Genomic DNA, 230686 nt, shown 5'->3' with positions numbered 1-230686 from the left:
CTGGGCGATGACGGCCTTCTGCGGGCGGCCCTCAACAGCATCCTCATCGCCATCGTCGTCACCTTCGCCACAGCCGTCATTGCCCTGCCCACCGCCTGGGCCATGGCGCGCTTCCCCTTCCGGCTGAAACGCGCGGTGGAGATCTTTATCCTCGCGCCGATCATCATCCCCGGCATCGTCGTTGCCGTCGGCATCGGGCAGGTGTTCCTGGCGCTCGGACTTGCCTATTCGGTGGCCGGCGTCATCCTCGTCCAGATCGTCGGCACGCTGCCGCTCATGATCCGGTTGATGACGGCCGCCTTGGAGACGATACCCGACGACCTGATCCACGCCGCCCGTTCGCTCGGCGCCAACACGCTCGGCATCGTCAGGCATATCGTTCTGCCGCTCGCCGTGCCCGGACTTCTTGCCGGCGGCCTCATGTCCTTCGTCGGAAGCTTCGAGGAGTTCGACAAGTCGTTCATCGTCGGCGCTCCTGTCGTCGAGACGCTGCCGATCAAGCTCTACATGTATCTGGACCCCTATTCGATGCAGTTGCCGCTTGCCTCCATCGTCTCCTTCCTCCTGCTCCTGCCCGCTCTCATCGTCTTCGTCATCGCCGGCCGTGTCCTTCGCGATGACCTCATGGCAGCCGGTATGGGCAAGATCTGACGTCCACACGCCAACCCGAACCGAAAGCAAGATCTCATGCCCACGTCCCCAAGCAGCCTTGCCACCGCGACGTCACACACACCCGACGTCCTTGCCATGGCCTCTCGCGACAATGCCGCCATTCTCACCATTGCCCATCGCGGCTTCTGGAAGAACACGGCAGAAAATTCGATCGCCTCCATCGAGGCGGCCATCGCCCACGGCGTCGAGATGGTCGAGATCGACACACAGGCGACCATCGACGGACATCTCGTCGTCATCCACGACAAGACGCTCGACCGCACGACCACCGGCACAGGCGTCGTGTCGAACCTCCCCTTCGACACCGTTCGCAAAGCCCGGCTGAAAGCCGGTGCCGGCGGGGTGGACGCCGCTGTCACGCAGGAATGCGTGCCGACGCTGGAGGAGATCCTCGAAGCGGCACGCGGCCGCATCGCCGTCAACATCGACACGAAGTTCGAGCGCGATTTCCCCAGCGTCGTGGACACCGTGCTTCGGCTCGGCGTCGAGGCACAGGTCCTCGTCAAGACCGATATCGACGTGGATGCCGCGGCTTTCCCGCTTGTCAACGCCGACTGGTTCGGCCGCATTCCGCATATGCCGATGTTCCGGGTCCGCAAGGATCGCTTCGCCGAAGACCTTCGCCGCATCGCGGCATTTCGGGCGCCGATGATCGAGGTGAAGTTCGACGATCTCGACGACGTCGCTGCGGCGCGCGAAGAACTCGAACGTCAGAACGTCCGCGTCTGGATCAACACGCTCGATGTCTCCCACTGCCTCGATTTGAACGACACCAGAGCGCTCGATGATCCGCATGCGGTCTGGACCCGGCTGAAACAGGCGGGTGTCGGGGCAATCCAGACAGACGAGATCGCGGCTTTCCGGGCCTGGGTGGCAGCGACCCGCAACGAGGGGGATGCAGCATGACGCAGGCGCAGGATCGTCTGTCGAAGGCGACCGCCATCGTCGAAGAAGCCATGCACGAGGCGCTCGTCTTCTTTGCCGCACGCGACGCGATTTCCACGCGGGAAAAGGGCTTTCAGGACTTCGTCTCGGAAGCCGATACCAGTATCGAGACCCTGATCCGCCAGCGGCTCGATGCTGCGTTTCCGGGCGAAACGATCGTCGGCGAGGAGCTTGGCGGCGTCGGCGGCGATGCCTATTGGATCATCGACCCGATCGACGGCACCTCGAACTTCCTGCGCGGCTCGCCGCTCTGGGGCATCTCGCTCGGCCATGTCACCGATGGCCGGCCGGATCTCGGCGTGGTCGCCCTTCCCGTCTTCGGCGAGGTCTATAGCGCGGCCGATGGCACGGGGCTCAGGCGAAACGGCGCAGCGCTTGCCCGCAGCGCGCCTCTGGGAGACGTCCGCGTCGTCTCGCTCGGCGACAGTGCACACGACGACATTGTCGAGATCGGCGCACTGCATACCGGTCTTCGGCAAGCCGGCTGGGTGGTCGAGGCGCTGCACACGACATCGGTCTCGCTGGTCTTTGCCGCCCGCGGCATCTTCGACGGACACCTCCAGAAGATCACCACCATGTGGGACATCGCCGGAGGTGCCGTCCTTGCCCGCGAAGCGGGCCTTCAGGTGCGCATCGGCACGCGTCTTGGCAGCGATATCCCCTGGATCGCAGTGGGAACGACGCAACTGCTGGACGCCACGGCTGTTCTATGGCCGGAGATGAAGCAAAGCTGACGGCCGGGCGGTTGAGCGACATCAATCACGGCTGAGATATCCGCTGGTTCGTTCGACCGTTTCGCCAAAAAACGTAGCGGATGCCGCCGGCATCCGCCGCAACGATCCTTGACCCAACCGAATTCAGTGAAATTCCTCAGCAATTCAGGATAGTGCATCCTCATTTCCGGAGCTTGCCTCACGCAAGCGGCTCTCATCGTCGCGCCGCGTCGGTGAGGGATCCAGTAAATGGTCTTCCTTGCGTCCAGCAAGAAATCGCGCATTCGCCGCTCGTGGCTGAAAGCTGGCGAGGTGATGCAGGGCTGCGTGCTCATACGCCAGGTATAGGACCTATGACTCCCTTGAGCGAAAAGGACCTCGCGCTGGGGCTGGTCGCCGACACGGTGTTCGAGGTGACACCCTTCCGGCGCGACAGCATCAAGCCGGCGCCCGACATCGGGTACGCTGGCGCTCCGACTACATCAGCGGCTTTGTCCGCCGCGAAACCGGCTTCGTCGTCATCACCGACCTTGCCCGGCTGTTCTCCGTAGTGGCCGTCAGCCGCCGGCTATCCGCTCGGGGTCCAGGTAAGCCAGACCTGCGGATCGACCTTGCTCATCTTTTGGGGCTGAAGGAACGCGGCAGGTTTTTTTGCCAGAGGGCGACGGGTTGATCGACGACGGCCGCACGTGAATACTCAAGCCTCGCAGGAAGCCGGCCAAGAGGCCGCAATGGTCTCCGTTACGAAACGCCAAACGACGTAAAAACCACTGCGACCTTTGCGCTCGCCCTGCTTACGCCACAGCCCCAAGGCTCCCATGCGGGTCCAGCACATACTTCGTCGCCGCCCCCTGATCAAAGCTCTCATACCCTTGCGCCGCATCATCCAGCGGGATGATCTTTGCGTTGACGATGTCGGCGATCGGCAGGCGGTCGTGGAGGATGGCTTGCATGAGCTGGCGGTTGTACTTCAGCACCGGCGTCTGGCCGGTGTGGAAGGATTGGGCCTTGGCCCAGCCGAGGCCGAAGCGGAGCGAGAGGCTACCGCGACGGGCGGCATCGTCTACGGCGCCGGGGTCTTCGGTCACGTAGAGGCCGGGAATGCCGATCGAGCCGGCGGCGCGGGTGATCTCCATCATCTGGTTGAGGACGATCGCCGGCTGCTCGCCGCCGGCATGGCCGCGGGCCTCGAAGCCAACGGCGTCGATGGCGCTGTCCACCTCGTCCGTGCCGATCACCTGCGCGATCAGGTCGCCCAGCCGGTCGCTTTTGGAGAGGTCTACCGGCTCGAAGCCGACCTTTGCGGAATGCGCCAGGCGCTCCTTATTGAAATCGCCGATCATGACGACGGCCGCACCCAGGATGCGGGCGGAGGCAGCGGCGGCAAGGCCGACCGGGCCGGCGCCCGCGACATAGACGGTGGACCCGACGCCGACGCCTGCCTTTACCGCGCCATGAAAGCCCGTGGGCAGAATGTCGGAGAGCATGGTGAGATCGCGGATCTTCGACATGGCCCGGTCGCGGTCGGGGAACTTCAACAGGTTGAAGTCGGCATAGGGAATGGTGACGTAGCGCGCCTGCCCGCCGATCCAGCCGCCCATATCGACATAGCCGTAGGCGCCGCCGGCGCGCGACGGGTTGACCGTCAGGCACACGCCGGTGTCCTGCGACTTGCAGCAGCGGCAGCGGCCGCAGGCGACGTTGAAGGGCACGGAGACGATGTCGCCGACCTCCAGCATCTCGACGTCTATGCCTTTCTCGATCACCTCGCCGGTGATCTCGTGGCCGAGCACGAGGCCCGGCAGGGCCGTGGTCCGGCCGCGCACCATGTGCTGGTCGGAACCGCAGATATTGGTGGAGATGACCTTAAGGATCACCCCGTGCTCGATGCGGCGGCCGTCCGGCGCCTCAAGCTTCGGATCGTCGATGTCGCGCACCTCGACCTTGCCGGGCTTCAGGTAAACCACGCCTCTGTTCTTGCTCATGTCTTGGCTCCTCCAGCTGTGTTGTGCCGCCGCCGGTTGCGCCCGCAGGCCCTCGTTCAGGTCGAGCGCCGTCGTTCGCATCCGCGCAAGGCTAGCCTTCCATGGCGGCATGAAGCCTTCCTCACGCCCTGCCGCTCCTCCGCGGCACCTCCATGGACAGGAGAGAGAAGACCACGCGCGACCCGTTTGCGCGCTCGAAGAAGCGACATGCTTCCTCTGCGTGGCGACATCGTGCGAGGCGGGCATGGGCCTCGTTTGCGCTCACAAACAGAGCACGTCCTTGCCCATTACTCGAGTAAATTGGTAGATTATTGCTGTCGAAGTTCCCCGCACTCACGCATCCTGAAGGCCTGACGAGAGACGCGGAAGAGGTCTTCCGCGTGGAGGGGGCACATATGACACTGACATCATTCCTTGGGGCGACATCACTGCTGGCGGCGGCCGTTGCCGGTCTGGCCAGCCTGTCGCTCGTCTCCATCGCCGCAGCCGCGGATAACAAGGTGGTCGTGGGATACCAGACGGACGCGCTGCCCTCCTCGGTCGCGATTGCCAATGGCGACTTCGCCAAGGCGACCGGCACCGAGATCAACTTCCGCAAGTTCAATTCCGGGGCGGAAATCTTTGCGGCCATCGCCTCGGGCGATGTGCAGGTCGGCTATGTCGGCTCCAGCCCGTTTGCGGCGGCCACCTCGCGCGGGCTCGATGTGAAGGCGTTCTACCTTTCCAGCATTTCCGGCACCGACGAGGCGCTCGTCGTGCGCAACGGCTCCGGCATCGAAAGCCTGGATGATCTCAAGGGCAAGAAGCTCGCGGCCGCACCGGTCTCGACGGATCATTACCAGCTGCTCGCGCTCATCAGGTCGCTGGGCCTGTCCGAAAAGGACGTTGAGGTCTTTGCCATTCCGCAGCCCGAAATCGTGGCAAGCTACGCGCGCGGCGATATCGATGGCGGCTTCGTCTGGGATCCGGCGCTGACCGAGCTGAAGAAGAACGGCAAGGTGCTGATCACCTCGAAGGACGTGGCGGCGCGCGGCGCGCCCACCTTCTCCGCCTGGGTCGCGGCCTCGGGCTTTGCAAGCGAAAACCCGAAATTCCTGCGCGACTATGCGGCCGTCATCAGCAGGTATTACGCCTCGTTTGCTACCGACAAGGCCGCCTGGGGTCCTGAAAGCGAGAACGCCAAGGCGCTCGCCAGGATCCTCGGCGGCACGGCGGAGCAGCATGCGGCAGCGCTGAAGAACCTCAATCTTCTCACGCCGGACGTGCAGGCATCGGCCGCCTGGCTCGGCGGCGGCGAGGCATCGGGTGCAGCCAAAATCCTCAAGGATACGGCCCGGTTCCTGAAAGATCAGGGCAAGGTCTCGCAGGTGCTTCCGAGCTATGCGGCCTTCGTCACACCGGACGCTCTGGCCAGCGCCAGCAATTGATCGCTTTCTCCCATAAAAGACGCCGGCGCTTTCCGCGCTGGCGTCGCATGCATGAGATCATCCTATGCTTAACGTCGATCAGGCCAGCGTCTATTTCGCAACGCGCGACGGCCGTACCGTTCAGGCGCTGGACAGGGTGTCGTTCGACATTCCCGACAGCGGCTTCGTCGTGGCGCTCGGCGCCTCGGGATGCGGCAAGTCCACCATTCTGAATGCCATTGCCGGCTTCCTGCCGTTGTCGGACGGCACGATCACACTCAACGGCAAGCCTGTCTCAGGCCCGGGTGCCGACCGTGGCGTCGTCTTCCAGAAGGATACGCTGCTGCCCTGGAAGACGATTGCCGACAATGTCGGCCTCGGCCTGACATTCGCACGAGTGCCAAAGCCCGAGCGGCGGGACCGTGTCGAGGAACTGCTGCGCCTCGTCGGCCTTGCCGATTTCGCGGCCGCCTACCCCTATGAGCTCTCAGGCGGCATGCGCCAGCGCGTCGGCATCGTCCGTGCGCTCGCCACCGAGCCCGAGGTCCTGCTGATGGACGAGCCGTTCGGCGCGCTCGACAGCCTGACGCGCGAGCAGATGCAGGAATTGCTGGTCTCCGTGTGGAAGCGCACGGGCAAGCGCATCTTCTTCATCACCCATTCCATCGAGGAAGCGCTGTTCCTCGGCACGCAGGTGCTCGTCATGTCGCCGCGCCCCGGCCGCATCGTCGGGCGGTTCAATCCGCCCTTCATGCGCCGGTTCGCGGAAAACGGCGACGCCCGTGCGGTCAAGACCGCACCGGAATTCACGGAGCTGCGCGAGGAAATCCGCGCCATGCTGCACGCCACGGACACTGTGAGAAGAGACGCCGCATGAGCGAGATTGCGCAAGATATCGTCCTCCGCCCGGACCAGCTCCACACGCACACCCTGTCGCAACCCCTCCCCCGCCCGGTCCGCACGGTGGAAATGACGAGCTTCGGCATTGTGGGCCGCCCGACGGCCGCCATCAGCCTTGTCGCCGCCGTGGTCATCCTGTCGGCATGGTGGGCAGCATCGTGGTTCAGCCTCGTTTCGCCGCTATTCCTGCCGGCACCGGCCGAGGTCGTGACGCAGTTCGCCAACATCTACCGCGATGGCTATGCCGGCGCTTCGCTCGGCGAGCACCTGTTCGCCAGCCTGTTCCGCATCCTCACCGCCGCCGCCATCGCCATCAGCCTGGCGATTCCCATCGGCCTGTTGATGGGCGTCAATCGCGTCGCCAAGGGCGTGCTCGACACGCCGATCGAATTCTACTGGCCCTTGCCGCCGCTTTCCTACCTGCCGTTGATGATCATCTGGCTCGGTATCGGCGAAACGTCGAAGATCACGCTGCTGACGCTCGCCATGTTCGCGCCCATCTGCCTGTCGGCGCAGGCCGGCGTGCGGGCGCTGCCGATCGAGCGCATCAATGCGGCCAGATCGCTGGGGGCGAGCCGCTTCCAGCTCTTTACCGACATCGTCTTTCCCTCGGCGCTGCCGGAAATCCTCACCGGGGTGCGAATTGCGCTCGGCATCGGCTGGGGCACGCTGGTCGCTGCCGAGCTGATCGCCTCCACGCGCGGCATCGGCTTCATGATCATGTCCGCCGCACAGTTTCTGGCGACGGATGTGGTCTTCGTCGGCATCTTCATCATCGCCGCCTGCGCCTTCGCCTCCGCAGCGGCCATCCGGCTTCTGGAAGCCGCACTCGTGCCATGGAAGGGCCGTACCTGAAGCGGCACCATCCCCCCGCACGGGGTAGACCGTCCTCTTCAAGCAAGACTTGTGCGGCCGGCATCTTCGGCCTGCCGACCTATCGCTTCGAGAACGAGCTTTACTGGGGCCAGAACAGCCTGCCCTTTCTCGAACGCTACCTGAATGGCGAAACGCCGATCGCCTGAAACGAAGTCCGGAGCATCCCATGTCGTCATCACCCGCGCTTTCCCCGTCGTCGCTCGTTTCGGAGGCAGCCTTGCACATGCTTCTCGACCAGCTGACATCGCGGTTCGGCGAAAGGTTTTCGGCGTCGCACGCACTGCGCGAGCAGCACGGTCGTGGCGAGTCCCATCACACGCCGGCCATTCCGGATGCCGTGATCTTTGCGGAAACGACGCAGGAGGTGGCCGATATCGTCCGTCTCTGCGCTGCGGCCGGCGTGCCCATCATTCCCTATGGCACGGGCACCTCGCTCGAAGGTCATCTGACGGCGCTGCAGGGCGGCGTGAGCATCGACCTCTCGCGCATGACGAAGATCCTGCGGATCAGCGCGGCAGATCTCGACTGCACGGTCGAGGCGGGCGTGACGCGCGAGCAGCTGAACGCGCATCTGCGCGACACCGGCCTGTTCTTTCCCATCGATCCCGGCGCCAATGCCTCGCTCGGCGGCATGGCCGCCACCCGCGCCTCCGGCACCAATGCGGTGCGCTACGGCACCATGCGCGAGAACGTGCTGTCGCTGACCGTGGTGCTGCCGAGCGGCGAGATCATCCAGACCGGCGGCAGGGCACGAAAGTCCTCGGCCGGTTACGATCTCACCCGCCTTTTCGTCGGGTCGGAAGGCACGCTCGGCATCATCACCGAGGTTACGCTGCGGCTCTACGGCGTGCCGGAAACGATTTCGGCCGCGCTCTGCTCCTTTCCGAGCGTCGAGCAGGCGGTCGCCGCCGCCATCTCCGTGGTGCAGCTCGGCATTCCCGTCGCCCGCATGGAGCTGATGGATCGCGGCCTGATCGATGCCGTCAACCGCTATTCCAGCCTGTCGCTCGACGTCGCGGACACGCTCGCCTTCGAGTTTCATGGCTCGCCCGCGGGTGTGGCCGAGCAGGTGGAGATGGTCGCCGCCATCGTCGAGGAGAATGGCGGACGGGATTTCGCCTTCGCCAGCACACCGGAAGAGCGCAACCGCCTGTGGAAGGCGCGGCACAACGCCTTCTACGCCGTCGTCTCCCAGCGCCCGAACGCGAAAGGCTGGTCGTCGGATGTCTGCGTGCCGGTGTCGGAGCTTGCCGGCTGCATCCTGATGACACGTGAATTGCTGAAAGATTGCAGCGTTCCCGCCGCCATTCTCGGCCATGTCGGCGACGGCAATTACCACGTCGTCTTCGCCGTCGATCCTGACAACACTGGCGAACTCGCCGAGGTCGCCGCCATCAACAAGGCCATGGTCCACCACGCCATCGCCGTCGGCGGCACGTCGACCGGCGAGCATGGCGTCGGCACCGGAAAGATCGGCTATATCAGGCGCGAGCATGGGTCCGCTGTCGATCTCATGGGCGTCATCAAGGCGGCCATCGACCCGAAGGGCATCATGAACCCCGGCAAGATCCTGCCCGACGATGCCTTTCCGTCAGCGGTTGAGAAGACGAGAGCATGACACCGTTCAAGTCGCACAGCTCCCACTGGGGCGCCTTTTCCGGCCGGTTTCAGGACGGGACGCTCGACATCCGCCCGCATGCGAACGACCCGCATCCCTCGCCGCTTCTGGGAAACCTGCCCGCCAGCGCCGACAGCCCCATGCGCATCCGCCGCCCCGCCGTGCGGCGCGGCTGGCTGGAGCATGGACCCGGCTCGGCGGAGATGCGCGGCGCGGATGATTTCGTGGAGGTCGAATGGGACGAGGCCCTGTCGCTGGTCGCAACCGAGCTTCGCAGGGTCTACGACACCCACGGCCCGCAGGCGGTGTTCGGCGGGTCCTATGGCTGGGCGAGCGCCGGGCGCTTCCACCACGCGCAGAGCCAGATCCACCGGTTTTTGAACACGCTCGGCGGCTATGTCAGGTCCGTCAACACCTACAGCTCGGGCGCCGCCATGGTCATCATGCCGCATGTGCTCGGTCCCTATGATCATGTGGAGCGCAAGAGCGTTACGTGGGACGCCATCGCCCGCAGCGCGCAGATGGTCGTCGCCTTCGGCGGCATGGCCATCAAGAACGCGGATGTGCATGGCGGCGGCAACAGCGCGCATATCGTGCGCGACAGGATCGCCAGTGCCAGCGCGCGCGGCTGCCGCTTCATCCTCGTCAGCCCGCTGAGGGACGATTTCCCCCCCGAAGCAAACGGCGAATGGCTGTCGATCACGCCGGGAACGGACGTCGCGCTGATGCTGGGCATCGCTCATGTCCTCGTCGCCGAGCGCCTGCACGACCGTGTATTCATCGATCGCTATACCGTGGGCTACGATCGCTTCGAGGCCTATTTCACCGGCGCCTCCGACGGCATCCCGAAGACCCCGGAATGGGCCTCGGCCCTCTGCGGCATCGAGCCGGAGACGATCCGCACGCTTGCGCGCGACATGGCGCGGATGAGAACGCTCGTCACCGTCAGCCATTCGTTGCAGCGGGCAGACCATGGCGAGCAACCGGTCTGGATGGGCATCGTGCTTGCCGCCATGCTGGGCCAGATGGGACTGGACGGCGGCGGTTATTCCTATTCGCTCGGCGCGCTCGGCAATACCGGCAAGCACGATCTCGCTGTTCCCCTGCCGACGCTCGATCAGTTCCGCAACCCGGTCGCGGATTTCATCCCCGTCGCCCGCATCGCCGACATGCTGCTCCAGCCGGGCGCACCCTATGCCTATAACGGGCAGGCGCGGCGCTACCCGGATATCAGGCTCGTCTATTGGGCGGGCGGCAATCCCTTCCACCATCATCAGGATCTCAACCGGCTGCGCCGCGTTTCGACGGCCGGAGACCATCATCGTGCACGAGACGGCCTGGACGTCCTCGGCCCGGCACGCCGATATCGTGCTGCCGGCAACGACGACGCTGGAACGCGACGATATCGGCGCGGCCTCGGGCGATCCTCTGATGATCGCCATGAAGCAGCTGATCGAGCCGGTGGGGCAAGCGCGCGACGACTATGCCATCTTTTCCGGCCTCGCCCGCCTGCTCGGAACAGGAGAGACCTTCACGGAGAACCGCAGCGCCCGCGACTGGCTCGCCGTGCTCTACGAGACGACCCGCAAGGCCCTTGCCGCCGGTGGCCACGACGCGCCCGATTTCGAGACGTTCTGGGACCGTGGAGAGCTTGCTTTGCCGCTCAAACCGGACACCGGAGGCCCCGCCCGCGCCTTTCGCGAAGACCCGGACGCCTTTCCCCTCGCCACCCCCTCCGGCAGGATCGAGATCTTTTCCGATGTCATCGACAGCTTCGGCTACGAGGACTGCCAGGGCCATCCACGGTGGTATCCGCCGCATGCCGACGCCCCGGGCACGGACCCCGCCCCGCTGCACCTCGTCTGCAACCAGCCGCACCAGCGCCTGCACAGCCAGCTCGACTACGGCGCCGTCAGTCGCGCAACCAAGATCGGCGGTCGCGAGGCCCTGCGCATCCACCCTGTAGACGCCGCCGCGCGCGGCATTGCGGATGGCGACGTCGTGCGCCTCTTCAACGCCCGTGGCAGCTGCCTTGCCGCCGCGGTGCTCAGCGAGGCCCTGCGCCCCGGCGTGATGCAGCTTGCCACCGGCGCCTGGTTCGAGCCGCACGATCCAAAAGCCGAAAACGCCACATGCGTCCACGGCAACCCCAACATTCTCACCCGCGACATCGGTACCTCGCAACTCGCGCAGGGCTGCACCGGACAGCTGACCCGCGTCGAGATCGAGCGCTTCACCGACACCCCGCCGCCGGTGCGGATCTTCGAGCCCATACGGTTTGCACATCGTCCATTCACCGCCCCATCTGGATGAACGGACTATTCACCCTAGGTTCATCCCCCGGTGTCTAATAGTAAGACATACTTAGCAAGGATGACCCAATGACCAAGTTTACTCACGTTTTCGGCGCTGCCGCTGTTGCGGTCGTGCTGGGCCTCACAAGCTTTTCAGCCGCCTCTGCCGCACCGGTCGTGCCGGCGCCCGTTCAGCTGACCGCTGACGCACAGCATGTTCAGTATCGTCATCGCGACGACCGCCCCCGTTGGATGAAGCGCCAGGATCGCAGGCACGAACGCCGCATGGAACGCCGCGAAGAGCGTCGGGGCTACTGGCGCGGTCACCGCGGCTACCGCGAAGCCCGCCGCGGCTACCGTCGCCACTCCGACGGTTACTACTACGCACCGGAAGTCTTCCGTCTGGTTATTCGCTAACCACTTAATGGCCGCCGCTCCGCAAGGAGCGGCGGCTTTTTCTTTTTGGCGGAAGCTACCGGTAGCGATCGTCAGCGGGAGAAAGACGTGCGCGAAGTTGCCTACAGCCTGTTTTCCGTTCTTAGCATGGGCTGCCATGGCCTCCGTGCCTGAGGAGCTGCCGCCCAGAGCATATTCTTCCGTTACATCGACCTTTGGAAATGGACAGCACGCTTGGCCGCATTCACATTCGGAACTCTTTCGCATGGGGGAGAGATACTGCAGGCCAGTCTAAGGCTTCGAGAAGCTCTCGCGCAAAGCCTTTGCCTTCCTCAAGATGGTCTTCATCAGCCTCATACCGCGAAGGCTCAGCGCAGATTGAGTAACTGTGTGAATGGACGCGCAGGCCCCTCCGCGAAACGTCTTTTGCACAGCAGGCTGGCGATGGGCAGTCGAAGGGCCAGCGTGTGGCGCGAAAACCGCGCCATAACGCATTTCTGCTGAACCCCCAACCTGCCGTTGCTCTTGCTTCCAAAAGGCGGCAAAAGCCTTTACATGCATTTTCGTCGCAACACGATTCAGGATATTTGGCACATTCATGCAGGACGCCCCCTCTCAGCATCTCCCAAGGCATAGCTCGGGCCCGTCGGCTCATCTTCCCGTCAAGATCGCATGGATTGCGCTGGAACCGGACGTGCAGGCTGCCGCGCTGACCCATACGTCCGATGAATGCACGCTTGTGGCCTTGTCGATCGACAGCCTCGACGCGACGAATTCCGACGAGACGACAATTCCGGTTGACCTCGATAGTATTATCACCAGTTCGCCGGCTATCCGCGAACAGATCGAGGCCTATTACGCCAGCCCGGCGGGAAGCACCGGCGGACCGGCGCCACTCATCACCCAACTCACCGCGCCCGACCAGGTTACGCCATTCATTTTCGGCCGGATTGGCGCCTGCGTGCGCCGTTTGTCGCGCGCCAATGCCGATCTCCTGCGCTCCACCGCCTCGCTGCGCGCCGATTACGAAGCGACGGCGGCGTCCTTTGCCGCACTGGAAGTTCTGGTCCAGCACAATCGCCTTGCCGAGCGGCGGGCTGCCACGCCCGTCGGCCCGAGCCGGTTCTCCCATCCGGCAGACAGCCTTTCGGTCAAAACCTTCGAACAGCTTCTGCCGGATCAATCCGCGGGACTGTGCGATGTCGCGATCTACCTGCGCAGCCTTCCCAAGAGCGAAGGCGATCTGCATATTCAGCTGCGCGCTCTTGAAAGTGACGAAGTCGTCGGTCGCTGGACCGTGGCGCGCCGCGCGCTCTCGGAAGGCTGGCTGCGCCTGGCACTCGACCGGGCCCTACCCGTCGAATCGTGTTCGCTGCACCTGTCCGGCCGCTGGACGGGCGACGAGGGGCTGCATCTGGGCCTCGGGGTCTCGCATCCGATCGAGCGCTGGCAAGCGGCCATCAATGGCGAGCGGATCGGCAGCACCCTGGCCTTCAATCGCTGGACGGCTTCGCCGGGCCTTCGCCTGGCCCATTCCAGCGAAGCCGTGCGGTTGCTCGGCAGTGGCATGGAGCGCAGCACACTGGCGCTGCAGGCCGACATGACCATCATCGATTCACGGAACGATCCCTCCATGACCTTCTTCCATGAGACGGAAAAGAGCATCCAGGTCCATCCCGTTGGATTGTCACCCACCAAGGCATGTCTGCCGCTCGCCTGTCCAGCCGGTGTCGTGCGCATCTCTGCCCGCGTCGAGACAATGCATCCGGAAGCGGGCCGCGTGGTCTATGGGCTCGGCCTGGGATCGCCGGCCACGCGCGGCGAGATCACCTTGCCGAGCCTCAATCTGGAGCATCAGAGCGACTGGGTGGTACTGCCTGCCCGCACGCCGTCGATGGTGACCCTGTTTCTGGCCGAACCTCTGGCCGAGCCGGCAGACCTCTATCTTCTGACACGCTTACCGGAAGGCGAGCGCGCACGCTTCTGCTGGGCCCATTTCAGCGACATCACCTTCGACTATGCCAAGGGGGACGCGGATGCCGCCTGAAATGTCGCCTTCCGTTCCATTGAAGCGCCGGATCGCCATAATCACGCCTATCTTCCGGCACTCCGGCTTGGTCATCGAAGCGATCGAGAGTATCCGCCAACAGACGCTGGCAGACGAGATTCTGCACGTCCTGGTGAATGACGGCTGCCCGTTCGAATCCACGCACGAGACATGCGCGACCTACGCCACGGCCTATCCCGAGGCGACCCTTTATCTTCGCAAGAGGAATGGCGGCCTCAGCTCTGCCCGCAATTTCGGCGTTCGCCACATCCTGGCGATGCGGCCGGAGATCGAGCTCTTCTATTTCCTCGATGCCGACAATCGCCTGCATCCGCATGCGCTGGAGCGCGCTTCGGCTTACTTGCTGCGGGAAGGGGTGGACTGGGTCTATCCCGATGTCGATATGTTCGGCCTGCGCGAAGGTTGGGATTATGGCGGTGACTTTTCGCCTCTGCTCATGCGCAACATGAACCTTTGCGAGGCGGGTAGTCTCCTGCACCGGCGCGTGTTCGAGGCCGGCGTGTTCTTCGATGAGGCGATGCGTCAGGGCTACGAGGATTGGGACTTCTTCATCAGCGCGTTAGAACACGGCTTCAAGGGAAAGCATCTCGAAAACTTCGGCTTTCTTTATCGCAAAAGACCGGAGAGTATGCTGGCGGAATCCACCAAGGTGGATGCGATGATCCGGTATTCGATGCAACGCAAGCACAACGCCTTCTTCTCCGAGAAGGAGATAAGGGCGCAGGAGCAGCGCGAATTTCCACGCTATGCGATCTACCTGGCCGATGAGAACCGCATCGTCTATGCCAGCGATCCTCATGATCTTTCCGCTGACGTCACGGATTTCCCTGCGGACTTCTGGGCCGCGCTGATCGAGCCCGGCCGTTCCTCGGTGCCAGCCTTCCTGGCGGTGACCACCGCGGCATCTCTGCGGGTTCTCCAGCAGGCAAGGATCGCCTCCTGGCTGTTCTGGGCACTGGAGGAGAAGCTCAGCTTGGCACCGATCGGCGCTGTGCGAGTGGAGGCCAGCAACTTGCCCGGCGAAGACGCCGAGGATTACAGCATCCGCCCTGAGCGGGTAGAGACGGTACAGGACGCGCATCTCATCATGATGCCATTCAACACGCTCGTCGATGTGGCGCGTACCGATCTCGGCTGGCTGCAGACGCTGGTGATGCACAGCGGCTCCGACCTGGCGCAGCTGTCGGTGACGCTTTCAGCCAAGGGCACGCAGACGCTTGGTCGCAAGGTCGGCTTCGATCTGCTGCTTGCCGCGGAGCGGCTGTGCAATTCGCCCTATCGCGAGGCGGGGCGGATCCCGTGGAACTGGCGCAAGACGCTGTTCCGCCGGGTCGATGCCTATCACATCGAACGCAAGGGCTGGGGCGGGGTGGCAACCTTTCCGCCAAGCCGCCGTCACGGCCGCAATATTGGTTTCCTGCTTCCGCTGGTCGAATTCGGCGGCGTGGAGAAGGTCGTGCTGAACATGGCACGGACCATGAAGGCCGAGGGCTGGGGGGTTCACCTCTACATTACCGAGCGCAACAATGGCCGGCTGACCGAAGAGTGGCAGGCCGTGTTCGACAACATCATCTTCCTGCTCGATCCGACACAGATGCCCTGGTCAGGACCGGAGGAGTATTTCGGCACGCCGCTCTCGGCCTGGAACGATCCAGGGCAGCGCGAGCGCGCCGTGGCGCTGATGGGCTGGCAGGATGTGGTGGTCAACGCCCATGCCGCCAGCGCCAATTGGCTGATGGGCGCTTTGCGCCGGCGTAAGGTCGTCACCGTCGCGTCCCTGCATCTGACCGACCTGACGGCCACGGGTCGTCCTGTCGGGCACACGTTCCTGACGCTGGCTTTCGAACATGCCTATGACCACATCGCCACCTGCTCGCAGGGACTGGCGGACTGGTGCCGGGGCATGGGTATACCGGCGGAAAAGCTGGTGCCGGTCGTCAATGCGCCGACCTTTGCGCCAGAGCCCCACGTCATCGAAGAGGCGCTCGCCGGTCGTGGCCGCGCCGACCGCCTTCGCGTGCTTTTCCTAGGCCGCCTGGACCCACAGAAGGGTCTCGATACGCTTGCAGACATCGTCGCGCGCACCCACGAGATGAACCTGCCGATCAACTGGACGATCGTCGGCAAGTCAGTCGTATCCGATACACGCAATCCGGCCGTCGAAACGCTGATGCCGTATCTGCAGCCGCCGGTCTATGACCGGGACGAGCTGATCGCGCTTTATGGAGCGCATGACGTGCTGATCCTGCCCTCGCAATATGAGGGCTTGCCGCTCGTGCTGCTCGAGGCGATGCAACTCGGCGTCGTGGCGCTGGGCAATGATGTCGGCGCGGTGCGCGAGGCCATACGCGATGGCGAGACCGGCTACGTCATGGACCCTACAGGCGATGTTCCCGCCCAAGCAGTCGCGCATCTGCGTGAACTTGCGGAAAATCGCGACAAGCTGCGGAGCCTAAGCCAGGCGGCCGTGGCGGCCATGGAGCAGCGCGACTGGTCGCAGGCTATGAAGGGACTGATGCAGGCGATCGACAAAAGGCTGGAGCTGCGCGACAAGGCGAGCTGACTGCTAATACCAAGTGTCGATTATAGAAAACTATAGGACAGGCGTCTTGGGTTTTCTGGCTAGGAGAGGTTCGCAGATCGATGCCGTCGCATCCATCAAGAGCCTCGACAACGCCAGAGGCAAGCACTGAACCATCCTATAGGTTCCTATCATCGACACTTGGTATAACAGAGAGCACCGAACAACAACGCCCGCGGTGTGGACATCGCGGGCGTTTTTGTTGGCCGATGAGTTCTAAAAGCGTTGGACCGGAAAGCAGGCCTCGGGGTTCAACCCGACGCTCCCGATCGGTACGGATCAATAGCCTGCATAATACATCGTTACGGCCTTCGGGAACTCGCGGAAGATCGCGTCATAACTGCTGACATGCCCATCGGTCGCATCGTCAAATGGAGCGAAGCGTCTGACATAGCGGTTTCTCAGCCGCGACTCTCCCCAATCCGCTTCCTCGCGGTCGCGTGTCTGGATGATAACCAGATCAAAATTATCCTTCGGATGCAGATCCTGAAGGGCATCGCGGATCAGTCGCGCTTTTCCGCGCACATCCTCTTCATCGGTCTTGTAGAAATAGGCCGTGCGATCGTCCGAGGCAGCATCGCGCAGAAACTTCGCGACCAAATATTCGACCTTCGACCGATAGGCTGCCCAGGTCGTATCGAACTGCGGATCTTCGCTCGGCTCACCTGTCGCAAAGGGGTTGTGAAAAAGGTAATCATAGCGCGTGTCGAGCAGCATCGAGGGATGGCTGTGAGGCCGGATGTTGTCCAGTTCCGCGACTCCTTCGAAACGGGTCTTCAAGAGACGCAGCAAGGCACTGCAATCCGTGACGTTCCAAGAGAAGAAGCTGGAGCTGTCCTGCTGCAGGACGCGCCGGAACTGGAAGGCAATCTCGCAATTTGACCCCAGGGAAATATAGTGCTGATACTGTGCTGCCATGCTGGGTTTCCCATGCGTTGTTATTTGCGGCCTGCGGTCCAACGGTCGGAGCCCAGCATCCACCAAGGCTTCATCTTCTGCCGTCGCTTGAAAAAACAATTCTTTAAAATGTTCCGAGGCAAGCGCTTGGAGATCGCGCCAGTCCAGCTGAAAATTGCTCCGCAACGCTTCCATGCCTTCTACGGCGATGTCCCGCACCAGCTCTGCCGGCAGGTGGCGCGCGGCACGTGCATGCTCCCGGTAGTAGTCGTAGAGATGACCGTACAAGTGGTCATCGGCGGAGAAACCGCGATTGGAATAGGCGACACCCGGGAGATTCGCGATCCATCGGTACTTGGCCATGCCCGCGCCGACCGGTGCGATGAAAGCATCCGCCATCTGTGACAGGACGATGCTCTCGGCGCCGGAACAATTGATGCTGTTAAGGATCATGACATCCGGGTCGAGCCGGTCGATGATCGACTGAGCCATGTCGATCTCTTCCTGAACCGACATGAAGGCGTGCGTCCACCCCTGTGAGACGCCGGTATTGATGCCGTCCAGAATGAAGCCGATCGAGGGAAACTCCGCGTGAAGACCCTCCATCATCAGGCTAAGCCCCTCGGCCTGTCCGATCCAGGACCGGTTGCCGAGCCGCAGCGTGACGAGCACCAGCGGGAAGCAGTGCTTTCGCAGCGCACGGGCCTCCTCTATAATAGTGCCCTTCGCCTTGTCTGCCGCTGCGATCATCACGCGATTGGCGAGTTCCTCGGTGATGTAATTGGATTTGAGCGTCAGAATAGTCTCGCCAGCCAGGATGCGCAGATCCGCATCTTGCTCATCGTTGAGAAGCAGTAGTGGCTGTTTTATCTGTTCGGGATAAAGATCGCGGACATCGCAGATGATCGACATATTCTGATAGACAGCAAGACCGTCAGCCTCCGTCCGCTTCGCATAGCGGAAGAAGGGCGACCAACCTGAGATCGCATTCCAGATGTAATGCCCGATATGGGGTAGGACCGGCGCGACGACGTGGATCGAGCCATTGAAGGCGTCAGATGATGGGTAGGCCAGGACCGAAAATTTCGCAAAATGAAAAAAGAGCCGATGGACAAAGGCGGTGATCGCTTTCGCGCTGATTTTGCTTTCCCGAAAGAACAGGATCGTCCGGAGGCTAGGGAAGATCCAGACTGTATCGGACAGATAGCAACCCGCCTCACACCATTGGGCCACGATGAAACTGTTCTGTCCTTGAGGGAAAGCAAACGCCTCCGTCCCGATCATCCTGCCGGTTTGTAAAAGACCGCTTGCAAAGGGCGAGAGCGATCTCTTATGGCGTTGATCTAAAACATCTAAAATATCTCTAACGCGCGGCTTAACATTCTCGTCCCATCGCCAAGCCTTGCCAGCCTCCTTAGGAGAAATAACATCGACATAAGCAGTAGGACCGGCTTCAAGAACCTCAATGAATGTTTCTGACAAACCGCGTTTGATGAGTTCTCGACGATTTTGCCCGAGTCTTGACGTCGGAATAACGTCATATGTTTCAATCAGTGCTGCTAAGTCGTGCCGAAGCAATGCTTGGCCACGTGGCCAGTCCACAGTTCTGCCGGATACGAATTCGATAATAGCTTCATTAATTCGATCCAGCCTGTCAGCACGCTCATCTCCACGCTCCCCGCTTATCTTCCGGATAACCCGGCCATCGGGATCGGCATACCAAACCAACTCATAGAGATCGGGCGAGTGATCGTAAGCTAGCCGCAAAGCTTCGTCTAGCATACCGTTATCAAGCGGCGGATTACGATGGAGAAGATTGACGAGTTCTACAATTGCCGACGCCTTGGCAGTCCCCTTGTCTTGAATAGCTGAGAGTTCGCCGATGATAGATTGTAGATCCGCAATGGCCTCTCGCGCTTTATCAGTATTTTGAGCTGCAGCGGCGAAAGCCCGGTAGGCACTGCCCCACTGCCGCGGATTCGTCTTCAGCGCCCATCTAAGTTTCTGGTAGGTTTCGATATTGGGCGTTAGTTGATATGAAGCAGCAGCGTAATAGACGATGAGTTCGCCATCATCTGGATAAATTTTCAAAGCCTTTTCGCCAACGTCGAAAGTAAGATTAACAAGATCATGCTCGAAGGCGAGAACGACCGCGCTTTGGCATATATTCAAACTCGGTATATCGATGAGATCCGCCAAACGTGCGTAGGCACGTGCAGCTTCAGAACGTCTCCCCCCTGCCATCGCAGTCTGAGCAGCTTCCTGCAGCGCTTTAATACTTATCTCTTGATCGATATCAAAGATCATGAAGCCGTTTCCTTACTGCCCATCTTTATTCACCTCTCGCACGAAGACCTGACCCTCTAAAGTCTAAGTTGGGCTCGCGAGGGGCCGGTGTGCAAATAGGGATTTAGAGCCTCAAGCTGATACCTGATTGGGTTTGATACTCTATGTTGAACTCAAACGACCCGGAAAACCATGCGCATGCGTTGCTCACCAGTACGGCCTGATGCGGAATTCTGCCTACCCATGAACCGCGCCAGAATCTATGATTGCGTTGTGGGTCATGCTCTTAGTAAGAAATTACACGTGTATCTAATATCAATGGCGTACACCAGCATTTGGAAGCTCATTTTGCATGATTTCCATCTACAAGCACGATTATGAATTACGTAATCTTCTTTAAAGAGAAGATTACGAGGTCATATGAGCTTGAGGGAAAAGAAACGACAATGTCAAATTTCCACCTTTGGCATCGCGCTCGCATTGGAAATCTCTTCAATAAGATTATCATAAGATCCCGCAGCATATCTCTCATACTTTACGGGATGAATATAATCACGCCCTTCTTGAAAACGATCAATGACCCAGTTAATATCATTTGCAAGCTCACGATCTTTCTGCCAAAGGATTGAGCTCTTTAACTGAAGCGTATGCTCTGTATTAAGGCGACCGAAAGTCCACACTAGCGAGGTTGGGATCGTTATTTCGGGGAAAAGCTGCATCGAAGCCAGAACACCCATCGTATGAATCCATTCAGGAAACTGAGCCATCGGCACAGTAAATATGTCTGAATATCCTCCGTAGAGCGGGTATTCGATTTCAAAGACCTGATTGCTATCGACATGGTTAGGATTCATGTATATCTGTTGATATATAAAGGGATAAAAATACATGTAACTCAAATCCGACTCTCTAGCCTCTAGATGAGTAGGCCCCCCATCATGGCCGGCGCCTTCAGAGATTTTGCTGACGACCTCCCTGCTTGGAAGATATTGCTTAGCCTTTTCCGCCCCACTGCCGAGAAAAGGGTCCATAGGAAAGCGCCACTTATAAGGTAGGGCGGCCTTCCATATCCAATCGAAGGCAAATCTTCCCAACTTACCGACGCCTGCAATGAAGGGGTGCTCGTTGAGATTTAGAAGATCAGTAACAGAATTTTCATTGTAGCGGCCCGCCAGCATGAGATCGTTGTGAACAAACAAGACGTGCTCACAGTCACTGAACCGCTCCTTAATTCTATCACGTGCGTCAACAATTATTGCGTCGAAACTATACGCGCCATGATAGACTGTGTGAACATCATCACTTTCTTCATCTCTGTGAAACGGAATAAGAAAAAGTATTTTCGAGAATCTTGGCCCGTAAATTTTCCTCAAAATGGGGATTTGAAGTGGAAATGGATGGTTGAAAATGAAGCATATTCCGACTTTTGCCACCGCTATGCACCTTCTTTGCTTTCTGCTTGATTTTTAGCAATAATCCAAAAATTTCCCTGAATCTTACATTAAAAATGGTAATGTATTTTAGGGTTAATCTTTGTCGCCTTCTAATGGTTAAGGTTGTGCTGTAAATATCGGCCGAGCACTTCGCATAATTTGGTGACAATGTCCATGCCGCTCGACGGCGCTTGATGACATGACGTTTTCTTTTGAGGCTCTTCGTGTGATGGTCATTCAGTTGGTCGCGGCAGACTGAAGAGGCTTTGACTGCGTTCGCGCGCGGTGATATGCGGCCGCGGACGTGTTATTATTTCCCCAAGGCTTTCAGTGGAAGTCGATAAAAGCCGCTTGACATATTCGTGGAGACGGAATTGCCTTTTAAAGTCGCAATCATCGGGGCCGGTTGGTATGGCTGCCACATCGGCTCTTCGCTGGCGAGCCTTGGCTTCGAGGTCAAGATATTCGAGGCAGAGCGGCGGACGCTGCATTGTGCCTCCGGCAACAACCAGTTCCGCCTGCACATGGGTTTCCACTATGCCCGCCATCACGGCACGCGGCAGCAGTCGCGCGATGGCTTCCTGCGCTTTCTGGAGCGCTATCCGGATCTCTCCGCCCCCATCGCGCACAACATCTATGCCGTACCGAACCGCGACAGCCTGATGGACTTTCCAACCTACAAGATGATCATGGCCTCCTCGGGCATCGATTTCATCGAGACGACGCAGACCAAGCCCTGGCTCGAGAATATCAGCGGCGCGGTGCTGGCGGAAGAGCGGGTGCTGATGATCAAGCATGCGCGTGAACATTTCGAGGAGCGGCTTGCCAATATCCTCCAGCTTAACGCCCGGGTCACGTCGCTGAAGCGGTTCGATACGCATGTGGAGGTGGATGGCGAGCGCTTCGACTATGTGATTGACGCAACTTGGGGCCACTTCTCCGATATTCCGCGCGACATCTTCTTCGAGCCGACCATGCTGCTCTACTACGAAGCCAAAGAGCCGCATCCAGCGATCACGCTCGTGGATGGGCCGCTCTGCTCGGTCTATCCGACAGAGGATCCCTCGATCTTCACCCTGTCGAGCGTGGTACATACGCCGCTTGGGCAATATGCGAGTTCTGAGGAGGCCTGGGCAAAGCTGCGCAGCGTCGATGGTGAACTGGTGGCGATGAAGCGTGCGGCGATGGAAGAGCAGATCCGCCGCTATGTGCCGCATTTTGCAGATTCCTTCAGCTATGGCGGTGTTCAGCTCTCTATCAAGACCAAGCCGATGGGTAAGGAAGATGACCGCAGCTGCGCCATCTATCGCGATGGCCGAACGTTCAGCGTGCTCTCGGGCAAGATCGACACGATTTTCTACGCCACGGAGCGGATTCTCTCGCTGCTTGAAGAAAACAATTCCAAAGGACCTGTTGCGCGATCCTTCGCAATCCGCGACGACATTCTCATGCCGGGTTTCGGGGGAGCGAGCAGATGAGCGCAAAGACGGGCTTGATCGGTTACACGGGGTTCGTCGGCTCGACGCTGGCGCGCAGCCACGCCTACGACGCACGCTACAATTCCTCCAACATTCAAGAGATCAAGGGGGAGCATTTTTCGACGCTGGTCTGCGCCGGGGTCTCGGCGGTCAAGTGGCTGGCCAACAAGGAGCCGGAGCAGGACAAGGCCGGCATAGCCCTGCTGACGGAGCCGCTGGAAACGGTGAAGGCGGATCATTTCGTGCTGGTTTCCACGGTCGATGTCTATCCCGTCCCCGTTGGCGTGAGCGAGGCCGATCAGCCCGATCCGGCATTGGCGCAGCCCTATGGCCGTCATCGGCGCGAACTGGAACTCTGGGCGCAGGCCCGCTTCAAGCGCTGCACGATCATCCGCCTGCCGGGCCTCTTCGGCGAAGGCCTGAAGAAGAACCCGATCTACGATCTTATCGTCGGCAACCAGGTCGATAAGATCGTGCCGAACGCTGCGCTGCAATGGTATCCGATGCGCCGCTTCGCCGACGATCTCGACAGAGTCGTGGCCTCGGGCCTCGAAGTGGTGAATGTTGCGGTCGAGCCGCTGGAGACCGCCGCCATTGTCGAGACGTTCTTTCCCGGCACAGAGATCGGCGGGCCATCGCAGGCCGCGCCGCGATACGACATGCGCACGCTGCATGCCACTCTTCTCGGCGGTCAAGGCGATTATCATATAGACCGCGCGACCATGCTGGACGAACTCAAGCTGTTCATCGAAAGCGCCAAGGCATGAAGCTCGGCCTATCCAATCTGGCTTTTGAGCAGGAGCCGACCGTAAGCGAACTCGAAGCGCTGGCGGCTATCGGCTTTACCGGCATCGAGGTGGCTCCGACTCGGATCGCCCCCTGGAGCGAGTTGACCGACCAGCGGCTGGCCGATTATGCTGGCAATCTCGCACGTTTCGGTCTCAGCGCCTCGTCGCTGCAGGCGATCTTCTTCGGCGCCGAGGGTGTCGAGTTACTAAGCGAGCCTAGCGCGTTTGAGCGTATGCGCATGCATATTCATCTGGTCGGCAGGGTCGGCCAAGCGCTAGGCGCGCGCACGGCTGTGTTCGGCGCGCCGCGCCAGCGCCGCCGCGGTGCGCTCAGCGTGGCGGAGGCCTTCGATCTGGGCCGAGAGCGGCTCGGTGCGCTGGCGCAGGTCGCCGCGCAATATGGTCTGGTGCTGGGCCTCGAGCCGGTTCCGCAGAGTTATGGCTGCGACTTTCTCGATCGGTGGACCGAGATGCGCGAGATGGTCGATGCGGTCAGCCATCCTGGGCTCGGCATTCATCTCGATACGAGTTGCGTCGAACTGAGCGGCGACAGCATTATCGAGGCCATTCATGGCTGTGCCGGCAAGATCGTGCATTTCCATGCTGCCGAGCCGGATCTGCGCGGCTTCGACATGCCTGTCGCAGATCACCCGGGCGCCGCCGCGACATTGCGCGCCCAAGGCTATGACGGCTGGGTGGTGGTGGAAATGCTCGCCGCCAAGGCCGGTGGGCCTGACGCCTTCGCCACGGCCGCACGCTATGTTAATAGGGTCTATGGGGACACAGCCCTGTCCGGTCAGTCCTGATCGGGCTGACCCTTGTCGCCGCACCTTGCCTGAAAGCCGACGGAGGAAGGTTACGCTTCGGCTCCGTGGCGGCGCCTATCGCGAGATGCGATGACCCGACATCAGGCTCCGGGACGGTGGCGTGGCGCGAGATATCGATGGGTTGAATCATGAGCAGTACTGGCGTGAGGCGGTTGAGGCTATGCGCACCGCGGCGGGGATGGCCCTGCCCAGGCTGACCGGCTCGTTCACCTGATGCTGGCCGCAATGTCGTGCTAAGCTTGGCAGCGAAACGCGATCTCTCCATTCGCGACGGCCGCTACGTGGCCCAAGGCGAATATCCGCAATTTGCCGTCCGGTTTCCCTGGAAGCTGCCTTTCGGAAGGGTCGAATCCTGTCAAAAGCCCGGCGGACAAGGCGCGCCGAACCGCGACGGCCTCACCGCGCCAACCCCCTTCAACGTCTCGCGCCTCTGCAATCTCGGCGTCGAGGCTGCGTCAGACAGACGCGTCTGCCTCCTCTGCCTCGTCAAGAACAATAACGTCGCGATTCGGCCGGATTGGCTGTTGGCCATTCTGCGCGATGTCGAAGCATTCGGGGCGAAGCTGCTCCATCCTTCAGACCATGTGCAGCATGCGTGCATCGCTGGAGGCACCCGCATGGTCTTGCGGCCATGCCTACACATGTGAGACCGCGAAACCGACGGCACCATCCACATCAGAAGTTGACGTGTCGGCATAATTTTCCTCAAAGCCATCGCCGATCCGGCAAGGCTGCCATCGCGTACCGCCGCCTGCCTTCATGAACTGAGGGCCATGCCTATTGTGCATGCGACAGGGCGTTCCCTTGCAAACCCACCTTGCAAATGCCAAACCTGACCGAACGACAGAGCGGCATACGTGAAGGACAATGCCGCCCGAACGCGGCGCTCGGACGGGGGTAACATTTGGGCCAGAGCATGAACTTTGACGGCAACGAGACGCCTGGCCCGCGTGCGGAATTCGACGTCTCCATCATCCTGAATGTGCATGACGAAGCACGGTATGTCGTGCGGACGCTTCTATCCCTCGAAGAGGCCGTGCGTTACGCCCGCCAACTCGGCAGCACCTTCGAAATCGTCGTCGTCCTCGACAGGGCCGACCGGGAAACGGATGCGATTGTGCAGACCTATGATTACAGCGCCTTTAATGGCGCAAGTATCGTGGAGGTCGACCATGGTTCGCTGGGGCTGTCGCGCAATGACGGCATCCGCGCCGCCCGCGGGACCTATATCGCTACGGCCGACGCCGATGATCTGATTTCCTTCGACTTCTACGAGCGCATGCTTGCCGTGGCGACATCGAGCGACCGCTTGACCGTCATTTTTCCGAACTATGTCATAGGCTTCGGCGAAACCTCCTATATCTGGAAATTTTATGGACGGGAGCATATTGGCGCCTGCGACTTCTTTGCGCAGCATCCCTATGTCTCGCGTCTGTTTTGTCACCGCCGCGTCTTCGACGAGCTCCGGTTTCTGGATATGTCTCTCGACCCTCGGTTCGCCTATGAGGAATGGCATTTCAACAGCGAATGCCTGGCCTCCGGTCACGATATTCAGATCGCAGAGAACACGGTTCTCTTCTATCGGCAGAGACAAGGCAGCCTGCTACGTCGCGCCAACGCGCTTCGCAATCCTGTAATTCCTCCTAGTCGGCTCTTTCGGCCTTATACTTATCTCAGACTAAACGCCCCTGTTTTCGATGCTCAGAAGCAGCCAGACACCGATCCGCGCGAGGCGCTCCAGCTGGAGGACTTTACGCAGAAGCCCGGCATGATCGACATTCTTGCCGCGGCCAACCGGATCGATCCCACCATCAATCTCGAAATTCTCTTGCGCCGCAAGATCCAGTCAAACCTGCCGGCCGACCGTTCAGCGTCAGAGGCCTATTTCAATCTCTGCCACGCGGTGGCGGGACGGCAGTTCACCGATGTCTTCCTGCTGCCCTTTCTGGCGGCCGGAGGTGGCGAGAAATATCTGATCTCGATTGCCGAGGCGCTGGTGGATCTCGAGCCCGCAGGCCGATGCCTGTTCCTGGCGGGGCAACCCTTCGACGAGACGGCTTGGCTCAACCGGCTGCCTGAAGGCAGCGTCTTCGTCGATCTCACACGGCTGACGGCCACGCCCCCGAGCGTGGATGACATCCAACTGGTGACCCTGCGGCTGCTCCAGAACATTGTCGGTGTCAGGCGCATCCACGTCAAGCATTCCAGCTATGGCGACAGGTTTCTCAAGCACTTTGCGGCGAAGATCGACGGCGCGGAGATCTATCATTATTATTTCTGCGATCCGTCAGCGGAAATTTTCGGCCGGGATTTCAAGAACGGCTATGCTTTCGAGGTAGTCTCCGAGACTGCCGACGTAATCCACGCGATCGTCTCGGACCATACCCGGCATCTGTCGGACGCCATCGACCGGATAGGACGTCCAATCGCCGACAAGGCGCACGTGCTCTACACGCTGTGCGAGCCTTCCCCACACGAGACAGCGCAGGATGAGCAGCCGCGTCAGCGCCTGCTCTGGGCCTCGCGGCTTGACGGCCAGAAGCGGCCCGATCTCCTGCCGCTGATCGCGCGGCAACTGGCGCGGGAGCGACCTGAAATCGTCATCGAGGTCTTCGGCACGCGGAGCGATGCGCGCTTTGATCCGGCTGCCTTCGATGGGCTGCCAAATCTCCTTTACAAGGGGCCCTTCACGCGTTTCGAAACCCTGCCTTTGGCCTCTTTCGACGCCTTGCTGTACACAGCCGCCTTTGACGGGCTGCCGAACATCATTCTTGAGGCTGCGGCGGCCGGGATGCCGGTCCTTGCGCCCGATGTCGGCGGCATCGGAGAGTTTATCGATGAAGAGACCGGCTATCTCATCGATAGCGATGTCGATCGGGATGCCGTGGCTGCCAATTACGTCAAGGCGATCCAGATGCTCTATGACAACTGGCCCGAGGCCCGTAAACGCGCTGCAAGAGCCTCGGACCGGCTGCGTCAGCGGCATTCGCGGGTGGCCTATCTGAAAAGGATCGGCGAAATCTTCAAGCCTGTGTCAGCGCTAGCCAAGCCGCGTCCATAGAGCATAACGACGAATAACAATATCAGGTTTTCGAAAAAGATCTGAAGTGGAAGCAGAGCCCCGAAACATCAGGCTGATTCTGATTTTCAATTAAGTACTTCAGACACCAACTTGAGCAGAGGAATGAGCATGAGCCTCGAGCGTCTTCCCTTCGACAATCCCGAAGTGACCTATCACAGCTATAACAGTGCGGAGCATGTGGTCCGCTATGCGGCCTTGCGTAATCTGGTCGCCGGCAAGCGGGTTCTGGATGTCGCATGCGGCGAAGGCTATGGCTGCCGTCTGATGCACGACTGGGGTGCGCGTGCGGTTGTGGGCATCGAGATTGATCAGCAGGCCGTGGCAACCGCGCAGCGGCTCTTTGGCGGCGATGGCATATCGTTTCTTCAGGGCGATGCCGAACAGCTGGAGACTGTGCTGGCCGACGTCGAGCTCTTTGACGTGATCGTCTCCTTCGAGACAATCGAACATCTGGGCAAACCGGAGGACTTTCTGAGGAAGCTGCCCGGCTTGCTGGCCGAAGGTGGCCTAATGGTCATCAGCTGCCCGAACGACAAGGCCTATCCCGGCCATGACAACAGCTTTCATATCCGCCCCTATAGCTTCGCTGAGTTCCGCGAAATGGCCGAGGCGCATCTTGGCGTGGCTGACACCTGGCTTATGGGCACGCCGATCCTGGGCATGCTGAACTTCACTATTGGCGACGACTTTGTCGAAATTCCGCATCACGATCAGGTGAGCATGATCAAGGTCAAGACGGTCGAGAACGCCGTTCAGATTCCGGCCCAGCACAACGTCGTCACCACTGACGAGAGTTGCGCACATTATATCGGCGTCTGGGGCGGCTCGCTGCCGGCCAATCTTGCGCTCAGCACCCTATCGCTACCGAGCTACCTGGAGCCCTGGCAACTGATCGGCTGGCTTCGTCAGCGTGTGGCAGAGCTGGAGGCTAACCAGAAGACAGGCTCCTCCGAAAGCGAACGGTTGCAGGCCGTCATCGGTGAATTCGAGCGGCTCAGCGTCGAATGGCGCCAAGCCCAGTTCGAAAGCCGCGATAGCGAGATTGCCCGCCTGAAGAGCCTCTGTGACAACCAGGCAGAGCGGCTGGCCACCGGCACGGTGCAGCAGATGGCGCTCAGAGAGCGACTCCGCAGCCTCCTTCTCGATTCGTCTGGATCGCAGGACATCTCGGACGATGCTCTCGCTGCGGATCTTGACGCACTCAAGGCCAAGACCAGGGGCCTGATCGAGAAGACGCGCCTGCCAAAGGACGAGGGAGCACTCGAAGTCACGCGGCTGAGCATTGACAGCCGCGAGTTGCAGTTTGAAAAGGAGGTCCAGATCCTGCGCAGGCGTCTGATCAGCGAGGCCGAGCGGGCGCAGCTGGTGATCGCCGACCTGCAGATGCAGCTCGATGAAAGCCGCCAGCTGATCGACGACTGGTTCGTTCCGGAAATCGGACGTTTAAAAGAGACGGTCGAGACGCATGAAAAGACGAAGCGCGAGTGGTGGGAGCCGCAGCTGGAGGCCCGCGCCGAGCGGATTCGCGCGCTTGAGGAGGCCTTGGCTGGAACCGAAGAAGAGAGCAACTCGCCAGGCGAGACAGAGCCTCAGGAGAGCGGGGAGCCCGAGCGTATCGATCGGCAAGAGTAACTTGAAGATATGATGCCTGGTGTTGGGGACGGGCGACATGCGTCCCTATCCGCAAGACAAGCAACTCGGACGGAGAATCCGAGTCCTATCAGACAACGCAAATGCGTTATGGGCTCACCATCTCCGGATAGTATTCCGCAAGTGCCGCTCAAGGAGACTTCAACAAATCGCAGAACTACCTCTTATAACGAGCGGCAGGTCTCCGCGCTTGATCGCAATACCATCCGAAATCGGTCCGATGTTCCAGCGGTCTATTTTGACATTTGCAACCGCTTGCAGCGCCTCGCACGGCAAATATCAAAATCGTGAAGGGCGTTACTGAGATTCTGTCTCAAAATGGAGTTACAGATATAAAATTTGATCCGTGAGATCGCCGCGGGCGCGTATCAACATCGATTCCGTCCATCAGGCTCGGACCGCTTACCGCGCCCGCAGATATTTCGAGGTCTGCAGAAAAGAGTCTGGTTCTGGGCCAAAGGTTCGCCACATAACGGCGATGCGTTCCAGATAGGTTTCCAGGTTTTCGACGGCCAGGATCTCCCGAACAGCCGTTTCGATCACCGCAGCGCTTTGGCGATGCTCGACATGCCTGACCTTGAAGGCATCCAGCATCTGAGGCTGATAATCTATGCCGAGCTGCTCGCAGAGCTTCGGCACTTGGACTGCGGGCTCGGAGGCGAAGTCGTGATAGTTGACCGCGAAGCTGACCGAGGCGTAAGGATGAATGATCAGCTCCGCCATCTGCGCAAGTTGCTGCACGATCTCCTCACTGTCAAAGCCCCAGTAGAGGCGGGCCGAGACCGCGACATCCACGGGGTTGCGCAGGATCGTGAACATCCTCGATCCCGGAAAGCTCTGATGCAGCACGTTCCAATACCATGCGGGAAAATCGTCGCCCGCATAATGCCATATCGCCTGCGGAATCCCGATCGGCTTATGCAGCCAGAAGCGCTTCTGGGACGGGAAGAGGTGGGAAAAGAGGCCCTGGACCGCCCGCGCGCTGAAGGCATTCCGGTCGAAGACTTGATTCCGGTCAGCATTCATTCTGACCACGCCACTGCTCTGTTCCGCTGCCATCCAGGCAAAGAATATAGTCTGTGCGGTCTCGCCAACGAACTCCACCTCGCGATGCTGATCGAGAACCGAGGAGATCAGCGAGGTGCCGGAGCGACCGAAGGAGATCAGGGTCAAGGGCGTGTTGATGTTGTTACTGTTCGGCATGAGTTGGCTTTTTCACCGTCTTTGAAGACTGTCGGTAATGTGCCGGACCAGCAGGTTGGCTGCCTCCTGCACGGAAAGAACGGAAGTGTCCAGTACGACCTCGGCGGCTTCCGGCTCTTCATAGGGGCTGTCGATGCCCGTGAAGTTCTTGAGTTTTCCCGCGCGGGCCTTGCGATATAGCCCCTTGGGATCACGGGCTTCGGCGATTTCGACAGATGCCTTGACGTGGACCTCGATGAATTCGCCTGATCCCATCAGCTTGCGCGCCATCTGCCGCTCGCTGCGAAAGGGCGATATAAAGGCACACAGAACGATCAGGCCGGCATCGCTCATGAGGCGAGCCACCTCCGCCACTCGGCGAATATTTTCCACTCGCTCAGGCTCGGTGAAGCCGAGGTCGCGGTTCAGGCCGTGGCGCACATTGTCGCCATCGAGCAGGAAGGTGTGCCTGCCTGCTACGGCGAGCTTTTGTTCGACCAGATTGGCGATCGTGGATTTTCCGGCGCCGGACAAGCCAGTCATCCAGACCACCAGCGGCGTCTGATCCTTCATTGCTGCGCGGCGGCGGCGGTCGATGGTCAGCGCCTGCCAGTGAATATTGTCAGCGCGGCGCAAGGCATGCTGGATCCGTCCGAGGCCGATCACGTGGCCGGCGACAGGGTCCGTAAGGTGGAAACAACTGAGGCCATTGGTCTCGACATCGAAGGCCAACGGCGTGTCGAGCGCAATATGGGCTACGCCGGCGGCAGACGGGCCAAGATTGTCGGCCGCCAGAGCGTGGGCCGTGTCGAGATCGACCGCCTGTTTGACCTTGGTCACCGAGGCGGATGCTGACTGCCCGCCGAGGTTGAAGCCATAGGTGCGCCCTGGCAGAAGCGGCGCGTCGTCGAACCAGGCGATCGTCGCCTCGACCTGGTCGGTCACCTCGCAGGGGCGGTCCGCCGGCACCAGGATCAGGCCCGGGCGGCAGGCAGCCGGACCTGAGAGCGTCACGCGCAAGGCAGCATGACCTGCGCCGTCCTCGGCCTTTCGGGCAAGCGTCATAAGCCCTCCAACAGACGACAGCATGCCGCCGGGCAGGATGCGCACCTGCTCGCCTACCGCGATCTGGCCCTGGTAGACCACGCCCTCGATGGACGGCCCGTCCGGCTGGCTCCGATCGAAGGCTGAGACCGACAATCTGAAGGGCCGCTCCTCCCATGGCATCGAGCGCGCGGCCTCGGCTTCGAGGACCTCGCGGAGCGTCTGCCCAGCAAACCAGGAGGGGTAAAAGGCCAGCTTGTCGTGGCCTTGGGTCGGGTCGGACAGGTTGCCGGCAAGCGGAACCATTGGCGGCATCTCGCGGTCCATGCAGAATGCCGCGATTTCGTTACGAAGGGTCTCGAAAAATGCCCTTCCATCCTCGGTCTGCTCGAGCGCTGTCACCGCGATGACGAGGCCGCATCTGCGGAAGAGATGGTGGCGGATGAGCAAGCCGGGCAGCCCGTCATGCGCCGGGTCACGGGCGTCGATCACGAGAATAACGATGTCCGCCAGCATGAATGCTTCCAGTTGCGCAACCGGGGAAGCATGCGTGTCATCTTCGCGCTGCGCGTTCGTCCGGGGCTGTGCATGAGGGCGCAGGCTCTGGCGCGCATCGCGGCCAGCCTCGCTGGCAAGGGCTTCGGCCACCAGATCCCTGCAGGAACTCGTCTGGCCGCAGATGAGGATTGTATCGCCCGGCATGTCGTATTGCGGCGCAAACTTTGCTGCGCTCCGGCTCGCCGCGGCAGAGTTCCGGAAAGCTGAGGTCAGACGATAAAATGAAATCTTCGTCATGCCTGTAAGCGCGGTCAAAGTCAGGATGTTCCTACCTGTTAAGACGAGTGCAAAGCTGGTCCTCGTAAAGTGCGGCTACGCTGTTATAGTGCGTATCATTGCGCCACCGCATGAGGTTGGCCATCGGTCGTATGCATGTATCTTTTGCCACGCCACAGGTCGTTTGCAAAATAAGTTTTGCGTTATGGCGAAATTTCAGGACAAAAGTTTCCAAAAATGCATCTTTTCTTATAAAGATTCAGCTGATTTAAAATCACTACTTCAAACCACCACCGCATGCTTGCGAGTTGAAGAACATACCAACGACATTGTTGTATCTGTACGCTTTCCGTTCACCCTTAAATTGCGCCGTAGAGCTATTATGGCCCCTCTTGCAATTTAAGCATGCAGCGCGAAAGCGCGTGAAGTCCGCGCCAGAACGCCATTCGGTCTGACTGAATCGGATCGGCGCATTTGGTCGCCTTCGACTTCTGACAAGCGTGAGATGCCTTGACGCTGGAGACAGCGGTGCAAGGATGGCGTTGTCAATTGCGGGTTCAATGCTTGGAGCGCGTGAAGACCATCATAAACATCGCCTCGATCCCCGCCTGAAACGCTGATCCCGGCCAAGGGCGAAAACCGACCAAAATAATCTATAAAATCGATCGAATAAGAACAACTGGTCTTTCTCATCGCGTGCGCTGCACCCTAGTCTAGGCTTCAGAAACGAGAGCCGACGACCGTGAACCGAGAGACAGCACCCGCATTTCCGGACATTGACATTCCCAAGGCTGTCACCGGCCTCCCGGCATCGGCGGGCACCCGTTGTATCGGCATTGCCGGCGGTGGCACATGTTGTCCGGCAACCTTCCTTTAGCCAGCTACAAAATTGATCTCCCGCGAGAGCCTGCGATGGCCGGCGGGCTACGAGAACCCGAACCTTTTCAGGAACACCGCATGACCGACCGCGCCTCCCTGCTTTCCCTCACCCGCTTCTCCCCCGCCCGCCGCCGCCTGCTGCGCGCCACCTCGGCCATGACCGCGCTCGCGCTCCTTGCGACAGTTGCCGGCCCCGCTGCCACATTCGCGAACGATGCGAAGAAGGAGGGTGGCGACATCACCTTCCTCATCGACTCGCTCGGCGATACATGGATCCCCAACAACAGCGCGATCTCCAGCTTCCAGGGCCATATCTGGGGCCACGTGGCCGACAAGCTTCTCTATGTCGATGCGGACGGGAAGGTCAGCCCGTGGATTGCCGAGCGCTGGGAGCAGAATGTCGACGCTACGGAGTTCACGCTGCACCTGAAGCCGGGCGTTACCTTCTCGGATGGGACGCCGCTCGATGCTGCAGCCGTCGTTGCCAATCTCGATATCTGGTATGCCGGACGCAAGAAGGATGGCATCAATCCGATCGGCCTCTTCCCCAAGACCTACGAGCGCGCAGAGGCCGTGGATGCGGCGACGGTAAAGGTTTCCTTCAGGAAGCCGACGCTCGGCTTCATTCCCACGCTCGGCTATCACGGCTCCATCCTGATTTCGCCGAAGACGCTCGCCCAGCCGGCCTCCGAACAGGCGGATCTTTCCAGGACTGCCGGAAGCGGCCCCTATATCGTCGAGTCGTGGAAGGAAGGCGATCATGTCACGCTCGTCAAGCGCAAGGATTACAACTGGGGCCCGCCCGCCGTCGGCCACACAGGCCCGGCCTTCCTCGATACCATCACCTACAAGCTCGTCACCGAGCCGTCGCTGCGTGTCGCCTCCGTCCAGTCCGGACAGGCCGATGTCGCCTACAACGCTTCGCCGCAGGAGCTGTCGTCGCTGAAGGACGAGGGCTTCACGGTGGCCACGCCGCGCTATCTCGGCTTCGTCAACGGTTTTGCGATCAACACCAAGCTCGCGCCCTATGACGATGTGAAGGTGCGTCAGGCGCTGCAAGCAGGCATCAACCGGCAGGAGATCATCGACACCGTCTATACGCCGGATTGGAAGCTCGCGACCTCCTTCATCCAGAGCAATGTGCCCGGTGCGACCGATCAGAGCGATCTCCTTGCGTACAATCCGGAAAAGGCCGAAAAACTGCTCGACGAGGCCGGATGGGTGAAGGGCGCTGACGGCGTGCGCGTCAAGGACGGCAAGCCGTTGTTGCTGACGCTCCACTCCAATCCCTATCTCGCGACCTCGAAAGCCGTGGACGAGCTGTTATCGCAGCAACTCGGCAAGATCGGCTGGAAAGTCGCCATCCGCGCCTATGACGTGGTGACATTCGGCGAGAAGGTCAAGTTCGGCGGCGCCGCCGTTCCCGCCTACGAGGTCACGCGCAGCTTCATCGACGCGGGCACCGTCGCCGGCATCCTGACCAATGCCAACAATGGCGAGAACTGGTTCGCGCTCGACGAGCGGGACACGACTATCAACGACCTGCGCGACAAGATCGCGGGCGCCAGCACCATCGAGGCCCGGCTGCCCCTCCTCAATACGCTGCAGAAATATGTGCTGGAACAGGGCTATTTCATTCCCCGCACCCAGATCGTCCAGCGCGTCTACGTCCAGTCGCCAGCGCTGAAGGGCGAGGTCTACAACGGCGTCGCCTATGCCAGCTACTACACCGCGACCAAGAGCGAGGTCGGGCAATGATGGCAGCAAACGCGGGAGCGGCGGCATGAACAGCCCCTATCTCACCTATGCGGGCAAGCGGCTGGCGCAGGCCGCCATCGTCATCCTGCTCGCCTATGTCTTCACCTTCGTGGTCGTCAGCATTCTGCCGGGCGACCCGATCACCAGCGTGCTGCGCAATCCCCAGAACGGGTTCACCGAGGAGGAGATCGCGCAGATCGTAGCCGCACAGGGCATCGACCGGCCGGTTCTCGAACAGCTCTGGTCGTCACTCTCGGGCTTCCTCACAGGCGATCTCGGCCTCTCCATGCGCTCCAGCCGGCCGGTGACGACGATGATCGCCGAGGTGCTGCCCTCGACCCTCATCCTCGCGACATCTGCGCTCGCCCTCGCTCTGGTGCTGGCGGTGGTCGTCGCCTACGGCACGCAGGTTCTGCCGAAACGCTACGGACAAGGGCTGCTGCGCGCCTTTCCCTCGCTGTTCCTCTCGGTACCCAACTTCGTCATCGGGCTGCTGCTCATCCACCTCTTCGGCTTCCAGCTCGGGCTCTTCCGGGTCATCAATCCGGATAGCGCCTGGGCGACCTTCTTTGCCGCGGTCACGCTGGCCATCCCCATTTCGGCCCAGATCGCGGAGGTGCTGATCGCAAGCCTCGACCATGAAGCCGGGCAGGATTACATCGCGGTGGCGCGTGGGCGCGGGCTGCGGCAGTTCCATCTCTTCACCCGCCACCTGCTTAAGCCCTCCTCGCTGCCGGTCGTCACCGTCATCGCGCTCACCATCGGCGAGCTGCTCGGCGGATCGCTGATCACCGAAACGGTCTTCGGCCGCACGGGCATCGGCAGCCTCGTTCAGCGCTCCGTCAGCACGCAGGATCTGCCGGTGCTGCAGGCCGTGGTGTCGCTGGCAGCCGTCGTCTTCGTGCTCGCCAATCTCATCGCCGATCTCGTCTATCCCCTGCTCGACCCGCGCGTGAAACTGTCGGGGACGAGAGCCCTCCGCCCCTCCGCGTCCAAACCTGCGGGAGCAACGTCGCCATGACCCTTCTCTCCACGGCCACCGCCGCACACCTCGCGCCGGCACGCCGCCGGCCGGCGCTTCCGCCGCTTCCCGTCATGCTGTCGCTCGTCTTCGTCGCGCTCGTCATCGCCTGGTCGCTCGCGCCCGGCCTCTTTACCGGTCATGACCCGATCGCGGGGGTACCCGCCGACAAGCTGAGGCCCCCGAGCCTTGCCCACTGGTTCGGCACCGATCATCTCGGCCGCGACCTCTTTGCCCGCGTCGTCTTCGGCAGTGCCTCATCGGTCACCAGCGCGCTTATCGCCGTCGTCATCGGCGTCCTCGCCGGCGGGCTCATCGGGCTCGTCGCCGGGTTTCTCGGCGGCTGGGTCGATACGGTGCTGGCCCGCTTCGTGGATGTGCTGCTGGCGATCCCGAAATTCCTGCTTGCAGTCATCGTCGTCACGGCGATCGGCTTCGACACGATCAATGCGGCCATTGCAACGGGCGTCTCCGCCGTCGCGGTCTTTGCCCGCGTCATGCGCTCGGAGGTGATCAAGACGCGGGAGGCGACCTTCGTCGAGGCGTCCTTCCTGTCAGGCGGCTCCCGCTGGCATATCCTCTTGCGCCACGTGCTGCCGAATGCCTCGCGCTCGGTTCTCCCGCTTGGCGTTCTGCATTTCGGCGACGCGATCCTCGTCATCGCCAGCCTCGCCTTTCTCGGCTACGGCGATCCGCCGCCCGCCTCCGACTGGGGCCTGCTGATCTCGATCGGCAAGGACTATCCCAAATGGCCCTGGCTGGTTTACGCCCCGGCCCTCGTCACGATTGCCACAGTCCTCTCAGTAAACAGGATCAGCCGATGGCTCCGCACGACAGACTGACCGCCGCCTTCCCCCGCAACATCGCGACGGAGCGCGCAGCGCCGCTCCTCCACGTGGAGAACCTCGACGTCTCCTATGGCGCAAACCGCGTCGTGACCGATGTCGGCTTCTCGCTCGGCCGTGGCCGAAGCCTCGCGCTCATCGGCGAGTCCGGTTCCGGCAAGTCCACCATCGCCCGCACCGTGCTGCGCCTCCTTCCCGGATCGGCCTGCGTGAGCGGCCGCGTCTCGTTCGATGGCGAAGAGATCCTCGGCCTTTCCGAGCGCCGCTTCCGGCCGCTGCGCGGGCGCGCCATCGGCTTCGTGCCGCAGGACCCGGGCAATGCGCTCAACCCCGTGCGCACCATCGGCTCGCAGGCGCTGGAGGCCGTGGCGCTGACCGACGAGCGCGACCTACGCATCGCCAAAGAGCGTATCCTCGAAACCTTCGCGCAGGTTGGGCTCGACAATCCGCAGCGCGTCTTCGACAGCTATCCACACCAGCTCTCGGGCGGCATGCTCCAGCGTGTGCTGATCGGCCTTGCCGTCCTGCCCCGGCCGCTCCTGCTGGTGGCCGACGAGCCGACCTCGGCCCTCGACGTGACCATCCAGAAGCGCATCCTCGATCTGCTCTCGCGTCTTCAGCAGGATCTCGACATCAGCCTGCTTCTGATCACCCACGATCTCGCGATTGCAGCCGAGCGGGCCGACAGCATCGTGGTGCTGAAGGACGGCTCCGTGCAGGAGGTAGGCAGCACAGCCGCCGTCTTTGCCTCCCCCACCTCGCTCTACGCGAAGAAGCTGCATGCCGATGTGCCCGCGCTGAACCCGCATCGCTATGCGGCGCTGCGCGATCCCGGTTTTCGTCGCCTTAAGGATAGCGCGCCGAAGATTACCGTTCGCAACCTCACCAAGACTTTCGAGGTCGATGGCAGGGCGTTGACAGCTGTCAACGACGTCTCCTTCTCGGTCCCGTCGGGCACGACTCATGCACTGGTCGGCGAGTCGGGCTCCGGCAAAACGACGACGATCCGGCTGCTGCTCGGGCTCGAACAGCCCGATACCGGCGAGATCACGGTCGCCGGCGAGACCATCACCGGGCGCACGCGCCGCTCGATGCAGACGGCCTGGCGGCATCTCCAGCTCGTCTACCAGAACCCGTTCACCTCGCTCGATCCGACATGGACCGTCGAGCGTCTGGTACGCGAACCTCTCGACCGCTTCAGGATCGGAACGCCTGCGGAGCGGGCCGAATGGGTGCGCGCGGCCTTGTCCGATGTCGGGCTCGGCGCGCATCTGGTCACGCGCAAACCGCAGGCGCTGTCCGGTGGACAGCGTCAGCGCGTGGCGATTGCCCGCTCGCTGGTGCTGCGTCCCGACGTGATCGTGCTCGACGAGCCGACCTCGGCGCTCGATGTCAGCGTGCAGGCCGATATCGTCGCCGTGCTGCTCGAACTCCAGGCCAAGCTGGGCCTCACCTATGTGTTCGTCTCCCACGATCTCGCACTGGTGCGCCAGCTCGCCCACACCGTCTCCGTCATGCGCCACGGCCGGATCGTGGAGCATGGCGCGGTGTCCGACATCTTCGAGAACCCCGGCGAACCCTATACGGTGGCCCTGCTGCAATCGATCCCGTCGGGTGCTGCGGCGCCCGTTCGGGCCCGCGCCGTGCGGCCGGCAGCGCAACCTGTGTTCATCGGGGCCGGCTGATCCCCATCTTGAGGAATATATTCTATAGATTCACTAGAAATAGAACGACCTGTCTTCCTCGGCCCGGTATCGCGCCCTAGGCTGACAGCATCAACCGGTCTCCTGCGAGCCGGCATCGTATGGGAGAAAGCCTCGTGCCAGCAGAATTCATCAGCGTCACCTTTCCAAACGAGTCCAACGACCTCCATCCCGAGCCGCAGGCGCCGATCGATCCGGCCTACCTGCAGCGCTATGCGCGCATGCTGGACGATTACGGGTTTAACTATACGCTGATCCCCTATGCATCGTCCTCCTTCGACCCCTTCACCATCGGCGCAACGATTCTGGCGCACACGAAGAACATCAACATCATCGTGGCGCTCCGGCCGAACACGGTCTACCCCACGGTCGCGGCGAAGGCGCTGGCGACACTCGACCAGCTGAGCGGCGGCCGCGTCGTCGTCCACTTCATCGCGGGCGGCAGCGACGACGAGCAGGCGCGCGAGGGCGACTTCCTCAACAAGGACGAACGCTATGAGCGGCAGGAGGAATATATCCGCATCCTGCGCCACGTCTGGAGCGCGACCGAGCCTTTCGATTTCGACGGAAAATATTATCAGTTCAAGCAGTTCATCAGCCATGTCAGGCCGACCAGGGGGCACATCCCGATCTCGCTCGGCGGCTCGTCGGATGCCGCCTATCGCATCGGCGGCGCGCTCTGCGACATCTTCGGCCTCTGGGGCGAGCCGCTGGCGGAAACCAAACAGCAGATCGACCGGATCTACGAGGAGGCTGCGAAGGCCGGCCGCACCGACCGCCCCCGCATCTGGGTCACCTTCCGCCCCATCATCGCCGAGACGGACGAACTGGCCTGGGTGAAGGCGCACAAGGTGCTCGACCAGCTGAATGCAAACCGCGAAAAAGGCCTTTCGCGCAAGCCGGCCTCATCCGCTCCGCCCGCCAATGTCGGCTCGCAGCGGCTTCTGGATATCGCCGCGCGCGGCCATGTGCACGACCGGGCGCTCTGGTATCCGACCGTGACGGCCACCAATGCGAGCGGCGCGACCACCGCCCTCGTCGGTTCGCCGCAGACCATCGCGGACTCCATCCTCGACTATATCGATCTCGGCGCAGACCTGATCTCGATCCGCGGCTACGACAACTATAACGACGCCGTGGACTATGGCCGCTACGTCCTGCCGCTCGTGCGCGAGGGCCTTCGCGCACGCGCAAGGGCGAGCGAAGAGGCGGGCAAAAAGGCCGGCGAGAAAGCGGCGGCCTGACCCATCGAAGATCGCAGGCCGGGCACCTCCCCCGCCCGGCCCGCGAACGCCGCACGCGCGCTCGCGCCTCCCCCGCATGCGCGCAGCGGTTGTTTCCCCGAAGCCAGAAAGCCCGAGATCATGCATCGTCCGCTCCCCCTTCCCCGAACCTCGGGCTCGAAGCCGCCCGTCCTCAACGCGACGCTTCTCGGGGATGCGACCCGGGCGCTGGCAGATGCCGCACCGCAGGCGGATGCTTCCGGCGGGTTTCCCTGGACGGGTATCCATGCGGTGCATCGCAGCGGCCTGCTGGAGCATACCGTGGCCACACGCTATGGCGGGCCCGGCGGCACGCTGCTCGATGCTGCCACGATCCTTGCCGCTCTCGGCCGGGGCGATCCGTCCGTCGCGCTGATCAGCGCCATGACGCTCTTCCATCATCTGGGGCAGGCGACGAAGAGCAACTGGCCGGACGACCTCTATCGGCAACTGCTCGAACAGGCGAAGGACCGCCCGCTGCTGGTGAATGCCGCCCGGGTGGAGCCGGAACTCGGCTCGCCGGCGCGCGGCGGACTGCCCGCAACGGTCGCCCGCCGCACGGGCACGGGCTGGTCGATCTCCGGCCACAAGCGCTTCGTCACCGGCGCCCATGGCCTCACGCATTTCCTCGTCTGGGCCCATACGGACGAGACGCCGTCGCGCGTCGGCACCTTCGTGGTGGAAAACGGGCTTCCCGGTATCGAGGTCGTCGAGAACTGGAACAGCCTCGGCATGCGCGCGAGCGGCTCGCATGATGTCGTCTATACCGATGTCGAGATTCCCGTCGAGAACGTGCTCGATCTGGTCGATCCCTCCGTTGCCCAGCAGGACAACCGCGCTCATACGGGCATGACGCTCGCGCTGACCGCGCTCTATCTCGGCGTGGCCGAAGCCGCGCAGGAGGCGTTCATCCGCTTTGCGCAGACACGCGTTCCCGCCAATCTCGGCCATCCCATCGCCCGCACGGAGCGTTTTGTCACGCTGTCGGGCGAGATCGACCTGCTCGTCTCCGGCGCACGGCAGCTGATCTTCGACACGCTCGCCCACCGGGGCGACGATGCGCAAGCGCTGATCCGCGCGCGCATCCTTGCCGGCCGGCAGCTGCGCGATGCGGTTGAGATCGCGGTGCGCGGCATCGGCAATCCCGGCCTCGGCGCCGATCTCGGACTGGAGCGGCATTTTCGCGACATCCAGTCGGTGCTCGTCCATGCCCCGCAGGAGGATACGTCCCTGTCGATCCTCGGCCGAAGCGCCTTCGACCGCTGGGCGAAGGACGCCGCGAGGACCGCCGTACCCCTCCCCGTCCTGAAGACAGCCTGAACATGCCCTCACCCTTCAAATGTCTGTCCTCCCGCGCGTCGCCGGTATAAAGCTGCGGCATCCCGCAACGTGATCGGATCGCCATGACCCGCTACATCATCATCGGTGCCGGCGCCGTGGGCGCGAGCCTTGCCGCCGAGTTCGAAACCCACGCCATCCCGTATATTCTCGTCGGGCGCGGCGCGCAGATCGACCATATCGCCCGGCACGGCCTGACCTATCGCCGCCCGAGCGGCACGCGCCAGATCCGGCTGACGGCGGTGGATACCGCGACGCCTCCGTCGCTCGCACCGGGCGATGTGCTCGTTCTCACCGTGAAGACGCAGGATGTGGAGGCGGCGACCGCCTTCTGGGCGTGGCAACCGGTGGACGGGGGCGGCCTCGCCGCCGACCTGCCGCTGGTCACGGTGCAGAACGGGCTTGCGGCGGAAGATATCGCGCTGCGCCGCTTCTCCCGCATCTATGCCACCAGCATCAAGATCCCCGCGCGCTACACGGTCACGGGTGAAGTCGTCGTCGGCGGTGCGCCGAACCTCGGCATCGTCACGCTCGGCCGCTATCCCCACGGTCTCGACGACACCGCGCAGGAGATCGCGGCCGACCTCATCAAGGCGGGCTACCTGACCGAGACACGGGCCGATATCATCAGGTGGAAGGCGGAAAAGCTGATCCACAACGTCACCAACGCCACCGAACTCTTCGCAGCCACCCCTGAGAACCGTGCTGCCATAGCCGCCCGCGTGGCCGACGAAGCGCGGAAGGTGCTGCACGCCGCCGGCCTTAATCCGGCCCTGCCGTCCGAACGCAAGGTCGACATCTCCGGCTGGCATTTGGCCGAAGACAGCGGCATCGAGCAGGGTCAGCAATCGACGTGGCAGAGCTTCACGCGCGGCACGTCGAGCGAAGTCGATTACCTCAACGGCGAAATCGTCCGTCTCGCCCGCCTTCACGGCGTCTCGGCCCCGCTGAATGCGGCCCTGCAACAGGCCGTTGCCCGGCTGGCACGGGATGGCGGGCGGCCGGGTTCGGTCGCGCTCGACATCGTCGCCAGCGTTGCTGAGCCGTAAAGCGCGCGGTACCGAATTCCTCTGGTATATCACGGCATGGCTCTGCTGCCGCTGTTGTCGGCAGGCTGAGGGCTGAGGCGGATGTGACCCGTCGTCCGGCCCCGACATGGTGCTGCCAAGCCGTCTCGGTTATCTTTCTCTGACGGAATTCGCGCTCGCCAGATTGCCGATCGGGAGGATTCTGATACCGTCCTGCTTGCCGGAGGAGGACGACATGAGGCGCATTCATCTATTTTCGACACTGATGACGGTTGTGCTGCTGACAGGCTGCGCCCCGTCGCAGCAGCAATTCGAGGCCGCGCGCGAGGCAGTTCGGGGAAGTGAAAAAACGCGCGCATTCGCGATGAGAGAATGCACGACCAAGGGCTGGCAGCGTAAAAACATTCAGAATGCCGCTATGCTGCTCGATACGACCGAGAAGCTGGCCCCGCGCGTCGCTTGCAAACGATATCTCGACGCGTTCAGGTCGGGACGGCTGGACTATGCCGACGCCGTCGCGTTCAAGCAGGGAAAGATAACGCCAAAGCTCATCAAGATCCTTCAGGGTCGTTGACTTCTGGCAGATGTAAAAGATGCGCGGCAAGGAACTTCGGCGGGACACCTTCGGTTGTCGATCCGGAGGACATCATGGATATGAAGATCTGGGACCATCCCGTGACATTGGAGATGTACGGACACGGGCATTATCGCATCGTGACGAGCGCCAAAGAGGCGTCGAAGGTCCTCAACAACGAGTGGCCCATCCGACATGGCATCTTTTACGAGAAGGCTCTGGAAATGTGCAGATCGGCCTTGAAGGGCACTGTGGAACCAGAAGAAAGCCGCCTCCAATTCCTGAAGGCGGCTGAGGAAGCCGACATTCAAATCGTGTCTCACTGACAGCATAGCGCATCAAGGGCGGCACGCCCTTACGGAACCGTCGGCTTGCCCTTTTCCAGGGTCGATCCGATCGGCATGAGACCACGATCGGTTGCGTCCTTCGAATATTGCTCGCTCGACTCGCGGACAGGTGGCTCCTGCTCCTTTGATGCTCTCTGTTCCGGCGTGCCCGTCGGCGCATTCAGGTCGACGCCATGCTCTCGTCTATGATCCGTCATCCTCGGTGCCTTTCCAAGCTCGGTAAATTGTCCCGTTGCTGGCGACCTGGTATTACCTGTTGCTGGTAACCGGAGCGGGGATGTGGCCTGTGTGATGCACAGGGTTATCATCCATATCTGCCTCCGTCGGCGTCTCGGGCGCCTCAGAAGCCTGCCCCATCCTGACCGGTGGCACCGTGTTGCGGTTCGAGGTCGTCTCGGGCGCCTTGTCCGGCTGGGGCTGGCGTTCGACATCCAGTGCCGCAGGCTCGGTTATATCACCGCTTCCAAGGCCCGCATTGTTCGCAAGCTGCTCGTTCTCGTTGGTCATCGCTTTGCTCCTTTTGCGTTCACCAACTGTCACGAGAGAGGCGAGTTCCCTTGGCGCGACAGCAGTTCTCACATCGTGAACCGCGATCCCTCCCAGACTCTGCATGACACGGCCTACAGCCAGCCGGTAGTGGATGGCGCTGGCCGATCGTACGGCAATCAGACCATCAGGCTGCGCACATAGCGGCGCAGATCGCAGTCTTCGCGGGGAATGCGCTTGACGCTGAAGACGCCCGGCATTGCGCAGATGCCCATATGCGGAGACCGCAAGGCCTGTAGATAACGCCGGGCGTAAACTGTCCCCGTGCCTTCCCTTATGTGATCGATCGTATCGGTCGAGATGACGAGGTTCGTGCAATAGTCGCAGAATGTTATCGGCAAGGCTGCGTCCATGCCATTCATGGCATAATGGGCTGCAATGGTCGGTGGAATGACTTCCTCGCTGGGGAAGCCGCACGGCGCCATCGGAAAGTGATCGATGAACATTCTGGTGATATGGGCAAAGATCGCCGTATCGTAGAACTGCCCTTCTGCTTGCCCGCCGAAGTAACCCCTCATATCGAGCCTGGACAGGAACTTGCGCATCGGGATCGCACTGAGCACGTCCGAACGGAACGACCCCCAATCCGTGGCCGTATCGTAGATCTCGGTCTGACTGCCGATCGAATAGTCTGCCACATAAGCGGCAAGTCCGGGTTTCACCAGCAATTCGTTGGAGGAGAGCAGCACCACCTTGTCGAAGCGGCGTCCCTGTTCGAGAGCATAGAGAAAGTTGCTGACATGCGTATGCATCAGTCCTTCGCACCAGATGGTCTCGTAGGAACTGGGATTGACGAAAACGTTCTCCACATCGCACTGACGCCGGAATTCGTCCTTGGCGCTCGTCGCACCGGAGGAAACGTGGATGCAGATGAGAGCCTCAGGGCAGAAATAGCGGATATTCTCGACCTGATCCCGGACGATTTCAGGCTTTTCATGCACAGGAAGAGAAAACAGTATCATTGCGTTGCGTCCTAGGGCATTTCCAGCCGAAGCGGGATCGCCCCGGCGTCAGACAATTTAGAGAAAACAAGAGGATAGAGCATGTCCGGTGAACCCGTGTTCACGAGAAATACTCTAGATCATCAGACTGCGAATATGGCGGCGAAGATCGCAGTCCTCACGGGGAACATGCGTGACGCTGAAAACGCCTTTCAGCACCGATGCCCCTATGTGAGGAGACCGCAGCGCGCCCGGGCGTCGTTTCGCAAAGATGGTCCCTTTGCCGCTTCGGACCCGTGCGATGACGTCATCCGAGATGACCAGGGTGTTGGATTTGTTCGAAAGCGTGACCGGGGGCACGCCATCGGTACGGGTGACGAAATATCGGGCGGCCACGGTCGGCCCGATAACCTGTTCGGTTGGAAAGCCACATGGCTTCATCGGAAAGTTTTCGATGAAGAGCCTCGTCAAATGGCTAAAGATGCTTTTGCTGAAAAACTGCCCTTCTGCCTGACCGCCGAAGTAAAGGGGAAGCCCCATTGCCGTCAGAAACCCCTGCATTGCGACAGTCTGCAAAAGCTCCGGACTGAACACGCCCCAGTCGGTGGCGAGATCGAGAACCTCGGCATGGACGCCAAGCGGGTATCTGGAAACATACGCACCGAGACCGTCCTTGACGAGCATCTCGTCAGAAGAGATCAGCACGATCTTGTCGAACGGCAGCCCGGTATCGAGCATATGCAGGAAATTGCTGACATGCGTGTGCATGAGCCCATCGGACACGGCGAAAGCGAGAGACTGAGGGTTGAGAACGACATTCTCGAAATCGCAGGACCGTGCGAATTCCTCACGACTTGCAGCAGCGCCCTCGGCCACATGCAGACAGATCAAGGAGCCCGGGCAGAAGTAATTGATATTCTCGATCTGGTCGCGAACAATATCCGGCCGATCATGCACCGGAAGAGAGAAAAGTATCCTGTCCATGAAAACTGGGTCCCGATCATAACGACGGCGCAGGAACCGGTTATTCCGAGAAACTGATCCTGTTCGCCGCAGAAAAATATATTTCATGCCTGTTTCCAGGCTGACCAGGTCTGAAGCCTTAGGTCAGGCGTGTAGGGATCTTCAGGGATGCGGCTGACGAGCCGCAATTGTCTTCGCTTACGAACACCTTTAAGGGTTCGGAATGTCGAGGGGAATATCTTCTATGGATCGAAAAGCTGGATACGTCAGGCTGGTCGGCGGAGCTCTTGCTCTCCTGCTGTCGTGTGTTGCCGCTCCGGCCTATGCCGCCTGTCAGCGCGCTGACGTCGTGGTGTATGGTGGCACGCCCGGCGGGATTGCTGCGGCCATTCAGGCGGCCCGTTTGAAGAAAAGCGTGATCCTCCTCGAGCCGACACGTCACGTCGGGGGAATGCTGTCGAGCGGGCTGACCAAAACCGACGCGTCTCCCCGCAAAAATGTCTATGGCGGCATCGCGGCCGAGTTCCTGAAAAAGGCAAAGGCCCGCTATCGCACGTCGGATCCGATCCGGATCTACTTCGAATCGAAGTGGGCGGAAGCGACCTTCAATGTAATGTTGAGATCCGCAAATGTCACGGTCGAGCTGGAACAGCGCATCCTGAAGGCAGCGCGTGCATCGACGGCGTTGACCGAGATCACCATGGTCTCGGGCAAGTCCTACTGCGGCACCGTCTTCGTCGATGCCAGCTACGAGGGCGACCTGACGCTGAAATCGGGTGCGCAGACGATCGTCGGGCGGGAAAGCCGGGCGAAGTACGGCGAGAGCGCCGCCGGCGTCCAGAAGCTGAAACGGCCCGAAGTCGATGGATCTGCGATCCTGGTCGATCCCTATGTCGTCGCCGGCAACCGGAACAGCGGCCTTCTGCCGGGCGTCATCGATGTCGGTCAAAAGGCCCTCGGTTCTGCAGATACGAGCATGATGGCCTTCAACTATCGGCTCTGCGTGACAGACAATGCCGACAACCGGATCCCCTTCACGCGGCCTGACAGCTATGATCCGCTGCTCTACGAAACGACGGCACGGTTCCTTCAGGCTTTGAAGGCTTCGGGCAAGGGCGTCGATGCAGCCCATTTCATCGGCCGTGGCATGACGGTGAACGGTAAGCTGGACGTCAATTCCACGCGCTATTTCTCCACCAACGTCTGGCACATCGGCTATGACTATACCACCGGCACGGAAGCGAAGCGTGAGGCAATCCGGACCAGGGTGCGCAATCACATTACGGGCTTGATGTGGTTTGCACAGTCCGATCCCCGGGTGCCGAGCAATGTGCGCCAGTACATGGCAAAGTTCGGCTACTGCGCCGACGAGTTCACCGACAATGGTGGCTTTCCCTACCAGATGTATGTCCGGCAAGCGCGACGCCTGATCGGTCAGGTCGTTCTGACGCAAAACAATCTCGTCAAGAAGACCCCCTATAGCGACACCATCGGTCTCGGTTTCTACCCGATGGATGAGCATGGAATGATCAGAACCGTCCTGAATGGCTTCATCGCGGACGAGTCGCGCGAAAGCATCGGCGTTGGCCCTTACCAGATCCCGTACCGGGCCATGTTGCCCAAGACGTCGCAGGTTACCAACCTCATCGTCCCCGTTGCCCTGTCCGCAAGCCATGCAGCCTTCACGTCCGTCCGCGTGGAGCCGACGTTCATGGTGCTCGGTCAGGCCGCAGGGGCGGCGGCGGCGCTGGCGCCAAAAGGCAGGGTCAGTGAAGTGAATATCAACAAGCTTCGCAGTACCCTTTCCGCCGCAGGGCAAATTCTCAAGTTCTAGGCAGACGGCAATCTGCTCTTGGACGTTAAACAAACCGTCAGCGCGGTCATCCCCCTGGGATGGCCGCGCTGCTTTTGGATGGCCGGCCTGTCAGCCCTTGATGAACGCCAGAAGATCCGGGTTGATCACATCGGCATGCGTGGTGAGCATGCCGTGCGGAAAGCCCTTGTAGAGCTTGAGGACGCTGCCCTTGACCAGCTTGGCCTGCATCTCGACGGCGGCCTTGTAGGGGACGATCTGGTCGTCGTCGCCCTGTGTGACGAGCGTCGGGACGGTGATCGCCTTCAGGTCCTCGGTCTGGTCGGTCTCGGAGAAGGCCTTGATGCCGTCATAATGCGCCTTTGCGCTGCCCATCATGCCCTGACGCCACCAATTGTCGATCACGCCCTGCGACACCTTCGCATCCGGGCGGTTGAAGCCGTAGAAGGGGCCGGCAGCGACATCGAGGAAGAACTGGGCGCGGTTGGCGGCTAGGGCCTGCCGGAAGCCGTCGAAGACCTCGATCGCGGTTCCCTCCGGGTTGGTTTCGGTCTTCAGCATCAGCGGCGGAACGGCGCTGACGAGAACGGCCTTGGCAACGCGGCCCTGCGGCTGGCCGTAGCGCGCGACATAGCGGGCAACCTCGCCGCCGCCGGTGGAATGGCCGATATGGACGGCGTTGCGCAGGTCGAGATGTTCGGCCACGGCCGAGGCGTCGGCGGCGTAGTGGTCCATATCATGACCGTCGCTGACCTGGCTCGACCGGCCATGGCCCCGGCGGTCATGGGCAACGACACGGTAGCCCTTGTTGACGAAGAACAGCATCTGGGCATCCCAGTCGTCGGAGGACAGCGGCCAGCCGTGGTGGAAGACGATCGGCTGCGCGTCCTTCGGACCCCAGTCCTTAAAGAAGATCTCGACGCCGTCCTTGGTGGTGACGAAATGATGGGTCATGGGTTCAAGTCCTTTCGGTTGAGGGGAAGCGGGTTTGCGGGATGCGCTCTGGCCGAATGCCGGCATGGCAACGGCGAGAGAGAGGGTGGAGCCGACGACGAGAACCTGACGGCGCGAGAGGGCGAAGGGGTCTATCTGGGCGTTCTCGGACATCGCGGGCTTACTCGGCGCCACGGGTGCTTTCGAACAGGAACCAAGCGCGGCGCTCCGCCTCGTCCACCCAGTTCTCGATCAGGCTGGCGGTGGCGATGTCTCCATGTTCGTCGCAAAGCGCGTGCGTCTCCTTCATCAGCGACACCAGCGTAATGTTGTCCTCCCGAAGCTCGGCCAGCATATCGGCCGGCGTGACGAAATCCGCGTCATTGTCGAGGAGGCGCTGGACGCGGGAGATGTGACCGACGGAGCGGATGGTCGTGCCGCCGATCTTGCGGGCCCGTTCGGCGATATCGTCCGTGATGGCGAGGATCTGCTCGCTTTGCTCATCGAGCATCAGGTGGTAGTCGCGAAAGTGCGGGCCGCTCATGTGCCAATGGAAGTTCTTGGTCTTGAGGTAGAGTGCGAAGACATCGCCGAGAAGGGCTGTGAGGGCGCCGGAAATGTCGGCCGTCGCATTGGTTCCGAGGCCGGTCGGCGTTGCGAGCGGGGCTTTGCGATGCTTTTCTGCGATGACGCGGTCCATGATGGTCTCCATTGAGGTGGGTTCAGCGGGTTGCTGGAGACATGTCTAGTTCAGGTGGCCGATGCGCCATATCCAATGCTTGGCTAGTCGAACCCACACCATCGTATAGTTTCACATGGCTTACATTCGCGATAGATCGCCCGCGCTCTCCGGGCATTGGATGTGCCACCCCATTTCTGGTGTTTAAGTGTCCGCCTTCGGTAAATGGACGCCATGATGTTTGCCTTTTCGATATCGGGATGGCTTGATGCCGCTTTCGACACCAGCTTTGGAAAAAGCATTGCAGACGCATGGCCTTGTGAACCCGAAACGGCGCATGTCGGCGCGCCATGAGGGCGGCATTCTCTCGCTCGCCGCTCTCCTGGCGGCCACGGTTTTCTATCTCGATACGTTTACCGATATCCACAGCGCGCTCGCCACGCTCTATGTCATCACGGTGCTTCTGTCGGCGGAAACATTGACGGAGAAGGGTACGCTGTTCCTGTCGGTCATCTGCGGCAGCCTTGCGATCTTTTCCTATCTCACGGCTCACGGCCTCCAGGCGGATCTCGCGGCGGCCCTGCGACTGACAGTTGCGCTCGCCGCCCTTGCGATCACCTGCGCGCTCGTGATCCGAAACCAGCGCGCCCGCCTGCATCTGCTGCGGTTCAACGCCGATCTGCGCAGCAGCGAGGAGCGCTATCGCACCCTTTTCGAGCAGGGACGGGTAGCCCTCTGGGAGCGGGATTACTCCGACGTTCGCAAGATGCTGATGCGTCTGCGGGCGGACGGCATCCAAGATCTGCGGGCCTATGCGCGGGAGCATCCGGCCTTCATCGAAACCTGCATCGCCCGCGTCCCCACCATCGCCGCCAATGCCGCGGCCCTCGACCTTCTCGGCAATGTCGATCCCAAGGTGCGGGCCGGCGACGTGCGGGCGATCCGGCGCTATATCGCGCAGGACGATGCGACATTCCTCGAGCTTCTGGTCGCGATCTTCGAAGAGAGGCGGCATTTCGAAGGCAGGGGCACAGTCATCACCGCCGATGGCACGAGCAAGCTGGTCCTGCTCACCGTCGGCTTTCCCCAGGATGCGGCCGATTTCAACCGGGTCGTTGTGGGCATGTTCGATATCACCGAGCGCGAGACGGCGCAGAAGGCGCTGTTCGATGCTCAGGCGGAGCTTGCGCTCGCCTCCCGCGCCGCCACCATCGGCGCCTTGTCGGCATCGCTCGCCCATGAGCTGAACCAGCCGCTCGGCGCCGTCGTCGTCAATGCGCAGACCCTTCAGCGGTGGCTCGACCGCGATCCGCCGGATCTGGCTGCCGTGTCCCGTTCCGCCGAGCGCATCGTCCGCGACAGCCAGCGCGCAAGCGACATCATCCAGAGCACCCGGTCGATGCTCGGCAACCGCCCGCCCGCCTTCGAGCTCGTATCGCTGCCCGATCTCGTTCTGGAGACGCGGACCCTCTTGGAGAGCGAACTGCTGAGAGCCAGGGCCGTCCTCGACGTGGAGGTGAAAGAGGGAACGCCCGTGGTTCGCGCGGTTCGCATCGAGCTGCAACAGGTCCTGATCAACCTCATCACCAATGCGCTGCACGCCATGGCGGTCACACCGGAAGCGGAGCGGCGGATAGGGGTGACGATCGAGGCTACAGACGCTGCCGGCGCGGTCGTCAGGATCCGCGACACCGGACCCGGCCTCAGCCCGGAGGTCTTCAAGAACCTGTTCAAGCCCTTCTGCACCACCAAGGAGACCGGTCTCGGCATCGGTCTTGCCATCTGCCGCAGCATGCTGGAGGCGCGTGGCGGAACATTGACCGCCAGCAACCACCCGGATGGCGGCGCCCTGTTCGACATGACCATACCCATCGAGGCGGACCATGACTGATGCGAGAAAGCCGGCCACGACCGGCAATGCCGATATGGCCGTCGTCTACATCGTCGATGACGATCCCTCGATCCGCGAGGCGCTGGTCGATCTCTTCCTGTCGGTGCGCACGGACGCGAAAGCCTTCGAGAGCGCACAGCAGCTGCTCGACACAGCCGATCTGGAGCGGCCCGGCTGCATTCTTCTCGATGTCAGACTGCCGGGCGGCAACGGGCTCGACCTGCAGGCGCATCTGGAAAAGCTTGGTAACCGCATGCCGATCATCTTCATGACCGGGCATGGCGACATACCCATGACGGTGCGCGCCATGAAGGCGGGCGCGGTGGATTTCCTTGCCAAGCCGTTCCGGGATCAGGATATTCTCGATGCGGTCTCTCTGGCGCTTCAGAGGGATCGCGAGCAGCGAGAGCAATCGGCCGCCAACGGCGCGGTCGCCGATCTGGCAAGGACCCTCACCCGCCGTGAGCACGAGGTCATGGCCGCCGTCGTGAAAGGGCTCATGAACAAGCAGATCGCCTTCAACCTCGGCATCAGCGAAATCACCGTCAAGCTGCACAGGGGCAATGTGATGCGGAAGATGGAAGCGCGCTCGGTCGCCGATCTCGTGCGCAAGGCCGAGCTGCTGGGACTGTAGCAAAAGGCGGAAACCTAGACCCTTGTATGGTTCAAAGGGCGCGTCGGAGAGCGCATAAGACCCTGAGAAACTCACGCAAGGCGTCAGCACAGTGTCCATCACACCGGTCATAGCCATCGTCGACGACGATCCGTCGATCCGCGAAGCCCTTGACGATCTTGTCCTGTCCTGCGGCTATCGCAGCCGGCTCTTTTCGTCCGCGGAAGCCTTTCTGGCCGACGCCGATCGCGCCGCCATCGCCTGCATGCTCGTGGATGTCGCCATGCCCGGCCTGAGCGGCATCGAGCTTCAGGCGGCTCTCAACGAGACACCGGCAGACAAGCCGCCGATGATCTTCATGACCTCCTACCGCGACGAGCGGACGCGGGCAGCGGCCATGGATGGCGGCGCTTATGCCTTTCTCGGCAAGCCGGTCGATTTCAACCAGCTCGTCCGCTGTCTCGAAGACGCGCTGAAACATCCGGGATAACAAAAAGAGCAAGGGAACGGAACGATGTCCTACCAATGCACCCACACGTCCACAATCGAAACAGTCGAGCCGCGCACGCTCGGTTGCGAGGAGTGCCTGAAGACCGGACAGGTCTGGCTGCACCTGCGGCTCTGCCGGGAATGCGGCCATGTCGGCTGCTGCGACCAGTCGCCCGGGAGGCACGCCACGGCGCATTTCCACGCGACCGGCCATCCGATCATCGAGGGCTATGACCCGCCGGAAGGCTGGGGCTGGTGCTACATTGACGAGACCATGGTGGAGCTGCCGGACCAGACCCCGCAACGCGGACCGATCCCGCGTTACTATTAAGCCGCATCGAACACACATCAGCCCGGGAGGCACGTCATGGCAGATCTCAGCGCACGTCAGCACCAGATGTTTCCGGTGCTCAGCCCGCATCAGGTTGATATCGCCAGACGTTTCGCGCTGGGCGAGCCGCAGCATTTCGAACCCGGCGCGTTCATCTACAAGGTGGGCGATCACGCGGCCCCTGCCTGGCTGGTGCTCGACGGGTCGATGGACGTCTTTCGCCATGAAGGTCTTCAGGCCGGGGGCCTGCCGCACGAGGCGCCGATCACCACGCACACGGTCGGTCAGCTGTCCGGCGAGGTAAACCAGCTCTCCCGCCGCCCGACGCTTGCCGGTGCGCGGGCCGGGGCGTCGGGCTGCACGGCTGTCGCCTTCGACGCCGCACATTTGCGGGCGCTGGTCATCGGCTCGGCGGATGTGGGCGAGATCATCATGCGCTCCTTCATCCTGCGCCGCGTCGGCCTGATCGATGCCGGCGCCGGCTCCGTTCTCATCGGCACGGCCGGCCACGCAGCCCTTGCGCGCCTTCAGGGTTTTCTCGCCCGCAACGCCTTTCCCTATGTCGTGCTCGACGCCGCCATCGAAGGCGAAGGCCGGGCGCTCATCGAACGGCTGGGCATCGTCCCCTCCGAGCTTCCGCTGATGGTCTGCCCGAATGGCACGGTGCTTCGGGATCCGACCGATGCGGAGGCCGCAGCCTGCCTCGGCATGACGCCGCAGCTCGTTGCGGGAAAGATCTATGATGTCGCGGTCGTCGGCGCCGGTCCCGCCGGGCTTGCCACGGCCGTCTATGCGGCCTCCGAAGGGCTCGATGTCATCGTCATCGACGAACGCTCCGTCGGTGGTCAGGCCGGTGCGTCATCGCGCATCGAGAATTATCTCGGCTTCCCCACCGGCATTTCCGGCCAGGCTCTGGCCGGTCGCGCCTATAATCAGGCGCTGAAATTCGGCGCGGAGATCGTCCTTCCGGTCGAGGTCGATCGTCTGGTTTCGCCCGCTGATGCGCGGAGCCCGTTGAAGCTCGACCTTGCGGGCGGCATGAGCGTGGACGCGCGCACCGTGGTCATCGCCTCCGGCGCGCGGTATCGACGGCCCGATGTCGCCGGTATCGCCACCTTCGAAGGCAATGGCGTATCCTACTGGGCGTCACCCATCGAGGCCAAGCTCTGCGCCGGCGAAGAGGTGGCTCTGGTCGGCGGCGGCAATTCGGCAGGTCAGGCCATCGTGTTTCTGGCCCCGCAGGTGCAGACCCTGCATCTCGTCGTCCGGCGGGCGCTGGAGGAAACCATGTCGCAATATCTGATCGACCGCATCAAGGCGCTGCCGAATGTCCAGATTCACATGAACTGCGAGGTGGATGCCGTCGGCGGCGATCCCGTCACCGGTCTCTCCTCCGCCACCCTGCGCAACCGGCGCGACGGCAGCACGCAGCAACTCGCCCTTCACCATCTGTTCCTCTTCATCGGCGCGGACCCGAACACAGGCTGGGTCAGCGGCCGCGTCCATGTCGACGCAAAAGGCTTCATCGTCACGGGCCAGACCTTCGACGCGCAGTGCAATGTCACCCGCACCCCTTTGCCGCTCGAAACCAGCCTGCCCAACGTCTTTGCCATCGGCGACGTGCGCGCCGGCTCCACCAAACGCGTTGCCGCAGCGGTCGGCGAAGGCGCGGCCGTGGTCTCCCAGATCCATGCGGCGCTGAGCGCGAACCCACCCGCCCGGCCGGCATCGGGCCTCGCCAACGGTTCCACCTGAGAGACGGTCGCGGAACATGGTTTCGCCGGAACAGTTAGGCGGCGATAGAGGAATAGCCAACGGGAGGACATCATGACAGTGCGGGAAGGATCATGCCGGTGTGGCAATGTCCGCTTCAGGGTCGCAGGCGAGCCGCTGCGGGTCGGCATCTGCCATTGCACCGATTGCCGGAGGGAAAGCGGATCGGCCTTCGCCTTCTTCGGCATCTGGCCCGCATCCGCTTTCGAGGGTCATGGAGAGACGGTGGACTATGCCGAGCGCCGGTTCTGCCCTGCCTGCGGATCGCGGCTGTTTTCGCTGAACGACGAGGAAGCCGAGATCAAGCTTGGCAGCCTGACGGATGCGCCGAGCGGGCTGGCGCCGAGCTACGAGCTTTGGACGAAGCGCCGCGAGACGTGGTTGGCCGCCCTTCCGGGAACCGAGCAATTCGACGAGGACCGGGTGAGCCCGCCGGCTTGACGCCCGGCGCCCGCATCCGTCACAGTGGACGAACATCTTCATGCCGAACCGGACGAGATCTTTATGACGCAGGGACATCGAAACGACAGGCGGCAGCGGATGACGATCCTCGGCGACCTCGGCGCTGCCTCCTTCCTGCCCTGGATCCGCCGTCATGCCGACCGTCTGGGGCTCGCGCAGACCGTTTCCCATGCCGATGACGAGCGGATCGAGCTTGAACTGGACGGACCGGAAGAGCTGATCGACATGATGGAGGTCGGCTGCCTGCTGGGGCCGATCGATGTCTGGGTGGAAACCATCGGCCGCGAACCGCTTGCTGTGCAGACGTCGTAAATTCCTCCGCGGGAACGCACGCTTGAAAAATCTGTTGCCTGTTATTTAATCATTATTGCCATTGCAGATTATCTATGCAAGCTTAAGCGGCCGAGCACATGACCGGGCCGAACCAAACGGCTTCATGCTCGTCACACCAATGAATCTGCTCGGGAATTTCAGACATGCGCTCCGATACGACGGGCTTCTGGACGCCAGTCGCCCTTTCTGCCGACCTGCCGGCGGGAACCGTCATTCCGGCGCGCATGGCAGCCGGTACCATTGCCCTCTGGCGCAGCCAGACCGGGCATATCGCAGCCTCCGCAGATCGCTGTCCCCATCGTGGCATGAGCCTCTCGCACGGCTTCGTTCGTGGCGAGGTGCTGTCCTGCATCTATCACGGATGGAGCTATGGCAGGGCCGGAAACTGTCTGCGCATCCCCGCCCATCCCGGCCTGACGCCACCCGACGCCATCCGCGTGGTGACCCATGACGTTCGGGATACCGGCGGTATCGTCTGGGTTGCCTCCGGTATACCGGCGGGAGACCCGCCTGATCTCGACGGCTTCACCCCGTTGCGCTCGCTCACCGCAGACGCGGACCGCGCCGCCCTTGCGTTAGCCGCCGGCGCGCAGGCGGATGAGGACGGTCGCCTCGTGACGAACATCGCCGGACAGGACCTCTGTCTGCTGCTCGCCGATCAGCCGGAGGGCCGGACCCTGATCCATGTGCTCGTGAGGAGCGGAAGCGATGCGGCTGCACGGATTGCAGCATCGCGCAGCGTCGAAAGGCTGCGGCGGATGGCGGAGAGTGCCAGCCATAAAGGAGGCGTGCAATGACCGCCCAGACAACGCTGCAACAGGCGATGCCTCATCAGGCCCCACCCCATCAGGCCCCACCCCATCAAGCCATGATCGACGAATGGTATCCCGTCGGCCTCGTCAGCCAGCTCGACAGGTCAGGCCGGCACACAGCCCTCATGGGCGAGCCGATCGTGGTGTCCGGCGACGATGCGGGCAATCCCCTCGTTACCGGCGGCAACGGTCGCATCCTCCCTGTCAAGGTGCGTTACGGGCATGTCTGGTCGTCGCTGGGCACGCCCACGAAGGATATCTTTTCGATCCCGGAAGCCGATCAGCCCGGCCGTCGCTTCGTGGATGTCGGTGTCGTGCGCGTGCGCTGCTCGCCGCTGCGGGCCGTCGAGAACTTTCTCGACATCGCCCATTTCCCCTTCGTACATACCGATGTGCTGGGTGCCGAACCCCATACGGAGGTGCAGAACTATACGGCCGAAATCCGCGCCGACGTGGATGAAGTCTGGGCGACGCAGGTGAAGTTCTACCAGCCGCAGGCCTCGAAGTCGGCCAGCGGCGGCATCACCACGGAATATATGTACCGCGTCCCCGCCCCGACCTGCTCGGTGCTCTACAAGACCTGCCCGCCCCGCCCGAGCGAGTGGGATGTGATCACGCTCTTCGTGCAGCCGCTGGCTGAGGATCTCTGCGACGTCTGGCCTTGGATGGCCCTCTTCGATGACGAGACGTCGATGACGGACCTCATTCATTTCCAGCAGATGATCTTCCTTCAGGATCGCTCGATCCTTGAAAACCAGATCCCCCGGCTCCTGCCGCTCGATCCCGGCATGGAAATTCCGACCCGTGCCGACCTCACCTCGATTGCCTACCGGCGCTGGCTGAAGCGGCACGATTACACCTATGGCGCACAGCTGGTGGCGCGATAATGAAGCTCTACGACTACATCCTTTCGCCCAGCTGCTACAAAGTCCGCCTGATGGCGGCCCTTGCCGGCATCAAGCTCGATCTGCGCGCCGTCGATTTCCATCCCGGCCTGGAACATCGCGGCCCGGACCTTCTCTCGCTCAACCCGGCAGGCTCCATCCCGATCCTTGAGGACGGCGACCTTGTTCTCACCGAATCCTCGGCCATGCTCGCCTACATCGCGAGCCTTTCAGCACCCGAATGGCTCGGCCGCGCCTCAGCCATGGAGACGGCGCGCGAGCAGCAATGGCTTGCCTTTTCCAGCCGGCTGACGGCGACCCTCGGGGGCGCGCGGCTGCACGAAATGCTGCTCCGGCCGGGCGACATCGCCGCCTTGCAAGCCGGAGGCGTTGCCAGCCTTCGCGAGCTTGAAGCCGGCCTTGTCGAGCAGCGGCTCGCCGGACAGGCCTTCCTCGTGACCGATCGCCCGACCATCGCCGATATCGCCTGCTTCCCTTATGTGGCGCTCGCGCCGGATGGCGGCGTATCGCTCGATCCCTACCCCGCCATCCGCCTCTGGTCGCGCGCGATCCGCTCGCTCAAGGGCTTCATCGAGATGCCCGGTATCCACCGCCTGCACGAGCTGAAGCCCGAACCGCATCTTGAACAGGACGAGGCATGACATGAGCGGATATCTGCTGAAGAACTGCGCGGCCGTCATCACCGACGACGGTAGCGGCCCGGTCGTGCGCCGCAATGTCGATCTCCTGACTGAAGGCCCTGCCATCCGCGCTATCGGCGAAAACCTTGAAGGCGAAGCTCTGCCCGAGGGCACGACGGTGCAGGACGCCACCGGCTGGTTCGTCTATCCCGGCCTCGTCAACACGCATCACCATTTTTTCCAGTGCTTCGTGCGCAACCGCGCCGATCTCGACTGGACGAAGCTCTCGGTGATCGAATGGCTCGATCGCATCTACCCGGTCTTTTCGCAGCTGAACGAAGCCTGCTTCTACCATTCCTCGCTCACCGCCATGGCCGAGCTGATCAAGCATGGCTGCACCACGGCCTTCGATCACCAGTATAATTTTCCCCGCCACGCCGGAAAGCGGCTGATCGACCGCCAGTTCGAGGCAGCCGATCTCCTCGGCATGCGGTTTCACGCCGGTCGCGGCGGCAATACGCTGCCCAAATCGGAAGGGTCCACGATCCCCGACGAGATGCTGGAGACGACGGACGAATTCATCAATGACTGCGCCCGGCTGATCGACAGCTATCACGACGCCCGCCCGTTCAGCATGCGCCAGGTCGTCGTCGCGCCCTGCCAGCCCGTCAACGCCTACCGCGAGACTTTCGTGGAATCCGTGGCGCTCGCCCGCGATCGCGGCGTGATGCTCCACACCCATGTCGGCGAAGGCGAAAGCCCGGTCATTCAGGCGCGCCACGGGCTGCGCACCGTCGATTATCTCGAAGAGATCGGCTTTGCCGGGCCCGATACCTTCTATGCCCATTGCTGGGAACTGACCCATGACGAGCTGCGGCGAATGGCGGCAAGCGGCACCGGCGTCTCCCATTGCCCGGAGCCCGTCTATCTCGTCGGCGCCGAGGTCACCGACATCCCCGCCATGGCGGCCTTCGGTGTGCGCATCGGGCTCGGCTGCGACGGTGCGGCCTCCAACGACAATTCCAACCTGATGCACAGCCTGCACTCGGCCTACATGCTGCAATGCCTCGCCGCCTCGACCCGCGCCCATCCGGTGCCACCGCCGGTCGAATTCCTGCGCTACGGCACCAGCGGCGGCGCGAGCCTGCTGGGGCGCAGCGATATCGGCCGCCTTGCGCCCGGAATGGCCGCCGACCTCTTTGCCATCGACACCCGCCGCATGGATTATGTCGGCACGCGGCACGATCCGCTGAGCCTCATTCCCCGCGTCGGCATCGGCATGGCGACGGACATGACCATGATCAACGGCCGGATCGTGTGGGCGAACGGCGAATTTCCGGGTCTCGACGAGGCTAAACTTGCAGCCGACGCCGAGGCCGCACTCGCGACCGTCAATTTCTGAACGATAACAAAGGGAACGCCACAGTGAACACCAACCTGACACGCCGACATCTGATGCAGGCGGCCGCAGCCACCGGCCTTGCCAGTGCTATTGGCAGCCGCCTTGCCTTTGCCGCCGACGAGCCGCTGGGCATCGCCCTCGTCATCCCCTCGCCGGTCGGCGATGTCGGCTGGGGCCATGCGCTCGCCGCCGGTCTGGAGCCGATCAAGGCTGCCTATGGCGACAAGGTCAAGGTCACCATTCTCGAAAACATCGCCGAGGGGCCGGATGCCGACCGCATCATGAACAAGACGGTTGCGGACGGAAACAAGGTGCTGATCGCCGGTTCATTCGGTTACCAGAACGGAGCGCTCCAGATCGCCCGCCGCAACCCCGATGTGACCGTGCTGCATGCATCCGGCTTTCAGGTCGCGCCGAACTTCTCGCCCTTTGCCGCCAAATATTTCCAGGGCACCTATCTGCTCGGCATGGCGGCGGCAGCCCTTTCCAAGACGGGCAAGCTCGGCTCGGTCTCGGCCTTCGCCATTCCCGAGCTCATCACCTCGATCAACGCCTTCACGCTCGGCGCGCAGGCCGTGAAACCGGATATCGAGGTCTCGGTCGTCTGGGTCAATTCCTGGTTCGATCCCGCCAAGGAGCAGGAAGCCGCCAAGGCGCTGATTGCCCAGAAGTGCGATGTGATCTTCTCCAACGCGCAGGACACGCCATCCGTCGTCGCCGCCTGCGAGGAAGCCGGCGTCTATTCCTTCAATCTCAACTCCTCCATGAAGAAATATGCCGAGAAGACCTATCTCGGCTGCGTATCGACCGACTGGTCGCCCTTCTTCAAGGCGTCGGTGGACGCGCACCTCGCCGGCTCCTTCAAGGGCGCGAACGCGTTTCTCGGCGTGGCGGAGAAGGTGGTCGAGGTGGTGGACTGGAACCCCGCGATCCCGGCCGACACCATGACGAAGATCAAGGAACTCGAGGGCCAGATCGCCGCCGGCAGCTTCTCGCCTTTCACCGGGCCGATCACCAAGGCGGATGGCAGCGAGGGCGTGGGTGCGGGCGTCGCGATGTCCGACCCGGAGATCATCGCCATGAACTGGCACGTCAAGGGTGTCGCCACCCCGCTGCCAAAGTAAGTCATGACCGCCCCGCTTCTGTCGCTTCGCGGCATTTCCAAGAGCTATGGCCCGATCAGGGCCAATCAGGAGATCGACCTGGATGTGGGCGAAAGCTCCATCCACGCGATTCTCGGCGAGAACGGGGCCGGTAAATCGACGCTGATGAAGCTCATCTATGGCGTCGAGCAGCCGGACGGCGGAACCGCCGTCTGGCGGGGCCAACCCTTGAGCCTGGCCTCGCCTGCGGACGCGAGGGCCAAGGGCATCGGCATGGTCTTCCAGCATTTCTCGCTGTTCGAGACCCTGACGGTGGTTGAAAACATCCGGCTCGTCGTGCCCGGGCGCAAGGCCGCGCTTGCCGAGCGCATCCGGGCGCTCGGCCGCAGCTTCGGGCTGGAGGTCGATCCGCTGGCCCATGTGCATGCGCTGTCGGTCGGCGAGCGGCAGCGGGTGGAGATCATCCGTTGCCTGATGACCGATCCGAAGCTGCTGATCCTCGACGAACCCACATCCGTCCTGCCGCCGCAGCTTGTCGACAGGCTGTTCGAGACGCTGCGGGCCTTGCGCGATGGCGGCGTCTCGATCCTCTTCATTTCCCACAAGCTGGACGAGATCCGCGCCATCTGCGACCGCGCGACCATTCTGCGCGGCGGGCGGGTGACGGGCCATGTCGATCCGCGCGAGCATGACGCGCAGGATCTCGCCCGCATGATGATCGGCCGCGACATGCCCGAGCCGATCCCCGCCCTGCCGTTTGCCGGCGGCGAAAAGCAGCTGGAGATCATCGGCCTCGACCACACGCCGGAAGACCCCTTCGCCGTTCCCTTGTCGAATATCACGCTGACGGTTCGCGCCGGGGAAATCCTGGGGATCGCCGGCATCTCCGGCAATGGCCAGCGCGAGCTGGCGGGGCTGATCTCCGGCGAAACCACGCTCGGGCGGGAGCATCCGGACCGCATCTTCATGATGGGCCGGGATGTCGGGCCGTTGCGTCCGGCCGACCGGCGCGCGCTCGGCTTTGCCTTTGTGCCGGAAGACCGGCTGGGTCGCGGCGCCGTGCCGGAAATGTCTCTGGCGCTGAACGGCCTGCTGACGGCCCATCCGCTGAAGCTTCTGAAGCGCGGTCTTGTCGATGAGGCCCGCATGCTGGCCTTCACCACCGACTGCATCCGCGATTTCGATGTCCGCTGCCAGGGACCGGAAAGCGAAGCCGGCTCGCTTTCGGGCGGCAACCTGCAGAAATTCATCGTCGGGCGCGAGATCATGCTGGCGCCGAAGCTGCTTTTCGTGGCGCAACCGACATGGGGCGTGGATATCGGCGCTGCGTCGGCCATCCGCCAGCGGCTCATCGCGCTGCGCAATGCCGGCATGGCGATCCTTGTCGTTTCCGAGGAACTGGAAGAGCTTTTCGAGCTCTGCGACACCCTTCAGGTCCTGCATCACGGCACTCTCAGCCCGCCTCTGATCACGCGGGACACGCAGCCCGAGGAGATCGGCCGCTATATGATCGGTGCGAAAACGGCCGGGGAAAGCATTGCCTCATGACGAGATCCGCGTTTGCCTTTCTCCCCTCTCTGGTACGCCGCGAGCGTGCCTCGCTCACCGCCAAGCTGGTGGCGCCGCCGGTCGCGCTCGCGGTCGCCATCATTCTCAATCTCCTGCTGTCCATGGTCATCGGGCGGGACCCCGCCGCCGTGCTCCACGCGCTGATCCTCGAGCCCTTCCTGTCCTGGGCCTCCTTCTCCGAGGTCCTGCTGAAAACCGGGCCGCTGCTCCTGATCGCACAGGGGCTCGCCATCGGCTTTCGCGCGCGGGTCTTCAACATCGGCGCGGAGGGTCAGTTCGTTCTCGGCGCCATCTTCGCCTCCGCCATCCCGGTCTGGTTTCCGCAGGCGACGGGCGGCTGGATCTGGCCGTCCATGCTGCTGCTGGGTGCTGTCGGCGGCGCGCTCTGGGCGTCGATTGCGGCCTTCTGGCGCGTCCGGCTGAATGCGAACGAGATCCTCGTCTCGCTGATGCTGAGCCTCGTCGCCATCCAGTTTCTCTATTTCCTGCTGCTCGGACCGTGGAAGGACCCGAACGGCTTCAACTTTCCGCAATCCGTGCTCTTCCAGTACGACGCCATGGTGCCGACGCTGATCCCCGGCACGCGGGTCAACGTCTCGCTTCTTCTCGCCTTCGCCGCATCGCTTGCCGCTTGGGTGTTCATGCAGAAGAGTTTCATGGGCTACAAGCTGCAGGTGGGCGGCATGGCGCCGCGCGCGGCAAGCTATGCGGGGTTCAGCGAGGGCCGGGCGATCTGGCTGTCGCTGCTGATCGGCGGGTTTGCCGCCGGTCTCGCCGGTGCGGCGGAGGTTGCGGGGCCGCTCGGCCAGCTTCAGCGCTCCATTCCCACCGGCTATGGCTATGCGGCGATCATCGTCGCCTACCTCGGGGCCCTGCATCCGCTCGGCATCATCGTCTCGTCGCTGGTCATGGCCGTCATTTACATCGGCGGCGACAATGCCATGGTCTCGGCCAACCTGCCGATTGCCGTGGTCCGCGTCTTCCAGGGCAGCCTGCTTCTCTCCTACCTCATCGCCGTCGCCTTCGTGCGCTATCGCCTCGCATGGCCCGACCCACCGGGGAAACCATCATGAACGGCCTCGAATTCATCCTCGCCGGCATGCTGGCCGCCGCCACGCCCTTTCTGCTGGCAGCGCTCGGCGAAATGGTGGTCGAGCGCGCCGGCGTTCTCAATCTCGGGGTGGAGGGCCTCATGGCGCTCGGCGCCGTCATCGCCTTCATCGTGGTCTATCACGGCGCCGGCCACATTCTCGGCTTTCTCGCGGCGGGTGCTGCGGGCGCGCTCCTGTCGCTGGTCTTCGCCTTCGTCGCGCTCGGTTTTCGCGCCAATCAGGTGGCGACGGGCCTTGCCATCGGCATTCTCGGTCAGGGCCTGTCTGCCCTGTTCGGCAAGAGCTACGAGAGCCTGACGATCAAGGGTCTGCCGAAGCTTGCGGTGCCCGGCCTCTCGGAGATCCCGGTCATCGGCGGCCTCTTCGTGCAGGACGCCGTCGTCTGGCTGTCGCTGCTCGCGACGCTGGCGATCTGGGCGACCTTCGCCTTTACCCGCATCGGCCTCGTCATCCGCGCCGTGGGCGAGAACCCGAAGGCCGCGCACGCCATCGGCTATCCCGTCATCGCCGTGCGGGTGGCGGCCATCGCCTTCGGGGGCATGATGGCGGGCTTTGCCGGGGCCTATGCGGCTGCGGTCTACACGCCGCTCTGGGCGGACGGCATGATTGCCGGGCGCGGGTGGATCGCCATTGCGCTCGTCGTCTTCGGCACATGGCTCACGGGCCGCATCTTCCTCGGCGCATGCCTGTTCGGCGCGGTATCGCTGATGTCGCTCGCAGCGCAGGCCACCGGCCTCGACCTGCCCTCGCAGCTCCTCTCCAGCCTGCCCTACCTCGTCACCATCATCGTTCTCGGCATCATCTCGGCCGACCGCCGCCTTCTCAAGCTCAACGGCGTGGCCTCGCTCGGCGAACCGTTCGAGCGGTAGACGCGCACGAAAGCGCCGTGACGGAGTCGACGCGGCCTCGACCGAGTCGAGGCGGCCTTCCGCGGCGATGAACAGCGCGCAAAAAAAGGGCCGCAGGGTAACCCACGGCCTCAAGTCATGAAGGATATACCTCCAGAGGGGAACGGCTGGCAGCGATCGATCCGGGAGGTGGATGAGAGGCAACCAGCCACGTGCAGAATGCCGCGTTATTCCAAGCTGTTCAAAGACGGTAGACGCTGCCCGACCGGGCAGATGTGACATTTCCATCTACCCGGACGCCGTTTCGCGGTATTTCATTCCCCAAAGACCGCCCTCAGCTATTCTCCGCCCGGAACCGCGCGGCGTCGCCTACAGCAGAAGAAAGGCCCTGAAGTCGTTGACGTTCGTGCCGGTCGGGCCCGTTTCGAACAGGTCGCCCGACAGCGAGAAGGCGGACCATGCGTCGTGTCGCGCAAGGTGGGCGCGCGGCTCCCCGCCGGCAGCCCGTATGCGCGCGGCGGTTCCGCCATCGCAAAAGGCGCCCGCATTGTCCTCGGATCCGTCGATCCCGTCGGTATCGGCCGCAAGTGCCGTGATGCCGCTCGCGCCGTCGAGGTCGATGGCGGCGGCCAGCAGCAGTTCGGTGTTTCGCCCGCCCTTTCCTGCCGCCTGTGCTTCGCTGGGACCGATGGTAACGGTCGTTTCCCCGCCCGAGAGCAGAACCATCGGGCCCTCCTGCGCCTGAAACTCAAGTGCCAGCGCCGCATGCATGCGCCCGATGTCACGCGCTTCCCCCTCGATCCTGTCGGAAAGGATCAGCGGCGTCACGCCGGCCTCGCCGCACCGTTGCGCCGCCGCCTGCAACGAGACGCGGGCGGACGCGATGACATGCGCGGCATGGCCGGCAAAGACCGGGTCATCCGGACGCGGCGTTTCGACGGTTCCGATATGGTCGAGAATATCGGTCGAAATGTTCATCCGGTAGTCGCGGATCGCCCGCAGCGCATCCTCGCGGCCGGCGGCATCGGGAATGGTCGGGCCGGAGGCGACGAAAGCCGGATTGTCGCCGGGAACGTCGGACACGACGAGGCTGACGACCCGTGCCGGATGGGCGAGAGCTGCCAGCCGCCCGCCCTTGATCATCGAGACGTGCTTGCGCACCACGTTCATGGCGGAGATGGGCGCGCCGGAGGAGAGAAGCGCCTCGTTCAGGGCGACCTCGTCGGCAAGGGCAAAGCCCGGCGGCGGCGATGGCAGGAGGGCGGAGCCGCCGCCCGAGATCAGCGCGATGACGAGATCGTCCGGCGTCAGCCCGCGCACTGCCGCCATCAAGGCCTGCGCCGCGACGATGCCCGCCTGATCGGGAACCGGATGGGCCGATTGCAGCACCCGGATGCGCGAACAGGCGGCGATGGGCCCGTGCCGCGCGACGACCACGCCCTCCAGCGGAGCATCCCACAGGCTTTCGAGCGCCTGCGCCATCTGGCTTGCCGCCTTGCCCGCGCCGATCACCACCGTGCGGCCCTTCGGTCGCGCCGGCAGATGGGCGCGGATCGCCTTCAGCGGATCGGCCGCGCGAACGGCAACGTGAAAGAGCGACGCGAGGAACGCGCGCGGGTTCTCGATGTTCATCAGGGTCTGACCTTCCTGGCTGTGGCGACGCCTTTTTGTGGCAAAGCCCGCGACAGAATGCAAAGCCGCGGCATCGCTCTAGCGAACATAAGCGCGGGCGCGCGGGCGCTGGTCGCTGCGCTCATCGGCAAAGATCGTCGCCGGCAGGGGATCGAGGCCGCGAATGATGTCGGCGCCTTTCTCTCCGACCATGATGGTCGGAGCATTGGTGTTGCAGGAGGGCACGCGGGGCATGACGGACGAGTTGTGGTTCATGAAGTTGCGGCCGACCTGATCGGAGCTGTTGGCAAGCCCCTTGGGAAACCGCACATTGGCCGAACGCAGCAACAGGACCGCCGACTGGGCCGCGCCGGCGGCGAGCACCACGAGCCTTGGCGAGACGCTGCGGGTTTGCCTCGGCCGCAGTGTAGACCACGCGCTCGATGCAGCGGCCGGAGGCATCCGTTTCGAGAAGCCGGACGATCGCGCCCGTCTGCAGCGTGACATTGGGATGGCCGAGAGCCAGAGCGAGGGCCGCGCTTTCGGCATCCATCTTGCCGTCGTCAGCATTCGGATGCGCGTCCCAGGGGGTGCGCCCCTTGGCGAGCCACCGGTCACTTCCTTGCCGCCAAGCCTCGTGACGGCGAAGGTATCGGCGCCGGCCGGCTCGACGACCTCGATCAGGCAGTCGCCCTCCGCAACGGTGCGCGCATTGCGGTCGGCGCCGTCGATGTCGGTCAGCGCCTCGGGCCGGCCGGAAGGATCGACGGGTTCGAGCGCCGCGCATCTCGCCTGACGCGCGGCCCTTCAGGAGCCTCAGCTCCAGGCATGGAGCGGTGGCTTTTCACCGTTCAGGAAATACTTGCCGAGAATGGCGTATTTCCAGCGCACCGGATCGTGCAGCGTGTGGGTGCGGGCATTGCGCCAATGGCGGTCGAGACCGTGCTCGGCAAGCGTCGAGCGCGTTCCCGCCAGTTCGAAGAGCTTGTTGGTGGCGGCGATGGCGATCTCGGTGGAGAGAATCTTCGCCTCCGCCGTTACGATCTGCGCTTCCGCCACGGTTTCCGCGGTGGGGTCGAGGATCGCCCGGTCGATAGCGTATCCGGCCTTTTCCAGAAGCGCCTGCGCCGCATGCAGCCGCAGCGTCAGGTCCCCCACCGCCTGGATCGTGTAGGGGTCGTCCCAGGCATTGTCGACGCCGGAATCCACCCAGGCGCGGCTCTTCGTGCGCACGAAGGAAACGGTCTCGTCGATCGCGGCCTGCGCGATGCCCGTGTCCACCGCCACCTGAATGATCTGGAAGATCGCCCCGTCGGCCGTGGGCACCTCATAGCCCTTGTAGCCGGGCACCAGATGTGTTTTCGGCACCTTCACATTGTCCAGGAGCACTGTGCCCGACAGGGTGGTGCGCTGCCCGAAGGACGACCAGTCGTCGATCACCGTCAGGCCCGGCGCGTCCCGCTCGGCAATCGCATACCAGGCCCGGCCCTCGTCATCGAGCGCGACGATGGGCACGAGATGGGCAAGCAGAGCGCCCGAGGCATAGAATTTCTGCCCGTTGACGACGACATGATCGCCGGCATCCACGAAGCGCGTTTCGAAATCCACGGCGCGCTTCGAGCCGAACTCGGAGAAGGCGTTGCCGAAGCGGGTGCCGCGCAGCACCTCGGCAAACAGCAGCGCCTGCTGCGCCGGATCGGAGACGGTGCGGATGGCGGCGACGACGCCCAGATGGTTCTGCGCGACCTGCCCGATGGACGGGTCCGCCGCCGAGATGATCTCGATCACGCGGGCGAGCGTCGCATAGGAGAGTTCCGGCCCGCCGAAGGCCTTGGGCACGTTGATCGACCAGAGGCCGCTCTGCGAGAAGGCATCCAGCTCCTTGACGGGCCAGATCCGCTCGCGGTCGCGCAGCGCCGCGTCCTTCACGAAGTCGGCGGCGAGCCGCTTTGCAATCGCGATCGCCTCGGCGTCCGTCGAGATGATGTGCGCGGGTTCAGCCGGACGCGGCACCGGCGGCACGGCTTTGGCGGCATTCTGCGTATTGATGTTGGAAATCGTCATGTCGATATCTCCTTTGACATCTGTTAGCCGGCAAATGCCGGATCTGGGTTGGGCGCGATGATCGCGGGTGGTTTGTGGCCGAGGTAGAAGGCCTTGATGTCGTCGCGGGCTTTCAGGTCCGACGCCGTGCCGGAGAGCACCGTGATGCCGTTTTCGAGCACGATGGCGCGATGCGCGAACCGCAGGGCCACGGCCGCGTTCTGCTCGGCCACGAGAATGGACAGCCCCTCCTCGCGGTTGAGCCGGCGCAGCGTGTCGAAAATGTCCCGGACAACGATCGGGGCGAGGCCCATGGAGGGTTCGTCGAGAACGAGCAGGCGCGGACGCGACATCAGCGCCCGGCCGATGGCCGTCATCTGCTGCTCGCCGCCGGAGGTCAGGCCGCTCGATGTCCGGCGCTTGTCCCTCAGGCGGGGAAAATGCGCATAGACCTTTTCGAGGTCGGCCGCGATTTCCCTGCGCGCGGCGCTGCGCCCGAGCCCGCCGGAAACGAGGTTTTCCTCGACCGTCAGGCTTGGAAAGCAATGGCGGCCTTCCAGCACCTGCACGAGGCCCGCGCGAACGAGATCGGCGGGGCGGGTACGGGCGACGTCGAGGTCGGCAAAGCGGATGCTGCCGGCACGGATCTGCCCGCGCTCGGCGGACAGCAGGTTCGACAGCGCCTTCAGCACCGTCGTCTTGCCGGCCCCGTTGGCGCCGAGCAGCGCCAGGATCTCGCCGCGGCCAAGCGTGAAGCCGACGCCGTCGAGCGCCGTGATGGCATTCGCATAGGTCGCCTTCAGGCCATCGACGACGAGGAGGGAGTTGTCCAAAGGCATTCTGCGCGGTCCTGAGACAAGAGGCCGATGAAAGATCCACGCCGATGACCGGCGCGGAGCACGGATCAGTTCAAGGCGGCTTCGGCGTCTTCCGCCGTGCGCAGCTTGATGCCCTTCCCGGCTGCATAGGCCTCGGACGACTTTTCGATGATGGGACGCAAGAGCGCCCAGTCCGGGGCGATCCAGTCGGAAACGACCCTCCATTTCGCGCCGTCCCACTGCTGGAAGGTCACGTAGCCATTGCCCTCGTGATTGTCCCAGGTGACGTTGATCGAGTGGAACAGCCCCTTGGCGCCCAGCGCCTCCACGCGGGCGGGGTCGAGTTTCAGGTGCTCGAAGCCCCAGCGCACCTCGTCACCGGTCAGCGTGCGCTTGCCGAATTTCTCCTGCGCGATGCGGATCGCCTCGACATTCAGGATACCGTTGACGATGCCGAGATTGTGGTAGACCGAGCCGATGCGTTTCTTGTCGTCGAGGTTGCCCTTGCCGGTGTCGTAGAGCGTCTTCACGATCTCCTGCACCACGGGATATTCCGCGCCGGAGGCCTGCGTGGTGATCGCGGTATAGCCCTTGGCGGCGGCGCCTGCGGGAATGGCGTCCTCTTCCGAGTTCGACCAGACATTGCCGATGATATGATCGACCGGGAAGCCGGTCTTTGCCGCCGTCTTCAGCGCCACCGGGTTCATCACGCCCCAGCCGCGCAGCACGACGTAATCGGGCTTGGATCTACGGATCGTCAGCCATTGCGACTGCTGCTCGTTGCCGGGATGGGGAACCTCGATCTGCTGCAGCTCGAACCCGTATTTCTGCGCCAGAAGCTCGTAGATCGGAATGGTTTCCTTGCCATAGGGCGAGCCGTGATACAGCACGGCGATCTTCTTGCCCTTCAGCTTCTCCAGCCCGCCTTCCTTGCCGGCGATGTAGTTCACGATGCCGGAGGTCTCGCTGTAGGGGTTGAGCAGCAGAGGAAAGACGTAAGGAAAGACGCGCCCGTCGGTGGAATCCGTGCGGCCGTGGTTGATGGTGATCAGCGGCACCTTGTCGGCGGTGATCCGGTCGATCATGGCATAGGCGATGCCGACGGAGAGCGGGTTCCAGGCGGCAACGTCAGGGTTGCTCTTCAGCCGCTCGTAAGCCTCGACGCCGCGCTCCACCTCATACTGCGTCTCGGCCTCCGACCATGTCAGCTTGACGCCGTTGACGCCGCCGTCGCGGGTGTTGATCAGGTTGAGATAATCGATGAAACCGCCGAAAAAGCCGGTGCCGCCAGCGGCATAGGGCCCGACGCGGTAGCTCTGGAGCGGAAAATACTGCTCGTCGGCATGCGCGGCCGTGATGCCTGCCGTGAAGGCCAGGCCTGCTGCAAGCGCGGCTACTCTGAATTTGCTGAGGATCGTCATGTCTGGGCACACTCCTGCTGCCGGCCGGCGCGACGCCGGTCCTGTTTGCGTTGTCATGTCTGGTATCGGGTCGGGTATCGGGGAAAAGGCTTGGTCAGCGTCGGCTGAGCACGGTCGGCAAGCGGCGCCGGATGCGATGGCCGAGGGCTGCGAGCCCGTCGGGTTCCAGCACCAGAAAGAGGATGATCAGCGCCCCGAGCACGATGCGCTGGCTCATGTCGAGCACGCCGGAATCGAACACATCGCCCAGCACGAAGGCGCCGAAGCGGGAGAGCACGAGCGGAAAGACGACGATCAGGGCCGCCCCGAAGAAGGCGCCGCGAATGGTGGCGAGCCCGCCGATGATGACGATGAAGAGGATCTGGAACGACCGGTCGAGATTGAAGCCGGCCGGCTCCACCGTGCGCAGATAGGCGAACGCCCAGAGCACGCCGGCGATCCCGATGATGAAGGAGGAGACGGCGAAGGCGAGAAGCTTCGTCTTCAGTACGGGAACGCCGATGATCCGCGCCGCCGTCTCGTTGTCGCGCACCGCGATGAAGTTGCGGCCCGTCTGCGAGATCACCAGCCGGTGGCTGAGGAACGTCAGCACCGCGACGACGGTAAGCGCGAAGAGATATCGCCCGACCGGACCGTCGAGCGCCACTCCGCCTATATTGAGCGGCGGCGCATCGATGACGCCCGAGGCGCTATCGTTGGAAAACCAGCTGAATTTCGTCAGCGCCCATTGCACGAAGAACTGGGCGGCAAGGGTGGAGACCGCGAGGTAGAAGCCCTTCAGCCGCAGGCTCGGCAGCCCGAAGGCAAGGCCGATGACTGCCGCCGACAGGCCCGCGAGAACGAGGCTGCCGATCAGCGGCAAGCCCTCGACGCGCAGGTTGAGGTTATAGGCCGCGTAAGCGCCGACGGCCATGAAGGCGGCGCTGCCGAGCGAGACCTGGCCCGCATAGCCGGTGAGAATGTTGAGCCCGACGCCGGCAAGCGACAGCGCCAGAAAGGGCAGAAGGATCGCCTCGAAGAGATAGTTCGTCGCCAGCAGCGGCACCGCGAGATAGGCCACCGCGAGCACCGATACCGGAAGCGCCCAGCCGGGCAGGCCCCGCGAAGGACGGGTGTCGGGAATGAGATCGGTCGCAAAGGCGGTCATGGTCATACCCTTTCCACACGCTTCTGCCCGAACAGGCCGGCGGGACGCACGAGCAGCACGACGAGGGCCAGCACATAGGCAAACCAGCTCTCGATGCCGCCGCCGAAATATTCGCCGAGATAGACTTCCGCGAGCTTCTCGGCCGCGCCGATCAACAGGCCGCCGAGGATGGCGCCGGGAATGGAATCGAAGCCGCCGAGCACCAGAACCGGCAGGGCTTTCAGCACCACCAGCGACAGGGAGAACTGCACGCCGACGCGCGCACCCCAGAGAAGGCCCGCCACCAGCGCGACGAGGCCCGCCGCCGCCCACACGGTCGCCCAGATGAAGGGCAGCCGCAGCCCGACCGCGAGGGCTGCGAAAGGATCGTCCGCCACGGCCCGGAAACCGAGCCCGATGCGCGTATACCGGAAGAACACCGAGAGCACCGCCACCAGCGTGGCGGCGACGGCGGCCGCGAAGAGATCGAACTGGCTGATGAAGACGCCGCCGACATCGAAGGGCACATCCTCGATGCCGAGATCGAGACCGTGCACCTGCGTGCCCCAGATCAGCTGCGCCGCGCCCTCGATGACGTAGGACAGGCCGAGCGTCGCCATGAACAGCGTGATCGGCGGCCGGTTCGTCAGCGGCCGCAGCACCGTACGCTCGATGACGATGCCGAGCGCGACCATGATCGCGAAGGTGATGGCAAAGGCGAGCGGAAAGGAGATGCCCCGCTCCGTCAGACTGACGAAGGTCAGCGCGGCGAAAAGCAGCATGGCCCCTTGCGCGAAATTCAGCACGCCGGAGGTCTTGTAGATCAGCACGAAACCGATGGCGACCAGCGCATACATGACGCCGGAGAGCAGCCCGCCGACGAGAACCTCAAGGAAGAACAGCCCGTCGAACCCCGCCATCACAGCTCTTCCCCTTCCCCGGCGTTTTCATCTTCGGCAACGCCGAGATAGGCATCGATGACGCGCTGGTCGCGCTGCACCTCGGCCGGCGTTCCGAGAGCAATCCTGCGACCGTGGTCGAACACGGCGACCCGGTCGGACAGGCTCATGACGACGCCGATATCGTGCTCGATCAGCACGACCGTCGTGCCGAACCTGTCGCGTGCCGCCGTGACGAAGCCTGCCATCTCGTTTTTCTCTGTCGCCGTCATCCCGGCCATCGGCTCGTCGAGCAGCAGGATATCGGGTTCCGCCACAAGCGCCCGCGCCAGCTCCACGCGCTTCTGCAGACCGTAGGGAAGCGTGCCGACGAGGCGCTCGCTCAGAGGCGAAAGCTGCAGGAAATCGATGACGTCGGCGGCGCGTTCCCGCGCATCCAGCCGCTCCCGTTTCGCCCGACCAAAGCCGGCTAACTGTTCGATGAAGCTGGAACGCGCCCTGTGCGCCCGGCCGGCCACCACATTGTCGAGAACGCTGAGGCCCGGAAACAGCGCGAGGTTCTGGAAGGTGCGGGCGACACCGAGCCTTGCCAGCTTCTGCGTGGGAACCTGCCCGTATCGCTGCCCCTTGAGGCGCACATGCCCGCGATCCGGCGGGTAGACCCCGCTGATCACGTTGACAATCGAGCTCTTGCCCGCCCCGTTCGGCCCGATGATCGCCAGGATCTCGCCCCGTCGCACCGAGAGATCGACCTCCGACAGCGCCGCAACGCCGCCGAAGGACAGGGACACGCCGACGAGTTCGAGCACGGCCTCGCTTGTCTCCGGCTCGGCCGCACGATACAGGCTCGCCGGCCGTTTTGCGGCGGGATGCACCTGCGCGTCGGCATCCGCATCCGGCGCAAGGCCCGGCCGTCCACGCGGCGCCGTCTCGAAAGCCGCGGTCGAGGCCGCGCTCCACGCCCCTGCCGAGGCTCCCGTCAACACCAGTGTCATCCCGTCCAAGCCCCTCGTATCCCGCTTTCACGCGCGCAGTTACCCATCCGCAGGGCCTTGCGTGCCTGCGGCTGTCACCGTTGCAAATATCGTATGGTCGTGGCGGCGACCGTCAGCCGGCCGCCGCTCTCATGGCGTCATTCCGCCGCGATGGCGCTTGCCGCCTCGGCATCCTCGATCGCCCGCACCAGCGGAATGACGTGGCTGCCGAAATATTCGACCTCTTCCTGGAAATGGAGGAAGCCGAGAAGGATGAGATCGGCGCCGGCGCGCTTCAGGTCCGCCACGCGCTGCGCCACCTGCTCCGGCGTGCCGATCAGGTTCGAGCGGAAGCCGTCATTGTACTGCACGAGGTCGTCGAAGGAGGATTTCGCCCAGTTCCCCTCGCCTTCCGGCGAGGACTTGCCGGCATTCTTCACCTCATGGCCGAAGGCGTTGACGGCCTCCGGATTGGCCTTCTCGATGATTTCGGCAAGCACTGCCCGCGCCTCTTCCTCTGTATCGCGCACGATGGCGAAGGCATTGACCCCGACGCGCACGCTGTGGCCGTTCTCCTTCGCCTTGCTCTGGATGTCGCCTACCTGCTTGCCGATCTCCTGCGGCGTGTTGCCATTGGTGAAGTACCAGTCCGACACGCGGGAGGCCATGTCGCGGGCGGCGCGCGAAGAGCCGCCCTGAAAAATCTCCGGCTGCGGATCGATCGGCTTCGGCTTCAGCGAGTAATCGTTGAAGCGGTAGAAATCGCCGTGGAAGGTGAAATTGTCTTCCGTCCAGATGCCGCGCAACGCCCGGATGAACTCCTCGGAACGCCGGTAGCGCTCGTCATGATCCAGCCAGTGCTCGCCGATGGCGTGGAACTCGCCGCGGAACCAGCCGCTGACGACGTTGACCGCGACGCGGCCATTCGTCAGATGGTTGATCGTCGCGATCTGCTTGGCTGCCAGCGTGGGGTTCCACGGCCCCGGCAGGATGGCCGCGATGACCTTCAGCGTCGTGGTGGATTCCAGCAGCGCATGGCTGAAGGAAACCGATTCATGCTGGAATTCCGCGCCGTAACCGGCCGTGAAACGGATCTGGCTCAGGGCATATTCGAAGCCGCTGGCTTCCGCGATCTGCGCCAGCTTCCTGTTATAGTCGATGGACCAGCTCGTCCGCTGCTCGATATCGGAAATGACGAGGCCGCCCGAGACATTGGGCACCCAGTAGGCGAATTTGACCGGCTCGCGGCTGCTGTAGGACATGGTTTTCTCCTCTTGAAATCGTTCAGATGGATGCCGCGCTCAGCACCGGACGTGGTGCGGGCGCCGGATCTCTATGGATGGCATCCCTATGGGGCAGCACCCGTTCCAACTCCGCGACGGCCCGGTCGATGCGGCCCCGCAGGGCGGGATTGGCGATGGCATGATCGGCAAAATCGACCTCCGTCGCATAGATCGCCGTTGGCAGCGTCAGCGCGTTGAAGAAGCCGAACAGCGGCCGCAACTGGTGCTCCGTCATCAGCCCGTGCAGCGGCGTGCCGCCGGTGGCTGCGAGAATGACCGGCTTGCCGGCAAGTGCGCGAAAATCGACAAGGTCGAACAGATGCTTCAGCGCGCCGGTATAGGAGGCCCGATAGACCGGCGACCCCACGACGAGCACATCCGCCGCCTCCACCGCATCGATGATCGCCCGTCCTTCGGCATCCAGCTGATCGGCCCGCAGCGCGCGGAACAGAACCGGCGCCGCATCCACAAGCTCGATCACACGGGGGACCGGAGGCTCCGCTCCACCCTGCACGATCCTTGTGTCCAACCGCTCCCCGATGGCATCGACAATCGTCGTGACGAGAGCTGCCGTGCGTGATGGTCGTTTGACATTACCCGAAAGGCCCAAAATCTTCATTGCCGGAACACCCTGTTTGTTCCCGTAGTCTATGGATTTAATATTTTACTGGTAACAAACGCTTGCTAATGTTCCGGTCGATTGTGGAATAATGATCTCGCCGCAGGATGCCGAAAGTGGATATTTAAACTCCCAAACGTCAAAACGACGATCCAGCCTTCCCGCATCGACAGCCAAAAGCTGCATACGCCATGATCGAGAAGCGTGAGACCGCGCTTGATCACCTCGTCGGGTGTTGATGGCGTGTTCATGCCGCATAACCGCCTTACCTCAGGGCTTTCAACATCGGAGCGATCAAGAACCGTCCCTGCTCAGCCCTGGCGGTAAGGTTGCGCAGATAGCCGCCGGGCGAGCGGATGGCGGCACTTCGCTGCAGGATGGCTGCCATCACGATGGCCGCGGCGATCTCGCCCATCGCAGATCGCGCGGCGGCCCAGGCGCTGGGGCTGATGCCGAGCATGGAGCGCACAACCTCCGCGGCGGCGATCACATCCTGCCATCGCGAGACGCCACCACGGGCATAATCGGCAATGTCAGGGCAAAGGGTCAGGAAATCCCGCAGCGCGATGCCTGTCGATGTCCGTTCCGGTGCGATGGGTTCGCCGATGTCGCTTCCCGATTCAACTCTTTCGCCGGCTTTATCAAATAAGAGTTCTGATTCTGAATTCTGAATATGGCGCTCAGAATGACGGTCACTGGCGCTCATTTCGTCGTCTGTAAGCGCGTCGAGATAGGTGGTTTCGACCTCCGCACGGAGACGGACGAGCGCATCGCGGCGGGCCGACAAAGCCTCTTCCGTGCCGTTACGCTGTACGCGCCCCGAAAGATCGCGCAGACGCTCGGCGAAACCCTGCCAGGGACCGACGCCCCGTTCCGCGCGGGCCTCGATGAAGGCTGCGTTGATGGTCTTGGCGATATCGCGAAGGTGCAGGGTGATTTCGCCGCGCAGGCGCGAGATACGCCGCGCTGCGTCCCGCACCATGGCGGCACTGGCCAGAATATCCTCGGCCCGCAGCGCCAGAGGCGCAAGGTCGAAGCCGAATGCCGTTTCGATGTCACCATGATCGTCGCGCCGGCAGTAGCGCTTGCCGTTGGCACTGTCGCGGCGCAGGATCAACCCGGCCTCCACGAGGCTTGCGAGATGGCGGCGCAGCGTGGCGGGAGACATGCCCCGCGCCCGCAGCGACAGTTCGGCATTGGACGGAAAAACGATGATCGGCGCGCGCCCGTCGAGCTGGCGGTCGTGGTGGAAACTCGCCAGCGCTTCCAGCACGGCGATCGCTCTGTCGGAGAGGTTCCAGACGGTGCGGGCCTCGCTGAGCGCCCGTATGATCCGATACTTCTCCGTCTGGCCCGTCGCGGTGCCGCCCTCGCCGTCCCTCAGACGCGATTGCCGCCTCTCAAGATCGGTCCGAAGCGCAAAATTGCGCGCAGTCAGGCGTGCGCCGCCAAAAGGCGTCGTTGCAAATTTCTCCATCTCTCCATCTCCGTTGGGAGGCAAGCCTCCCCCGGCACGGCACACGTCCTCATTCGCTGACGCCTTTGTTTTCAGGCGTTCAGGCACAGATGTCCTCAATGTCAGAAGGCTCTGCGGGGAGACCGGAACTCTTCGGTCACAGCTTCGCCGTTCGGCATTTCTGCCGCTGACGCTTGACATTGATGGCTGGAAGTGATTCTCTCGAACTGCTTAGATTGAAGAGGGCTTCCATGACGGTGACGTTTTGGGGGCCTTTTTTCTTGCTCTCTTGGTCGTCCTTTCCTGGTTTGTCTCGTTTGGCCCCTTCACATTCGGGGGCCGGTTCGCCGCCCGGTGTTCAAGGCAGCAAGGGGTTGTCGCGCGGTTCGCTCAGCTTTCGCTTTCACGATGGCTGGTGTCGTCGCGCTGGAATGTCTCGTGCGCCCTGGCCAGAAGCTCGGCTGCGGCGTCGATGAAGGCCGACGGCGTGTGCTCGGCAAACTCGATCCGCGTCGTCCCGCCCTCCACCTTGAGCCGGGCAAAGACCCGGCCCTGTGCATCCGCCAGCGGCCTTGCATCGTCCTCTCCTGCCCCGCGCCGGATCTTCATCGGCTTGCCGATGGCGTCGAGATGGGAAAACAGGATCTGGAAGCGCCGGTCGCTGTCGGCCGCCTTGAACTTTGCGGAATGGATGACGTCGATGGACTGCACCTGCCGGGCTTCTTTCGACAGGATCTCCCCAAGCTTCATCCAGCGCTCGCGCCCGACCTTCGGCGCCGGGCCGATGTGGCGGATGAACCGGTCCGGCACGCTCTCGACCACCTGCAACAGCCGCGAAAGCTCGCTCTTCTGCACGGCCAGCGCATCGCCGATCGTCTTGCGGTCGAAACCCCGCTCGGTGAGATTGCGGGCAAAAAGCGCGCGCTCGATGAAGGAGAGATTGCGCCGCTCGGCGTTCTCCTTGCCCTGCGCCAGAACCAGCTCGTCGTCGGTCAGAGCGCGAATGACCGCCTTGACCGGACGGCCGAGGCGGGCAGCGGCGCGAATGCGGCGGTGGCCATAGGCGGTCTGGTAGAAGCCCTGTTTTTCCGGGTGCGGGCGCAGAAGCACCGGCACCTGCTGCCCGGCTTCGCGCACGCTCTCGACCAGCGCCTCGAAATCCTCGTCCGTCGGGCCGTCGATCGCCAGGCGATCCTCGACAAAGGAAGCCTCGATCTGCGCGGGGTCGATGCCAACAACGCGTTCGCCTTCCAACAGCGCCTGACGCAGCACGCGGGCCTCTTCAGCCTCGCGGGTGATGGCATTCAGCGACAGCCCCATGGCCTTGACCGCGCTGGAGGCGCTGCGCGTATGCGGCGTACCCTCGCCCGGGCTTGCAGGACCGGCACTGCCGTCCTCGACAGCCGATTTCCGCTCCGGTGCCGGACCTTCGGTGCCCGGCTGCGGGCTCAGCTGTTGAGCCGGCTTATGAGCCTGCGCCGCACGCGCCACGTCGGCCGGGCTCAGCCCGCCACCAAACAGCGCCTTCAGTTCGCTCTTGCGGTTCCCCGCCATCATCCGATCCCTTTCTGCGAAAGCGGCCCGAAAGCCTCTCGCTCAACCCTTAAGCAACAGCGCGGCGCCTTGCGGCCCGTCGCAAAGTCCCGTCAGCGGTTCCACACCGCATGCACCAGCGTTTCGATCTCGCTGTTGACGGCATTCATCGATTCCACCGCGCGGTCGTAGGTCGCGCGGGTAAAATTCTCTCGTCCGACCTCGTAGAGCGTCTGCTTGGTCAGGCCCGCATCCGACACGGCGGTCGATTTGACCATGGGGGCCGTCAGCACCCGTTCGCCGAACAGCGAGCGCATAAAGCCGACGATCTGCGCCTGCGGCCCGTCATTCGGCTCGAAGCGGGTGACGAGGTAACGCAGGAAATCGAAGTTCAGCGTTCCCCCCGCATCCCGCACGACGGACAGCAGGTCGGCCGTCATGAACAGGAACTGGTTCATCGAGGCGATATCCAGCATCTGCGGGTGCACGGTGACGATGACGGAGGTCGAGGCGCAGAGCGCCGACAGCGTGAGATAGCCGAGCTGCGGCGGGCAATCGATGACGACCACATCGTAATCGGATTCCACAGTGTCCAGAACGGCCTGGATGCGGGCGAAGAACAGGGGCCCCGCCCCCTCCCGCCCCGACTGGCGATCGGCCAGCGCCTGCGGCGTCACATGCTCGAACTCCTGCAGCTCGATATTGCCGGGCACGAGATCGAGCCCGGGGAAATAGGTCTGGCGGATGACGTCGGACAAGGGCCGCTGTTCTGCATCGTAGCGGATGGCGCCGTAGAGCGTGTCGTTGCCGGTGAGGTCCAGCTCGGGCTGATAGCCGAAGAGCGCCGACAGGGAGGCCTGCGGATCGAGATCGATCGCGAGCACCCGGTGGCCGGTCAGCGCCAGATATTGCGCCAGATGCACGGCCGATGTCGTCTTGCCCGAGCCGCCCTTGAAATTGGTGACGGAGATGACCTGCAGACGTTCGCCGGCCTCCGCGTCCCGCCGGGGCAGGTAACCGCGCGCCTTGGCGACATGTCCCTTGGCCAGCGCCTGTTCGGACAGATGGAGGCGCAGCGCGTTGATGTCGGCGAGCGAATAGAAGCGTCGGCCTCCGGCGCCGGTTGCCGGCTGCGGCCCCTCGCCCGCCAGCGATAACTGGCGCAGATAGCCATCGGAAACGCCGATCAGCTTGGCCGCCTCGCCGGAGGAGAACGCCCGAAGCGTCTTCGTGGCGGTCGGCGGAAACAACCGCTCGCGCATCGCCTTCAGCTGTTCCGACAGCGCGCTCGCATCCGCTGCGATCGTCAGATCCGCCGATGTTGCCGGCGCCCCGTCATCAGGGCCGGAGCGTGTCGTTGGGGCCGTTGGGGCCATGTCGTTTCTTTCCTCGCTGTGCTTCCGCTTGCAGGCGGGATTCCTGCTTGCGACAATGTCGGTGCCGATGAAGGGTCGATCCATCGATCGCTCCCGATTCTCTCGGCTCAGGGTATACGTTGAGCCGTCCCATATACAGAGCCTGAAGCCTGTTACGCCGTATCCACATATATCCGTCCGCGTCCGTTAGAGGTTGAGGTCGGTTGCTGAGTCGCGTCAAGCGATTTGTGATGTCCCTAAAAACGAATCATTCCCTGCCCACAGTGCCTGTGCAGCCGGTTTTGGGCCGGCTGCGCGGTTCGAGAGTAGGCGGGTGTCGATGGGCGGGGAAGAAAGGGGTCGTTCCGTAGTGATGATGAAGGCAATTTCGGCCTTTTCTTCCCCGCCGGTGCGCGTGAGTTGACAGCTGTCAACTGAGCGCTATGGCCGTCAGGCCGACCCCCATCAGTTGACAGCTGTCAACTCTGGCCACGCGAACGCTCCCGCCGAAGAGCAATGCTCCAGCGAGAGCGCTTAAAGCGAGGAATGGTGCGAGCGGCCTTGGCGGTCATCTTGACCTCTCCGCACCTTCGTGCAGCCTTCCGCATATTCACCAGGGTTTCCGGCAAGGGGCTAAGATACTGCTACGCGCGCGCTGTGACCCGCTGAACCTGATCCAGTTCATACTAGCGGAGGGACGGTGCAATGCTTTGCAGGCTTTCGGGCGGTTGTCCGCGCGGGCGCCAGCATGGGCGTTCTCTCGTCATTCCAGCACTGGGACCGGATCTCCAAACCTTGGAGAGCCTCGCCATGACTGTTGTCATGACCAAACCCGTACCGAGCGTCACCACCGGGCCGCTGCCGGACTCGACGAAGGTGCTCAAGCCCGGGCTGCGGCACCCCAACATCCGCGTCCCGTGCGCGAGGTCGCGTTTCACCCCACTGCCGGGGAACCCCCGGTCACGATCGACGATCCCTCCGGTCCCTATGCCGATGCTCTCCACGCCGTCTCCATCGATCGCGGTCTGCCGCGCATCCGCGAGGCGTGGGTCCGTGCGCGGAGATGCCACGCTCTATGAGGGGAGGGCGGGGATCCGGGCTGATAAAGGTTCGTTGAGAAGAGGGGAGAAACGGCGAGGCGTGACAACAAGAGGGCTTGGTTCAGGAGGCGCCACGGGAAGCCTCTGAACCACAAGATATCGCGTTTCCTCGGAAATGCCCTCGCAGCATTGCGCTTGTGCCGCTGCGGGGGTTGAATGGGAAGCTGGTCCAATCCTAGCGAAAGACACTCATGGGAACGCTCGTCGCCGCCGTCTTCCTGCTCCTCCTCATTTTCGGCTACCTCAGGTCTCCGGGCTGGGCAATCATTCTGGCAGGTCTCCTGATCTTTATCTTCGGTCTGGTGCCCCTGGCATGGATAACCGGTCTCCATCCCTACGTCCTCCTCGCCGTTCTGCAGTCTCTGACCACAATCCCTGCCATTCCCGCGGGCATCGCCCTCATGGGCCTCGGTCGGCTGATCGTTCACGCCGAGAGGCGGGAGACGTAACGGAGCGACCTATTCGTTGCGCTGCGGCAGAGGCGGCTACACGTCCGCCTCGAGCGGATGGCTGTCATGCTGTGGCTGCTTTGCTTATCTCGTAGCAAGCGGCCTTCTTCGCGACCAAGGCAGAGAAACTGCACGCGACGCACACGACGTCTCTCCTGCCCCACCGGCAGATCCGACCGCGAACAAGAGGGGAGGATAGGGGAGACTTCGGCTGTTCTGTTGCTTTAGCGATGTATTCATCCGAGCGACGAAGTGGAAAGCCTAAGCCTATTTTTAGGGTAAGCGTAAGACTAGACGAACTGTATTGCGGCCAGGACCATACAATACATCGCGCTACGAATTCATGACGGTTCCGTTAAAAATATCTCAACCAAATCTCTCTAAAACAATGAGATAGACGATACCGCTCCGCGTCAGCCAGGAGCGTGGCAGATGTTTTGCCTGTCTGTTGAAGCAAAGACTTCGTTTGGAGACGCCGGATGTTCCCGAAAACTGCCACTGGCCGCAATATGTTCGCCATCGTCGCCACGGGGGTGGCCACAACGGTAGCAACGGCCGGCATTCTTCTCTATCTGGCCTATCACGAGGTTCGGGATCGTTCGATCGCCGAGATGACCAATGCGGCCGCGACCAGCGCCGCCAATGTCGAGACGCGCTTTGAAGCGTTGAAGACGCTCAGCTTCAACATGCGGTCTTTTCTGGTCTCCGCCATCCAGGCGGATGCGCCCTCCCGCGATGTGGCAGACGGGTTTCTCCGCCAGCTTCTGATCGACACGCCCGCGGCCCTCGGCGTCAGCACCGGCTGGGAGCCCAACGCGTTCGACGGCAAGGATGCCGACTACAAGGGCAAACCGGGCCATGACGCATCGGGTCGCTATGTGCCCTATTTCGCGCGTTCGGGCGACGCGATCCTGCACGATCCGCTGGTCGATTACGACAAGCCGGGCCCCGGCGACTATTATCAGGTTCCCAAGCAGACCGGCCGCGACTTTTTCACCGAGCCCTATCAATATGCCATCGACGGCAAGAACGTCCTGATGACCTCCTTCATGGTGCCGCTGATGAACGACGGCAGGTTCGTCGGCGTCACCGGCGTCGATACGGCGCTCGACAGTCTTAACAAGGACCTTTCGAGCCTCAAGCCGCTGGGTGCGGGTTTCGTCGCGCTGATCAGTCAGGGCGGCAGCATCGTCGCCTATCCCGATCCGGCGCTTCTCGGCAAGTCGCTGAAAGAGTCGGGGCTCGATGCCGGGGCCTGGGAGCAGGCGATCGCCCATCCCGGCGAGCCGGTGGACATGGCAGGGGCCGACGGCGTGCAGACCGTCGCCGTGGCCGTCCCGGTCAACATCATTCCGGGAACCACATGGTACACGGTCGTCTCCGTTCCCATTCCCGCTCTCTTCGCCGGGTTGAAAAGCCTTGCCATGACCTCGCTCATCGTCGTCGGCATCGCAACCGGTCTGCTGATCGCGGTCGCCACGGCGCTGGCCAATCGCTTCCGCAACCGTCTCGCCAAAGTGATCGCGGCCACGACGTCGATTGCAGCCGGCCGGGTGGATGCGGATCTGCCCGATACGCGCAGCCAGGACGAGATCGGCGACATGGCGCGCTCGCTGGAGGTGCTGCGCGACAGCACCATGGCGCGGATGCGGCTGGAGCAGGAAGCTGCGGCCAACCGCAGCCTGAGCGAAGACGAACGTCAGCGCAAGGCCGAGGCCGATCGCATCCGCGCCGCCGATATGGCGCAGGCGACGATGGGGCTTGGCGAAGGCCTGAAGCACCTCGCGGACGGCGATCTGACCTTCCAGCTGGCAGAACCCTTTGCCGCCGATTTCGAAACGCTGCGCGCCGACTTCAACGCTGCGGTTACGCAGCTGTCCGAGACGCTGCGCGCGGTGGCGGAGGCGACGGACGCCATCGACACCGGTAGCCGGGAGGTCAGCAGCAGCGCCGACGATCTTTCCAGGCGCACCGAGCAGCAGGCGGCCTCGCTTGAGGAAACGGCGGCAGCACTCGACCAGATCACCGTCAACGTCGCCAACTCCTCCAAGCGTGCAGACGAGGCCCGCAAGGTCGCCCTGCTCGCCAACGACAGCGCGGCACAGTCCGGCCGTGTCGTCGGCGATGCCGTGAATGCCATGCAAAAGATCGAGGCCTCCTCCAATCAGGTCTCCAACATCATCGGCGTCATCGACGAGATCGCCTTCCAGACCAATCTTCTCGCGCTCAATGCCGGTGTCGAGGCCGCGCGGGCAGGGGAGGCGGGCAAGGGCTTTGCCGTCGTCGCGCAGGAAGTCCGCGAACTCGCCCAGCGCTCCGCAAAGGCTGCAAAGGACATCAAGGACCTGATCCGCAACTCCTCCAACGAGGTGCAGAACGGCGTAAAGCTCGTCAGCGACACGGGCGAGGCGCTGAAGATGATCGAGGGCTACATCATCACGGTCAACCAGCACATGGCCTCGATCGCCACCTCGGCCGGAGAGCAGTCGGTCGGCCTTGCAGAGGTCAATACGGCGGTCAATCAGATGGACCAGGTGACCCAGCAGAACGCGGCCATGGTCGAGGAAACCAGCGCCGCCGGCGCAACGCTTGCCACCGAGAGCAGCCGTCTGCGCGAGCTCGTCTCACAGTTCCAGCTCGGCAGCACGCTGCACCGCACCGCCTCCCTCATGGCGGCAAGTTCCGCACAAAAGCCCGCCCGGCGCCCGGCTGAGCGCACCGTCTCTTCGCCGGCGAGAAAACAGGGTGCAAGCGTCACCCGCGCAGCCGTCGGCAACGCCGCCGTGCAGGAAAGCTGGGAGGAATTCTAGAGTATTTCCAGCCGAAGCGTCATCGCTTCGGCGTCGGATAATGCGGTAGCGTCCCTGTCAGGCGATCTCACTGTTGTAAGAGCCTCAACGTTCGATCATTGTCCGTCCGTCCGGTTGCCGAGGCTCACGCTGATCTCCGCATCCGGTCCGAGACCGAAGCGCACGCCACCTCCCTGCAAGCTGTTGCGGATGGCCTCGACGTGAGGGAGCCGCGTGCGGTTTCCGGTGCCGTGCTCCAGCCGCCGGATCGTCGAGACGGAGACGCTCGCCTTGAGCGACAGATCCTCGACGCTCCAGTCCAGAAGAGCGCGTGCCGCGCGAATATGCGCGCCGTCCAGTGTCTTGACCGCATCGGGCGATGACCCCACGGTCGAGGGGAGGGGGGCCGTCTCGATGAGGACGCCGATCCACTCCCGCACGGTCCCGGCCGGCTCGCAGAGCGGCGCGCCACGCATCAGGTAGCGGCGAAAGCTTCCGTCCACGCAGCGGATGCGAAGATCGACGGAATAGGGGTGGCCGGTTCGTGTGCATTCCGCCCAGAGCGTGAGAACGCCATCGCGGTCATCAGGGTGAACGGCCTCCAGCCATCCCCAGTTGTCGGCCGCAGCCAGCGGCTGGCCGGTCAGCTCTTCCCAGCGAAGAAGCGAGAGGATCTTGCCGTCCGGCAGGATCCGCCATTTGACGGCGGCGATGGCCGATATCAGGCGTTGATAGCTGTGCCATCCCTCGCCCGCGATGATCCGCGCCTCGTGCTGATCGGTGACATCCGTCATCATTCCGAGCGCGCGCTGGGGAACGCCGTCAGGGTCCACGAGAACTTCCGCCTTGCTCTGAAGCCAGCGAAGGGTCCTGTCGGGCCGGATAACGCGAAATTCCCGCTCGATCGCCTGACCCGAGCGCATGACCGCGAGCATGTCGTCGTTTGCGCCCCGGTCGGCCGGGTGGATCATCCCGATCATGCCAGTAAAGTCGAGCGGCGTGAAAGGCTGAAGACCCAGCAGGCGGAAAAGCCCCACCGAACCGTTCATCTGCCCGATCTCGAAATCGATCGACCAGAAGCCGACCCGGCCCTGATCTTCCACCAGCTTCAGAAAATGTCGCGAGGAAATACCCGACAGCCGATGACTGCCGGCGTCGTGACCGTCGCCGGCACGGATCGCGTCGTGCCCCAGGAGGCTCGTTGTCGGCATGCCGTTCCCCCGAGGGCGTTCCGACGTCGACGACCGCTGCGTGACCGGTTTTCGGTCAGTATCCGCTCAAGGTCCCGTATCGTTTATCGGAAACGACCAGTTCTGCGCCCGAAAAGGGCGTCTTCAGTACATTTCATAAATCAATGGTTATCTGAAATACAACAAATTAATGAAATGATCGCTCGTGGCTTTCCGCGCCGGGCTGAGGAGTTCGATGCGATCGCCGGAAAGCCGTTCCATCAAGATACGTGCCTGACGCGTCGCGCGGCAGAGCACGCCAATTTCCATGACTTGCAACACGGACATGATCTCCGTGTTTTCATAGCCTCCGGCAGAATGACTTTGCTTCCGGCGTTCGCCTATCAGAGATCACGCCAAACACACATATTACCGGAGCTATTCATGTCGATCATCCAGAATGCCAAAGTTGGAACCAAATTGCTCGTATCATCGGGGATCGGCATCCTGCTGATCGTCGGCATGATCGCCAACCAGCAGATTTCCAGTCGGCAGGTCAATGCGGCGAACGAGGTCGTGGAACGCGAGCAGACGATCCTCAACGGCATCGTCAACGCAGAACTCGCACTGGCCCGCATGCGCTTCGCCTCGCGCGGCATCAGCCTTGCCAAGACGCAGAACGAAGCAGCCAATTCATTCGAAGACGTCAAGACGAACTATGAAACTGGCTGGAACGCCCTCGATCGGCCGATCGCGCTGGCGATGATCCCGGACGTGCTCATTCAGATCCGGGAGGGTCTCAGAAGCTTTGAGCTCTTGACCGAAAAACGTTCGATCGCGATCGCGGAGGCCTTCCAGAAGAAGGGCGGCGGTGAGCTGAACGACGACGAGAAAGATGCCGCCATCGCCATCGTCCCCGCCGCCGAAAGCAAGAAAATCGCCGACGACACGGCCGTTTCCATCGACCAAGCGAAAAAGAACGCCACCCGCTTCACGGCGGGCGCAAAAGAGTCTCTGAATGCGACGGTCGCACAAGCCAATACGGTCGCGCTCGCCATCGGGCTGGCGATCGTGCTCGTGCTCACGCTCTCGGCCTTCATCCTTATCAAGAGCGTCGGTCAGCCGATCCGCATCATGACGCAGGCCATGCGCAAACTTGCGGAAGGTCATACCGATATCGATCTTGCCTATACGAACCGGAAAGACGAAATCGGCGATATGGCCGGGGCCGTCGAGGTGTTCCGCAAGGCCGCCATCAACAACACGCGCCTGGAGCAGGAAGCAGACGCGGCACGCCTTCAGGCGGAGACCGATCGCGTTCGTATGGCGGCCGATGCGGAAGCCACCGCAAGGGTTCTCCTTCAGGAAGCGACGGCCGGCCTTGCCACCGGCCTGCGCCGCCTTGCCGCCGGCGATCTCGGCTTCCAGCTGAACGACGCGTTCGCCCCTGACTTCGAGGCCCTGCGCCACGATCTGAACGGCGCGATCGAACAGCTTGCGGAAACGATGCGGGCCGTGGCCGGTGCCAGCACCCAGATCGACACCGGAACCCGCGAGATCAGCGCCAGCACGGAGGATCTCTCCAAGCGGACCGAACAGCAGGCCGCCTCGCTCGAGGAAACCGCAGCGGCTCTCGATGAAATCACCGTCAATGTCACCAATGCCTCCAAGCGCGCCGAGGAAGCCCGCAAGATCGCCCTTCTTGCCAACGAAAGTGCTGCCCAGTCCGGCGCGGTCGTGGCCAATGCGGTCGATGCCATGCAGAAGATCGAGCAGTCCTCGAACGAAATCTCCAACATCATCGGCGTCATCGACGAAATCGCCTTCCAGACCAACCTGCTGGCGCTGAATGCCGGCGTCGAGGCAGCAAGAGCGGGCGATGCCGGCAAGGGCTTTGCCGTCGTCGCACAGGAAGTGCGCGAGCTCGCCCAGCGTTCGGCGAAAGCGGCCAAGGAGATCAAGGATCTGATCCGCAATTCCTCGCAGGAGGTTCAGAGCGGCGTGAAGCTCGTCAGCGACACGGGCGAGGCGCTGAAGACCATCGAAGGCTACATCGTCACCGTCAACCAGCACATGGACGCGATCGCTACATCCGCCCGCGAACAGTCGGTCGGCCTTGCCGAGGTCAACACGGCCGTCAACCAGATGGACCAGGTGACGCAGCAGAACGCGGCCATGGTAGAAGAAAGCAATGCCGCCAGCGCGACGCTTGCCGGTGAAGCCCAGCGCCTGCGCGAGCTGATCTCCCAGTTCCAGCTGGGCGGCGCGTTGCGTCAGACCGCATCCGCCATGGCGGCAGGCGCGTCCCACCGCCCGGTGGCTTCGCCGGCGAAGCGGCTGGCTGGCAAGGTCGCACAGGCCTTTTCCGGCAATGCCGCGACCAAGCAGACATGGGAGGATTTTTGATGAGCGGCTTGAACCCATCGGTATCCGGCACAGGCGACACGCTTGAGATCATCGCCTTCAGGCTGCACGGGCAGGCGTTCTGCGTGCGTACGACGACCATCCGCGAGATTCGCGGATGGGGCCCGGCCACGCCGATCCCGCATGCCCCGCCGGATGTCATCGGCGTGATGAACCTGCGCGGCATGGTCATTCCGATCATCGATCTTGCCAACAAGCTCGGCATGGACAGCTCGGAGCCGACCCAGCGCAGCGCCATCGTCGTGGCCGAGATACACGGCATGGCCATCGGCCTCATCGTCGATGGCGTCTCCGACATCCTGACGGTGTCGGCAAGCCTGCTGCAGCCGGTCCCGGAGATCAGCATCTCCCCCGGCATGCACTATGCCGACGGCATCATCGCCCAGCCGGACGGCATGGTCTGCTTCCTCAACCTGGAACGCATGTTCGAGAGAGAGCAGCTTCCGCAGGAGGTCGCGGCCTGAAGCAGGCCGGACGATACCGGCGCAAAGCCCGCGCCCGCATGTCGCACGATCCGGTGCAGGTTTTCACCGGAAAGGCGATGCCACCGTGGCAGGGGCGCGCTCTGGCCTGCCCCTGGGTACGATCAGGGGCGTGCCCGAGACCGGATCGGCAACCCGGATGCCGTCCGGCGCCAGAGAAGAATGCGGCAGCAGGCCAAAGGCGGCGCGCGACCTCTTTTGCCGGGTAATGGACAATCGACTTGCCATCCGGGATCACCTGCCCCGGCAACGGCGTCAGCAATCGCGACAGGGCGCGCCAGCCTGCGTGGATATGGTCATCGGCCTGTCGTTCTCGAGCGGACTCTCTCGCCGTTCAAAAACCTGTTTCTCTCAGATGCCGGAAGGCCAGGACGTGGATCGTGTCTTCCGCTGGTTCATGGTGACAAGGCGCGACGTAGCGGCTGCTCAGAGCCTGCGCGCAGCAAGGCGCTGCCGATCCTGTTCGACGTGCCGGTGGCCCAGCTCCGTCAGGCGGAATTGTCGTTTCTGATATTCCCCGCGAATGAGGATGAAGCCTTGCTCTTCGGCTTCGGCAAGGGTCTTCAGGCTCGTGCCTTTGGGGGGCGCCTGCCAGTCCAGACCGGCGGCGCTGTGGAGCAGTACCATTATCTTGATAATCGCGCTTATCCCTAACTCATGACGCAGCCGTCGCCGGAGCTTTCGCCACGGCCGCTGCAAAGGCCCCGTTTTCGCGCAAAGCCGGTATCGAAGGCAACCAAAAAGATGCCGTTTCCCGTCCCGAAGGCGTTGCTTCGGGGGAGAACGCGATCTTCACAGATCCTTTGCCAGCCGCAAGGCGTCGTAAATCGCCGCATGCGTATTGCGTGCCGCCACCGCGTCGCCGATGCGGAAAAGCTGGTAGGCGCCCTCGGGGTTTCGGGTCAGGGTCTGCGGTTGGCCGGCGATGAGGGCGTCATAGGAGATTTCGCCGAGGTTGCGGGAGGCGGGACGCAGGTCGAAATAGAGATCGTCGAGCGGGATGGTGCCGTGGTTGACGACGATCTGGTCGACAATGCGCTCCCGGGCAACCCCGCCGTAATCGCTGCCGACACGGGCGACGATGGCGTTGCCGCGCCGCTCGGCCGATTGCAGCCGGTAGGTAACGGTGAATGTGGCGTCGAGCGCCTGGAGCGAGCGCATGTAGGGTACGAGGTTCATCGCCATCACCTCCGGCGCAAAGGCGCGGTCCGGCGTCATGATCTCGACCTTTGCGCCCGATTTCGCGATGATCTCTGCAGCTTGCAGGCCCGCATGGTCGCCGGCATCGTCAAAGACCAGCACGTTGGCGCCCGGCTTCACATCGCCGCTGATGATGTCCCATGAGGAGACCACGAGATCGTTGCTGGAGGTGAGAACCTCCGTGTGCGGCAAGCCGCCGGTGGCGATGATGACGACGTCCGGGCGTTCGGCCGCGATCGTCTCGGCATCCGCCCAGCTGTTGAAATGGAAGGCGACGCCGTGCTTTTCGCACTGGCCCATGCGCCAGTCGATGATGCTCATCATCTCGCGCCGGCGCTCGCTCCGGGCCGTCAGGCGGATCTGTCCGCCGGGATTGTTCGCCGCCTCGTGGACGACGACGGAATGGCCGCGCTCGGCCGAGACGCGCGCCGCCTCGAGCCCCGCCGGGCCCGCGCCGACGATGACGATCCTGCGCGGCGTCTCAGCCTTCGGGATCGTGTGCGGCATGGTCTCCTCGCGTCCCGTCGCGGCGTTGTGGATGCAGAAGGCCATGCCGCCCTGGTAGATCCTGTCCAGACAGTAATTGGCGCCGACGCAGGGACGGATGTCCTCCTCGCGCTTCTCGATGATCTTGCGCACGATATGCGGATCGGTCATGTGCGCCCGCGTCATGCCGACCATATCGACCTTGCCGCTTGCAATCGCGTGGCGGGCGGTGGCGACATCGGGGATCTTGGCGGCGTGGAAGGTGGGGAAGTTCGTCGCCGCGCGGATCTCGCCCGCGAAATCCAGATGCGGGGAATTGGCCATGCCCTGAATGGGGATCACGTCGGTGAGGCCGGGATCGGTATCGATATGGCCGCGGATGACGTTGAGATAATCGATGAGGCCGCTGTCGCGCAGGCGGCGCGAGATCTCGATGCCCTCCGCCTGCCCGGTGCCGCCGGGCAGACACTCGTCCGCCGTGTAGCGCACGCCCAGAATGAAGTCGTCGCCCACCCGGGCGCGCATGGCCCTGAACACGTCGAGACAGAAGCGCAGGCGGGTGTCGAGCGAGGAGCCGCCATAGGGGCCGTCGAGCTCGTTGGTCACAGGTGAGGTGAACTGGTCGATAAGGTGGCCATAGGCTTCGAGCTCCACACCATCCATGCCACCCGCCTTCATGCGCTCGGCGGCATCGGCGAAATCGGCGATGATGCGGGCGATATCCCAATCCTCAAGCTTCTTCGGGAAGGCGCGATGGGCGGCCTCCCGCTGGTGCGAGGGGGCGAGCACCGGCAGCCAGTCGCCCTTGTCCCAGCGCGTGCGCCGGCCGAGATGGGTGAGCTGGATCATGATGGCCGCGCCTTCCTCGTGCACGGCATCGGTCATCGCCCGGATATAGGGCACGATCTCGTCCTTATAGGCGAGCAGGTTGTTGAAGACTGGCGGGCTGTCCTTCGAAACCGCGGCCGACCCGGCCGTCATCGTGAGCGCGACGCCGCCTTTTGCCCGCTCCACGGTATAGGCGCGATACCGCTCCTTCGGCATGCCATCCTCGGGATAGGCAGGCTCGTGCGACGTGACGATGATGCGATTGCGAAGGGTCAGATGCTTCAGCTTGTAGGGCTGCAAGAGGGGGTCGCTGGACATGCCTTAAGCTCCGCTGATGGGGGATAGGGCTGAGGCTAGCGAGGAATGTACAGGTGTGTCAACAACGAAAACAGCTGTGTACATTTAGCTTGTTTACGGCTGCCGGTTTTGGTAGCCTCGTCCTCATGGAGCAGGCAGTGAACGACAGCGGCTGGCGAGGGTCCTATGAGGGGTGGTTCGATGCCGCCTATGCCTCGCTGCTGGAATCGGGCGTGGATTCGGTGAAGATCCTGCCGCTTGCCAAGCGGCTCGGCCTCTCGCGCACCAGCTTCTACTGGTTCTTCAAGGACCGCGAAGCGCTGCTGGATGCGCTGATGGCCCGCTGGCGCGATACGAACACCGGCAACATCGTCCGGCAGTCCGAAGCCTACGCCGAAACGCTGGTCGAGGCGATGCTGAACGTATTCGACTGCTGGATCGACACATCCCTCTTCGATGCCCGGTTCGAGTTCGCGGTGCGCAGCTGGGCGCTGCAATCCCCTGACATCGAGGCGGAAGTCCAGCGCGCGGACGCAGCCCGGATGGCGGCGCTTGCCCGGATGTTCATCCGTTTCGGACATGACGAGGTGAGCGCGGATGTCAGGGCGCGTACGACCTATCTCGTGCAGATCGGCTATATCTCCATGCAGGCCCGCGAGGACGTGGCGCTGCGGATGAAACGCATCCCGCATTACATCGCGATTTTCACGGGACGGGACCCGGAGCCACGGGAACTCCACCGGTTCTACGCCCGCCACGGCTACAGCGAGGCTTGAGCGCACATGGAGGCTGCACCGGCGACCCTAACCAAACCTCTCCCTGCTCGTCTAATCGCGCCCTCGAATGGCGCGACAGGGATGTCGCCGCCCCGGTCCATCCGCCACAATCACGCAGCTTCCGTAAGTCTCGGACGACCGGAAGAGGAGCATTCGCGAGGGAAAGCGCGCCCGAAAGAGGCGCCGCCTTTGGTCGATATCGAGGATGAGGAGACTGTCCTTCAAAGCCCATGAAGCGGGTATCCGCGGCCGCCCGCTTTTTTACGCCTAGCCGCTAAAAACAAAGGGGAACGACAATGAAGAAACTTCTGGCCTCAACCTGCCTGATGATGGGCCTGTTTGCCGGCGTATCCGCCGCCAGCGCCGCCGAGTGCGGCAGCGTCACCATTGCCAGCATGAACTGGCAGAGCGCGGAGGTCATCTCCAATCTCGACAAGCTGATCCTGAACGAGGGTTATGGCTGTCAGGCCGAGATCACCGTCGGCGACACCGTTCCCACCATCACCTCCATGGCCGAGAAGGGCCAGCCGGACATCGCGCCCGAGGCCTGGGTGGACCTGCTGCCGGACGTCGTGGCCAAGGGCACGGAAGAGGGCCGCATCGTCAAGGTCGGCTCGCCTTTGCCGGAAGGCGGCAACCAGGGCTGGTGGATCCCGAAATACATCGCCGACAAGCATCCCGACATCAAGACCATCCCGGACCTTCTGAAGCACCCGGAGCTTTTCCCGAACGAGGAAGACACGAGCAAGGGTGCCGTCCTCAACGGTCCGCAGGGCTGGGGCGGCACGGTTGTGACGACGCAGCTGTTCAAGGCCTATGAGGCCGAGAAGGCGAACTTCACGCTGGTCGATACCGGCTCGGCCGCCGGCCTCGACGGCGCGATCGCCAAGGCCTACGAGCGCGAAAAGGGCTTTGCCGCCTATTACTGGGCGCCGACGGCTCTGCTCGGCAAGTACCCGATGGTCAAGCTCGAAGCCGGCGTCGATGCGGACCCGGCCGAGTGGAAGCGCTGCAACACCGTTGCCGATTGCCCCGACCCGAAGCCGAACGCATGGCCTGTCGACACCATCGTCACGCTGGTCGCCAAGCCCTTCTCCGAGAAGGTCGGCCCTGAGGTCATGACCTATCTCGAAAAGCGCTCCTGGAGCAACGAGACCATCGGCAAGCTGATGGCCTGGATGACGGACAATCAGGCGAGCGGCGAAGACGGTGCCAAGCACTTCCTGAAGGAGAACAAGGACATCTGGACCAAGTGGGTCTCGGCCGACGCCGCTGCGAAAATCGAAGCAGCGCTCTAGTCGATCCTATGAGGCGGTGCGCCCGGCGCACCGCCTTTCCACTTGCCGTCAGAAGAAGAAAAAGACGTCGCACGGCTCCTTCCAGAGAAAGGAACCCGCATGGAATGGTTTTACACATTTCCACATATGGATGACGACGCGCTTCGCAATCTGAAGAAAGCCATCGACGAAGGATTCCGGGGCTTCACCCGCACCTATGGCGACGCGATCGAGACGCTGTTCTCGCCGCTCCAGAGCTTCCTGCTCGCCACCGATCGTTTCATGACGCAGACGCCATGGCCCATCATCACGGCGATCATTCTCGTGATCGCCTGGTTTGCCAGCCGCAACGCGAAGATCGTGCTCGGCTGTCTCGTGACGCTGCTGCTCATCGGCTATTTCGACATGTGGACCGACACGATGCGCACTGTGGCGATGATCTTCGTCTGCACGGTGCTCTCCATCGCCGTCGGCTTGCCCATCGGCATTCTCATGGCGCGCTCGAACACGTTCCAGCGGATCGTCAACCCGATCCTCGACGTGATGCAGACCATGCCGAGTTTCGTCTATCTCATTCCGGTCGTCATGCTGCTCGGCATCGGCCGCGTGCCCGGCCTGATCGCCGTCGTCATCTACGCCATTCCGCCGATGATCCGGCTGACGGACCTCGGCATCCGGCTCGTGGACAAGGACGTGCTGGAGGCGGCCGACGCGTTCGGTACCTCGGAGCGGCAAAAGCTGTTCAAGGTGCAGCTGCCGCTGGCGCTGCCCACCATCATGGCCGGCATCAACCAGACGATCATGATGGCGCTCGCCATGGTCGTGGTCGCCTCGATGATCGGCGTGCAGGGGCTGGGACAGCCGGTGCTGAAAGCCATCGCCAACCAGTATTTCACGCTCGGCATGTTCAACGGGCTCGCCATCGTCGGCATCGCCATCATCTTCGACCGCGTCAGCCAGGCCTATGGCAAGCGGCTCCAGAAGCACCGGGAGATCGTTCATGGCTGATCCCGCTCTCCACACGACATTCGGCGGCATCGCCGTGCGCAATCTCTACAAGATCTTCGGCCCCAATGCCGCCGCCCATGTGGATGCGGTGCGCAACGGCATGACGAAGACTGAGCTCAACGCCGTGCACGGCCATGTGCTCGGCCTTCGCGACATCAATATCGAGATCGCCTCGGGCTCTATCCAGGTGATCATGGGCCTGTCGGGTTCCGGCAAGTCCACGCTGATCCGACACATCAACCGGCTGATCGACCCGACGGCCGGCGAGGTGCTGGTGGATGGCGTCGACGTGGTGAAGATGGGCGCTGCCGAATTGCGCAGCTTCCGGCGCCACCAGACGGCGATGGTGTTCCAGAAGTTCGCGCTGCTGCCGCATCGCAGCGTGCTCGACAACACCATGTTCGGCCTTGAGATCCAGGGCATCGAGCGCGCCAGATCGCGCGACATCGCCATGCGCTGGCTGGAGCGTGTCGGACTGAAGGGCTTTGAGAGCAAGTACCCCAACCAGCTCTCCGGCGGCATGCAGCAGCGCGTGGGGCTGGCCCGCGCGCTGTCCAACGATGCGCCCGTGCTCCTCATGGACGAGGCCTATTCCGCGCTCGACCCCCTGATCCGCATGGACATGCAGTCGGTGCTTCTCGACATCCAGGCCGAGATCCGCAAGACGATCGTCTTCATCACGCACGACCTCGATGAGGCCCTGCGCCTCGGCGACCAGATCGCCATCCTGCGCGACGGCGAGGTGATCCAGCAGGGGACGAGCCAGGACATCGTGCTGCGCCCGGCCGACGACTATGTCGCAAGCTTCGTGCGCGAGGTGAACCGCGGCCGCGTGGTGCATGTGGAAGCCGTGATGACCCCGCTGCGCACACCGTCGCAGGGCCATGCACCCGCCCGCACGATCGCTTCCGACGTCACGATCGAGGAAGCGCTCCGCATCCTCGTTGCCACGCCCGAAGACGATGCCACCGTGGTGGACGCTGCCGGCAAGCCCGTGGGCACGGTCAGCTTCCGCCAGCTCGCGGGCGCCATGGTCAACGCGCATGAGATCGGCGGGCAGCAGACGGCGAACCGGGCAAACGTCGCCTGAGCGCTGAACGGGATCAGCCCGCGGCCCCGATTGCGTCGAGGCGTGAGAGGATGTCGGCCGGAAGCTCCAGATCGGCGGCGGCCAGGTTTTCGCGCAAATGAACGCGGGAAGAGGTGCCGGGGATCAGAAGGATATTGGGCGCGCGGGCGAGAAGCCACGCCAGGGCCACCTGCATGGGCGTGGCGCCCAGTTCGCTTGCGGCATCGCTCAGCGCTGCCGACTGCAAGGGCGAGAAGCCGCCGAGGGGGAAGAAGGGCACATAGGCCGTGCCCGCGGCCGCGAGGTCGTCGATCAGGGCGTCGTCGCCGCGGTGGGCAAGATTATACTGGTTCTGCACGCAGACGATGTCGGTCATCCCCAGGCCCTCGGCGATCTGCGTGGGCGTGACGTTCGACAGGCCGATATGGCGGATGAGGCCCTGCGCCTGCAGCTCCATCAGCACCGAAAGGGGCGCCTCGATCGAGCCCTCTGCCGGTCCATGCACGTCGAACATGGCGCGCAGGTTGACGACGGGCAACGTCTCCAGCCCGAGGTTTTCGAGGTTCTCGTGCACTGCCCGGGTCAACGCCTGCCTGGAGAAAGCGGGATTCCATGAGGCGTCGGCACCGCGCACGGCACCGACCTTGGTGACGATGACGAGATGATCCGGATAGGGATGCAGCGCCTCGCGGATGATCTGGTTGGTGATATGCGGGCCATAAAAATCGCTCGTATCGATATGATCGACCCCGCTCCCGATGGCCTCCCGCAGAACAGCGACGGTCTCCGCGCGGTCTCGCGGCGGTCCGAAAACCCCTTTCCCCGCAAGCTGCATCGCGCCGTAGCCGAGACGCGTCACGGTGTAACTGCCGAGCCGGAACGTGCCTGCCTTTTTGATGTCGGTCATGAAAGTCTCCTTGTGTCGATGAAAGCAAGATATGGCAGCGCCCGCCGCTTGATAATCCGTGGTAATGAGAACGGGTTGTGCGGGTTGGCGGACAGTGGAGAGATATCGTGCAGGGTGACGCATTCGATATGGATGACGTGAAGGCGTTTCTGGCCGTGGCCTCCGCCTGCGGGTTTCGCGAAGCGGCAAGAGCGTCGGGCACCAGCGCATCGGCCCTCAGCGACGCCGTTCGCCGGCTCGAAACCCAGCTCGGCATCCGGCTTCTCAACCGGACGACGCGCAGCGTGGCACCCACGGACGCGGGACGGGCGCTGATGGAGCGGGTGAACCCGGCAATGCGGGAAATCGACGCGGCGCTTCGACATGTCGTCAGCCTCGGCGACAAGCCTGCGGGAAGCCTCAAGCTGAATGTGCCGATCAGCGCGGCGCGGCTGATCCTGCCGCAGATCGTGCCGGCCTTCCTCAAGGCCTATCCCGATATCCGGCTCGAAATCATGACGGACGAGAGCTTCGTCGACATCAACGCCGCCGGCTGCGATGCCGGCATCCGTTATGACGAGCGGCTGGAGCAGGACATGATTGCGGTGCCGATCGGTCCGCGCATCCAGCGCTTTGCCGCCGCGGCCTCGCCGGCCTATCTCGATGCCAGAGGCCGACCGGCGCATCCAAGCGACCTGCTGGCGCATACCTGCATCCGCAGCCGCTTTGCCGGGCGTTCCGTCACCCCTTGGGAATTCGAGCGTGGGGAGGAGACAGTGCGCGTCGATCCATCGCCGCAGCTCGTCGTGCAGGCTGGCGGCGGCTCGGATCTCGGCGTTGCCGCAGCCATCGAAGGGATCGGCATCGTCTCGCTGTTCGAAGACTGGCTGCAGCCGCATTTCGACAGCGGAGCGCTGGAGCCGGTGCTCGAAGACTGGTGGTCAGGCTTCCCCGGCCCCTTCCTCTACTATCCCGGCCGCCGCCTCGTCCCCACCCCGCTGCGCGCCTTCATCGACTTCATCAGGACAAGGCGGGACGGGCAAGGCCTTTCGTAGGCGTCGCGTTCAGCTGTCCTGCCGCTCGCGCCGGGTCTGGTCCCACAGGGCTACGGCCTCCCGTTCGGCAAAGACCCGCGTGACTTCGGCCATATTCTCGGTGCCCCAGGTGCAGAGTGGCACGAGCGCCTGCGCGAGGCTGTGCCCGAGCGGGGTCAGGCTGTAATCCACGCGTGGCGGGATTTCCTTGTAATCGGTGCGTTTCACGAGGCCGTCGGCCTCCAGTTCCTTCAATTGCTGGATCAGCATCTTGTCGCTGACATCGCGCACCGCGCGGCGCAGGGCGCCATAGCGGGTAGGGCCGCCCTGTGCGACGAAGTAAAGGATCAGCGGTTTCCACTTGCCGGAGATCACCCGCAGGGTCGCATCCAGCCCGCAGGTGAAGCCGGGCAAGGTCGGGGTGCAGCTGCGGGGCTCCGACAGAGGTTGTTTTTGCATTTCTGTGGCCATGATAGGTACTTACCAAAAGGTGCATACTTGTCAACAGGTGTGTGTCTGGCCACCTTGGTATGGTCTCAACCAAGGAGAACGTCATGAGCAGACTGACAGGGAAAACAGCCGTCATCACAGGCGGCGCAACCGGCATCGGACTCGGAGCGGCCAAGCGCTTCGTCGAGGAAGGCGCCTTCGTCTATATCTTCGGCCGGCGGCAGGAGATACTGGATGCGGCCGTCCAGCAGCTCGGGCCTTCGGCACGCGCCGTGCAGGGTTCGGTCACGCATCTGCCCGATCTCGACCGCCTTTATGAAACCGTGAAGACCGAGCGCGGCGGGCTTGATATCGTGCTTGCCAATGCAGGCACAGGAGCGTTTGCGGCGCTCGGGAGCATCACGCCGGAGCATGTGGACGAGACCTTCGACCTTAACGTGAAGGGGCTGATCTTCACCGTGCAGAAGGCACTGCCGCTGATGGGCGCCGGCGGCTCGATCATCCTGACCGGCTCCAGCACTGGGGTCATGGGCACACCGGCCTTCAGCGTCTACAGCGCCACGAAGGCGGCCGTGCGCAATCTGGCACGCAGCTGGGCACTCGATCTCAGGGCCACCGGCATCCGCGTCAACGTCATGTCGCCGGGGCCGATCTCCACTGAGCTTGCGCAGGAGGTGCTGGGTGCCGAAGGCATGGACGCGATCGGCGCGACCACCGTTCTCGGCCGCGTGGGAGATCCGGCCGAAACCGGCGCTGTCGCTGCCTTCCTCGCCTCCGCCGACAGCAGCTTCATGACGGGCGGCGAAGTGTTCGTGGATGGTGGCCTCGCGCAGGTCTGACGGCACTCAGGCTAGACAGAGCCGGCTCGGGCTTTCAGGGAGCCGGCTCTATGGCTTTCGCCCGCTCAGGGAATGCGGGCGATAACCTTGATTTCGAAGTCGAAGCCGGAAAGCCAGGTGACGCCGAGGGCGGTCCATGCCGGGTAGGGCTTCGTCCCGAAATAGCGGTCCTTGATCGGCAGAATGGTTTCGAACTGATGCTCCGGATCGGTATGGAAGGTCGTTACATCCAGCACGTCCTCGAACGTGCAACCGGCGGCGGCAAGTGTTTCCTTCAGATTTTCAAAGGCGCGTTCCACCTGTGCGGCGAAATCCGGCTCGGGCGAGCCGTCGATGCGGCTGCCGACCTGACCGGAAACGAACAAGAGTTCACCGGAGCGGATGGCGGCGGAATAGTGGTGTTTCTCATAAAGCGCGTGGCGGTCTTTCGGGAAGATGGCTTGGCGGGTGGTCATCGAGTGATCCTTTGATGGATGGGCGTCCGCATCGCAGCACGCTTCCGATGGGCGGAGATTTCAGATACGGTGCGTATGCACAGATGTAGTCGCGTACGAGGCGTATGTCAAATACAGATACGCTGCGTATGTGAAAGAAGGGGTCGAGATGGCGAAAACACGTGCGGAAACGATGGAGGAAAACCGGGCAAAGCTGATTGCGGCCGGACGGCGAGCCTTTGCGGACAAGGGCTATGCGGCGGCGTCCATGGACGAGCTGACGGCCGAGGTGGGGCTCACGCGCGGCGCGCTCTACCACAATTTCGGCGACAAGAAGGGACTGCTCGCCGCTGTGGTCGATCAGATCGACGGGGAGATGGCGGCGCGCGCTCAAGCGGTGGGTGCCGGAATGGCGGATGACTGGGCGGGACTTCTGGCCGAGGGCACGGCCTATATCGAGATGTCGCTCGATCCGGACGTGCAGCGGATCGTGCTTCTCGACGGGCCCGCCGTGTTGGGCGATCCGTCGAAATGGCCGAGCCAGGACAGCTGCTTGCAGGTGACGCGGCGCACGCTCGAGCGGCTGATGGCAACCGGCGTCGTCAAGCCTGTCGATGCCGAGGCCGCCGCCCGCCTGCTGAGCGGTGCCGCCCTCAACGCTGCCCTGTGGGTCGCAGCGAGCGATGACGCCGCGCGCGTGCTGCCGAAAGCCATCGAGGCGTTTCAAGCGCTTGCGACCGGCCTGCTTGCCGAGCCGGGATAGCGACGTCTACCCGGCTCGCTGAACGACCCGGTGCTCGCGCCAGACGGTGAAGAGCCCCGCGCCGACGACGATGAACGCGCCGACGATCATGTTGAGCGTCACCGTTTCGCCGAAGAACAGGACCGCGACGCCGCCACTCAGCACGAGTTGCAGGTAGGTCAGTGGCTGCACCTCGACCGCCGTCAGCAGGCCATAGGCCTTGATGAGGAAATAATGGCTGGTGGCGCCACAGATGCAGAGCGCGATCATGGCGGGCCAGTCCGCCGGCGCGATGGGCGTCCAGTAGAACGGGCCGACCAGCGTTGCCGCCAGTGCACCGAAGACGCCGGCATAGAGAACGCTGGTCATGGCGGAATCGTCCCGGCTCACCGCCCGTGTCGCGATGCTGTAGAAGCCGTACATGAAGGCGGCAGCAAGCGGCACGAGCAGGCGGAGATCGAACTGGACCGCCAGTGGATTGATAATGACCAGCACGCCGAACAGACCGGTCACCACTGCAAGGGCGCGCCGCCAGCCGACCTTCTCGCCGAGCAGCGGTACGGAAAGAACCGTGACGATCAACGGCGTTGCCTGCAGGATGGACTGGCTCATGGCAAGGCCGGCCGCGATGAAGGCAAAGACGACGATGACGACCTCGCCGACCAGGAGCACGCCGCGAAAGATCTGCAGGACCGGCCGCCGGGTGACGAAGGCGCGCCGGAGCCCGCCCGGTGCAAAGGCTGCCATGACTATGACGAACGCCGCAAAGGCCCAGAAGCGCACCATGACGACCATGATGGGCGGGTACTTTTCACCCAGCAGCTTGGAGAATGCATCCTGCCCCGCAAAGATGGTGACGGCGAGGAGGACGTAGAGGTAACCGCGTGTCTTGGATGTCATGATCGACCGGTTGTCCGTGCATTCCAGGTGAACGGACGGATCGGGTGGGGGTTCCCCTGTCTACGCGCTGGAATGGCCGATGGCCGGTGTCGGCACGACATGGACGCCCGCAAGCGCGACGGCGCATCGCAACGGGCTCAGTCCCGCGTGCCGAACCGGCGCAGCAGCCACGCCATGGCGGAGAAAAGCACGATGAGCCTGCCCTAGACGAGCACCGTCGGAGCAGGGCCGAAAGTGCCGATGGCGATCAGCGCAGATCCGGCGCGCTCCAGCCCTTGGCCTCGTCGATCCACGTCTTGCCCGAAGCCTTGTCGAAGATGCAGAGCATCTTGCCATGGGCGCCCTTCAGCGCCTTTTGCGGAAAGACGCCGCTGACGAGCGTCGCGACCTTGCCGAGCGAATCGTCGAACGCGATGATCTGCGACACATGCGCATGTTTCAGCCCGCTCGCCGCCGCGCAGGTCTCCGCGACCTTCAGGTCGAGCTTCGCCCAAGCGTCGTCGGACGACGCATGAACGACAGTCGTCGCCATTACGATCGGAAGAGTGAGCATAAACAAGCGCATCGTCGGGGTCCTCGTTGAAGTGGGACCCGTAACGGCGAGGATGGTCGCTTTTGTGGCGGACGTCGGCGTTTGCGCTCTGCCGTCTACTGCAACACCTTCCCATTCTCGGCGACCAGCCGTCCGCCCTTGAACACCCGGCGCCCCTTGGGCACCGAGACGACGGCGAGCGGGATGTGGTCGGCGTCCAGCGTGACGAAGTCGGCCTGCGCGCCGATCTCGATGCCGTAGCCTTGCAGACGCAGCGCCTTCGCGCCGGCCGCGGTCACCACGTCGAAGGCGGCGGCAAGCTCGGCGTCCGTGTAGAAGCCGGAGCGGTAGCCGATGATCTCGGCGCGGCGCAGCATGTCGCCATCGCCGTAAGGCCACCAGGAATCGCGGATATTGTCGCTACCGCTGAAGACCACGACACCTTCGTCGCGAAGAAGCGCCACAGGCGGGAAGACATGGTTTCCGGGCGCGTTGGTCATGATCGCGACGCCCGCGCGCGCGATCTTCGCCGCCAGCCTGCGGGCCGGATCGGGCGCGAGATCGCCGAGGCCATAGGCATGGCTGACGGTGACGTGGCCCTGCATGCCGAGCGCTGTCGCGCGCGCGCAGATCTCCTCGATGGTAAAAGCCCCCATCGAGCCCGCATCATGCAAGTGGATGTCGATATCGACGCCGTGCTTCTCGGCAAGACCGAAGACCACATCGAGATGGCCGTTCACATCCCGGTCGAAACTTGCGGGATCGAGCCCGCCGATGAGATCGGCGCCGAGGCTGAGCGCCGCGTCGAGCAGGTCCGGCGTCCCGGGGCTCTTGAGGATGCCGGACTGCGGGAAGGCGACGAGCTGGATGTCGATCTTATCCTTGTAATCCTCGCGCACGGCAAGGATCGTCTCCAGCGATGTCAGCCCGACGGAGCCGTCCACCATCACATGGCTGCGCATCTGCAAGGAGCCGTTGGCAATGCAGAGGTCGAGCTGGTCGCGTGCGCGCTTGTCCATCGGCGTGGCAGAGGCCATGTTTTCGGCCTGAAACGCGACCCGCTCGTGCACATCGAACCCGTCCGTGCAGGGTTTGTGCGGAATCCACCGGTCGCCGTAGAAGCTGGTATCGAGGTGGATATGCCCCTCGACGAAGGACGGCACCAGCAGCGCACCGCCGATATCGATCGTGTCGGCCACGCCTGACGGCATGCCCGCAGCCGCGATCGCCGTGATCCGTCCCTCGGCAACGGTGATGTCGCAGAGCGCGCCATCCGTCAGCCTGGCATTGGTGAAAAGCGTTTCTGTCGTTATCATGGGGTCTCTCGGCGACGTCTCAACCAGCCGCGTGTAGGGATGTCGCGGGTTGGCAAACAGCACATCGTATTGGCCTGCTGGATGATCCGGCCAAGCTACATCACGACACTCCCGTCCGCCATATGGCGAACGACGGCAAGGTTATGGCTGATGAAGAGGTAGGTTAGGCCGGGCCGGGTGACCGCTCAGACGGCGACGCGGCGGCCTTCCTTGTCCGCGAGCTTCTTGTTGCCGGCAGCTTCCTTGAGGATGGCGGTGGCGTCCTCCACGGAGATGCGGTGCTTCTTGGCAAACGAAACGGGCTCGTACGGCTTATCGATATTGGTCATGGGAATGTCCTTTAAAAAACGACGCGCAGGGCAATCGCTTCGCAAAGCGAGCGCAAGCCTTGAGCTTTTTGGTATGCTGATGAGATAGAGACCGATGCGCCTGAACGCAAGGCGCTCCGGCACCGATAAGATGATGCCGAACGAGAAAGCCGGTTCGCCGCGGTCGAACGCGCCCCTGTTTTCATATGCTGAACGCATGGCGAAAGGGCCGGATTGCTCCGGCCCTTTGCTTTGGAATGTGACGGATCGTTACAGAGTGCGACGCGGATAGCGGGCGCGCTCTTCTTCGATTTCCGTTGCGCCATAGGGTGCAGCGGTGTCATCGAACTTCGTCCAGCCCTGCTGGGTATAGGCATTGCGCCGCTCGACGGGATCGACCCAGTTCGACTTCTTGAGGATCGCTTCGGCTTCAGGCTGCATGTCATCGTCAACCTTGGCAGTTACGAGCGTGCCGCCGCGACGAACACCCTCGGCATAGACATGCGCATGGTCTTCATCCACACCCGACGATGTGAGCGCGCCGATCAAGCCGCCTGTCGCGCCACCGGCGGCAGCGCCGGCAACGGCACCCAGTGCCGTAGCCGCAAGCCAGCCCGCAGCGACGACGGGGCCGACGCCCGGGATCGCCATGATGCCGAGGCCTGTCAGCAGCCCGCCCGCACCACCGACCACGGCGCCGATGCCAGCGCCGGTACCGGCACCTTCCGCCGCGTTGCTGTCATGGTCGCCATCCTTGTAGCGGCCGTCCGCATTGTTGGAGACGATGCTGATATTGTCGGAATGGATGCCGCGAGCTTCCAGAGCGCTTACGGCGGTGCTTGCATCGCTATAGTCGTCGAACAGTCCTGTAACGGTCTTCATGATCATACTTTCCAGCGCAGGAGCGCTTATTATTTCGAAACGATGTTGCCCTGATAGTCCATGGAAACCGCTGCCGATTTCCCGTCCTTCATGGCCTTCGCCTGCCAGATGCCCTTGTCGTCCAGCATCAGATCGTTGAGTTCCGTGTAGCCTGCGGCCTCGATACGTTCCTTGGCCTGCGCCTCGGTGAACGAGTTCGCGCCTTCGACGGGTGCTGTCGCATTGCCGGAATCAGGCGTCGCAACGGCTGGCGTGTCACCGTTTGCCGAAGGGGCCGGGGTCGTCTGGGCGTTTACGCCAAACGCAGAAACGGCAAGAATAGCCGTAGCGAGAAAAAGCTTCTTCATGTGTGGGTCCTCTATTCCAGACCATGTTTCAGGTCTCGGATCGGAAACACTTACCCATACCGAATGTTCCGCCCCATTCGTACGATTCGGTACTGAAAGAATTAGCTGATAAACATGAGCGCATGACGCAGGTGCAGCAATGACGGTATTTGGAACATGCGACGCGATGTTCGCCGGTGGGGTATTCTTCGGCGGTCATGCGGGAAAGAGTTGGAAACGCCGGAAAATGATTGCTCGCGACGCAAAGAGGCGGAACGTTTTGTCGCCATAGAGATTCTGGTGCTGGATGAAACCAAGGCTACCGATGGCTCGCGTCAATGCTCTCCCCTCATGGTCCTTTCCATGCATCGTTGCGATGTGGCTCGCTCTCATGTCGCTGCATGCGGAAGCGACGATGTTACCGTCCGACAGCGGGCCTTCGATACGGTCCGCCGTCGAGGAGACATCCTCTCCCATCAGCATCTTCGTCGGCAAGACCACACTGGCAGCGGGCGCTGTAGGGCGTTCCGCTGCAACGTCGCGCAGCCTCGTCATCTTTCTCCACGGCATAAGGGGCTCGGGGAGCGTCATGGCGCAGATCGGAAACGCCTGGACATCGCGCCTGCCGGAGACGCGGTTCGTCGCGCCCAACGCGCCTTTTCGGCATAGATCCCAGGGCTACCAATGGTTCGCGGTCGATGATCAGGTCATGCGGCCCGACCGTATCAAGGTTGCCCGCAGCGCATTCGATACGCTCATCGGCGGCATCGTCGAGAAGGAGGGATTCGAGAACGATCTCGACAGGGTGGCGTTCGTCGGCGTGTCGCAAGGCGCCATCATGGCGCTCGATGCCGTCGCCACCGGGCGCTGGAAGGTCGGCGCGCTCGTCACATTTGCGGGGTTCATGCCATTCCCGCCTGTCACCCGCTCAGGGACGGATACGGCCATCTACCTCATGCATGGCGGAAACGACCGGACGATACCACCGGCCGCATCCGTTGCCGCCGCAAGCCAGCTCGAAGCGGCAGGCTTTACCGTGACATCACGCATATTCCCCGGTGTCGGCCATACGATCTCGGCGGAAGAGGCAGAAGAGGCGCTCAACTTCCTCCGGCAGCGTTTCGGAGACTGACGGACGCCGTTCTGTCAGGATGGGCGCAGACGCATCTTATTCCTCGCCGAACGGTTTCAGTCACAGCTTGCGGACAAGACGGCCGTTCTCGATATGCGGCTGGGCATCTGCCTTGGCCACACGTGAGAGGCCTGCGCCCCGCTTTCAGCACCTTCGCGAATCTACCCATGGGAACCTCAGCAGCACCATTCCGTTTCCCGTGACGCAACAGGAGACGATGCATGTCCAGCGACAATGTGAAAACCCTTACCGCCACCTTCGACACGCGCGAAGCCGCCGACCTCGCCATCGAGCACCTCGTTCAGCAATATGGCATCGACCGATCTGACGTCTTCGTCGAGGCAAAAGGTTCGGAGAACACCGCAGGCACGAAGCCGTCGGGAGGCGATGTCGAGAACCGCGAAGGGGACGGCGTTCGAACGGATGCGGCGCTTGATGGTCAGCTTCAGGTCTCCGTCGATCTCTCCCTTGACGATATCGACAAGGCGCAGGCCGCATTTCGGGAGGCAGGGGCGCGCGATGTGACGAGCCGTTAGCCGGATCTTGTCTCGCGGCGCGTGGTGAGGACATGCCGGTCATCGCGACAGCAGCTTGGTCGATCCCGAGGATCGTTGCCGGACATTTCGCGTCCGAAGGTTCCGGATTGGCCCGCTATGCCTCGGTGTTCAACGGCGTCGAGGTCAACTCGACGTTCTACAAGCCGCACAGGACGTCCACCTACGCCCGCTGGGCGGATAGCGTGCCGGACGACTTCCGTTTTGCGCTGAAGCTCCCCAAGGCCATCACTCACGAGCAACGGCTGATCGAGATCGGGCTGTTGTTCGATGGCTTCCTTACGGAGATCGAGCCGCTTGGCAACAAGATCGGACCGCTCCTCTGCCAGCTGCCGCCGAGCCTCGGCTATGATCCTGCCGTCGTGGAGTCAGCTCTTTTCGCGCTGCGCCAGAGGTTCGAGGGGCGGATCGTCATCGAGGCGCGTCACAAGAGCTGGCAGTCCCCGGACGTCCTGTCCCTGCTGGAATGTCACGCTATCGACCGCGTCCTTGCGGACCCGGCGCCGGTCTGGCCCGCCGAGACGTTCCCGATGCCACCGGTCTATGTCCGGCTCCACGGCGCACCGAAAATCTACTATTCCAGCTATGACGAGCCGGAGATCGAGAGAGTCCGCCGCTTGCTCGCAGCTGATAGCTGGTGCGTGTTCGACAACACGGCCTCGGGTGCAGCCATCGAGAATGCACTGACCATGCTCGGTCGCTCGGTATAAGCGAACGAGGCCGTGCGAGTATCTGGCCACAAGCCATTGCGGCTTCGTGGTCCGGCGGCAGCAGCGCGCCCGACGACATGACGCACGCTGCGCTTCGTCAGGCGCTGAAACGTTCCGGGCGGAAGGTTTCGAGCAGCGGGTGACGCTCGCCGGTTGCCATTTCATAGGCGGTGAGTTCGCCGACGATGAGGCCGAGCGTTGCGCCGCTGTGGCTGAAGGCGACATGGCAGCCGGGCAGGTTCGCCAGCGCGCCCAGCACCGGATCGCCATCTTCCGGTATGGGCTTGCGCCCGGCGGCGTAGGACGCGAGCTCCAGCTTGGGATGACCGGCAAGAACCCTGGATGCCTCGGCCAGAAGGCCCGATATCGTCGCGTCTTTCACCTCGTAGGAACCGTCCGCATGCGAGACGACCTCGTCTGCGGCCCAGTCGGCATCGATGACGAAGGCGCCGCCCGGAGCAGGACGCACGGCGACGCGAGGCGTGTTGAGCACGGCTTTCAGCGGATGGTCGATCGGCTTCGTCGTCAGCAGGAGGGCGACGGGGGTGCCGTCGAGGATGATTGCGCCGAGGTCGGCAGCCATTGCGGGCACGGCAGGACCGGTGGCAATCAGCACGGCATCCGCCATATGCCGTACGCCGGCCTTGGTTTGCACACCGGCTGCGCGGTCGTTCTCGATGATTACGCTGGCGCCGCCCTCGGTGGTGACGAGCGTGCCGCCGAGAGCGGTGAAATCGGCGAGCAGCAACGCAATGAGCGATGGCAGATCGACCCAGCCTTCGCCGGGATTGAAGATCGCCGCATTGCCGGTGATGGCGGAGGCATCGACGCCGGGCGTCACCTTGGCAACATCGCCGGGCGCCAGATGCTGCGCGTCGTAGGCAAGCGACACTTCATGGGCATAGGCCGCCGCGATCTCGTTGGTCTCGTCTTCCGCGTCCCAGGTCAGGCCGCCATCGAAGCGGAGCCAGTCGACAGGGCCGATCCGGCTCGCCAGCGTCCTGTACCGGTCGATGCCGGCCATGCGCAGCAGGTGATAGGGATTGGAGCGCATGCGGGCGGAGTTCAGCCAGGACAGAGAGCGGCCGGAAGCGCCGTTGGCGACCGGGCCGTCATTCACGAGAACGACCGACACGCCGCGCCGCAGAAGCTGCACGGCTGTCGAGACGCCGAAGATACCGGCACCGATGATGACGGCGGAAGAGATGGTGTTGTCGGGCATGGGAGGTCTTTCGTGTTGGCTATTGCTGAAAAGCGAACGTCAGGCTGCCGGGCGGCAGAGTGGAAAAGGGCGTGTCACAACACTTCGGCAAGGAAGCGGCGCAGGCGCGGGCTTTGCGGGTCGTCGAAGATCTGCGTCGGGGTGCCGGCTTCCACCACGCGGCCTTCGTCCATGAACACGACCTGATCGGCCACCCGTCGGGCAAAGCCCATTTCGTGGGTGACGACCACCATGGTCATGCCGCGTTGTCCGAGATCCGCCATCAGGTTCAGCACGCCCTTGACCAGTTCCGGATCGAGCGCGCTCGTGACTTCGTCGAACAGGATGACCTCCGGCTCCATGGCCAGCGCCCGGGCGATGGCGACGCGCTGCTGCTGTCCGCCGGACAGCCCGCCGGGGCGGTGATGCTGGCGGCTGGCAAGGCCGACATCGGCAAGCCGGGCCATGGCGATCCGCTCGGCCTGATCGCGCGGCATATGCTTGATCTTGGTGAGCGACAGCATGACGTTGTCGAGCGCCGTGTGATCGGGAAAGAGGTTGAAGTGCTGGAACACCATGCCGACGCGGCGGCGCAGCTTCTCGGGCTTCATCGCGAGAATGCTGTCGCCATCCAGCAGCAGCGTTCCGCTTTTCGGCTCGACAAGGCGGTTGAGGCAACGCAGCAGCGTCGATTTGCCGGAGCCGGACGGGCCGATGATGCAGGTCACGCTGCCCGGCTTGACGGTGAGATCGACACCCTTCAGCACGTCGAGCTCGCCATAGGCCATGGTCAGGTCGCGCACCTCGAGGCTGCCGCCCTTGAAGACGGCGCTGGTGTCCTTGGTCTGTTGCGCGCGGTCGAGTTCGGAGACTTCCTCCAGCCCGCTCGTGACGGTGGTCGTCTTCTGCTTGCCGATCCGCAGCCGCGTGTCGATGGTGTTGACCACATGCGTCAGGGGCACCGTGATGACCAGATAGAAGACGCCGGCCAGAAGAAGCGGAGAAAGGTTGCCCGTAACCACGGCCTGATCCTGCCCCACGCGGAAGATCTCGCGTTCGGAGGCGAGAAGGCCGAGGAAGTAGACGAGGCTCGAATCCTTCACATTGCCGATGAACTGGTTGACCAGTGCCGGCAGCACCCGGCGCACGCCCTGCGGCACGACGATGATGCGCATGCCCTGACCATAGCTCATGCTGAGCGCCCGCGATGCCTCCATCTGTCCGCGATCCACGCTCTGGATGCCCGAGCGGAAGATTTCGCCGATATAGGCGCCGGCGATGAGACTGAGCGCCAGAATGCCGAGCGGATAGGGAGACGGGCCGAACAGGTCCCGCCCGATCCGCGCAAAACCCTGGCCGATGAGCAGGATGGTGACGATGGCGGGAAGGCCGCGGAAGATATCGGTGTAGAGCCGGGCGGGAATGCGCAGCCATGCAGAGCGGGATATGCCCATGATGGCGAGGATCATGCCGATGACGACGCCGAAAACCGTGGAAGCGAAGGCGAGGATGAGGGTGTTCTTGAGCCCGACCGTGATCATCGTCGGCAGAACTTCGGCCATCGCGTTCCAGTCGAAGAAGCTCCGGCTGATATTATCGAACCAGTTCATGCGGTCTTCCTTAAAAGTGTCTCCAGCCGCCGCCGGCACACGCAAGGCCAAGCGGCAGCGGACGAATACCCGGCCGCGACATGCGACCGGCTCTCGTCACCTGTTTTTCCGCATTGTCCGAAACCGAAGCGATTCCGCTTCGGACATGCTCGGTGGCGTCACTTCTTGGGGAGGTAGGCATCCGGCATCGGCGAGCCGGGGAACCACTTTTCGTAAAGCGTCTTCCAGGTGCCGTCCTGCATGGCCTCATGGAGAGCCTTGTTGAACGCCGTCCGCAAAGCGTCGTTGCCCTTGCGGATGACGAAGCCTGCCGGAGCGTCGAAGCTCGGAATATTGATGGCGACCTTCAGCGTGGGGTAGCGTGTCGTATAGTCCTTCGCGGCTTCGTAATCGAGGAAATGCGCATCGACGGTGCCGTTGTTGAGGCCCGAAATCGCGGAGTTATTGTCCGGGAACTTGACGAGATCGGTGCCGGTGAACGTCTTTTCCGCATAGATCTCCTGCAAGGTCCCCTGCACGACGCCGAGGCGCTTGCCCTTGAGAGAGGCTGCATCGGTGATCGCGGCCTCCGGCGTGACGACGGAGAGGTAACCGGCGAGATAGCCGTCCGAGAAATCGACCGTCTGCTTGCGCTTGTCGGTCGTGCCGATGGCGGCAACGGCAACGTCGAACCGGCCGTTGGCAACGGACGGCATCAAAGCGGAGAATTCCTGGCCCGTGAAAATGACCTGATCCTTCGTGAAGCCCATGCGCTTGGCGACGTCGAGGAACAGTTCGATGTCGAAGCCCGTGAAGCCGCCATCGACCGTGGTGAAGGTGTAGGGCTTGGCATCGCCCATCGTGCCCACGCTGATGGTTTGCGGGTCGATCAGGCCGTAGGGGTTCTCGGCGGCCAGCGCCGATGTGGCCACATTGCCCGAAAGCACGAGGCCGCCGGACAGAGCGAGCGTCACGGCAAGGGCTGCCGTTCGCAGGCGTGCGGGGAGAGAGATTTTCGGCGAAGCTGCAGGGGTCATGATGGTTCTCCGTCTCTGGGGTTGGGGCGGATCGGCTTTGCAGGACATGATGAGGCCTTGCCGGACAGAGGATCTCCCTCCGGCGTGATCATGATGTCATGAGCCGTTCTCGTTCTGATGAGCCTGAGACCGGTTTCTTTGAAAAAGAGACCGGTCTCTTAGGGGCTTTACGATTGATATATACTCGTTGACCGGTCGTCAACATCTCTTGTAAAGCTCTGCGCATGAAAGAACCTCAGCCGAAAACGGCCGCCGCGACGGTCGCAGACGTGGCGCGACTGTCGGGCGTATCGAAAGCCACCGCTGCGCGTGTGCTTGGCGGTTACGGAACTGTCAGCGACAAGGCGCGCGACGCGGTGATGCTGGCCGCGCAGGAGCTGGATTATCGCCCCAACGAACTGGCGCGCAGCATGACCACCGGCCGGTCGGGAACGATCGGCGTCGTCGTCGGCGACATCGAGAACCCGTTCTTCGGGTCGGCCGTGCGGGGGATTTCGGATGCCGCCCGCGCCAGCGGCTTCAATGTGGTCCTCGCCAATTCCGGTGAGGATGTCGAAGCCGAGCGCGTGGCGATCAACACGCTGGTGGCAAAGCGGGTCGATGGCCTGATCGTGTCACCGGCACAGGAAAGCACCGTTGGTCATCTCGAAGAGATCGGGCAGACCGGCCGGCCGCTGGTCCTTCTGGATCGCGCCATCGCCGCGCTCGCGGTCGATAGCGTCACGGCGGACGACCGGCAGGCAGCGGAAGCCTTGACCCGCCTTCTGGTAGAGCGCGGCCACCGCGAGATCGCTTATGTCACCGCCTGCGATACGCCGACCCATCTCTACCGTGACACGGGCGACATCCTGACCGCATCCGTGCGCGAACGCATCGAGGGGTTCCTCGAGGTCGGTGCCGAGGCCGGTATCGCAGACATGCGCCGATGGGTCCGTCTGGGTGCCAATACCTCGGACGCGACGCGCCGCCTGACGATCGACCTGCTGCGGGAGGGCACGCCCCCCAGCGCCATCATTGCCTCCGACAGCCTCATCGCGCTGGAAATCTTCAAGGTTGCCCGCGAGCAAGGGATCGACATGCCGGGCGCGCTTTCGCTCGTCACATTCCATGATGCCGCATGGACGGCGGTGACGACGCCGCCCATCACGGTCGTCCGTCAGCCGGTTTACGAGATGGGAGAGGCGGCCGCGAAAATGCTGATCGAGCGGCTGAACGGAGAGCAATGCGCGCCGCGACACCTCATCCTGCCAACGCAGCTGGTGGAGCGCGCATCCGTCGCGGTGCGCGGCCACAGCGACGACGGTCCCCGCATCCGGATCATATAGAGACCTGGAATATGCGGCCGCACACCTGCGCGGCCGCACCATTTTATAGAACTTACATCGCAGGGAGGGCTGCGATTACATCGCAGGGAGGATCGCGATGTCGCGGAGGTCGCCGTCAAGACCGGTGATCGCACCGATCTGCGTGGCGGCACCGGTTTTCAGATCGACGGTGTAGAGCGTCTTGCCGGCGGCGAGATAGGCAGCGTTGCCGCCATCCGCCATGCCCTGGATGTCGAAGGCGTAGGTGGCCGGCTTGTCCTTCAGGCCGAGCTTGCCGATGGCTTTCAAGGTGCCGTCATTCGGCTTCGTCTGCTGGATCAGGGCACCGATCGTCGCGTCGATGTTGTACATCGCTGTCTTCTCCGGCTTGCCGATCGAGTTCGTGTAGGCCGCAGCGACGATTTCGGGCGTCTCGCCCTTGTGCATGTCGCCGTCCTCGTATGCGAGTGCGCCATCGACCGTGACGGCGCCGGTATCCGGGTGGACGCGGTGGTTGGTAGTGCCGGTCATGAAGCGCAGACGGTCGGCCATCGGGTTGAAATCGACCACCACGGGCGCGGCCGTCATCGTCAGCATCTTGTCCATCTTGGCGACCGACGTCGCAGCACCCGTCTCAAGGTTGATCGAGACGATCTCGTTCTCCGGGGTGACGCCGATCACGGTCTTGTTTCCGGGGCGGAAGTCGATGCCGACGAGCTTGTCGACGCCCGTAACATCCATGCTCTTCGTGACGGCGGGCTTCTCCGTGTCGAACATGACGAGGGTTTTATCGCCGGTGAGGCCGAGGACGGGCGCGGCAAAAACGCTGCTGGTGCCGGCAACGAGAAGGGTGGAGGCGATCAAGGCGAAACGAACGGTCTTCATGGAATTCTCCCGTGTGTTGGGGAAGGCATCTGCGCGTGTATGGCGATGCTTCCTGTCTTGAAGACACGGGAGGAGGCGCGTTTGGATGCAGGGAGGTAAAAAATAATCTGAAGCCGCATCCATTTCCGCACATGGGCGGGTAGAGTAGGGCGGGTAGAGTAGGTAAGAACGCGCCAACGGCGCGATGTGGAATGAAAAAGGTCTTGCATGTTGATGGGCTCACCGCCGGACGATCTGACGACGGCACTGGCCGCCTGCGCCAAGGGTGATCGCACGGCATTGCGCGGCATCTTCGATCGGGAGGCCGGGCGTCTGGTGACGGTCGCCGAGCGCATCGTGCGACGCCGCGATCTTGCCGAAGAGGTGGTTCAGGAAAGCTTCATCCGCATCTGGACGCAGGCCCACCAGTATCAGCCGGATCGCGGCTCTGCCCGCGGCTGGATCTACGCCATCGTTCGCAACCGCGCCCTCAACCTGCTGCGCGACGGAAAGCGGGAATATACCGTCGAAGATGTCGAGGTCCTGCGCGAGCGCGATCAGGTCGATCACGTCATGGCGGCCTGGCACCAGCTCGATCGCACCTCCCGCCTTCACGATTGCCTGGGCGCGCTCGATGAAACCAAAAGGCGCGGCATTCTCATGGCCTATATCGGCGGCTATTCCCACGGCGAGATTGCCGGCCGGCTGCGTATTCCGCTCGGCACGACGAAGTCATGGATCCGGCGCGGCCTTTCCGCTTTGCGGGAGTGCATGGCATGACGGATAACCGGACCGATATCGGCGTCATCGCCGACGAATATGTGCTGGGCCTTCTGGATGCGGCGGACGGACTGCGCGTCGAAGCCAACATGGAGCGCGATCCCGACCTCAAGGCCGCCGTCGCTGCCAGCCGGGAACGGTTTCTGCCGCTGGACGACACGGCGGAGGCCGCCATCGTCGGTGACGATCTCTGGAGCCGCATCGAAGCCGGGCTGCCGGCGCAGGGTTCACGGACCGGGGCTGCGCACAAGCCGACGGCAAACGACAACAGGCCTGGCGGCTGGCGGGCGACGGCGCTCGCGGCCATGGTCGCGGCCGTCATCCTTGCCGTGGCACTCTCGTTCAACCTCATGCGCACCGTCGAACCGCTCGTCGTCGCGGTGCTCGTCAACGAGGCCGGCGATGTGAAGGCGATCGTGGAGGATTTCGGCAACGAGAAAGCCGCCGTGCGGCTGCTGACGGACTTCGAGGTTCCCGAGGGCAAGACGATCGAGGTCTGGACCCTGCCGTCGGCCGAACGCGGCCCGGTCTCGCTCGGCCTCATCGATGACGCCCGCTCTGTGCGCCTGAACGGGCCTTCCTTGCCCAAGCCGCACGACAGCCAGCTCTACGAGCTCACGCTGGAGCAGGCAGGCGGCTCCCCGACCGGCAGACCGACCGGCCTGATCCTCGCAAAGGGATTTGCCAAGATCGCGCGGTAACAGGCGGTTCGAACTTTCCCATCGAGGTTCGGCGTCGGCCCGATCGCTATTCCTTGATCTCGATGCCCGCTTCATGGGCGGCGGCAATGAAGGACAGCCGCGCGGCTTCCGCCGACTTCTTGCCCTTCATCGCGGCCTCCAGCGTCAGAAGCGCCGCATCCAGCGCTTCGCCGTCTTCGAGCGGCCAGTCTTCGATCAGCGCCCAGGAGGCCTGCTGATTGTTGGTGATCGTGGTAAACGTTCCCGGCCCTTCCAGCGCAAGCGTCACACCCTTGTTCCAGTCATTGCTCAATTCATGGTCTCCAAATACCGTTTTGCCTGCTTCATAGAGCATTCTCCGGCAAAGCGAAAAGGCTTCGCGTCGGACAATGCGGAAAGACAGAGGCAGGAGGTTGAGAGAGGATCGTTACCCGGCGTGACCTGCCTCCATTGCCGTCACGCGAAAGCGCTGGCGGTACTCGCCCGGGGAGAGGCCGACGATGCGGGTGAAGACCTTGCGGAAGGCGCCGGTATCTTTGTAGTGCACCTGCCATGCGATGGCATCGACCGGATCGCGGGTCAGCTGCAACAGGTCCCGCGCCCGTGTCACGCGCAGGCGCTGCACATAGTCGCCGGTCGTATGGCCCGTCGCCTTCTGAAACCTGCGCATGAAGGTGCGAGGCTCCAGACCCGCGTGATCGGCGAGGATTGGAAGGCGCGTCTCCGCACCGCCCGTGGCTTGCAACCAGTGCTGAACCTTGAGCACCGCCGCATCGCCATGATGCAGGCGAGGGGAGAACGGGCTGTAGAAGCTCTGCTCCCGTCCCGGCGGATCGACCAGAAACGCCCGTGCGGTATCCATCATGACGGCCGGGCCCAGGAAACGCGCGACGAGGATGAGGCTGAGGTCGATCCACGCCATCACCCCGCCCGCCGTGATGATATCGCCGTCGTCGATGATCAGACGGTCGGTGTTCAAGAGCACTTTGGGGAACCTCTCCAGCAACGGCTCTGCATAGCTCCAATGTGTGGTTACCGTTCGGCCATCGAGAAGGCCTGTCTCGCCAAGCAGAAAAGCGCCTTTGCAGATCGAGCACAGAACTGCGCCCTGCGCATGCTGCTGGACGAGCCATCCGGCATACACCCTTGCTTCCAGCTCCGTCAGCGGTCCGCCGAGGCCCGGTGGCACGATGATGACGGCGGGATCGCAAGACCCTTGGGGAGCTGAATCGAAGCTCCGGCCGGGTGAGGATCGCCCCGTCTCGAGCGACCAGTGGCAGACGCGGATCTGCGGCCGTTCGGGTGCGCGCGCTCGCCCGGCAATGCCGTTCGCGGCGAGCAGAAGATCGGTCATGCCCAGGATGGCTGCGGCCTGTGCGCCCTCGTATCCCATGATACCGATTTCGATCATGTGCGCGTGTTTGTCCATATCGCCCCGATATCTGTCGATGTCGCCACTCTTATCGACGCTCTGATTGCGGTAGTCTAGGCGCTCATCGGGAAAGGAAGCATCATGAGCAAGCGCGCCATCATCATTGTCGATCTCCAGAACGACTATCTCGCCTCCGGCCGGTTTTCGCTGGTCGGGATCGACGAGGCCATCACCAAAGCCGCCGAAGTAACGGCCGCAGCCCGCCATACGCAGGATCTCGTCATCCATGTGCGTCACGAAAGCCCGGAAGGGTCGCCGTTCTTTGTGGCGGGAACGGAGGGTGCCGATATCGTATCGACAATGGCTCCGGCAGAGGGCGAGCCCGTCATCACGAAAACGCATCCGAACGCCTTCCGGGAGACCGGTCTGGCGACGGTTCTCAAGACGGCGGGAATCGAGACGGTGACGATCGTCGGCGCCATGAGCCACATGTGCATCGACGCAACCGCCCGCGCTGCCTCCGACCTTGGCTACAAAACGACAGTTATCGAGGATGCCTGCGCGACGCGGGACCTGGAATTTGACGGGGAGACCGTTGCAGCCGTCAAGGTGCACGCCGCCTTCATGGCGGCGCTCGCGTTCGGCTATGCCGAGGTGACGTCGGCCGAACGATATCTTTCCTCGCTCCGAGAGTCGGTTTGAGGAACGAGAGTTTGCCTGCCCACCAAACGCAAACGGGCGCCACGAAGGCGCCCGCTGCTGATCGGTCGTTGCCGGATTATTCGGCGGCGACGGTCTTGCCGCCTTCCCACTTGTAGACGGAGAAGCTCTGCGAGGTGAGGTCGCCGGTTTCGCCGTAGGTCAGCTCGCCGATGGCGGTCTTGATCGGGGCGCCATCCTTCAGGGCCTGGGCGACGACGTCGGCATCGTCCTTGCTGCCGGCCTTGGTGATGCCGGCGGCGATGACTTCGACGGCGGCGTAGGCGTTGAGCGTGAAGGCTTCGACCGGGATGTTCTTGGCGGTCAGCGCGTCGGCTGCGGCCTTGCTGTCGGCGCTCTTCAGCGCGTCGGCGGCGTTGGTGTAGATGGTGCCGTTGGCATCATCGCCGCCGGTGGCGATGAACTCGCTGTTCGACAAGCCATCGCCCGCGATCAGCTGCACGGTCATGCCGGCATCCTTCATCTGGCGCACCAGAAGGCCCGCTTCCGGGTGATAGCCGCCGAAATACAGAACCTCGACGCCTTCCGCCTTCATGCGTGTCACGAGCGCACTGAAATCCTTGTCGCCGGCCGTCAGCGCATCGTTGAAGATCTCCGTGACGCCGGCGGCGTTCAGCGAGGTCTTGAAGGCGTCGGCAAGGCCCTTGCCGTACTGACCCTTGTCGTTGAGGATCGCGATCTTCTTGTCCTTGAAGTTCTCAACGACATATTTCGCGGCGACGTCCGCCTGCTGGTCGTCCCGGCCGCAGGTGCGAAAGACGGTGGTGAGGCCGCGCGCGGTCAGTTCCGGCGATGTCGCGGTGGGGGTGACCATCAGCGTGCCGTTCTCGGCAAAGGCGACCGAGGCGGGGATGGAGACGCCGGAGGTGACCGGGCCGACCACGAAGCGAATGTCTTCGGCGATCAGCTGGTTGGCAGCGGAGACGCCCTGTTTCGGCTCCCCGGCATCGTCCGCGATTTTCAGAACGAGCTTCTCGCCGTTGATGCCGCCCTTCTTGTTCAGCTCCTCGACGGCCGTTTCCGCGCCGTTCTTGATCTGGGCGCCGATGGCGGCAACCGGACCCGTCAGCGGTGCGACGAGGCCGATGGTGATGTCGGCATGGGCCGTCGTTGCCGCAAGCGGCGAAAAGGCAAGCGTTGCCGCCAACGCCGCGGTGATTGTCTTCAATGTCATATCCGTCTCCTTGGGACGCAGGGGGGAGGGAACGCGAGGGCAGGCCCTCGACCCCGCGATGCGGCCATGTTTGGCTCGCATCGTAAGCGACGGATTTGTAAAAATAATCGAGCATTTACGCAAGAAGATGACCGATATCTCCACCGTTTCGGAAGATGAATTCGTCCGTTCTCGCGCAGACGTGAACACCTCGCCGCTCCGGCGGCCTTCGCGTCACGCCGGAAGAGCGGTCAGTCTTGCGGCGACCATTTCCTGAAGGCGCCAGAGATTGCGGTCGAGAATGTTGCGTTTTGCCAAGTCGCAGACTGTGCGGTGCAGGTATTCCGCGCAGGATCCGGCGGGGCCGCAGGCCTGGGCGATGAGCACGGCGGCTTCTTCGAGGCGGATGCTTTCCGTCAGGGGACACTGCCGCGCACTGGCCCAGAAGGTGAGAACCCTGCGCGTACCGGACGACGTCCTGACGGGGACCCAGCGCACCATGTCGGAGACTTCGGCATAGCGAATTTCGCGGGCGAGAAGCGTGCGGAGATCTGCCCGCTGCGTCTCGGATGGCAGCTTCAGAATGCGGCCGGCGCAGCTTCCGCCCTGTCTTAACGCGAGCATCAGGCCCGGTGCCGCCGACGTCGCCCGCAGGCGCTCGATGCGCAACGAGAAGGCCCGGTGCCATCCGTAAGCTAAGGCAGGCTCGCTCTCCGAGACCGTAAAGCCCGGGTTCCACATCAGGGAGCCATAGGCGAAGACCCAAATGTCGCCGTCCGCTTCCGCCTCGATGCGGGAAACGAGGGCGTCCAGTTGCGCCGGCGAGATCGGCGTCTGGTTCGGCTCCGGTCCCTGATCCTCGACCACCCGCAACGTCTTTGCGACGAGCTCCGGGGTAAGCTTCAGGGCTGTGGCGTTGCGGGTCATATCATCACCGTTTTGTTGTCGGAACGGGCGACGGATGCGGGAGCGCATCCGTCGCTGTGGCCAATATCAGGCTTGCACGAAGGCCAGCAGGTCGGCGTTGAGTACGTCGGCATTGACGGTGAGCATGCCGTGCGAGAAGCCGGGATAGGTCTTCAACGTGCCGTTCGCGAGCAACTTCACGGATTTGCGGGCGGAGGCGCCGATCGGAACGATCTGGTCGTCCTCGCCGTGCAGCACCAGCGTGGGAACCGTGATGGCCTTGAGGTCTTCGGTCTGGTCGGTTTCGGAGAAGGCCTTGATGCCATCATAATGGGCCTTCGCGCCGCCCATCATGCCTTGACGCCACCAATTCTGGATGACGCCTTCATGAACCGTTGCGCCGTCACGATTGAAGCCGTAGAACGGGCCTGCCGGGACATCGCGGAAGAACTGGGCACGGTTGGCGGCCAGCGCCGAACGGAAGCCGTCGAATACATCCATCGGCAGCCCGTCCGGGTTGCCTTCCGTCTTCAGCATCAGCGGCGGCACGGCCGAGACGAGGACGGCCTTGGCGACACGCCCGGCCGGCTGGCCGTGTCTGGCGACGTAGCGCGCAACTTCGCCGCCGCCTGTCGAGTGGCCGATATGAACCGCGTTCTTCAAGTCGAGGTGTTCCACGACGGCAAAGGCGTCGGCGGCGTAATGATCCATGTCGTGGCCATCCGCGACCTGTGCGGAACGTCCGTGGCCGCGCCGGTCATGGGCAACGACGCGGTAGCCCTTGGAGACGAAGAACAGCATCTGCGCATCCCAGTCGTCGGATGACAGCGGCCAGCCATGGTGGAAAACGATCGGCTGCGCGTCCTTGCTTCCCCAATCCTTGAAGAAGATCTCGACGCCGTCCTGTGTGGTGATGGTGCTCATGGTGCTGGTTTCCTGTGATGTGGGTTGGGCTTTGTCTGATGAAGCGATTTTGTCGGAAAGCGCTGGCTCACACAATTGCCGCAACACTGTCGAGTTCGTTGCCGTTTTCGCAATGATCGGGAGGCGTTCGTTACGCCTCCCGTCGTTCTCGCTCACCGCCTTCAAGCAGCGCCGGGACGGTTGATCGTCAGGAAGTGACGGACGACCGGCTTTTCCGGGCCGCGATGGTAGGCGAGAACCTTGCCTTGCAGGTCGGCGTCGGCGTTGGAAACCCGCTTGTGCTGCCGCAGATGTTCCGCCCAGGATTCGACCATGAACCATTCCACGATCTTCTCCGGATCGGCCGAGTCCTCGGTGATGCCCCAGCCATAGGCACCATCCCGGCGACGCTCCTGGGACAGGCCGTCGATGGCATGCAGGAAGGCGCGGTGGTTCTCTTTCTCGACGGTATATTCGATGAGGATGAGGACCGGGCCGCGATCATGGGCGACAGGTTCGGCAACGAGGGGTTCCGGCCAATGGTTGGAGGGCACCATGTCGGCATCGCCCGCCGGCAGCTTGACCCGGTGCATGAGGAAACCCGCGACGAGAAGGCCTGCCGCGCCGATGACCAGCGTCGAGCGGATGCCGACGGCCTCGCCGACGGCGCCCCAGCCAAGGCTGCCCGCCGTCATCGCGCCGTTGAACACGGTGAGGTAGACCGCAAGCCCGCGACCGCGAACCCAGTTGGGAAGCACGGCCTGTGCCGCACCGTTCAGCGTGGTCAGGGCCGTGATCCATGCGGCGCCAAGGAAGAGCAGGGAGAGGATGGCAATCGCTTTGGGAGGGGCCAGCGACAGGATGCCCATGACAGCCGCGGTGGTAAGCGCAGAGGTCAGGAGAAGACCGTCGGAACTCAGGCGTTCGCGCAGCTTCGGCATGACCAGCGCTCCGCCGATGGCGCCGGCGCCGACCGCGCCGAGCAGGATGCCGTAGAAGCTCGCATCACCACCCAGAAGCTGGCGGGCGACCAGCGGCAGAAGGGCCCAGACGGCACTGGCGAAGGCGAAGAACACGGCTGCGCGGATCAGCACGACATGGAGAGGCCGGCTCGACCTGGTGTAGCGAAGTCCGGCCCGAAATGCGCCGAAGAAGTTCTCCTGCAACGCGTCGTTCCCCTTCTTGGCGCGGGGCCACCAGACGAGGGCGGCGATGACGAAGACATAGCTGGCGACATCCGCGCCATAGGTGATACCAGCACCGAAGGCCGCGAGAAGAAGGCCGCCGGCGGCAGGGCCGATGGACCGGGCGATGTTGATGCCGAGCGAGTTGAGCGCCACGGCACTTTTCACATCCTCGCGCTTCACCAGTTCAGGCACGATGGCCTGCCATGTCGGTCCCATGAGAGCCGCACCGATGCCGCCGAGAAAGGTGAGGCCGATCAGCGCGCTGACGGAGAGCATGCCCATCTGCGAAAGGATCATCAGCGAGATGCTGACGGATGCGAGCAGCAGCTGGACCGCGATCAGGAATTTGCGACGGTCGAGGATATCGGTGAGCACGCCTGCGGGAATGGCGAGCAGGAAGATGGGCAGGGTTCCCGCCGCCTGCACCATGGCGACGGCGGCCGGCGATGCCGAGAGGTCCGTCATCAGCCAGGAGCTGGCGACATCGCGCATGAAGCTGCCGGTGTTTCCAAGGACCGTGGCGATCCAGAGGACCGCGAAGACGGGCTGTGCGAGAGGCGCGAAGCTGCCCCCGGTCGATTTTGCGGCGGTCATGTGCGTGCTCCCTTGTTGAGGTCCATTCTGTTGAGGTCGGTGGCAGCGACGAGGACGAAGGCGCCTGCGAGGCCGAGATGTTCGAAGAAGGCATTGGTCGCCATCATGCGGTCCATGCCGGGCGCCAGTTCCCAGAAACGCAGCGCGATGAAGGTTGCAAGAAGCGTGAAGGCGGCAAGCGAAAGCGCACCGGCCCAGCGCAGAACGCCGGAGACGACCATGGCCGAGGCCGTAAGTTCAAAGACGATGACGGCCGTGGCGAAGAAGGCTGCGGGCTGAAGCCCGAAATGGTTCATCTCAGCCAGCGCGCCATCGAAGTCGAGGATCTTGGTGATCGGCCCCTGAATATAGGCCGCGCAGAGCGCGAGAAGAGAGACGGTCCGCGTGACGGGAGATCCGATCAGACGCGAGAGACGGCCGCGTATAGGGTCGTTCGATGAAAGGGTCATGTCCTGCTCCTTGAGGTTGGCCGGGTGGATCGGCTGCAGTTGATGGAGCGATAGTGCGCGGTTACACCGTGATGCACAATTGAAGGAATAATTGTGATATTGTTTCGGTTTATGAAATAGTCTCAGAGTGCTTGGCGTGGCGGAAAACAGTTGTACAATCCGTCGCGGCTGGTGTTCCCGAGGAACGGCGGTCGCGGCGAAGCGTCGGATATCCATCTCGACGACCACAGCTATCGGTAAGGTGATGCCATGTTGATGACCACACGCAAGCCTGCCACGGTCGGTGAAATCCTGACAGAAGAATTTATGCAGCCGCTCGGCCTGACGCAGGCGGCGCTGGCCGAGGCGATGGGCGTGCAGCGCAAGCATGTGAACGAACTTTGCAACGACCGGCGCAACGTAACGGCGGCGACCGCGCTCATTCTGGCGCGCGTATTCGGCAACAGCCCGGACTTCTGGCTGAACACGCAGCGGCGCAGCGACCTGTGGAACGTCATGAACTCGCCCGACCAGCGGGCGCGCGTGGATCGTGCCAAGCCTCTGACCAAAGCGGCATAGCGACGACAATATCTCCGCGTCCGTCGGACGGGCGGCAATGCCGCCCGTCCTTGTTTGCGATCAGACGGCCCAGCAGGAGCAGCCAAGCGCTCCGAAGAAGCCTTTCAGATCCGAGATGGGCAGTTTCGATGTCCAGGCCCCGGCGTGGTCGTGCCCGTGGACGCCGCAATCGCTGGCGCAGCCGCAGGTGCTGATGGCGGTGCGGCGGAGCGAGCGGGCGCCCGCACCCTCCGGCTCGCCCCAGGCCGCGTAGCCGCCGAAGGTGCGCACCGGCGACCAGTCCGGCATGGCCGGTGGTACGTCGTTCTCGTCCAGCGCCTTGAAGTCACCGGCACCATAGACGACCTTGCCGCCGACCATGGTCAGTTGCGAGGTCAGGAACGAGATCTCGTCTTCCGCACATGAGAAGAAGTCCTTGTCCGGCACGACGAGATCGGCGAACTGGCCCTTTTCGATGCGGCCCTTCTTGCCTTCCTCGTTGGAGAACCATGTGACCTTTTCGGTCCACATGCGCAGCGCGGTTTCGCGATCGAGGCAATTGGCCCGGGGATAGAGCTGCATGCCGCCGACCGTCTTGCCCGTGACCATCCAGGAGAGCGAGACCCAGGGGTTATAGGACGCGACACGGGTCGCATCCGTGCCGGCGGAGACGTTGACGCCCTTTTCCAGCATTCTGGCGATCGGCGGCGTGGCTTCCGCGACGCCATGACCATACCGTTCGACGAAATACTCGCCCTGATAGGCCATCCGATGCTGGGTGGCGATGCCACCTCCGAGCGCCGCGATCCGGTCGATGGAGCGGTCGGAAATCGTCTCGGCATGGTCGAAGAACCAGTTGAGGCCTTCGAGCGGAATATCCTTGTTGACCTTCTCGAACACATCGAGCGAGCGGGAGATGGTCTCGTCATAGGTCGCATGCATGCGCCACGGCCAGCGGTTTTCGGCCAGAACCCGGACGACCTCTTCCAGCTCGCCTTCCATTTCCGGCGCCATTTCCGGGCGCGGCTGGCGAAAGTCCTCGAAGTCGGCAGCCGAGAAAACGAGCATCTCGCCGGCGCCATTGTGACGGAAATAGTCGTTGCCCTGCTTGTATTTGACGCTCGACGTCCAGTCCAGGAAGTCCTGCTTTTCCTCCTTCGGCTTCTGGGTGAAGAGGTTGTAGGCCAGCCGCACGGTCATCTGACCTTCATCCGACAGCTTCTGAATGACGGCGTAATCATCCGGGTAGTTCTGGAAGCCGCCGCCCGCATCGATGACGCCGGTCACGCCCAGCCGGTTCAGCTCGCGCATGAAGTGGCGGGTCGAGTTGACCTGGTAGTCGAGCGGCAGCTTCGGCCCCTTGGCAAGCGTCGAGTAGAGAATGCCGGCATTGGGCTTGGCGAGCAGCATGCCCGTCGGGTTACCATTGGTATCCCGGGTGATCTCGCCGCCGGGCGGGTTCGGGGTATCCCTGGTATACCCGACGGCGCGCAGGGCGGCGCCGTTGAGGAGTGCACGATCATAGAGGTGGAGCAGGAAGACCGGCGTATCCGGGGCGATCGCATTGATCTCCTCGATCGTCGGCAGACGTTTTTCCGCGAACTGGTGTTCGGTAAAGCCGCCGACCACGCGCACCCATTGCGGCGCGGGCGTGATCGCCACCTGACGCTTCAGCATGTCCATTGCGTCGGCCAGCGAGCGCACGCCGTCCCAGCGAAGTTCCATATTGTAGTTCAGGCCGCCGCGGATGACGTGGGTGTGGTTGTCGATCAAGCCGGGAAGCACGCGCTTGCCCTTGAGATCGACAATCTTCGTGTCAGGCCCGGCCAGCGCCATGATCTCGCTGTCGGAACCGACCTCCAGAAACAGCCCGTCCTTGATGGCGATGGCCGTGGCGTTGGGGTTGGCGCGGTCGAGCGTGGTGACGCGGCCACTATGGAGAATGAGGTCTGGATGCATGCTAGTTCCTCCTGTCTGGTTGGTATCGGCGGCTTTCGCCGGGGAAAAGAGGTTGGAGAGCGCCAGGCTCGACGCTCCGCCCAGAAAGTTTCGACGCGTGGCCATCAGATACGCTCCTCACGAGGCGATGCCGGGTGGCCGGCAACCTCACTGTGGCTACCGCCCTTCGGCAGGTGACCGAACACGTGCGGCTTGATCTGATGCAGCCAGGAAACAGCCGCCGGCTCGCGTGTCCAGAGCGACTTTGCAAGCGGAATGACCTGCTCGCCGACGAGAATACCCAGGAGGCCGACGAGGGCGATGACGGGCGGTGCCGGCGAGCGGACGTTGAGCAGGCTATAGACGATGCCGACAAGCAGCCCGGCACCAAGGGACAGGAGATAGACTTTCATGGGATGTGCTCCACGATTGCGGTACGACCGCTCCGGCAGGCGTGCCGGAGCGGTGCTGGCTTACTCTTACTTGGCCGGGTTCGGGCCGATGCGCTTGCCGTGCTTCACGCGCTCTTCAGCGCCGTGAACCATGGTGTAGGCGTAGTCGATACCCATGCCGTAGGCGCCAGAATGCTCCTTCACCAGCGTGGTGACGGCGTCATAGGTTTCCTTGCGAGCCCAGTCGCGCTGCCATTCCAAGAGGACCTGCTGCCAGGTGACGGGGATGATGCCGGCCTGAATCATACGGTCCATGGCGCGATTATGCGCTTCGAGCGAGGTGCCGCCGGACGCATCGGCAACCATGTAGATCTCGTATTCCGGCACGTCATGAAGAGCAGACAGCGCAAAGGTCGTGTTGCAGACTTCCGTCCAGAGACCGGAGACGACGATCTTCTTGCGGCCCTGTGCCGCATTCTTCGCCAGCGCGTCGCGAACGTTCTGGTCGTCCCAGGAATTCATCGAGGTGCGCTCGAGGATGTCGTTCTCGGGATGAACGGCGAGAAGTTCGGGAAACGTATTGCCCGAGAAGCTCTCGGTTTCCACGGTCGTGATGGTCGTGGGGATGTCGAAGATCTTGGCCGCCTTGGCGAGGCCGACGACGTTGTTCTTCAAGGTCTGGCGGTCGATCGACTGAACGCCGAACGCCATCTGCGGCTGCTGGTCGATGAAGATGAGCTGGCTGTTTGCCGGGGTCAGGACTTCGAACTTGGACATGGTCTTTTCCTCTAGGTTTTCGCCGCTTTTGCGGGTTTCACGATGGCAGCAGCGATCGTTCGGGTTGGCGGTCCTTGATGCCCCTCCGCCTCCATGCGACCCATTCGCCGTCAGCAGGAGCAGGAAGACGCCGTCTTTGCTGCTGATATGAAATCTACGCCACAACTTACTGTTTCAGAATTGCAATAAATATTTTCATTGAATTGCGATTCCGGCAATTATCCCTGTCCTATTCGGTGAGAGTGGTGACCGCAAACGTGCATCGCCGCGAACCTTTCGGTGTCGCGGCGATGCAAAGTCAATGTTTTGTCGGATTCTATCGTTCAGGCAGCCAGGGGGACGAGGTTCGCCTCGATCTGATCGCGGAAGGCTTCGTAGCGGCCGGGCAGCTTGAGAGCTTCGCCAAGATGGGCGGTGTCCTCGTCGCGGTTGAAGCCCGGCTCGTTGGTGGCGACCTCGAAGAGAACGCCGCCGGGCGTGCGGAAGTAGATCGCCCAGAAGTAATCCCGGTCGATGACCGGCGTCACCTGATATCCCGTGTCCATCAGGGCCTTGCGCACCTCCAGCTGCTTCTCGCGATTGTCGACCGCAAAGGCGATGTGATGGACCGAGCCGGCACCCTGACGGGCAAACGGCGTCTGCGGAAGGGCGGCAAGATCGATCGTATCCGCACCATTGCCGTCCGGCATGATGAAGCGGGTGACATCGCCTTCCTTTCCGGCACGCTGATAGCCCATGAAGCCGAGCAGTTCTTCCGTCGCAGCCGTTTCATGCAGGCTGAAGCGGGCGCCGGCAAAGCCGCGAATGGCGACATCGTCGGGGATGCCGTCGCCGAGCCAGGGGGCACGGGCGTCGTCAGCGGACTCGATCAAAGCGAGACCGTCGCCATCCGGACCCATGAACCGCAGCCGGTTGGCACCGAAAACGGTGTCCTGCTCCAGGCCTGCGACGCCCTGTGCGAGGAGGCGATCCTGCCAGTATTTCAACGTGCCCTTCGGTACGGAGAACTGCGTCTCCCCGACTTCCCCGACGCCCGGTCGGCCGAGCATCATGTCCTGAAAGGGAAAGTAGGTCATGACAGTGCCGGCAGATCCGGTCTCGTCACCGTAATAGAGGTGGTAGACGCTCGGATCGTCGAAATTGACAGTCTGCTTGACGCGCCGCAGGCCCAGTGTCTGCGTGAAGAAATGGTTGTTCTGCCGCGCGTCCGATGCCATCGACGTTACGTGATGCAGTCCCTTGATGTCCTTGATCATGTCGGTGCCTTTCTGCGGCTTTGCTTGACGATGACCGTAAGTACGCCCATTGATCCCCGGACGGAATTGCAATATTTCTTGCTATTGAATTGCTGAAAGTGAAACAGTGACATGAACGACTATAAGGCTCTGCGCACCTTTCTGCTGGCGGCCGAGAAGCGGAACTTCGCTCAGGTGGCGCGCGAACTCGACATGACGCCTGCCGCCGTGACACGGGCGATCGCGGCGCTGGAGGCGGAACTGGGCGTACAGCTCTTCGTGCGCACCACGCGGCAGGTCTCGCTGACGACGGACGGCGCGATCTTTGCCGCGCAGATCCAGCCGGCGGTGAAGACGCTGGAGGCGGCACGGCGCGACGTCATGAACGCGCACAAGGCCGATCAGGGACGCCTGCGCATCAGCGCGCCGACCTGGTTCGGCAAGGCCGTTTTGCCGCCGATCCTTTCGGGTTTCAAGGAGAGGTTTCCGAAGATGAGCTTCGAGATCTCGCTGTCGGATGGTCTGGTGAACATTGTCGATGACGACTACGATCTGGCGATCCGCATCTCCGCGCAGCCATCGGACAAGTTCACGATCTGGAGAAAGATAAGGGTGGTGCCGCGCATTCTCGTGGCCGCTCCCGGCAGCCGCTTCGTGGCCATGGAGCACCCGAACGAGCTGAAACCGGATGATTGCCTCGCCTATAGTGGTGAAAGCCGGCGGGAAAACTGGGTTCTTTCGGATGGCGGTTCCAGCATGACGATCTCGGCCGGTCGCGATTTCAGCGCCAACAGTGGCGAGGTCCTGGCCAGCATGGCAGCGGATGGCGCCGGTGTGGCCATGCTTCCTGGCTTTCATATTGCAGAACATATCCGCACAGGCCGCCTCGTTCAGGTCTTCAGGGGCTGGGCGCCGCCGGATCTCTGGCTGACCCTGTTCTATCCGCCCTACCAGACGCTGCCCCCGCGCATTGCCTCCTTCTCCAAGTTTTTCGAGGAGCAGCTGCCAGCCTACATGGCATCGCTGGACTGACGTGCCACGCGTTCACGCGAACGCGTCGGATGCTTCACGGCGGGGTCTGCCGCAATGCTCTTTTCGCGGCAAACGTGCAAAATACCGGGCGTCGCCTCCTGAGACTAGCACATGCGTGCTAATGGCCGCGCCGGTTCGACTGTGTTTTATCCGCTGTCTCGACCTTACTGAAATTCACCCGAATTTTCAGAGGGTCTGCCTGAGCAGTGGAGATGGAAAGCATGGGACGACAAGAGCAATTGCGAAACCGGAATCGTGGCTTGCGCAGTTCGACGGCATTGACCGTCACCCGCCGTTCCCTCCTGCTGCTGCCGGTCTCCGCCTCGCTTCTGGCCGGCCCGGCGCTCGCACTGGACGACAAGGATTACATCCAGGACAGCGGCAATGTGGTCTGGAGCACCGACCAGAGCTTTGCCGATGACATGATCATCGGGCTTGAGAACAAGGGCACCACGCTGACCATCAACAGCGGTGCGAACGTGCTGATCGCCAATCGCGGCATCATCGCGGGCCTCGGCGGATCGCAGGCAACCGTCACGGTCTCCGGGCCCGGCTCCGAACTGAATGTGGTACGCACGCCTTATGTGCTCGGCAACAGCCTGAGCATCGGCGGCGGCTGCAACGGCTATTCCGTCATGTGCATCACCGGCGGCGACGGCACGCTGATCGTCGAAGGCGGCGGCAAGGTGGATGCCAAAAACATCTATGTCGGCGAGGGACAGGGCGCGCAGGGCAAACTGCTGGTCACCGGCGCGGGATCCGTCGTCTCGGCGAATTATCTCGGCATGCAGGGTATGCTCACGACGCCGAGCCTCGTCAAGGTCGAGCAGGGCGGTGCGATCCTGACGAACCAGGCCTCGATCGGACAATTCACGACGACGACGGCCGAGGGCGGCGCGATCGTCACGGGCGCGGGCTCCAGCTGGATCAATTCGGGCCGGCTCGACCTCAGCGGCAATCTGACGATCGAGAATGGCGGCGCGATGAGCACATCGATCGCGGATCTCGACGATGTCGGCAATCTGACGGTCACGGGCGCCGGTTCCTCCTTCACGGCAACGAATGCGATAAGCGTGGAGACAGACAGCCATGTCGTCGTTGCCAATGGCGGTAACCTGAATGCCGCGAACGGGATCAATATCGGCAGTGACGGCTATCTCGTCATTGGCGGGCAGATCGACACGGATGCCCTTCAGGGCCTTCCGCGCGCGCTCGACACGCAAGCTGCCGGCACGGTCAGCGCGGGAACGGTGGTGAATTTCGGCACCTCCGGCTCCGGTCGTCTCGTCTTCAACCACACGAATACGGGCTATGACTTCTCCAACAAGATCGTCGGCGACGGGTCGATCGTCAGCCTGTCCGGCGAGACGATCCTCTCCGGCGACCTGACGGGCTTCGCCTCCCTCGATAGCTATGCCGGTGGCGTCATCGTGGACGGAAACAGCCGGCTTGTGCTGAAGGGCGACCTCGGCACGGCGCTGGCCGACGACGATACCGTTTCCCCCAACCGAACGAATTTCGACGTGAAGAACGGTACGCTGGTCATCGGCGGCCAGACGGGTCAGGTCGTCACGAACTTCCTCGGCAGCGAGACCTATACGAGCGCCGTCGATGTCTGGGGCGATACGCTGAACGGCCAGCGCAATGTGACGGGAGCCTATGGAAAGCTCGCCGGCTTCGGCACGATCGGCAGCACCTTTATCGATCGCGGCGCCACCATCTCGCCCGGCGACACGGGCAATCCGCTGGGCACCATCACCGTGCGCGGAGATCTCGATCTCGCTGAGGGTGCGATCTACGACGTCGATGTCGCCGGCAACGGCGCGAGCGACCGCATCTCGGTGGAAACCGTCAAGCAGAATGCCGGCTACGATGCAGCCGGCAAACCCATTGCTGTCGATGGCCTCGGCCGCGCGACGATCGGCAAGGACAGCTCGGTTCAGGTGACCGCGCTGGACGCGGCGACCAGCTACCAGACGGGCCAGACCTATAAGATCCTGACGGCACAGGGCGGCATCACCGGCACATTCGCGCAGGTCGTCTCGAAATCCGCCTTCCTCGACGTTGCGCTCGACCAGACTGCAAAGGATGTGGACCTGCGGATCTCCGTCAAGGATCCGGGTAACGGGCAGCCTAACCCCGAGCCTCCCACCACACCGCCCCCGACGAACCCGGAACCTCCGACGCCTCCCACCAACCCGGAGCCGCCGCCGACGCCTCCCACCAACCCGGAGCCCCCGCCGACGCCTCCCACCAACCCGGAGCCACCGCCGACACCACCGACGAATCCAGAGCCGCCGGAAACCGGCTTGTTCGACAGTGTTGCCGATACGCGCAACCAGGTTGCCGTGGCACGGTCGCTGAACACGCTCGAGCAGAGCGGGGAATCGCTCGCGCTCTACAACAGCCTCCTGCTTCTGAGTGCGGACGAGGCACGGGGCGCCTTCGACAGGCTGTCGGGCGAGGCGCATGGCTCGGTCAAATCCGGCCTGATCACCGGCGCCAGCCAGACGCGGGATGCGACGAACGACCGGCTACGTGCGGCTTCGGGCGACGTTGCGGCCAAGCCCGTGCCCGTCAACAACTATTGGGACAATGGCCGCTGGACGGACGATCCCATGTCGGCCGTCACGCCGAAGGTCGTGGATCCCGCATGGTCTGTCTGGGGCCAGGCGTTCGGTTCCTGGAGCAATATCGACGCCGGCAACGGTGTGGCGGAAGCAGATGTCTCGACCGGTGGTCTCGTCACGGGTATCGACACGTTGGTCGGGCCGGTCTCGCGGCTTGGCGTCTTCCTCGGCTACAGCCGCACCAGCATCGACGTCGACAGCCGTTCGTCCTCTGCCGATAGCGACAACTACACCATCGGCCTCTACGGCGGCACACAGCTGGGCGCGCTGTCCCTGCGTTCGGGCCTCTCCTACACCAACCACCAGATCTCCACCAAGCGGTCGGTGGATTTCCCCGGCGTCTCGCAGGATCTGAAGGCCGACTATGATGCCGGCTCCTTCCAGGTCTATGGGGAACTCGGCTACGAGATCCAGACGGAATTCGCAGCCTTCGAGCCCTTCGTGAATGTGGCGCACGTCAATCTGGACACGGACGGCTTCCGCGAAAAGGGCGGTTCCGCAGCACTCCGCGGGGAGGGCGACACGACCAACACGACGTTCACGACGCTTGGTCTGCGTGCCTCGTCGGACCTCACGCTCGGTGGTCTTCCCACGGTTGCCAGCGGTACGCTCGGCTGGCGGCATGCCTTCGGCGATACCGATCCAGCCTCGCGTCTCGCCTTTGCCGGCAGCGACAGCTACGCCGTAAGGGGTGCGCCGGTGTCGCAGGATGCCTTCATCGTGCAGGTCGGACTGGATGTGAACCTCTCGCAGACGACCACGCTCGGCGTCTCCTACAATGGCGAGTTCGGCGATGACGGCATGGCCAACGGCGTCGATGCGAAGCTGCGCGTGCGCTTCTGATGCGGCGTCTCCCTCATCTGTCTCTCACGGCGGCGCTGGCATGCGCCGCCGTGACGGGCGTTTCGGCCCAGGCCCAGACCCAGACCCAGACGCCGGCACCCGCACAGCCCTCCGCGCTGACGGAAAGCTATGATGACTGGACCGTGCGCTGCGCCACGCAGGGTGCAGCAGCGGATAAGGCCAGTGAGGCGGCCAAGGGCAAGCCTGGCGCGGGCGCGCGGGAATGCTCGCTGTCCCAGACCCAGGCGAATGGCAACGGCCAGCGCGTCCTGCTGATGGAACTGCGCCCGGCCGAAGACGGCCGTCTCCGCGGCAATCTCATCCTTCCCTTCGGTCTCGCCCTGCAAAAGGGTGCGACCTTTGCCGTCGATGACCTGCCGGCCGGAAAGCCGGCGCCGTTCCGCACCTGCTTGCCGGTCGGATGCGTCGTGTCGCTGCTCTTTACCGACGCCATCACGCAGTCCCTTCGTTCCGGCACGAAGCTGATCGTCAAGGCGCAGGCGAGCGATCCCGAGGCCGAGGTGCCGTTTTCCATTTCGCTCAAGGGCTTCGACGCCGCCCTCCAGCGCACCATCGCGTTGGCGAGCCCGAAGTAACACCCTCAGTCGCTACAGGAGGTCGGCCAGGACAAGTGTGCAAAGGCACTATCTCGTTGTTTCAACACGATCCGGACAAACTCTCCCGCGCGCATCGGTCTTGAAAACGGACATGTCTTTTGTGGGTGCGGGCTGTTAAGTGTTCGGTTGCAAGACCCGGGAGACCCAGTTTTGACGACAGAAACCATCATCGTGGTCGATGACCATCCTGTGTTTCGCGACGGATTGAGCGCTCTCATCGGGCGAAGGCTGCCTCTTGCAACCGTGGTCGGAAGCGATACGCTGGAGAATGCTCTTGCCATCGCAAGGCGCCAAGCCAAGCCGCCCTCCATGTTCCTGCTCGACCTGTTCTTCTCGCGCAGCAGCATCATGGACACGCTTCCGGCGCTGCGTCAGGAATTCCGGCAATCGTCCATCGTCATCATCTCCATGACGGACGAACTGGCAACGGTCGATGCTGCCATGGCCTGCGGTATCAACGGCTTCATCAACAAGGCCGTCTCGCCGGATGCCATGTTGGGGGCGATCGAGGCCGTTCGCAATGGCGATCTGGTGCTGTTGCTGCCTGACAAAAGAAGGGGCGGCACGGGAGGCGAGGCGGATGCAAGGCAGGCGACACTGACAGACCGCCAGTCGGAGGTTCTGATGCTGATTGCCGAGGGCAAGAGCAACAAGGAAATCGGCATCGAACTCGGCATATCTCCGTTCACGGTGCGCATTCACGTGTCGGCGCTCTTCCGCGCACTCGGCGTCGCTTCGCGGGCGGCTGCCGTGGCCAAGGCGGCGGCCGAAGGGTTGCTGACGACGCGCCCGCAATAACCGGTAAGGCGCCTATCGGCTATCGCTCTGCGGGATCGCGGCTTGCTCCCTCGTTCGGCCGGCGGCTTCCATGGCTGCGGCCATGATGACGGAGCGAAGTTCGGCAGGGCGCACCGGCTTCGACAGGATGGGAATGTCGTCGTCGTCAAGTTCGTCGCGCACCCGGCCGGGGTCGTGTCCGCTCATGACGACTGCCGGCACGGAGCGTCCGAGCATCCGGCGCACGGTTTCGATACAGTCGCTCCCGGTCGTGCCTTCGCCAAGGTCGAAATCGGCAATGACGAGATCGCAGGACGTGACCACGGCGGGAACACCGGTTTCGGCCTGAACCTCACAGCCCCATTTTTGCAGAAGACTTGCCGTCGCGCGCAGCACGGCATCGTCATCCTCGACCAGCAGGATCCGCAAGCCGTCGATCCCGGAAGCGGTATCCGCGGCGCGGGGCGCGCGGCGCGGGGCCGTGGCATTGCGCGAGGAGATTGGCAGCCCGGCGAGCGTCACGCAGGTTCCGCGCCCCGGCGTCGAACGCAGCCTGACCCTCAAGTCCATCAGCTGGGCCAGCCGCTTGACGATCGACAGGCCGAGGCCGACGCCCTCGATATCGCGGTCGCCGCGCGCACGTATCTGGTAGAATTCCTCGAAAACGCGTTGCTGATGTTCCGGCGAGATCCCGGGGCCCTGATCGTAGACCTGAACCGAAAGCATTCCGCTTTCACGCCGGCAGCCGATCATGATCGCGCGGCCCGGCGCATATTTGATCGCGTTGCTAACGATGTTCTGCAGCATCGTCGTGATGAGAGTGCGATCCGTGATCACCACGCTCTTGCAGTTGCTGACGCCAAGCTTGCAGTCATTCGCCTGCGCCATGTCGGTGTTCTGCTGCAACACGTCGTCGAGGATATCGGCAATCGCGACCGCCTCGTAGCGCGGCACGACCTTGCCGCTGTCGAGCGTGGACACGTCGAGCAGCGACTTGAACAGGCGCGAAATGCTCTGGAGCGAGCGGTCGATATTGTCGACCATGCCCAGCTCGCTCTGCCGGAGATCGGCATCGCGAAGACAGGCGGTGAAGAGGCTGATGGCGTGGACCGGCTGGCGAAGATCATGGCTTGCCTGCGCTAGAAACCGGGATTTCGACAGGTTGGCCTCCTGCGCCGCGATATAGGCACGCTGCACGCGCTTCATCAGCACGAAAATATAGGCCGGCACCAGAACCGCCGTCGCAATCAGCGTGACCACGATATACGGGTTCTGCCGCATGTAATCGTTGAACAGGGCCGCAACCGCGATCGAAACCAGCGCCATCGCTGTGGAGGCGATGAGGATGCGCGGCCCGAAGCGTAAACCGTTGCCGACGGTGACCCACAGGAGAAGCGCGAAAAGCGGCATCATGCCCGCGCCGCCATTGGCGAGCGTATAGGTGAGGGAAGGAATGTCGCAGACGATGGCGATCGTCCGCCGCCAGGGCTGCTCGCCCGGATGCGTCCTCATCCACCACCAGACGACGCAGGAAAACGGCAGGTAGGTGACGAAAAGCAGGAGGATCCCATGCGGCAAATCCTGCCAGTAGCCGGCAAGCGTGCCCGGCACGACGCTGACGAAGGCGATACCGGAGACGATGATCCTGACCACCGCCTGCTTCATATCCTCACCGTCTTCCCTGCCCGTAGATGCGGCCGATAGCCTGTCGAGCACGCGGCTGAGGCCGGCCGTAACACGGTCTTTTGATGCCATGTCGTCTCCCTTATCCCGGTGGCTCTTCGTCACGGTTTCGATTGCGCGTTCCACAGGGGTACAATCCGCGTAAGACGGAAGCAACCTTTTCAGGCCGGGCGGGAGGCCGGCGCAAGGGTAAGCATGAAACAACGTGAGATGACGTTGCTTGCCCGAGCGGACGCGCTTAAGCCAGCCACCGCGGGGTTCAGTCGAACCATCATCGCGGCAGTGCGTTACCGGGTGCATCTTCATGACCCGATCGGATATCTCTTGCCTCTTCGCCTCCTTGTGGTCGACAGCGAAACTGCCGACGAGAAAAACGAGCGCCGCAAAGCCAGTGGCGCCGCCTCCTACGAAACCTATGCAACGACGCTTCGAAAGATTGATCCGGATGCCTTGATCGGGACGATCTGCTGCGTCGAAGGCGACGACACGTCCCCTGATTTCTCAAACATCGATGGGGTCCTCTTTGCCGGTTCACCCATTCAGATGCACAAGCAGACGGAGGAGACGCGCTCGGCTGCGGCCTTCATGACACGCGTGTTTGCGGCGGGAACTCCGGCGTTCGGCTCCTGTGCCGGGCTGCAGATCGCAGCCGTCGCCGCCGGCGGGCGCTGCAAGCCACGCGAGGCCGGCATGCAGGTCGGATTTGCGCGCGACATCGTACCGACCGCCGAGGGGAGGGATCATCCGCTCTTTCACGGCCGGCCGCAGGTCTGGGCGGCACCCGCCATGCATTCGAGCGTGGTCGATCACCTCCCGCCGGGCGCCATCCGGCTGGCGCAATCCAAGGCAACGCCGACCGAAGCCGCGGAAATCCGATCGGGAAACGGCGTTTTCTGGGGCGTGCAGTATCACCCGGAACTCGATCTTTCCGAGATCGCCGCCTCCATTCGCCGTCAGTCGAAGGACGTGCTGGAACAGGGGCTTGCCGAGAATAAAGAGGCTGTGGAAGCCTATGCCCGCATGCTGGAAGGCCTCGACCGAAATCCTGACCGGCAGGACCTTGCATGGCAGATTGGCGTTGACGAGGAGGTGACATCCGCCTCCCGTCGTCAGGTGGAGCTTGTCAACTTCCTGCGTTCGTTGAAAGGCTGACGCCGGGTTAGCGCAGCAGCGGTGTAAATCCAGGAAGAGGTCTGAGCCCGGGCGGCCTCGCCGCGAACCTGAAGAAGGGCAGCACAAGCTGCCCTTCCTGGAGATGAATATGACGGAAGAGCGCGCGCCATCAGCGTGCCTTGTCCACCGTGATCTTGACCTTGCCGGGACGGTCGAAGATCGAGACGTCTCCGTCGACCTGCCCGAGGATAACGATGCCAGGCGATGGTACGCGCCCATCCCGATAATAGATAACGATGTCACCACTGCTCCACAGGCCGAGCGTGCCGGCGGAGAACGCGCGCTGGCGCGGCGCAGCAGGCAGAGATTTCGGCAGATGGCCGGTTTTCTCCTGACGCAGATGGTCGTTCATCTCGATCGTCAGCGGCAACATGGCTGAAAGTGCCTGAGAAGCAGGGTTATCGCCGAGATGTGCGGTCACGTCACCCCATTTGGAGGAGATGCGGATGCGATCCTGCGCCAAGGCTGTTTCTCCCGTGACAAGCGAAAACATAGCGGAAATCAGGGCTGCGCCTGCGATGTCATTCATGTTCGGCCTCTCGGTGCCAGCCCGGATCCGGGTTCAAGCAAGATGCTGGTCGAAAAAGCCCTTCAGCTTCTCGAAGGGAATGAGATCCACCCGATCGTAGAGATCGACATGGCCCGCTCCCTTGATCCAGACGAGTTCCTTCGGTTCCGAGGCTCTGTTGTAGGCGTCCTGGCTGAACTCCTTCGAATGCGCCTGATCACCGGAGATGAACAGCATCGGGCGTGGCGAGATCGTCTCGATATCGTTGAACGGGTAGAAGTTCATGAACTTGACGCTGCTGCTGAGACTCGGCTTCGTCGTCGTCTCCCGGGTGACGCCCGCCGGCGTGAACGCGCCGCGCGGGGTGCGGTAGAAGTCATAGAATTCGCGCTGGATCGGGTCGGTATCTGCTGTCAGTTCCAGGGTGGTGCCGCCGATATACTGCGGATTTGCACCGTCTGCCTCCGCCCAGCGCTGCTCGGCGGCCGTGGAGATGAACGCCTTGCGCTGCTCGACCGTCTGGGACTTGTTCAGCGCATCGCGGAATGCAGCGCCCATGTCGTACATGCTGACGGTGGCAATCGCCTTGATGCGCGGGTCGATCTTGGCAGCGCTGATGACAAAACTGCCGCTGCCGCAGACACCGATCGCGCCGATGTTCCTGCGATCCACAAACGCCTGCGACCCGAGGAAATCGACGCCGGCGCTGAATGCTTCCGCGTAAGCCTCCGGTGACACCAAATTCCGTGGCTGCCCCTCGCTCTCACCCCAGAAGGGCAGGTCGATCGACATGGCAACGAAACCTTGCTCTGCCATCCTGGTGGCGTAGAGGTTGGCACTCTGCTCTTTCACCGCACCCATGGGATGACCCACGATGATCGCCGGGTTTTTGACCGCCCGGTCCATGTTGTCTGGCACGAACAGGTTGCCGGCGACAGACGTCTGGTACTGGGTCTTGAACGTGACCTTCTGCACGGTCACCCGATCGCTGGTGTAGAAATTGGAAGCACCGTTGGACATGTCCTGAGCCCGTGCGGACACTGCGTCGAAAAAGGAGCTTGCCCCGAGCGCGGCGACGCCCGCGCCGGCCATTTTCAGAATGTAGCGGCGCTCAAGGCCGCTCGTCGTCGTCTTCAGTTTGTCGAGCTGGGTTTCATGGGTCATTTCGGTGGTCCTTGTTCGGGTGTAGCGGGGAAGAGAACGGTGCCGCTTTCTGTCAGCGGCATCGCGGGCGCAGCGCTGCCGCGGTGAGGAGGGAGGAGCCGGCGAGAAGCACCGCTGCAAACAGGAAGGTCATCCACCAGCCGGTGGCATCGAAGAACATGCCGCCTGTGGACGCGCCGAGCGTGATGGCAAGCTGAATGGTCGCCACCTGCAACCCGCCGCCGGCTTCGGCATCATCCGGCATGGTCCGGCTGAGCCACGTACCCCAAGCGACCGGGGCCGCCGTGCCGAACATGCCCCAGCCGATGAGGAGAATGGCCGTCAGGGCCGTGGACGAGCCGAAGGCGATCAGCCCCAGCGCAATCACCGCCATCACCAGCGGGATCGTGACCAGAACGGGAAACAGCCGGTCGTTCAGCAGGTGACCGATGAGGTAAGTGCCAACAACGCCCGCCAACCCCATGAGAAAGAGAAGAAGCGACAAGGTCGAGATCGACACCGCTGTCACCGTTTCCAGGAAAGGCCGGAGATAGGTGAAAAGCGCGAACTGCCCCATGAAGAGAAACAGGATCGATGCCATGCCGATCGCCACATGCGGCCGAAGGAGAAGCCGGAAAGCGTTGGGCGACGTCCCGCCCGAGGTGTTTTCGGCCGTGGCTCCGGCTTCGATGTGGCGCGGCGGCAGTGAGGGGAGGCTGACCCATTGCCAGACGAGGGCTAGGAGCGCGACGGGAACCACGGCGAAGAAGGCGCCGCGCCAGCCGATAGCGCTACCGAGCAGGCTTCCGAGCGGCGCCGAAATCGTCGCGGCTATTGCATTCCCAGCATTCAGCATCGCCAGCCCCTTGGGAACGGCATCTTCCGGGACAAGACGCATCACGATTGCTGTCGACATGGACCAGAAGCCGCCGATCGCGACACCCAGCAGAGCACGCCCGATCATGAGAACCAGATAGTTCGGCGAGAACGTCACGATCGTTCCCGAGATCACCAGCATCAGGGAAAACGACGCCAGCACCAGCCGCCTGTCCACCTTGCGCGTCAGGCCGGCCACGAAGAGGCTGGTGATGACGGCGAAGACGCCGGAGATCGAGATCGCCTGTCCGGCGCGGCCTTCCGTCACGCCCAGCTCGTTAGCAATGGGAGAGAGAAGGCTGACCGGCATGAATTCGGAAGCGATGAGGACGGAAACGCAGAGCGCCATGGAGAAAACGGCCCCCCATGCGGCCTTGGGCACGCCCGGTGTCGCCGTGCCGCGTGTTCCCGGCGCACCACGGTCGATGTCTGCAATATCCTGGGTAAGTGCATGATGTGTCATGCGGGCAAGATAGACCGGATGCAGTTCGGGAATTAGCCGTTGCAATCCGCATGGACTTATCGATGATGGACATCAATCGGAGATGGCGAGCCAGCAATGAAACGCGAAGATCTAAACGACATGCTCTGGTTTCTCGCCGTTGCGGAGGAGCGGAGTTTCACCAAGGCCGCCGCGAAGCTCGGCACGTCGCAGTCGACCATCAGTCACACGATCAAGAAGCTGGAGGCGCGCATGGGCCTGCGCCTGCTTACCCGCACCACGCGCAGCGTTGCTCCGACGGAGGCGGGCGAGCGCCTGATCCGGTCGCTCGCGCCACGTCTCGAGGAACTCGAAACCGAGATCGACGAACTGATGGAGATCCGCGACAAACCGACCGGCTCGGTCCGCATCACCTTGTCCGACTATGCGCAGGAGAGCATCGTCTGGCCGAAGCTTCGCCCGTTGCTGCGCGAATATCCCGACATCAAGGTCGAACTCAACAGCGACAACGGTTTCCGCAATATTGTGGAAGAGAAATTCGATGCCGGTGTGCGGCTGGGCGAGAGTCTGGACAAGGACATGATCGCGGTTCGCATCGGCCCGGACTGGCGACTGGTTGCGGTCGCAGCGCCGGATTATCTGGCGACACGCCCGATACCCACGACACCGCAGGATCTCGTCGCTCATGTCTGCATCAATCACCGGCAGGCCCGCGCCGGAGGCCTTTACGCCTGGGAGTTCGAGAAGGATGGTCGTGAGGTTCGGGTTCGTGTGGAGGGACAGCTGACGTTCAACACGTCCTATGCGATGATCGATGCGGCGGTCGCCGGCTATGGTATCGCCTATGTTCCGGAAAGCCTCGTCACCGCCGACATCGAGGCTGGGCGCCTCATTCAGGTTCTTGACGACTGGTGCGCCTCGTTTCCTGGCTACTACCTCTATTATCCCAGCCGCCGGCAAAACTCCTCCGCCTTCAGGATCGTCGTGGACGCGTTGAAGGCCTGACACGAAAAAGGCCCCTCTTGCGAGGAGCCTCTTCGTTGAACTCAAGAATTCGCTTACTGAACGATCTGGACGACCTGACCGGTCTGCGGATCGACGATCAGGCGCTGCTGGTCGACGATGGCATAGGAATAGGTCGGATCTTCCGGGATCGGCGTGAGCACGACCGTCTGCGGCACGCGCTTGCCGACCACGATGGGCTCTTCGACGACGACGCGCTGCGTCGGCATGGGCTGCTCGCGAACATAGGTGACGACGCGCTCCGGCGGCGGGTCGATCGCGGTGCCGGCAATCGCGCCGACGGCGCCACCGACGACGGCGCCGACAGGGCCGCCAACAACGGCACCCGTTGCCGCGCCGCCTGCAAGACCGGTTACGGTGCCGCTACCGTCAGCATAGGCGGCCGTGCCGAAGCCGAGCGACATCACGGCGAAAGGAATGAGAAGGGCGGTTTTCATGGTTCTGGTCCTTGTGTTGTGGTTCGCAACAGAAAGGCTCAGCCGACCATGTTGGTTCCTGACCGGGACTTCAGTCCATGGATAGGGTCCGTCACCTAGGACTTAAGTCGGAAGCCGACGAACCGTCCTCAACCCCTCCTCTATCTGCGGAGGTCCGATAGTTTCGGCAAACATAGTGAGCGCCATGAGAGAAGGTCGATGCCCGGGAAAACACATTAACCACCCTTTGCAACCGCGACTTTACAAAGACGGTGTATGCCTTCCCGCAGGGGATCTTTCATGCGTCTTGTAACCAAATTGAATGTTGCGCTTCTCGGTGTCGTCGCCGTATCCGCCATTCTCAACTTCGCCACGCTGCGGCTTGCCGTGCTGCCCAGTTTCTCCGCTCTGGAGGAACAGGCTGCCGAGCGAAACCAGAGCCGCGTTCTGGAGGCCATTCAGCTGCAGAAGGATCAGGTCGCCAGCAGTGCCGGTGATTATGCCATCTGGGACGATACCCACGATTTCATGAAGGGCCTCGCGCCTGACTATGAAGAGAAGAACATCACCGCCGAATCCCTGAAAACGCTTGGCGTCAACTACTTCGTCGCGCTCGACGGGGAAGGGCGCGTGGTGCACGATACCGGCTTTGCTTTCGACGCGGACGAGCCGCGGCCCCTCAAGCTGCTTTCCACCGACAGGGTGCCCGCCGGCAGCCCGTTTCTGTCGCGCTCGACGGACATCGACATCCGCTCGTCACTGCTGAACACCCCGGAGGGGCTGGCCGTCATCGGTATTTCGCCCATCCTGCGCTCCGACAGGTCCGGCGGGCAGGTGGGTACGCTGATCCTCGGCAGGCTTCTCGACATGGACGCGATCCGGTCCGCGACCCGTGTCGATTTCGAGCTTCTTTCAACCTCCACTTTTCCCAGCCGCCCGCTGGCGCAGAGTGGGGCAACGGTCGACAGGGTCGATCCGCTAATCGGTCCGGATGGACGAGCTCTCGCGATGATCCGATCGCACACGATGCGCGACATCACGGCCCTTGGCGAAAAGACCATCCAGACGACGCTGCTCCTGTTGCTGGCCGGCGCCACGATCCTGCTTCTCGCGCTTGGCGTCATCCTGCGCCACATCGTCATTCGCCGTATCGAGACGCTTCGCTCCCACCTCCTCTCGGTTGCGGCCACGGGTCATCTCGATGCGATGCCGGAGGACGGAAAGCGCGACGAGTTGAGCGAAACCGTGGTCTCCTTCAACCAGATGGCCGGGCAGCTCGATGAGCTTCGCGACAGGCTACGGCGGCAGGACTACGATCACGGCGCCGCGGACGAGGCCGCGGGCCTCCTCCACAACGTGCGCAACGCGCTGAGCCCCATTTCGGTCGTCGCCTGGGAGCTCGCGAAAACGAATGCCGCGCCGTGGAAGCAGAACCTGACCAAGGCTCTGGACCAGCTGAACGAACCCGGTCTCGCGCCTGACCGCGCGGCGAAGCTCCAGCAGTTCGTCGCCTTGTCGTCCGCCCGGCTGATGGAGGAGGATCGCGCACGACTGGAGGAGGTGGGCTCGCTCGTCTCCATGCTCCGGCATGTCGATGATATTCTCAAGGAGCAGGACCGCTCCGCCCAGCGCGACCGCGTGCTGGACGAGGTGGATATCGCGGCATCGCTGCGCAACGCACTGCCGCTCATCGAACGCCGCAACGGAATTGTCGTCGACGTGAGCGAGCTTCGAAGCTTCACGGTTCTTGGCCACCGGGTTCCGCTGGAACAGGTGCTCGGCAATCTGATCGTCAACGCTGCCGAGGCGATCGATGCCTCGGGCGCGGGGGCGGGCCATGTGCACATAACGACGCGGCGGATGGCTGACGCTGACGGCAACGCCAGTGTGGAGCTTACCGTGCGCGATGACGGTGTCGGCATCGACAGCGCAAACCGTGTCCGCCTGTTTGAAAAGGGCTTCACGACCAAAAGCGGCGGAAAACGCGGCGTCGGGCTGCACTGGTGCGCAAATGCCGTGAATGCCATGGGCGGTCGCCTGTCCGTTGAAAGTGACGGGCCGCAGCGCGGCGCCACGTTCAAGATCATCCTTCCCGCTGCCCTTTCGAGACGAGATGCGGCATGACCCTACCGACATATGAGAAACGCCGTATCCTGATCTGCGATGACGAGGCGGGCATTCTGGATGCCTACCACCGGATCTTTGCCGACCTTGTTGCGGATACGGCCGATGACGCGAACAGCGATTACGACGCCCTGTCCGCCGATCTCTTCGGCGACGGACCTGCAACCGAGGCCGCCGTCATCGACGAGATCGTCACCTGTCGGCAGGGCGAGGAGGCTGTGGAGGCCGTCCGCGCCGCAAAGGCATCGGGGCAGCCCTTCGGCGTTGTGTTTCTCGACGTCCGCATGCCCCCCGGCATCGATGGCGTGGAGGCCGCCAGGCAGATCCGAACCATCGAGCCGATCATCAATATCGTCATCGTTACCGGATATTCGGACCATCGGCCGACCGAGATCGCCGGCAAGGTGGGAACGGTGGACCGGCTGTTCTATCTGGTCAAACCATTCGATGCGGACGAGGTTCGCCAGATGGCGACAACGCTCGTCAACCGCTGGACCAGCGACAGCCGCATCGCCAGCGAACTTGCCGCGCAGGTCGAGGCGCTGGAGGCGCTGAACGAGGCCTTGCGCGTCAGCGAAGCCTCCGCGCATCAGGCCGCTCGACGGGACCCCCTGACGGACCTCCTCAACCGGACAGGCCTTGAAGAGCAGTTCGACAGGGCCGCCCGGCAGGCGCGTGCGAACAATGCCGGTGTTTCGCTTCTCTATCTGGATCTCGACCGCTTCAAGCTGGTCAATGACACGCATGGCCACGGCATCGGCGACCAGCTGATCCGCGAGGTCGCCGGGCGGCTATCGACGGCCGTCATGGACGACGGTTTCGTCGCCCGCCTCGGCGGAGACGAGTTCGCCATCGTCTGCGAAACGGCAAAGCTCGATACCGTTCTTGCCCGTATTCTCGCAACGGCGGATGGACCCTTCGTCACAGGCCCGCACCACCTGCCGGTGAGCTTCTCCATCGGCTATTCCGGTGGTGGCGACGATGCCGACCTTCAGGAATACATGCGGCAGGCGGATGTCGCGCTCTACGTCGCGAAAGACGCCGGGCGCGGAATCGCGCGGGCGTTCGATCCGTACCTCGACCAGATCTTTCTTCGCGACCAGATGCTGGCCCAAGACCTGAAAGAGGCCATCGACGAGAACCGGCTCTACCTCAACTACCAGCCGCTGATGTGCATCGACGGGAAGCGGGTAACGGGTGTCGAGGCGCTGTTGCGCTGGGACCACGACGTCCATGGCGTCATCTCGCCCGAAATCTTCGTCGCGATCGCCGAGAAGAACGGCCTTATGGGCGAGCTTGGCGACTGGGTTCTCCGGCGCGCCTTCGAGGATGCCCGGGCGTGGCCCGACGTCATCACCTCGATCAACCTTTCCGTCCTGCAGTTTTCCAAACCGGATTTCGCCGAAACGGTGCTTGCGCTTGCGCGCGATATGGGGGCTATCGCCGGGAAGATCGAGTTCGAAATCACTGAAACGGCCATGACGAACGACATTGCGGCGTTTCTGGTGCAGGTCGAGATCCTGCGGGAGGCGGGCTTCCGGTTCGCACTGGATGATTTCGGCAGCGGCTATGCCAGCATCGGCTACCTTTCCCGCCTGAACTTCCACAAGCTCAAGATCGATCGCTCCTTCGTCAGTGCCCTTTCCACAAAGCCCGACTCGGATCGGATGATCCGCTCGATCGTCAGCCTCGGTGCGGCGATGGGACTGACCATCACGGCGGAGGGCGTCGAGGATGTCATCCAGCACGATATCCTGAAAACGGTGGGCTGCGACCAGCTGCAAGGTTTCCTCTTCCACAAGCCGTGCTCGCGCAGCGAGATGGAGGAGATCCTGAACCGGGAGGGAATGCCCCGGCCGCACGCAGCCTGAGCCGCAGGCAGCGGGGCTGGCTTACTTTCCGGCAGCGCCTTTTTCGGAACCGAGCTGGCCCGAAAAGGCGACGAGTGCATCCGCGACACCGTAATTCGGCGTGCCCTTCATCGCTTCCGAGAGTGCAAGCACATTCGCCTTGTAGTGATCGCTCTTCAACGTGCCCGTCTGCTCGAAGGTGGCGACCAGCGCCAGAAGCTGCGCCTCGTGGAGGAGATGGAACTTCTCGATTTCCCGAAACGGGTCTTTTCTCTCGTCCTTGGCCATGGCACATCGACTTTCCGTTTGTTCTTCTTCAGAGCCTTCCGCGGTCGGCCGTCGCATTGGACGACCGACCGCAGATCACAACGCTCGCAAGGGGTTCAACAGCGTCGTGTGATCGAGGCTTTCATGCCCGCTTACTGAATGACCTGCACGACCGTGTAGGTCTTGGGATCGACGATGACGCGACGTTCGTTGACGACGGCGTAGGCATAGGTCGGATCATCGGCAACCGGGGTGAGGACGACCTCGCGGGGAAGCGGCTTGCCGACGACGATGTCCTGCTCGACGCGAATTCGCTCGGCTGGCATCGGCTGCTGCTCGACATACTGCACCACGCGTGCCGGCGGCGGATCGATGGCCGTGCCGGCGATGGCGCCGACGGCACCACCAACGACCGCGCCGACCGGACCGCCGACGACAGCACCTGTGACAGCCCCGCCTGCGGCACCGGTCACCGTGCCATTCTGCGCATGCGCAGCGCCGGCGAAGCCGACGAGAACCGTTGTGACGAGAAGAAGATTTTTCATGGGGATCCATCCTTTCTGAACTTCGTTGCGATGCCCCCTCAACCCGGTTTGCGGAAACCCGTTCCGGACCTCAGACCTTTGCCCCGCATGTCCGACTTAGGTCCCAACGGCTGTTTCCGGGTCACTTTGCCCGCAAGATCGGCTTGCGCTTGCCCTTCCGCCGCCGCATTCCATGTTACCGCACAGTGAAGATGCCAGCGGATGCTGAGGACCGATGCGGCTGCCGATACAGAAGATGACGGACCGGTGGAACGCGCAGTCGCTCGCGCGGCAGTTCTTCATTGCGGGCGGAGCGGTGGCCCTTGTTGCCATCGCGCTCGTGGGTGCTTTCGTGACCAACCTGATCGAGGCCACGGTGACGCGTAATTCCGCCGCGGCAACGGCGCTTTATGTGGATAGCATCATCGCGCCCATCCTGCCGGATCTGAAGACCGCGCTCGCGCTGGACGAGACCGTCGAGCGGGCTCTGGATGAAACGCTGAGCCAGGGGGCGCTTGGCCAGCGGCTGATATCGTTCCGCCTCTGGCGGAAAGACGGCACGGTTCTCTATTCCAACGACAAGACGCTGATGGGCAAACGGTTCGAGCCGAACGGCGACCTGCAGCGAGCATTCTCCGGGGAAATCGTCGCGCATTTCGACCATGCGGACGACGAGGAGAGCGTGACGGAAAAGGCGACGGGCAAGCGGCTGCTGGAGATCTACAATCCCGTGCTCCAGCCCTGGTCGGGCGAGATCGTTGCGGTCCTTGAATTCTACGAGGTCTCCAACGAGTTCGAGAACGACATTCGCAAGGCGCGCCTTGCCACCTGGGCGGCCGTCATTCTGGTGACGCTGCTCTTTTTCAGTGTCCTCTCCCTCATTGTCTTTCGCGGCAACCGGACGATCGAGCGGCAGCGCCTGGCGCTTGCCGAGCGGATTTCGGAGCTCTCATCCCTCCTGACGCAGAACAAGGCGCTGAGTGCGCGGGTGCAACGCGCCTCGCAGCGCACGGCGGCGCTCAACGAGAATTTCCTGCGGCGCGTGGGAGCGGACCTGCATGACGGGCCGGCACAGCTGGTGGCTTTCGCCGGACTGCGGATCGACAGCGAGGTTCTGCTCGACCCCTCCGTTTCGCGCGAGCGCCGCGAGCAGGAGATCACGGCGATCAAGGACAGCCTCGACGAGGCCATGCGCGAGATCCGCAGCATCTGCACGGGTCTCGTTCTGCCCGACATCGAGGCGCTGGGCGTTGGAGAGGTGGTGGAGCGGGCCGTTCGCGCCTACCGCCAGCGCACGGGCGCGCGGGTGGCCCTGGTGCAGGAAACACCCGGCGATATCCCGGCTCTGCCGACGGCCATGCGCATCTGCGTCTATCGCTTCGTGCAGGAAACGCTGAACAACGGCTATCGGCATGCGAAAGCGGAAGGACAAAGCGTGCGCCTGACCGTGACGGGCAACACGGTAATAGTGGAGACCGCCGATACGGGGCCGGGCTTCGAGGTGGCATCGGTGCAGCCGAAGAGCCTCGGTCTTGCGGGCTTGCGGGAGCGGATTGAAAGCCTTGGCGGACAGTTCAATATAAACGCCACGCCGCGAGGCACCGTGGTCACGATGCGCCTCGGGCTGGAGGAGGGAGAACAGACATGACGGAGACGATCAGCATTGTCGTGGTGGACGATCATCCCCTGTTTCGCGAGGGCGTGACGCGAAGCCTGAATGAAATCGGCGGCTTTCGGATCGTGGGCGAGGGGAGCAGCAGCGCCGATGCCGTGAGACTGTCACGCGAGTGTGCTCCGGATGTCATGCTGCTCGATATCTCCTTGCCCGGTGGCGGGCTGGAGGCCATCGAGCCGATCCTCGAGGACTGTCCGAAGCGCCTGCTCATCATGCTGACGGTGTCGGAAAGCGCCGATGACCTGAAGACCGCCATCCAGCGCGGCGCCAAGGGCTATGTGCTCAAGGGCGTGGGTTCGCGAACCCTTGCCGATATCATCCGCACGGTTCATTCCGGAGAAAGCTACATCGCGCCGGCTTTGTCGTTCAAGCTGGTGGCCGACATGACGGAAGCCCACGCCAAGCCCGCCGACGAAAACGCCTTGGCAAGCCTGACCGCGCGTGAACAGGACGTGCTGAAGCTTGTCGCATCCGGCCTCAGCAACAAGATGGTCGCGCGCGACCTCAACCTTCACGAAAAGACGATCAAGCACCACATGACGCGGATTTTCGTAAAACTGAATGTCAAGAACCGCACCGAGGCCGCTCTTGCCATGCGGGATGCGGCGACGCAGCGGTGACGGTGCCGTCGTCGAAAACGCACTATCACGAGGGGTCGTCCGTCGGCGCGGGATGGTACAGGATGGACGTGCTCTAGCGGATCGTCAGCCGCTTCAGCCGCTCGCGGTCGGCTCTCGTGGCGCGGCGATCGACGACGACACGGCCTTGCGCGTCCCGCATCACATATCGGCCGCCCGTCAGTTGCTCTTTGAAGCCGTTCCGATGCCTGACGCTCAACGCCTGGGCATCCGTTGCGCCAACATCCGGCTTCGATGTGGCGGGCGTGTCGGGAGAGGCACCGGCATTGCCGCTTCCCTTGGAACCGTCATTGCCTCGACCGCCGCCGTTACCATTTCCGTTGCCATTGTTTCCGGAATTGCCGCCGCCGTTCCCGTTGCCATTGCCGCCGCCATTCCCACCACCGTTGCCGCCCCCATTCCCGCCACCATTGCCGTTTTTGGCGAGCGCTGCATCGTGAGCAAGGAGAAAGTTTGCATCGAGGGCAGGGCGAACGGGCGCGATGGCCAGAAGGCAACCCAGCATTCCCAAGAGAAACAGCTTTCGGTTCATCATCTCAATCCGGATCCCGGCGCGTCACGGTCTCATGACATCGTACGTCAAGCGGCTCCCATCGGACCAGCCGAAACCGCGATACCCCATTATGAGGGCTATTCGTCTAAAGCCCGGGGCTTGGCAAGGTTCCCTTCATCGGCCCGGCATCCAACCAAAGAAAGCGTTACCGCGACAAAGGTCTGATCGGATCCGGACTGAAGTCCCTGACCCGGAACCGAGAGGAAGAACAGCCGTTGCCCGGCTGACTATCGAGTGCAGGAACTGCCGCCCTTCTTTCTTCAATCCGATCCACAAGGATGCGGCAGATCATCGCGCCAAGCCAGGAGCCTTGCCATGAGAGCAACGACCGTCCTTCCAGCCTGTGTGTTCGTGGCCCTGATCGTTTTCTGTTCGGGCTTCCTCAGCGCCTTCGCCCTCGTCTCCAGGCCCGCGCCGCAACAACATCTGTCCAACCTGGATAGTCCAGACCTGTGGCCCGCCGACGTGCGGCGGGTTCGCGTGGCGGGGGCGGGCGAGCCGCAGCGGGTCGCCGGGGCCCCGACGTCCGAACGTTCGGACGCGACAGCTACACCAGCAACGCGCATCTCTCTCACTCTCGGCGGGTCGCCCGCAGCCGCAGTCAGTGAAGTCACACGCGACGATACGGCCGGCAGGCAGGAGCACGAGGACTGGTGCAAGAGCCGTTACCGCTCCTACCGGTCCACCGACAATTCCTACATTTCGTACCGAGGACAACGGAAAGACTGCATCTCGCCCATGTCCGATCTCTTTGCGGATGCCAGCCTCGATGGAGGCGAGCAAGAGCGTCTCGCCTCGCAGGTCTCGGGCGACAGCGGCAGCAATGCTGCTCGATGCCGCGCGCGCTATGCCTCCTATCGCGCCGCAGACAACACCTATCAACCTTTCGGCGGTCCTCGACGGGTATGCACGCTGGAGGCATTCTGATCCGGCGGATTCAGTCTCGGTTCATCTCGAAAGGTTCATATCGGCGTCGGAGATACCGATATGACAAACACATTCCATGATCAGAAACAGCCTCTGCGGCGCCGCCTGCCGAGGCTCCGGCTCAAGACAACCGCCGGAATCCTCGCGACGTTCATGGGCGTGAGCTATGCGATGGGGACATATGCCGCGCATGCGCCAAGGGATGTCGGGGTCGGCGCCAGTTCCTGCGCGTCCACCATCGAAATGCTGGGCGACGCCCATTTCGACCGCATCGTCACCGCATGGAGTTCAGGCTTCATCAGCGGGTCCAATACGGACGTCACGGGCGAGACATCGGGGCAACGCGACATCGCCGCCGTATCCGAAGCCTCGATCCTGCGGCATGTCCGAGCCTACTGCGCTGCCAATCCCTCAAAGACCCTGTCTTCCGCCGTCGAGGTACTTTTCATCGGTCTGCCGGCGCAGCACTAGAGTATTTCCGTATTGCTGGAAATGCTCACGCAGCCCGTTGACCAAGCATCACTCGATGCTGATCGTCACCTCGATGCCAAGCGCTCTTACCTGGTTTTCGAAATGCCTGACTCTACAGCGGCCGTTGCGTCCATGGGTCGGAGGTAGTGCCGAAGGAAAGATATGGCGGGCAGGGCAGTCTTGTACCGGCATCGCGGAATGACGCCATTCTCGCCGTCATGGTTATCCAGCCTCGTACAAGTTGTCCTTTCTAAACTTCGTTCCCAAGACATGAAATCCTTCATGTTATCGAAGAACGAGTCTATGAAAATTCTTGCACATCGTGGCTGGTGGCATGATCCGGCCGAGAAGAACACGGAGACGGCGTTCCGACGCGCTTTCGAGCACGGGTTCGGTGTCGAGACCGATGTTCGCGACCAGAACGGCATCCTGAAAATCGCGCACGACATGCCGGTCGGCGATGCCGTGATGCATTTTGACACGTTCCTCGACCTGCATAAGGCTTACGATCGATCCGGAACCATCGCCCTGAACATCAAGGCTGACGGTCTTCAGGCAGAGGTTCGCAAGTCTCTCGACCGTGCGCGGATAACCGATCTCTTTTGCTTCGACATGGCTGTTCCGGATGCGCTCGGTTATCTCCGCGCAGGGTTTCAGACCTACACGCGGCACTCGGAAATCGAGACGGTGCCCTCCTTCTACGACAAGGCGGACGGGGTGTGGCTCGACGCCTTCTTCGGCGACTGGATCACGCGAGACATCATCGATGACCACCTCGCTGCGGGGAAGAAGGTGGCCCTCGTCTCACCCGAACTGCACGGGCGCGATCCTGCGCAAGCGTGGGCGCTCTGGCGCGGACTGACGGGAGAGAACGTCGCCATCTGTACGGACATGCCCGACAGGGCTGCGGAATACTGGACATAGCGCCTCGTCGGCCAATGGTGGAACATCATGATCAAGGCAGTACTTTTCGATATGGACGGCGTTCTTATCGATGCCAAGGAATGGCATTACGAGACGCTGAACGACGCGCTGGCCGTTTTTGGTCTGAACATCAGCCGGACGGAACATCTCGCTGTCTATGACGGGTTGCCGACCCGCAAGAAGCTGGAAATGCTGAGCCGCACACGCGGCCTCTCGCCCAAACTGCACGATTTCCTGAACACGCTGAAGCAGCAGATGACATTCCGCGTCATTGTGGAAAAATGCCGTCCGGTCTTTCATCACGAATATGCGCTTGGCCGCCTGCGGCGTGAGGGTAAGCGGCTTGTGGTCTGCTCGAACTCCGTGAGACCGACGGTCGAAGCGATGATGCAGCAGTCCAATCTTCTGAAATACCTCGATTTTCTCCTTTCCAATCAGGATGTCTCCAAGGCCAAGCCTCACCCGGAGATCTACCTCACGGCTATGGAGCGCCTAAACCTGCAGCCGCATGAGTGCCTGATACTGGAAGATAACGAGCATGGCATCCAGGCAGCGCGCGCGTCCGGCGCGCACGTCATGGTCGTCGGCTCCGTGAATGATGTGAATTACGACCGTATCGGCAAAGAAATCGCCGCAATAGAGGCCGCCCACTGATGAGATACCTCATTCCGATTGCGTCGAAGGACGATCTCTTTCCCAAAGACGAATTCCATTTCCCCAAGCCGCTGATCGAGGTCGACGGCGTGCCGATGATCGCTCTGGTCGTCGGAAGCATCCGCAAGCGCGATCCTTCAGCCCGCTTCGTCTTCACCGTCCTGCGTCAGGATGTGGTCGAATACAGCCTCGACTCGATCCTGAAGCTCATCGCAGGTGATGACTGCGAGGTGGTCGAGCTCGGAAATCCGACCATGGGCGCCGTCTGCTCCGCGCTGATGGCCATCGACCACATCGATGACGACGATCCACTGGTCATCTGCAATGGCGACCAGATCATCGACGCCGATCTCGGCGAGGTTGCAGGGGCCTTCTTCCACTCCGATGCGGATGCAGGTGTCATCACGTTCCCGTCCGTCCATCCCCGCTGGTCCTATATCCGTGAGGACGCGGAGGGACGGGTCGTGGAAACGGCGGAAAAGCGTGTTCTCAGCCGTAAAGCGATTGCGGGATACTACTATTTCCGCAAGGGCTGCCAGTTCGTTAAGCTGGCCCAGGAATGCTTGCTGAAGTCCGATCCGATCGGCGGAAAATACTACCTCTCTCCGGTCTTGAACGAGGTCGTCCTGTCTGGCGGCAGGATCGTCCAGTACGAGATAAAGGCAGAAAGCTACGTCTCGTTTTATTCGCCCAAACGCGTCGAAATCTACCAGTCCGAAAATCAGGGAAGGATCGCCCCTCTCTCGCCGGCACAGCCGACCGTTCAGGTCGTGATCCCGATGGCGGGTCTCGGCAGCCGCTTTTCTCAAGCCGGATACGTCAAACCGAAGCCCTTCATCGACGTTGACGGCGCGACGATGATCGAGCGGGTCATGGACAATCTGCGCGTCGAGAACAGCCGCTTCGTTCTTATCGCCCGGCGTGAGCACCTCGCAGCCGAGCCGGCCGTCGTCGATGGCTTGCTGCGGCGCGGCGACCTCGTATTCTCGCCGATAGACTTCGTCACCGAGGGTGCAGCGTGCACCGTGCTGACAGCAAGAATGCATCTGGACCCGGACGGGCCGCTGATGATCGCCAACTGCGACCAGATCGTTGATTTCGACTGCAGCGCTTTCCTGAGCGATGCCGTCGTCCGGGAACTCGACGGATCCATCCTCTGCTTCCGCGATGCCGATCGCGACCCGAAGTGGTCCTTCGCACGGACGAACGACAAGGGTTATGTCGAAGAGGTCAAGGAGAAAGTTGCGATTTCGGATCTGGCGACCGTCGGCATCTACTATTTCCGGCGTGCCCGTGATTTCATAGATGCATCGATCGACATGATCGCCGCGAACGACCGCTCCAACAACGAATTCTACGTCTGCCCCGTCTATAACTATCTCCAGCGTCGCGGCAGCAGGATCGGTGTGTATGAGATCCAGGCGGCAGCCATGCACGGAATCGGTACGCCAACGGATCTCGATTCCTATCTCGGACTGTTGAAGTCCGCATGAAATGCATCGTTCCGCTCGCGGGTCCGGATCTCTGGACGCAGCAATACGGGCTGCGTCCACTCGTGAACGTCAACGGCATACCTCTGATCGAAGCGGCACTTCGCCCTCGCGCATGGGCGGCGGCGATGGAACCAAGCGATTATATCTTCGTCATCCGGGAGACGACGGGATACGCTGAACTGGCTGACTATCTTCGCAAGACCTGGCCCGGCTCCAGGAGCGTCACTCTCTCGGACGTAACCGAAGGTGCGCTCTTCTCGTGCCTTGCCGCGATGGCCCTTGTGCCATCGGACGAGACGGTGATCATCGACCTTGCAGACATCTTCTTCACCGAAGGGCCAGACGATCCTGACGCCCTGATGACAGAGAAGGACTATGGTGCGGTGGTTCCGGTCTTCGTCTCGAATAAGGCATGTTACAGCTACCTCAGAATAGAAGATGGCTTTGTCACCGGGGCGATGGAGAAAATCGTCATTTCGACCAACGCCTCAGCTGGCGTCTACATGTTCCGCAACAGCGAAGTCTTCCTCCAGGCAGCCGCCCACAGCATTGCCCATCGCGCCGAGCTTGCCCACAAGAACAAGCTTTTCATCTGTCCGATGATCAACGGCGTCATTGCAGGAGGCCTGAAGGTGGTCGCTCCTGCAGTTTCCGACTGCCAACCTGTCGGCAAGATGTTCCACCTGTAACGTCCAGAGAGGACAGAGCTTATGTCCTTCCTGTGGTTCACGTCATTTCAGCAACAAGCTTGAAGACGGCTAAGACGATGAGCCGCGCCTTGCGGAATCTACATCCCGCTTGGGTGGAGCGCCGAACATGCGGGCATATTCACGATTGAACTGCTGCACACTGTCATACCCGACCTGACCCGCCGCGCTGTTGGCATTGATGCGCTCTGTTAGCATCAGATTCCTCGCCGCATAGAGACGAAGCGTCTTCTGGTATCGAAGGGGGCTTGTTCCAGTGAGCTGGCGAAAGTGGTGATGGAACGTCGATTCGGCCATGCCGGATAGTTCTGCGAGTTTTTTGATCCGCAGTTCCTGAGCGTAATGATTCTTCAGCCACTCGAGTGCCTTGACGATACCTGCCGCCTTGTAGCCATCGCTTGCCATCCGTGAAACCCAAAGCCCCACCTCGCTCTGAAGCAGCCGGACGTAGATCTCGGACTTGATCGCCTCGACGAGGAGCGGAATATCGCCAGGACGCTGCGCCAGATCGACCAGACGTCTCAACGCAACAAGCATTTCTCTGGAAGCATGCCCGGTCGCCACGCCTCTTGCATGGGTTACGCTGTTCGCGCTTGAGAACTGCATTTGCTTGGCCAGTTCGTGCAGCCGGGCCAGGTCGATTTTCATGATCATCGAAACATAACAATTGTCTGGTGAAGCTTCGACCACATGGGCGGAGGTGGGGATATCGATCGACGTCACGAAAAAATCACCCGGACGGAAAAGCATTTCCTCCTTGTCGAACATCACCCGCTTAACGCCGCTCAGAATGATCGCGATGCACGGCTCGTAAAAGCACCTGTGCGGCTCGTCCGGCTTTGACAGCTTAAAAAACTTCAGGCCGGGCACGAGGCTGGGGTTGATCTGCTCTTGGGTGCAAAACGGAAGAATGGTGGACGCCAACACAGAGCTGCTCGTCGGCGTTGGTAGGCCGTGCAGTTCATCGGTCCGTACGAATTGGTTCATGCGCCAAGCCTCTCGCTCCACTCCTGAGAATGTGATCGCAGAATATGTTGCTCGCAAGGCAATCGACAGGATCATGCAAAAAAACGGTAGGATCGATCTAACACGGGGAATGAACGAGACCCTATGGTCAAGAGCATATCCAACAGACCGGCCGGTGAACCGGACCAGCACCCGCCTCGCAACAAACAGCACATTGTACGGAGAACCTTCTTGAAGAAATTCGCCCTCGCTATTGGCATCGTCCTTGGGTCCGCAATGACGGGCGCATCCGTGCAAGCTCAGGAAGCCGTCGTTGCGTCTTCTAACCCGGACGCCCTATTCACCAGCCCGGATCCCAAGCTTCACGCAAACAAGCAGGTCGCATACAAGATCATTCTCGAACTTCTGGAGGCCGGGCATTGGGACAAGGCCAACCAGTATCTGACGGACGAATACATTCAGCATAACCCGAATGCGCAAAGCGGACTGAAGTCGGTCGTCGCCTATTTCACGGACGTCCTGAAGGTCCAACCGAAGCCCATTCCAGACAAGATCTCTATGAAGGTTGCCGATGTCGTTGCGGAAGGTGATCTGGTCGTTGTGACCTATGCACGCACCGAGAAAGACCCGAAGGATCCCGCGAAGAGCTACAGCACGACCTGGTTCGATATGTGGCGCATCAAGGATGGCAAAGCGGCAGAGCATTGGGATTCAGCCTTGCTGAATGAGGCGCCCAATTTGCGCTGACGGCATCACGCTTCCTTATCAAACCAATTCCGAACTCTCTTGTGCTTCGCGATGCCGTCGCAGCGCAGATTTACCTCTTTCACATTCTGGAGTTTACGATGGATCGTCGCGATTTTTTGACACTGGCGGCCGGTACTGCGGTTGCGACCGCACTCGCTCCCGCACTCGTTCGGGCGCAGACATCCGCGTTCGAGGCTCAAACGGTTCAGGGAACCGTGATGCCAACGTTGGGTAAAATAACCGGAACAAGCCTGCCGTCGAATGGACCCGCTGAAAACGGCGTTCGATACCGGCCGCCTTTCCGGTTTGGAATGGGCGGCACCCAGATCGGCAATATTTTCGCGCCGATAAGTGATGCTCAGGCGCAAGCCACGCTTGACGCAGCCTGGGACGGTGGCGTTCGCCTTTTCGACACGTCCCCTTATTATGGTCACGGGCTCTCCGAGCACCGCCTGGGCACATTCCTGAGAACCAAGCCGCGTGACCAATATCTGGTCTCGACCAAAGTCGGGCGCGTGTTCCATCCCAGCCGCGATCTGCTAGCCCCCGATTTCTGGGCGGAGAAGCTCAATTTTTCTTACGAATACGCCTACACGGCAGAGGGCGCTCGCCGCTCTGTGGAAGACAGCCTGCAGCGTATGGGGCTTTCCAGCATCGACATCGTCTATATCCACGATCTGGGTCCTGACAATGTCGAGCTGCCGCAACCCTGGACACGTTCGTACGAGACTGCCCGAACCGGAGCGATGGTCGAACTCGAACGCATGCGGAACGAGGGTTTGATCAAGGCATGGGGCTTTGGCATCAATCGCCCCGAGGCCGCCGTTCTTGCTGCAACAGGAGATGGCCCGACGCCCGACATCGTCCTTCTTGCCTGCCAATACAGCATCATCGATCACGAGGAAGCGCATACGAAAACCTTCCCCGCCTTGGCTGCCAAGGGGATAACCGTCACGGTCGGCACGCCTCTCAATGACGGATTCCTCGGAGGTCGCAACCGATATCATTTCAGCGACAAGCTTCCTGCCGGCGTTGTCGAAAAGAGAGCTCAGCTTGCAGAGGTTGCAAAGCGCAATGGCATCGACATCCGAACCGCTGCCCTTCAGTTCGCAGGAGCCCCATCGATCGTGTCGGCGATCGTGCCCGGGTCTCGTGTGCCGGCACAGGTGGAAGCGAACATCCAGTCCATGAAAGTGAGCATTCCCCCGGCGTTCTGGGAGGAGTTGCGCGAACGAAAGCTGATCCTGCCCGACGCACCGGTTCCCTCGTAATGCCTTGGTCAACGTGGCGCTCCTGGTAAACCAAGGAGCGCGTCGGGGATTGCCTGTATTCTGCTTCAACGTGGTCGTCGGCAAGAGACGCCGAAGGCTTCAAAGCTAGCTGGACAGGCAGCGGAGTTCGTATCAGGGTAAGGCAGTCTGATGACAGGTGGCCTGCTGAAAGATCCATCATCGAGGCCTCGAAGTGCTTCATAACGAGCAGCAGATCGATATTTAGAGATGTCTTTAACAGTGAATTGACGGATACTCTGGTATCTCTCTGTGGCATTTCAGAGGGATATCAAATGAACACGAATACCTTCGAGACGATTAAACGCATACTCGTTGAAAAAGCAGGAAAGAATGCCGAAGATATCCGCCCGGATACTGCACTGGATGACCTGGACGTGGATTCACTCGATTTCATCGAGTTCGTGTTCTTCATCGAAGACGAGTTCAAGATCCGCATCAACGTCAATTTCAACGACGTCGCCACCCGTCTGAAAACGGTGGGGGATGTCGTGCTGGTCGTTGACGAGTGCGTAGCGACCCAGGTGCAGCCGGCTGCGCTCAAGGCTGTTGCCGTCTGATGCGGGGCGTGGCGGTGACCGGTTACGGAGTGATCTGCCCCGGCGGTGCGGATGTCGAGTCATTCTGGGAGGCCCTGTGCAACGGGCGGTCTGCAACCAGCACGCCGAGTGCGATTGCCGATAGCCGGTTCAAGGTGGCCGAAATCACCGACAACGGTTTCGTGGCGTCGCTGCCGGTCAAGGCCGCCGCACTCGACAGAAGCGCGCAGCTCGCCGTCAAGGCGGCCGGAGAAGCGCTTGCGCATGCCGGACTGACCAGGGATTCGATCGATCCGGCACGGGTCGCCGTCATCATCGGCAACGGCGGGGCAGGCCTTGGCACACTCGATGAACAATTCCTGCGCCTCTACGGAGAGAAACAACAGCGTATTCATCCCCTGACCGTCTCCAAGGCCATGTCGAGCTCCTCGGCAAGCTGGGTCTCCATCGCCTACGGCTTTCGGGGGCCGACCTTCGTCATCGCCAGCGCCTGCGCCTCCGGCACCCACGCAATCGGGATCGCAGCCGAACTCATCCGCTCGGGACTTGCCGACGTGGCTGTCGCCGGCGGTGCGGAAGCACCTCTCGGCGAAGGCACCATCCGTGCATGGGACAGCATGCGCATCCTCGCGCCGGATGTCTGCCGGCCCTTTTCCAAGGGGCGTCTGGGACTGGTGCTCGGGGAAGGTGCGGGAATGCTGGTTCTCGAGGCTGAGGACACCGCCAGAGCGCGTGTCGCGACGCCCATTGCCCGGCTCTCCGGCTTTTCCTGCTCGGCGGATGCCGTGGATATGTTCAATCCGTCGGAGAGCGGCATGGCACGGGTTATGCGCGATGCCGTGGAAAAGGCTGGCCTGTCCCTGTCCGACGTCGATTACATCAATGCCCATGGCACGGGAACGCTGGCGAACGACATGACGGAAACGCAGGCGATCAAGACCGTTTTCGGCAAAGACCGCACGCCGCCGGTCAGCAGCACGAAAAGCGTGACCGGCCATGGCCTGGGCGCGTCCGGCGGTATCGAGGCCGTGGCGACGGTGCTGGCGCTTTCGCGCGGGATGATGCCGCCGACGGCCAACTTTCTCGAACCCGATCCGGACTGCGATATCGACTGCGTGCCGAATATGGCACGCGCTGCAACGCTGAAAGCCGCCCTGTCGAATTCCTTCGCATTCGGCGGGCTGAACGCCTCGCTGCTCTTCACGGCTTGAAAAAGCATGTCGCGCAGACGTGTGCTGCAGGTTTGCGAGAACGACAGGCGAGAAAACGAAAGCTTAAAGCGCATGGAGCGAATCCGAAAGATCGCAAAACGCTTTAGCGGGAGAAGAAGACAATGCTCCAGACATCCATGAGCAAGAGCAGCGAGCTTTCCGCGCTGGATCTCAAGCACCACCTTCATCCTTTCTCGGATATGAAGGTTCTTCAGCAACACGGCGTCCGCGTGATGACGCGTGGCGAGGGCGTGCATGTCTTCGACGCGGACGGCAATGGCTATCTCGACGCTTTTTCCGGGCTCTGGTGCGTCAACGTCGGCTACGGTCGGCGCGAGATCGCCGACGCGGTCTATGCCCAGATGACGGCACTGCCCTTCTACAACAGTTTCTTTGCGACCACGACGGAGCCGACGGCGCGTCTGGCCGCCCGCATCTGCAGCCACGCCGGGCCGCATATCAACCACGTCTTCTTCACCAATTCCGGTTCCGAGGCCAATGACACGTGGCTGCGTATGGCGCGTGTCTACTGGGCGACACGCGGCCAGCCGACGAAGAAGGTGATCATCTCGAGGACGAACGCCTATCATGGCTCAACGGTTGCCGGCGCCAGTCTCGGCGGCATGGTGCACATGCACGAACAGGGCGATCTGCCGATCCCCGGCATCGTCCATATCGGGCAACCCTACTGGTATGCCGAGGGCGGCGATCTCTCGCCCGAGGCCTTCGGTCTGAAACGGGCGCGCGAACTCGAAGAGACGATCAAGGCGATCGGCGCGGAGAATGTCGCAGCTTTCGTGGCGGAACCCATCCAGGGCACCGGCGGCGTCATCATTCCACCTGCCAGCTACTGGCCGGAGATTCAGAGGATTTGCCGAGCATACGACATTCTGCTGGCCGTGGACGAAGTGATCTGTGGTTTCGGTCGGATGGGAGCCTGGTTCGGCTATCAGTATTATGGACTGGCGCCGGATTTCTGCGCCATCGCCAAGGGTCTTTCCTCCGGCTATCAACCCATCGCCGGCGTCATGGTCTCGGATCGGGTCGCGGACGTTCTGATCAACGAGGCCGGTGCATTCCAGCACGGGTTTACCTATTCCGGCCATCCGGTCGCCGCTGCCGGTGCCCTTGCCAATCTCGACATCATCGAGAGCGAACATCTGGTGGAACGGGTGCGCGACGACATCGGACCCTATTTCGCACGCGCTCTTGAAAGCCTGTCGGACCACATCATGGTCGGAGAGGCCGTGTCCACAGGCCTCCTCGGCGCGGTTCAACTGGTTCTGGAAAAGGAAACGCGCAAGCGCTTCAGCAACCCCTCCGATATCGGCATGATCGTCCGGAACTTCTGCTTCATGCGAAACCTGATCGTGCGCGCCAGCGGCGATCGGATATTGATCGCGCCGGCCTTTACGATCAGCCGTGACGAGGTCGATCAGGTGGTTTCGACGCTGAGGGTGGTGCTCGACGAGATCGCTGCGGAGCTCTCTTCTCCCTGATTGACCGGCTCTCCTTGATCAGCCGACGGGCGGTTGCTGGCGCTTCGCCATCATGCGCCTGACGCGCTCCTGAACGGTTTCGTTCGGGTCGTTCCGCCGTCCAGGCTCGGATATCGCGGATGGAGGATGCACGGCGCGCGACGTGTCCAGCGTCTGCGACACCGACGCACCAGTCCGCGCCACCGTCCGGGACGGGAGAACCTTCATCTCCCGGATATCGACGGGCACGAGCATGCCGTCGATCATCCGGTAGGCTTTATCGACGAAATCCAGCAATCGATCGCTATGCGTTACGAAGATCTTGCCGCCGGGAATCTTGCAGAGGGTTTCGAGCATGGCATATTCCGTCCGTACATCGAGGTTTGCGGTGATCTCGTCGAACAGCATAAGGCGCGGCTGACGGCAGATGACCCGCGCGGCCAGCACGCGGCGGCGCTGCCCGGTCGACAGCAGGGAATTGTTGTTCGACACGATGGTCGCCACCCCTTGCGGGAGTGCCTCGATCTCGCGGTCGAGGCCGACCAGATGCAGAGCGTGCAAGATCCTGTCGACCGGAACGTCCGGATCGAACAGACTGACGTTTTCAGCCACCGTTGCGGAAAAGAGCCCGTCATCGGCAAACACGGCACCAATATTGTTGCGGTACTCCATGACGCCGAACCGCGAAAGCGGCTGACCGTCGATCAGCACCGCGCCAGCAGTCGGCGAGGCGATGCTCGCGATCACCTTGAGCAGCGACGATTTGCCGGAACCGGACTCTCCGATGATCGCGATATGCTCGCCCTTCTCGACGTCGATGCTGAAACTGGCGCTGACGACCACAGGTCGGTCTTCCTGCCCGAACGAGATCGCGACGTCCTTGACCTCCACGGTCCGGCGGATCGCCTTGCGGATGACCGCGGAGCGTGCGGACGTTTCGGGTACGTTCTGAATGACGTCCTCGAGACGTCGCAGATGGGAAGAGATGACGGTGAGGTGCATCAGGTTCGTCGTCAGCGAATCCGCCATCTGGAAGAAACTGCCGCGCAGGGCGAAAAAGGCATAGAGCATGCCGATCGTCATTTTGTTCTGAAGGACAGCGCCGACACCGGCATAGAGCGTGGCGACGGTGCCGAAGATGACGACGGTGTGGACGACGCATTGCGTATCGATTTGCAGTCGCCTCGATACGAAATCCCGGCCGGCGAACCGTGCCAGCTTCTCGAACCAGCGTTGTTCGAACCGTGCCGAAACATTGTGCGCCTTGAGGATCGGCATGCGGTCGAGTCCGTCGAGCAGTGTGCTGACCTCATCCGCCTTCGCCGTCAGGGACTCCGTGGTCGCCTCGCGCGTCCGCCGCATATAAAGCGTGCGGGCGCCGACGGCCACCGCCAGCGTCGCGAGCACCATAAAGGTCATATCGACCGAGTAGTAGAACATAAGGCAGACGGAAATGACCGAAACGGCCGCATCAGCCAGCGAGCGGATGAGACCGTCTGAGGCGAACGCCTTCACCTGATCGACCGAGCCCAGCCGCGTAACGAAATCGCCGGCATGACGCGATTCGAAGTAGCGCAGCGGCAGGCGCAGGCCATGGCTGACGACCGAACGGGAGAACTGGAGCTGCATACTGATGGAACTGCGCAGGATCACCATGTCGCGCAGCCAGTTTCCACCGGTTTCGAACAGGAGGAGAACACAGAGTCCGACCGTGAGAATGCCCAGCAGATCGACATCGGCCTGCGGCAGCACGAAATCGAGAGACACCTGCAGCAGAATGGGCGTTGCCAGCGTCAGGATTCCGATCGCGACGGACACCGCGAAAATCTTCCAGAAGATCTGCTTGTATCCCGTCATCGACCGGACGATGCTCCAGAGGGAGACACCGCCATCCTTCGAAACCACCTTGTCCAGCTCGGTCTTCATCTGGAACTCGAGCGCGACCCCGGAGAAATAGCGGCTGAAGTCCTCGCGGTTGAAGACGCGCCGCCCTACGGCTGGATCCTGAACGACGTACTTCCCTCGCTTTATCTTTTCCAGCACGACGTAGTGGCGCCCGTCCCAGTGCAGGATGGCCGGCAGTTTCAAGCCTTGCATGTCGTCAATATTCTGGATCGACAGCCCCCGCGCCTCCAGGCCAAAGGCGGAGGCGAGATGGTAGAGTTCGGCAAGCGACATGCCGCCGCGGTGGATCTCGAAGATCGAGCGCATATAGGGCAGATCGACGGAATGGCCGTAGGCATTCGCGACCATTGCCAGGCAGGCCAGGCCGCACTCCTGCTGCTCGCTTTGCAGAAGCGTGCGAACCTGCGGCTTGTCGGAAAAGAACGGCAGGCTCATGTCCGGCCTCTCATGGCGAGAATCGGGTCGAGCACCCAGTCGATCAGCCGCCGACGCTCGACGATCACGTCGGCCGAGAGCGTCGAGCCGATGAGGATCGGGCGGTCGACGCCATAAGCCGAGATCGTCTTGTCCTCCGGCTCCACCTCGACCAGAAACTTCGACTGCGGCGGCGCGCTCTGGGCGCTCTGGGCCAGAGCCGGGTTGACCATCGCCATGCTCTGCTCATCCTCTTTCGGCAGGGTGACGGGCTGCGCACTGATCGCGATCACGCGCCCGTATTTCACGCCGAAGGTCTTGTAGGGAAACGCATCGTATTTCAGCACGACCCGCTGGCCGATGGTGAGAAGCCCCATGCTCTTCGATGGCGCCTGAAGGCCGATGATGAAAGGGGCATCGGGATCGCCGATCGCCGCCACCGTATCGCCGACGGCGACCTCCGCACCTTCCCGAACGTTGATGGCCGCCACCTTGCCATCGGTCACCGCGACGATATCCGTCGAGATGGCCGATTTCGCGCGCTCGATCTTCGCGGTCAACTCCGAGATCAGCCGGCCCATATCGGCAAGCTGATTGGCGCTGTAGTTGTTGTTCTGCTGGACAGCCCGCAGTCTCTCAAGACTGGTGCCCGAAAGCTGCGCCAGTTGCAGACGCGCCGCCGCAAGCTGCTGGGCATAATCCTGCCAGGCCCGCTCCTGCGCGGTCACGCTGTCGCGCGTCGTGTAGCCGACCTTGAGATACCGTTGCATTCTCTGGACGATGTCCCTCTGGGCGGCAACAGATCTTTCCAGTTCGCGTTCCTGACTGCGAAGGTTGTTCGTCAGCGCTTCGACGTTGGCGTCGAAGGACTGCATGTCCTGCGTGTCGCGCGCCATCAACGTCTTTATACTGGCGATCTGCTGCTCCGTATTTGCCTTCTGGTCGATCAGCGCCTGCAAGTCTGTCTCCGACAACGGGCTTGCTCCGGAGGCTGTCTGCTGGGGAATGACGGTCAGCAATTTCTGGCCCGTCGTCACGGCCTGACCCTGTTCGATCCAGACCTTCTTGACGGTTCCTCCGATGGGCACGGTGATGCGCTGGCCACCCTTCGTGCCGAGCACCAGCCCACGCATGGTCTCCTGCTTCGAGAACGTGCCGAACCACATGGCCGCCACGATGAACACGGCCAGAGCGCCAAAGAACACGATCATCAGGTTGCCGGCGGTATCCCGCCGCAGCTCTATCGTCGACGAGAGAGAGTGCAGACCGGTGACCTCGAACCGGTCCATGATCCCGTTCGTTCTCGCAGGCCTTCGCTTTGGCAGCCGCCGTAAAATACCGTCAAGCAGAGGCATCGCCGACCGTCCTCTCCATTCCGCTATCCGCGAGCATGCCGCTACCCCGTCGGGTTCCCGACGGGAAAAACTCGAGAATGCGCGTCCACATATGCCATTGGGCCGGATCGAGAGAGACGAAGGCCTCGATGTCCCGGCCGATGTGCGCAGCAAGAGCGCTGCGATCCTCCTTCGAGTTTCGCCACACTTCGAAAGGTTGTCCGAAGGCGATCCGGTCGCCTCTAAGGTCCGAGATCACAGCCATCGGCAGAACCACAGCCTTGAGCATACGCGCCATCGCATCCAGCCCAAGCGCGATGCTGGCAGGATGACCGAAAAGGGTCGTTTCCGCAGGGCTTCCGTATGTCTCGGGCAGGTCGATCATGGAGACGACGATCGCGCCTTTCCGTGCGAACCGGATCGCATCCATGAAGTCGTCCTCGTTTCGCGTATTGAGGATGTACACTTCGCTCGCAACTTCGCGCAGGCGCTCCATAGCCACGTTGTTATCCTCGTGGTCGTCGCGCGCCCTCAGAACGAGCAGGCGACGGTTCGGGAAGAACTTGAAGATGACGAAGCTGATGCCGAGCGGAAAAATGCCCATGTGAACAGGCGCGAGAATGATGTTTTCGCCAGACGCCGCAAGTCTCTCGGCAATGCCCGGATCTGCGACCTGCATCAGCCGGGAGTCGGCGATCAGGCCCCGCTTGCTCCGGCGTCCACTGGCAAGCCATTCCGTAACCTGCAGCCAGTCGTGAAAATCGTGTTCCAGTGCGATGCGACGCGCATCTGCCGCGCCTTGGCGGAGATATGTCTGCAACAGGGGCTCCAGCCCGAACCCCGCCTTCCGGCCCGAAAGCAGGGACAGGCGCCAGCCGATGCGAAGCAGGCGCCGCCGCATCCTGAGGGGTAGTCCCGCGATCATCGACAGAAGACGCAGGCCGGACTGCCCCGTCGCCAAGGTCCGTCGCGCGTCGTCCGGTGTCGCACGCGTCTCCCCGCGACCGACCCCGCGGCGCGGGAAAAGGCGAAGCGGGACCGGCGCCTTCCGGGAAAGGTTCTGATCGACAGAGTGGGTCACGTGCGTGGCTCTGCCCCCGGCATAGAAGGTGCGGCCATAAGGCACGCATTCGGGTGTCCGGCAGCTGCTGCCGGGCACGAAACTGTGCATACAATTCTCAAAACTGCCTCCCGTTCAGACCGACATCGTTTTCATTCAGGTCGCCGATGGTCGCCAGCAGGCGGAACGCCGCGACATCTCGGGCATAACGAACCTCGGCGTCGTTCACGGACGCAGACAGCAGGGACTCCTGCGCATCCAGCAGTTCGGTAATCGTGCGTTCCCCGGTGCCGATCTCGATGCGAACGGCATCCGCCCCGGCTTTTGCCAGAGAAATCTGCTTCTTCAGCGTTGAGAGCTGGGCTGAGAGCGCGTGGAAGAGCTGGTGCTGCCGGCGGGCCTCCGTGGCAAGCGACAGGCTCGCGTCCTGCCGGTCGTAACGCCGTTGGAGGGCCTCCGCACGGGCAAGGTCCCGCGCCGGCTCTATTGTGGGGTCGAAGATCGGCATGGAGGCCCGAACGAGTACTGCCGTCGTGTCGACCCGATTGACCTGGGGCGACGGATCGAAGGTTCGCGCATATCGTCCGACGAGATTGACAGTCGGCATGTACTTGCCGGCGGCGGCACGCGCCCTGTACTCGGCCTCCTGCTCGCTATGAAGCGCCATCTTGAGTTGGGGAGATTGCGTGAGGGCAAGGTCGGCAGCTTCCTTCGCCGTCGCCGGCAGACGTTTCCCCGGGATCTCCAGACGCGGATTGGCCACCAGCGGAACGCCGGTAAACTTGACATAATCCAGCTCGCTGATCTTGACGGCATTGGCTGCCTGTAGACGGGTCGCGAGCGCATTCTGGAGATCCGCGCCGGCGATCTCGACCTGCGACACCGTCATGCTGCCCTCGTTCAGCATCGTCCGGGAGATATCCAGCGCCTGCCGACGACGACGGACAGCATCCTCATATGCCTTGAGAAGAGCGCGGTCCCGGACGATGCCGAGAATGCGTTCGGCGCGTTCCAGGAACAGTTTCTGGCGCGTGTCGAGCGAAGCCTGGACCGCATATGACAAGCCTTCCTCAGCCGCGGCCCTGTTGTTGATGTTTTGAAAGCCGTCAAAAAGTTTCCAGGAAACCTCTACGCCCATCAGCGACGGGTCCTTCTTGGAATAGGAACCCGGAGACGCTGCCGTGATATCGGGAGAATACCGGATATTTCCATCGACGACCCAGTCGCCGCCGACATTGACCTTGGGCAGGAACTCGGCGGTGGCGAGGCGCAGTTTGGCTTCTGCGATGGTTTGCAGGACGGTGTCCTGCGAGAGGCGCAGTTCATAAGCCGAAAACGGTGAAAGCCCGTCTTCCGCGCGTGCCGTAGACGAAAAGGAAACGATCAGGAACATCGCACACAGGATCTGCAAGCGGATGACAGCAGACAGCGTCCAGCGCTTCAACGCGGTAAAATGCGCCAACATGGTTCGATACCTGCCTTAAAGGCCCTTCGAGGTCGTCTCTAGGCCATATCATTAAGCATGCAGGTTAATAATCTCTGTCTTATTAAGGTGAAGCTTGAGGAGCAATGGCCCGAGGCGCGGGGGGACAGGCCCTGTTTGAAAGAGCGAATGCCAACGAAACCAACGTTTTCATGATTCAGTCTGTAGTAATAAGATTAAAATGCGACCTGTTCATTATTAATAGAGCAGGAGATGGTTAACTAAAATAAAGAATTGCGATGCAACTTGTATCGTATATAACGAATATGTCAGAAACGAAGAAGCTGACACAGTAAATCTTGTATCTAGGAGATCATCATGCAGGAAGTTAAGCTCGAAGACCTGAAGATGCGTGGCGGCGGCGTTGGTAACTGCGGTTACGACAAGGGCAACAACAGCCAGCCCGCTTGCGAGCCGGCAAAGTCGAAAAGCGGCAAGTGCTGCTAAGTTCTATTGCGTAACGCAATAATATGAAAAATACCGGTCGGAGCTTTCTCTTTCAGAAGGCCCCGACTTTCTCTATACCGACATCGACGATATGGATTTTCTGCTCGCCGGTCATTTTCAGAATGAAATACTTGATTTACAACAACGATATTGTTCGGTCGTCATATGCTCATATCGCGTCGATAGCCTTAATAAAAAATAAGTCATGGAGAACAAGGCGACGGTCGGGCGACTGATAGGCTCCTACGCACGCTCCTTGTCTCCGCTAAAGCCTTGCTGCGGAAATTCGAAACAGATTACAAAGTCCACTTGATCAAAACGGTTCCTCTCGACAAGTATATGCCAAGCATGACGGCAGGACGTTATTGGTTCAGACATTCGGAAGCGTGCCTTCAAGCCAGAGACAGCGCCAGATAACATTTCCCGCTTGCGGGCCCGGATCGCCTTGAGGTTGCGGGCTGCGATCATCGACACTGCGGAAGGGCGCATGTTGCAGGAGGCGGAGGTCGGCGGCTGGTCGATTACCCGCCCGACACATTTTCCCATTGACTTGGACGCTGCTGCCGGGGCGGTTAACGCTTGGAACCGTCACATCAGATGCGCGCGCACCGGATGATCCCGGCCGCGGATATCGACGGTCAGTGTCCGGGTGAAGCTACGGCCGTGCGGAGCGCCGCCCGCCGCCTGAAGGCAGGCGTCGGATACCACGAGGCGGCCCTCCAGATCCCGCGTGGCACGCTCCAATCGGCTGGCGACGTTGACGACATCCCCGATGACGGTGAATTCGCGTCGCTCCGGCGTCCCGACATTCCCGACGATCACTTCGCCGAAATGCAGGCCGATCGCGACCCGGATGGGCTCGGCGCCGCGCAACTTCCGCTTCGCGTTCCAGGCCGCATAGGTATCCAGAAGATCGAAGGCACAGGAAAGCGCGCGTTTGGCGGCATCGGTCTGCGGTTCGACGCCGCCGAAGGTCGCCATGAAACCATCACCCAGAAACTTGTCGAGCGTGGCGCCGCAGGGAAAGAGTACGGCGCACCCGCGCTCCTGAAAGCTGCGCAGAAGTGCCAGCGCCTGCTCGGGCGTGCGCTTTTCCGCCATGCGCGTAAACCCCACGATATCCACGAACATCACCGCGACCTCACGCTTCGACGGCGTGCCGAAGCTTGGCACATCGTCTCCCATGGCGTATGCGACATCGGGCGAGACGTAGCGCGCCAGAGATTGGCGCACGGCATTGTCCTTGATCTGGGCGATCAGCGTGTTGCGGCTGCGCAGAACGGCGATGGCGAGGAACAGCGTGAAGAGACCGGTGGTGACCACCTGGACCCACATCTGTGTAAGGCCGACGAAGTAGGGACTGAGAAACCGCTCCAGTGCCTGCATCTCCGTCAGCTGGCCGACCTCGCCGAACCGGACCGTATCCACCCGGTCGTAGATGCTGTTGATGCCGAAGGACCAGACCGCGATGATGATGCCGCCGGTCCATACGACGAGGATCGGCGAATAGGTCAGAGCAGCTTCCGCAAGGAGAAGAAGCACATAGAGAAACTCCGGACCCCGCGTGCGCGTCTGAATCGGCCAGTCCGAGGCAAAGCCGCCGAAGGGCGGGAGAAGGATCGTCGCAGTGATCAGCGCAACGTCCAGGATGGTGCAGGCGAGCTTGATCGTCCACGCGGCCCGGTGCCGCCGCATTGCATAGGGAATGTAGCTCAACGCGAGGAAGACGAAACTGACCGAGAGGTAGTAAACATTTCGCGGCCAGGCGGTGCTGACCAGCAGCCACAAGGCGATGACCGCAACGGCGCAAAGCCGCACGCGGAAGGCCGTGGCCAGCCCCGCCAGTTCCGCATCGTGCAAGCGCTGCGACTGCTCGTCGGACGTCGATCGCCCTGGCATCGCGGCAGACAGTTGCAGCTGAAGCCATTCTAGCATCCGGCGAGGTGCTCCCCTGCAGCCATCATATGTGCCGCCATCCAACGATGTTGCTATATCAATCCGGCGAAAATTGACATCCGCAGATGTTTTAATAAATTACCGGTGACGATTTCGCCAAAAAACAGAATGAATGATGCACCTTTGCGCATCTCCATCTTTGCTCGTCTTCGTCTCCCATGCGACCACCCCGTTCTTATAGGATATGATCGCGGAACGGCTGGCGGAGCCATTTGAAACGAGCGCATCCGCCGATATCGTCGGCGATCCCGTCTTCCGACGCCTGCGGCTGGACATAATCCTGGTATCCTACTGCCCGGCTTCGAAAGGGCCAAGCTTGGAAGCCGGTTCACATCGCTTGAATGTCAAATCCGCGTCTAATATCGTAGCACGATGAGCATAGATAATATGGACAAGCGGATTGGAGCGCGTATTCGAACCGAGCGCGAATGTCGGGGTTGGTCCCTGAGCGACCTCGCAGCCAAGGCGTCAGTTTCTCGCGCCATGGTCTATAAGATCGAGCGAGCTGAGAGCAGCCCCACTGCAAACATGCTCGGCAAGCTCTCTGGCGCTTTCGGCTTGAGCATGTCCACGCTGATAGCGCGAGCGGAGATACAGCACGGTCGACTCCTCAGGAAGGCTGAGCAGCACGTCTGGGCCGATCCTGAAACGGGATATCTCCGACGCCATGTTTCACCGCGCTCGGACATGCCGCTGGATCTCATCAACGTCACTCTTCCCGCTGGTAAGGAGGTGCCCATGCCAGCCTCAGCCTATGCGTTCCTCCGCCAGCTCGTATGGGTCCTGTCTGGAGAGCTCGTGTTCGTAGAAGGCCAAATACAGCACGAAATGAAGGAAGGAGATTGCCTAGAACTCGGTCCACCAACCGATTGCGTGTTCAAGAACGCAAGCGAGCGGGAGTGCGTTTATGCAGTGACGGCATTGACCGTGAGCTAACTTCGGCGGACGTCGTTGCGCCAGCGTTTGTAATATAGTAGACGGTTAATCTACCATATTAACCAATTGGAGGCGACCATGGACATCCGTGACGTCATCGAGGCAGATATTCCCGGCATCACCGACATCTACAACCATGCAGTCGCGAACACGACAGCAATCTGGAACGATGCTGAAGTCGATACAGCCAACAGACGCAGCTGGCTGGCCGATCGAGCCAGGCTCGGCTATCCAGTTCTGGTGGCTATCGGCGAGGAGGGACAGGTCGTCGGCTACGCGTCCTTCGGCGACTGGCGAGCTTTCGATGGCTACAGACATACCGTCGAACATTCTGTCTATGTGAAAGTGGACCAGCGCGGCAAAGGCACGGGAGGGAAACTCATGGAGGCCCTCGTCGAGCGCGCGCGTGCGATCGGTAAGCACGTTATGGTCGCCGGGATTGAAGCTGAAAACCTCGCCTCCATAAGCCTGCATGAAAAGCTGGGCTTCGAGCATGTCGGGCATCTCAAGCAGGTTGGCACGAAATTCGGCAAATGGCTTGACCTCGTGTTCATGCAGCTGACGCTCAATCCCGGCAGCTCCCCTGAGCAGCGGTGAGGAACATGCTTTCCGCTGTATTCGAGACGATCTCAGCATCGGACTCATCGAAGTTGGCTTGATGCCGCTAATCTGCCGTTCACTTTTTCCCCTTCATTGCCTAAGCCTCGTGTATCGGTAGACGCCGCAGGGAGCCGCCGCGCCACATGTCGTATAGCACCATGTTCCCGCATCTTGCAGCGGCAGCCCTCTTTCTTCTTGCTCCGCCACCTGCCTTCGCAGAGGAGCCAGCCTTGCCGCCAGGTGCCGAGACTGCGGGTAACGCGCTGCCCAGTGCAATCATGCTGCGTGCGGCACCCCTGATGCAGGCGGGCAAGGGCGACGAGGCGACGTTCTGGTTCTATGCCGGACAACTTCGCTGGCGCTCACGCCTGAACGCCAGCCCAGCTCAGGACCCGACCGGCGAACCCGCTCTGTTTTCGTCGCTGTTCGAGACACTCGGGCCGCCCGTCAATGGCTGGGCCTTCGGCGACATCCCCAAGCTCCAGCGGACGATCGACGCCGTGCTCCTTTGGGACGTCCGTTATCCCGATCCTTCGCTGGATCCGACCGTACACGAGCGGATGCGGGCAGGACTGACGGCCCTTCGCGAGCAGATCGGCCGAGAAGCGGACATGATCAGAGCCGAGCGCGCCTCAAAGGGTCTGGAGAACCGATGATGCTGCGCTTGCGGTGCTGCAAATACATGGACCGTTTGTCCCGCCTGCTGCTCGCATCCACGATGCTGCTTGTCATCTCCGGATCCGCATCGGCGCAGGATGGGCCTGTCGCAGATCCGTTGCGCAGCGGTCTGGAAGGCGCACTGCGCGGCTGCGAGATTTGGGTCCTCGATCCGTCAAGCTGGCTGAACGATCCGGCGCGCTTCCTCGCGGCCATCGATCTTGGCGGCGCGGTGTTCGAGACCGAGAGCCTGCCCGAGCCGCTCCTGCCACCCGAGCCATTCCGGCGCGGCAACCGCTACTGGCGGATCAATGCCGGACCCAACGAGGGTTACGCGCTGGTGGTCTCGCGCGATATTCCGATGTGCCACATCACGGGCGGCGGCGGGGTCGATTTCCAGCCGGCGGCCGAAGCGGTGGCCGCCTCACCGGACGTCTCCGATCGCTGGGAGCGCATCGGCGAGGAGCGCCAAGGCGGTATGGTCTCGACCTTCTTCCGACTGCGCAAGGAGCCAAAGCTGGCACTGGTCCTCAGCCGTGCCGATGAGCCGGGTTCACGTCGCGACCGCCCCCAGGTGATCGTCACCGTGACCTACGACCTTGGTCGCTGAGATCATGTGTTTCGGCGAGGCACTTGACCCCGCTACGAGCGCCGCTGGCTGACCCAGCGGGACAGGGAAGATCAAAATACATCAGCATTTTACTCCTAGCGTTTGGGATCACCCCTCCGCGCCGAAAGGGGGCAAGCTTGGAAGCTGTTTCACAGTTGCGGGCGGTTTCACGGGACATTCGGCGCTGTTCTCCCGCCATATGGCGGCGCTGCGGCCGACGGCAGATCGTGGCATTGAAGGGTCCCCTTGCTGTTGGCCTTTATGGAGGGACCATACGTCTGGCCACACCTTTGTAGCTCGGATGTCATGATCGACGCGTAACCTGCGGGGAACTCACACCCACTGATGAGGCCGCTCCTAATGGTAACACGACGTCTTTCCAATGTTGCACTGCTGTGCATTCCAGCGGCCCTCGCGCAGCTCCTGGCGTTTTCGCTACCAGCCGTTGCGTCTCCCTTGACGACAGGCGCGGTAAACACCGGGACATCGCCATCCGTCAACCGTTGCATTGCCAACGTCGCCGACGCCGTCAATACCTTGCGGGATCATGGCGACCCCATGGGGTTCAGCGTCGTCGGAGACCCCGTCGGGAACGCTGCCTCCTCCTATCACTGGCAAGGGCTGCAGCGTCTGTCGGGCAATGGCGAGAACTATCTCGTCATCTCCCGATCCGACAATGGCCGGGGAACCGTCCCCTTTTCGCTGGTGCGCATGACGGAGCCGCGCGCAGCGGCCGAGCGGTGGCGCTCGAACCGGCTTTCCACCAGTTCCTATCCCGCAACCGCACCAAGGAATGCGCAAATGCTCGGCGATCAGCCGATGCCGGCCTATCTCTCGGCCTATGCTCATTCGGGCGGCCTGCAAACGAGCGGCAATATCCTTGCCGTCGCGCTTGATGGGTCGCTGAGCGGCGGTCCGGGTCAGGTCCTGTTCTATGATATGACGGACCTCGCCAATGTGACCCTTCTTCCCCTGCATATCACCACCCAGACGGCGGAAGCCGGCTCGGTGTCGCTGACGCAGCTCGGCGATGGCAGCTTCCTCGCGGCGACGGCCCGCAATGCGGCCAATACGCTCGAATTTTACCGTTCGACCTCCGGCGATCTCACGCAGTCGGGAGCGACATTCTCCCTGGTCGGCACCTGGAACGAAAGCGCTTTGCAGACGACCATCGGCGACAGCGAGTTCGGAGATTACCAGTCGCTGCACTTCATCACCCAGTGCGACGGCAGTCTCTTTCTCGCCGGCACGCACATGAACACCTCCGTCGTCGTCGGCATTGGAGAAGATTGGCTCGACCTCTTCCGCGTCACCGACACGAATGGCCAGATCGGGCTGACCAAGGTTGCCAAGAGGCATCTCTATTGCGGCTACCCTTCTCCGAACTACGGGACGGCCGCGACGACGCAGTGCAACATGGATGCTGCCGCCGGCGTCTTTGTCGATGCCACGGGCCAACTGCTCGTCTACGCCTCCGAGCACGACAATAGCGGGCCTGGCAACAGCGTGAAGATGATGGAGTTTCGCTCGATCTTCCCGGTGTCGCAGCAGAAATGCCTGACGGACATCAATGACGCCTGGGTCGAGCTGTACGACGATTCCGACTTCAGCGATCGCGGGCTGATGATCGATTATGCCGACTACGCGCTCCGCGCCTACAACAACCTGAAGAATGTCGAGGGCTTCGGCGACAAGACGTCAGCCGTGCGCTGGTGCATTCCTGCCGGCTGGCGCGTCAGGCTCTATGACGATGACGGCTTCCGCGATCGCTACAAGGAATTCACCGGAACCGGTGAGCAAAACCTGAATGCTGCCGGCTTCAACGATAAAACGTCCTCCGTTCGGTTCGTCTACGTCGGAAACTGAACGACGCTGTGCATCCGGGGCAAGGCTGCCCTGGATGCACGATAAGCGTCATCAAAGTGTTATGGAACGACCCTATCGTGCACAGCTGTGCAGGGAACCAGAACAGTGCCGCAACCATTTCTACAGATCGATACCATCAGCGTCAGCTATGGAAAGAACCGTGTTCTCGACGGCATCGATCTGGATATCGCCAAGGGCGAGTTCATCGCTCTTCTCGGTTCCTCCGGCTGCGGCAAGACCACGCTCTTGCGCACGATCGCCGGCTTTGCCATGCCCGTGTCCGGCGCAATCCGCATCGGCTCGCGCAATGTGACGACGCTGCCACCCGACAAGCGGGGCATGGCATTGGTTTTCCAGTCATATGCGCTCTGGCCCCATATGACGGTGGCGCAGAATATCGGCTACGGTCTGAAGCTGCGCCGCGTCCCGGCCCGTGATATTGCCATCACCGTCGCGGAGACGGAACGCCTGCTCGGACTGACGGGCCTGTCGCACCGCAAGCCTGCCGAGCTTTCCGGCGGGCAGCGTCAGCGCGTAGCGCTCGGTCGCGCACTGGCCATCAACCCGGAAATCCTGCTTCTCGACGAGCCGATGTCGAACCTGGATGCGCGGATCCGCCTTCAGGTGCGCCACGAGATCCGCGCTCTGCAGCAGAAGCTCGGCATCACCACGGTGCATGTCACGCACGACCGGGAGGAGGCGATGGTCATGGCGGACCGTATTGTCATCCTCAATGCGGGACGTATCGCGCAGGAGGGTCGGCCCGAAACCGTCTACAATCACCCGCAGACGGGTTTCGTCGCCGCCTTCATGGGGGCGGAGAATCGGCTGATCCTTTCCGGCGGCGAGGACGGTGACGTGATTGCGATCGCCGCAGGTGCGTCGAATGCCGCCTGCCGCGTGCCGCGGCTTGGGCGCGTCCTGTCGGGGGGGCAGATCGAGGCGCGCTTCCGGGCCGAGGCCGCAACGATCGCGGAAATGTCTCCCGGCGGGGCTCATCAAGGCGAGGGTCTCGTGCTCTCCGGCGATGTCGTCGATGTCAGCTATCCCGGCGGGCTTTGGCGCCACACCGTGCGCATCGGGACCGAGATGATCCAGGTCGACGCACCGCGCGCGGTCCCGCCCGGCACCGCCGTCCGCATCACCATTGCGCCCGACCATCTCTTTCTGTTCGACGCCCCGGCCGGATCGCCTCCGCCCGCGCAACCTCATCCCGTGCCGGTGCCCGACGAGGCCCGCGTGCTGGAAGCATCACCTTTTTAACCGACCCTTCACCGGAGCATTTCCATGAAAACCATCCTCAAGGCCGCCTTGCTTGTCGGCTTGGCAGCACCATCGGCCTCAGCCGCAGAGCTGACCGTCATGACCGCCGGCGACCAGAACATGGTCGACTATGTGAACGAATATCTCGGGCCGCTCTTTGAACAGCAGAACCCCGGCAATACGGTGCGGGTGGTTGGCACCGGTCCTGGCGACGCCGGCTCGCAGAAGATCGTCGAGCGCTTCGAGGCACAGTCGAAGGCGGGCTCGCCCACCTGGGATGCCGATGTCGCCGTCGTGCATGAGAAGTTCACCGGCCCCATGGTCAAGGCTGGCTACCTCGAATCCTACCGCTCCAAGATCGATACGGGGGCGCTCGTCACCCGCGCCAATGCCGACATGGCGCTTGGCAGCAATGTCAGTGGCTATGTCATGCCCATGTACAACAGCCAGGCAGCGCTCGCCTACAATCCGGCGCTCGTCGCAAACCCGCCGAAGAGCTATCCCGAGATCGTGGCCTGGGCCAAGGAACATCCAAAGATGTTCGGGTATAACGGCATCAAGGGCGGTGCTTCCGGTGTCAGCTTCGTCATGGGCTGGATCTATGCCTTCGGGAACGGCGACGCGAAGAACTTGATGACGGGTCCGTTCGAGGAGAGCGAAACGCAGAAGTGGGGACCGGCACTGGCCAGCCTCAAGGACTTCACCAAGAATGCGACGCTGACGCCCGGCAATGCCGGCACGCTGGACTTGCTCAGCCGCGGCGAAATCGCCATGGGTCCGGTTTGGGTAGACATGTTCTACTCGTGGCAGGCCAACGGCCAACTGCCTCCGGACTTCAAGCTTGTGCTGCCGAGCCCCGGCATGCCCGGCCAGCCGATGCACTACGTCATCCCGGCCAAGAGCGCCAACGTCGCGTTGGCCGAAAAGTTCGTCCAGCTCGCGACCAGCCCCAAGGTTCAGGCCGAAGGTATCGTTACGCGCTTCAACTGGTATCCGGGCATCGACGCGAAATATGTCCAGGCGGAACTCGACCAGAAGACCTGGGCCAAGCTCTTCACCGACATTTCGCCCGAGGATATCGCCACCAAGGGCAAGCCTTTCCCAATCGCGCCATACAACAACGCTATTCTGGAAGCCTACGAGAAGCAGGTCAGCAACTGATCCTGCGGCGTCTCCAGCACCATGACCGACAGGAGCCGGCCAGCCGCCGGCTCCTTTTTCATCCCATCTCTACGCTATCCGCGTCCATTCAGCCTTGGTGTCCATGTCGAACCGACCTCTGAGCCTCATCCTCGTCGCGCCGGCGCTCTGCGTCATCCTGCTGCTCTTCGTCGTGCCGCTGGCTGCCTCGGTGATCGGCGCCTTCGAAGTCGGGGACGGCTTCGGGCTGGGGAATTTCGTGAAGGCCTCCGAACTCTACACCCAGGACGCCATCTTCACGGTGGTGATCGTCAGCCTGTCGACCGCCCTGATCGGGATCTTCTCCGTCGCCATTGCGGGATATCTGACGCTTGGCGAAAACCCGCGGACAGTGGCGATCCTTCGCTGGCTCTATCGCTGGCCGATGTTCATCCCCTTCATCGTCACCGGGCAGGTCCTGCGCACCTTTCTTGCCAAGAACGGCCTCTTCAACAACGTGCTCATCAGTCTGGGGGCTGTCACGCCGCTCGAGGCTGAAAGCTATCTCGACTGGCGCGGCATCGTCATCGCCTTCGTCTGGAAGCAGACGCCGTTCGTCACGCTGCTGCTTGCCGGCGCCATGGCATCCCTTGATCGCTCGACCATGGAAGCCGCGCGCAATCTCGGCGCCTCGCGGCTGCGGATCCTGTTCGAAATCGTCGTGCCGCAGGTTGCGACCACGCTCCTGGTCGGGCTGATCCTCTCCTTCGTCACGATGATGTCGGTGCTCTCGGTACCGCTGATGATCAACGCCCAATCGCCGACCATGCTGACGACGGATATCGCCTTCCGCATCAACGCCTATGGCGATTACGGTGTCGCGAACGCGCTCGGCCTGGTCTCGCTGGCCATCACATCGGTCGTCGCCTGGATCTATCTGCGTCATGGCGTGAGGAAAAGCCTGTGAGCATCACGTTCAACGGCCTGCCGGCCTCCTTGCAAGCCTCTCTTCGGTTGAGCCATCTCTGGTGGGTGCCGCGCGGGCTCCTGCTCGGTCTCCTCGCCTTCGTCATTTTCGGTCCGCTAACCAATCTCGTGCTCTGGACGGTGGCCGAGCGCTGGTATTTCCCCAATACCCTGCCGATCAGCTACGGCTTCAGTTTTTGGGCCCGGGTGTTCTCGCCGCGCGGCAATGCCATGGAAGCGCTGGGAAACAGCGTGCTGGTGGCCGTGCTTACCGTGGTGCTTGCGCTGGCGCTGGCCATTCCCGCGGGCTTCGCGCTTGCCCGACTGAAGCTTCCGTTTCGCGGGTTGATCCTCATCGCCTTTCTGCTACCGCAGGCCTTTCCGAACCTGCCGGTCTATGTCAACATCGCCCGCGTCTTCTACCAGCTGGGTCTCAACGGGACCATTCTCGGCGTCGTGCTCGTCCATATGACACACGGGCTGGTGTTTGCCGTCTGGATCGCCACGGCCGCGTTTTCCGCCGTTGACGCAGAGCTGGAGCAGGCTGCTCGTTCGGTCGGCGCATCGGCACTCCGCACATTTCGCGACATCACCCTGCCGCTCGCCATGCCGGGCCTGATGGCGAGCGCGATCTTCGTCTTTCTGGAATCTCTTGACGAATTCACCGGCAGCTACTTCGTCGGCGCGCCCGACATCAACATGCTGCCCTTGCTGCTCTATACCGCAAGCGGCGGTGGCAATTACCAGATCGCTTCCATCACCGCTCTGGTGCTGCTCGTCCCCTCAATCGGCTTCATGCTGGTGGTCGAGCGCTTCCTGAAGTCCGACGTCCTGTCGAAGGTAGGGCACTGATCGATGAGACGAGCCAGGCCTTCGCAGGCGCAAGACTTCGTCAGTGCCCAGGATGTGGCGAGGGTCGCCGGCGTGTCCCGATCGGCCGTGTCGCGTGCCTTCACGCCCGGAGCGAGCATTGCGGACGACACACGGCGTAAGGTGATGGCAGCGGCAGAAACGCTCGGCTATCAGGTCAACGACCTCGCCCGCGGCCTTCTCGCCAACAAGAGTCGGCTTGTCGGCCTGGTCGCAACCAAGCCGGAGCTTGGCTTCCGTACGCATCTCGCAGCCGCTTTGACCAAGGCGCTGATTGCGCGCGGCAGTATTCCCCTGATGATCAACACCGGCCAGACCCCGGACGAGCTGCTGGCGGCCCAGCGGGCTCTGTTCGGGCATAGGGCGGAGGCGACGATCATTCTTTCGGGCTCCCCGCCCGCGTCTTTCGTCGATCTCGCGCGCCGGAACGGCCAGCCGCTGGTGGTCATCGGCCGCTCGGAACCGGATGCGGATCATGTCGAGATCGACAACATATCGCCGGCGCGGCAGGCGGCGTCGCTCTTTGCGGCGCGAGGGTTCACCCGTCTTGGTCTCGCCGGCTCACGTTCGGCAACGTCCAGCGTCATCGAGCGCGAAGACGCGTTTCGCGACGAGGCGCAGAGGCTCGGCGTGCAGGTTCTGGCGGTGCGTGGGGGCGAGTCAGACTATGGAGGCGGGCGCGACGCAGGCCGGCAGCTCATGAGCGGGCCGGAGCGACCGCAGGGCATCTTCTGCATCAATGACCTCATGGCGCTCGGCGTGATCGACCACGCCCGGTGTGAGGCGGGGCTTCAGGTGCCGCACGACTTGTCCGTTATCGGCTTTGATGATCTGCCGGAGGCCGGATGGCTGAGCTATGGCCTGACCACTTTCCGTCAGGACCCGATCGAGATGGCCGACAACGCGGTTGCCCTTCTCGATCGTCGCCAGGCCGAGCCCCATCGCCCGCCGGCGCGGGTCCGGATCGCCGCCCCCCTTGTCGTTCGCACCAGTTTCGTCCCGCATCAGCCGTTTCCCGCAGACATCATCGTCTCCCACAAACCCCATGCGTGATCTCGTTCCGTCATGATCAAGCTGATCCACATCACCGATCCGCACCTGCCATATCCCGGCACGTTGCTTCATGGCCTCGATCCGCATGGGAACCTCGATGCATGTCTGCGGCATGTCGATCGGCACCATGACGACGCAGATCTCATCGTCGTCAGCGGGGACCTCAGCGAGCAAGGCGACGTGGCCGCGTACAGGGCGCTGGCGGAGCGGCTCGCCGATGTTCGGGCTCCCGTGCGGCTCATGCTTGGCAACCACGACGATCGTGCCAACTTCCGGACGATCTTCCCGGATGCCTTTGACAAGGGCCGCTTCCTGCAAAGCGTCACGTCCACCGCCGAAGGTCTTGTCGTCACGCTGGATACGCTCGAGCAGGGGTGCGTCGAGGGCCATCTCTGTCTGGAGCGTCTTGCCTGGCTCGACGCCCGGCTCTCGGAGGCAGACGGACAGCCGGTCTTCCTGTTCCTGCATCATCCCCCCTTCGACATCCATATCCCGTCGCTCGATTCCAGTCGGCTGACGGCGAGCGAGGACCTTCTCGCGGTGCTGCGCCGGCACGGAAATGTCCGATATATCTTTGCCGGCCATGTTCATCGTCAGGTTTCCGGCCTCTGGCACGGCATTCCGTTCTCGACCCTTCCCGGCACCAGCCACCAGTCGGCCGCGACCTTTGACGGGGGAGGCTTTGCGATCAGCTTCGAGCCGCCTGCCTATTCCGTCATCTTTTTAAACCGGACCTCCGTCACGATTCACCCCATCCACTTTCTGGAGGGCCTCAACTAAGGGCAAGCGTTCCAGCAGGGACGACGCAAAACGTGCTACCGGATTGCAGAAGGTGGCTCTCGAGCTGGTAGCGTGCAACCGCTTTGAAGGACGGCGCACCGTCGTCTTTCCCCCAATCGTCTGGGCTTACGCGATGGCTAAACAGGTCGACGTATACGATGAAAATCACAAGCGCTAACATACCGAACAGATACGCTGCGAGCGGATAAAATTCGCCGGGTCCGACACGCACTCATGCTTCCGGTACCCGCAAAATCTTCAATCGTCGCTTGCCCTATCCTTCACGACAAGCACTATGCCGCCTGCAACGAGGAAACTAGATCATGTTCATGTCGGCTCCCTTCAGCAATTTCGCTTTCCCTCGAAGATCCCACCTTCTGAGGGGATGGTTCGTCGCAGTTACGGCGCTGGCGAGCCTTACGCCGGCTTCCGCCGCAGATTTAGACTATGTCCACGCCGGCGAGAAGATCGGCACGGTCGAAGACATATATGACGGGACACTGTTGCCCGATGATGCAGTCGCGACGTTCCGGAACATCGATCGGCTGTTTCCGACCCGGGCGATCAGGGCTGGCGGTACCGTGCTGCCGCTGCCAAAGTCCGACAAGCCACTCGGCAACGTCACCTTCGAGATCGAAGGAAAGAAAAACGATCTCTACGACTTCATAGCGCTCGACAGCATCACCGCACTTCTCGTGCTGAAGGACGGCAAAATTGCCTATGAGACCTACCAGCGCGGCAACACTGAAAAGACGCGCTGGATGTCGATGTCGGTGGCAAAATCGATCACCTCAACACTTGCCGCCATTGCCATGAAAGAAGGCCTGCTGGCCGGTCTCGATGCCTCCGTCGCCGATTATGTGCCTGCGCTGAAGGGCAGCGCGTATGACGGCACGAGCGTACGTGACGTGCTGATGATGTCCTCAGGTGTCCGCTGGAACGAGACGTATACCGACCCCGACTCCGACCGACGGGCGCTCCTGAAGTCTCAAATCTCGCAGGTGCCCGGCTCGGCGATGAAGCTGATGGCCAGCCTGCCGCGCGCTGCCGAGCCCGGCACGGTGAACAATTACAGCACCGGGGAGACTCAGGTGCTGGGCGAAATTGTGCGCGGGGCGATTAAGAAGCCGCTGGCCGACTACCTGTCGGAAAAGATCTGGGTACCCTTCGGCATGGAGGCCGATGCCAACTGGTGGCTCGATTCCCCGGACGGGCATGAAATCGGTGGAAGCGGCATAAGCGCCACCTTGCGCGACTACGGCCGCTTCGGCCTGTTCTTCCTGAACGAAGGCAAGATCGGCGGCACTTCGATACTGCCAGACGGCTGGACGAAAGAGGCTTCGCTGCCGACCAAGCTTAAGGACGGCTCGAAGCTGGATTACGGCTACATGTGGTGGACCGGCTGGACGATGCCCTCGATCGCGGACGGCGCCTATGCGGCGATCGGCATCCAAGGGCAAAACATCTACATCAACCCGGCCAAGAACGTCGTGATCGTGACCTTCGGTGCCCAGCCCAAGCCGACCGGCAAGGAGCCGATTGACCCGATGGTCGTCTTCGACGCCGTCGCCGCTGCACTGGACTGAGCCTGGCTGCCTACCAGAAGTGAACGAGTCACCGCCGCTCATCGGTCCGAGCGTGTCGATGAGGATGCAACGTTCGCATCCATGCCATCATTCCCTTTTGTGACGTGAGAGAAGCCGAGCATCAGCATCGGCTTTTCCCTATCACAACGTTCGCATGAGCAGCTTATGGTTGCTTGTAGTTTCTGTTGTATGGTCGCAAAGAACCATTGAAGCGGGCCGTCATGGCCGGCAAAAGACATCACCTCTTCGATACCGGAAAATGAAGGTCTACCCATGCCTCTCCAGCTCTCTCTCGCACGCGACCGAATCTCCGTTCTCCTGCTTGAAGGCATCAGCCAGAGCGCCGTGGATTATTTCACGTCGTGTGGATACACCAACCTTGTGCATCTGCCCAAAGCGCTCGATGACAAGGACCTCAAAGCTCATATCGCCGATGCCCATATCATCGGCATCCGGTCTCGGACGCAGCTCACGGAAGAGATCTTCGACTCCGCCAGGAAGCTCATTGCCGTCGGTTGTTTTTCCGTCGGCACCAATCAGGTCGATCTGGACGCGGCGCGTCACCGCGGAATTCCGGTCTTCAACGCGCCTTATTCGAACACACGCTCTGTAGCCGAACTTGTGATCGGCGAGATCATCATGCTGACGCGGCAGGTCTTTCCGCGTTCGACGTCCGCGCATCAGGGCGGATGGGAAAAATCCGCTGTCGGCAGCCACGAGGTTCGCGGGAAAACCCTCGGCATCGTCGGCTACGGCAATATCGGTTCGCAGCTGAGTGCACTCGCCGAAAGCATGGGGATGGTTGTCCGCTATTTCGATCTTTCCGACAGGCTGCGCCGCGGGAACTCCGAGTCGATGGCGTCGCTTGGCGAGCTTCTCGAGATATCCGACTACGTGACGATGCACGTCCCGGAAACAGCCTCGACGCACAACATGATCACCGAAGCCGAGCTGCGACGCATGAAGAAGGGAGCCATCTTCATCAACAACTCCCGCGGCACAGTGGTCGATCTGGAGGCTCTCGCGAAAGTCCTGAAGGAAGGCCATCTGGCAGGCGCTGCGGTCGATGTGTTTCCCAAGGAGCCGGCATCCAACAACGAGCGTTTCGAAAGCCCGCTGCAGGGCCTGGATAATGTCATTCTCACGCCGCATGTCGGCGGCTCGACCGAAGAGGCCCAGGAGCGTATCGGCGGGGAAGTCGCCAGAAAGCTGGTTGAATATTCCGACATCGGCTCCACGATGGGCGCCGTCAACTTTCCGCAGGTCCAGTTGCCCGAGCGCCCGAACGGGACGCGCTTCATCCACGTCCACGAAAACCGCCCCGGCATGCTCAACCGGTTGAACGAGATCTTCTCGTCGCGCGGGGTGAACATCATCGCCGAGTTCCTGCAAACCCACGGCGATACGGGGTACGTGGTCATCGAAGTCGAGAGCGTAAATCAGGAAGCCGACGAAATCCTTCAGGTGCTACGTGAGATACCCGGAACGATCAGAACGCGATTGCTCTACTGAGACATCGAGTCATGGCAGATGCCGTGGCGACGTGCAGGCGTTAAGCGACGTCATTCCGACACGCGAAAACGTCCGTCACGCCGCCTATCGACCTGATTGAGGATCTCCGCCGCCAGCGCCGCTTTATCCTACGCGCCCTGGCGCAGAGACGCTGCGCCTCAAGCTCGCGTCCTTCCGCAAGTTCCAGCTGAAGGATACCGGCCGTCTCAAGCGGTCCTGTCACGAACACCAGGAGATTGCCGACGCTATCCCTCGACCAGAATGGCAAGGGCGCGAAAGTGCGCTCCGTCGCCATCTTGTCTCGGCGGCACAGGAGGTTCTCCAAAAGCGGCAGCGTCACGAAGAGGAAATGGTCGCAAGGCCATGCTTGCGTGTGAAACGGTCATCTGCGCAGAGACGCAGAAACAGCTTGAGCGATGTCGGTCGCCTCGCGGTATGTTTTGTGAAAATAGGATGTGAAACTCGGTGTCAGGCCGATGTGCCAGAGACCCGGATTGCTGCCAACAGGCGCGTCCGCCAGACTGCGGGTACCGTAGCCCGTGGCAACAATCACCATGTCCGGCACCAGACGGCTGCCATCTTCGAGAATAACGGCATCGGGTTCGAAAGAGCGCACACCGGCGACCACGGAAATCTGTCCACGCCTGATGGCGGCTATCGTTCCGTCATCGACCGGAATGGCGATCTTGTCAGTCACGAGCCGTGTGGCGGCATCATGTATGCTGCGGGGAAAGCCAAGCCGCACGAGGTTGCCGAATGCGAGATACTGGGTCGCCGCGATCACGCGATCGACAAGCGGAACGGGAAGGGTCTGCATGGCGGGAGACAGGCGATGAACGGCGAAGCGGAAAAGTCTCTTCGGCAAGACGGAAGGACCGCGCCGAACCGAGAACCAGACCGGGCCGGTCTTTACGCCACTGAGATGGTTGCAGACGTCGAAGCCGGAGTTTCCGCCGCCCACGACGAGGATGGACCGTCCGGCATAGGTCTTTGCATCGCCGAAATCAGCGGCATGTCGAACGTCGCCGCCGTAGTCCTCCAGCCCATCCCATCTGGGAAGTCGCTTCTCCGTATCACGGCCGACGGCCATGATGACATGCGCCGCGTAAAATTCGCCAGCATCGGAAACGATCCGGAACGAACTCTCATCTTTCCGCGTAACGGAGGAAACCGTGACGCCGTGCCGAATGTCGAATGTATGCTCCCGCGCGAATGTCTGCAGATGGCGCACGACGGCATCGCGCTTTGGAAAGGAACCGGTTCCCTTAGGGTAGCGAGCTCCTGGAAGGGTTGAGAGGTCGCGATGGGTATTCAGCGTCAATTGCGGGTGACGCCGTTGCCAGGAACCGCCGATATCGGGCTCCTGCTCAAGGAGGATGGGCGTAATCCCATGCTGTCGCAGAACGTATGCGGCTGTCAGGCCTGCCAACCCCGCGCCGATAATCACCACATCATGGACATCTGTTGTCAAAACACGCTTCTTTCCAACGCTTTCCGCAGCCTAGGGACTGTGCGCGGCGGCGACAAGATGGCAATGTCCATCGCGGTTACGTAAGTGCAGTTTTTCTGACTCCCTGACGACATTTCCACCAGCCCGATCGCTTCTCCGGAGCCAATATAAATGCCAAGCCTACGTAAGAGGATGGACGCGATCTTCGACGCGCGCCTTCCAAGGCTGTCCGCTGCCGGCCTCGATGCGCAGGCGCGTTTTGACCTCCTTCAGCAGTATGGCGATTTCTCGCTCGCCTATTCGACCTACGCCCAGCCCGATCTGCAGTACTTCGGTGACGCGAACGGCTATATCGCCTATGCAACCAAGATGGGGCACACCTTCGTGCTCGGCGATCCGGTGGCAGATCCTGCGCATCGGGCTGAGTATATCAGGCGTTTCGTCGCAGCCGCCCACGCTCCCTGCTTCGTACAGATTTCGCGCGAGACCGCTGCCGTCCTCGAAACCCTCGGCTATCGCATCAACCATATGGGCGTCGATACCCGGCTGTCGCTGGACACGCATTCCTTCGCCGGCAAGCGGAACGAGACGGTCCGCTATTCCGAGCGCTGGCTCCTTAAAAAGAATTACCGGCTGATCGAATGCGACGGTAGCCTCGCTGACGCACAGAAGGTGCGTGAGATCTCCTCGAACTGGCGCAGCGGTCGTATCGTCAGCCGTCGCGAGATGCGCTTCCTCAACCGTCCCTTCGGCGCGGAACTTACACCGCATATGCGCCGGTTCCTCATCATCGATCCCGCCGGCCATCCGGTTGCTGTCCTCGATTTCGATCCGATCTTCCGGGCAGGCCACGCCATCGGCTACACCGTTGCATTCAAGCGGAAGCTGGCGGGAACGACACCCCATGCGGAGATCGGCCTCACCAAGTTTGCCACGGATCGCTTTATCGCAGAGGGCCGTGAGATCGTCACCTTCGGGCTGTCGCCGCTAGCGGCCATCACCGAAAGCGGCTTTCTGGAAAGCCGCTTCTGGCGAAGCCTGTTCGTACGGGCCTATCATTCCAGGCGTATCAACGCGCGGATCTTCAACCTGCAAGGACAGGCTGCCTTCAAGCGCCGTTTTCATGGCGAGGAAATTGCGACCTATATCGGCTTCAAGCGCAGAACGCCGCTCGAAATCCTCGCGCTTCTGCGCCTTTTGAAGACTTTGTAGCGTCAATGCCTACCAGAGAACATGGCTGCCTGGCTTCACCGTTGTGATCTTCCGTCCGTGCTGGGCACATGTTTCAGGCCGCCCGAGGAGATAAGAACGATGTCGAGATTCATCCGCCGATGTTTCAGGGCATGGCCTTAAGCCAGCGCCATCGGAGGCGTTCTGGCTATTAACGTGTTCGTGTTGGGCCTTTCTTTGCAAAATTTACGTGCCAGAAATAAGTTTTGATGGCTGTGTAACCAAACAGGCATCTTGTGCGTACTTCTTGAGACACAATGAAATCGCGTGAAGGAACTTGCCATGTCTGCCTATCGTCCTCCGAAGATCGCGTCCTCCGAAATCACGCCACAGCAAGCCTATTTGAGACGCCGCGCTTTCCTCATAGGAGCCGGAGGAGCGGGCATGTCCGCAGCGTTCGGCAGCAGTTCCTGGGCGGAAGGGCTGGCGGCGACCAAGAGCAATTATACCGTCGACGAGAAGCTGACGCCCATCGAGGACGTCACGACCTACAACAACTTCTACGAATTCGGTATGGACAAAGCCGATCCGGCCGCGCTGTCGAAGGATTTCAAGCCAAGACCGTGGACGATCAAGGTTGACGGCATGGTGGCGAAGCCGCAGACGTTCGATGTCGATGCGCTGATAAAAGCGTTTCCGCCGGAGGAGCGCGTCTATCGAATGCGTTGCGTGGAAGCTTGGTCGATGGTCATCCCATGGGACGGCTTCCAGCTCTCGAAGGTTCTCGATGCGGTCGAGCCGCTTGGTAGCGCCAAATATGTAGCTTTCGAAACCGTCGTTCGGCCCACCGAGATGCCGGGACAGAACGCGACGTTCGGGTCGCTTCCCTGGCCTTACGTCGAAGGTCTAAGGCTTGACGAGGCACGCAATCCGCTGACGCTTCTGGCGGTCGGCCTGTATGGCGAGACTCTGCCCAATCAAAATGGTGCGCCGGTTCGGCTTGTCGTACCATGGAAGTACGGCTTCAAGGGGATCAAGTCGATCGTCCGCATAACGTTGAGCGACAAACAGCCGCTGAACACCTGGCAGGCGGCGAACTCCGGGGAATACGGCTTCTATGCCAACGTCAATCCGGCCGTGGACCACCCGCGCTGGAGCCAGGCGACAGAGCGGCGTATCGGCGAAGGAGGCTTTTTCAGTTCAAGCCGTCATCCCACCCTGCCTTTCAACGGTTACGCCGACGAGGTCGCCAGCCTCTATTCCGGTATGGATCTCAAGGCGAATTTCTGATGGTCGGACTTTCGCTCAGCCTTCCCAAGCGCTTTCAGCCAGCCTCCGTCTGGGGCCTTTACGTGGTCGGACTGTTACCGGCCGCGTACTGTTTCTATCTGGGCGCGACAGGCAATCTGGGAGCTGATCCTGTCAAGACGTTCGAGCTCTTCCTCGGTTTGTGGGCGATACGTTTTCTTCTCCTGACCCTTGCGGTAACTCCGGTGCGTGATCTCCTCGGATGGAACCTCCTTCGATACAGGCGGGCGCTGGGGCTCATCTGCTTTTATTATGTTGCCATGCATTTCCTGGTCTATGCGGTTCTTGACCAGGCGCTGATGTTCGACGTCATTCTTGACGACATTCTGAAGCGGCCCTTCATTATGTTCGGGATGGCCGGGCTCGTTATGCTGATCGCGCTCGCGGTGACATCGAACAGGTTTTCCATCCGCAGCATGGGCAAGAAATGGGTGTGGCTCCACCGCCTGATTTATGTCATCGCCGCCTGTGCAGCACTGCACTACGCGCTTTCGACGAAGATCCTAACTGTCGAGCAAGTCATCTACATCTGTCTCTTAATTGCGATGATCCTCTATCGCGCCTACAGGCCGATTCTCATGCTCAGGCGCCGCGAGGCACGGTTGCGGCCAGCTACCTGATAGTCGAGCTTCCTCTCTTCCACTCCTTGGCAGCAAAATTAGAAAAATGTTTGAGAAAACGTTTTCTCATTTGACTATTGCTGTGAGAAAAGCTTTTCTCATCTCCAAGATGGAGGAGATGGATGAGGAGCCCTCAGGCGAAACGAGAACGGCAGACGATCCACGATCTGGCTTCAATAGCAGGTGTGAGCATCTCCACGGCCTCCAAGGCGCTGAATGATACCGGACGCATGGGGGAGGAGACACGCGAGCGCGTAAAGCGGATCGCTCGGGAGATCGGGTTCCGGCCAAACGCGCTGGCGCAGGGGTTGCTGTCCAAGCGCAGCTTCACGATCGGTCTTTTGACGAATGATACCTATGGACGCTTTACGCTTCCCGTAATGGCAGGCGTGTCAGAAGCCCTTGTGGATCGTGGGGTGTCCGTTTTTCTGTGCGCCATCGAGGACGATCCGGCGCTTGGACAGGTTCATGTCGAAGCCATGCTCGACAAGCAGGTTGACGGCATCATTGCCACTGGAAAGCGCGTGGACCGGTGCCTGCCGATCGACCTGTCCAATGTGCCTGTCCCGGTTGTCTATGCCTTTACCGAGGGCGGTCCCGACAGCGTGTCCTTCCGGTCGGACGATGCACAAGGTGCTCGACTGGCTATTGAATGGCTGCAAGCCAGCGGGCGGCGCAGGATCGTACACGTCACCGGTCCCGAAGCGTTTTTTTCGGTGCGCGAGCGCTGCGGCGCATTTCGCGCGGTAGCGGGGGAGGATGCTGTCGCCCTTTTCGGGGAGTGGTCGGAAACCTGGGGTCGCGACGCGGTCGAGCAAATCTGGGCGTCGGAAGGCGAGAAGCCCGATGCCCTCTTCTGCGGCAATGACCAGATCGCACGGGGAACGGTAGATGCGCTGCGCGAGCGAGGATTGCGCGTGCCCGACGACGTGGCCGTCATCGGCTTCGACAATTGGGAGATTGTCGCAGGCCAGATGCGCCCACCGCTGACGTCGATCGACATGGAGTTGAAGGAACTCGGCCGACAGGCGGGTCGGACTATCCTGGCGCTTGCCGAAGGCCAGGTGGTGGAGCCGGGCGTAAGAACACTGCCTTGCAGGCTGGTGGTTCGACAATCGTGCGGGGGGCGGAACTCTTTGGAGGCCCGCAGCCTCGAGGATGAGAAGCAAAGGCGCTGAGGAGCGCCACAAGGGAGGAATGACCATGATAAGACAGCTTCTTGCTGCAACGAGCCTGTTCGCGCTGTGTTTGAGCCCGGGCCTTGCCTCGGCTGAGACCATCAATATGTGGGTTCGCACCGGCGTCGGTGACGCCTTCAAGAACGTCGTCGCGGCCTACAATGCGGGCCATGAGAACAAGGTCGAGCTGACGGAGGTGCCCTTCTCCGAACTCGTGCAGAAATACGCGACCTCCATTGCCGGCGGGCAAGCACCCGACGCGATTTCGATGGACCTGATCTACACGCCGACATTCGCCGCGGCCGGCCAGCTCGAAGATCTGACCGACTGGGCAAAAAGTCTGCCCTACTTCAACTCTCTCTCGCCGTCCCATGTTCGCCTCGGCACCTATCAGGACAGAATCTACGGGCTGCCGCTGTCGGTCGAGACCTCCGTTTTCGCCTGGAACAAGGACCTCTACCGCAAAGCTGGTCTCGATCCGGAAAAGGCGCCTGCGACCTGGGACGAGATCACGGCTAATGCCGAGAAGATCCGCGCACTGGGCGACGATATCTACGGCTTCTATTTCTCGGGTGGCGGTTGCGGCGGCTGCATGATCTTCACGTTCACCCCGCTCGTCTGGGGCGCCGGCGTCGATATCCTCTCAGCCGACGGCAAGACGGCGACTCTGGATACGCCGGAAATGCGCAAGGCGGTGGATATTTACCGCAACATGGTCAAGAAGGACCTCGTGCCGGCTGGTGCGGCCAGCGACAACGGAACGAACTTCCTGTCCTTCACCAATGGCAAGATCGGCCAGCAAAGCCTCGGTGCCTTTGCTATCGGCACGCTCGTGACCGAACATCCGACAATCGATTTCGGGGTGACGCTCATACCCGGCGTCAGCGGCACGCCCTCGTCCTTTGCCGGCGGCGACAATGTGGTGGTGACCAAGGGTACGACCAAGCTCGAGCCGGTCAAAGCCTTCATCGAGTACACCTATTCGGAAGAAGGCCAGAAGATCATGGCCAAGTACGGTAGTCTGCCAACCCGCGGTGATATCGCCGAACAGGTTCTGAAGGGTCTGGATCCCCGCATGGAAGTCGGCATGAAAGCGATCGCGGTCGCAAAGACGCCGTATACCTTGCAGTTCAACGATCTGATCAACAGCGCGAACGGGCCTTGGGCGACCTTCATCAACGCCGCGATCTTCAGCGACGACGTCGACGGGGCTTTTTCTTCAGCACAGTCCGAGATGCAGTCGATCATCGATAGCGGCCAGTGATCCTCCCCACTGGACGCCGAAGAGCGGAGGGGATGCGTCCCCTCCGCTCGCTTCCTTCAGCGCCCGTTTCCCTTCAGCGATGGCACCGGACACGATCGGGTCGTCGGTGGGTTGCGAATTGCGAGATCTACACATGACTGTCGTTTCCACCCTTTCGCGCACCGCAGGGCGCCCAAGGTCAAGATCGTCGGCCTGGCGTGGCCTTCTGTACATTGCGCCCGCCATGGCGCTCGTGATCCTGTTCTTTGTCATCCCGGTCATTGTGACGGCATGGATGAGCCTGCATAACTGGCCGCTGATGGGTGCTCAGCGCTGGATCGGCATCAACAACTACGTCCGCATGATCCATGATGCACGGTTCCTGTCGGCGCTCCGCTTCACGGCGCTCTACACGATCATCGCCACCATCGCGATCTTCGCCGTCGCCTTTCCCCTCGCGCTGTTTGTCGAAAAGCAGCGACGTTTCGTCGGCGCCTATCGCACGGTCATCTTTCTGCCTGTGGTCGTGGGGCTTGCCACCGCATCCCTTCTGTGGGTTTGGCTTGCCAATGTGGACAGCGGCTTCATAGGGCCTCTTCTCATAGCACTCGGGATTACCGAGCGCAGTCCCAATCTGCTTGCCAGCTTCGACAGCGCATTTCTAACCATCATTGTGATGGTTGTCTGGAAGATCGCCGGCTTTACCATGATCATCCTGCTCACAGGCCTGCAGGCGATACCGGCCGATATCGTCGAGGCCGCGCGCATCGACGGCGCCAAGCGCTGGCAGAGGTTTCGCTACCTGACACTGCCATTGATGCGCCGCACGATCGCACTCGCGCTGATCATCTCGGTCACGGGTTCGATTCTGGCCTTCGACCAGTTCTACATCATGACAGCTGGCGGGCCGCAGAACCGGATGATCTCCGTCGTCTACTACATCTTCAACCAGTCTTTCGTGTCCTTCAATCTCGGCTACGGCGCATCGCTCTCGATCGTGCTTCTCGCCATTCTGGTTGCCATCAGCATCGTGCAGCTCTGGCTGCTGAAGGTCGGAGACGAAAAGGCATGACCATGACGCAGACAGCACGTGCCCAGACCCCGGTCATGACAGGGTCCATAGCGACGACTGCGGCAAACGAGGCCGCGAAGGCCGCCCGTGCCCGCCGCAAACGCAATGGTGCGATGGCCTACCACACGGTTGGCGCTGCCATCGTCCTCTTCTTCCTTGCACCCTTCGCCATTGCATTTCTTGCGTCGTTCCGAAGTGGCACCGAAGGCATGACCCCGCCGCTACCGCCGTGGCCGACGACCGGCTTTAGCCTCGACTCCTACCGATCGCTCGATACGTTCGGTGCAGGCGTCTGGCAGCATACGCTCAATTCGCTCGTCGTATCACTTGCCACGGTCGTCCTCACTGTCGCGATCAGCCTGCTCGCGGGCTACGGATTCTCACGCTACCGCTTCCCGCTGAAGAACACGCTCTTCGTGCTCATCATCGCGACGCTGATGATCCCGTTTCAGTCGATCCTCACGCCGCTGTTCATCATTCTGGCAAAGCTCGGGCTCAACAATTCGCTCTTCGGACTGGTGCTGGTCTACGTCACGTTGCAGCTGCCCTTCTCCGTGTTCATGATGCGCAACGCCTTTGACGCCGTCCCGAAGGAGATCGAGGAAGCGGCCCGTATCGACGGAGCGCGGGACCTCAAGCTGCTCGTGCGGGTGCTTCTGCCGCTCGTTCTGCCCGGAGCGGCCACCGTTGCGATCTTTGCCTTCCTCAATGCCTGGAACGAGTTTCTGGCAGCCCTCGTGCTTCTCTCCAGCAACGACAACTACACCATGCCCGTTCTCATGATGGCCGTACGCGCCGGCCGGCTCGGCGCTATCAACTGGGGCGCGGTTCAGGCCGGGGTCGTCGTCATGACGATCCCCTGCCTCATCATCTTCCTTCTTCTTCAACGCTACTACATGCGCGGCCTCATGGCCGGCGCCGTCAAGTGATGCCCACTCATTACGAAAGTGAATCCCATGGATAGCAAAGCTCACGCCCAGAACCAAAATTACAAACAGAGCCGCAAGGATCGCAAGTTCCGGCCGCTGCCCGTTCCGAGCGTCACGCTCGGCGGCCTCTTTGGCGAGCGGCAGGATGCCATCTGCGCGACGACCGCAAAGACCCTGCTAGACCGCTGCGTAGAGGCCGGCATGCTGACGGCCATCGACGTCAGCATGCCGAGCCCGGGGGTGGTGCTGCCAATCCAGCCGTGGGATGGCTCCACTCAGATGTTCTGGGACAGCGATTTCGGCAAGTCGATCGAGACGGTTGCCTATTCGCTCTTCCGTTCGCCCAACCCCGAGCTTGAGGCACGTGTCGATCAAATTGCCGATCTCTACGAGAAGCTGCAGGACGAAGATGGCTACGTGAACGCCTGGTTCCAGCGCGTTCAGCCTGGCCGCCGCTGGACCAACCTGCGGGACTTCCACGAACTCTACTGTGCCGGTCACCTGATCGAAGGCGCGGTTGCCTACTATCAGGCAACGGGCAAGCGCAAGCTTCTCGACGTCATGGCACGCTTCGCGGACTATATGATCGAGGTCTTCGGTCATGGCGAAGGCAAGATCCCCGGCTATGACGGCCATGAGGAAATCGAGCTGGCCCTCGTCCGGCTGGCGCGCGCGACCGGCGAGCAGAAATATCTCGACCTGTCGAAATATTTCATCGACGAACGCGGCAGGGAGCCGCACTTCTTCATCGATGAGGCCAAGCGGGACGGTCGCGAGAACAAGAAATTCGTCTTTCACAGCTTCGAATACAACCAGGCGCACCAGCCGGTGCGGGAGCAGACAAAGGTCGTCGGCCACGCCGTACGGGCCATGTACCTGTATTCCGGCATGGCCGACATCGCGACGGAATATAGCGACGACAGCCTGACGGCCGCGCTCGAAACGCTCTGGAGCGATCTCGTCACCAAACAGATGTACGTCACCGGTGGCATTGGCCCGTCGGCAGCAAACGAAGGCTTCACCGACTATTACGACATGCCGAACGAGAGCGCCTATAACGAGACGTGCGCCTCGGTCGGCCTCGTCTTCTGGGCTGCGCGCATGCTCGGTCGCGGTCCCGATCGCCGTTATGCAGACATCATGGAGCAGGCGCTCTACAACGGAGCAATGGTGGGGCTCTCGCTCGATGGAACGCGGTTCTTCTACGACAATCCGCTTGAGAGCACCGGCAAGCACCATCGCTGGACCTGGCACCCGTGCCCGTGCTGCCCGCCGAACATCGCCCGGCTGCTCGCCTCGATCGGCTCCTATATGTATGCCGTCTCGGACGACGAGATCGCGGTGCATCTTTATGGAGAAGGCAAGGCGCGGTTCGAGATGGAAGGCGAAGAGGTCACGCTTTTTCAGGAAACACACTACCCTTGGAACGGCGCTATCCGTTTCGACGTCGGGCTTGTAAAGCCTGCCCGCTTCACGCTGTCACTGCGCATTCCTGCCTGGTGCAAGGGCGCCATGCTGTCGGTCAACGGCATGCCGGTCGATCTCGATCAGGTGGTGGTCGATGGTTATGCGCGGATCGAACGGGAATGGTCTGATAAGGATGAGGTCGCTCTCGACCTGCCCCTCGCAGCGCGGCTTCTACGGGCCAACCCGCTGATCCGCCAAGATGCCGGACGAGTTGCGCTTGTTCGCGGGCCACTCGTTTACTGCACGGAAGAAACGGACAATGGCACCGGCCTGCAGAGGCTGAAGATCACCGGGAAACCAGCATCGGTGACCGAATGCGCGATACCCGGTCTGGACCGCGCCATCGCGCTGGAGATCGCAGCGGAGCGTGACGAGGCGGATTGGGGCGAAACGCTCTACCGCGAAGCGCCACCGCAGGCAACGAAGGTGACGGCGCGCTTCGTTCCCTACCATCTCTGGGACAATCGAGACCCCGGCGAAATGCTCGTTTGGATGCGAGATGGTCAAGGAGATGAGGCATGAGCCGTGCAGCAGCCATCGAAACCCCGTTGGAGCACGGACGGCGTGAAGATACCGGAGGCGTGCAACTCTCAGGCATCCGCAAGTCTTTCGGCAGTCTCGACATCATCCACGGGATCGACCTGTCGATCCCGGAGGGCGCCTTCACAGTCTTCGTCGGCCCGTCCGGTTGCGGCAAATCCACCCTGCTGCGTATGATCGCAGGGCTCGAAGAGGTCACGGACGGGCTGATCGCCATCAAGGGACGCGACGTGACGGATCTCGATCCTTCGGATCGCGGCATCGCCATGGTCTTCCAGTCCTACGCCCTCTACCCGCATATGAGCGTCCGCGACAATCTCGCCTTCGGCCTGAAGATGGCCAATACGCCAAAGGAAGAAATTGAGCGACGCGTTGCTGCGGCCTCTGCCATCCTGAAGACCGACCATCTCCTCGACCGCCGGCCCGGGCAGCTGTCGGGAGGCCAGCGCCAGCGCGTTGCCATTGGCCGCGCCATCGTCCGCAAGCCGGACGTCTTCCTGTTCGACGAACCGCTGTCGAACCTCGACGCGGAGCTTCGCGTTTCCATGCGCATCGAGATTGCCCGGCTCCACCGCGAGCTGGGCAACACGATGATCTACGTGACGCACGACCAGACGGAAGCAATGACACTTGCGGATGGGATCGTGGTCCTGCGCGACGGGCGGATCGAACAGGTCGGCAGTCCGCGCGAGATTTACGAGAACCCAGCCAACAGCTTTGTGGCCGGCTTCATTGGCTCGCCCCGCATGAACCTGCTGAAAGCAAAGCGCGTGGGGCGGCAGAGCCTTACACTGGCCGGTGCCATGATCGAGGCGCCGTTTCCCACTGATATCGACGACGCCGAAGAGGAGATCACCCTTGGCATACGCCCGGAGCATCTGACGGTTGGCCACGAAACCCTGGCTGGGCGTTCGCTGGCCGCAACGGTGGATTTTTCAGAATATCTCGGAGGTACGCAGTACCTTTATTGCCAGCTTGCCGATGGTCAGGCGGTAACGGTCGAATACCGGTCTTCTGTTCCGGTCAGGTCCGCCGATCCAATCGTCCTGTCATGGTCGCCACAGATGACACATATGTTCAACGGTGATGGCATGCGGATCAAGCCAACACACTGATAGCGCGGAAGGCATGGGTTTCGCCGAGTGATCGCGTACGGTTGTCATTAGCCACGCGATGACCTGTGCCCGTTGCGTGCGGACAAGCTCGCTATGGTTGGTGACGGCAACGACGCATCTGTCCATCGAGGGCCGGAGAGTGCGGGTTGCAGCCGGTCACTCGTCGAGTGACATTGGCTTCTCCCCGCCAGGCGGCAACCCAAAGAGTTTTCTGACCATATTCAGGAAGGCGCCGTACGGCCGCCCGAGAACCAGCATCAACACAGCCGCACCCAGGACCCCGTGTACCAAGCCTTCACCCCTTGCGCCGCTGTAGGCGATAATGGCCGCGTAGATGGGGACCTGGAAGCTCACCAGCGCGAAGCTGTCCCACAACAGTCTGGAGGCTCGCCGCCGGCTTGCACGCTTCATCAGCCGGTCTCTCCACAGACCATAGGGTCTTGCAACGGGAACCATGAGGGCGGCCCCCAGAAGGCGCGCGTCGAACACCTGATCCCACGTCATGCCGGCGATGAAGCGCTCGTTCAGAATGCCTGTCGTCGTGAAAAAGAGGATCAGCGCAACGGTGTCAGCGACGAAAGCCTTGCTGAACATCAGTTCGCCTCACCAAAGAGTGGCGGATCACCGCAGAAGCCCGTCGCGTCCAAAGGCTTCCCAGTCATCCAGTTTCGCGGCTGCCTCATTCGGCTGCTCTGTCGGGGACACCGCAATGCTTTGGCCCTTCCTCAACGAGCGTGTGAGTTTTGCCTTGTAAGCCGCGCGCCGCCGATTTTCAGCGGCTGCGGCAACGTCGTCTTCCCGCCATTCATCGATCACGCCGCTGTTCAGGAGATCTTCGACGAGCCTCGGGTCGAAGACATGAAAGGTGATCTTCTTGGCGCGTCCTGCCAGCCGCACGGTTCTTGTTCCCGCACTCTGAAGTCGGCCGTCTGCGAGCCAGCGATGTCGCTCGCCGGGCTTGATCGTCAGGATGTCCTGGATCTCGCGCGGGATCACCGGAAGGCTTTCGATGTCTGTCATCGCGGCGGAGACAATTCCCGCTGCGGCATTGAACTCGGTCTTTGCGGTGGCTGGCATGGCCAGGACGAGTTCCCCGGCCTCGAGAACAAGCAGTTTCTTCGATGATGCAGGCAGCCGCGCCCGCATTTCCAGAAGAATGCCTTTTGCGCGCACCGATGAACCGAGCGTCGCCGCTGATGGCAACGTCCAGGTCCGCAGGAGTTCGACGTCATCTTTCTCAAGCTTGGCCATGCGCGTGAGATGGTTCTCCGATCCGGCCAAGTCAACGCGGTGCGAGCGGGTTACGTATCGAACCGCGCTGTTATCGGCGGTTCCGAAAGCTCGAGCGTTGAAAGTTCGGCGCGATCGACTCCAAAAGCGTCGTCTGACGCGTTTCTGACGGAAAGTTTATCTCTCACAAGGATCGGTTCGAGGCTCGGCATCACCATCTTCATGGCAATTCGAAGCCGCTTCCGGCAAGGTCATAGGCCGGGACAGCAAGTCACAGAGGAGAATGTCATGAGCGTCGCGCTCGGGCCATATGTGCAGATGGTCAAACTCGCCCAGCAGATGGCGTTGATGTATCATGCAGACGGAAACCTCGATCTCGGCTCGCTGGTGTCGCATTACGTCGAAGAGGTTGAGGTGAACGTGCGGTCTGACGCGTTCGATCATCTCGGTTTCATCGAGAGGATCCGAGACGAACTGTCAAGCGAAGCGGGCTTGGCCGGCAACAGCAGACGGGGTGAATACCTCGAAGCTGTGGTCACAGCGCTTCACGGATGCGCGGGGTCGTTACCGAATGCTCCCAGCAGCGCAATGTTTGGCGCAGAAAGGACAATGTGATCGTCTAGCCGACGGGGAGCCTCGGTGCCATTGCCGCATTCCGCGCCATCGTATCTGCCAATTCGTTGCCTGAATTGCCGTCATGTCCGCGGCACCATTCAATGCGGATACCAGGGCAGGCGGAGAGTTGGCGATCAAGCTCCTGCCATAGTGCGGCATCCTGGATCACCCGTCTGCGCTTCTTCGGATTTGCCTCGATACGGCGCCAACCGTTGTTTCGCCAGATCGCTCTGGAGAGCTGACATCCCTTCACGGTCTGGCTCGAGTCCGTCCAGATCGTAGCGGGCGTATCGGCATATTCGATCGCGATCCACAGCGCTGCTTCCAGCACAGCCTTCAGCTCGAAGGTGTTGTTCGACAGGCCGGCATCAACCCCGTGCGCGCGATACATCTCCTGGCCGTTCTGGAAAGCCACGAACGCCCACCCGCCTGTCGAGGATTTGGGGCGGAAGGAGCCGTCCACGTAAACGTCCACCACGTGCGTATTCAAGAGGCCTCCATCCGCACGGCGTTTGAACCCTGCTTGCTTTCCGATCAATACCGGTTCTACCCTCACTCTGTCTTCGATATTCCCCGCGGTCAAAGATGTGATCCGGCCTGAAACTCAGTTCAGAGCGAATTCCTGTTTTCGATTGGCCCAACCACAGACGCGCTGTTCGATAACGGCGAAGACGGCGTAAAGGGCGATCCCGAGGATCGCGAGCGCGAACAGCCCTGCAAAGGCAAGTGGCACGTCGAAGCTCGATGTCGCCATCATCATGACGGTCCCGATACCCCGGTTGGCGGCGACCGTTTCCGAAAGGACGGTCCCGACAAAGGCTAGCGTGATGGCAACCTTCAGAGAAGCGAAGAAGTAGGGCATGGCCCGGGGCAACCCGACGTTCCACAGGACCTGGAGGCGGCTTGCGCCAAGTGCTTTCAGGACATCCTCCATCTCCGGCTCGGTCGTCGCCAATCCTGTGGCAACGTTGACGACAATCGGGAAAATGCAGGTCGTCAGGGCCGTCAGAACGGCTGGAACCGTCCCTGACCCAAACCAGAGCACAAAGATAGGGACCACAGCCACCTTGGGGATCGATGAAAATCCGACCAGAAGCGGATAGGCAACGTTGTAGGCTGTTCGCGAGATGCCGACGAAGGCGCCGAGCGCTAGCCCGATGACGGTACCCAGCAGGAAACCGATCATCGTTGTCACCAGCGTCTGGACGATGTGGGGCCACAGCGCAGGCATCTGTACGAAAAGCGTCGAAAAGATTGCGCTCGGTCGCGGCAGCACGATCGGACTGATCTCAAAGACAACACAGGCAACCTCCCAGATCGCAAACAGTGCGACGATGAAACCGGCCGCCTTCAGATTTTCCTGTGATTTTCTGGAGATCCTCATTGCGTTGTCTCCATGTTCCGGCGCGCCGCAAATATCATGCGCCGCAGGTCGTTGGTCAGGTCGGTAAATTCGGCTTGGAACGTCGTTTCGAGCGTGCGTGGCCGTGCGAAGTTCACATGCCGGTCGTCAGTAACGCGGCCGGGGCGGGCGCTCATGACCAGAATCCGGCTCGCAAGAAATGCCGCCTCTCTCAGGTCGTGAGTGACCAGGAAAACGGTTGGTTTTGTCTCGATCCAGAGATCCTGCAGCACGGACCAAAGTTCCTCGCGGGTAAACTGATCGAGCGCACCGAACGGCTCGTCCAGCATCAGCAGTTGGGGCGAGTGAATGAGGGCACGGCAGAGATTGGCACGTTGCAGCATGCCGCCGGAGAGCTCCCAGGGCCGGCGATCGCCAAAACCGGTGAGGCCGACCTTGGCGAGAAGCGCGTCTGCGCGGTCGCGGAAGATCGTGTTCTTGTCTCGCCGGAACGTATCGGCATAGGGTTTCACGATCTTGAGCGGCAGCATGATATTCTGCCGGATCGTCAGCCAGGGCAGCATGGTCGGGTTCTGGAACGCCATGCCGATGCCGACCTGCTCGGCGCCGACCTCCCGTCCTGCCACGAACACCACGCCTTCGGTCGGTCGAAGCAGGCCGGCGACCAGTTTCAGGATCGTCGATTTGCCGCAGCCGGATGGACCGACCATTGCCACGAAGTCGCCCGGGTGAACCACAAGATCGGTGCGGTCCAGCGCCAGGAACGCATCGTCTCCCTGACCGAACCGGACCTGCACGTTTTCAAGCTGCACAATTCTCTTTGTCGGAGGTGTCGAAAGCGGGTTCGGATCGGTCACGCCGATGTCCCTCCGCGCAGTGAGCGCTCGAAGGCCGCGATGGCGGCCTTGGCGATCTCGAGGTCCTGTTCGCCCGTGCCGGAACCGACGCCGATACCGCCGACGATATGACCGTCGGCGATCAGCGGCAGGCCTCCGAGGAGGTTGGTCATCCGGCCGGATGTCGCTTCCGCAAGCAGAAGTGCCTTGTCGGCGGCAATGCCACCGGTGGGCTGTCCGGTCGTCGCGGCCGTCATCGCCTTGCGGGTCGCGCTTTCGATGGACAGAACGCGCGATCCATCCATCCGCACGAAGGACAGGAGGTTGCAGCCCTCGTCGACGACAGCGATGCATTGCGGAACGCCCATTGCCTCAGCGGCATCGATCGCGGCGTCGAGCAAAAGCATGGCGCCGCGATGCGTCAGTTTAAACGCCGGGCGAACAAGGGTCATGCAAACACCTCCTTGAGATCGGTCACGAGCATGGCGCCCGGCGCATGGCTGATGAAAAAGGGTATTTTCGCGTTCTTCAACGCTTGCAGGGCCGTCAGGCCGCAGGGCCAGAAGACAGCGGTCTCGTCCTCGCCGGGCAGAACGACATCTCCCCAATCGGCATGGTCGAGATCCGCGATCCCAAGCGCGGCCGGATCGCCCAGATGGAGAGGCGCTCCATGACTGAGCGGCATGTCAGCCGTTATGGAGATCACACCCTCAACATCGTCCCTGTGAAAGGGACGCATGGAAACGATCAGCGGTCCGTGAAAAGGTCCGGTGGAGTGGGCGAGAAGGTGCGTACGGTAAAGCCCGCCCTGAAGACCGAGTTCGCGGTGGCGCATGCGGATGCCCGCTTTTGCGAGCGCTCCCTCCGCGCCGAGCCAACATCCCACGGCAAAGACGACGAAGTCGTCCCGCCACAGATCGACGATGTCTGCTGCCGATCTCTCGACGCCCTGCTCATGTACGAGAAACGACGGAACATCCGTTCGAATATCGATGTCGCGTCCGAGGGCCGGCATGGCGTACGAGCCTTCCTCGCCTCTGCCAAGTATCGGGCACGCAACCGGGTTGGCATGACAGAATGCCAGAAAGTCCCGGGCGAAGGACTGAGGCACGATGTAGACATTCGCCTGCACGAAACCCGGAGCGAGACCGACGGTGAAACCCGCATATCCGCAGCGGGCCGCCGCACGGACGTCCGATCCGGTCTCAAGCGATCTCTCGTTAGACATGGCGGACATAGCCTCCGTCGACCCGGAGAACGGATCCTGTGACATAGGATGCAAGACCGCTACAAAGGAAGGTGGCTGCCGCAGCGATTTCTTCCGGCTCGGCGTAGCGACCCATCGGGATTTGCGCGAAGGATCGCTGTCTTACCGTCTCGACCGGGATGTTTTCCCGCTCGGCCGTGGCGTCGTCGGTCAAGGTGACGCGTTCGGTTGCGACCCGGCCCGGCATCAGGATATTGACCGTTACGCCATCCTTGGCCACCTCAGGTGCAAGCGATTTCGACCAGGCGATCAGCCCCGCCCGCAATGTGTTGGATATGCCGAGGACAGGGATGGGCTGTATCGCGCCGGTACTGACGACGGTCACCACGCGGCCCCAGCCTTTGGCGCGCATCGCGGGCAGGAACAGGTCTGTCAGCCCGATGACAGACAGCGACATGCTGCGAAAGCTTTCCTCCCAATCCTGAAGGTCGCGGCCTGTAGCGCTGCCATAAGGCGGACCGCCGGTGTTGTTGACGAGAATGTCGATATCGCCGACCTTTGCCGCAAAGGTTGCAAGCGACGCGGTGTCGGAAAGATCGACCGCGACCGTATGCGCCGCACCGATCTCTCTTGCCGCATCGGCAAGCGCTTTTTCGTCGCGTGCGGCGATCGTGACCGACGCGCCTTCGACGGCAAGTGTTTTGGCAATCGCAAGCCCCATGCCGCGGTTGCCGCCCAGAACCAGCGCGCGTTTCCCCGCGATCTTCAGATCCATGCTTTGATCTCCCTCGTCTTCCAGGCAGAAGATGTCTCCTGTGTGAGGAAGCGGCCGCGACCCGGCGCAGCCTTCAGTTCGTTTTTGAAAATAATGATCTCGCCGCGGCTGATCACCGTTTCCGGCCAGCCCTGCACCTCCAGTCCTTCGAACGGGGTGTAATCGACATTGTGATGCAGCATGCCGTTGGTGATGGTGACGCGCCGCTCCGGGTCCCAGAGCGCCAGGTCGGCGTCGGCACCGACAGCAATCGTTCCCTTGCGTGGATGAAGCCCATAGAGCCTGGCATTGTTTGTCGATGTCAGCGCCACGAAGCGTTGCAGGTCGATCCGGCCCTTGACGACGCCTTCGCTGAACAGGATGGGCAGCCTCGTTTCGAGGCCGGGAATGCCGTTTGCTACAGCGCGAAACGACGGGGCAGGGCCGGCCTTCAGTTTTCCATCCGAATCGAAACGGTAGGGTGCGTGATCGGAATTGAAGATATCGATCGTGCCGTCCTCGATGCCCCGCCAGAGTGCCGCTTGCGCCTGCGTATCCCTTGGCGGAGGGCTGCACATCGCCTTGGCGCCCAGCATATCGGGCATGTCGAGGTCGGCTTCGGTCAACAACAGATATTGCGGGCAGGTCTCGGCGATCACCACATGGCCGCGGGCACGGGCGCGGCGGATTTCGTCCAGCGGGTCGCCTCCTGACACATGCACGATGACCAGCGGCACGCCCGCGATCTCGGCAAGTGTCATCGCGCGATGCGTCGCTTCGCGCTCCACAGGCAGAGGCCTGGAACGCGAATGACCGAGCGGCTTCGTGCGACCGTCCTGTTCCAGCCGCTCGGCCAACCAGCCGATGATCTCGTGGTTTTCCGCGTGAATGAGCATCACGGCTTTTTCCCGACGCGCTGTCTCGAAGACATCGAGGATCTGCCGATCGCTGAGGACCATCGCGTCATAGGTCATGTAGACCTTGATGCTGGTATGGCCGCGGCGAATGAGAGCGGGCAGTTCCTGACCAAGAACGGCAGGTGAGGGATCGCTGACGATCAGATGGAACGCGTAGTCGATCACCGACTGGCCATCGGCCCGACTGTGATAGTCGGCAACGGCTGCGGTCAGGGACTGGCCACGATGCTGCACGCAAAAGGGCACGATGGTCGTCGTGCCGCCGAAGGCGGCACTGATACTTCCGGATCGGAACCCGTCTGCCATCGCAGCCCCCTTGGACGCAAGTCCTGGCGCCTGAGGCTGGTCGAGATGGCAATGTGCATCGATGCCGCCGGGCATGACCAGCAGCCCGGACGCATCGATGACATCTTCCCCGCCGGAAATATGATCCGCAATCGTTACGATGCGACCGCTTCGAATGCCAAGATCGGCTTTCGTTACATCGGACGCTGTGACGATCGTTCCGCCGCGGATCACCAGATCGAAGCTCATGCCGGCAATTTCCGCAGGTCGGCGGAGGGCAGGAGCGAGGCGTCGAACAGGTCTTCGGCCTTCGGCACGGACGGCAGCCCGAAACCCTCGGCCACGGCAACCATCGACTTTGACAGGCGCGAGGCGTCTATTCCGCCGAGCCCATTCTTCATGGTTTCCTCGGTGGTAAACTGGTTCTTCACCAGCCAGCGCAGCTTTTCTTCTTCCAGCGCCGCGTTGATCAGCGGAGAATGATCCTTGAGAGCAGCGATGGCGGCTTTGGGGTCCGCTATGGCCGCTTGATAACCGCGTGCGCTCGCGGCGATGAAGGCTTTGGCTGCCTCGGGGTTGGTGGTGCGAAACTTCTTCGACAGAACGATTGCGTTGCCGTAGAGGTCGAGACCTGCATCGGCGTAGTAGAGGAACTTGATGTCGGCGGGTGCGATACCGGCTTTGACCAGCCCGAAATACATGGTGGAATCAAAGCCGAGGATGGCGTCCGCGCTGCCGCCGGCAAGTACCGCCTCCCGAAGTTGCAGACCTACCATGTTCCACTCGATGGTCGCCGGATCGATCGATGTCGTCTTGGCGTAGGTCGAAAACAGCCGATAGGCGCCATCCGGTGCCGCCGCGCCGACGGTTTTGCCAGTCAGGTCCGAAGGCTTGGCGATGCCGGATTTCGAGAGCGTCGCAACGCAAAGCGGGCTCTTGAAATAGAGCATGTAGACAGCCCTGATCTCAGCGGTCGGGTTCTTGGAATTGAATTCGGCCACGTTGTTGATGTCGACGGTGCCCCCGTCATACACACCCGATCCCGTGCGAGACGCAGCCTCACCAGAGCCGCCGCCGGCATCGAACTGGCATTCCAGCCCGGCTTCCTTATACCAGCCATTCTTCTCGGCCAGGAGGAAGGGGGAGTTTGATCCGTCGAAGGGTGCGGAGAATGAGAACTTGACCGGCGTCGCGGCAAAGCTCCGTCCCGCTCTCAGAACGAATGGCGCGGCCAGCCCGATTTGAAGGATGGTCCGACGGGTGGAGGTGAAACTGTGCATGTCATTCCCCTGTTTGATATTGCCTGCGGAGGGTATTGCAAGGGACGTGCCAGTCTGCGAACGTGAACGAAAACAACGTCGCGAACATCATTGCGCACAATTTGCAGCAACAAAGATCGCCAAAGAGAATAACAATGAAGCAGAACAAACGCTTGGTGGGCGTTATGAACGACCGCAATCGGCCCAGAGTTGACGATGCCGATGAAGCGTATGCGCACCTGTTTGCCGCGATTGTCGATCAACGGCTTCCGCCCGGGACGAAGCTGACGGAACTCGCGTTAATGGAAGCGTTTGGGGTTGGCAGACGGACTGTCGCGACAGCTCTACAAAGGTTGACCTGGGAAAAGCTCGTCGTGTTCTTCCCCAAGCGTGGAGCGTTCGTGGCGGCACCGGATGCCGTCGAGGCGGTCGAGGTCTTTGCCGCCCGCGTGGCCATCGAGGCCGGAACGACCGAAGCCGTGGCGCGGGCTGCCGACCCCGCAGCCATCGCCAGACTTCGCGACAATATCGAGCAGGAGGACAGGCTGAGACAGCAGGGCTACATACGCGAAGCGATCCATCTCTCGGGTGGTTTCCATGTGCTCATGGCTGAACTCTCGGGAAACCGGATCCTGGCCGAGCAGGTTCGGCTGCTGGTCGCCCGGACCAGCCTTATCGTACATCTGTTCGACAATCAGGCAGGGCTTGCGGGATGGCATGATCATCATGACGACCTTGTTGAGCATTGTGCTTCCGGCGAGGTCGAAAAAGCCGTCTTGCTCATGCGCGAACACATCATCGAAATCCGGGACGGGCTGGCACTCGATCGCCGACGCCCCGTGGCCTTCGATATGTTTGGTGTGTTCGGGACGCAGAGAAACTGACTGTTCTCGCGCTTCTCTCAGCGCCGGGCGGATCGTTGCTGCCGACCACCGGTTGACGGATTGTTCCCGGGCGGTCGTGTTGGCAGAATTGCCGAGACTGCGGTCAAAAGCAGCGATAGTCCTTGGCCAGTCTGTGGATATGATCTGCCCCGATCCCGCAGCAACCGCCGATAATGCTGGCGCCCGATGCTGCCCAACGTTTGGCCCATTCGCCATAGGCCGTGGGGTCAAGATCTTCACGGACCTCGGTGAGAGTGGCGTTGGCCTCCTCGTCGCCCTGTTGCGAAGGAAAAGCATTGGCATAGACGCCGACGCGGATATCGACATCCAGGTCTGCGAAGGTCGAGCGTGCGGTCTCGATTGCTGCCTCCATGACCTCGGGCATGCTGCAGTTGAACAGCATTGCCTGTGCACCGACGGATGCCGCCAGTTCCGCTGCAGCCTTCACGGTTTCGTTGGAGCGCAGAAGCGGTTCGGGCATATCGGAAACGGGGATATCGTCGCGGAGCGTGAAGGACAGCCAGAGCGGCTTGCCCGACGCCTGTGTCGCCGCATGTGCAGCCCGGGCTTCGGCAAGGCTGCTCTGCGTTTCGGCGAGCCAGAGGTCCACCGATGGCGCCATGCCATCCACCAGCACGTCGAGGTAACGGCCGGCAAGCTCGGGATCAAAGCGATCCGGCTGGTAGGAGCCGAAAACCGGAGGAAGTGAGCCTGCAACGAGGATCTTGCGATCACGGCTCGCGTCTGCAGCATCGCGTGCAAGACGGCCGGCGCGGGCAGCCAGCATGGCGCCGTCAGCCTCGAAACGGGCATCCCCGATATGGAAGGGGACCACGGCATAGCTGTTGGTGGTGATGACATCGGCGCCGGCGGCAATATAGTTGTCGTGGACCGTGCGCACGTATTCCGGCGCTTCCATCAGCGCGAGCGCCGACCATTCCGGCTGCCGGAACGGCGCGCCGATGCGCTCGAGTTCGCGGCCCGTGCCGCCGTCCAGAACCAGACCCTGCTTCGTCATGCCGTCATTCCTTTATTCTCATTTTTGTTCGGGCTCATTGCGGTTCAGGCGTCTGGAATCGCGTTCGTCCCTCGATGGCCTCGTCCAGCCAGCCGAGGCGCATTTCAGGAACCGATGCGATCAGCCTTTCCGTGTATGGATCGAACGGCGGTGCGAGCACATCGGCCTTCCGACCGCTGCGCACGACCGCGCCACCCAGCATCACAACGACACTGTCCGCGATGGATCGCACGATTGCGAGATCGTGCGTTATGAAGAGATAGGAGGTTCCCACCTCCCTTTGCAAGCGCATCAGCAGGTCGAGAATACCGTCAGCCACCAGCGGATCGAGCGCCGATGTCGGCTCGTCGCAGATGATCAGCTTCGGGTCGGCCGCCAGCGCGCGGGCGATGCAGATCCGCTGCTTCTGGCCACCGGAAAGCTCGGCGGGGTATCGATCCGCAAGGGTCGCCGGCAGTTCGATCTGATCCAGCAACAGTGACACGCGCTGTCGGAGAGCGGCCCCCTTCAGCCCGAAGTAGAAGGCGAGGGGCCGCGACAGGATCGCATCAACCGTCTGACGCGGATTGAGCGCGAGATCGGGAATCTGGTTGACGATCTGGATGTTGCGACGGGTGTCCGCGTCGCGGGCGGCGAGGTCCGGGGCGAGCGCTTTGCCGTCGAACACCAACTGGCCGGACCAAGCGGGCAACAGCCCCGTCAACACGCGTGCAAGCGTTGATTTTCCGGATCCGGACTCTCCGACCACGGCCAGCGTTTCCCCGCGGATGACGTCGAGACTGACGTCTTGAAGGACCGAGGCGCCCTTGTTGTAACCCGCCGTAATGCCTGTAACGCGAAGAAGGGTTTCGTCACCGCCCGCCTGCACGGTCTTCTCCGCCCGGCGAAGGGACACAAGGCGCTTCGTATAGCTTTCCTGCGGAGCCTGGAAAATCCGCTCGACAGGCCCGCGCTCGACCATCCGGCCATTGCGCAAGACGAGGATCTCGTCGGCAACCTGCGCAACGACGGCGAGGTCGTGCGAAATGTAGAGGGCGGCGGTGCCGGTCTGGGAAATCGCATGCTTGATGGCCGCGAGAACGCCGATCTGGGTCGTTACGTCGAGCGCCGTCGTCGGCTCGTCGAAGACGATCAGTTCCGGTTTCGGGCAAAGGGCCATGGCGGTCATGGCACGTTGCAGCTGCCCGCCGGAAGCCTGATGCGGATAACGATCACCGAACCGGGCCGGGTCCGGCAGCCCGAGCAAGGCAAACAGCGAGATGGCACGTTCGACCGCCTCGGCACGCGGCATGAGCCTGTGCCAGAGCGTGGCTTCGATGACCTGATCGATCAGCCGATGCGCGGGGTTGAATGCCGCCGCTGCCGATTGCGCCACATATGTCACGGAGGCACCCGGCAGGTGGAGAGAATCCCGCTGCATTGGCTTCAGGATATCGCGGCCATTCAGTTCGGCCCGGCCACCCGTGATCCGCAGACCTTGGCGAACATGGCCGAGAGATGCCAGTCCGATGGTGGACTTGCCCGCGCCGGACTCACCGATCAGTCCGAGCACGCGCCCCTTCTCCAGCGCAAACGACACCGTGTGGACGATCGTCTCCGCGCCGGCCTTGATTTCAAGGTCTGTCACGTTCAGCAGGAGTTCAGCCATTGCGGCGCGTCCCCTTCAGGCTGGTCGTCTTCTGGAGCATCCAGTCGACGACGAGATTGATGCAGATCACGAGCACGGCGATGGCGGCGCCGGGAATGAGCGCGGCAAACACGCCAAACAGCAGGCCGTCCTTGTTTTCCTTCACGAGGCTGCCCCAGTCGGCGATCGGCGGCTGGACACCGAGACCGAGGAACGACAGCGTCGACAGGAACAGGATCGCAAACGCGAAGCGGAGGCCGAGCTCCGCCAAAAGTGGGGAAAGCGCATTGGGAAGGATTTCGCGCAGGATCACCCAGCGCCAGCTCTCGCCGCGCAGCAGCGCGACCTCGACATAGTCCAGCACGACGAGATCCGCCGCGATGGCGCGGCTGACGCGAAACACCCGCGTTGACTCGAGCGTTGCCATGACGAGAACCAGCACCACCATGGTCTTCGGCAGCACAGCGAGCACGACGAGGGCAAAGATCAGCGTTGGTATCGCCATCATGAGATCGTTCAGGCGCGAAAGAAGCTGATCGATCCACCCGCCGCGAACGGCGGCATAAAATCCGAGGAAAATGCCGAGAAGAAAGGCAAGAGCGGTCGACAGCGCGGCGATGGTAAAGGTGACCCGCGCGCCCCAGACGAGACGGGAGAAGAGATCGCGTCCGATATTATCGGTGCCGAGCAGCGCATCGGCCGAAGGCGGGTCCCAGACGCCGCCCACGACAGCGGAGACGGGGTGCGGCGCGAGCCACGGCGCGAAGGCTGCGAGCAGGACGAAGGCCGCAGCGCCGAAAAGACCGATCAGCGCCAGTGGCGTCAGGGGCGGCAGGCGGTTCATCGCGGATGCCTCAGGCGGGGATTTGCGATGACGGAAATCATGTCCGCAACGATGTTGAGAACGATGTAGATCGCCGCGAACACAAGGCCCGCCGCCTGCACCACCGGTACGTCGCGCTTGGCGACATGATCGACGAGGTACTGCCCCATGCCGGGATAGACGAAGATCACCTCGACCACGACGACGCCCACGACGAGATAGGCAATATTGAGCGCGACGACGTTGACGATCGGCGACACCGCATTGGGCAGCGCATGCTTCCAGACAATGCGTGACCGGGGCAACCCCTTGAGAAGCGCTGTCTCGATGTAGGGCGATGCCATGACGTTAAGGAGCGCTACGCGCGTCATCCGCATCATATGGCCGACCACGGCAAGAACCAGCGTCAGGCAGGGGAGAAGCATGACGACAAGCCGCTGCCCGAGGGACATGCTGTCCGAAACGGCTGCGCTGCTCGGCAGCCAGAAATGCGTCACCGAGAAGTAGGCGATCAACAGGTAGCCCGCGAAGAACTCCGGAAGGGAAACGGCGGCGAGCGTCACGAGGCCGATCGTGCGATCGATCCAGCTTCCCGCGTGAAGAGCGGACAGAATGCCGAGTCCGATCGACAGGGGCACGGCGATCACGGCCGCCATCGCCGCAAGCAGCAGCGTATTCTTGAGCCGTGGGGCAATGCTCTTCGCTATGTCCTGCCGGTTGCTGTAGCTGCGGCCGAAGTCCCCCGTGACGGCTCCGCCCAGCCACTTGACGTAACGAACGGCCGCCGGCTGCTCAAGACCCAGTTCCTGCCGAATGCTCGCAACAGCCTCCGGCGTTGCCTGCTGTCCCAGCATGGCACTTGCGACATCCCCGGGCAGGATCTGCGTGCCCGCAAAGATGACGAGCGATACCGCCCAGAGCAGCACAAGACCGAGCGCAAGCCGCCTTGCGAGCATCGCCCAGAGGCTGAGACCCGCAGCCTTTGGTGCCGCAAGGACGGACATGACCTTGATGTCTGTTTCGGTTCCGTCAGCCAAGGAGGGGGGGCCTGTTTCCATGTTGCAAGAATTGAGGCATTGCCGCTAACCCGATCCGGTGCGCGACGCAATGAGGGATGGTCGTTTTGACCGTGACGCCACCCGGCCATGCTCCGGGTGGACGCCTCGGCATCGGCTTGCGCTCAGGCGTTGAGCCAGACACGCTCGGCAATGCGATAGCCGCTAAGGTCGCCACCGCCGGGGACCGGCACGTAACCGCCGATCTTGTCGGAGGCGGCTGCGATGTTATCGACGAAGAGGGGGATCAGCTCGCCACCCTCATCGACCAGTTTCACCTGCAGATCGTGGTAGATCTGCTTGCGCTTCGTCTCATCCAGTTCGACGCGGGCAGCCGCCAGCAGCTTGTCGAAGGCTTCGTCCTTCCATGCCGTCTCGTTCCAGGGCGCGTCGGACTGGAGGATCAGCGACAGCATGGCATCGGCCGTCGGCCGAACGGACCAGTTGGAGGCGACGAACGGCTTCTTAAGCCAGACCTCGTCCCAATAACCGTCGGAGGGTACGCGCTCGACATCGATGGTGATACCGGACTTCGCCGCCGAGGCCTGGAACAGCTGGGCCGCATCGACCGAACCCGGAAAGCCGTTATCGGACACGCTCAGCTGGATGCCACCGGGCGAACCGGCCTTCTTGAAGTGGAAGGCGGCCTTGTCGGCATCGTAAGGGCGTTGGGGAATGTCCTTGGCGAAATAGGGGTTCCAGGACGCGATCGGGTTGTCGTTGCCAATGGCACCGGTGCCGACCAGAAGGCTCTTTTGCAGTTCCTCGCGATCGATCGCGTATTTAAGCGCGAGCCGGAGATCGACATTGTCGTAAGGCGCCGTGTCCACCCGCATGGGGAAGCAGAACATCGTGTTCTCTTGCGAGCGCAGGATCTGCACGCCGGGGCGTGCGCTCAGGCGGCTCAACGCGCGGGGCTCGACACGGTTGATGATGTGCACCTGCCCGCTGAGCAGCGCGGCCATGCGCGCCGTCGCATCGCTCATCGCGATCGTCTCGACCGAATCGACATAGGCGCGGTCGGAGGCCCAGTAGTTCGGGTTGCGCTTGGTCAGCGCGCGAACGCCGGGCTGGAAGTCTTCGAGAACGAAAGCGCCGGTGCCGACGCCCTTGTCGAAATCGCCGCCATCCGGGCCGATGCCCATGTGATAATCCACCAGAGCCGCCGGGAAATCGGCGTTGCCGGCGCTCAGCGTTACCGTCACCTCATGCGTATCTGTCGCCTTGATGTCGGTCACGGCCAGAAGCTGGCCCTTGCCGCCGGAATTGCTCTTTTCGCCGCGGTGGTGATTGAGCGAGTAGACGACGTCCTGCGCCACGAGCTCCTTGCCGTTGTGGAACTGGATGCCCTTCTTCAGCTTGAACACCCAGGTGCTGGCATCCGGCGCAGTCGCTTCCCAGCTTTCGGCCAGAGCGCCGATCAGCTTGCCATCAGGTCCAAGCTCCAGCACCGTGTTGAAGAGCTGGAACCCGACGGTGTACATATAGGCCTCCGTATAGAAGGCCGGGTCGAGACGGTCGGAACTCGACGCGGTATCGAGACCGAGAACGAGGTGCCCGCCCTTGACCGGCGCGGGCTGCTGGGCACGTGCTGCACCGGGCAGCAAAAGCCCGCCAGCCGACAACGTTGCGGACAACAGTCCAGCATTTTGTAGGAGACGGCGACGCGTTGGCTGCAGGAAGCTGGAAGGTGTCGTATGGTCCGGCATCGGTCATCCGTTCTGGCAAAAGCGTTTTGTGATCGAGAGCTGAAAGCTCCGGCATCTCACGGTCATTAGAGGTTTCTCTCGGTACGATCCCGCAATATCGTTCTAAAACTTGCCCTTTAGAAGAGAAGAAAATGCAGATTGCCGTGTTTCGCACCGAAGAAGCGCGTTCAGGACAGCAGTTTCGCCGCTGTCAGCGATAGCGCTACCACGCCATTGACGATGCAGCCTTCGTCGGGCTGGTAGTCCGAATTGTGAAGCTGATCGTTCCGGCCATCCTGTGCTGCGCCCACGCCGAGTTGGAAAGCGGGTATCCTTGCGCCGACAAGTGCAAAGTCTTCCGCGCCCAGACTGGAAGCCCGCCCGCGAACGACATCGCCGAAATGATCGCGGATTGCCGACATCGTCACCTTCAGGAGCCGGTCGTCGGACACCAGAGAGGGGACCCCGCGCACGAAGTTGATAGCGCAGCGCACCCGCATCGATGCTTCCAGACCCGCGCAGATACGGCGGATGGCGGCCTCGATGACATCGCGGGATACCGGATCCTGGCAGCGCACGGTTCCCATGATGGTGACGCTGTCGGGAATGATGTTGTGGGTATGACCGCCGTGGATGGAGCCGATTGTCAGAACGGCCGGCTGCATGGGGTCGATCTCGCGGGAGACGATGGTCTGCATCTGCGTGATCAGCTGCGCGGTCGCAACGACCGGGTCGATCGCCAGATGCGGACGGGCGGCATGGCCGGATGCGGCGTAAAGCGTGATATCGAACTCATCGGAGGAGCCGTTCGCGATGCCTTCCACGAAGCTGAACGTGCCCACCGGCTCGTCTGGATGATTGTGGAAGCCAAGCGCGAAGTCCACATCGTCGAGGACACAATCGGCGATCATCGCCGCGGCACCGCTCTCCTGCGTTTCCTCGGCCGGCTGGAACATCAGCTTGATATTTCCACGAAGCTGCGGCGCGATTTCCTTCAGGACAGCGCCGACCCCGATCAGCGTCGCCGTATGAAGATCGTGGCCACAGGCATGCATCCGGCCGTCGATCACGCTCGCGAAAGGTAAGCCTGTCTGCTCCCGGATCGGCAGAGCATCCATGTCGGCACGGATGAGAAGGGTTGGACCCGGCGCGCCCCCTTCGATGAAACCGACCACACCGGTTCGCCCGACGCCGGTCACATGCGGGATGTCGAGCCGCGACAGTTCCCGCGCCACCACACCTGCCGTTCTCTCGACGTCGAAGCCGACTTCGGGATGCATGTGCAGATCGCGCCGGATGGCGACAAGTTGAGGCTCATGATCGCGCGAACGGGTGTCGATGAAGCTGTTCAGATCGTTCAGAAGCATCTCGTTTTCGAGCTTTCATTCTTAAGGCCGAAGTGGCGAATGCGGCAGATATATAGAACTTGGCCTTAACATCCATCGTCCGTGCCGTGATCTTGCGAAAGCCCGTCGCATTGGTGAGGCGAGTTCGGTCGCCGCACTCAAGTTGCCAGGCTGTAATCGAAATCGCAGAGTTCGATACCGAGCTGGGCGAGAGCCTCATCGACATGTCGCATGAGCGCTTGCAGGTTCTGGCCATCCTGAGGATAAACACTGACCCCCGAACGTTTTAAGAACTGGTCGCCAGCTTCGTGGCTCAGTTGATCATTGACCGGCTTGAACCCGTCGAGGTCGATCAGGATGACCGCCATCGCCAACGGATTGTCACTTGACCTTGACGGGACCTCGCTTTGCCTCCGCGGGCACGCACTACGCCGACGGCATCATCGCCCAACCGGAGGGCTTGATCTGCTTCCTCAATCTGGAGTGCATGTTGGAGAAGGTGGCAAGACTTCAGTCGGCGGCGGCATGATGAAGTGTGGGATCGAATCAGGGCAGGGTTAATGGGGAGATTATCGAATTTCCCGAGCGATTTGCGCATGGTGCTCTCTTGCGAAAACACATGACGGCGATGCGTTCCTCATGTTGCTCAAGCCGTTGAACGAGCGATAAACTTCCCCTTCAGGGCTCTCCTTTCCCTAGGCACTCTGCCAAGGATCATTTCTACGATGACGGCGACCATCTCGGCTGCCGGCTGTTCGTAGGTCGTGAGGTCGTAGGCTGGGGACGCCGAGAGCGGCGTGTTGTCAAAGCCGGCAATCGCAATGTCCTGAGGTAGACGAAGGTTTAGGACGCTTCGGACGTAGTCGATAGCGCCGAATGCCAAGGCATCGTTTTCGCACATCAGAAGGTCTGGCCAACCTTTGCGTGGGGTTGCTTCGAAGGCGTGCCTCACAGCGGCAAACCCCTCGTCTGAACCATAAGAGGCAGCGAAGAGATCTTGCACGGGATCCGCGCCTTGCGCCTCCCAGAAGTCTTGGAAAGTGCGTCGCCGGCCCAAGGCCGTCGAGACTGTCCGCGCACCTGAAAGGAAAGCAGGTCGCCGATATCCCTTCGCATGAAAGTGCTCGCACATTTCCTGCATTGCCAATGCCGAGTTGCACGTTACCGCTGGGACGTTGGGAATCTGGCTGTCTCGGGCGAGAACATAAAGCGGTGCGCCACCCTTCAGGCGGTCATCTGCCAGCATTTCCGGACGGAACGCCGTGCCAAACAGAATGACGGCATCGACCTGCCGCTGACCCGCTTCCAGCAAAGCCTGCACGTGGTCGAAATGTTCGTTGATATTGATCAGAACAGCTAGCATGCCTTCCGATTGAAGCTTGCCTGTCAAGAGCTCGAGAACGGGCAGCTTGTGGGGATTTTTGAAGTCGTCGACGAGGATAGCGATCTGGTGCGTTAAGTTCGTTGCCAGACTGCGGGCTAGAAGGTTCGGGCGATAGTTGACCTGTTCAGCAGCTCCCAAGACCTTTACCCGGCTTTTCTCCGAGATCGAAGCGCCTGGTGTGAACGCGCGGATCACGGTCCACTTCGAGACGCCGGCTGCTCTTGCTACATCTTCCGCTGTTGCCCGTTTCGCCATATCGGCCTCACCTCCTGCGCATCATACGGAATGAATATTCCATTTCGTATCCAAATAGAATTATTGAGTTGACATGTTAGCCGTAAACAATATGAATTGCAGCATTGCTACCGGTAGCACGCTGCCGTTGACGATGTGAGCGACCAGGGGAGGTCCGGGTCGCGGGTGAGGAACGACGCTGGCTGTGCCGCGTCAATGGGAGGAATGAACATGACATCGCTTATGAAGAAGCTCGCGCTCGGCGTTTCGGTCGTTGCAGCCGTTGCCGGTGCAGGAACCATGGCCAGCGCCAAGGACATCAAGATTATCGCCGTAACCCACGGTCAGGCCAACGACCCCTTCTGGTCGGTGGTCAAGAACGGTGTGACCGCAGGCGCCAAGGATGCTGGCATCGAGGTGGATTACCGCGCGCCTGAAACGTTCGATATGGTGGCGATGAGCCAGCTGATCGACGCCGCTGTCAATCAGAAGCCGGACGGGCTGATCGTTTCGATCCCTGACGAGTCCGCACTCGGTCCGTCGATCCAGAAGGCCGTTGCCGCGGGCATTCCCGTTATCTCCATCAATGCGGGATCCGACGTTTCCAAGAAACTCGGCGCACTGCTGCATGTCGGTCAGGACGAATATGGTGCCGGCAAGGCTGCCGGCGAGAAGCTGAACCAGATGGGCGGCAAGACCGGTATCTGCATCAACCAGGAAGTCGGCAACGTCTCGCTCGACCTGCGTTGCAAGGGCTTCTCGGATGGCTTCGGCGGCAGCGTCACCGTCCTGCCCGTATCGAACGACCCGGCGGAAGTGGCAGCAAAGGTCAAGGCGGCACTGAGCTCCAACGACGCGATCGATACCATCATGGCGCTCGGCGCCAGCACGGCCGGCGAGCCGGCTCTGTCTGCCGTCAAGGATGCCGGCAAGACCGGCAAGATCAATGTTGCCACGTTCGACCTCTCCGCTGACTTCCTGAAGGCCGTCGCCGCGGGCGAAGCCGCCTTTGCGATCGACCAGCAGCAGTTCCTGCAGGGTTACCTTCCCACGGTCTTTCTGGCAAACAATGCGAAGTACGGTCTCATTCCCGGCGGCAACGTTCCCTCGGGTCCGAACCTGATCACGAAGGAAAAGGCAGAGCAGGTCGTCGAACTTTCGGCACAGGGCATCCGCTGATCGAACTCCGCTAGCACGTTCCGGCAGCTCCCGCTCGATGGTGAGCTGCCGGCCGTCCTCTGCCCATCTTTTGCCCACCCTTAGCCTTGTCCTGCATGGCTGTGGCCTAGACGCCCCGGGAGGAACCATGACCGAAAACACCACTATTCCAGCTACATCGGTGAAAGCCGACGAACGCATCAAGAAGGTCAGCCTGCTGACGAGCCTGATGCGGCGTCCCGAACTCGGCGCCGTCGCGGGCCTGCTGATGGTGATCATCTTCTTCTTCTTCACCGCAGACGCGTCCATGTTCTCCCTCGCGGGCATGATGACCGTCCTTGCGCCGGCCTCGCAGCTTGGCATTCTCGCCATCGCAGCCTCGCTTCTCATGATCGGCGGCGAATTCGACCTTTCGATCGGCTCCATGGTCGCGTTTGCAGGCCTGATCTTCGGCGGCCTGCTGGTCAACTTCGCCCAGCCACTCTGGATCGCCATTCTGTTCACGCTGCTGTTTGCAGCCGTTCTCGGCGCCGTCAACGGTCAGATCGTCATCCGGACGCGTCTGCCATCCTTCATCGTGACGCTCGCTTTCCTGTTTATTCTCCGGGGCCTCACCCTCGTCGGGCTGAAATGGGCGACTGGCGGCTCGACGCAGCTTCGCGGCATCGGCCAGGCTGTCGGCGATGCGTCCATCGCCAAGCTCTTCTCCGGTCTCGCGTTCCAGAATTTCTTCGCCTGGCTTGCCGAGAACAACCTGATCGACAAGTTCGACAACGGCGTTCCCAAGGTTGCGGGGGTTCCCGTCTCGGTGGTCTGGTTCGTCGCCCTTGCCGGCATCGCCACATGGGTTCTGCTGCGGACACGCGTCGGCAACTGGATCTTCGCTGTTGGCGGCGATCCGAATGCAGCCCGGAATTCCGGTGTGCCCGTCGATCGCGTCAAGACCGGCCTCTTCGCCCTCACGGCCTGCGCCGCTGCTCTTGTCGCCATCATCACCGTGCTGGATGCCGGCTCTACGGATGCCCGTCGCGGTTTTCAGAAGGAATTCGAGGCCATCATTGCGGCCGTCATCGGCGGAAGCCTTCTGACTGGCGGTTACGGTTCGGCCATCGGCGCATTCTTCGGTGCCATCATCTTCGGCCTTGTCTCCATCGGCCTCACCTACACCAAGTTCGACTCCGACTGGTTCCAGGTCTTCCTCGGCTCGATGCTGCTGCTTGCCGTCCTCTTCAACAATTTCATCCGCCGCAAGGTTACAGGGGAGCGTTGATCATGGCTGACGCAACAAACGGATCGGCAGCGCCGATCATCGAAGCCCGGGAGATCGTCAAGCATTACGGCTCGGTCATCGCCCTGTCCGGCATCTCGATGAAGGTTCTGGAAGGCGAAGTCCTCTGCCTTCTCGGAGACAATGGCGCAGGTAAATCCACGCTCATCAAGACGCTCTCGGGTGTCGTCAAGCCTTCGGGCGGCGAACTGCTGGTGAATGGAAAGCCTGTCGCCTTTTCGAGCCCGCGTGACGCGCTGGATGCGGGTATCGCGACCGTCTACCAGGACCTCGCAATGATCCCGCTGATGTCGGTCACGCGCAATTTCTTCATGGGCCGCGAGCCGCGCAAGGGCATTCCGCCCTTCCGCTACATCGACTTCAAGCATTGCGATGCCGTGACGCGCGAGGAGATGCAAAAGATCGGGATCGACGTTCGCGACCCCAATCAGGCCGTGGGAACCTTGTCCGGTGGCGAGCGGCAGTGCGTCGCCATCGCAAGGGCCGTCTACTTCGGCGCCAAGGTGCTCATCCTTGACGAACCGACATCGGCACTCGGCGTCGCGCAGACGTCCATGGTCCTGAAATACATCCATCATGTGCAGCAAAAGGGCCTCGGCGTGATCTTCATCACGCACAATGTGCGCCATGCCTTCGCCGTCGGTAACCGCTTTACGATTCTCAATCGCGGCAAGACGCTGGGGACCTATGCCAAGAGCGAGATCTCGATCGAGGAACTGCAGAACATGATGGCCGGCGGCAAAGAGCTGCAGGCACTGTCGAACGAACTCGGCGGCATGATCTAGACCACGTCGCGTGAACCGAGACCAAATGAAGAGGATGAACATGATGACGGAAACACCGGCACCGGCTGGAGCTTTCACACTGGCGGTCTGCGCGGAGATGGTCTTCCGCTCGCTGCCCGTCACCGAGCGCCTGAAGAGAATTACCGAGCTTGGCTTCGTCGCTGAAATCTGGGACTGGACCAAGCACGATATTCCGGCGCTTGCCAGTTCGGGCGCGACCTTCTCGTCCATGACGGGTTATGTCACGGGAACGCTGGCCGATGACGATGGTGCGAAGGAACTGCTGCGCACCGCGCGCCTCTCCATTCCCGTTGCAAAGGACATCGGCTGCCCGCGCCTGAACCTGCACGGAACGGGCCTCGACGGCGACGGCTTGCCGGTCGTCAAGGCGCATACTGTGAGCCCCGCCATGTGGCTCAAGGCGCGCGATACCCTGGAGCGGATCGCGGATCTCGGCGAGGAAGAGGGCGTGACCTTCGTCTTGGAAAACCTCAACGAGGCTGTCGACCACCCGAAGACGCCTTTTGCCAAGGCAGCGGATACGATTGCACTCGTCTCAGCCGTCAACAGGCCGTCGCTGAAGCTCAATCTCGATCTCTACCATGCGCAGATCGGCGAGGGGAACCTCATCGAGCTTTGCCGTCAGGCGCTTCCCTATATTGGTGAAATCCAGGTGGCGGACGTGCCCGGACGCAAGGAGCCAGGTACCGGCGAGATCAACTACCCCGCAATTGCGCGTGCGCTGCATGCCATGGGCTATTCGGGTGTCATCGGTCTTGAAGCGTGGCCGTCCGAAGATGACGAGCTTGCGCTTAGCCGCTTCCGCCAGGCGTTCACCCTCTAGAGCATTTCCGGCGAACAAGGGTTCACCGAAAATGCTCTATCCTCTTGTTTTCTCCGCATTGTCCAACGCCGAAGCGATCCCGCTTCGGCTGGAAATGCTCAAGCACTCTTCGTCTCTGCGCAATCGCCTGCATGGCACGCGCATCCATATGTCGGAAGGAATGAAAATGCTGAAAATCGGTCTTCTCGGTGCCGGACGAATTGGTAACGTCCACGCCAAAGCGATTACCTCCAATCCCGGAAGCGCACTGATCGCGGTTTCCGACGTCAACACGGATGCCGCCGGAAAGCTCGCCGCCCAGTATGGCGCCGAAGCACGTTCCAGCGCCGACATCATCAACGATGCCTCCATCGACGCCGTGCTGATCGCAACATCGACCGACACGCATTCCGATCTCATCGAAGCGGCGACGAAGGCCGGCAAGGCTGTGCTGTGCGAAAAGCCGGTCGACCTCAGCCTGGAGCGGGCACGCGCCTGCCAGGTGGTCGCAGATGCCACCGGCAAACCCGTGATGATCGGCTTCAATCGTCGCTTCGATCCGAACTTCGCGGCCCTCAAGACCGCCGCCGACCGTGGCGACATCGGCAAGACCGAGCTTCTGTCGATCACCTCGTTCGATCCGGCACCGCCGCCGGTTTCCTACATCAAGGTGTCCGGCGGTCTGTTCCGGGACATGATGATCCACGACTTCGACATGGCATGCTGGATCTTCGGCGGCGCTCCTGAAACCGTCACGGCCACCGGAAGCTCGATCGTCGATCCCGAGATCGGTGCCGCCGGTGACGTCGATACCGCTGCCGTCACGCTGAAGTTTGACGATGGACGTATCGCCGTCATCAAGAATAGCCGTCGAGCCGTCTATGGCTACGACCAGCGCATCGAGCTTCTCGGCTCCGAGGGTCTTCTTTCGGCCGGAAACATCCTTGAGAACACGGTGACAAAGTCGACGAAGGATGGCGTGACCGGTGCCAAGCCGGAGTTCTTCTTCCTCGAGCGCTACATGCGCGCCTATTCGATCGAGTGGAACGCCTTCGTCGATGCCATCACGTCAGGCTCGACCCTGCCGGTTTCGTTGCAGGACGGTGTCAACGCGCTGGCACTTGCAGAGGCGGCGACATTGTCGCTGAAGACAGGTCAGACGGTCAGGCTTTCCGAGATCCTGTAACAAGTGGGGTTTCGATGCCTCAAGCGAGACAGGCTCCGGTCAGCTTCCGGAGCCTGAAAGACGAGATCGTCAAGCGGAACCTCCGGTTCCCGGCTCGTGTCGAGAATGTTGCAAGGCTGTGTTTTGACGACCCGGAACGCCTTGCTTTCGAAACGACGACGGTCATTGCAAGACGCGCAGGAGTCTCGCGTTCGACAGTCCTTCGGTTCGCTATTCTCATCGGGTTCAGCGATATCAAATCCGCGCGTCGAATTTTCCAAGATGAAATCCGTATCCGTTCAGAACAGCATCTTTGAATGACCCAATGGTTCGATCGTCGTCTTGTTGTCAGGACGAACCTGTAGTCTCGCGAGACAAGAGATCTGCAACGTTTTCTTTTATTTAGAAAAAAATAATATTAATTAGAACGTTACCTCATCAAGCAAGAATTAACGCATATCTGAAATACTCCCGTAAGACCTGAAACCGGACGGGAACCATGAAACGCAGCGCGCTCGCTTCTATCGCTCTGGCACTCTCTATGTCTGCGGCACACGCGCAGACGATTGGTGTCTCAATGTCCGATCTGGACAAATTCAGAACAGCGCTGCTTGACGGCATCACGGCGCATGCAAAGACAATATCCGGCACCAAGCTTCTGACGGAGAACGCCAAAGGCGACGCAGAGCTTCAGAAGAAGCAGATGCAGAAATTCGTTGCCGACAAGGTCGATGCCATCATCGTCACGGTCGCCGACGGCGATCTCGGCCCTCAGCTGACGAAGATTGCGGTCGATGGCGGGGTGCCGTTGGTCTATCTCAACAATGTCCCCTCCAATCTCGAAGACTTGCCAGCTACTCAGGCCGTCGTCGCGTCCAATGAAAAAGAGTCGGGCACGATGCAGACGAAGGAAGTCTGCGCTCGCCTTAACGGCAAGGGCCGCGTCGTCGTTTTGATGGGCGAACCATTCAGCCCCGCCGCGCGCATGCGGACCCAGGATATTGTCGACGTGATCGCCACGCCAGAGTGCAAGGGGCTCGAAATCGTCGAGCGACAGGCCGCCTACTGGTCGCGAGACTATGCCGACCAGCAGATGCAGGAATGGCTGGCCGCCGGTGTGAAGTTCGACGCCGTCATCGCCAACAATGACGAGATGGCGCTTGGCGCGATCCGGGCCTTGAAGAAGGCCAACGTGCCGATGAAGGACGTTGTGGTCGCTGGTATCGATGCGACCGACGATGCGCTGGCTGCGATGGTCGCCGGCGAACTCGATGTGACCGTGCTTCAAAGTGCGACGGGACAGGGCGCCGGCGCGCTGGATGCAGCCATAAAGCTCGCCCAGAAGCAGACCGTGCCACGGGAGAACGACATTCCGTTCGAACTCGTCACGCCACAGACCGCCGCAAAATATCTGCCGAAGAGCCAGTGAATAGAAGAGGTCTGAGATGCTTTCGTTATGGAATAAGCGCGGTATTCGCGCACAGATCACCGCCGGCTTCGTACCCTTGATTCTCCTGATGAGCTTGCTGACGGCAACCGCTATATCCGGATTGAACGGGCTGGCGTCCATCTTCACGTCCTATCGCGCCACAACGGGTCAAAGTCTGGCTATTTCGGATTACAGCGACCGCCTGAACGACATTCAGATGTCAGTCGAGGCGTTCCGCGCAACGCCTGGCGAGGCGATCGTGGAACGCTTTCGTGCAGGTGTGAAGGGTTTCGAAGACGCCGACCAACGCTTTGGCGGCAATAGTGACCTCGCTGCCGGTCTTGCGACGATCCGTACGGACATCGCGTCCTACAGCCAGGCTTTCGAGCAAATCGTCGTGCTTCAGGCGAAGCGAGATAGCTTGTTATCCAAAGTCACCGAGTTCGGCCCGTGGACAAGCGTCGCGCTGAACGATGTCATGACCAGCGCGGGGCGTCAGGGCGACGTACCGCTGCTGCAAAAGACAGCGGCGACACTTGAGGCGCTGAACCGCAGCCTATACTACTCCGAGCGTTTCGTGCACGCGGGAGATTTTGCTGCCTACGATACAGCGCAGGCAGCACTTGCCGAAGCCGTGTCCCTGAATGAGGACGCGGTGAAGGCTGCGAGGAACGAGCTGCAGAAAAAGCGCGTTCTCGGTGCCAACCAGCTCATGCAGAACTACACGGCCCGCCTCGCAGACCTGAGAACGGTTCTCAGGGCCAGCGATACCATTCGTCAGACACAACTCAGCGTGCTCGCGCCGAAGATCTCCGCCGAATTCGACAAACTGCAAGCCAACATCGCCGGCGCGCAAAAGGCGCTCGACGGTTCGGTGGACGATACGGTGGCTTCCGCCAGCAACACGACGCTCGTCATCAGTGGCCTCCTGATCGTCATCGGCCTCGTCCTGTCCTATTTCATCGGCAAGCTGATATCCTCCGCCGTGAGCAAGATGGCCCAGTCCATGGAGCGACTGGCCCGGGGCGACGATCAGTTCACGATAACCGGCACTGACTACAAGCATGAATTGGGTGCGATGGCACGCTCGTTGAAAGTCTTCCAGGAGACGGGACGCGCCAAGCTGATCGCAGAATCCAACGCCGAACGTGCCCGTCTGGCCGTCGAGGAAGAGCGCCTGCGCCAGGAGGCCGAGCGCTTGAGCGATGCCGATGTGATGGAACATGCTTTCCGGCAGATCTCGTTGGGGCTCGACGCTCTATCGAAGGGCGACCTGACGATCCGGGTGGGCGCCGTCGATCAACGCTACGTCAAGATCCGCGACCACTTCAACAGCTCGGTGGAAAGTCTCCAGGACGTCATAGACTCTGTCATTCGCGCCGTCGGCACCATCCGTTCAGGCCTCACCGAGATCTCCACCGCCTCCAACGATCTGGCCCGCCGTACCGAACAGCAGGCAGCCTCACTCGAGGAAACCGTTGCAGCACTGGGCGATGTGACGCGTGGTGTGAACGGAACTGCCGAAGGCGCAAGCCGTGCCCAGAGCGTGGTGGCGACAGCGCGGACCACCGCCGAGAAGGGTGGCGAAATTGTCGCTCGTGCTATCGCCGCGATGACGGAAATTCAGGGGTCATCGTTGAAGATCGGCAATATCATCAATGTTATCGATGAGATCGCTTTCCAGACGAACCTTCTTGCGCTGAATGCCGGCGTGGAAGCTGCGCGCGCCGGGGAAGCCGGCAGGGGCTTTGCAGTTGTCGCACAGGAAGTTCGCGAGCTTGCCCAGCGTTCCGCGAAGGCGGCCCGGGAGATCAAGGATCTGATTTCGACGTCGGCGAAGGAAGTTGACACGGGCGTGCGGCTGGTGGGCGAGTCCGGGGTCTCGCTTCAGCAGATCGTCAGCCAAGTCAGCGCCATGAATGCAACCATCACCGAGATTGCCGTATCGTCCCGCGATCAGGCCCACAGCCTGCGTGAAGTGTCGGCCGCGGGTGACGAGATGGACAAGGTCACGCAGCAGAACGCTGCGATGGTTGAGGAAACCACGGCTGCTGCCCAGAGCCTATCGCAGGAGACCGAAGGGCTTGCCGAACTGCTACGCGGATTCAAGACAGTGAGCGGCCGCAGGTCAGAACAATCCTACTACGCGATGGCGTCTTGATATGGTCAGCATTGCCATCGAAGAATAGAGTGCGTCACTAACCGCAAGATGTTCTTCGATGGTATCCTCTTGAGCGGTAGGTTGGCCCTATCGGGCTTTGTACTCACCCTGCTGCTCATCAAAAACTTAACATGGCCATGCAGTCAAGGCTCATCGGGGACACGTTCAAGGCCCAGCCAAGAGTGTGAGGATCGGCAGGTGAGCAGTCACCCGCCCGCCGATCCGTTCCGGTTGTCAGATCAGGTGTTCCATACCCATGGACTTGAGAATGCCGTTCTGGATGGGCGCGACGGCCTCGTTGATCTGCCCGACGCCATAATCGAGCCCCTCCGGCATGACGACTGTTCTCAACGGACGCCGCTCGGTCGCGTCGATCAGCTTTGCGATCGCATCGGCAACCAGTTGCGGACGGGGCGGATTTGCGGGATCGTGCGACATCTCGGCGTTCGCCTTGATCTGGCCGGGTATTGCCGCCACGTCACCGTAGGATGCGAGGACGCCCGTATCGGACGGCTGAGGGCTGGACGAGATCAGGTTGCTCGGGAACGGGCCTGGCTCAACAATGACAGAGTCGACCCCGAAGCTTGCCAGTTCGTAGCGGTACGTTTCAGCCAGCGCTTCGAGCGCAAACTTGCTCGCGGCATAGACGCCGAAGAACGGGATGGTAAACCGCCCCATCAGCGACGTCACCTGAATGAGGAGCCCACTCCCGGCGGTGCGCATGTGCGGCAGAACGGCGCGATTTGTTCGGATGGTTCCGAAAACGTTGACTGCGAACAGCCGTTCGACATCGGCGGTCGTATAGGCTTCCGTCACGCCGATCGGCATCAATCCGGCATTGTTGACAAGCACATCGATCTTTCCGTGCTCTTTTACGACCTTGCCGATCGTTGAATTGACGGAAGCCTCGTCGGCGACGTCCATTTCAAGAACATGCAGCACATGCCCTCCAGCTGTTGCAGCGTCGATGAGATCCTTGCGAACCTGAGCCTTCCTTCCCTCCACGTCCCGCATGGTCGCAACCACCGTATGCCCTCGTCTCGCCAGCTCCAGCACCGTAAGGTTACCAAAGCCGCTGCTCGCACCCGTCACAAGCACAACTTTACCGCTCATCGCCAAACTTCCTTTATTAGAAAACGTATCGGCATTCATATGTATACAGACCTGTATGTATTGGCAATCGGAAACTCGCAACGGCTGCGTATCGCCGCGCGATGCACGGGTGCGCCTACGCAATTTGTCTTTGACGATCAACGAAATACCCGGCTTCGCAAACATCCGGTCGCGCTTCGCCCTGAAGTCAGAGAAGCACAAGACGGCGCTGCCACTCGATCCGTTACGGCACGATGGAGACTAACCGTGACAGGAACAATCGCCGGGCACTGTCATGCGAAATAGAACGCGATGGCTTTGCCGTCGATCGTGCGGACGTCGAACGTCGTTTCGTAGAGCGGCTCCAACACCTTACGGGTAACGATCTGCGCTGGAGGACCTTCCGCGAAAACCTTTCCATCCTTCATGGCGATGATGCGATCGGAGTGGCAGGAGGCGAAATTGATGTCGTGGAGGACGACCATCACGGTCTTGTCGAGGTCTGCGGTGGCCTTGCGGATCAGCCGCATCATGCCGGCAGCGTGGCGGATGTCGAGATTGTTCAGCGGCTCGTCGAACAGCATCACGTCCGTGTCCTGCGCCAACACCATCGCCACGAACGCCCGTTGCCGCTGACCGCCCGAAATCTCGTCGAGAAAGCTGTCCGCAAGCGGCTCAAGTGCGAGATAGGCAAGCGCTTCCTCGATCTTTTGCCTGTCCACGACGGTCATTCGCCCCTTTGAATGAGGGTAGCGGCCAAAGGCGACGAGATCACGCACCGTCAGCCGCACGGTCATTGCATTGTCCTGCCGAAGAATGGAGAGACGACGGGCCAGCACATCACCGGGCGTTCTGGTGACATCAAGACCGTCGATGGTCACCGAACCCGTATCGATCGGGAGCAGGCGGCTTATCATCGACAGCAACGTCGACTTACCGGCTCCGTTCGGCCCGATAATGGACGTCACGCCACCCTTGGGCAGCGTCAGGGAGACGCCGTCAACCACGAGCGCGGTATCGTAGCGTTTGCTGACATCGCGGATCTCGATCATCGCACAGTCTTTCTGAGAAGAAGGAAGAGAAAGAAGAGCCCGCCGACAAACTCGATGACAACACCGAGCGCCGTGTCGAGGGCCAGCAGACGTTCCAGAATGAGTTGACCGCCGACAAGCGCGATGATCGCGAGGAGCGCGGCGGCGGGAAGTATCCAGCGATGGCGATCGACCGGCATCAGGCGATGGGCGAGGCTTGCGACCAGCAGTCCGAAGAAGGTCACCGGCCCGACCAGCGCCGTCGAGACGGAGACCAGCACGGCGATGGCGACGAGAATGGTCGTTGTCACGCGGCGATGGTCGACGCCGAGCCCGATGGCCGTTTCGCGGCCGAGCGCCAGCACGTCGAAAGTGGAAAAAAGCCTGAAGACGAGGAGAAGGGCCAGTGCGACCAGCAGGGTGGAAATGCCGAGGAGACCGGCATCGACGGTGTTGAAACTGGCAAACAGCCGGTCCTGGAGCACGATGAACTCGTTCGGATCGATGATGCGCTGGAGAAACCCGGACAGGCTGCGGAACAGGACGCCGAAGATGATGCCGACCAGCATCAGCAAATGAAGGCTGCGCATGGCGCCTGAGAAAAGCCAGCGGTAGAGCAGGCAGGAAAACAGGATCATGATCCCGCATTCCGCGACGAACATCAGGCGCGGATCGAGCGTGGAGACGCGGGCGGCGCCGAGAGTGAACACGAGTGTCGTCTGGATCAGACCGTAAAGCGCATCGAAACCCATGATCGAGGGGGTGAGAATGCGGTTGTTGGTGATTGTCTGGAAAAGCACCGTGGAAACAGCGATGGCCGTTCCCACGAGAAGCATCGCGGCAAGCTTCGCTCCGCGAAACGGCAGGACGAAGCTCCAGTTGCCGCGGGCGCCCCATGTCATGAACAGGATGGAGACCAGGAGAACGACGATCCCCATGACGACGAGGCTCCGACCGGCGGTCAGCTTGCGGATCTCAGGCAACACGGGATCGCTTCCGCAGAATGAGGAAAAGAAAGAACACGCTGCCGACGACACCGAGAATGGCTCCGACCGGAATTTCGAACGGTGGAATGACGATCCGCCCGACGATATCGCAGGCGAGCACCAGCCCCGCCCCGAGACAGGCAACCAGCGGAAGCGACCGGCGCAGGTTGTCGCCGACCGCAATGGAAACGATGTTCGGCACCATCAGGCCGACGAACGGCACCATGCCCACCGTCACGACGACGCAGGCCGTCACGACGGAGACGATCACGAGACCGAGCGTGAGAATGCGCCCATAGGCAAGACCCAGATTGGTGGCGAATTCCTGGCCGAGGCCCATGACGGTAAACCGGTCGGCGGTCCACAGCGCCGCAAGCGTCAGACCCAGCGACATCCACAGGAGTTCGTAGCGCCCGCGCAGGACGGAGGAGAAGTCGCCCGTCATCACGGCGCCGAGCGATTGCAGCATATCCGCCCGATAGGCGATGAAGGTCGTCATGGCGCTGATAACGCCGCCGAGCATGATGCCGATCAGGGGCACCATCAAGGGCGTGCGCAGCGGCACCTGCCTGAGAATGAGAAGGAACAGGCTGGTGCCCAGGAGCGCAAAGCCGGTCGCGACCAGCATTTTGCCGAAGACGGGCAGGTCCGGGGCAAAGAGAAGCGCGACCAGAATGCCGAGACCCGCCGATTCGACCGTGCCGGCCGTCGAGGGCTCCACGAAGCGATTGCGCGCGAGCATCTGCATGATTGTGCCGGAGACTGCCATTCCGGCACCCGCAAGCACCAGCGCCAGCGTTCGCGGCACCCGGCTTTCCATGAGGATCAGCAACGCCCTCTCGTCTCCGGACAGGACCGTGACAAGCGACAGATCGCTGACGCCGGCAAAAAGGCTGGCGATACCGAGCGCTATGAGGACGAGAAGCGGGCCGAGGAATTTCATCGAACAGTGGTCATCTTCATACGAGGGACGTCGCCGCCCCATTTCAAGGGCGGCGACGTGGAGACGATCGGTGCTTGTCCAGGAGGACGCCTCAAGGCGATCAGCTGCCGGCAAGCGCCGTGTTCAACTGGTCGACCGTGTTCTGCATGGACCGGATGCCGCCGCTGACGAGATACCAGCCGACCGGATCCAGATAGACGACATGGCCGTCCTTCCACGCCTTGGTCTGGCGCACGATCTCGTTGTCGAGATACTGCCGCGCCGACGTGCCGCTGCGCTGGACGGCGGAATCGCGGTCGATCACATAGAGCCAATCGGGGTTGGTTTCGAGAACGAACTCGAAGGACGCGGCTTGCCCGTGATTGCCGGTCTTCAGCTCCGTTGCGGCGGGAACGACGCCGTAATCGCTGAACAGAACGCCGAAGCGGGAGCCGGGACCGTAGGCACTCAACTTGCCGCCGGTCGTGAGCACCAGAAGCCCCTTGCCGGCCTGAGCCGTCTTCGCCTTCAGTGTCGCGGTCGAACTTTCGAGCTTTTCGATCAAGGCATCGGCCTCTGTCGTCTTCCCGAAGATCGCGGCGAGCGAGCGCACATTGCCCTTGGCGCTGGCGAGATAGTTGGCCGGATCGATCGTCAGGTCGATGGTCGGCGCGATTTTCGCGAGGTCGGCATATTTCGCGGACGACCGGCCGGCAACGATGATCAGGTCCGGGGCAGCCGCATTGACGGCTTCGTAATCAGGCTCGAACAGCGTTCCGATCTTGATGTATTTCTCCGCATTGTAGTCGGCCAGATAGTCGGGCTTGTTGCCACCGGGTACGCCGGTCACTTCGATGCCCAGAGCATCGAGCGTGTCGAGGCTGCCGAGATCGAAGGTGAGAATCCTGGTCGGGGCCTTGGCGAGCGTCAGCGCGCCCTGCCGGTGCTTGACGACGATCTCGTCCGCATGGGCAAGCCCACTGAACGCCGCAATGGCTGTGGTCGCCAGGGCGACGATGAGCGTCCGTATTTTTCCGATGGTCATTCGGCCGATGGTCATTTGGTCTGCTCCGATTGTCGTTGCTTGCGGGGCCGCCTCTGCCGGACAGAGGCGGCCCCAGAGGGTCAGAATGTCTTGGTGAGGCTCACCCAGACACGGCGACCTTCCAGCACGGTGTTGAAATCCGTCCGCTCGACCTCCTTGTCGAGGACATTGTAAATCGCCGCGCTCATGACGAGGCTGTCATTGAAGGCGTACTTCCCGCCGAGATCGATCGTCGTATAGGCATCGTATTCGCGCCCTACTTGCCCGTTGATGGTCACGGGCGTTCCGTTCGTGCCGATCCGCGCGCCGGAGTTGATCTCCTTGCCATGGTAGTTCGCAGAGGTCCACGCGGTCAGCCCTTCCACGGGCGTTTCCCAGTCGGCACGCAGATTGGCGGCATGGGCGGGCGTACGGGCCAGCGGAAAACCTTCATATGTGCCGGTTTTCTGCTCGGAGTCGGTATAGGTGTAGGAACCGCGCAGCGAGATGTGCGCAGTCGCATGCCATGTCGCGGTCAACTCGACACCCTGGATCACGGCGTCGTCGATATTGTAGTTGTACCAGAGACGATAGTTCGGATCCTCGCTCCACCGCACGGGCCGGCCGTTGGCGTCGAGAACGAGGGCGTTGGAAATCTTGTCCTTGAAGTCGGTGTGGAAGTAGGTGGCGCCGAGAATGATATCGCCATGGTCCCACACGGCACCGATCTCGACGCTTGTGCTGGTCTCGGCTTTCAGGTCGGGGTCGCCGATGATGACGCCGCAGGTGCCGTTCGGGCCGTAGGAGCAATTGCCGCCGCCCGTCGTATAGGCATAGCCGGGAGCGACAGAGCGAATGTCCGGCGCGCGGAAGCCTGTGGAAACACCGCCCTTCACCGTCAGTTCGCTCGTGGCGTTCCATACGCCATAGATACGCGGCGTAAGATTGTAACCATACTCCTCGTGATGATTGGTGCGGACCCCTGTCGTCAGCGCGAAACTGTCGAGGATCTGCCACTCGTCTTCGGCAAACAACGCCCATTGGGTCGCCGAGAAGCGCTCGTCGAGGCCCGTGCCCCGGCCGGGGTTCTGGTCCGTCAGGCGCGCCTCGAAATATTGCCCGCCGGTGACGACCTTGTGCTCACCCAGGAGATCGAACGGCGTGGTGAACTTCCCGTCGATCACCGTGTTCCGGATCTCCGGAGAGCGGTCGTTCTTGACGAAATCATCGACCGCCGGAGAAAAGCTGTAGCTCTTCCGCTGCGCCCATTCCTGCTGGATAGAGAATTCCGATGTGGTCGGGCCCCAGCGTCCGGTGTGCGACAGGGACCAATGATCGCGATCATTGTCGTTGGATGTGCCGTTTGCGCCCTCTTCAAGGGTCCGCAGCGCCGACGCCTCGCGCCGGACGTTCTGGCGGCCTCCTTCGAACACGATATCGTGCTCGGCATTTGGCGTCAGCGTCACGCGGCCGGTGAGGTCGAATTCACCCGCGCTGGTGACGCCGCTGATGATCGTATCCTCGCTCCGACGAAGACCGCGTCCCCAGACCTGCATGCCGACCGTATCCTGCAGGATCGGGCCGCTGGCATACATGGAAATCTGTCCGCTATCGCCGTGGCGCGAGTGCTGCTGCAAGGTCGCATCCGTCGTGATGCTGCCTGACCACGCGTCGGAGACCTTGCGGGTGATGATGTTGATGACGCCGCCCATTGCATCCGAGCCATAGAGCGACGACATCGGCCCGCGCACCACCTCGATCCGCTCGATGGCCGCAACCGGAGGCAGGAAGTTCTGCTCGAAACCCGCATTGCCGTTGATGCGCGCATCGCGCGTGCTTTGTCGCTTCCCGTCCACCAGGATCAGCGTGTAGGCACCGGGAAGGCCCCGGATATAGATGTCCTCGTCGTTTTCGCCGCCGGTGACCGAGACGCCCTGAACCTCGCGAAGCGCATCCGTGAGATCGCGATAGGAACCCATTTCGAGATCTTCACGGGTCACGACCGTGATGCTGGCAGGTGCGTTCTTTACCGTCTGCTCGAAGCCCGACGCCGTGACCACGATCTGCTCGAGAACTGTGGCCTCTTCCGCTTCCTGCGCCAGAGCTGTCGACGGCAGCCCCAGTGCCGTACCAGCCATCGCGAGAGCGATCATTCTCTTGCGTCGTCGCGCCTCTGGATATGCAAATCCGGCCCGATGCCTGTCCATACTCATTTGCCCCACCATAACTTGATTATTTATGTCTACTTATGTAAGGCGGGTTCGGGACGTCAACGCCGTTGTTTTTGAACCATTCCAAGTTCGAAAAAACGCAACGGGCGGAACGGACGTCTACCTCCCATCAAAGCGGCCAAGCCCGACGAAACATGCGAACGACGGAAACAGGATCGACAGAAGCGTTGAAAGAAGACAGGAACCCACGCGACGATCTCGGCCGGTTGCGCCTGCTGATGGCGTTCGATGCCCTGCTTCGGGAAGGAAGCGTGGGTGGCGCGGCCCGCACCCTCGGTCTGCAATCGTCTGCGGTGAGCCGGCTTCTCGCTCAACTGCGCGATCTCTACGACGACCCGCTCTTTACCCGCACCGTCAAGGGCCTCGTGCCCACGCAGCTTGCCGAAACGCTGCGACCGCGTATCCGGGCGCTCATCGAGGAAAGCGAGAGCCTGGTGTCGCGTGAGACGGCGGCCCGGGCACCTCGCTCCGGCCTGCCAACCGGATGGGAACGTCCTCCCCTGATGGAGATACCGCCGCTCGCCGTTCGCCCTGCCAATCTTCTCGACGGACAGCCAACGCCGGGCGATGTCGCCAGACGCCTGGCGCGGATCGGCTCCAATGCGGATCCTCAGTTAAGGCTCGCCAAGTATATCGCGACCATCGGCGGCGGGCCTGGTCGCAGCCGCCCTTTGACCCGAACCGAGGCAGACGATGCGCTTTCCGTGATCCTCGAAGGGCAGGGCGACCCGATCCAGATCGGCGCCTTTCTGTCGCTGACCCATTATCGGGGCGCGACCGCTGCCGAACTCGCCGGTTTCGTCACCGCAGCGCGCCGTCACTGCACGGTTCTGGACGAGCCGGAGATCGGCGCAGACCTCGACTGGCCCTGCTACATGTCCCCGAAGCTGCGCAGCCCGCCCTGGTTTCTCCACGCCGCGCGCCTCGTGGCGCAGGCTGGCCATAAAGTCCTGCTGCACGGCCATTCCGGGCGGGAAGAGCAGGCCGAAAAACTACCGATGGCTTGCGAGATGGCCGGCATACCGATTTCCACTTCGGTGACCGCTGCACGGCGAGATGTCGCCGCCTGCGGCATCGCCTATCTTCCGCTGCTATCGCTCTCGGCCCAGATCCACCGACTGATCGGCCTGCATGGGCTCTTCGAAATGCGCGGGCCGGTCAATATCGTCGTGCACATGCTCAACCCGCTGAACGCGCCGACCAGCCTTCTCGGCGTTGCAAATCCCATGCAGCGCGATCTCCATCGTCACATTGGCGGTCTTCTGGGCCTGGCGAACCTTTCCATTCTGGGAAACAACCGGGACTTCGCCCAGTTCACGCCATTCAAGGCAACCACGGTCCTGCGTCTCGTCGACGGCGAACCGGACGATCTGCACCTGCCCGGACTTCCAGCACCCGCCACCCATCCCCCGACGGGCCTGACCAGCCGCGAATACTGGCAAGCCGTCTGGACCGGGGCGGCGCGTGACGAGACAGCCGAAACCATCATCGTGACGACGGCCGCCATCGCGCTCATGACGATCCGGGCGCGCGAGCGCCTGGACTTTGCAAAGGCTTGCGAGATCGCACGAGACCTGTGGTCCGCGCGGCAGATATCGCCGGGATGACGGGCGGGATCGACACCGACGGGGCCGGCATCCGCAAGCTCCCGATCACTCCACTTCCACACAAGGAGCCGAAGGTGACACTTCATAAATTGTTCATATCGTTTTGCCTGATGTCCACGCTGGCAACGAATGCGTATGCCGATGAAACCCGTGATCGAACGGCTGCGGACTATGCGGCGGCGGGCGTTCTCGCTGGAAGGGACTTTCCCGGGCTGGTCGATCTCTGCGACATCTCAAGGCGCTTGCTCGTCGCAGGGAAACGTGAGCCCGGCTCTGCGGCAACGCGCCCCGACCGTCCGAAGCGCGAGTCCCTGGCCCCGTTGCAGCCGATGCAGGTTTTCGACAATCTCTACTTTGTCGGCAATCGCCAGGTTTCGGCCTGGTTGCTGGGCACGGAGAAGGGATATTTCCTGATCGACGCCATGAACAACGACAAACAGGCAAAGACGATCATCGAAGCGGGCATCCTGAAGCTCGGTCTCGATCCGAAGAAAATCATGTACATCGTGGTTACCCACGCGCACGGCGATCATTACGGCGGTCAGAATTACATTGCGACGACCTATGGCTCCCGCGTTGCGATGAGCGACGCCGACTGGAACGTGCTCGAAGATCCCAAGCAGCGGATCGAGAATCCGCGCTGGGGACCACGGCCCCAACGGGATGTGATCGTCGGAAACGGCGAGACCCTTTCGATCCCCGGGACAGAGATCCAGACATGGACGACCCCAGGCCACACACCCGGCACGATCTCGCTGATCTTTGACGTGTTCGACAAAGGCAAGCCGCACAAGGCTGCCCTGTGGGGCGGAACGGGATTCAATTTCGGTCCGGATGAGGCCAGACTGCGACAGTACGCAGACTCCGCCTCACGCTTCGGCAAGATTGCGTCGGAGCAAGGCGTGGACGTCTTTCTGTCCAATCATCCGAACAGGGACAGCGGGATCGAGAAGATGGCCGAGCTTGGCCAACGCGGTTCCGACGAACCCAATCCGTTTGTCATGGGCGCGACAGCACTGAAGGCATTTTCGGTGTTCGAGCAATGCGCGCTGGCGCAAGCCGCGCGCGTGGCATCGAAGGCGAATTAGGCTGACCGGGCATGTCGGGTGAGATAGCACGCTTCTGTAAGACATCGGCGAAGGGTAGAGTTCCCCTTCGCCGATGCTGTTGCGGCGTTAGCCGACGTTACGCACGCCCATCATAACGCCGGTCGCAAGAGTCACCAGCAGATAATCGCCACGAATTTTGCCATGCCAGCAACGCCTTGCTTGCAAAGCGTTTTCCTGTTTCCTCAAAGGTTGCCCGTAGCGGAACCCGGCGCGCTGGCGGCTCCCTTGATCGGTCCGCCAAGCGTATCCTTGAACCAATCGACCACGCGGTTGATGACGGGTGGCTGGTACCAGGTGAGATCGCCGTGACCGGCCCCCTCAACGAGAACGTACTCCACCTTGTCGCCCTTCTTCTTCAAGGCCTCGTAGAGCTGAACGCTTTGCTTCGGCGACACGAGCGTATCGGCACTTCCATGCAGGATGAGGAAGGGCGGCTTGGCGCCGTCGACATGACCCATGGGGCTCGCCTTCAAGGCCTTCTCCGGATTGCTGTCGATCGATGCCCCTGGGAAATCCGCAAAGGCCGTTCCGTTCACCAGCAGGGCTTCGGTAACCGCCGGCGATTGATGCACCTTCGCGATTGCTTCTGGAAATCCGTCGCCGATTTCCAGAAGGTTGGAGATCCCGTACATCGTCACAGCCGCCTGAACATCGGAGGATTTGTCCAGAAACTGGCCCTTGTCGAATTGCTTCTCGCCATTCGTCATGCCCATCATCTGTGAAACGTAGCCGCCGGCTGAATCTCCCAGCACGCCGATACGGGCAGGGTCGATGCCGTACTCATCGGCATGTTCCCGCAGGTAACGGATCGCCGCCTTTCCGTCCTCGACCAGTGCGGGATACTTGTTCGGAACCGTGCGATATTGTGCAGCCGCCACCACGAAGCCCGCCTTGGCGAGCTCGATCCGCAAATCGATGAACTTCTCATGATCCGCAGAGGTGAAGCCGCCGCCCGGGAAGTAGACGATCGCCGGCTTCAGATCTTTGGTCCGGGGTACAAGCAGCGACATCTCTAGCTGGGTGACGGCCCGAACCTGCTTGATCTGCGAAAAGATCACACCGCTGATCTGATCGATCTGCCCTTGCGTCTTTTCCACGCGAACGACCTCGGCGCCTTCCGCGTAGCCGGGCAGAGACGTCTTGTCGTCAGCTTGGGCAAGGTTGGCGGTCACCATGGCTGCTCCGAAAAATAGCGCGCCGAAAAGGCGCAGAGGTAGAGGCTTCATGTCGATATCTCCTGAATACGTCCTGGATTGCTGAAAGTTCAAACACAGGAAGGGACAATGCGCTTCGTCCTGTGACACGATGGCCGCGGATTGCGGCTCTTGCTGTTTGGGATGCAGGCATCGCGGCTCCGAAAAATATCTTTCTTCTCGTAACCGAATTTCGGCAAAGCGTAAAATTAAAGGTGCTTCATTTAACCCGACCGAAATTTGTTCAAGCCTCACATCAGACAGTCCGGAGTTGCAGTGACATGGCTGCCGTCCTCTCGGCTGAGGTCAACGATCACATCGCCTGCTTCGGCGCTGCCGCCCCGATGGATCGGAGTCCCAGTGCCAGGATGGCGGCGGCCGCAACGGTCGAACCCAATCCCATCATGAGGGCGACGCTCGGGAGCGACGCGCCGTTTGCAAACAGCATGCCGGCAATGATCGGGCTGAGGGCTGCGCCACCCCGGCCGATGCCGATGACGAAACCGGTGCCGCTTGCGCGGACTTCGGTCGGAAACGCCTCGGCGAAGATGGCATAGAGTCCGACCACGGCGGCGTTCGTGGCGCATCCGGCAACGGCTGCGAGAAGCGATAGTTGCACCAAATCGGGAGCGCTGCGCCCGAACAACGCCACGAGAGCCGTTGCGAGCACCATGACGCCGATCGTCAGGGGGCGCACGGCGAAGCGCTGGCTGAGCAGGCTGATGGCGATGGAGCCGGCGATGCCGCCGATATTGGCCCAGACCAGCACGTTGCCGGCGGCGGACGGCATGAAGCCCATATCCGCGACGATCTTCGGCGCCCATTTCAGGATGAAATAGAAGGTCATGATGTGGAAGAAGTAGGCAAGCGTCAGGCACACGGTCGCCGCGATCAGCGATGGCGTGAACAGTTGCAGGATGCCGGGCTTGAGGCGTGCGGCATCCCGTTCCGGCAGGGCGGCAATGCTTGCGCGGCCCATGCGCTTCAGGACGTCGTTGACACGATCGAGCGCGCCTGCGGGGCGTCGCTGGATAAGCCATGGCACGGTTTCCGGCAGGGTGAAGTAGACGAGCGGGATGCAGCAGGCCGTCACCATCGCGCCGCTGGCGAACACGGCTCTCCAGCTGTAATCGACGAGAAAATGGGACACGAGCGCGCCGCCGATCACGGCCCCGAGCGGATAGCCGGTCGCCATCAGTGCAATCGAGACGTTGCGGCGTTTCGCATTGGCGTGCTCGGCTGCAAGCGCATTGGTCGCCGCCAGCATGCCGCCGATGCCGAGACCGGTCAGCAGACGGAAGGCCGACAGTGGCAGGATGCCGGATGCCGTTGCCGCCAGCGACATGCCGCTGGCCATCAGCACGAGACTGACGAGGACGGCGGCGCGCCGGCCGATGCGGTCGCACAAGCCCCCGAGCCAGACGGAGCCGATAGCCATGCCGATGAGTTCCATCGACAGCACGATGCCGAGCGCCGCCCGGTCGATGCCCCAGTCCTTGGCGATG

At 62.1% G+C, this 230686-nt stretch carries 207 protein-coding genes, 9 pseudogenes and 1 riboswitch (2 of these 217 cut by a window edge); of the genes and pseudogenes, 120 read left to right on the top strand and 96 right to left on the bottom strand.

What is annotated here, in order from left to right; translation table 11 throughout:
- From BSG19_RS15830 to BSG19_RS26410, 4 genes and pseudogenes are all read left to right on the top strand, one after another.
- Positions 1–651: the 3' portion of an ABC transporter permease gene (locus BSG19_RS15830; protein WP_092988950.1), read on the top strand. It extends 219 nt beyond the left edge of the window; the window shows 651 of its 870 coding nt (coding positions 220–870); its start codon lies beyond the left edge, outside the window; it ends in the stop codon at positions 649–651.
- A 36-nt stretch (positions 652–687) separates the two neighbouring features.
- On the top strand, positions 688–1578 hold the full coding sequence (locus BSG19_RS15825) for a glycerophosphodiester phosphodiesterase family protein (RefSeq protein WP_244529271.1): 891 nt from the start codon (positions 688–690) through the stop codon (positions 1576–1578).
- A complete protein-coding gene (locus BSG19_RS15820; protein WP_092988949.1) occupies positions 1575–2351 on the top strand; it encodes an inositol monophosphatase family protein in 777 nt (258 codons plus the stop codon). Before BSG19_RS15825 ends, BSG19_RS15820 begins: the two co-directional genes overlap by 4 nt.
- Before the next feature lie 338 nt (positions 2352–2689).
- A pseudogene (locus tag BSG19_RS26410) lies at positions 2690–2877 on the top strand (chemotaxis protein CheW); the annotation flags it as partial.
- 247 nt (positions 2878–3124) lie between these two features.
- On the opposite strand, the gene fdhA reads toward BSG19_RS26410, so the two are convergent.
- The gene (fdhA, locus tag BSG19_RS15810) at positions 3125–4315 is read right to left on the bottom strand and encodes a formaldehyde dehydrogenase, glutathione-independent (RefSeq protein ID WP_092988948.1); all 1191 of its coding nucleotides are present in this window, start codon (positions 4313–4315) and stop codon (positions 3125–3127) included.
- A 395-nt stretch (positions 4316–4710) separates the two neighbouring features.
- Here fdhA and tauA point away from each other — a divergent pair, with 395 nt between their 5' ends.
- The 9 genes and pseudogenes from tauA (at position 4711) to BSG19_RS15760 (ending at position 16436) form a co-directional block, all read left to right on the top strand.
- Complete coding sequence (tauA, locus tag BSG19_RS15805; RefSeq protein WP_092988947.1) at positions 4711–5742, top strand: taurine ABC transporter substrate-binding protein; 1032 nt, start codon at positions 4711–4713, stop codon at positions 5740–5742.
- 64 nt (positions 5743–5806) lie between these two features.
- A complete protein-coding gene (locus tag BSG19_RS15800) occupies positions 5807–6598 on the top strand; it encodes a taurine ABC transporter ATP-binding protein (RefSeq protein WP_092988946.1) in 792 nt (263 codons plus the stop codon).
- A gap of 92 nt (positions 6599–6690) precedes the next feature.
- Complete coding sequence (locus tag BSG19_RS15795) at positions 6691–7476, top strand: ABC transporter permease subunit (protein WP_092989123.1); 786 nt, start codon at positions 6691–6693, stop codon at positions 7474–7476.
- Between the two features lie 53 nt (positions 7477–7529).
- Positions 7530–7643 (top strand): annotated as a pseudogene (locus tag BSG19_RS15790) (2-hydroxychromene-2-carboxylate isomerase); the annotation flags it as partial.
- A gap of 77 nt (positions 7644–7720) precedes the next feature.
- Entirely contained in the window at positions 7721–9115 is a 1395-nt protein-coding gene (locus BSG19_RS15785; protein ID WP_092988945.1) for an FAD-binding oxidoreductase, read from the top strand.
- A pseudogene (locus BSG19_RS15780) lies at positions 9112–11428 on the top strand (molybdopterin guanine dinucleotide-containing S/N-oxide reductase). The gene BSG19_RS15785 and the pseudogene BSG19_RS15780 overlap by 4 nt, the downstream one beginning before the upstream one ends.
- Before the next feature lie 68 nt (positions 11429–11496).
- The gene (locus BSG19_RS15775) at positions 11497–11826 is read left to right on the top strand and encodes a hypothetical protein (protein ID WP_092988944.1); all 330 of its coding nucleotides are present in this window, start codon (positions 11497–11499) and stop codon (positions 11824–11826) included.
- A 577-nt stretch (positions 11827–12403) separates the two neighbouring features.
- Positions 12404–13852, top strand: a complete 1449-nt coding sequence (locus tag BSG19_RS15765) for a DUF6212 domain-containing protein (RefSeq protein WP_092988942.1) — start codon at positions 12404–12406, stop codon at positions 13850–13852.
- 1 nt (position 13853) lies between these two features.
- Positions 13854–16436, top strand: coding sequence for a glycosyltransferase (locus BSG19_RS15760; RefSeq protein WP_170866006.1), 2583 nt, complete (start codon positions 13854–13856; stop codon positions 16434–16436).
- 297 nt (positions 16437–16733) lie between these two features.
- On the opposite strand, the gene BSG19_RS26405 is transcribed toward BSG19_RS15760, so the two are convergent.
- Positions 16734–19658 carry a hypothetical protein gene (locus BSG19_RS26405; protein WP_244529270.1) on the bottom strand — a complete coding sequence of 975 codons (2925 nt, stop codon included), beginning with the start codon at positions 19656–19658 and terminating at the stop codon, positions 16734–16736.
- A gap of 428 nt (positions 19659–20086) precedes the next feature.
- The gene (locus BSG19_RS15740) at positions 20087–21070 is read right to left on the bottom strand and encodes a hypothetical protein (RefSeq protein ID WP_092988938.1); all 984 of its coding nucleotides are present in this window, start codon (positions 21068–21070) and stop codon (positions 20087–20089) included.
- Positions 21071–21444: 374 nt separating this feature from the next.
- Between BSG19_RS15740 and BSG19_RS15735 the strand changes: the two genes are divergently transcribed.
- The 6 genes from BSG19_RS15735 to BSG19_RS15715 all read left to right on the top strand — a co-directional run bounded on the left by BSG19_RS15735 (position 21445) and on the right by BSG19_RS15715 (position 28877).
- Positions 21445–22548, top strand: a complete 1104-nt coding sequence (locus tag BSG19_RS15735; protein ID WP_092988937.1) for an FAD-dependent oxidoreductase — start codon at positions 21445–21447, stop codon at positions 22546–22548.
- Positions 22545–23315, top strand: a complete 771-nt coding sequence (locus tag BSG19_RS26115) for a Rossmann-fold NAD(P)-binding domain-containing protein (protein WP_170866005.1) — start codon at positions 22545–22547, stop codon at positions 23313–23315. The genes BSG19_RS15735 and BSG19_RS26115 overlap by 4 nt, the downstream gene beginning before the upstream one ends.
- Positions 23312–24142 (top strand): sugar phosphate isomerase/epimerase family protein, encoded by an 831-nt coding sequence (locus BSG19_RS15730; protein ID WP_170866004.1) that lies wholly within the window; start codon positions 23312–23314, stop codon positions 24140–24142. The genes BSG19_RS26115 and BSG19_RS15730 overlap by 4 nt, the downstream gene beginning before the upstream one ends.
- A gap of 302 nt (positions 24143–24444) precedes the next feature.
- Positions 24445–24810, top strand: coding sequence for a hypothetical protein (locus tag BSG19_RS15725; protein WP_139274783.1), 366 nt, complete (start codon positions 24445–24447; stop codon positions 24808–24810).
- Positions 24811–25079: 269 nt separating this feature from the next.
- Entirely contained in the window at positions 25080–27224 is a 2145-nt protein-coding gene (locus tag BSG19_RS15720; RefSeq protein ID WP_092988934.1) for a glycosyltransferase, read from the top strand.
- Between the two features lie 129 nt (positions 27225–27353).
- Entirely contained in the window at positions 27354–28877 is a 1524-nt protein-coding gene (locus BSG19_RS15715) for a class I SAM-dependent methyltransferase (protein ID WP_170866003.1), read from the top strand.
- A gap of 420 nt (positions 28878–29297) precedes the next feature.
- Here BSG19_RS15715 and BSG19_RS15710 read toward each other — a convergent pair whose 3' ends face one another.
- The 3 genes and pseudogenes from BSG19_RS15710 to BSG19_RS26400 form a co-directional block, all read right to left on the bottom strand.
- The gene (locus BSG19_RS15710; RefSeq protein ID WP_170866002.1) at positions 29298–30068 is read right to left on the bottom strand and encodes a sulfotransferase; all 771 of its coding nucleotides are present in this window, start codon (positions 30066–30068) and stop codon (positions 29298–29300) included.
- 42 nt (positions 30069–30110) lie between these two features.
- Positions 30111–31823 (bottom strand): adenylyl-sulfate kinase, encoded by a 1713-nt coding sequence (cysC, locus tag BSG19_RS15705; protein WP_170866001.1) that lies wholly within the window; start codon positions 31821–31823, stop codon positions 30111–30113.
- 546 nt (positions 31824–32369) lie between these two features.
- Positions 32370–32480: pseudogene (locus tag BSG19_RS26400) on the bottom strand (IS481 family transposase); the annotation flags it as partial.
- A gap of 372 nt (positions 32481–32852) precedes the next feature.
- Between BSG19_RS26400 and BSG19_RS15695 the strand changes: the two are divergent.
- The 9 genes from BSG19_RS15695 to BSG19_RS15655 all read left to right on the top strand — a co-directional run bounded on the left by BSG19_RS15695 (position 32853) and on the right by BSG19_RS15655 (position 42629).
- Positions 32853–34532: an ABC transporter substrate-binding protein gene (locus tag BSG19_RS15695; protein ID WP_092988929.1), complete on the top strand. Its 1680-nt coding sequence runs from the start codon at positions 32853–32855 to the stop codon at positions 34530–34532.
- Positions 34533–34557: 25 nt separating this feature from the next.
- Positions 34558–35553: an ABC transporter permease gene (locus tag BSG19_RS15690; RefSeq protein ID WP_092988928.1), complete on the top strand. Its 996-nt coding sequence runs from the start codon at positions 34558–34560 to the stop codon at positions 35551–35553.
- On the top strand, positions 35550–36395 hold the full coding sequence (locus tag BSG19_RS15685; protein WP_092988927.1) for an ABC transporter permease: 846 nt from the start codon (positions 35550–35552) through the stop codon (positions 36393–36395). The genes BSG19_RS15690 and BSG19_RS15685 overlap by 4 nt, the downstream gene beginning before the upstream one ends.
- On the top strand, positions 36374–38083 hold the full coding sequence (locus tag BSG19_RS15680) for an ABC transporter ATP-binding protein (RefSeq protein WP_092988926.1): 1710 nt from the start codon (positions 36374–36376) through the stop codon (positions 38081–38083). Before BSG19_RS15685 ends, BSG19_RS15680 begins: the two co-directional genes overlap by 22 nt.
- A 134-nt stretch (positions 38084–38217) precedes the next feature.
- Positions 38218–39345: an LLM class flavin-dependent oxidoreductase gene (locus tag BSG19_RS15675; RefSeq protein WP_092989121.1), complete on the top strand. Its 1128-nt coding sequence runs from the start codon at positions 38218–38220 to the stop codon at positions 39343–39345.
- A 120-nt stretch (positions 39346–39465) separates the two neighbouring features.
- Positions 39466–40683 (top strand): acyl-CoA dehydrogenase family protein, encoded by a 1218-nt coding sequence (locus BSG19_RS15670; RefSeq protein WP_092988925.1) that lies wholly within the window; start codon positions 39466–39468, stop codon positions 40681–40683.
- Positions 40684–40766: 83 nt separating this feature from the next.
- Positions 40767–41750, top strand: a complete 984-nt coding sequence (locus BSG19_RS15665; RefSeq protein ID WP_092988924.1) for a ketopantoate reductase family protein — start codon at positions 40767–40769, stop codon at positions 41748–41750.
- Positions 41751–41964: 214 nt separating this feature from the next.
- Positions 41965–42303, top strand: a complete 339-nt coding sequence (locus BSG19_RS15660; RefSeq protein WP_139274781.1) for a BON domain-containing protein — start codon at positions 41965–41967, stop codon at positions 42301–42303.
- A gap of 74 nt (positions 42304–42377) precedes the next feature.
- A complete protein-coding gene (locus BSG19_RS15655; protein WP_092988922.1) occupies positions 42378–42629 on the top strand; it encodes a DUF982 domain-containing protein in 252 nt (83 codons plus the stop codon).
- 29 nt (positions 42630–42658) lie between these two features.
- Here BSG19_RS15655 and BSG19_RS15650 read toward each other — a convergent pair whose 3' ends face one another.
- From BSG19_RS15650 to BSG19_RS15635, 4 genes are all read right to left on the bottom strand, one after another.
- Positions 42659–42847, bottom strand: a complete 189-nt coding sequence (locus BSG19_RS15650; RefSeq protein ID WP_092988921.1) for a hypothetical protein — start codon at positions 42845–42847, stop codon at positions 42659–42661.
- Positions 42848–42899: 52 nt separating this feature from the next.
- Positions 42900–43157: a hypothetical protein gene (locus BSG19_RS15645; protein WP_244529269.1), complete on the bottom strand. Its 258-nt coding sequence runs from the start codon at positions 43155–43157 to the stop codon at positions 42900–42902.
- Between the two features lie 158 nt (positions 43158–43315).
- Positions 43316–44158 (bottom strand): hypothetical protein, encoded by an 843-nt coding sequence (locus BSG19_RS15640; protein WP_092988920.1) that lies wholly within the window; start codon positions 44156–44158, stop codon positions 43316–43318.
- A gap of 114 nt (positions 44159–44272) precedes the next feature.
- On the bottom strand, positions 44273–45121 hold the full coding sequence (locus BSG19_RS15635; RefSeq protein WP_139274780.1) for a hypothetical protein: 849 nt from the start codon (positions 45119–45121) through the stop codon (positions 44273–44275).
- Between the two features lie 223 nt (positions 45122–45344).
- On the opposite strand from BSG19_RS15635, the gene BSG19_RS15630 reads away from it, so the two are divergent.
- Entirely contained in the window at positions 45345–46934 is a 1590-nt protein-coding gene (locus tag BSG19_RS15630; protein WP_170866000.1) for an FAD-dependent oxidoreductase, read from the top strand.
- 90 nt (positions 46935–47024) lie between these two features.
- Here BSG19_RS15630 and BSG19_RS15625 read toward each other — a convergent pair whose 3' ends face one another.
- Both BSG19_RS15625 and BSG19_RS15620 read right to left on the bottom strand, forming a co-directional pair.
- Positions 47025–48020, bottom strand: a complete 996-nt coding sequence (locus BSG19_RS15625) for an alpha/beta fold hydrolase (protein ID WP_092988917.1) — start codon at positions 48018–48020, stop codon at positions 47025–47027.
- 7 nt (positions 48021–48027) lie between these two features.
- A complete protein-coding gene (locus BSG19_RS15620; protein WP_092989119.1) occupies positions 48028–48546 on the bottom strand; it encodes a Dps family protein in 519 nt (172 codons plus the stop codon).
- 247 nt (positions 48547–48793) lie between these two features.
- Here BSG19_RS15620 and BSG19_RS15615 point away from each other — a divergent pair, with 247 nt between their 5' ends.
- From BSG19_RS15615 to BSG19_RS15545, 15 genes are all read left to right on the top strand, one after another.
- On the top strand, positions 48794–50416 hold the full coding sequence (locus BSG19_RS15615; RefSeq protein ID WP_170865999.1) for a sensor histidine kinase: 1623 nt from the start codon (positions 48794–48796) through the stop codon (positions 50414–50416).
- Entirely contained in the window at positions 50409–51050 is a 642-nt protein-coding gene (locus BSG19_RS15610; protein ID WP_092988915.1) for a response regulator transcription factor, read from the top strand. Before BSG19_RS15615 ends, BSG19_RS15610 begins: the two co-directional genes overlap by 8 nt.
- A gap of 91 nt (positions 51051–51141) precedes the next feature.
- Entirely contained in the window at positions 51142–51519 is a 378-nt protein-coding gene (locus BSG19_RS15605; protein WP_092988914.1) for a response regulator transcription factor, read from the top strand.
- A gap of 24 nt (positions 51520–51543) precedes the next feature.
- Positions 51544–51849, top strand: coding sequence for a UBP-type zinc finger domain-containing protein (locus BSG19_RS15600; RefSeq protein WP_092988913.1), 306 nt, complete (start codon positions 51544–51546; stop codon positions 51847–51849).
- Between the two features lie 36 nt (positions 51850–51885).
- A complete protein-coding gene (locus tag BSG19_RS15595) occupies positions 51886–53604 on the top strand; it encodes an FAD-dependent oxidoreductase (RefSeq protein WP_092988912.1) in 1719 nt (572 codons plus the stop codon).
- 72 nt (positions 53605–53676) lie between these two features.
- Entirely contained in the window at positions 53677–54063 is a 387-nt protein-coding gene (locus BSG19_RS15590; protein ID WP_092988911.1) for a GFA family protein, read from the top strand.
- Positions 54064–54126: 63 nt separating this feature from the next.
- Complete coding sequence (locus BSG19_RS15585) at positions 54127–54396, top strand: acylphosphatase (protein WP_092989118.1); 270 nt, start codon at positions 54127–54129, stop codon at positions 54394–54396.
- A 164-nt stretch (positions 54397–54560) separates the two neighbouring features.
- A complete protein-coding gene (locus BSG19_RS15580; RefSeq protein WP_092988910.1) occupies positions 54561–55214 on the top strand; it encodes a Rieske 2Fe-2S domain-containing protein in 654 nt (217 codons plus the stop codon).
- 26 nt (positions 55215–55240) lie between these two features.
- A complete protein-coding gene (locus tag BSG19_RS15575) occupies positions 55241–56116 on the top strand; it encodes an aromatic ring-hydroxylating oxygenase subunit alpha (RefSeq protein WP_092989117.1) in 876 nt (291 codons plus the stop codon).
- Positions 56116–56775, top strand: a complete 660-nt coding sequence (locus tag BSG19_RS15570) for a glutathione S-transferase family protein (protein WP_092988909.1) — start codon at positions 56116–56118, stop codon at positions 56773–56775. The genes BSG19_RS15575 and BSG19_RS15570 overlap by 1 nt, the downstream gene beginning before the upstream one ends.
- Position 56776: 1 nt before the next feature.
- Positions 56777–58156 (top strand): amidohydrolase, encoded by a 1380-nt coding sequence (locus BSG19_RS15565; protein WP_092988908.1) that lies wholly within the window; start codon positions 56777–56779, stop codon positions 58154–58156.
- A gap of 53 nt (positions 58157–58209) precedes the next feature.
- The gene (locus tag BSG19_RS15560; RefSeq protein ID WP_092989116.1) at positions 58210–59280 is read left to right on the top strand and encodes a BMP family ABC transporter substrate-binding protein; all 1071 of its coding nucleotides are present in this window, start codon (positions 58210–58212) and stop codon (positions 59278–59280) included.
- A 3-nt stretch (positions 59281–59283) separates the two neighbouring features.
- A complete protein-coding gene (locus tag BSG19_RS15555) occupies positions 59284–60807 on the top strand; it encodes an ABC transporter ATP-binding protein (RefSeq protein WP_092988907.1) in 1524 nt (507 codons plus the stop codon).
- Positions 60804–61901, top strand: a complete 1098-nt coding sequence (locus BSG19_RS15550; protein ID WP_092988906.1) for an ABC transporter permease — start codon at positions 60804–60806, stop codon at positions 61899–61901. The genes BSG19_RS15555 and BSG19_RS15550 overlap by 4 nt, the downstream gene beginning before the upstream one ends.
- Positions 61898–62809: an ABC transporter permease gene (locus BSG19_RS15545; protein WP_092988905.1), complete on the top strand. Its 912-nt coding sequence runs from the start codon at positions 61898–61900 to the stop codon at positions 62807–62809. Before BSG19_RS15550 ends, BSG19_RS15545 begins: the two co-directional genes overlap by 4 nt.
- A gap of 348 nt (positions 62810–63157) precedes the next feature.
- On the opposite strand, the gene BSG19_RS15540 is transcribed toward BSG19_RS15545, so the two are convergent.
- The 14 genes and pseudogenes from BSG19_RS15540 to repA all read right to left on the bottom strand — a co-directional run bounded on the left by BSG19_RS15540 (position 63158) and on the right by repA (position 77947).
- Complete coding sequence (locus tag BSG19_RS15540) at positions 63158–64420, bottom strand: glycerate kinase type-2 family protein (protein ID WP_092988904.1); 1263 nt, start codon at positions 64418–64420, stop codon at positions 63158–63160.
- Positions 64421–64498: 78 nt separating this feature from the next.
- Positions 64499–64666, bottom strand: a pseudogene (locus BSG19_RS26260) (alanine-phosphoribitol ligase); the annotation flags it as partial.
- 348 nt (positions 64667–65014) lie between these two features.
- Positions 65015–65152, bottom strand: a pseudogene (locus BSG19_RS25745) (sugar ABC transporter ATP-binding protein); the annotation flags it as partial.
- Between the two features lie 63 nt (positions 65153–65215).
- Positions 65216–66463, bottom strand: coding sequence for an SfnB family sulfur acquisition oxidoreductase (locus BSG19_RS15530; protein WP_092988903.1), 1248 nt, complete (start codon positions 66461–66463; stop codon positions 65216–65218).
- 23 nt (positions 66464–66486) lie between these two features.
- A complete protein-coding gene (locus BSG19_RS15525) occupies positions 66487–67281 on the bottom strand; it encodes an ABC transporter ATP-binding protein (protein WP_092988902.1) in 795 nt (264 codons plus the stop codon).
- 65 nt (positions 67282–67346) lie between these two features.
- Positions 67347–68681, bottom strand: coding sequence for an ABC transporter substrate-binding protein (locus BSG19_RS15520; protein WP_170865998.1), 1335 nt, complete (start codon positions 68679–68681; stop codon positions 67347–67349).
- A 94-nt stretch (positions 68682–68775) separates the two neighbouring features.
- Entirely contained in the window at positions 68776–69828 is a 1053-nt protein-coding gene (locus BSG19_RS15515; protein WP_092989115.1) for a branched-chain amino acid ABC transporter permease, read from the bottom strand.
- A 2-nt stretch (positions 69829–69830) separates the two neighbouring features.
- Positions 69831–70727 carry a branched-chain amino acid ABC transporter permease gene (locus BSG19_RS15510; protein ID WP_092988900.1) on the bottom strand — a complete coding sequence of 299 codons (897 nt, stop codon included), beginning with the start codon at positions 70725–70727 and terminating at the stop codon, positions 69831–69833.
- Positions 70727–71701 carry an ABC transporter ATP-binding protein gene (locus tag BSG19_RS15505; protein ID WP_092988899.1) on the bottom strand — a complete coding sequence of 325 codons (975 nt, stop codon included), beginning with the start codon at positions 71699–71701 and terminating at the stop codon, positions 70727–70729. The genes BSG19_RS15510 and BSG19_RS15505 overlap by 1 nt, the downstream gene beginning before the upstream one ends.
- Positions 71702–71838: 137 nt before the next feature.
- Complete coding sequence (gene sfnG, locus BSG19_RS15500; protein ID WP_092988898.1) at positions 71839–72942, bottom strand: dimethylsulfone monooxygenase SfnG; 1104 nt, start codon at positions 72940–72942, stop codon at positions 71839–71841.
- 22 nt (positions 72943–72964) lie between these two features.
- The gene (gene msuE, locus BSG19_RS15495) at positions 72965–73582 is read right to left on the bottom strand and encodes an FMN reductase (protein WP_092988897.1); all 618 of its coding nucleotides are present in this window, start codon (positions 73580–73582) and stop codon (positions 72965–72967) included.
- A gap of 265 nt (positions 73583–73847) precedes the next feature.
- On the bottom strand, positions 73848–75059 hold the full coding sequence (gene repC, locus BSG19_RS15490) for a plasmid replication protein RepC (protein ID WP_092988896.1): 1212 nt from the start codon (positions 75057–75059) through the stop codon (positions 73848–73850).
- Positions 75060–75428: 369 nt separating this feature from the next.
- Positions 75429–76595: a plasmid partitioning protein RepB gene (repB, locus tag BSG19_RS15485; RefSeq protein ID WP_092988895.1), complete on the bottom strand. Its 1167-nt coding sequence runs from the start codon at positions 76593–76595 to the stop codon at positions 75429–75431.
- Between the two features lie 89 nt (positions 76596–76684).
- Positions 76685–77947 carry a plasmid partitioning protein RepA gene (gene repA / locus BSG19_RS15480; RefSeq protein ID WP_092989114.1) on the bottom strand — a complete coding sequence of 421 codons (1263 nt, stop codon included), beginning with the start codon at positions 77945–77947 and terminating at the stop codon, positions 76685–76687.
- Positions 77948–78531: 584 nt separating this feature from the next.
- Positions 78532–78642, top strand: a riboswitch (TPP riboswitch).
- A 94-nt stretch (positions 78643–78736) separates the two neighbouring features.
- Here repA and BSG19_RS15475 point away from each other — a divergent pair.
- The 3 genes and pseudogenes from BSG19_RS15475 to BSG19_RS15465 all read left to right on the top strand — a co-directional run.
- Positions 78737–79012, top strand: a pseudogene (locus tag BSG19_RS15475) (phosphomethylpyrimidine synthase ThiC); the annotation flags it as partial.
- A 205-nt stretch (positions 79013–79217) separates the two neighbouring features.
- A complete protein-coding gene (locus BSG19_RS15470; protein ID WP_092988894.1) occupies positions 79218–79475 on the top strand; it encodes a hypothetical protein in 258 nt (85 codons plus the stop codon).
- 479 nt (positions 79476–79954) lie between these two features.
- Positions 79955–82285: a methyl-accepting chemotaxis protein gene (locus BSG19_RS15465; RefSeq protein ID WP_139274779.1), complete on the top strand. Its 2331-nt coding sequence runs from the start codon at positions 79955–79957 to the stop codon at positions 82283–82285.
- 95 nt (positions 82286–82380) lie between these two features.
- On the opposite strand, the gene BSG19_RS15460 is transcribed toward BSG19_RS15465, so the two are convergent.
- The gene (locus BSG19_RS15460; protein WP_092988893.1) at positions 82381–83475 is read right to left on the bottom strand and encodes a PAS domain-containing protein; all 1095 of its coding nucleotides are present in this window, start codon (positions 83473–83475) and stop codon (positions 82381–82383) included.
- A 147-nt stretch (positions 83476–83622) separates the two neighbouring features.
- Positions 83623–83781, bottom strand: coding sequence for a hypothetical protein (locus BSG19_RS26110; protein WP_170865997.1), 159 nt, complete (start codon positions 83779–83781; stop codon positions 83623–83625).
- Positions 83782–83877: 96 nt separating this feature from the next.
- Between BSG19_RS26110 and BSG19_RS15455 the strand changes: the two genes are divergently transcribed.
- Both BSG19_RS15455 and BSG19_RS15450 read left to right on the top strand, forming a co-directional pair.
- Complete coding sequence (locus BSG19_RS15455) at positions 83878–85839, top strand: methyl-accepting chemotaxis protein (RefSeq protein WP_092988892.1); 1962 nt, start codon at positions 83878–83880, stop codon at positions 85837–85839.
- Positions 85839–86321 carry a chemotaxis protein CheW gene (locus BSG19_RS15450; protein WP_092988891.1) on the top strand — a complete coding sequence of 161 codons (483 nt, stop codon included), beginning with the start codon at positions 85839–85841 and terminating at the stop codon, positions 86319–86321. The genes BSG19_RS15455 and BSG19_RS15450 overlap by 1 nt, the downstream gene beginning before the upstream one ends.
- A 444-nt stretch (positions 86322–86765) precedes the next feature.
- On the opposite strand, the gene BSG19_RS15440 is transcribed toward BSG19_RS15450, so the two are convergent.
- On the bottom strand, positions 86766–86966 hold the full coding sequence (locus BSG19_RS15440) for a hypothetical protein (protein ID WP_092988890.1): 201 nt from the start codon (positions 86964–86966) through the stop codon (positions 86766–86768).
- A 165-nt stretch (positions 86967–87131) separates the two neighbouring features.
- A complete protein-coding gene (locus BSG19_RS15435; protein WP_092988889.1) occupies positions 87132–89171 on the bottom strand; it encodes an NADH:flavin oxidoreductase in 2040 nt (679 codons plus the stop codon).
- A gap of 125 nt (positions 89172–89296) precedes the next feature.
- On the opposite strand from BSG19_RS15435, the gene BSG19_RS15430 reads away from it, so the two are divergent.
- The 4 genes from BSG19_RS15430 (at position 89297) to BSG19_RS15415 (ending at position 93301) form a co-directional block, all read left to right on the top strand.
- Positions 89297–89926: a TetR/AcrR family transcriptional regulator gene (locus tag BSG19_RS15430; RefSeq protein ID WP_170865996.1), complete on the top strand. Its 630-nt coding sequence runs from the start codon at positions 89297–89299 to the stop codon at positions 89924–89926.
- Positions 89927–90222: 296 nt separating this feature from the next.
- Positions 90223–91224, top strand: a complete 1002-nt coding sequence (locus BSG19_RS15425) for an ABC transporter substrate-binding protein (protein ID WP_092988888.1) — start codon at positions 90223–90225, stop codon at positions 91222–91224.
- Between the two features lie 99 nt (positions 91225–91323).
- On the top strand, positions 91324–92211 hold the full coding sequence (locus BSG19_RS15420; protein ID WP_092988887.1) for an ABC transporter permease: 888 nt from the start codon (positions 91324–91326) through the stop codon (positions 92209–92211).
- Complete coding sequence (locus BSG19_RS15415) at positions 92204–93301, top strand: quaternary amine ABC transporter ATP-binding protein (RefSeq protein ID WP_092988886.1); 1098 nt, start codon at positions 92204–92206, stop codon at positions 93299–93301. The genes BSG19_RS15420 and BSG19_RS15415 overlap by 8 nt, the downstream gene beginning before the upstream one ends.
- A 13-nt stretch (positions 93302–93314) precedes the next feature.
- Here the strand turns inward: BSG19_RS15415 and BSG19_RS15410 are convergent, their stop codons facing one another.
- Complete coding sequence (locus tag BSG19_RS15410; protein ID WP_092988885.1) at positions 93315–94187, bottom strand: aldo/keto reductase family oxidoreductase; 873 nt, start codon at positions 94185–94187, stop codon at positions 93315–93317.
- A 128-nt stretch (positions 94188–94315) separates the two neighbouring features.
- Here BSG19_RS15410 and BSG19_RS15405 point away from each other — a divergent pair, with 128 nt between their 5' ends.
- Entirely contained in the window at positions 94316–95221 is a 906-nt protein-coding gene (locus BSG19_RS15405) for a LysR family transcriptional regulator (RefSeq protein ID WP_092989111.1), read from the top strand.
- A 9-nt stretch (positions 95222–95230) separates the two neighbouring features.
- On the opposite strand, the gene BSG19_RS15400 is transcribed toward BSG19_RS15405, so the two are convergent.
- Positions 95231–95659 (bottom strand): winged helix-turn-helix transcriptional regulator, encoded by a 429-nt coding sequence (locus tag BSG19_RS15400; protein ID WP_092989110.1) that lies wholly within the window; start codon positions 95657–95659, stop codon positions 95231–95233.
- Between the two features lie 95 nt (positions 95660–95754).
- On the opposite strand from BSG19_RS15400, the gene BSG19_RS15395 reads away from it, so the two are divergent.
- Entirely contained in the window at positions 95755–96489 is a 735-nt protein-coding gene (locus BSG19_RS15395) for an SDR family NAD(P)-dependent oxidoreductase (RefSeq protein ID WP_092988884.1), read from the top strand.
- A 65-nt stretch (positions 96490–96554) separates the two neighbouring features.
- Here the strand turns inward: BSG19_RS15395 and BSG19_RS15390 are convergent, their stop codons facing one another.
- Complete coding sequence (locus BSG19_RS15390; protein ID WP_092988883.1) at positions 96555–96944, bottom strand: RidA family protein; 390 nt, start codon at positions 96942–96944, stop codon at positions 96555–96557.
- A gap of 148 nt (positions 96945–97092) precedes the next feature.
- On the opposite strand from BSG19_RS15390, the gene BSG19_RS15385 reads away from it, so the two are divergent.
- Positions 97093–97686 (top strand): TetR/AcrR family transcriptional regulator, encoded by a 594-nt coding sequence (locus BSG19_RS15385; protein WP_092988882.1) that lies wholly within the window; start codon positions 97093–97095, stop codon positions 97684–97686.
- Positions 97687–97692: 6 nt separating this feature from the next.
- Here the strand turns inward: BSG19_RS15385 and BSG19_RS15380 are convergent, their stop codons facing one another.
- From BSG19_RS15380 to BSG19_RS15355, 7 genes and pseudogenes are all read right to left on the bottom strand, one after another.
- Entirely contained in the window at positions 97693–98565 is an 873-nt protein-coding gene (locus BSG19_RS15380) for a DMT family transporter (RefSeq protein WP_092988881.1), read from the bottom strand.
- Between the two features lie 247 nt (positions 98566–98812).
- Complete coding sequence (locus tag BSG19_RS15375; RefSeq protein ID WP_092988880.1) at positions 98813–99130, bottom strand: hypothetical protein; 318 nt, start codon at positions 99128–99130, stop codon at positions 98813–98815.
- Between the two features lie 83 nt (positions 99131–99213).
- Positions 99214–100413 (bottom strand): amidohydrolase family protein, encoded by a 1200-nt coding sequence (locus BSG19_RS15370; RefSeq protein WP_092988879.1) that lies wholly within the window; start codon positions 100411–100413, stop codon positions 99214–99216.
- Between the two features lie 21 nt (positions 100414–100434).
- A pseudogene (locus tag BSG19_RS26390) lies at positions 100435–100583 on the bottom strand (ABC transporter ATP-binding protein); the annotation flags it as partial.
- Between the two features lie 15 nt (positions 100584–100598).
- Positions 100599–100742 (bottom strand): hypothetical protein, encoded by a 144-nt coding sequence (locus BSG19_RS26105; RefSeq protein ID WP_170865994.1) that lies wholly within the window; start codon positions 100740–100742, stop codon positions 100599–100601.
- Positions 100743–100991: 249 nt separating this feature from the next.
- Entirely contained in the window at positions 100992–101603 is a 612-nt protein-coding gene (locus BSG19_RS15360; RefSeq protein WP_092989109.1) for a general stress protein, read from the bottom strand.
- 29 nt (positions 101604–101632) lie between these two features.
- A complete protein-coding gene (locus BSG19_RS15355; protein ID WP_092988877.1) occupies positions 101633–101950 on the bottom strand; it encodes a hypothetical protein in 318 nt (105 codons plus the stop codon).
- Between the two features lie 394 nt (positions 101951–102344).
- Here BSG19_RS15355 and BSG19_RS15350 point away from each other — a divergent pair, with 394 nt between their 5' ends.
- The 3 genes from BSG19_RS15350 (at position 102345) to BSG19_RS15340 (ending at position 104325) form a co-directional block, all read left to right on the top strand.
- Positions 102345–103061, top strand: a complete 717-nt coding sequence (locus BSG19_RS15350; protein ID WP_092989108.1) for an alpha/beta hydrolase — start codon at positions 102345–102347, stop codon at positions 103059–103061.
- A 221-nt stretch (positions 103062–103282) separates the two neighbouring features.
- Complete coding sequence (locus BSG19_RS15345; RefSeq protein WP_092988876.1) at positions 103283–103597, top strand: hypothetical protein; 315 nt, start codon at positions 103283–103285, stop codon at positions 103595–103597.
- A 32-nt stretch (positions 103598–103629) separates the two neighbouring features.
- The gene (locus tag BSG19_RS15340) at positions 103630–104325 is read left to right on the top strand and encodes a DUF72 domain-containing protein (protein ID WP_092988875.1); all 696 of its coding nucleotides are present in this window, start codon (positions 103630–103632) and stop codon (positions 104323–104325) included.
- A 97-nt stretch (positions 104326–104422) separates the two neighbouring features.
- On the opposite strand, the gene BSG19_RS15335 is transcribed toward BSG19_RS15340, so the two are convergent.
- The 3 genes from BSG19_RS15335 to BSG19_RS15325 form a co-directional block, all read right to left on the bottom strand.
- The gene (locus BSG19_RS15335) at positions 104423–105547 is read right to left on the bottom strand and encodes an NAD(P)/FAD-dependent oxidoreductase (protein ID WP_092988874.1); all 1125 of its coding nucleotides are present in this window, start codon (positions 105545–105547) and stop codon (positions 104423–104425) included.
- A gap of 74 nt (positions 105548–105621) precedes the next feature.
- Entirely contained in the window at positions 105622–107136 is a 1515-nt protein-coding gene (locus BSG19_RS26525; RefSeq protein WP_092988873.1) for an amino acid ABC transporter permease/ATP-binding protein, read from the bottom strand.
- Positions 107137–107294: 158 nt separating this feature from the next.
- Complete coding sequence (locus BSG19_RS15325) at positions 107295–108152, bottom strand: ABC transporter substrate-binding protein (protein ID WP_092988872.1); 858 nt, start codon at positions 108150–108152, stop codon at positions 107295–107297.
- Between the two features lie 224 nt (positions 108153–108376).
- On the opposite strand from BSG19_RS15325, the gene BSG19_RS15320 reads away from it, so the two are divergent.
- Positions 108377–109477, top strand: a complete 1101-nt coding sequence (locus BSG19_RS15320) for a LacI family DNA-binding transcriptional regulator (RefSeq protein WP_092988871.1) — start codon at positions 108377–108379, stop codon at positions 109475–109477.
- 75 nt (positions 109478–109552) lie between these two features.
- Here the strand turns inward: BSG19_RS15320 and BSG19_RS15315 are convergent, their stop codons facing one another.
- Entirely contained in the window at positions 109553–110341 is a 789-nt protein-coding gene (locus BSG19_RS15315; RefSeq protein ID WP_092988870.1) for a DUF4394 domain-containing protein, read from the bottom strand.
- A gap of 213 nt (positions 110342–110554) precedes the next feature.
- On the opposite strand from BSG19_RS15315, the gene BSG19_RS15310 reads away from it, so the two are divergent.
- Both BSG19_RS15310 and BSG19_RS15305 read left to right on the top strand, forming a co-directional pair.
- The gene (locus tag BSG19_RS15310) at positions 110555–111100 is read left to right on the top strand and encodes a sigma-70 family RNA polymerase sigma factor (RefSeq protein WP_092989107.1); all 546 of its coding nucleotides are present in this window, start codon (positions 110555–110557) and stop codon (positions 111098–111100) included.
- Positions 111097–111801 (top strand): anti-sigma factor, encoded by a 705-nt coding sequence (locus BSG19_RS15305; RefSeq protein WP_092988869.1) that lies wholly within the window; start codon positions 111097–111099, stop codon positions 111799–111801. The genes BSG19_RS15310 and BSG19_RS15305 overlap by 4 nt, the downstream gene beginning before the upstream one ends.
- A 46-nt stretch (positions 111802–111847) precedes the next feature.
- Here the strand turns inward: BSG19_RS15305 and BSG19_RS15300 are convergent, their stop codons facing one another.
- Both BSG19_RS15300 and BSG19_RS15295 read right to left on the bottom strand, forming a co-directional pair.
- Positions 111848–112093 carry a DUF982 domain-containing protein gene (locus BSG19_RS15300; RefSeq protein WP_092937298.1) on the bottom strand — a complete coding sequence of 82 codons (246 nt, stop codon included), beginning with the start codon at positions 112091–112093 and terminating at the stop codon, positions 111848–111850.
- 114 nt (positions 112094–112207) lie between these two features.
- Positions 112208–113191 (bottom strand): GlxA family transcriptional regulator, encoded by a 984-nt coding sequence (locus BSG19_RS15295; RefSeq protein ID WP_244529268.1) that lies wholly within the window; start codon positions 113189–113191, stop codon positions 112208–112210.
- Between the two features lie 102 nt (positions 113192–113293).
- Between BSG19_RS15295 and BSG19_RS15290 the strand changes: the two genes are divergently transcribed.
- Positions 113294–113854 (top strand): cysteine hydrolase family protein, encoded by a 561-nt coding sequence (locus BSG19_RS15290; RefSeq protein ID WP_092988867.1) that lies wholly within the window; start codon positions 113294–113296, stop codon positions 113852–113854.
- 76 nt (positions 113855–113930) lie between these two features.
- On the opposite strand, the gene BSG19_RS15285 is transcribed toward BSG19_RS15290, so the two are convergent.
- From BSG19_RS15285 to BSG19_RS15265, 5 genes are all read right to left on the bottom strand, one after another.
- Entirely contained in the window at positions 113931–115046 is a 1116-nt protein-coding gene (locus BSG19_RS15285; protein WP_092988866.1) for a branched-chain amino acid ABC transporter substrate-binding protein, read from the bottom strand.
- A gap of 213 nt (positions 115047–115259) precedes the next feature.
- Entirely contained in the window at positions 115260–115952 is a 693-nt protein-coding gene (locus BSG19_RS15280; protein WP_092988865.1) for a gamma-glutamylcyclotransferase, read from the bottom strand.
- 66 nt (positions 115953–116018) lie between these two features.
- The gene (locus BSG19_RS15275; protein WP_092988864.1) at positions 116019–116855 is read right to left on the bottom strand and encodes an alpha/beta fold hydrolase; all 837 of its coding nucleotides are present in this window, start codon (positions 116853–116855) and stop codon (positions 116019–116021) included.
- Positions 116856–117016: 161 nt separating this feature from the next.
- Positions 117017–118615 (bottom strand): MFS transporter, encoded by a 1599-nt coding sequence (locus tag BSG19_RS15270; RefSeq protein WP_092988863.1) that lies wholly within the window; start codon positions 118613–118615, stop codon positions 117017–117019.
- The gene (locus BSG19_RS15265; RefSeq protein ID WP_092988862.1) at positions 118612–119064 is read right to left on the bottom strand and encodes a DoxX family protein; all 453 of its coding nucleotides are present in this window, start codon (positions 119062–119064) and stop codon (positions 118612–118614) included. The genes BSG19_RS15270 and BSG19_RS15265 overlap by 4 nt, the downstream gene beginning before the upstream one ends.
- Before the next feature lie 249 nt (positions 119065–119313).
- Here BSG19_RS15265 and BSG19_RS15260 point away from each other — a divergent pair, with 249 nt between their 5' ends.
- Entirely contained in the window at positions 119314–119622 is a 309-nt protein-coding gene (locus BSG19_RS15260; protein WP_092988861.1) for a HigA family addiction module antitoxin, read from the top strand.
- 60 nt (positions 119623–119682) lie between these two features.
- Here BSG19_RS15260 and BSG19_RS15255 read toward each other — a convergent pair whose 3' ends face one another.
- The 4 genes from BSG19_RS15255 to BSG19_RS15240 form a co-directional block, all read right to left on the bottom strand.
- Positions 119683–121665 carry an amidohydrolase gene (locus BSG19_RS15255; RefSeq protein WP_092988860.1) on the bottom strand — a complete coding sequence of 661 codons (1983 nt, stop codon included), beginning with the start codon at positions 121663–121665 and terminating at the stop codon, positions 119683–119685.
- Positions 121665–121952: a XapX domain-containing protein gene (locus BSG19_RS15250; RefSeq protein WP_092988859.1), complete on the bottom strand. Its 288-nt coding sequence runs from the start codon at positions 121950–121952 to the stop codon at positions 121665–121667. The genes BSG19_RS15255 and BSG19_RS15250 overlap by 1 nt, the downstream gene beginning before the upstream one ends.
- A 66-nt stretch (positions 121953–122018) precedes the next feature.
- Positions 122019–122708, bottom strand: a complete 690-nt coding sequence (locus BSG19_RS15245; protein ID WP_092988858.1) for a hydrolase — start codon at positions 122706–122708, stop codon at positions 122019–122021.
- A gap of 323 nt (positions 122709–123031) precedes the next feature.
- Positions 123032–123964, bottom strand: a complete 933-nt coding sequence (locus BSG19_RS15240; RefSeq protein WP_092988857.1) for a VOC family protein — start codon at positions 123962–123964, stop codon at positions 123032–123034.
- Between the two features lie 111 nt (positions 123965–124075).
- On the opposite strand from BSG19_RS15240, the gene BSG19_RS15235 reads away from it, so the two are divergent.
- From BSG19_RS15235 to BSG19_RS15220, 4 genes are all read left to right on the top strand, one after another.
- Positions 124076–124975: a LysR family transcriptional regulator gene (locus tag BSG19_RS15235; protein ID WP_092988856.1), complete on the top strand. Its 900-nt coding sequence runs from the start codon at positions 124076–124078 to the stop codon at positions 124973–124975.
- Between the two features lie 221 nt (positions 124976–125196).
- Positions 125197–128448: an autotransporter outer membrane beta-barrel domain-containing protein gene (locus BSG19_RS15230; RefSeq protein ID WP_170865993.1), complete on the top strand. Its 3252-nt coding sequence runs from the start codon at positions 125197–125199 to the stop codon at positions 128446–128448.
- Positions 128448–129044 (top strand): invasion associated locus B family protein, encoded by a 597-nt coding sequence (locus BSG19_RS15225; protein WP_092988854.1) that lies wholly within the window; start codon positions 128448–128450, stop codon positions 129042–129044. Before BSG19_RS15230 ends, BSG19_RS15225 begins: the two co-directional genes overlap by 1 nt.
- A gap of 171 nt (positions 129045–129215) precedes the next feature.
- Complete coding sequence (locus BSG19_RS15220; RefSeq protein ID WP_092988853.1) at positions 129216–129863, top strand: LuxR C-terminal-related transcriptional regulator; 648 nt, start codon at positions 129216–129218, stop codon at positions 129861–129863.
- A 12-nt stretch (positions 129864–129875) separates the two neighbouring features.
- Here BSG19_RS15220 and BSG19_RS15215 read toward each other — a convergent pair whose 3' ends face one another.
- The gene (locus BSG19_RS15215; protein WP_092988852.1) at positions 129876–131597 is read right to left on the bottom strand and encodes an ATP-binding response regulator; all 1722 of its coding nucleotides are present in this window, start codon (positions 131595–131597) and stop codon (positions 129876–129878) included.
- A 252-nt stretch (positions 131598–131849) separates the two neighbouring features.
- Between BSG19_RS15215 and BSG19_RS15210 the strand changes: the two genes are divergently transcribed.
- A complete protein-coding gene (locus BSG19_RS15210; RefSeq protein ID WP_170865992.1) occupies positions 131850–132677 on the top strand; it encodes a type 1 glutamine amidotransferase in 828 nt (275 codons plus the stop codon).
- A 130-nt stretch (positions 132678–132807) separates the two neighbouring features.
- Here BSG19_RS15210 and BSG19_RS15205 read toward each other — a convergent pair whose 3' ends face one another.
- The 3 genes from BSG19_RS15205 to BSG19_RS15195 are packed head-to-tail and all read right to left on the bottom strand — an operon-like array spanning position 132808 to position 135688.
- The gene (locus tag BSG19_RS15205; protein ID WP_170865991.1) at positions 132808–133227 is read right to left on the bottom strand and encodes a cyclophilin-like fold protein; all 420 of its coding nucleotides are present in this window, start codon (positions 133225–133227) and stop codon (positions 132808–132810) included.
- 33 nt (positions 133228–133260) lie between these two features.
- A complete protein-coding gene (locus BSG19_RS15200; protein ID WP_092988850.1) occupies positions 133261–134370 on the bottom strand; it encodes an alpha/beta hydrolase in 1110 nt (369 codons plus the stop codon).
- Positions 134371–134422: 52 nt separating this feature from the next.
- A complete protein-coding gene (locus BSG19_RS15195; protein WP_244529267.1) occupies positions 134423–135688 on the bottom strand; it encodes an MFS transporter in 1266 nt (421 codons plus the stop codon).
- A 96-nt stretch (positions 135689–135784) separates the two neighbouring features.
- On the opposite strand from BSG19_RS15195, the gene BSG19_RS15190 reads away from it, so the two are divergent.
- The gene (locus BSG19_RS15190) at positions 135785–136672 is read left to right on the top strand and encodes a LysR family transcriptional regulator (RefSeq protein ID WP_092988849.1); all 888 of its coding nucleotides are present in this window, start codon (positions 135785–135787) and stop codon (positions 136670–136672) included.
- Between the two features lie 53 nt (positions 136673–136725).
- Here BSG19_RS15190 and BSG19_RS15185 read toward each other — a convergent pair whose 3' ends face one another.
- Entirely contained in the window at positions 136726–137127 is a 402-nt protein-coding gene (locus BSG19_RS15185; RefSeq protein ID WP_092988848.1) for a DUF1236 domain-containing protein, read from the bottom strand.
- A gap of 279 nt (positions 137128–137406) precedes the next feature.
- Here BSG19_RS15185 and BSG19_RS15180 point away from each other — a divergent pair, with 279 nt between their 5' ends.
- A complete protein-coding gene (locus BSG19_RS15180) occupies positions 137407–139230 on the top strand; it encodes a CHASE4 domain-containing protein (protein WP_170865990.1) in 1824 nt (607 codons plus the stop codon).
- Complete coding sequence (locus tag BSG19_RS15175) at positions 139227–141101, top strand: putative bifunctional diguanylate cyclase/phosphodiesterase (RefSeq protein WP_092988846.1); 1875 nt, start codon at positions 139227–139229, stop codon at positions 141099–141101. Before BSG19_RS15180 ends, BSG19_RS15175 begins: the two co-directional genes overlap by 4 nt.
- 21 nt (positions 141102–141122) lie before the next feature.
- Here BSG19_RS15175 and BSG19_RS15170 read toward each other — a convergent pair whose 3' ends face one another.
- Both BSG19_RS15170 and BSG19_RS15165 read right to left on the bottom strand, forming a co-directional pair.
- Positions 141123–141368, bottom strand: a complete 246-nt coding sequence (locus tag BSG19_RS15170) for a hypothetical protein (RefSeq protein WP_092988845.1) — start codon at positions 141366–141368, stop codon at positions 141123–141125.
- A 131-nt stretch (positions 141369–141499) separates the two neighbouring features.
- Positions 141500–141892: a DUF1236 domain-containing protein gene (locus BSG19_RS15165; protein WP_092988844.1), complete on the bottom strand. Its 393-nt coding sequence runs from the start codon at positions 141890–141892 to the stop codon at positions 141500–141502.
- A 214-nt stretch (positions 141893–142106) separates the two neighbouring features.
- Between BSG19_RS15165 and BSG19_RS15160 the strand changes: the two genes are divergently transcribed.
- Together BSG19_RS15160 and BSG19_RS15155 are read left to right on the top strand one after the other, a co-directional pair.
- On the top strand, positions 142107–143519 hold the full coding sequence (locus BSG19_RS15160) for a sensor histidine kinase (RefSeq protein ID WP_170865989.1): 1413 nt from the start codon (positions 142107–142109) through the stop codon (positions 143517–143519).
- Complete coding sequence (locus BSG19_RS15155) at positions 143516–144166, top strand: LuxR C-terminal-related transcriptional regulator (protein WP_092988843.1); 651 nt, start codon at positions 143516–143518, stop codon at positions 144164–144166. Before BSG19_RS15160 ends, BSG19_RS15155 begins: the two co-directional genes overlap by 4 nt.
- 73 nt (positions 144167–144239) lie before the next feature.
- On the opposite strand, the gene BSG19_RS15150 is transcribed toward BSG19_RS15155, so the two are convergent.
- On the bottom strand, positions 144240–144719 hold the full coding sequence (locus tag BSG19_RS15150) for a hypothetical protein (protein WP_092988842.1): 480 nt from the start codon (positions 144717–144719) through the stop codon (positions 144240–144242).
- Positions 144720–145052: 333 nt separating this feature from the next.
- Here BSG19_RS15150 and BSG19_RS15145 point away from each other — a divergent pair, with 333 nt between their 5' ends.
- The 6 genes from BSG19_RS15145 (at position 145053) to BSG19_RS15120 (ending at position 149895) form a co-directional block, all read left to right on the top strand.
- Positions 145053–145664, top strand: a complete 612-nt coding sequence (locus BSG19_RS15145; RefSeq protein ID WP_092989103.1) for a BA14K family protein — start codon at positions 145053–145055, stop codon at positions 145662–145664.
- Positions 145665–145724: 60 nt separating this feature from the next.
- Positions 145725–146135, top strand: coding sequence for a hypothetical protein (locus BSG19_RS15140; protein ID WP_092988841.1), 411 nt, complete (start codon positions 145725–145727; stop codon positions 146133–146135).
- A 303-nt stretch (positions 146136–146438) separates the two neighbouring features.
- Positions 146439–147059: a PI-PLC domain-containing protein gene (locus tag BSG19_RS15135; RefSeq protein ID WP_244529266.1), complete on the top strand. Its 621-nt coding sequence runs from the start codon at positions 146439–146441 to the stop codon at positions 147057–147059.
- Positions 147060–147086: 27 nt separating this feature from the next.
- Positions 147087–147713: an HAD family hydrolase gene (locus BSG19_RS15130; protein ID WP_092988839.1), complete on the top strand. Its 627-nt coding sequence runs from the start codon at positions 147087–147089 to the stop codon at positions 147711–147713.
- Complete coding sequence (locus tag BSG19_RS15125; RefSeq protein WP_092988838.1) at positions 147713–149206, top strand: glycosyltransferase family 2 protein; 1494 nt, start codon at positions 147713–147715, stop codon at positions 149204–149206. The genes BSG19_RS15130 and BSG19_RS15125 overlap by 1 nt, the downstream gene beginning before the upstream one ends.
- Entirely contained in the window at positions 149203–149895 is a 693-nt protein-coding gene (locus BSG19_RS15120) for a glycosyltransferase family protein (RefSeq protein ID WP_092988837.1), read from the top strand. The genes BSG19_RS15125 and BSG19_RS15120 overlap by 4 nt, the downstream gene beginning before the upstream one ends.
- Before the next feature lie 69 nt (positions 149896–149964).
- Here BSG19_RS15120 and BSG19_RS15115 read toward each other — a convergent pair whose 3' ends face one another.
- Positions 149965–150900, bottom strand: a complete 936-nt coding sequence (locus BSG19_RS15115) for an AraC family transcriptional regulator (RefSeq protein ID WP_092988836.1) — start codon at positions 150898–150900, stop codon at positions 149965–149967.
- Positions 150901–151110: 210 nt separating this feature from the next.
- Between BSG19_RS15115 and BSG19_RS15110 the strand changes: the two genes are divergently transcribed.
- The 5 genes from BSG19_RS15110 (at position 151111) to BSG19_RS15090 (ending at position 156164) form a co-directional block, all read left to right on the top strand.
- Positions 151111–151626 (top strand): nuclear transport factor 2 family protein, encoded by a 516-nt coding sequence (locus tag BSG19_RS15110; protein ID WP_244529265.1) that lies wholly within the window; start codon positions 151111–151113, stop codon positions 151624–151626.
- A 98-nt stretch (positions 151627–151724) separates the two neighbouring features.
- Complete coding sequence (locus tag BSG19_RS15105) at positions 151725–152897, top strand: aldo/keto reductase (RefSeq protein WP_092989102.1); 1173 nt, start codon at positions 151725–151727, stop codon at positions 152895–152897.
- Positions 152898–153190: 293 nt separating this feature from the next.
- Entirely contained in the window at positions 153191–153475 is a 285-nt protein-coding gene (locus BSG19_RS15100) for a phosphopantetheine-binding protein (protein ID WP_092988834.1), read from the top strand.
- A gap of 14 nt (positions 153476–153489) precedes the next feature.
- Positions 153490–154665, top strand: coding sequence for a beta-ketoacyl-[acyl-carrier-protein] synthase family protein (locus tag BSG19_RS15095; protein WP_244529264.1), 1176 nt, complete (start codon positions 153490–153492; stop codon positions 154663–154665).
- A 122-nt stretch (positions 154666–154787) separates the two neighbouring features.
- A complete protein-coding gene (locus BSG19_RS15090) occupies positions 154788–156164 on the top strand; it encodes an aspartate aminotransferase family protein (RefSeq protein ID WP_244529263.1) in 1377 nt (458 codons plus the stop codon).
- Positions 156165–156182: 18 nt separating this feature from the next.
- On the opposite strand, the gene BSG19_RS15085 is transcribed toward BSG19_RS15090, so the two are convergent.
- The 4 genes from BSG19_RS15085 to BSG19_RS15070 all read right to left on the bottom strand — a co-directional run bounded on the left by BSG19_RS15085 (position 156183) and on the right by BSG19_RS15070 (position 162321).
- Complete coding sequence (locus tag BSG19_RS15085) at positions 156183–158483, bottom strand: peptidase domain-containing ABC transporter (RefSeq protein ID WP_092988832.1); 2301 nt, start codon at positions 158481–158483, stop codon at positions 156183–156185.
- Complete coding sequence (locus BSG19_RS15080) at positions 158480–159751, bottom strand: HlyD family secretion protein (RefSeq protein WP_170865988.1); 1272 nt, start codon at positions 159749–159751, stop codon at positions 158480–158482. Before BSG19_RS15080 ends, BSG19_RS15085 begins: the two co-directional genes overlap by 4 nt.
- 52 nt (positions 159752–159803) lie before the next feature.
- Positions 159804–160877: an LpxL/LpxP family acyltransferase gene (locus BSG19_RS15075; RefSeq protein ID WP_170865987.1), complete on the bottom strand. Its 1074-nt coding sequence runs from the start codon at positions 160875–160877 to the stop codon at positions 159804–159806.
- Between the two features lie 97 nt (positions 160878–160974).
- Positions 160975–162321, bottom strand: a complete 1347-nt coding sequence (locus BSG19_RS15070; protein WP_092988829.1) for a TolC family protein — start codon at positions 162319–162321, stop codon at positions 160975–160977.
- A gap of 336 nt (positions 162322–162657) precedes the next feature.
- Between BSG19_RS15070 and BSG19_RS26520 the strand changes: the two genes are divergently transcribed.
- The gene (locus tag BSG19_RS26520; RefSeq protein WP_280142413.1) at positions 162658–162786 is read left to right on the top strand and encodes a hypothetical protein; all 129 of its coding nucleotides are present in this window, start codon (positions 162658–162660) and stop codon (positions 162784–162786) included.
- A 588-nt stretch (positions 162787–163374) separates the two neighbouring features.
- On the opposite strand, the gene BSG19_RS15065 is transcribed toward BSG19_RS26520, so the two are convergent.
- Positions 163375–164721: an adenylate/guanylate cyclase domain-containing protein gene (locus BSG19_RS15065; protein ID WP_092988828.1), complete on the bottom strand. Its 1347-nt coding sequence runs from the start codon at positions 164719–164721 to the stop codon at positions 163375–163377.
- A 393-nt stretch (positions 164722–165114) separates the two neighbouring features.
- On the opposite strand from BSG19_RS15065, the gene BSG19_RS15060 reads away from it, so the two are divergent.
- The 13 genes from BSG19_RS15060 to serA all read left to right on the top strand — a co-directional run bounded on the left by BSG19_RS15060 (position 165115) and on the right by serA (position 178560).
- A complete protein-coding gene (locus tag BSG19_RS15060) occupies positions 165115–165678 on the top strand; it encodes a helix-turn-helix domain-containing protein (RefSeq protein WP_092988827.1) in 564 nt (187 codons plus the stop codon).
- 78 nt (positions 165679–165756) lie between these two features.
- Positions 165757–166275, top strand: coding sequence for a GNAT family N-acetyltransferase (locus BSG19_RS15055; RefSeq protein ID WP_092988826.1), 519 nt, complete (start codon positions 165757–165759; stop codon positions 166273–166275).
- Between the two features lie 146 nt (positions 166276–166421).
- Positions 166422–166934, top strand: a complete 513-nt coding sequence (locus BSG19_RS15050; protein WP_139274778.1) for a hypothetical protein — start codon at positions 166422–166424, stop codon at positions 166932–166934.
- Positions 166935–166960: 26 nt separating this feature from the next.
- Positions 166961–167545 (top strand): hypothetical protein, encoded by a 585-nt coding sequence (locus tag BSG19_RS15045; RefSeq protein WP_139274777.1) that lies wholly within the window; start codon positions 166961–166963, stop codon positions 167543–167545.
- 360 nt (positions 167546–167905) lie between these two features.
- Positions 167906–169411 carry a hypothetical protein gene (locus BSG19_RS15040; protein ID WP_092988823.1) on the top strand — a complete coding sequence of 502 codons (1506 nt, stop codon included), beginning with the start codon at positions 167906–167908 and terminating at the stop codon, positions 169409–169411.
- Between the two features lie 105 nt (positions 169412–169516).
- A complete protein-coding gene (locus BSG19_RS15035) occupies positions 169517–170674 on the top strand; it encodes an ABC transporter ATP-binding protein (protein WP_092988822.1) in 1158 nt (385 codons plus the stop codon).
- Positions 170675–170698: 24 nt separating this feature from the next.
- Positions 170699–171835: an ABC transporter substrate-binding protein gene (locus tag BSG19_RS15030; RefSeq protein WP_092988821.1), complete on the top strand. Its 1137-nt coding sequence runs from the start codon at positions 170699–170701 to the stop codon at positions 171833–171835.
- 103 nt (positions 171836–171938) lie between these two features.
- A complete protein-coding gene (locus BSG19_RS15025; protein WP_092988820.1) occupies positions 171939–172760 on the top strand; it encodes an ABC transporter permease in 822 nt (273 codons plus the stop codon).
- Positions 172761–172807: 47 nt separating this feature from the next.
- Positions 172808–173611, top strand: coding sequence for an ABC transporter permease (locus tag BSG19_RS15020; protein WP_092989100.1), 804 nt, complete (start codon positions 172808–172810; stop codon positions 173609–173611).
- A 3-nt stretch (positions 173612–173614) separates the two neighbouring features.
- Complete coding sequence (locus tag BSG19_RS15015; protein WP_092988819.1) at positions 173615–174682, top strand: LacI family DNA-binding transcriptional regulator; 1068 nt, start codon at positions 173615–173617, stop codon at positions 174680–174682.
- Between the two features lie 12 nt (positions 174683–174694).
- The gene (locus tag BSG19_RS15010; protein WP_092988818.1) at positions 174695–175462 is read left to right on the top strand and encodes a phosphodiesterase; all 768 of its coding nucleotides are present in this window, start codon (positions 174695–174697) and stop codon (positions 175460–175462) included.
- Positions 175463–176043: 581 nt separating this feature from the next.
- On the top strand, positions 176044–177048 hold the full coding sequence (locus tag BSG19_RS15000) for a serine hydrolase domain-containing protein (protein ID WP_244529262.1): 1005 nt from the start codon (positions 176044–176046) through the stop codon (positions 177046–177048).
- Positions 177049–177321: 273 nt separating this feature from the next.
- Entirely contained in the window at positions 177322–178560 is a 1239-nt protein-coding gene (gene serA / locus BSG19_RS14995) for a phosphoglycerate dehydrogenase (RefSeq protein WP_092988816.1), read from the top strand.
- Between the two features lie 382 nt (positions 178561–178942).
- Here serA and BSG19_RS14985 read toward each other — a convergent pair whose 3' ends face one another.
- Positions 178943–179962: a flavin-containing monooxygenase gene (locus tag BSG19_RS14985; RefSeq protein ID WP_244529286.1), complete on the bottom strand. Its 1020-nt coding sequence runs from the start codon at positions 179960–179962 to the stop codon at positions 178943–178945.
- On the opposite strand from BSG19_RS14985, the gene BSG19_RS26375 reads away from it, so the two are divergent.
- The 10 genes and pseudogenes from BSG19_RS26375 (at position 179864) to ugpC (ending at position 190652) form a co-directional block, all read left to right on the top strand.
- A complete protein-coding gene (locus BSG19_RS26375; RefSeq protein WP_244529291.1) occupies positions 179864–180115 on the top strand; it encodes a hypothetical protein in 252 nt (83 codons plus the stop codon). The two genes, BSG19_RS14985 and BSG19_RS26375, sit on opposite strands and share 99 nt — an antisense overlap.
- A gap of 66 nt (positions 180116–180181) precedes the next feature.
- Entirely contained in the window at positions 180182–181222 is a 1041-nt protein-coding gene (locus tag BSG19_RS14980; RefSeq protein ID WP_092988813.1) for a phosphatidylglycerol lysyltransferase domain-containing protein, read from the top strand.
- A gap of 300 nt (positions 181223–181522) precedes the next feature.
- On the top strand, positions 181523–182470 hold the full coding sequence (gene msrP / locus BSG19_RS14975) for a protein-methionine-sulfoxide reductase catalytic subunit MsrP (protein WP_092989098.1): 948 nt from the start codon (positions 181523–181525) through the stop codon (positions 182468–182470).
- Positions 182470–183108 (top strand): protein-methionine-sulfoxide reductase heme-binding subunit MsrQ, encoded by a 639-nt coding sequence (gene msrQ, locus BSG19_RS14970; RefSeq protein WP_092988812.1) that lies wholly within the window; start codon positions 182470–182472, stop codon positions 183106–183108. Before msrP ends, msrQ begins: the two co-directional genes overlap by 1 nt.
- A 109-nt stretch (positions 183109–183217) precedes the next feature.
- A pseudogene (locus tag BSG19_RS14965) lies at positions 183218–184286 on the top strand (LacI family DNA-binding transcriptional regulator).
- A gap of 25 nt (positions 184287–184311) precedes the next feature.
- Positions 184312–185550, top strand: a complete 1239-nt coding sequence (locus BSG19_RS14960; RefSeq protein WP_092989097.1) for an ABC transporter substrate-binding protein — start codon at positions 184312–184314, stop codon at positions 185548–185550.
- 133 nt (positions 185551–185683) lie between these two features.
- Positions 185684–186601, top strand: a complete 918-nt coding sequence (locus BSG19_RS14955) for a carbohydrate ABC transporter permease (RefSeq protein WP_092988810.1) — start codon at positions 185684–185686, stop codon at positions 186599–186601.
- Positions 186602–186714: 113 nt separating this feature from the next.
- Complete coding sequence (locus BSG19_RS14950) at positions 186715–187530, top strand: carbohydrate ABC transporter permease (protein ID WP_092989096.1); 816 nt, start codon at positions 186715–186717, stop codon at positions 187528–187530.
- Between the two features lie 27 nt (positions 187531–187557).
- A complete protein-coding gene (locus BSG19_RS14945) occupies positions 187558–189519 on the top strand; it encodes a glycoside hydrolase family 127 protein (RefSeq protein WP_092988809.1) in 1962 nt (653 codons plus the stop codon).
- Entirely contained in the window at positions 189516–190652 is a 1137-nt protein-coding gene (ugpC, locus tag BSG19_RS14940; RefSeq protein WP_092988808.1) for an ABC transporter ATP-binding protein, read from the top strand. Before BSG19_RS14945 ends, ugpC begins: the two co-directional genes overlap by 4 nt.
- A gap of 156 nt (positions 190653–190808) precedes the next feature.
- On the opposite strand, the gene alaE is transcribed toward ugpC, so the two are convergent.
- Both alaE and BSG19_RS14930 read right to left on the bottom strand, forming a co-directional pair.
- On the bottom strand, positions 190809–191246 hold the full coding sequence (gene alaE, locus BSG19_RS14935) for an L-alanine exporter AlaE (protein ID WP_092988807.1): 438 nt from the start codon (positions 191244–191246) through the stop codon (positions 190809–190811).
- 27 nt (positions 191247–191273) lie between these two features.
- Positions 191274–191903 carry a hypothetical protein gene (locus BSG19_RS14930; RefSeq protein ID WP_092988806.1) on the bottom strand — a complete coding sequence of 210 codons (630 nt, stop codon included), beginning with the start codon at positions 191901–191903 and terminating at the stop codon, positions 191274–191276.
- A 267-nt stretch (positions 191904–192170) separates the two neighbouring features.
- Between BSG19_RS14930 and BSG19_RS14925 the strand changes: the two genes are divergently transcribed.
- Complete coding sequence (locus BSG19_RS14925; protein ID WP_210185394.1) at positions 192171–192497, top strand: hypothetical protein; 327 nt, start codon at positions 192171–192173, stop codon at positions 192495–192497.
- Between the two features lie 4 nt (positions 192498–192501).
- Here BSG19_RS14925 and BSG19_RS14920 read toward each other — a convergent pair whose 3' ends face one another.
- Genes BSG19_RS14920 through BSG19_RS14885 form a run of 8 tightly spaced genes read right to left on the bottom strand, consistent with a single transcriptional unit; the run spans position 192502 to position 199139 of the window.
- Positions 192502–193080: a ribonuclease H family protein gene (locus BSG19_RS14920; RefSeq protein ID WP_244529261.1), complete on the bottom strand. Its 579-nt coding sequence runs from the start codon at positions 193078–193080 to the stop codon at positions 192502–192504.
- Positions 193081–193101: 21 nt separating this feature from the next.
- Positions 193102–193881, bottom strand: coding sequence for an ABC transporter permease (locus BSG19_RS14915; protein ID WP_092988805.1), 780 nt, complete (start codon positions 193879–193881; stop codon positions 193102–193104).
- A complete protein-coding gene (locus BSG19_RS14910; RefSeq protein ID WP_244529285.1) occupies positions 193878–194675 on the bottom strand; it encodes an ABC transporter ATP-binding protein in 798 nt (265 codons plus the stop codon). The genes BSG19_RS14915 and BSG19_RS14910 overlap by 4 nt, the downstream gene beginning before the upstream one ends.
- Before the next feature lie 38 nt (positions 194676–194713).
- A complete protein-coding gene (locus BSG19_RS14905; protein ID WP_092988803.1) occupies positions 194714–195148 on the bottom strand; it encodes a GlcG/HbpS family heme-binding protein in 435 nt (144 codons plus the stop codon).
- Positions 195145–195924, bottom strand: a complete 780-nt coding sequence (locus BSG19_RS14900; RefSeq protein ID WP_092989094.1) for a D-glutamate cyclase family protein — start codon at positions 195922–195924, stop codon at positions 195145–195147. Before BSG19_RS14900 ends, BSG19_RS14905 begins: the two co-directional genes overlap by 4 nt.
- Complete coding sequence (locus BSG19_RS14895; protein WP_092988802.1) at positions 195917–196678, bottom strand: SDR family oxidoreductase; 762 nt, start codon at positions 196676–196678, stop codon at positions 195917–195919. Before BSG19_RS14895 ends, BSG19_RS14900 begins: the two co-directional genes overlap by 8 nt.
- Complete coding sequence (hydA, locus tag BSG19_RS14890; RefSeq protein ID WP_092988801.1) at positions 196669–198108, bottom strand: dihydropyrimidinase; 1440 nt, start codon at positions 198106–198108, stop codon at positions 196669–196671. The genes BSG19_RS14895 and hydA overlap by 10 nt, the downstream gene beginning before the upstream one ends.
- A complete protein-coding gene (locus BSG19_RS14885; RefSeq protein ID WP_092988800.1) occupies positions 198105–199139 on the bottom strand; it encodes an ABC transporter substrate-binding protein in 1035 nt (344 codons plus the stop codon). Before BSG19_RS14885 ends, hydA begins: the two co-directional genes overlap by 4 nt.
- Positions 199140–199273: 134 nt before the next feature.
- Here BSG19_RS14885 and BSG19_RS14880 point away from each other — a divergent pair, with 134 nt between their 5' ends.
- On the top strand, positions 199274–200002 hold the full coding sequence (locus BSG19_RS14880) for a GntR family transcriptional regulator (RefSeq protein ID WP_092988799.1): 729 nt from the start codon (positions 199274–199276) through the stop codon (positions 200000–200002).
- 103 nt (positions 200003–200105) lie between these two features.
- On the opposite strand, the gene BSG19_RS14875 is transcribed toward BSG19_RS14880, so the two are convergent.
- From BSG19_RS14875 to BSG19_RS14840, 8 genes are all read right to left on the bottom strand, one after another.
- Positions 200106–201020: a homocysteine S-methyltransferase family protein gene (locus tag BSG19_RS14875; protein WP_092988798.1), complete on the bottom strand. Its 915-nt coding sequence runs from the start codon at positions 201018–201020 to the stop codon at positions 200106–200108.
- A gap of 34 nt (positions 201021–201054) precedes the next feature.
- The gene (locus BSG19_RS14870) at positions 201055–202668 is read right to left on the bottom strand and encodes an ABC transporter ATP-binding protein (protein ID WP_092988797.1); all 1614 of its coding nucleotides are present in this window, start codon (positions 202666–202668) and stop codon (positions 201055–201057) included.
- A complete protein-coding gene (locus tag BSG19_RS14865) occupies positions 202661–203491 on the bottom strand; it encodes an ABC transporter permease (protein WP_092988796.1) in 831 nt (276 codons plus the stop codon). The genes BSG19_RS14870 and BSG19_RS14865 overlap by 8 nt, the downstream gene beginning before the upstream one ends.
- The gene (locus BSG19_RS14860; RefSeq protein WP_092989093.1) at positions 203488–204474 is read right to left on the bottom strand and encodes an ABC transporter permease; all 987 of its coding nucleotides are present in this window, start codon (positions 204472–204474) and stop codon (positions 203488–203490) included. The genes BSG19_RS14865 and BSG19_RS14860 overlap by 4 nt, the downstream gene beginning before the upstream one ends.
- A 176-nt stretch (positions 204475–204650) precedes the next feature.
- Positions 204651–206162 carry an ABC transporter substrate-binding protein gene (locus BSG19_RS14855; RefSeq protein ID WP_244529260.1) on the bottom strand — a complete coding sequence of 504 codons (1512 nt, stop codon included), beginning with the start codon at positions 206160–206162 and terminating at the stop codon, positions 204651–204653.
- Positions 206163–206401: 239 nt separating this feature from the next.
- On the bottom strand, positions 206402–207580 hold the full coding sequence (locus BSG19_RS14850) for a M20 metallopeptidase family protein (RefSeq protein ID WP_092988794.1): 1179 nt from the start codon (positions 207578–207580) through the stop codon (positions 206402–206404).
- A 137-nt stretch (positions 207581–207717) separates the two neighbouring features.
- The gene (locus tag BSG19_RS14845) at positions 207718–207933 is read right to left on the bottom strand and encodes a diguanylate cyclase domain-containing protein (RefSeq protein WP_280142411.1); all 216 of its coding nucleotides are present in this window, start codon (positions 207931–207933) and stop codon (positions 207718–207720) included.
- Between the two features lie 272 nt (positions 207934–208205).
- Positions 208206–209198 carry a LacI family DNA-binding transcriptional regulator gene (locus BSG19_RS14840; protein WP_092988792.1) on the bottom strand — a complete coding sequence of 331 codons (993 nt, stop codon included), beginning with the start codon at positions 209196–209198 and terminating at the stop codon, positions 208206–208208.
- Between the two features lie 210 nt (positions 209199–209408).
- Between BSG19_RS14840 and BSG19_RS14835 the strand changes: the two genes are divergently transcribed.
- From BSG19_RS14835 to BSG19_RS14800, 7 genes are all read left to right on the top strand, one after another.
- A complete protein-coding gene (locus BSG19_RS14835) occupies positions 209409–210356 on the top strand; it encodes a sugar ABC transporter substrate-binding protein (protein WP_092989092.1) in 948 nt (315 codons plus the stop codon).
- Positions 210357–210483: 127 nt separating this feature from the next.
- A complete protein-coding gene (locus BSG19_RS14830) occupies positions 210484–211605 on the top strand; it encodes an ABC transporter permease (RefSeq protein ID WP_092988791.1) in 1122 nt (373 codons plus the stop codon).
- 2 nt (positions 211606–211607) lie between these two features.
- Positions 211608–212408 carry an ATP-binding cassette domain-containing protein gene (locus BSG19_RS14825; protein ID WP_092988790.1) on the top strand — a complete coding sequence of 267 codons (801 nt, stop codon included), beginning with the start codon at positions 211608–211610 and terminating at the stop codon, positions 212406–212408.
- A gap of 40 nt (positions 212409–212448) precedes the next feature.
- Positions 212449–213252 (top strand): TIM barrel protein, encoded by an 804-nt coding sequence (locus BSG19_RS14820; protein ID WP_170865986.1) that lies wholly within the window; start codon positions 212449–212451, stop codon positions 213250–213252.
- A gap of 166 nt (positions 213253–213418) precedes the next feature.
- On the top strand, positions 213419–214417 hold the full coding sequence (iolG, locus tag BSG19_RS14815; protein ID WP_092989090.1) for an inositol 2-dehydrogenase: 999 nt from the start codon (positions 213419–213421) through the stop codon (positions 214415–214417).
- Positions 214418–214895: 478 nt separating this feature from the next.
- Positions 214896–215825 (top strand): substrate-binding domain-containing protein, encoded by a 930-nt coding sequence (locus tag BSG19_RS14805; protein ID WP_092988788.1) that lies wholly within the window; start codon positions 214896–214898, stop codon positions 215823–215825.
- A gap of 16 nt (positions 215826–215841) precedes the next feature.
- Positions 215842–217986 (top strand): methyl-accepting chemotaxis protein, encoded by a 2145-nt coding sequence (locus tag BSG19_RS14800; protein WP_092988787.1) that lies wholly within the window; start codon positions 215842–215844, stop codon positions 217984–217986.
- Between the two features lie 234 nt (positions 217987–218220).
- On the opposite strand, the gene BSG19_RS14795 is transcribed toward BSG19_RS14800, so the two are convergent.
- From BSG19_RS14795 to BSG19_RS14770, 6 genes are all read right to left on the bottom strand, one after another.
- The gene (locus BSG19_RS14795; protein WP_092988786.1) at positions 218221–219099 is read right to left on the bottom strand and encodes an SDR family oxidoreductase; all 879 of its coding nucleotides are present in this window, start codon (positions 219097–219099) and stop codon (positions 218221–218223) included.
- Positions 219100–219371: 272 nt separating this feature from the next.
- On the bottom strand, positions 219372–220130 hold the full coding sequence (locus tag BSG19_RS14790) for an iron ABC transporter ATP-binding protein (RefSeq protein ID WP_092988785.1): 759 nt from the start codon (positions 220128–220130) through the stop codon (positions 219372–219374).
- Positions 220127–221047: an iron chelate uptake ABC transporter family permease subunit gene (locus tag BSG19_RS14785; protein WP_092989089.1), complete on the bottom strand. Its 921-nt coding sequence runs from the start codon at positions 221045–221047 to the stop codon at positions 220127–220129. Before BSG19_RS14785 ends, BSG19_RS14790 begins: the two co-directional genes overlap by 4 nt.
- Positions 221048–221084: 37 nt before the next feature.
- The gene (locus tag BSG19_RS14780; RefSeq protein ID WP_092988784.1) at positions 221085–222038 is read right to left on the bottom strand and encodes an ABC transporter permease; all 954 of its coding nucleotides are present in this window, start codon (positions 222036–222038) and stop codon (positions 221085–221087) included.
- A 100-nt stretch (positions 222039–222138) separates the two neighbouring features.
- Positions 222139–223077 carry a siderophore ABC transporter substrate-binding protein gene (locus tag BSG19_RS14775; RefSeq protein ID WP_092988783.1) on the bottom strand — a complete coding sequence of 313 codons (939 nt, stop codon included), beginning with the start codon at positions 223075–223077 and terminating at the stop codon, positions 222139–222141.
- Positions 223078–223142: 65 nt separating this feature from the next.
- Positions 223143–225194, bottom strand: a complete 2052-nt coding sequence (locus tag BSG19_RS14770; RefSeq protein ID WP_244529259.1) for a TonB-dependent receptor domain-containing protein — start codon at positions 225192–225194, stop codon at positions 223143–223145.
- Positions 225195–225439: 245 nt separating this feature from the next.
- Here BSG19_RS14770 and BSG19_RS14765 point away from each other — a divergent pair, with 245 nt between their 5' ends.
- On the top strand, positions 225440–226879 hold the full coding sequence (locus BSG19_RS14765; protein ID WP_170865985.1) for a glycosyl transferase family protein: 1440 nt from the start codon (positions 225440–225442) through the stop codon (positions 226877–226879).
- Complete coding sequence (locus BSG19_RS14760; RefSeq protein WP_139274776.1) at positions 226876–227967, top strand: MBL fold metallo-hydrolase; 1092 nt, start codon at positions 226876–226878, stop codon at positions 227965–227967. Before BSG19_RS14765 ends, BSG19_RS14760 begins: the two co-directional genes overlap by 4 nt.
- A 203-nt stretch (positions 227968–228170) precedes the next feature.
- On the opposite strand, the gene BSG19_RS14755 is transcribed toward BSG19_RS14760, so the two are convergent.
- Both BSG19_RS14755 and BSG19_RS14750 read right to left on the bottom strand, forming a co-directional pair.
- Positions 228171–229214, bottom strand: coding sequence for an alpha/beta hydrolase (locus BSG19_RS14755; RefSeq protein WP_092988780.1), 1044 nt, complete (start codon positions 229212–229214; stop codon positions 228171–228173).
- Positions 229215–229494: 280 nt separating this feature from the next.
- Positions 229495–230686: the 3' portion of an MFS transporter gene (locus BSG19_RS14750; RefSeq protein WP_092988779.1), read on the bottom strand. 134 nt of this gene lie beyond the right edge of the window; only the last 1192 of its 1326 coding nucleotides appear in the window; its start codon lies off the right edge, out of view; the stop codon is at positions 229495–229497.

The sequence above is a fragment of the Rhizobium sp. NFR03 genome (assembly GCF_900111275.1).
GTDB lineage: Bacteria > Pseudomonadota > Alphaproteobacteria > Rhizobiales > Rhizobiaceae > Ferranicluibacter.
Note: the sequence above shows the minus strand (reverse complement) of the source record. Positions and strands in the feature narration are given on the sequence as shown.

Bases quoted from the DNA above. Each gene is read 5' to 3' on its own strand.
- BSG19_RS15825 (WP_244529271.1), top strand. From the start codon at position 688: ATGCCCACGTCCCCAAGCAGCCTTGCCACCGCGACGTCACACACACCC.
- BSG19_RS15820 (WP_092988949.1), top strand. From the start codon at position 1,575: ATGACGCAGGCGCAGGATCGTCTGTCGAAGGCGACCGCCATCGTCGAA.
- fdhA (WP_092988948.1), bottom strand. From the start codon at position 4,315: ATGAGCAAGAACAGAGGCGTGGTTTACCTGAAGCCCGGCAAGGTCGAG.
- tauA (WP_092988947.1), top strand. From the start codon at position 4,711: ATGACACTGACATCATTCCTTGGGGCGACATCACTGCTGGCGGCGGCC.
- BSG19_RS15800 (WP_092988946.1), top strand. From the start codon at position 5,807: ATGCTTAACGTCGATCAGGCCAGCGTCTATTTCGCAACGCGCGACGGC.
- BSG19_RS15795 (WP_092989123.1), top strand. From the start codon at position 6,691: ATGACGAGCTTCGGCATTGTGGGCCGCCCGACGGCCGCCATCAGCCTT.
- BSG19_RS15785 (WP_092988945.1), top strand. From the start codon at position 7,721: ATGCTTCTCGACCAGCTGACATCGCGGTTCGGCGAAAGGTTTTCGGCG.
- BSG19_RS15775 (WP_092988944.1), top strand. From the start codon at position 11,497: ATGACCAAGTTTACTCACGTTTTCGGCGCTGCCGCTGTTGCGGTCGTG.
- BSG19_RS15765 (WP_092988942.1), top strand. From the start codon at position 12,404: ATGCAGGACGCCCCCTCTCAGCATCTCCCAAGGCATAGCTCGGGCCCG.
- BSG19_RS15760 (WP_170866006.1), top strand. From the start codon at position 13,854: ATGTCGCCTTCCGTTCCATTGAAGCGCCGGATCGCCATAATCACGCCT.
- BSG19_RS26405 (WP_244529270.1), bottom strand. From the start codon at position 19,658: ATGATCTTTGATATCGATCAAGAGATAAGTATTAAAGCGCTGCAGGAA.
- BSG19_RS26115 (WP_170866005.1), top strand. From the start codon at position 22,545: ATGAGCGCAAAGACGGGCTTGATCGGTTACACGGGGTTCGTCGGCTCG.
- BSG19_RS15730 (WP_170866004.1), top strand. From the start codon at position 23,312: ATGAAGCTCGGCCTATCCAATCTGGCTTTTGAGCAGGAGCCGACCGTA.
- BSG19_RS15720 (WP_092988934.1), top strand. From the start codon at position 25,080: ATGAACTTTGACGGCAACGAGACGCCTGGCCCGCGTGCGGAATTCGAC.
- BSG19_RS15715 (WP_170866003.1), top strand. From the start codon at position 27,354: ATGAGCCTCGAGCGTCTTCCCTTCGACAATCCCGAAGTGACCTATCAC.
- cysC (WP_170866001.1), bottom strand. From the start codon at position 31,823: ATGCCGGGCGATACAATCCTCATCTGCGGCCAGACGAGTTCCTGCAGG.
- BSG19_RS15695 (WP_092988929.1), top strand. From the start codon at position 32,853: ATGACCGACCGCGCCTCCCTGCTTTCCCTCACCCGCTTCTCCCCCGCC.
- BSG19_RS15690 (WP_092988928.1), top strand. From the start codon at position 34,558: ATGAACAGCCCCTATCTCACCTATGCGGGCAAGCGGCTGGCGCAGGCC.
- BSG19_RS15685 (WP_092988927.1), top strand. From the start codon at position 35,550: ATGACCCTTCTCTCCACGGCCACCGCCGCACACCTCGCGCCGGCACGC.
- BSG19_RS15680 (WP_092988926.1), top strand. From the start codon at position 36,374: ATGGCTCCGCACGACAGACTGACCGCCGCCTTCCCCCGCAACATCGCG.
- BSG19_RS15670 (WP_092988925.1), top strand. From the start codon at position 39,466: ATGCATCGTCCGCTCCCCCTTCCCCGAACCTCGGGCTCGAAGCCGCCC.
- BSG19_RS15665 (WP_092988924.1), top strand. From the start codon at position 40,767: ATGACCCGCTACATCATCATCGGTGCCGGCGCCGTGGGCGCGAGCCTT.
- BSG19_RS15660 (WP_139274781.1), top strand. From the start codon at position 41,965: ATGAGGCGCATTCATCTATTTTCGACACTGATGACGGTTGTGCTGCTG.
- BSG19_RS15655 (WP_092988922.1), top strand. From the start codon at position 42,378: ATGGATATGAAGATCTGGGACCATCCCGTGACATTGGAGATGTACGGA.
- BSG19_RS15650 (WP_092988921.1), bottom strand. From the start codon at position 42,847: ATGACGGATCATAGACGAGAGCATGGCGTCGACCTGAATGCGCCGACG.
- BSG19_RS15645 (WP_244529269.1), bottom strand. From the start codon at position 43,157: ATGACCAACGAGAACGAGCAGCTTGCGAACAATGCGGGCCTTGGAAGC.
- BSG19_RS15640 (WP_092988920.1), bottom strand. From the start codon at position 44,158: ATGATACTGTTTTCTCTTCCTGTGCATGAAAAGCCTGAAATCGTCCGG.
- BSG19_RS15635 (WP_139274780.1), bottom strand. From the start codon at position 45,121: ATGGACAGGATACTTTTCTCTCTTCCGGTGCATGATCGGCCGGATATT.
- BSG19_RS15630 (WP_170866000.1), top strand. From the start codon at position 45,345: ATGGATCGAAAAGCTGGATACGTCAGGCTGGTCGGCGGAGCTCTTGCT.
- BSG19_RS15625 (WP_092988917.1), bottom strand. From the start codon at position 48,020: ATGTCCGAGAACGCCCAGATAGACCCCTTCGCCCTCTCGCGCCGTCAG.
- BSG19_RS15620 (WP_092989119.1), bottom strand. From the start codon at position 48,546: ATGGACCGCGTCATCGCAGAAAAGCATCGCAAAGCCCCGCTCGCAACG.
- BSG19_RS15615 (WP_170865999.1), top strand. From the start codon at position 48,794: ATGCCGCTTTCGACACCAGCTTTGGAAAAAGCATTGCAGACGCATGGC.
- BSG19_RS15610 (WP_092988915.1), top strand. From the start codon at position 50,409: ATGACTGATGCGAGAAAGCCGGCCACGACCGGCAATGCCGATATGGCC.
- BSG19_RS15600 (WP_092988913.1), top strand. From the start codon at position 51,544: ATGTCCTACCAATGCACCCACACGTCCACAATCGAAACAGTCGAGCCG.
- BSG19_RS15595 (WP_092988912.1), top strand. From the start codon at position 51,886: ATGGCAGATCTCAGCGCACGTCAGCACCAGATGTTTCCGGTGCTCAGC.
- BSG19_RS15590 (WP_092988911.1), top strand. From the start codon at position 53,677: ATGACAGTGCGGGAAGGATCATGCCGGTGTGGCAATGTCCGCTTCAGG.
- BSG19_RS15585 (WP_092989118.1), top strand. From the start codon at position 54,127: ATGACGCAGGGACATCGAAACGACAGGCGGCAGCGGATGACGATCCTC.
- BSG19_RS15580 (WP_092988910.1), top strand. From the start codon at position 54,561: ATGCGCTCCGATACGACGGGCTTCTGGACGCCAGTCGCCCTTTCTGCC.
- BSG19_RS15575 (WP_092989117.1), top strand. From the start codon at position 55,241: ATGCCTCATCAGGCCCCACCCCATCAGGCCCCACCCCATCAAGCCATG.
- BSG19_RS15570 (WP_092988909.1), top strand. From the start codon at position 56,116: ATGAAGCTCTACGACTACATCCTTTCGCCCAGCTGCTACAAAGTCCGC.
- BSG19_RS15565 (WP_092988908.1), top strand. From the start codon at position 56,777: ATGAGCGGATATCTGCTGAAGAACTGCGCGGCCGTCATCACCGACGAC.
- BSG19_RS15560 (WP_092989116.1), top strand. From the start codon at position 58,210: ATGCAGGCGGCCGCAGCCACCGGCCTTGCCAGTGCTATTGGCAGCCGC.
- BSG19_RS15555 (WP_092988907.1), top strand. From the start codon at position 59,284: ATGACCGCCCCGCTTCTGTCGCTTCGCGGCATTTCCAAGAGCTATGGC.
- BSG19_RS15550 (WP_092988906.1), top strand. From the start codon at position 60,804: ATGACGAGATCCGCGTTTGCCTTTCTCCCCTCTCTGGTACGCCGCGAG.
- BSG19_RS15545 (WP_092988905.1), top strand. From the start codon at position 61,898: ATGAACGGCCTCGAATTCATCCTCGCCGGCATGCTGGCCGCCGCCACG.
- BSG19_RS15540 (WP_092988904.1), bottom strand. From the start codon at position 64,420: ATGAACATCGAGAACCCGCGCGCGTTCCTCGCGTCGCTCTTTCACGTT.
- BSG19_RS15530 (WP_092988903.1), bottom strand. From the start codon at position 66,463: ATGACGATTTCCAACATCAATACGCAGAATGCCGCCAAAGCCGTGCCG.
- BSG19_RS15525 (WP_092988902.1), bottom strand. From the start codon at position 67,281: ATGCCTTTGGACAACTCCCTCCTCGTCGTCGATGGCCTGAAGGCGACC.
- BSG19_RS15520 (WP_170865998.1), bottom strand. From the start codon at position 68,681: ATGACGATCCTCAGCAAATTCAGAGTAGCCGCGCTTGCAGCAGGCCTG.
- BSG19_RS15515 (WP_092989115.1), bottom strand. From the start codon at position 69,828: ATGACCGCCTTTGCGACCGATCTCATTCCCGACACCCGTCCTTCGCGG.
- BSG19_RS15510 (WP_092988900.1), bottom strand. From the start codon at position 70,727: ATGGCGGGGTTCGACGGGCTGTTCTTCCTTGAGGTTCTCGTCGGCGGG.
- BSG19_RS15505 (WP_092988899.1), bottom strand. From the start codon at position 71,701: ATGACACTGGTGTTGACGGGAGCCTCGGCAGGGGCGTGGAGCGCGGCC.
- sfnG (WP_092988898.1), bottom strand. From the start codon at position 72,942: ATGTCCTACAGCAGCCGCGAGCCGGTCAAATTCGCCTACTGGGTGCCC.
- msuE (WP_092988897.1), bottom strand. From the start codon at position 73,582: ATGAAGATTTTGGGCCTTTCGGGTAATGTCAAACGACCATCACGCACG.
- repC (WP_092988896.1), bottom strand. From the start codon at position 75,059: ATGGAGAAATTTGCAACGACGCCTTTTGGCGGCGCACGCCTGACTGCG.
- repB (WP_092988895.1), bottom strand. From the start codon at position 76,595: ATGATGGCGGGGAACCGCAAGAGCGAACTGAAGGCGCTGTTTGGTGGC.
- repA (WP_092989114.1), bottom strand. From the start codon at position 77,947: ATGGCCCCAACGGCCCCAACGACACGCTCCGGCCCTGATGACGGGGCG.
- BSG19_RS15470 (WP_092988894.1), top strand. From the start codon at position 79,218: ATGGGAACGCTCGTCGCCGCCGTCTTCCTGCTCCTCCTCATTTTCGGC.
- BSG19_RS15465 (WP_139274779.1), top strand. From the start codon at position 79,955: ATGTTCCCGAAAACTGCCACTGGCCGCAATATGTTCGCCATCGTCGCC.
- BSG19_RS15460 (WP_092988893.1), bottom strand. From the start codon at position 83,475: ATGCCGACAACGAGCCTCCTGGGGCACGACGCGATCCGTGCCGGCGAC.
- BSG19_RS26110 (WP_170865997.1), bottom strand. From the start codon at position 83,781: ATGTCCGTGTTGCAAGTCATGGAAATTGGCGTGCTCTGCCGCGCGACG.
- BSG19_RS15455 (WP_092988892.1), top strand. From the start codon at position 83,878: ATGTCGATCATCCAGAATGCCAAAGTTGGAACCAAATTGCTCGTATCA.
- BSG19_RS15450 (WP_092988891.1), top strand. From the start codon at position 85,839: ATGAGCGGCTTGAACCCATCGGTATCCGGCACAGGCGACACGCTTGAG.
- BSG19_RS15440 (WP_092988890.1), bottom strand. From the start codon at position 86,966: ATGGTACTGCTCCACAGCGCCGCCGGTCTGGACTGGCAGGCGCCCCCC.
- BSG19_RS15435 (WP_092988889.1), bottom strand. From the start codon at position 89,171: ATGTCCAGCGACCCCCTCTTGCAGCCCTACAAGCTGAAGCATCTGACC.
- BSG19_RS15430 (WP_170865996.1), top strand. From the start codon at position 89,297: ATGGAGCAGGCAGTGAACGACAGCGGCTGGCGAGGGTCCTATGAGGGG.
- BSG19_RS15425 (WP_092988888.1), top strand. From the start codon at position 90,223: ATGAAGAAACTTCTGGCCTCAACCTGCCTGATGATGGGCCTGTTTGCC.
- BSG19_RS15420 (WP_092988887.1), top strand. From the start codon at position 91,324: ATGGAATGGTTTTACACATTTCCACATATGGATGACGACGCGCTTCGC.
- BSG19_RS15415 (WP_092988886.1), top strand. From the start codon at position 92,204: ATGGCTGATCCCGCTCTCCACACGACATTCGGCGGCATCGCCGTGCGC.
- BSG19_RS15410 (WP_092988885.1), bottom strand. From the start codon at position 94,187: ATGACCGACATCAAAAAGGCAGGCACGTTCCGGCTCGGCAGTTACACC.
- BSG19_RS15405 (WP_092989111.1), top strand. From the start codon at position 94,316: ATGGATGACGTGAAGGCGTTTCTGGCCGTGGCCTCCGCCTGCGGGTTT.
- BSG19_RS15400 (WP_092989110.1), bottom strand. From the start codon at position 95,659: ATGCAAAAACAACCTCTGTCGGAGCCCCGCAGCTGCACCCCGACCTTG.
- BSG19_RS15395 (WP_092988884.1), top strand. From the start codon at position 95,755: ATGAGCAGACTGACAGGGAAAACAGCCGTCATCACAGGCGGCGCAACC.
- BSG19_RS15390 (WP_092988883.1), bottom strand. From the start codon at position 96,944: ATGACCACCCGCCAAGCCATCTTCCCGAAAGACCGCCACGCGCTTTAT.
- BSG19_RS15385 (WP_092988882.1), top strand. From the start codon at position 97,093: ATGGCGAAAACACGTGCGGAAACGATGGAGGAAAACCGGGCAAAGCTG.
- BSG19_RS15380 (WP_092988881.1), bottom strand. From the start codon at position 98,565: ATGACATCCAAGACACGCGGTTACCTCTACGTCCTCCTCGCCGTCACC.
- BSG19_RS15375 (WP_092988880.1), bottom strand. From the start codon at position 99,130: ATGCGCTTGTTTATGCTCACTCTTCCGATCGTAATGGCGACGACTGTC.
- BSG19_RS15370 (WP_092988879.1), bottom strand. From the start codon at position 100,413: ATGATAACGACAGAAACGCTTTTCACCAATGCCAGGCTGACGGATGGC.
- BSG19_RS26105 (WP_170865994.1), bottom strand. From the start codon at position 100,742: ATGACCAATATCGATAAGCCGTACGAGCCCGTTTCGTTTGCCAAGAAG.
- BSG19_RS15360 (WP_092989109.1), bottom strand. From the start codon at position 101,603: ATGAAGACCGTTACAGGACTGTTCGACGACTATAGCGATGCAAGCACC.
- BSG19_RS15355 (WP_092988877.1), bottom strand. From the start codon at position 101,950: ATGAAGAAGCTTTTTCTCGCTACGGCTATTCTTGCCGTTTCTGCGTTT.
- BSG19_RS15350 (WP_092989108.1), top strand. From the start codon at position 102,345: ATGTTACCGTCCGACAGCGGGCCTTCGATACGGTCCGCCGTCGAGGAG.
- BSG19_RS15345 (WP_092988876.1), top strand. From the start codon at position 103,283: ATGTCCAGCGACAATGTGAAAACCCTTACCGCCACCTTCGACACGCGC.
- BSG19_RS15340 (WP_092988875.1), top strand. From the start codon at position 103,630: ATGCCGGTCATCGCGACAGCAGCTTGGTCGATCCCGAGGATCGTTGCC.
- BSG19_RS15335 (WP_092988874.1), bottom strand. From the start codon at position 105,547: ATGCCCGACAACACCATCTCTTCCGCCGTCATCATCGGTGCCGGTATC.
- BSG19_RS26525 (WP_092988873.1), bottom strand. From the start codon at position 107,136: ATGAACTGGTTCGATAATATCAGCCGGAGCTTCTTCGACTGGAACGCG.
- BSG19_RS15325 (WP_092988872.1), bottom strand. From the start codon at position 108,152: ATGACCCCTGCAGCTTCGCCGAAAATCTCTCTCCCCGCACGCCTGCGA.
- BSG19_RS15320 (WP_092988871.1), top strand. From the start codon at position 108,377: ATGAAAGAACCTCAGCCGAAAACGGCCGCCGCGACGGTCGCAGACGTG.
- BSG19_RS15315 (WP_092988870.1), bottom strand. From the start codon at position 110,341: ATGAAGACCGTTCGTTTCGCCTTGATCGCCTCCACCCTTCTCGTTGCC.
- BSG19_RS15310 (WP_092989107.1), top strand. From the start codon at position 110,555: ATGGGCTCACCGCCGGACGATCTGACGACGGCACTGGCCGCCTGCGCC.
- BSG19_RS15305 (WP_092988869.1), top strand. From the start codon at position 111,097: ATGACGGATAACCGGACCGATATCGGCGTCATCGCCGACGAATATGTG.
- BSG19_RS15295 (WP_244529268.1), bottom strand. From the start codon at position 113,191: ATGATCGAAATCGGTATCATGGGATACGAGGGCGCACAGGCCGCAGCC.
- BSG19_RS15290 (WP_092988867.1), top strand. From the start codon at position 113,294: ATGAGCAAGCGCGCCATCATCATTGTCGATCTCCAGAACGACTATCTC.
- BSG19_RS15285 (WP_092988866.1), bottom strand. From the start codon at position 115,046: ATGACATTGAAGACAATCACCGCGGCGTTGGCGGCAACGCTTGCCTTT.
- BSG19_RS15280 (WP_092988865.1), bottom strand. From the start codon at position 115,952: ATGACCCGCAACGCCACAGCCCTGAAGCTTACCCCGGAGCTCGTCGCA.
- BSG19_RS15275 (WP_092988864.1), bottom strand. From the start codon at position 116,855: ATGAGCACCATCACCACACAGGACGGCGTCGAGATCTTCTTCAAGGAT.
- BSG19_RS15270 (WP_092988863.1), bottom strand. From the start codon at position 118,615: ATGACCGCCGCAAAATCGACCGGGGGCAGCTTCGCGCCTCTCGCACAG.
- BSG19_RS15265 (WP_092988862.1), bottom strand. From the start codon at position 119,064: ATGACCCTTTCATCGAACGACCCTATACGCGGCCGTCTCTCGCGTCTG.
- BSG19_RS15260 (WP_092988861.1), top strand. From the start codon at position 119,314: ATGTTGATGACCACACGCAAGCCTGCCACGGTCGGTGAAATCCTGACA.
- BSG19_RS15255 (WP_092988860.1), bottom strand. From the start codon at position 121,665: ATGGCCACGCGTCGAAACTTTCTGGGCGGAGCGTCGAGCCTGGCGCTC.
- BSG19_RS15250 (WP_092988859.1), bottom strand. From the start codon at position 121,952: ATGAAAGTCTATCTCCTGTCCCTTGGTGCCGGGCTGCTTGTCGGCATC.
- BSG19_RS15245 (WP_092988858.1), bottom strand. From the start codon at position 122,708: ATGTCCAAGTTCGAAGTCCTGACCCCGGCAAACAGCCAGCTCATCTTC.
- BSG19_RS15240 (WP_092988857.1), bottom strand. From the start codon at position 123,964: ATGATCAAGGACATCAAGGGACTGCATCACGTAACGTCGATGGCATCG.
- BSG19_RS15235 (WP_092988856.1), top strand. From the start codon at position 124,076: ATGAACGACTATAAGGCTCTGCGCACCTTTCTGCTGGCGGCCGAGAAG.
- BSG19_RS15230 (WP_170865993.1), top strand. From the start codon at position 125,197: ATGGGACGACAAGAGCAATTGCGAAACCGGAATCGTGGCTTGCGCAGT.
- BSG19_RS15225 (WP_092988854.1), top strand. From the start codon at position 128,448: ATGCGGCGTCTCCCTCATCTGTCTCTCACGGCGGCGCTGGCATGCGCC.
- BSG19_RS15215 (WP_092988852.1), bottom strand. From the start codon at position 131,597: ATGGCATCAAAAGACCGTGTTACGGCCGGCCTCAGCCGCGTGCTCGAC.
- BSG19_RS15205 (WP_170865991.1), bottom strand. From the start codon at position 133,227: ATGAATGACATCGCAGGCGCAGCCCTGATTTCCGCTATGTTTTCGCTT.
- BSG19_RS15200 (WP_092988850.1), bottom strand. From the start codon at position 134,370: ATGACCCATGAAACCCAGCTCGACAAACTGAAGACGACGACGAGCGGC.
- BSG19_RS15195 (WP_244529267.1), bottom strand. From the start codon at position 135,688: ATGACACATCATGCACTTACCCAGGATATTGCAGACATCGACCGTGGT.
- BSG19_RS15190 (WP_092988849.1), top strand. From the start codon at position 135,785: ATGAAACGCGAAGATCTAAACGACATGCTCTGGTTTCTCGCCGTTGCG.
- BSG19_RS15185 (WP_092988848.1), bottom strand. From the start codon at position 137,127: ATGAAAACCGCCCTTCTCATTCCTTTCGCCGTGATGTCGCTCGGCTTC.
- BSG19_RS15180 (WP_170865990.1), top strand. From the start codon at position 137,407: ATGCGTCTTGTAACCAAATTGAATGTTGCGCTTCTCGGTGTCGTCGCC.
- BSG19_RS15175 (WP_092988846.1), top strand. From the start codon at position 139,227: ATGACCCTACCGACATATGAGAAACGCCGTATCCTGATCTGCGATGAC.
- BSG19_RS15170 (WP_092988845.1), bottom strand. From the start codon at position 141,368: ATGGCCAAGGACGAGAGAAAAGACCCGTTTCGGGAAATCGAGAAGTTC.
- BSG19_RS15165 (WP_092988844.1), bottom strand. From the start codon at position 141,892: ATGAAAAATCTTCTTCTCGTCACAACGGTTCTCGTCGGCTTCGCCGGC.
- BSG19_RS15160 (WP_170865989.1), top strand. From the start codon at position 142,107: ATGCGGCTGCCGATACAGAAGATGACGGACCGGTGGAACGCGCAGTCG.
- BSG19_RS15155 (WP_092988843.1), top strand. From the start codon at position 143,516: ATGACGGAGACGATCAGCATTGTCGTGGTGGACGATCATCCCCTGTTT.
- BSG19_RS15150 (WP_092988842.1), bottom strand. From the start codon at position 144,719: ATGATGAACCGAAAGCTGTTTCTCTTGGGAATGCTGGGTTGCCTTCTG.
- BSG19_RS15145 (WP_092989103.1), top strand. From the start codon at position 145,053: ATGAGAGCAACGACCGTCCTTCCAGCCTGTGTGTTCGTGGCCCTGATC.
- BSG19_RS15140 (WP_092988841.1), top strand. From the start codon at position 145,725: ATGACAAACACATTCCATGATCAGAAACAGCCTCTGCGGCGCCGCCTG.
- BSG19_RS15135 (WP_244529266.1), top strand. From the start codon at position 146,439: ATGAAAATTCTTGCACATCGTGGCTGGTGGCATGATCCGGCCGAGAAG.
- BSG19_RS15130 (WP_092988839.1), top strand. From the start codon at position 147,087: ATGATCAAGGCAGTACTTTTCGATATGGACGGCGTTCTTATCGATGCC.
- BSG19_RS15125 (WP_092988838.1), top strand. From the start codon at position 147,713: ATGAGATACCTCATTCCGATTGCGTCGAAGGACGATCTCTTTCCCAAA.
- BSG19_RS15120 (WP_092988837.1), top strand. From the start codon at position 149,203: ATGAAATGCATCGTTCCGCTCGCGGGTCCGGATCTCTGGACGCAGCAA.
- BSG19_RS15115 (WP_092988836.1), bottom strand. From the start codon at position 150,900: ATGAACCAATTCGTACGGACCGATGAACTGCACGGCCTACCAACGCCG.
- BSG19_RS15105 (WP_092989102.1), top strand. From the start codon at position 151,725: ATGGATCGTCGCGATTTTTTGACACTGGCGGCCGGTACTGCGGTTGCG.
- BSG19_RS15100 (WP_092988834.1), top strand. From the start codon at position 153,191: ATGAACACGAATACCTTCGAGACGATTAAACGCATACTCGTTGAAAAA.
- BSG19_RS15090 (WP_244529263.1), top strand. From the start codon at position 154,788: ATGCTCCAGACATCCATGAGCAAGAGCAGCGAGCTTTCCGCGCTGGAT.
- BSG19_RS15085 (WP_092988832.1), bottom strand. From the start codon at position 158,483: ATGAGCCTGCCGTTCTTTTCCGACAAGCCGCAGGTTCGCACGCTTCTG.
- BSG19_RS15080 (WP_170865988.1), bottom strand. From the start codon at position 159,751: ATGGACCGGTTCGAGGTCACCGGTCTGCACTCTCTCTCGTCGACGATA.
- BSG19_RS15070 (WP_092988829.1), bottom strand. From the start codon at position 162,321: ATGTTGGCGCATTTTACCGCGTTGAAGCGCTGGACGCTGTCTGCTGTC.
- BSG19_RS26520 (WP_280142413.1), top strand. From the start codon at position 162,658: ATGCAGGAAGTTAAGCTCGAAGACCTGAAGATGCGTGGCGGCGGCGTT.
- BSG19_RS15065 (WP_092988828.1), bottom strand. From the start codon at position 164,721: ATGCTAGAATGGCTTCAGCTGCAACTGTCTGCCGCGATGCCAGGGCGA.
- BSG19_RS15060 (WP_092988827.1), top strand. From the start codon at position 165,115: ATGAGCATAGATAATATGGACAAGCGGATTGGAGCGCGTATTCGAACC.
- BSG19_RS15055 (WP_092988826.1), top strand. From the start codon at position 165,757: ATGGACATCCGTGACGTCATCGAGGCAGATATTCCCGGCATCACCGAC.
- BSG19_RS15050 (WP_139274778.1), top strand. From the start codon at position 166,422: ATGTCGTATAGCACCATGTTCCCGCATCTTGCAGCGGCAGCCCTCTTT.
- BSG19_RS15045 (WP_139274777.1), top strand. From the start codon at position 166,961: ATGGACCGTTTGTCCCGCCTGCTGCTCGCATCCACGATGCTGCTTGTC.
- BSG19_RS15040 (WP_092988823.1), top strand. From the start codon at position 167,906: ATGGTAACACGACGTCTTTCCAATGTTGCACTGCTGTGCATTCCAGCG.
- BSG19_RS15030 (WP_092988821.1), top strand. From the start codon at position 170,699: ATGAAAACCATCCTCAAGGCCGCCTTGCTTGTCGGCTTGGCAGCACCA.
- BSG19_RS15025 (WP_092988820.1), top strand. From the start codon at position 171,939: ATGTCGAACCGACCTCTGAGCCTCATCCTCGTCGCGCCGGCGCTCTGC.
- BSG19_RS15015 (WP_092988819.1), top strand. From the start codon at position 173,615: ATGAGACGAGCCAGGCCTTCGCAGGCGCAAGACTTCGTCAGTGCCCAG.
- BSG19_RS15010 (WP_092988818.1), top strand. From the start codon at position 174,695: ATGATCAAGCTGATCCACATCACCGATCCGCACCTGCCATATCCCGGC.
- serA (WP_092988816.1), top strand. From the start codon at position 177,322: ATGCCTCTCCAGCTCTCTCTCGCACGCGACCGAATCTCCGTTCTCCTG.
- BSG19_RS26375 (WP_244529291.1), top strand. From the start codon at position 179,864: ATGGGTATTCAGCGTCAATTGCGGGTGACGCCGTTGCCAGGAACCGCC.
- BSG19_RS14980 (WP_092988813.1), top strand. From the start codon at position 180,182: ATGCCAAGCCTACGTAAGAGGATGGACGCGATCTTCGACGCGCGCCTT.
- msrP (WP_092989098.1), top strand. From the start codon at position 181,523: ATGTCTGCCTATCGTCCTCCGAAGATCGCGTCCTCCGAAATCACGCCA.
- msrQ (WP_092988812.1), top strand. From the start codon at position 182,470: ATGGTCGGACTTTCGCTCAGCCTTCCCAAGCGCTTTCAGCCAGCCTCC.
- BSG19_RS14960 (WP_092989097.1), top strand. From the start codon at position 184,312: ATGATAAGACAGCTTCTTGCTGCAACGAGCCTGTTCGCGCTGTGTTTG.
- BSG19_RS14955 (WP_092988810.1), top strand. From the start codon at position 185,684: ATGACTGTCGTTTCCACCCTTTCGCGCACCGCAGGGCGCCCAAGGTCA.
- BSG19_RS14950 (WP_092989096.1), top strand. From the start codon at position 186,715: ATGGCCTACCACACGGTTGGCGCTGCCATCGTCCTCTTCTTCCTTGCA.
- BSG19_RS14945 (WP_092988809.1), top strand. From the start codon at position 187,558: ATGGATAGCAAAGCTCACGCCCAGAACCAAAATTACAAACAGAGCCGC.
- ugpC (WP_092988808.1), top strand. From the start codon at position 189,516: ATGAGCCGTGCAGCAGCCATCGAAACCCCGTTGGAGCACGGACGGCGT.
- alaE (WP_092988807.1), bottom strand. From the start codon at position 191,246: ATGTTCAGCAAGGCTTTCGTCGCTGACACCGTTGCGCTGATCCTCTTT.
- BSG19_RS14930 (WP_092988806.1), bottom strand. From the start codon at position 191,903: ATGGCCAAGCTTGAGAAAGATGACGTCGAACTCCTGCGGACCTGGACG.
- BSG19_RS14925 (WP_210185394.1), top strand. From the start codon at position 192,171: ATGAGCGTCGCGCTCGGGCCATATGTGCAGATGGTCAAACTCGCCCAG.
- BSG19_RS14915 (WP_092988805.1), bottom strand. From the start codon at position 193,881: ATGAGGATCTCCAGAAAATCACAGGAAAATCTGAAGGCGGCCGGTTTC.
- BSG19_RS14905 (WP_092988803.1), bottom strand. From the start codon at position 195,148: ATGACCCTTGTTCGCCCGGCGTTTAAACTGACGCATCGCGGCGCCATG.
- BSG19_RS14900 (WP_092989094.1), bottom strand. From the start codon at position 195,924: ATGTCTAACGAGAGATCGCTTGAGACCGGATCGGACGTCCGTGCGGCG.
- BSG19_RS14895 (WP_092988802.1), bottom strand. From the start codon at position 196,678: ATGGATCTGAAGATCGCGGGGAAACGCGCGCTGGTTCTGGGCGGCAAC.
- hydA (WP_092988801.1), bottom strand. From the start codon at position 198,108: ATGAGCTTCGATCTGGTGATCCGCGGCGGAACGATCGTCACAGCGTCC.
- BSG19_RS14885 (WP_092988800.1), bottom strand. From the start codon at position 199,139: ATGCACAGTTTCACCTCCACCCGTCGGACCATCCTTCAAATCGGGCTG.
- BSG19_RS14880 (WP_092988799.1), top strand. From the start codon at position 199,274: ATGAAGCAGAACAAACGCTTGGTGGGCGTTATGAACGACCGCAATCGG.
- BSG19_RS14875 (WP_092988798.1), bottom strand. From the start codon at position 201,020: ATGACGAAGCAGGGTCTGGTTCTGGACGGCGGCACGGGCCGCGAACTC.
- BSG19_RS14870 (WP_092988797.1), bottom strand. From the start codon at position 202,668: ATGGCTGAACTCCTGCTGAACGTGACAGACCTTGAAATCAAGGCCGGC.
- BSG19_RS14865 (WP_092988796.1), bottom strand. From the start codon at position 203,491: ATGAACCGCCTGCCGCCCCTGACGCCACTGGCGCTGATCGGTCTTTTC.
- BSG19_RS14860 (WP_092989093.1), bottom strand. From the start codon at position 204,474: ATGTCCGTCCTTGCGGCACCAAAGGCTGCGGGTCTCAGCCTCTGGGCG.
- BSG19_RS14850 (WP_092988794.1), bottom strand. From the start codon at position 207,580: ATGCTTCTGAACGATCTGAACAGCTTCATCGACACCCGTTCGCGCGAT.
- BSG19_RS14840 (WP_092988792.1), bottom strand. From the start codon at position 209,198: ATGGCGAAACGGGCAACAGCGGAAGATGTAGCAAGAGCAGCCGGCGTC.
- BSG19_RS14835 (WP_092989092.1), top strand. From the start codon at position 209,409: ATGACATCGCTTATGAAGAAGCTCGCGCTCGGCGTTTCGGTCGTTGCA.
- BSG19_RS14830 (WP_092988791.1), top strand. From the start codon at position 210,484: ATGACCGAAAACACCACTATTCCAGCTACATCGGTGAAAGCCGACGAA.
- BSG19_RS14825 (WP_092988790.1), top strand. From the start codon at position 211,608: ATGGCTGACGCAACAAACGGATCGGCAGCGCCGATCATCGAAGCCCGG.
- BSG19_RS14820 (WP_170865986.1), top strand. From the start codon at position 212,449: ATGATGACGGAAACACCGGCACCGGCTGGAGCTTTCACACTGGCGGTC.
- iolG (WP_092989090.1), top strand. From the start codon at position 213,419: ATGCTGAAAATCGGTCTTCTCGGTGCCGGACGAATTGGTAACGTCCAC.
- BSG19_RS14805 (WP_092988788.1), top strand. From the start codon at position 214,896: ATGAAACGCAGCGCGCTCGCTTCTATCGCTCTGGCACTCTCTATGTCT.
- BSG19_RS14800 (WP_092988787.1), top strand. From the start codon at position 215,842: ATGCTTTCGTTATGGAATAAGCGCGGTATTCGCGCACAGATCACCGCC.
- BSG19_RS14795 (WP_092988786.1), bottom strand. From the start codon at position 219,099: ATGAGCGGTAAAGTTGTGCTTGTGACGGGTGCGAGCAGCGGCTTTGGT.
- BSG19_RS14790 (WP_092988785.1), bottom strand. From the start codon at position 220,130: ATGATCGAGATCCGCGATGTCAGCAAACGCTACGATACCGCGCTCGTG.
- BSG19_RS14785 (WP_092989089.1), bottom strand. From the start codon at position 221,047: ATGGGGATCGTCGTTCTCCTGGTCTCCATCCTGTTCATGACATGGGGC.
- BSG19_RS14780 (WP_092988784.1), bottom strand. From the start codon at position 222,038: ATGAAATTCCTCGGCCCGCTTCTCGTCCTCATAGCGCTCGGTATCGCC.
- BSG19_RS14775 (WP_092988783.1), bottom strand. From the start codon at position 223,077: ATGACCATCGGCCGAATGACCATCGGAAAAATACGGACGCTCATCGTC.
- BSG19_RS14770 (WP_244529259.1), bottom strand. From the start codon at position 225,194: ATGATCGCTCTCGCGATGGCTGGTACGGCACTGGGGCTGCCGTCGACA.
- BSG19_RS14760 (WP_139274776.1), top strand. From the start codon at position 226,876: ATGACGGGCGGGATCGACACCGACGGGGCCGGCATCCGCAAGCTCCCG.
- BSG19_RS14755 (WP_092988780.1), bottom strand. From the start codon at position 229,214: ATGAAGCCTCTACCTCTGCGCCTTTTCGGCGCGCTATTTTTCGGAGCA.